Here is a 165,218-nt window from a genome sequence, read left to right as displayed (position 1 = left end):
GCTACACACCTACAATCACCACCGCGGCCACACCGCACTGGGCGGTCACCCACCAGCCAGCCGCGTTCCTAACCTCTCGGGTCAGTACACCTAGGACTGGATCAACCGCCAATCCCCCGGCAGGCCCTCCACTTTCACGTTGTCGCCGGAGGCTTCGATGGCGACCGTGGCCGAGCCGAGGCGCAGGTCGGTGAGCCGAATCGTCCCGGCGCGCTCCGGAATCCGCGGCGCGACGGTGAGCGTGCGGGCGGGCACGTCCGGGGTCAGGCCGAGGAACGAGCGCAGCAGGAGCAGCGGTGCGGCGCTCGCCCAGGCCTGCGGCGAGCACGAGGTGGGATAGGGCACCGGCGAGCCGAAGACGTCACGATCGAAGCCGCAGAACAACTCCGGCGGCCGCCCGCCGAATTCCAGGATCGCCGCGATCAGCCCGCCCGCCAGCCGCTCGGCCACCTCGACGGCGCCGGGCAGATGCCGATAGCGCAGGATGCCCGCGACCGCGATCGCGGTGTCGTGCGGCCAGATCGACCCGTTGTGGTAGCCCATCGGATTGAATCGGCCCGCGGTCGAGGAGAGCGTGCGCAGCCCGAAACCGCTGTCCATATCCGCCGCGCCGAGGCGCTCGATCAGCACGGCGGCGCGCTCGTCCTCGACGATGCCCGTCCACAGGCAGTGGCCCGGATTGCTGGTCACCGCGTCGACGGGACGTTTGCGGCCGTCGAGCGCGACCGCGTAGCACTGCTCGCGCGGCAGCCAGAACGCTTCGTCGAAGCGCGCTTTCAGCGTCGCGGCCTGGGCGCGCAGCCGCGCGGCGGTGTCGTTGTCGCCGAGTGATTGCGCCAGATCCGCGCGGCCGAGCCGGGCGGCGTAGGCATAACCCTGCACCTCGCACAGCGCCAGCGGCGGGTCGGCGAGATGCCCGTCGGCGAAGTTGATCGCGTCCCAGCTGTCCTTCCAGCCCTGGTTGGCCAGCCCGCGATCGGTTTTGCGCTGGTACTCCACGAACCCGTCGCCATCGCAGTCGCCGTAGGCGTCGATCCAGCCCAGCGCCGCGTCGGCGGCCGGGAGCAACTCGCTGACCGCCTGGTCGTCCACGCCCCAGCGCCAGCACTCGACCAGCAGCATGACGAACAGCGGGGTGGCATCGGCGGTGCCGTAGTAGACGTGCCCGCCCAGCACCTGATCGCTGGCGGGGCCGTGCCGCCGCTCGTGCATGATGCGGCCGGGCTCCTCCTCGGTGAGCGGATCCTCGCGGGTGCCTTGGATTTTCGCGAGCTGGCGCAGCGTGCCCAGGGCCAGCTCGGAGTCCAGCAGCAGCGCCATCCACGAGGTGAGCAGGCTGTCGCGGCCGAACAGCGCCATGAACCAGGGCGCGCCGGCGGCGACGTAGGTGGTGCCGTCGGCGGGATCGTCCATGCGCAGCGCGCCCAGATCGCTCTCGGTGCGGGCCAGCACACCGGACAGGCCGGGCCCGCTGGCCGTCAGGCGGGTGGTGGTGGCCCGCCAGTGCCGGATCTTGGCGGTGGGATTGCAGGTGCCGGCATCACTGGTGACGGCGGCGGCGTGGTGCCCGATGATCGGCTGGCAGAGCACCTCGGTCTGCCAGGTGCCCCGGCGCGGCACCACCACCTGCCAGGTCATCGAGCCGGGGTGCACGAGCGGCGCGCGGTCGGCGGTGATGACGAGCCCGCGCCCGGAATCGCGCCGATCGGTGAGGTGCAGGGCGGCCCCGGCCGCGCTGGATTCGCAGCGGCCCCCGCCCACGCGGCCCTCCTTGACCGCGAACAGGTCCGCGAAGTCGGTGTCGGCGTGCAGGGTGACCACGATGGCGGTGTCCTCGGCGCCCAGATTGTGGATGGTGATCGTCTCGCGCAGTTCCGCGCCGATCGAGCGCCGCCGCTGGATCAGCACGGTGGCGTCGGCGACCCCCTGGGCGGGCGGCTTGCGCCCGACGAAATCGGCCTTGAAGGGTTCGGGCTGATCCACCGACAGGTGTTCCAGGTGGTGCCCGTCCACGCGCAACTCCCACCGGGACAGCACGCGGGCGTCGCGGTAGAACAGGCCCTGGGAAGAGCCGGGGTGGATGTCGCCGAGCGCGTCGGACAGGCAGAACGTACTGGCCTCGACCAGCGTGACGACGCCGCCGTGCCCGTCGACCGGGGTCGGCTGCCCGGCGTTGAAGACGGTCATCGCAGGCTGCTCGGGGTCGGCAGGGCCACCGGCAGCTCCAGCGCGGCCAGGGGCGTGTCGGCGGCGGCGATGGCGCGGTAGTAGGCGGTCTCGTAGCCGTGGGCGAAGTGGTCGGCGGCGAACAGTTCCTCGACGCGCCGGCGGCACGCCCGGGGATCGAGATCGCCCGCGCGGGCGATGGCTTCCGGCAATTCGGCGGGATCGTCGCAGATCCAGCCCGTCACGCCGTGTTCGACCACCTCCGCCACCGCACCCCCGCGCAGCGCGACCACCGGGGTGCCGCACACCATCGCCTCGAGCATCACGATGCCGAACGGCTCCTCCCACTGGACGGGGAAGATCAGGCAGCGCGCCTCCGCGAGCAGGCGGCGCTTGGCGACGGCGTCGGCTTCGCCGAACACCGTGTCCTGATCGGTGAGCAGCGGGCGCACGCGCTGCTCGAAATAGGCTCGCTCGGGCGGCTCGTTGCATTTGCCCGCGAGCACCAGCGGCACGCCCGCGGCATGGGCGGCGTCCAAGGCGAGGTGCGGGCCCTTATAAGGCGCGTAGCGGCCCAGAAAAAGGGCGTACTCCGATTTCTCCGCACGAAACGGCCACTCCGCGGGTCGAATCGCATTGTGTACGCGCGCGATCCAGTGCAGATCCGGCGCCAATTCGCGCTGGCGGTCGCTGATCGCGATCAATCGGACGCTCGGATCGAACGCGCGGTAATAGCGGTGCATGTCCGGATCGACCGGGCCGTGCACGGTGACCACCGTCGGAATACCGAGATTGTGATAGCCGGGGGCATTGAGCGGACCGGCGAAGGTGTGGTCGTGCACGATGTCGACGGGATGACGCTCGTGCAGGGCCGAGACGGCGTGCCAGGCCTTCAGGGTGTTGACGATCTCCGGGTACGGGGTACCGAGCTCGGCGCTGCGCGTGGTCTCCCAGAGCTGCACGAACTCGGCCCGGCCACCGCTCTTCCCGGCACCGAGCAGTGTCACCCGGTGGCCGCGTTCGACCAGTTCGTCGGCGAGGGTGGCGACCACGGCCTCCACGCCGCCGTAGCCGGCCGGCGGGATGTCGAAATAGGGCGGCGCGACGAGCGCGATATGCAGCGGGCGCTTCGAGTGAATATCCGGCTTTACCAAGGGTGCTGCGGGAAATGGCGTGCGAAAAGCTTTCAGTTCTTTGGTCGACAGGTGGATCTGCATCGTGGATCTCCTTGTCGTAGCGGATAGTCGGAACAGCGGCGCCACTGTTGTCGAGAACCGCGGTCCACCGTGTCAGATTATTGTTTCGGCAGCCGGGGAACTCACGGTTCGTAACTGGATGGTTACTCGGTCGATAGCCGGAAATCGCGCAGTATAGAACCGGTCAGCGCGCGACCGATCGAATGGCTTCGGCGACGGCCGCCAGCGCCAGCAGGCGCACCACGTCCACCGCGGTGTCGACCTCCCCGGTCGCGGCCGCGAAGAAGCCGTCGCCGTCGAAACGGGTGTGCGGGGGCGTCAGCGCCCGCGAGAGGCCGTCGTGGGCGCCCTGGGCGACGATGTGGCAGCCCGTCTTGTCCAGGCGGGCATTGGTCAGCACCGCGCCGATCGTGGTGTGCGCACGCGCGCCCGCCGCCGCGAACTGCTCGAGCTGGGTGACGGCCTCCAGCGAGATCTCGCCCGTGCCCTCGTCGATGTCGCCGAAGGCGTTGACCGCGACCACGGCCGCGACCACCACCCGGCCCAATCGTTTTTCGGCATAGCCGATTCCGCCGGGCACCCGGCCCTGTGGACCGCGCCAGTGCCCGACGTAGGCGCCCGCACCCGCGCCGACGCGGCCGCTCAGTACCTGCTCGCCCGCTGCCGCCGACGCCGCGAGGTAGCCGTGTTCCGCCGTCGGCCGGGCCGCGGGATCGCCGGCGCTCAGATCGAACAGCGCCAGCGTGGGGACGATGGGAACCCGGCCGCCGGGAGTCGGCACGCCCCGGCCCTGCTCCTCCAGATACCGCAGCACGCCGTCGGCCACGGCCAGACCGAAAGCCGAACCACCGGTCAGCACAAAGGAATCCACCGTGCCGACGGTCTTGTCGGGTGCGAGCACATCCGTCTCGCGACTGGCGGGCGCACCGCCGCGCACCTCGCAGGACGCCACCGTGCCCTCCGGGACGGTGATCACCGTGCAGCCCGTCTCCCCCACCGGATCGGTCCAGTGCCCGACCCGAACTCCAGCAACGCCGACAGTCATGGACCCGCCCTCCGATTCCGCCGATGGCATCGTGCCGACGACATTACTCCCGCCTGCCCGGATGGCCGCCAACCTGCGATCGACGCCACAAACCGGGCTCCGAATCCTGTTCGTAGGAGGGTCGTTTCGGCGGTGACACCGTGACCGCCTCAGGCGCGGGCGCGTACCTCGAGGGTCTGCAGCACCCGGCCGATCGGACCCTGCTCGTCGTGCAGCGCCGTCGCGCACAGGCCGATGCCGTCCGGACCGAGCGCGGTCTGCACATCCAGGCCGATCCATTCGCCTTCGGGCAGGCGGTACAGGTCGACGGTGAGGTCGGTGTTGAGGAAGGTCCACTTGGTCGGATCCAGCTGCGCGCCGATGCCGTTGGCGATGTCGGCGACGGCCAGCGTGCGGACCAGCGGCGTCATCGCCTCGGCGTCGACCACGACGGTGCGCGGGCGCACCCAGGCGCGACGGCCGGGCCCGGGGAGGATACGCAGGTCCACCGTGCGCACGTAACCGACGTCCCAGCCGGGCGGCAGGGTGGAATCCGAGCCCGAAACCTCCGGGATCGGCGGCAGCGGCGGATCGGTGGCCAGCACGACGGCCGAGGTGTCGGAGGTCGCGATGCGCCAGGCGCGCGCGGTGGCCACCACCCGCCGGGCCCCGTCGGGCCGGGTGGCGGCGAGTTCGGCGGCCACGAGTTCCACGCGCTTGCCGGGCCGTTCGATCCAGGCGCGGACCTCGATCTCGGCCACCGGAATCGGGCCCAGGATCTCCATGGTCAGCCGGGCCACGCGGGCGCCCGGGCGCGGCTCGCAGTGTTCGATCGCGCGGGCCAGCAGCGCCGAGGGCGGCGCGCCGTGCTGCATGGTGTCGGCCCAGACGCTCACCGTCGATTCGGTCGCGCGATACCGGTCGACGCCGTCGCCGGTGGAATCGAGGGACCGGAAGTAGGGCGGGACGCCGGGCTCGCCGACCGGCGCAGGGGTCGCGATCGGGTCCGAGGCACGCACTCCGCTCATCGCGCCAACCTACCAATCGGTCTGCCCGGCCCGGGAAAGCCCTGCCCGTCGGCCTCCCGTCACCCCCGCGCTATCCAGCGGTTTCCCGCTCGTCACCCCTCCTGACCTGTCATCTGAAGTTCGCGCGACACGCGCCCCGAGTTCACGCCCGCACACCTTCGGCATTCCTACCGTGACCTATGAGCTTGTCTCGCCGGAAAATGCTCGGACTGAGCACCGCCGCGCTCCTCGCCGGGACCGGGACCGCGAGCAGCGCGGTGTTCGCCGCCCCGCGTCGGCTCGGCGACAACCCGTTCACCCTCGGCGTCGCCTCCGGCGACCCCACGCCCGACGGGTTCGTGCTGTGGACCCGTCTGGCCCTGGACCCGCTCGCCTACGACGGCCACGGCGGCATGCCGCTGCGCCCGATCACCGTCGACTACGAGGTGGCCCGTGACGAGGACTTCCGGCAGGTGGTGCGGCGCGGCAGCGCCGTGGCCGGCCGCGAGCTCGGGCACAGCGTGCACCCGGAGATCAGCGGCCTGGAGCCGGATCGCTGGTACTACTACCGGTTCCGCGCGGGCGGGGCCATCTCCGAGACCGGCCGCACCCGCACCGCGCCGGCGCCCGGCAGTCCCACCGCGCGGCTGCGTTTCGCCTACGCCTCCTGCCAGTGCTGGAGCTACGGCTACTACACCGCCTACGACCACATGAGCGCGGAAGACCTGGACCTGGTGGTGCACCTCGGCGACTACGTCTACGAGAACGCGTGGGTGCCGAACCGGGAAAACGGCGCCCCCGACTTCCGCGACGAGGCGGTGGATCTGCGCGGGTACCGCCTGCGCTACGCGCAGACCAAAGCCGAAGCGCCGCTGCGCCGGGCACACGCGGCCTTCCCGTGGCTGGTCACCATGGACGATCACGAGGTGCACAACAACTGGGCCGCCGACCACAACGGCCCCAGCGCCGACATCTATCACCTGACCTGGCTGTTCCGCCGCCGCCGGGCGGCCGCGTTCCAGGCCTGGTACGAGCACCAGCCGGTGCGGCTGGCCCAGCTGCCCAGCGGGCCGGACATGGTGCTGCACCGGCGGTACCGGTTCGGCGACCTCGCCGAGATCACCATGCTCGACACCCGCCAGTACCGCGACACCCAGGCCTGCGGCGACGGCAGCCCGGTGCCCGACTGCGCCGACCGCTTCGCCCCGGACCGCACCATTCTCGGTGCGCGCCAGCGTGATTGGCTGGTCGACGGGCTGGTCTCCTCCCCCGCGCGCTGGCAGGTGCTCGGCAACCAGGTCGCCATGGCCCGCTCGGACAACGACCCGGGGCCGGGCGAATCCCTGGCCACCGACGCCTGGGACGGCTACCTCGCCGACCGCGCCGCCGTACTCGGCGCGGCGGCCCGGCGCGGCGTGCCCAACCTGCTGGTCATCACCGGCGACCGGCACCACAACTACGTCGCCGACCTGCGCCGCGACTGGAACGATCTCGAATCCCCGGTGGTGGGAGCCGAATTCACCGGCACCTCGATCAGCAGCGGCGGCGACGGCGCCGACATGACCGACACCGGCCGCACCCTGCTGGCCGCGAACCCGGACATGAAGTTCTTCAACAGCCAGCGCGGCTACGTCCGGGTGGAGGCCGACGCGCAGGTCTGCCGCGCCGATTTCCGGGTGCTGCCCTACGTGCACCGGCCGGGTGCGCCGATCAGCACCCGCGCCGCCTACGTGATCGAGAACGGCGTGCCCGGCAGCCGCGAGGCCTGGCGCTCCGAGGCTCCGGTGGCGGGCACCCTGCCCGCCGCGGACGACCACCTGGCCGCCGTCGATCCGGGCGCCTCGGCCCGGTAGCCCGGCCGGTCAGTCGGCGGCGTCTCCGGCGTCGCCGCCGCGGATGGACACCAGCAGGCCGTCCAGCTCGTCGGGCTTGATCAGCACGTCGCGCGCCTTGGACCCTTCGCTGGGGCCCACGACGCCGCGGGTTTCCATCAGGTCCATCAGGCGGCCCGCCTTGGCGAAGCCGACGCGCAGCTTGCGCTGCAGCATCGAGGTGGAACCGAACTGCGAGGTGACGACCAGCTCCACCGCCTGCAGGAAGACGTCGAGATCCTCGCCGATGTCGGGATCGACATCCTTCTTCTCGCCGGACTTGGCGGCGGTGATCCCCTCCTGATAATCCGGCTCGGCCTGGTTCTTGGTGAAATCCACGATCCCGTGGATCTCCTCGTCGCTGATGAACGCGCCCTGCAGACGGGTCGGCTTGCCCGCGCCCATCGGCAGGAACAGGCCGTCGCCCATGCCGATCAGCTTCTCCGCGCCGGGCTGATCCAGGATGACGCGGGAGTCGGTCAGCGAGGAGGTGGCGAACGCCAGCCGGGACGGGACGTTGGTCTTGATCAGGCCGGTGACCACGTCGACCGAGGGGCGCTGGGTGGCCAGCACCAGGTGGATGCCCGCGGCGCGCGCCTTCTGGGTGATGCGGACGATCGCGTCCTCGACGTCGCGCGGCGCGGTCATCATCAGGTCGGCGAGCTCGTCGACGATGGCCAGGATGTACGGGTACGGGCGGTAGACCCGCTCGCTGCCCAGCGGCGCCGTGATCGCGCCCGACTTCACCTTCTTGTTGAAGTCGTCGATGTGGCGGACCTTGTTGGCCTGCATGTCCTGATAGCGCTGCTCCATCTCCTCCACCAGCCAGGCCAGCGCCGCGGCGGCCTTCTTCGGCTGGGTGATGATGGGGGTGATCAGGTGCGGAATGCCCTCGTACGGGGTGAGTTCCACCATCTTCGGGTCGATCAGGATCATCCGGACCTCGTCCGGGGTAGCCCGCTGCAGCAGCGAGACCAGCATCGAGTTCACGAAGCTCGACTTGCCGGAACCGGTGGAGCCGGCGACCAGCAGGTGCGGCATCTTGGCCAGGTTGGCCGAGACGAAATCGCCCTCGATGTTCTTGCCGAGGCCGATCACCAAGGGGTGATGATCGTTACGGGTGGACGGCGCCTTGAGCACGTCGGCCAGGCGGACCAGTTCACGATCGGAATTCGGCACCTCGATGCCGACCGCGGACTTGCCCGGGATCGGCGCGAGCAGCCGGACGTTCTCCGTCGCGACGGCGTAGGCGATATTGCGGGCCAGCGCGGTGATCTTCTCGACCTTCACGCCCGGCCCGAGCTCGACCTCGTAGCGGGTGACCGTCGGGCCGCGCACGAAACCGGTGACCGCCGCGTCGATCTTGAACTGCACCAGCACCTCGGTGATCGCCTCGATCATCGATTCGTTGGCGGCACTGCGCTTCTTGGGCGGATCGCCATCGGTGAGCAGGGTGAGCGGCGGCAGCGTGTAATCGCCCTCGATCACCCGCTCGGGAACGAAATCGGGCTCCTTCGGCGGGGGCGGCGGCGTCTGATCGGTGACCTTGGGAGCCACGCGCTTGCGCGGCTTGGGCGCGGGCGGCTCCTCGGCGCCGAATTCCGCGGCCGTGGCCAGGGTTTTCGCGTCCCGCAGCGGCGGCTCGCCGAGCGCCTCCGTGGCCGCGTCGCCGTCGCCGAACTCGTCGGCGGGGTAGTTCTCGGCGGGCGTGCGCCCGCGCCGCCGGGAGCGGCCGCGGTGCAGCGGGAAGCCGTCGGCGTCGTAGTCGGCGGGATCGAAGTCGCCGTGTTCGCCGCGGTAGTCGCCGTATTCGTCGCCGCCGGTGGCGGTGCCGAAGTACTCGCGCAGGCGCTGTGGCACCTCGCGCACGGTGGTGCCGGTGAGCAGCAGCACACCGAAGATGATGGCCAGCAACAGGATCGGCACCGAGAGCCAGGCGGTGAGACCGTCGGTGAGCGGGCCGCCGACCACGAAGCCGACGAAACCGGCCGCGCGGGAACGACCGTGCGCGTCATCGGGTGCGCCCGCGGCCAGATGCCAGAGGCCGAGCATGGGCAGGCTGACCAGCATGCCGCCCAGCACCAGTCGCGGCCGGATCTCCGGATGCGGCTCGGTGCGCATCAGGATGACGGCCAAGCCGAGACAGGCGAACGGCAGACCGGCCGAGGCCGAGCCGGACACCCAGCGGATGGCCTCTTCGACCCAGCGGCCGATGGGCCCGCCGGCCGAGAGCCACACCGCGGCGGCGACGATGCCGCTGACCGCGATCAGCGCCAGTGCGATGCCGTCGCGCCGGTGGCCGTGCTCGATGTCGCCGGCGCGGCTGAGGGTGCGGGTGGTGGCGCCGAGACCGCGCGCGAGCATGTTCCAGCCGCTGCTGATGGTCCGGCTGAAGACCGCGAGCGGCGCGGTGCTGGCCGCGGCGCGCGCGGGAGGACGGCGCGGCGGGGTGGCCCGGGCGCGCGGGGTGGGGCTGGTGCGGCGCTGCGGGGTGGGGCGTGCAGCGGTGGAACGCGCTGTGGTCGAACGAGACCGAGACGTGTTGGTCCTCCCTCTGGCCGCTCCCGACTGCTGTGGATCCCGCCCTGTTCCCGCCCGTGACCGGGGTGTCGCGGTGTTGCGGGACTTACCTGCCATGGGTTCAGGCTAGCCGCAAAGGCCCCATCCAGACCATCCGCAACACTGGTATCGGGCGTCTCAGCTGGCCCTCTGCAGGCTTAGGCCCAGGTCGGCACGTAATTCAGACCGAACGGTCGAGTTCGAGAACGGCCCGCACCGACTCCGCCGGACCCTCGGTCTCCAGCCGCACCTCGTCGCGGCCGAAGGCGTGCAGCAGCAGTTCGGCGGGCTGACCGATCAGTGCCACCTCCGGGCCGGGCGCGGTCTTGGCGACCACCCGCTCGCCGTCCGGCGTGCGCAGGATCAGGGTGACCGGCGACTTGCGGTAGGCCATCTTCGCCATCCGCCGCACCAGCGACCACAGCTTCGCCTGATCGGCGGGCGGCAGCGCGCGCGGTTCCCAGCCGGGGGCGGCGCGGCGCACGTCCTCGTGATGGACGAACATCTCGCTCAGATTCACTACCGCGTCCACCGGCTTGAGCGGCGACCACCACGGCGGACCGGTGCGCACCAGCTCGAGCAGTTCCGGGAAGGGACGCCGGGCGGTCTTGTCCTGCACCGACTCCAGATGTCCCGCGAGCGGCTTCAGCAGGATGCCGGGAGCGGCATCGGGCCGCCGCTCCCGCACGATCAGGTGCGCGGCCAGATCGCGCACCGTCCAGGCGCCGCAGAGCGTGGCCGCCTCCGGGCCGGCCTGCTCCATCGCGATCACCAGTGCCGCACGTTCCCGCTGCGCCATGCTCATACCGCTGAACATAGCCGACTTCCGGCGCTTTACACATCGCCGACTCAGACACGGCCTTGGCGAATCCTTAAGAGATGCCAGCACTCCCGGATATCGGGCTGGCGTCCGGGTTGCGGCAAATGTACGTTTGTCTCGTTCCGTCACGGGCCGGGCCCGCGACGTCGACGAGGGGATAGCGGGCATTCGGCCCGAAATGTACGTTGTCAACGATCCGCCGGGCTCGGATCGCCGCATCAATGGAGGACGTTCACACGTGAAGAAGCTGGTCACCGCAGCCACCACACTGGTTGCCGTCAGTGCGGCACTTGCCGTTTCGGCTCCCGCCGCGCAGGCACAGGGCGGCGGCTACTACGGCGCCATCGCCACCGGCAACAACGGTCGCTGGGCAATCGTCAACAACTACAACGGCTTCCAGGAGGCCGAGGGTGCCGCGGTGCGCACCTGCGGGCACGGCAGCTGCTCGGTGCTGCTGTCCTGGCGCAACGGCTGCGCCGTGCTGGTCGCGCGCAAGAACCCGCGCTCCACCACGTGGCAGGCCTCCTCCCGGTCCAACTACGGCGCCGCCCGTGACGCCGCCCTGTCGCGGCTGGCCGGCAGCCACGTCGTGACCTGGCGCTGCACCAACGGCTACAGCTAGATCCGGAATCCACGCCGCGGCATATCCGGGTGCGGCACAACACTTTTCATTCAAGGGGAATTCGTGAAACTCCGATCCATCCGTGCCGCTGCCGTCGTCGCCGCGGCCGCCGCCCTGACGCTGACCGCTTGCGGCTCCGACAAGGACGACTCCGCCGGCCCGAGCGCGACGCCCACCACCGCCGGCCAGTACGAAGAGGGCAAGCAGCCCGGTGAGGCGATCGAGGCCGAGGGCGAGCTGACCACCACGCCGCCGCCGGACCTGCCCAAGCCCACGGCCGCCGAGCTGAACGAGAAGATCACCAAGGCCTTCGACGCCTCGGTCGGCGAGCAGGAGAAGATCAGCTGGGTGCAGGACGCCGAAAAGGATCCGCAGCTGGTCGACAAGCTGGTCGACGCCGCCAAGAAGAACAACGTCAAGGTCGAGATCACCGGCGTGCAGGAGCCCAAGGACGGCAAGCTGAAGGCCGACGCCAAGGTCACCATCGACGGCGCGCCGGTCGACAACGCCTTCGTGGAGTTCGTCGCCGAGACCGAGGGCTGGAAGGTCTCCAACCAGTTCACCTGCAACATCGTGCGCGCGGCCAAGCTGGATTCGGCCGCCTGCCAGGCCAAGTAGGCAAACGAAAAGCGCCGGGAAGCAATCGCTTCCCGGCGCTTTTCGCTGTGCTCAGACTTCGATGACGGTGGGCACGATCATCGGCCGGCGGCGGTAGACGTCGGCGACCCAGCGCCCGACCACGCGCCGCACGCTCTGCGCGATCCGATGGGCGTCGGTGACGTTCTCCCCGGCCAGCCGCAGCAGCTCCGCCTCGACCAGGGCCGCGGCGTCGCTGAGCGCGGTCGGATCATCGGAGAAACCGCGCCCGTTGAGCTCGGGCGTGCTGACCGCCTTGCCGGTGGTGGAATCGATCGCGACGGTGATCGAGATGAAACCGCCCTCGCCCAGCACCAGGCGATCCGAGAGCGTCGACTCGCCGACGTCGCCGACCGAGAGACCGTCGACGTACACGTGCCCGACCGGGAACCGGCCCACGATGGTCGCGATGCCGTCGACCAGGTCGACCACCACGCCGTCCTCGGCCAGCACCACGCGATCCTCCGGCACGCCGGTGGCCACCGCCAGCGCGGCGTTGGCGCGCAGGTGCCGCCATTCGCCGTGCACCGGCATGGCATTGGTGGGCCGCACCGCGTTGTACAGGTACAGCAGCTCACCCGCGGACGCGTGCCCGGAGACGTGCACCTTCGCGTTCTGCTGCGTGATGACGGTGGCGCCGAGCCGGGCCAGGCCGTTCACCACCGCGAACACCGAGTTCTCGTTGCCCGGGATCAGCGAGGACGCCAGCACCACGAGATCGTCGGAGCGGATGTGGATCTGGCGGTGCTCGCCGCGCGCCATCCGCGACAGCGCCGAGAGCGGTTCACCCTGCGAGCCGGTGGAGATCAGCACCAGGCGGTTGCCGGGCAGCGTCGCCGCCACCTCGAGGTCGACCTCCAGGCCGTCGGGCACCCGCAGGTAGCCCAGATCCTGGGCGATCTGCATATTGCGGACCATCGAGCGGCCGATGAAACACACTCGGCGGCCGTGCTTCTCGGCCACGTCGACCACCTGCTGGATGCGGTGCACGTGGCTGGCGAAGGAGGCGATGATGACGCGGTTCTTGGCCTTGCCGATCACCGTGTCCAGTACGCCGCCGATCTCGCGCTCCGGCGTGACGAAGCCGGGCACCTCGGCGTTGGTGGAGTCCACCAGGAACAGGTCGACACCTTCGTCGCCCAGGCGGGAGAACCCGGCCAGGTCGGTGAGGCGGCCGTCCAGCGGGAGCTGATCCAGCTTGATGTCACCGGTGTGCAGCGCGACGCCGGCCGGGGTCCGGATCGAGACGGCCAGCGCGTCCGGGATGGAGTGGTTGACCGCGAAGTACTCGCACTCGAACGGACCGTGGATGGTCGTCTCGCCCTCCACGACCTCCATCAGCTTGGGCTGTAACCGGTGCTCGCGGCACTTGGCGGCGATCAGCGCGAGGGTGAACTTGGCGCCGATGATCGGGATGTCGGAGCGCAGGCGCAGCAGGAACGGCACCGCGCCGATGTGATCTTCGTGACCATGGGTGAGAACCACGGCGACGATGTCGTCGACCCGGTCCTCGATCGGGCGGAAATCGGGCAGGATCAGGTCGACGCCGGGCTGCTGATCCTCCGGGAACAGCACACCGCAGTCGACGATCAGCAGCTTGCCGCCGTACTCGAAAACGGTCATGTTGCGGCCGATCTCACCGATACCGCCGAGCGCGAAGACGCGCAGGCCGTTCTTCGGCGCCTTCGGCGGCAGGCCGAGACGATCCTGGGCGGCCTTGACCGGAGCCTGCGCGGGCGCCTGATCGCGGCGGCCACGACCACCCTGCTGCCGCCCGCGGCCCCCGCGACCGTTGGATTGCTGATTGTTGTCCGATGACTTCTTCTTCGGGGCCTCGTCGGCGTTGCGGGCCTTCTTGCGCGCGGGCGGAGTCTCGGGCTCGGCGTGCATGACCGGCTCGGGGCGCGACTCGGGCGCGGCGGCCACCGGCTCCGGCGCGGCCGCCGGTTCGGCGGCTAGGGCAGGCTCCGGAGCAGGCGATTCGATCCGCTTCGGGGCGGACTGCTCGACCGGGGCGGGTGCACCGGCCGGTCGGCTGGCGGCCCGGCGACGGACGCGGGGTGCGGTGGGCTCGCTCATCCGAGCACCTCCGCCAGGCGCAGGTCGGCGGCCAGGTATTCGAGCTGCTCGTTGCTGGGCATGAGCTGCGGCAGGCGTGGCTCGCCGACATCCACCCCCAGCAGGCGCAGACCACCCTTGGACATCGCCACGCCGCCCAGCCGCGCCATCGCGGTGTTCAGCGGAAGCATGCTCACGTTCAGCGCGCGGGCTCGCACCACGTCACCGGCGGTGTACGCCTCGTGCAGCGCGCGCAGGCGCTCGGGCACGAGATGGCCGATGACGCTGATGAACCCGGTAGCGCCGACCGAGAGCCACGGCAGGTTCAGCGAATCGTCGCCGGAGTAGAACTTCAGGCCGGTGCTGGCGATCAGGTCGGCGCCGGCGTTCAGATCGCCCTTGGCGTCCTTGACCGCGACGATGTTCGGGTGTTCGGCCAGCGTGCGCAGGGTGTCGGGCGTGATCGGCACGACCGAGCGGGGTGGAATGTCGTAGAGCGTGATGGGCAGATCGGTGGCGTCGGCGACCGCGGTGAAGTGCGCGATCAAGCCGTCCTGGGTGGGGCGGGAGTAATAGGGGGTGACCACCAGCAGGCCGTGCGCGCCGGCACGCTGGGCGTTGCGCGCGAGTTCGATGGAGTGCGCGGTGTCGTAGGTGCCCGCGCCCGCGATCACGGTGGCGCGATCGCCGACCGCGTCGACGACGGCGTTGAGCAGATCGAACTTCTCGGACTCGGTGGTGGTCGGCGATTCACCGGTGGTGCCGGAGATCGCGAGCAGGTCGACGCCGCGGTCGACCAGACGGGCCGCCAGGGCTACGCCGGCATCGACATCCAGCTTGCCGTCGGCACTGAAAGGGGTCACCATTGCGACACCGACCGTGCCGGACGCGCTCCGCGGTGTTGGCGTCGATTCACCGTTCGTCATGGTCAGAAAGGCTACCCGGTCCAGAGATCAGGAACGACATCCTGACCGCCGATCGACTGGCCCGCACCGGTGATTCACCTCCCACTCCCGAGATCCACGACATCAATCCGTCCTTGAATGACATCACCAATGACGTCACACTGGTGTCATGGATCTGAACAAGTACACCACCCGGCTGCGCGAAGACCTGATCGCGGCCGCCGCCCTGGGCGACGAGAAGACACAGGCCACCGCCGCGGCCCTGGCCGCGGCCACCGAGAGCTCGGCCCGGCTGGCCCTGCTGGCGGCGCTGTCGGACCTGGCGGCGGAGGTCAGCACCGAGCTGGGCGACCGCACCGTGCACGTCTCGGTGGACGGCACCGACGCCACCGTCGACGTCCGCAAGAACCCGGGCACCGACGAATCGCCGACCTTCGAGGAGATGACCGGTGACATCAGCCGGGTCACCCTGCGCATGGTCGAACAGCTCAAGAGCAAGGCCGAGGAGGCCGCCCAGCAGAGCGGGATGTCGCTGAACGGCTGGCTGCAGAACACCGTCAGCGACGCGCTGCGCCACCAGATGTACGGCGGCCGGTACAAGCGCGACAGCGGGTTCGGCAAGCCCGAGGCCTGAGGCTCACAGCAGCGGCGCGAGATCACCCTTCGCGCCGATAACGATCTCGTCGAGCTCCAGCCAATCGGCCATCTCGCGCAGCGCGCCCCGCAGGGCCGCCGCCGTTTCCGGGGTGGCGCGGCCGGGCTCGGCGAACGCGCCCGGCACCAGCAGGCGGCCGCTCGCGCGCTCGGCGCGCAGATCGACGCGGCCGACCAGCGCACCGTCGAGCAGGAACGGGAAGACGTAATAGCCGTGCACCCGTTTGTGTTCGGGGGTGTAGATCTCGATCCGGTAGTGGAAGTCGAAGATCCGTTCGGTGCGCGGCCGGAAGAAGATGAGCGGATCGAACGGGCACAGCAGCGCCGCGCCCTCGATGGTGCGCGGCGTCTTGGCGGCGGTGTGCAGATAGGCGGGCTTGTCCCAGCCGGTGACTTCGACCGGTTCCAGTTCGCCCAGGGCGACCAGCTCCGCGATCGCGGGCTCGGTCTGGACGCGCTGCATGCGGTAGTAATCACGCAGGTCGGGTTCGGTGGCGATGCCCAGGGCCGTGGCCGCGCGGCGGACCAGCTCGCGATAGGCGTCGGCGTCGGCGACTTCGCGGGCCAGCACCTCGGGCGGGATGACGCGCTCGGTCAGGTCGTAGTGGCGGGCGAAGCCGACGCGTTTGTCCACCGACAGCTCGCCGGTGGCGAACAGCTGCTCGCAAATGATCTTGGTGTCGCTGAGATTCCAGCCCCAATGGTCTTTGGAGCGCGGCTTGTCCAGCTCCAGGTGACGTTCCACCGCACCCGCCGGCAACGGGCCGGAGGCACGGATCACCTCCAGGATGTCCTTGCCCAGCGTGGGGCTGTGCTCGAGCACCCGCTTGGCCGCCTGCCAGCGCCCGTCCCGATACTTCGCCATCCGCCAGCGCATCAGCGGCCAATCCTCGACCGGGAGCAGCGCGGCCTCGTGCGCCCAGTACTCCACCAGCCGCCGGGGGCGGCGCGCGCTGTGGCTCCACGCCGTCTCGTCGAGCAGATCGCGATCGTAGGCGCCGATCCGGGCGAAGACGGGAGCGTAGTGCGCGCGCACCACCGCAGACACCGAATCCAGTTGCAGCAGTTGAGTTCTGCCGAGCGCGTCCAGAATCGACCGGCGGTTGGTGACCGCCGGTTTCCGCCGGCCGAAGCCCTGGGCCGCCAATGCCGTCCGGCGCGCGGCCGCCGCACTCATCCTTCGCACCTGTCGAAGGATGCCACGGGGGTACGACAACTACCGATCCGAGCTCTCGGTCATGACGCTGACCGCGCCCGCGGTGTCGATTTCGGTGCGCCGGTCCAGGTCGGGGGCATTGGCCAGGACGGTGGCCAGGATGCGGCGGCCCATGGGCAGCACCCGGACCGTCACCGAACCGGCGTTCACCGCGTCCAATTCCTTTGTCGCCGCGTCGATGACGCGCTCACGGACCCAGCGCGGCACGCCCGCGAACCCGCCGTCGTCCAGCAGCACCACCTCGACCCCGCGGGAGCGGGCGCCGCGCGCGGCACTGCTCAGCTCGTCGGTGACCAGCTGCGGCGCCCGCAGGCCGTCGCGCAGCTCGGCCTCCAGCAACCGGCACTGCTCGCGTTCCTCGGCGGTCAGGTCGGCCCCGTCGGCGATGCGCTCCAGGATCGGGCGCGCCACCTTGTCCAGCCGCGCCAATTGCCGGTCCCGCTCCCCGTTCTCGGCCGCCATGCCGGCCTCGGCCGCGGCGCGCATCGTCGCCTCCTCGCGCAGCAGGCGCAGCGAGCGCTGGGTCGGGCGCATCAGCGCCGCGCACACCGAGACACCGGCCACGGTGGCGACCGGCACCACCGAGCCGACCAGGACTCCGGCGCGCAGATCGCCGAGCACACCCGCGCCGACCACCACCGCGGCGATGCAGCCGACGCCGAACCAGGCCGCGCCCAACCGCCCCCGCAGCACCAGCACCGCCAGGACGTAGGAGGACGCGAACGCCGTCCACACCGGGCGCGACCAGCCGCTCTGCACGTCCATGGTGGTCAGCGCCGTGGCCACCGGGCCCGAGGCCGTCACGAACAGCGTCGCGGGCCACGGCAGCGGATCCACCGGGATGACCAGCACCAGGACACCCGCGACCACCAGCAGCAGCGCCGCCGTGGCCGCCGCCAGCAGCGGCACGTGCGACAGGTTGCGCACCATGTACAGCACGATCGTCACTTCGAGGATGATCAGGAACAGCCAGGCCGAACCGTCGCGCAGGCCGAGCAGATCGCGCAGCCCGAATTCGTTGCCGCCCTCAGCCATCACTGCCCCACACCAGCGTCACCGTCGTGCCCTCCCCCGGTTGCGATTCCACGAAACCCGCGCCGCCGGCCAGCTGCCGCATCCGGCCCAGAATGCTGACCGAGACGCCGAGCCGGTCCGCGGGCACCTTGCCGAGGTCGAAGCCCGCGCCGTCGTCGCGGAACACCACCCGGATGCCGCCCGCGCTGACCGTGACGCTCACGGTGCGCTGCACCGCGCGGCCGGGCACGGTCGCGTGCCGCAGGCTGTTGCGCACCGCCTCGGCCAGGGCCGCGGCGATGGTGCCCGCGGCCTGCACCGGCAGTCGCAGATCGTCGAAACCCGACCAGCGCCGCGCGGTGACGACGATGCCCGGATTCACCTCGTGCACCGCCGCCCGCAGGAAGCCGATCGCCTGCTTGGCGTTGAGCCGGTCCGGCTCGGCCGCGCCGCCGCGGGCCTCGTCGAGCTGGGCCAGGGTGCGCTCGGCCTGGCGGCGCAGCACCGGGGACTCGGTGCCCGCGCGCGAGGCGTCGAGCAATGTCGAGAGCACCGCGTCGTGGATGAGCGCGGCGAAGCGCGCGCGCTCCCGGTCCCGGGCGGCGGCGCCCGCCGCGACCGCGGCCCGGCTGCTCGCGATCGCGGACTCCCGGTCGACCCGGGCCGCGGCGGCGCGGGCATAGATCGCGCACCACAGGAAGAGCACGCACAGTCCGGCCGCCCGGGCGAAATCGCCGGCCAGCGTCCACGCCGAACCGTGCGGCACCACATACATGTTCGCGACCGCCGAGGCAGCGGCGCCGACCACGAGGTAGACCACGGCCACCAGCGGCCGCCAAGCCAGCGCCGCCGCGAGCACGCCCAGCGCGAACACTCGATACAGCCACACCGCCGTGGCGTCGATGTGCGGCTCCCGATAGGTGAACGGCACCACCGCGAACGCCAGCAGGTAGCAGATCGCCGCCGCGCCCGCGACCCACTGGATGACGCGGGTGCTCAGCCCGAGCGAGACGATCGCGAGCAGCGGGAAGCCGCCGAAGGCCAGCACCACCGTGATCACGGTCCAGACCAGCGGCGCGGCCCGGCTCTGGTCGGCGATCTCGGGGATCTCGGCGAGCACGGCCAGCACCCCGGCGATGCCGAAGGTGAGGCCGAGCCGCCGCAGGATGCGGTCCGAGGCCGGCTCGGACGTTGTCGCGTGGGACACCGCGGCGAACCCCCGGCGCCAGCCCGCGACCCGCAGCGGGTCGAACGAGCCGGCACTCGCGGCGGGTGGTGGGGTGGTGTCCAGCGTGCTGGACGCCGTCATGCCCGGTGGTGCCGCTCGGGAACCGGCAGCCATCCGTCCTCCACCGCCCGCTTGTACAGGTCGGTCTTGGTCGGTGCGGGGCGGCCCGCATCGGCGTATTTCTGGCGGATCCGGCCGAGGTAATCGTTGACGGTCTGTTCGGACAGGCCGGTCAGGCGGGCGACGCGGGAGGCCTTCTCCCCCGAGGCGTACAGGGTGAGCACCTCCTCCTGGCGCGGGCTCAGTCCGACATCGGACAGCTGCGGATCGCCGTCGATGGCGGCGGCCCAGTCGGTGGTGACGACCTGGTTGCCGGAGGCGGCGCGGCGCACCGCGGCCACCACGGTCGAGGCGTCCTCGGACTTGCGCACGACGCCGAGCACGCCGGCGCGCGCGGCGGCCCGGACCATGAAGGCATTGTCGGCGCCGGTGAACACCAGCACCTCGATGCCGCGATCGCGCAGCGCGCGGACATTGTCGTCCGGGGCGGAACCGTCGGCGAGGCGCAGGTCCAGGACCACCAGATCCAGGTCGGTCGCGGTGGGAGCGGTCAGCAGTTCCGGCACGGTGCCGGCCGTCAGCACCAGATCCAGATCCGGCTCCGGTGCCAGCATCGCGGCCAGCCCGATGGCGACGGATTCGTGGTCTTCGACCAAACCGATCCGTCGTGCTGCGACGTCGCCCCCTTCGGCGCTCATCAAAACGACACTCCCATCCCGAGCGAACCCGGTCCACAAACTTCCCCACCGCAACAACGTCATGACGAGTATGACGCGCCGACGGCCGGAAAGGTCAGACACCAGAAATCGGGGGCTTGGCAGAATGTTTTCGAAAGGTGTCAATCCTGCCACTGGTGGCGGCTTCTTGACTTAGCGAAACTTACTGCCATGCAAGCAGTTACCGCAATCGTCGGAGCGGTCACCGTTCTGACCATTCTGGCCACGCTGACCGGAACCGCGATGGCGGCCGGCCTGGCACAGCTCGACGACAAGGAGGCACAGTCGTGACCACCAGCACCTTCCCCTTGAATCCGGTCCATGCGGAGCAGGTCCGCGCCCGCGCCTGGATCGCCCGGATCGTCGCCCTCTTCGGTGCCGCGGGCCAGGCCGTTCCGCTGCACCGCGGCTAACGATCGGTGAGTTGCCTCATACCCTTCCACCCGGAACCTGTTTCCGACCCGCCCCCGGAATCGTTGTGACAGAGGCTATCCCGCGGATCGGCCGCGCGCCGAGCCGATCCCGGCGACGCGACTCGGGTTTGCCGACAGATTGCCAGCTCTCCTACCGTCGACTCGAAATCAGTTCGATCGACCCGAGGAATAGCTGTGCCACTGATCAACCTGGGTTCCGCCGCCCTCGACCTGGCGAACGTCGTGACCAACATCGCGGCCAACATCACCTACCTGCTGCACGCCTGGGGCCTCGCCTGAGGCACGCGCACACCGGCACCGAATGGGGTGGTCCTGCACGGGACCGCCCCATTTGCTTTTCAGCCCATGAGATGCGCGGCCAGGGTGGCGCCGAGCTCCCAGCAGCGTCGCAGATCGTCCTTGCCGGGCGGGCCGGAGAGCACGACCGGCGCGGCCGCCTTCGCCCAGCCGAGGCCGGTCGTGATCGACTCGACGGCGCGCTCCGCCCCCTCGGTGCCCTCGTTGCCGTGCAGGTAGAGCCCGTAGGGACGGCCGCGGGTGGAGTCGAGGCAGGGGTAATAGAAGGTGTCGAACGCGTGCTTGAGGGCGCCTGAGATATAGCCGAGGTTGGCGGGGGTGCCGAGGAGGAAGCCGTCGGCTTCCAGGACGTCGGTGGCGGTGACGGCCAGCGCCGCCCGGCGCACCAGCTCCACGCCCTCGATCTCCGGGTCGGTCGCCCCGGAAACCACGGCCTCGAACATCGCCTGCGTGTGCGGCGACGGGGTGTGGTGGATGAGGAGCAGGCGCGGCATGGGTCAGCTTTCGCGTTCGAGCTTCTCCAGGGCGACCGCGCGGCGCATGGTTTCGCGGGCGCGGGTGCGGTCGCCGGCGTAGTCGTAGGCGCGGGCCAGGCGGTAGGAGACGCGCCAGTTGTCGGGGTCGGCCTCCCATTCCTGCTGGATCCGGCCGAACAGGGTGTCGGCGGCGGCGCGCTCGATGCGGCCGGAGGGGCGGCGGGGCAGGTCGGAGGTGTCCAGCTCCAAGCCTTCCTCGCGCATGCGGCGGGCCAGGTGCTGGTGATCGAGGGCGGCGCGCACGCTGGCCCCGATGATCCAGACGCCGAGCAGCGGCAGGATCAGCACGCCGATGCCGATGACGACGGCGGCGATGTCTCCGGAACCGATCAGCTGGAACGCGATCCGGCCCAGCAGCAGGAAATAGAAGCCGCAGATCACGACCATGACGGCGACGAAGGCGACGACCTTGCGGACGTCGCTGCCGGAGGAACCCTGGACGGTCACAGATCCAGGAACGGGTCGAGCCCGACCGTCAGGCCGGGGTGGTCGGCGATCTCGCGCACGCCCAGCAGCACGCCGGGAGCGAACGACGAGCGATCGATGGAGTCGTGGCGGATGGTGAGCGTCTCGCCCTGGGTGCCGAACAGCACCTCCTGATGCGCGACCAGGCCGGCCAGGCGCACCGAGTGCACGCGCACTCCGTCGACGTCGGCACCCCGGGCGCCGTCCAGTTCGGTGGAGGTGGCGTCGGGGCTCCGGCCGACGCCCGCACGCTCACGCGCCTCGGCGATCAGGCCCGCGGTGCGGTAGGCGGTGCCCGAGGGCGCGTCCGCCTTGTTCGGATGGTGCAGCTCGATGACCTCGACCGATTCGAAGAACCGCGCCGCCTGCTCGGCGAAGCGCATGGACAGCACCGCGCCGATCGCGAAGTTCGGGGCGATCAGGACGCCGGTCTCCGGCTTGCCGGACAGCCAGCCGCGCACCTCGTCCAGGCGGGCGGCGTCGAAGCCGGTGGTGCCGACGACGGCGTGGATGCCGTTCTCCACCAGGAACTTCAGGTTGCCCATCACCACGTCGGGGTGGGTGAAATCGACGACCACCTGGGTGCCGGTCTCGGTGAACGTCTCCAGCGCGTCGTCCTTGTCGACGGCCGCGGACAGCTCCAGATCGGCCGCCGCCTCCACCGCCGCGACGATGGCCTGTCCGACTTTCCCGCGTGCTCCGAGCACACCGACCCGAATGGTCACCACACCTCCTGTGTCCTGGAGCGTTGCCACGCCCCGCGTTCGCAGCCCAGCCTAATAGGCCCCGCGGCGGCCCCCGCGCTCGCAACCGGCTCGCGCCGCTCGCGAGTCGGCATCGGCCGCTCCAGGGGCAGATCACCGGCTCGGCCATGAGCTCGGTCCCCTGCGGATCTCCCCCGCATCGACCGCGCCGAGGTGCAGGCGATCTTCGTCACTTCGCCGCGCAGCTCGACCTCCGAACCCCGGAGCAGCGGCAACAGCCGATTCAGGCCGCGCGGCCGCGCATCACCTCGAACAGGGCCGAAATGCTCTGCTCGCCATAGCCTTTCGCCATCGCCTTGTCGAGCAGCTCGTACATGGGGGCGTGCCAGTCCATGTCTACGCCGGATTCGGCGGCGAGGGCGAGGTCTTCCGCGCGGCCGCCGTGGAAGAGGCCAATCGAGGAGCCGAGCTTGCTGTAATCCCCGGTGTCGATCTCCTCGGCCAGCACCGGCAGGAGGGATTCGATCATCAGCAGCCATTTGCGCGAGTACGGGACCATCGAGGCGGCGGGGAGGCCGCGGGCGGCGAGCACCGCCGCGCCCTCGAAGAAGCCGAGCAGGGCGGGGAGCAGGGTCGCGCCGACGGCGGATTCGTAGAGGGCGGCGAGGTCGGGTTCCGGGCCCAGGTGCACCAGCTCGCCGCCGAGCACACGCAGTACCTCGGCGTGCTCGTCGAACAGGGCGCGATCGCCGCCGAAGTACAGCAGCGTGTCGGGAGCACCTACCGCCGCGGGCACATTCTTGATCGCGCCGCCCAGGTACCGGGCGTCGTGCGCCGCGACCCAGGCGGCCACGGCCCGGGCGCTGCCGGGGCTTCCGCTGCTCAACGTCACCACTGTGCGGCCCGGCAGTGCGCCCGCGGCCGGGCCGAGGATGTCGGGGGTGGTGTCGAGCCCGGCGAGCACGGAGATGATCACCGGGCTGGCCGCGACCGCGTCCGCGAGCGAAACCGCGTGCACGGCACCGTGTTCTGCCAGTTCCGCAGCGCGCTCGGGGCTGCGGTTCCACACCGTGACCGGATGTCCGGCGGCCAGTAACGCGGTGGCCACCGCCCGCCCCATCGAGCCGATTCCCAGTACCGTCACCGGGGTGCGGTTCTCGCCGCTCATGCTGCCTCCCAAGTCGATTCGTCGCGGGCTCGAGCCCGAACGCCATCCTTGGGCGCGGCCGCGCGGACCGACAAGTACCTACTTTTCGGTCTACTACCCCCGGTGCCGGTAAGTATCCAGGTCAGCGCGGCGCGGTCAGTCGAAAACGATGACCTGCCGCAGGGCGTGCCCGGCGGCGAGTTCGTCCATGGCGTGGTTGATCTGGTCCAGGCCGATGTGCGCGGAGACGAGCCGTTCGACAGGCAGGTTCCCGGCACGCCACATGCGGACGTACTCGGGAATGTCGCGGGCGGGCACGGCGGAGCCGAGGTAGCTGCCGACGATGCTGCGCCCCTGCGCGACCAGCGTGAGCGGCGAGATGCTCGCGCGGGCGTCCGGCGCGGGCAAGCCCACGGTGACGGTGGTGCCGCCGGGCGCGGTAGCGGCGACGGCCGTCTCGAAGGCCCGGACATTGCCCGCGGCCTCCACCACGACCTCGGCCTGGATGCCCTGCTCCGCGATCTCCCCGGGGGTGTAGGCCGCGGTCGCGCCGAGTTTCACCGCGAGCGTGAGCTTTTCGGCCACCGTATCGACGGCGATGACCTCCCGGCCGAGCGAAACGCCGACCAGAACCGCGGCCATGCCCACGCCGCCGAGACCGACGACCATGATCCGGTCCCCCGGCCCGGGGCGCGCCGAATTCAGCAGTGCCCCACCGCCGGTGAGCACCGCGCAGCCCAGCACCGCGGCCACCTCCGGCGGCACATCGTCGTCGACGGGCACGACCGAGCGGCGATCCACCACGGCGTGCGTGGCGAAGGCGGACACCCCTAGATGGTGGTGCACCTCGGCCCCGTCGCGGCGCAGCCGGCGGCCGCCGTTGAGGAGCTCGCCGGCGTTGTTGGCGAGACTGCCCGGCCCGCAGGGCGTGCGCCCTTCACTGGCGCACCCGGCACATTCGCCGCAGCGCGGCAGGAAGGTCATCACGACCCGCTGCCCGACCGCGATATCGCCGTCACCGGGACCGACCGCCTCGACCCGGCCCGCTGCCTCGTGGCCGAGCAGCATCGGCACCGGGCGCACCCGGTTGCCGTCCACCACCGAGAGATCCGAATGGCACAGGCCCGCGGCTTCGATGCGCACCAGCAGCTCACCGGGACCGGGCTCGGCGAGTTCGAGCTCGCTGATGGTGATCGGCGCCGACTCGGCGAAGGGCGCCCCGGCCGCGATCCGCTCCAGAACCGCACCACGAATCTTCATTCACCCGACGCTACCGTCCGGGATGGCCTCCGTCACTCGGGGGTTGAAAATCCCGCGTGCGCCGCACTATTCTCGATCACCGTGACGGTGCTCCTGTCGGCCGCCTTGTACCGAGCCCAGGGTCGGGACCGTCACATCCTAGAGGAGTAATTCCCTGTCAGTTCAGTTCAATCACACCATTGTCGGCTGTCACGACAAGCGGGTGTCCGCGGAATTCTGGTCGGACATCCTGGGATTGGAAATCGGAGCGGAAGCGGGTCTTTTCATCCCGCTGACCACCGCGAACGGCGTCACCTTCGATATGGCCGATGTGCCTCCGTTCATCACCGAAATCCAGCCGCAGCACTACGCCTTTCTGATCTCGGAGGCCGAATTCGACGCGGCCTATGCCAAGATCCAGCGCTATAAGCTGGACCATTGGGCAGATCCGCGAAAGCAGGGCGTGAACGTGATCAATCACAACGACGGCGGTCGCGGCGTCTACTTCGAAGACCCCAGCGGCCACTACATGGAGTTGATCACCGTCCCGTACGGAGGGTGGCCGGCGTAATCGAACAAGGGTGGCAGCCATTGCGCTGCCACCCTTTTCGGCACCCAGAACATCGCGTACGATGTGATGTACTCTCGGAAGGCTCAGCGCCACTTCGCATTTGCGACCCAGCAGTACATTTCCCCGCGTATTCGACGCGGGCACCTCGGCAAGGATTCCCCATGCCCATCCCGATTCAGAATCTGATTGTGCTCGGCGACAGCCTTTCGGATATCGGCATCAAACGCGAAGCTCCGACCGGCATGTTCGCGCGTGCCGCGAAGAAAATGCGCACCAACGAAGTCGGCCGTTTCAGTGACGGCAAGAATTGGACCGACTATTTGGTCGAATGGATGGGCGGGGACACGCTGGTCCGCGGCGACAAGAAGACGACCGAGGACATGTCGGTCCCGCATCGATCGCTGACCCGGAATTCCATGGTGCTGCGCACCGATCGCGGCGGTCGTGATCCGGTGCTCTACGCCAACTACGCCGAGGGCGGGGCGATCGCGGCCTCGGATTGGAGCCCCAAGCTGGGCGCGCTCGGCTACCTGAAAACCGAAGTCGCCGGCTACCTGAAGGCACGGGCCAAGCTCGGCGACCACTTCACCGGTCACACGATGCACATCATCTGGATCGGGCTCAACGATCTGATCACCGCGCAGCGCTCCGAGGGCAAGAGCATGTACTCCGAGGACGAGACGATCTTCGAGGTGGGCACCTTCTCGCACACCAAGTCCGGTAAGGGCATTCAGCCGATCGTCGCCGAGATCAAGCAGGTGGTCGACAGCATCGGCAACGCCTTCCCCGAAGCTCGCGACACCGACCACTACATGCTGATCGATCTGCCCAGCCCGAAGATCTCCGTCCGGTTCCAGGACAAGATCGCGGACGGGCGCATGAAACTCGTCGACAAGTTCGAGCAGAACACCAAGACCTTCAACGACATGCTCGAATACACCACCACGCACTGGCCCGCGGATCCCAGCGGTTATCCGGGCGCGAAACGGGAGAACATCCAGCTGGTGCGGATGTGCGAGTTCATGAACGCGGTGTCGGCCAACGCCAAGGCCTTCGACCTCACGCCGCTGGCGCAACCGCCGGGCGTGCAAGTGATCTACGGCAGCGCCACCGATGCCTCCGAACCGGCCATCCGGCGCGCGCTCACGACCAGCGATCTGGCGCACCCGACCCAGGCGGTCTACCAGCTGATCGCTCGCAAGATCGCCGACCAGCTGGTCCAGAAGTACACACTGGGCTGGCTGGACGCCGAATCCTGGCCGGAGAAGCGGCCGTTCGCGACCGTCGACTACTAGGGCTCAGGCCTCCGGCACCAGGTCCAGTGCCGGAGGCCACGGGCTGGGCCGTACCGCGGCCGGTCGGCCGGCCGGGTTCTCGTCCCAGTCGAAGCGCACGCCCACCCAGGCGGTGGGGTGGTCGAACAGGACCTGACCGGCGGTGAAGCGCGCGTCGGCGAAGGACACGTCGCCGAAGAAGTCGCAGGCGGTGAAATCGGCGCTGCGGCCGCCGATGACGGCGCGGGCGAAGGTGGCGCCGCCGTGGAACTGGGCCTTGGCGAAGTCGATCTGCCGGGTGAGCCTAGTGCGCCGCCAGGCCTGCGCGCCGAAGCGGGCCTCGTCGAATTCGAGGGTGGCCGCACAGAAGTGCGCGCCGCTGAACGCGACGCGCACACCGCCGAAAACGGTGTGCGCGAACGACACCCGCTCCCCGTCCACGGTCGCGCCCTCGAAGGAGGTCAGCTCGGCCCCGAAGGCGGCCGCCCGGAACGAGGCTTCCGCGCCGACGAAGCGGGCCCCGGTGAAGCCCGTCCGGTCGCCGGCGAAGACCGCGTCATCGAAGGACAGGGACGGGGATTTGAACACCGCCTCGTCGAAACCGGTGTGCTCGCCGCGGAATTCGGCCCGATCGAACACGACCGGCGCCTCGGCGAAGACCGCGCCGTGGAAGCTGACGTGCCGGCCGGTGAACCGCGCGCGTTCGAAATCGGTGCGCAGATCCCCGACGAACCGCGCACCGGCGAAAAGTGTCCAGCGCCCGCCGAATTCGACGCCCTGGAAGTCGGCGTCGTCGAAGACCGCCCCGGTGAAGTCGAAGTCGCACTGGGACCAGGAGACGTCGGCATAGCGCCGGGACGGCCCGTCCGGGGAGGCCCGGCGCAGGTGCTCGGCGATCACCCGGACGATGGTGCGCCGCACCTCTCGCTCGTCGCGACGGATGTGGTAGACGCGTTCCACCCGGCTGCCCGGCTCCTGCAACGATTCCGCGCGCGAGACCAGATGATTCGCGCCGTCGCCGGGTTCGTAGGGTAATCGCAGGTAGCCGCACAGCACATCGATGCACTGCTGACGGCGGCGCAGGGTGGAGCATTCGTCGGCGATCACCGCGACGGCGTAGGCGCCGGCGATCCGCACCGCCGGGTCCTCGTCCCCGAGCTGGCGGACCGCGCCGCCGATGAGTTCGGCGAAGCGGCCGCGTTCCAGGTCGCGCTGGCGGCGATAGGCGACGGTGACGGCGACCGCGCCGCCGATGCCCGCGAGCACCGCGAGCGCGATGGCGGTGAGCTGCACCTGGTTCGGGCGTTCGGCCTGCACACCGAGCCCGAGGCGCAACAGCCACCAGGTCAGGGCGCCGAGCGCGAGTCCGAGCAGCACCACCGTCGACACCGCGAGAAACAGCGCCGCGCGGCGCACCCGGTCGCTCAACCGCCCCCATCGCATGAGGGGGATGTTAAACGGCGATGGTGCGCCGCGCCTACAGGACAAGATCGGCTACGCCTGTGCCCCAGCTCTTTTCAGATGTCACCTATCCGAAAGTGGAACGGGTCTGTTCAGGCCGACTGGTCGGGATCTCGATGGCCGCGCAGCCCGAGCCCGGCGGCGATCAGGCACGCGACGGCGACCACGCCGACGAACCACGGGAAGACGTTGTCCAGCCCCCACGTGGTGGCGGCCCAGCCCGCGAGGATGGTCGGCAGCGCCATCGCCGAGTAGGCCAGCAGGTAGTACGCCGACATCGTCTCGCCCCGCTTGTGCTGCGGCACCACGTTGGACAGGTGCCGCAGCGAACCGCCGAAGCCCAGCCCGAAGGTCAGCCCCAGCGCCACGCCCGCGACGAGCACCGCGACCCAGTTGTGGGTGGCCAGCGCGGGCACGGTCAGAATCAGCGCGAGCGCCATGCCGGTGTCGCCGAGGATGGCGGCGCGCCGGGCCGGGATGCCGGTCGCGAACAGCTGCGCCAGCGCGCCCGAGGACGCGGTCGAGGCCACCACCGCACCGCCGAAGACCAGGTTGTGGATGCCGGTCTGCTGCGCGGCCAGCGACGGATACAGCGACAGCAGCACGCCGAGCACCGACCAGGCCGCCATCACGCCGATTGCCGAGAACCAGAAGTCGGCGCTGATCTCCTGCGGTACAGCGGGTTTCGCGATCCGGATGCGGCCCGCGACGCGGGCGGCGTGCGGTTCGCGCAGGGCGAGCACGCCGACGCCGATGATCAGGCACAGCACGGTGATCACCACGTAGGGCGTGCGCAGCGGATTCGGCGCGTACTGCGCCAGCAGGGCCGACCCCAGAATCGCCACCGCCATCCCGACGTTGAAGGCGACGCCGGTGAGCTGGCCGGAACGCGCGCCCCGGTGCGGGCGCAGATCCAGCAGCGCCGCCGCGCCCGCCACCACCGTCGAGCCGACCGCGAGCCCGTGCAGAGCCCGGGCCAGCAACAGCATTCCCACGGAGTCGGCCAGCATGAAGACCACGAGGCCGGCGATCATGGTGGCGAACGCGCCCAGCAGCACCGGTTTCCGGCCGAGGACATCCGAGATCCGCCCGGAGACCAGCACCGCGGCCAGCGCGGCGAAGGCATAGACGGCGAACACCAGGGTCGTGGTCAGCGGCGAGAGATGCCACTGCTGCTCGTAGATGCCGTACAGCGGGGCCGGTACGCCCGACACACCGAGGGCGACACCGCTGGCCACCAGCACCAGCGGATAGGCCCAGCGTTGCCCGGTCCGGTGGTCGGCGGACACCGCCGCTGTCACTGCCATCATCACTCCGATCAGGTAAGTTTGATGTCGATCGAACTTCAGTCGACCCTACGCCCGGTACGACGATCATCGAACCCACCTGTGAGGCAGATCATGACCGAACCCCACGAACCGCTGCCGCCGGTCGCCTCGCTTCCCGCTGTGCTCGCCGCCCTGCAGGACCCGATTCGCCTGGAGATGATCCGCCGGCTCAGCAATACCGGCGACGCCGTGCGCTGCAGCGCCCTCTACGAGGTGATCAACAAGTCCACCGCGACCCACCACTTCAAGATCCTGCGCGACGCCGGGCTCATCGAACGCCTCGTCATCGACGGCCAGATCCATCAGCGCCTGCGCGCCGACGACGTCGATCAGGCGCTGCCCGGGCTGCTGCCCGCGATCGTCACCGCCGCGAATCAGAGCTGACCGCGCTCAGTCCGTCGTCCAGGTGACCGGAAGCGCGTGCACGCCATAGATATTCATGTCGGTCCGCAGCGGCACCTCGGCCGCCGGCACCGCCAGCGCGAGCGACGGGAAGCGCCGCAGCAGTCCCGCGAACCCGGCGCGCATCTCGATCCGGGCCAGCTGCTGGCCCAGGCACTGGTGGATGCCGTGGCCGAACGCCACCAGACCGCGGGCCCGGCGATGCACGTCCAGCGTGTCGGGGTCGTCGAACCGCTCCGGATCGTGGTTGGCGGCCAGCAGCGACACCACGACCGTCGACCCCTCCCGGATCAGCTCGCCGCCGAGTTCGATGTCCTCGGTGGCATAGCGATAGAAGATGTCGGCGACCGACAGATAACGCAGCAGCTCCTCGACCGCGTCCGGCACCAGCGCCGGATCGGCGTGCAACTCGGCCAGCTGGCCGGGGTGCTCCAGCAGCGCGAAGGTGCCCAGCGCCAGCATGTTCGCGGTGGTCTCGTGCCCGGCCAGCAGCAGCAGGAACGCGATGCCCACCAGTTCCTCGATGCTGAGATCCTCGTCGCGGGCCAGATCCGAGAGGATGTCGTCGCCGGGCTCGGCGCGCTTGCCGACCACCAATCCGGCCAGATAGGTGTTGATCGCGATGAGCGCGCCCATCTTCTCCTCCAGCGTCTGATCCTTGACCAGGAACTGGGCGGAATTGACCTGGAAGGTCGCCCGGTCCTCGTACGGGACGCCGAGCATTTCGCAGATCACCAGCGACGGCACCGGCAGTGCGAACTCGGTGACCAGATCGACCGGCGGCGTCAGTTCGGCCATCGCGTCCAGTTGCTGCTCGGTGAGTTCGACGATGCGCTCCTCGAGCTGCTTCATCCGGCGCACCGTGAAGGCGCCGGTGAGCTTGCGGCGCAGCCGGGTGTGATCCGGCGGATCCATGGCGATGAAAACGCCGGGCATCGGCGGCGAGGGCTCGGTCGGTGCGGGCATGCCCGGCGTCTCGAACGGCACCCGGACGATGCCTATGTCCTGGCGCGAGCTGAACCGGGTGTCGGCCATGAGCTGACGGACCGCGTGGTACCCGGTGACGAGCCAGCCCTCGTGGCCGTCGGGGAAGATCATCGGGCTCACCGGCCGCGCGTCCCGCAGCCGGGAGATCTCGCTGGGCGGATCGAAGGGATTCACGTCGCGCTGCATCGGAAGACCGTGCGGGACCGGAACTGTGTTCATGAGATTCTTCCTTTGGTTGGATCGCCGGCTTCAGCCGGCGATGGTGAGCGCGCCGGACGGGCACACCAGAACGGCCTCGCGGACCTGCGCCTCGTCCTCGGCTCCGGGCGTGCGCTCCAGCAGCACCCGGCCGTCCGCGAGGTCCTGGTCGAAAATTCCGGGGGCGGTCAGCGCGCACATGCCGGCGCTGATGCAGCGGTCCCGGTCCACCCTGAGTTCCATCGGCTCGGTCCTCTCGGAACTCAGGCGGCCAGCGCGTGCCGGATGACGACGTTGCCGTAGGCGTTGCGGGCGTAGACCCGGACCACATCGGCGTCCGAGTGCGGCTGCGCGACCGGCTGCATCAGGTTCTGCACACTGCCGAACAGGGCGTTGACCTGGAGTTCGGCGGCGCTGCCGGGACGGATGCCGACCTCGAGCTCGCCGTAGGAGGTCTCCAGCCGGAACTCGCCGCGCGCGGCCTCGCCGATCCGGATATTGCCCTTGGCGGTCTTCGCGGTCACCGAACCCTGCGGGCGCTCCAAAGTGATGTCGCCCGCGGAGATCTCCAGATCGCAGCGGCCGAGCTCGCCGGCGCCCAGCACCCGGCCGACCCCCGCGGTGCCCGCGAGCTGCGACCCCGTGGGGGCCAGGATGGACACCTCGATCGACGGATTGCCGCCGAAGGGGGTGTAGGTGCGCCACTGCTTGGGCATGCGCACCGTCAGCACGCCGGCGGCGAACTCGACGGTGGTCAGTTCGGCGGCCCGGACATCGGCCTTCTTGGCCGGGTCGGCCGGGCGGATCTCGACGACGGTGTCGGAGCGGTCCGCGGCGATGACGGTGACACCGCCCGAGATCACGTCGAGGGTGATGGCGATCGGGGCGGGGGTCTGGAACGTGGCGGTCATGGTGCTGTCCTTCGGTCGGTGTTGCGACTACTTTCGCCAGCCCGCCTGATACGGACCTGACACCGGCCTGACACCGCGAAAACACCTGTTCAAAGCATGGAATACGGGCCAGGTAGGTGCGATCGGCGCGTCGGCGGCAGAATGGTCCGGTGCAGATCGGGATACTTGGGCCACTCGACATCCGGGTAGCGGACGGATCGATCGAGGTACCCGGTGCCCGGTTGCGAACCCTGCTCATCGCGCTCGCGCTGCAACCGGGCCGGGCGGTGCCGAAAACGACGCTGGTCGACTGGATCTGGGGTGAGCAGCCACCCGCCGATGTCGCGAACGCCTTGCAGGCGCTGGTTTCCCGACTACGCCGGCTACTCCCCGACGGCTCACTGGACGTGCAGCCCGGCGGCTACCGGCTGACCGTCGAACCCGACGCGGTCGACGCCGTGCGGTTCGAGCGCCTGCTCGACCAGGCGCGCGGCGGTGGGGACGCACAGCAGGCCGAGCTCCTGGCCGAAGCCCTGGAGCTGTGGCGCGGAGCTCCGATGCAGGGGGTGGACCTGCCCGACAGCGCGGTCGTCGACGCGGTGATCACCCGGCTGGAGGGGCTGCGGCTGGCCGCGCTCGAGGACCGCTACGAGGCCGAGCTGCGTCTCGGTCGCGGCGCGGACCTGGTCGCCGAACTGACCGAGGCGGTGACGCGAAATCCGGTGCGGGAGCGCCTGGTCGCCGCGCTGATGCAGGCGCTGGCCGCCGCGGGGCGGGCGGCCGAGGCGCTCACCGTGTATCAACAGGCGCGCGAAGCGCTGGCCGACTCGCTCGGCGTGGATCCGTCGCCGGAGTTGTCCGAACTGCACGTCGCCCTGTTGCGCGGCGACGTCCGCGCCGACGAGACCGACCGTCGCACCAATCTGCGCGCCGAGCTGACGCGATTCGTCGGCACCTACGCCGATGTCGCGGCCGTGCGCGATCTCATCGCCGGTCATCGGCTCACCACCCTGACCGGGCCCGGCGGTACCGGGAAGACCCGGCTGGCGGTGGAAACCGCGCGCACCATGCTGGCGGACCTGCCCGACGGCGCGTGGCTGGTCGAGCTCGCCCCGCTCGGCCCCGCCGGCGATGTCGCCCAGGCCGCACTGGCCGCACTGGGCCGCCGCGACGCCCTGCTCGGCGCCTCGAACGCGGAACCGCTCGATCGGTTCGTCGCGGCCATCCGGGACCGCGAGACGCTGCTGATCCTGGACAACTGCGAGCACCTGATCGAGGCCGCCGCGACCTTCGCGCATCGGGTGCTCGGCGAATGCGCGGGCTTGCGAATCCTCGCGACCAGCCGGGAACCGCTCGGCATCACCGGCGAGGCGCTGTGGCAGGTCGAACCGCTGGCCCTGCCCGGCCCCGGCGCGGACCCCGCGCAGATCGAGTCCTCCCCCGCCGTCCAGCTGCTGCGGGACCGAGCGGGCGCGGTGCGCCAGGACCTCGGCGCCGACGCGGCCAGCCTGGCCACGATGGCGCGCGTCTGCCGCGCCCTGGACGGCATCCCGCTGGCCATCGAACTCGCCGCGGCCCGGTTGCGGACCATGACGCTGGACCAGCTGGCGCACCGCCTCGACGATCGCTTCCGGCTGCTCACCGGCGGCAGCCGCACCGCGCAGCCGCAGCACCGGACCCTGCGCGCGGTCGTCGATTGGAGCTGGGAACTGCTCAGCGACGCCGAACGTGCGGTGCTGCGGCGGCTTTCGGTGTTCGCGGGCGGCGCGAGCCTGGCCGCGGCCGAGCACGTGTGCGCGGACGCGGCGGTGGAGCAGTGGGAGGTACTGGATCTGCTGACCGCGCTGACCGAGAAATCGCTGCTGGTCAGCACCGGGGACGCCGAGCCGCGCTACCGGATGCTGGACACCATCAAGCAGTACGCGTCGGAGCGGCTGACCGAGGCGGGCGAAGCGGACACGGCCCGCCGGGCCCACCTGGCGTACTACACCGGCCTCGCGGAAGCCGCGGACCCGCACCTGCGCCGGGCCGAGCAGCTGGAGTGGCTCGCGATCCTGGAAGCCGACCAGGACAACCTGGCCGCGGCGATGCGTGCGGCGCTCGCCGAGCCGGACGCACCCGGCGCCATGGGCCTGGCCGCCAGCGCGGGCTGGTTCTGGTGGCTCAGCGGGCACAAGGCCGAGGGCATGGAGCTGATCACCGCGGCGGCCGCGCTGCCCGGCGAGGTGGACGACGCCACCCGGGCCATGGTGTACGCGCTGGTCGTGCATTTCATGAGTTCCGGGCCCAGCGACGACGCCGGGGTGGCCGAATGGATCCACCGGGCCCACGAATTCAGCCGCCGCAGCGAATCCCGTTACCCGCTGCTGGTTTTCATCGACGCGCTGGAGCGCATGACCCAGGGCACGGACGCCCTGCTGCCCGCCTTCGAGCCGCTGCTCACCGACGAGGACCCGTGGGTGCGCGCGCTGGCCCGGTTGCAGGTCGGCAAGGCCCGGATCGTCCTCGGCCACGCGGGCCACGAACCCGACGACTACCTCGCGCAGGCGCTCGCGGAGTTCACGGCCGTCGGTGAACGCTGGGGCATCTCGTTCGCGTTGACGGAGCTGGCGATTCGCATCGCCACCCGCGGCGATTTCGCCGCCGCCTGCGCGCACCTGGAGCGATCGATCGCGGTGGTCTCCGAGATCGGCGCGGTCGAGGACATCTACCTGATGCGAGCCCGGCAGGCCCAACTGCACTGGCTGATGGGCGACGCCGCGGCGAGCGCGGCCGCCGCGGCCGACGCGCGACGGTACGCCGACCAGTCCGCCTGGCCCGCCGCCCTGGCCGAATTGGCCCTGACCGAGGCGGAATTGGCTCGCTGGCAGGGCGACGTGGCCGAGACCTACCGCCGGATCGACGCCGCCACGGCCGAGCTGGGCAGCGCCACCGAGCACGCGCCGTATCTGGACGCCGTGGTGCACAACCTGCGCGGCTTGCTCGCCGAGGATCTGGACGAGGCCCGCAAGCAGCACGCCGAGGCCTACGAACGCGCGACGGCCACCGGTTACGCACCGTTGATCGCCCAGATCCTGGTCGGCATCGCGGATCTGGCACTGCGGGCGGAACAACCCAGGCAGGCCCTGGCGTTGCTCGCCGCGAGCACCGAGGTGCGCGGACTCGCCGATCACGCCCAGCCGGACACCGCCCGGATCGAGCAGGCGGCACGCGAGCGGCTCGGCGCGAGCACGAGTACGGACGAGGCGCTGGATTGGCCCGCCCTCGTCGCGGCTGTCCTCACCCGCTGAGCTGTCGTCCGGGCGGGGTCGGCCCGCCCGGAACCGCGGGCGCGGTCAGCGGCCCTCCGGCCGCGACCGGTTGTCAGGCGTCGACCAAGCGGCGCACCGCGACCGGCAGCTCCCGCGTACGCCGGTACGGACCCGCCACCGACGCCGCGAACGGCCGCGAGAGCAGGGTGTGCGCCACCGCCGAGACCTCCTCGGTGGTGACCGTGTCGATCCGGGTGAGCGTCTCGGAGACGCTGCGGTGGTTGCCGTAGCTGAGTTCGCTGCGGCCGATGCGGTTCATGCGGGAGGCGGAATCCTCCAGGCCCAGCACCAGGCCGCCGCGCAGCGAGCCCTTGGCGCGGGCGCATTCGGCGTCGGTGATGCCGTGCTCGGCGACCTCCTCCAGCACACCGCGCGCGAGCGCCGCGACCTGGCCCAGATTCTCCGGCTGGCAGCCGATGTAGACCGAGAACGCGCCGGTGTCGGCGAAGGTGTCGACGCTGGAATACACCGAGTACGCCAGGCCGCGCTCCTCCCGGATGCGCTGGAACAGCCGCGAACTCAGCCCGCCGCCGACGACGGTGTTGAGCACCGACAGCGGCCAGCGCCGCGCACCCTCGTGCCGCCCGAAGGCGCGCACACCGAAGGTGAGGTGCGCCTGCTCGCTGTCGCGATGACTCCAGTGCAACTCGGGCACGCCCGCGGGACGGAACCGTCCTTCGCGCCGCCCGGCCGGAGCCGCCGACATGTCGAGCCGGTGCGCGAACGCGCGATGCACCAGCTCCACGGTGTGATCGTGATCGATGTTGCCCGCCACCGCGACCACCATCCGGTCCGGCCGGTACCGGCGCTGATGGAAGGAACGCAGTTGCGCGGCCTGCATCGCCTCGATCGACTCCACCGAACCGATCACCGGCCGCCCGATCGGGTGATCGCCGAACAGCGCGGTGAGGAACGCGTCGCCGACCATGTCCTCGGGATCGTCGTCCCGCATGGCGATCTCCTCGAGCACCACCTGGCGTTCGACGTCCACGTCGGCGGACCGGCACAGCCCGTTCAGCACCACGTCGGTGACCATGTCCACCGCGAGCGGCAGATCCTCGTCGATGACGTGGGCGTAATAGCAGGTCTGCTCCTTGGCGGTGAACGCGTTCAGCTCACCGCCGACCGCGTCCATCGCCTGGGCGATGTCCAGGGCCGAGCGCGTCGGCGTGGCCTTGAACAGCAGGTGCTCCAGGAAATGCGCGGCCCCGGCCACGGTGGGGCCCTCGTCGCGCGATCCGACGCCGACCCACACGCCGATCGAGGCCGAGCGCACACCGGGCACATGCTCGGTGACCACGCGTAGCCCGCCGGGCAGCACGGTTCGGCGCACGCCGGAATCGACGGAGTGCGAGAGGGATTCGTCGGTTCTCAGGAGTGACGAGCCCCCCTGCTCGGTGGCGAGCAGGGGGGCCGTCTTCTTCTTCGTCACAGAGACAAGTACTACTCTGCTGCCGCCGCCGCTTCAACGGCGTCGTCCGCGGCGGGCTCTTCGGTGGCTTCCTCGACGGGAACCAGCGAGATCTTGCCGCGGTTGTCGATATCGGCGATCTCCACGCGCAGCTTGTCGCCGACGTTCACCACGTCCTCGACCTTGGCCACGCGCTTGCCGTTGCCCAGCTTGGAGATGTGCACCAGGCCGTCGCGGCCCGGCAGCAGCGAGACGAACGCGCCGAAGGCGGTGGTCTTGACGACCGTGCCCAGGAAGCGCTCGCCGACCTTCGGCAGCTGCGGGTTCGCGATGGCGTTGATCTGGTCGATCGCCGCCTGCGCCGCGGGGCCGTTGGTCGCACCGACGTAGACGGTGCCGTCATCTTCGATCGAGATGTTGGCGCCGGTTTCCTCGGTGATCTGGTTGATGACCTTGCCCTTGGGCCCGATCACCTCGCCGATCTTGTCGACCGGGATCTTGATCGCGGTGACGCGCGGCGCGTAGGGGCTCATCTCGTCCGGGCTGGTGATGGCCTCGGCCATCACGTCCAGGATGGTGGTGCGGGCGTCGTGCGCCTGGCTCAGCGCGCCGGCCAGCACCTTGGACGGGATGCCGTCCAGCTTGGTGTCCAGCTGCAGCGCGGTGACGAACTCGCGGGTGCCGGCGACCTTGAAGTCCATGTCGCCGAAGGCGTCTTCGGCGCCGAGGATGTCGGTCAGGGCGACGTAGCGGACCTCGTCCTCACCCTGCTCGTTCTTGATCGTGTCCGACACCAGGCCCATGGCGATACCGGCGACGGGGGCCTTGAGCGGCACACCGGCGTTCAGCAGCGACAGGGTCGAGGCGCAGACCGAGCCCATCGAGGTGGAACCGTTGGAGGACAACGCCTCCGACACCTGACGGATGGCGTACGGGAACTCTTCCTGCGATGGCAGCACCGGCATCAGGGCGCGCTCGGCGAGGGCGCCGTGGCCGATCTCGCGACGCTTCGGCGAACCGACGCGGCCGGTCTCACCGGTGGAGTACGGCGGGAAGTTGTAGTGGTGCATGTAGCGCTTGGAGGTTTCCGGGCCGAGCGAGTCGACCTGCTGCGCCATCTTCACCATGTCCAGGGTGGTGACGCCCATGATCTGGGTCTCGCCACGCTCGAACAGGGCCGAACCGTGCGCGCGGGGCACCACGGCGACCTCGGCGGACAGCGCGCGGATATCGGCGAGCCCGCGGCCGTCGATGCGGAAGCTGTCGGTCAGGATGCGCTGGCGCACCAGCTTCTTGGTGACCGAGCGGAAGGCCGCGCCCAGCTCCTTCTCGCGTCCGGCGAAATCGTCGCCGAGACGGCTGAGCACGTCCAGCTTGATCTCGTCGATCTTGGCTTCGCGCTCCTGCTTGTCGGAGATCGCCAGCGCCTCGTTCAGCTCGCGCTTGGCGGTGCCCTCCACGGCCTCGAAGACATCGGCCTCGTACGGCGGGAACAGCGGGAACTCACCGGTCGGCTTGGCGGCCAGCTCGGCGAGGTCGGACTGCGCGCGGCACAGGCGGGCGATGAACGGCTTGGCGGCCTCGAGGCCCTCGGCCACGACGGCCTCGGTCGGCGCCTGCGCGCCGCCGTCGATCAGCTCGATCACCTTGTCGGTGGCCTCGGCCTCGACCATCATGATCGCGACGTCACCGGACTCGACCACGCGGCCCGCGACAACCATGTCGAACACGGCGCCCTCGAGCTGCTCGACGGTCGGGAACGCGACCCACTGGCCCTCGATCAGCGCGACGCGCACGCCGCCGACCGGGCCGGAGAACGGCAGGCCCGCGATCTGGGTGGACGCGGACGCGGCGTTGATCGCCACGACGTCGTAGAGATCCTTCGGATCCAGCGACATCACCGTCACCACGACCTGGATCTCGTTGCGCAGGCCGTCGACGAAGGACGGGCGCAGCGGCCGGTCGATCAGGCGGCAGGTCAGGATCGCGTCGGTGGAGGGGCGGCCCTCGCGGCGGAAGAACGAGCCGGGGATGCGGCCCGCGGCGTACATGCGCTCTTCGACGTCGACCGTCAGCGGGAAGAAGTCGAACTGGTCCTTGGGGTGCTTGCCCGCCGAGGTGGCCGACAGCAGCATGGTCTCGTCGTCCAGGTAGGCGACGACGGCGCCGGCGGCCTGACGGGCCAGACGGCCGGTCTCGAAGCGGACGGTGCGGGTGCCGTAGCTGCCGTTGTCGATCAGCGCGACGGATTCGAACACACCGGGCTCGACCTCTACGGCCGAGGACTTGCGTTCAGTTGTTTCGGTCATTCTCTGCTCTCAACCTCTCGTCTTCGCCGGATCGAGCGCTTCGTAGGCGCGATCCGGCTCTTCGTCAGCCGTACCTGGCACGGACGCGCGGCAACCCTCCTGGCTGCGACGCGCAGACCCGGCCTGTCCCCTGGGCCTGGAACTATCCAGAAGAGGGGCGACGCGGAGGCGATCATCGATCGAAGCCCGCCGGTGCTACCGGGAGGCCACTACCGAAGACCGACGCCACGCGGCGGGTGCTTACGGCTGTGCAGTGTTGTGCGCACGGGGAGGTGTTCACCCCTGATACGCAAATAGCCAACGGGGAGATTGTACGTCTCCCCGTTGGCTCGCCTATCGCTGGTCTGGAAACGCCAGCGTGTCAGACGGACTCAGCGGCGCAGGCCGAGGCGCTCGATCAGCGAGCGGTAACGCTCGATGTCCTTGGCCTGCAGGTACTTCGACAGGCGACGACGACGACCGATCAGGGCCAGCAGGCCGTGGCGGGTGTGGTGGTCGTGCTTGTGCTGCTTCAGGTGCTCGGTCAGGTCCGAGATGCGCTTGGACAGCAGCGCGATCTGCGCCTCCGGGGAACCGGTGTCCTTTTCGTGCAGACCGTATTCCTTGAGGATGGCGGTCTTCTGCTCGGTGGTCAGAGCCATGCGGCGTCCACTCCTATTTTTCAGTTCCGCGCTCGAATATCCGGTTACCCGGGGATGGGCGCCACCGCGGACCGCAGCAAACCCGAGGATCTACTTTAGCGGAGCGAATCCCGGCCACCGAATCGGGGTTATTCGGCGGCCGTGAGCACCTTGCGGGCGTTCTCCACGTCCCGCCCCATGGCCGCGAGCAGTTCGTCCAGCGAGTCGAATTTGCGCATACCGCGCAGGTGCTCCACGAAATCGATCGCGACCCGCTGACCGTAGAGATCGGCCTCACCCTCCAGGACGTAGGCCTCCACGGTGCGGTTCACCCCGTCGAACTGCGGGTTGGTGCCGACCGAGATCGCGGCCATCGCCCGCTGCCCCGGCGCGGCCGCGCCGATCGTGGGCCCGCTGGGATCGAGCACCGTGAACCACCCCGCGTACACCCCGTCGGCCGGGATCGCGGCCAGCGGCGCGGGCGCGACGTTCGCGGTGGGAAAACCGAGCTCCTTGCCGCGGCCGTCGCCGTGCACGACCACGCCCTCGACGCGGTGCGGGCGGCCCAGCGCCTCGGCCGCGGACGCCATGTCGCCGGCGTCGACGCAGGCGCGGATATAGGTGGAGGAGAAAGTGACCGCGTGCTCGCCGACCAGCTTGACGCCGTCGACCTCGAAACCGAAGCGCTCCCCCAGCTCGCGCATGGTCTCGACGGTGCCGGCGGCCTTCTTGCCGAAGGTGAAGTTGTCGCCGACCACGACCTCGGCGACATGCAGCCGCTCGACCAGCAGATCGTGCACGTAGCTCTCGGGCGTCAGCTTCATGAACTCGGGCGTGAACGGCATGACGCAGAAGACGTCGACGCCGAGCTCCTCGGCCAGTTCGGCGCGCCGGGGCAGCGTGGTGAGCTGCGCCGGATGTGAACCGGGCCGCACCACCTCCATCGGGTGCGGGTCGAAGGTCATCAGGACCGCCGGGACACCACGTGCCGCCGCGGATTTCACCGCCCGGCTGATCAACTGGGCATGGCCGCGATGCACGCCGTCGAACACTCCGATCGTGAGTACGCAGCGGCCCCAGTCGGCGGGCACATCGTCGAGGCTTCGCCATCTCTGCACGGTTGCAGCGTACGCAAATGGCGTGGCGAACAGTATTCCGGCGTCCCACAAGTCACATCCCGTTATCCAGTTCGTGAACAGGCGTTCGGTACGCGGCCCGGTGATGTGTACTTCGGCGAAGGAGTGCATAAGCTCGGGGACGTGCCCGGTAAACGAGACATCGCCACCCGACGCGAGCTGGCGGAGCAGGCCCCCGCGGCCGACGCGGCCGCTTCCGGCGACACCGCGACGATCGCCCCGGAGCTGACCTCGGTCGCCCAGGACTACCTGAAGGTGATCTGGACCGCGCAGGAGTGGTCGCAGGAGAAGGTGTCGACCAAACTGCTCGCCGAGCGCATCGGCGTGTCCGCCTCCACCGTCTCCGAGGCCGTGCGCAAACTCGCCGATCAGGGCCTGGTCGAGCACGCCCGCTACGGATCGATCACCCTCACCGAGCACGGGCGGCGCGCCGCCGTCGCCATGGTGCGCCGGCACCGGCTGATCGAGACCTTCCTCGTCAACGAGCTCGGCTACGGGTGGGACGAGGTGCACGACGAGGCCGAGGTGCTCGAGCACGCGGTCTCGGAACTGCTGATGGCGCGCATCGACGCGAAACTCGGCTACCCCGACCGGGATCCGCACGGCGACCCGATCCCCTCGGTGGACGGCGCGGTGCCGACCCCGCCCGCCCGCCAGCTCAGCGATTTCGCGGCCGGCGAATCCGGGCGGGTGGCCCGGATCTCCGATTCCGACCCGGACATGCTGCGCTACTTCGATTCGGTGGGCATCGCGCTCGACACCGCGATCACGGTGCTGGAGCGCCGCGATTTCGCGGGGACGATCTGCCTGCGGATCGAGTCCGCCGAGACGCCCATCGATCTGGGGCGTCCGGCGGCCGAGGCGATCTGGCTCACCGCCTGAGCGTTCCGTTCAGCAGTTGGGGAAGTAAGGCCGCAGACGTTCGGGGACACCGTCTTTCACGGCCTGGGTCCAGCAGGTGTCGTGCGGGAAGATCTCGTAGGTGACCCAGCGCTCGTAGTTGTGGCGCACGATGCGCTGGGAATCGCCGGGCAGGTTCCAGCGGATGACGCCCCAGCTTCCCTCGCAGTCGTGCACCTCGGCGAGGGCAGGGTTCTTCTGTTCCGGATACAGCGCGTCGGCCGCCGCGAGGTCGCCGACGATCGTCGCCGCGTCGCAGACCGGGGGCCAGCCCGGATCCTGGAAGCGGAAGTCGCCGGTGAACGTCTCGCCCGCCCGGGGGACGAACAAGGTGTGCATGCCCTCCGGAACCGGCCGGGTGCCCGTCGGTGGCGTGCCCATATTCATCCGATAGCAGCCCAGCGGCACAGTGAAGCTCACCCTGCCGTCGGCGCCCGTGGTGCCGTCGAAACGCAGGACCTCCTGGCCGCCTTCGTCGGGCATATCGCGTTTCACCGGGTCGCAGGGAGTGACCAGGTGCAGGCTGACCGGCACCTTCGGGACCGCGTGCTGGGCGAGGGTCACGGTTCGCACGACCGCCGTCGCCGTCGGCCGGGACGGGGCGGGCGCCGCGGGCGGCGCAGTGGTCACCGAACCCGCCGGGGTACTTCCGACCTCGAGGGCCGAACTCGGTTGCGCCGCGGTCGAACCGGCGGTCACCGGCGCGCGGCTGGTGGTGGCCGCGGGCTCACCGCCGCTCGCACATCCCACCACCGCGACCGCCAGCGCGGCGAGAACTATTGTCTTCTGGGCGATTCCACGCATCATTGCCCGGGCCTTTCGCTCGAATCCGCGCACACCCCGACGGCCGGTCGGGGACGACCGGCCGGCGCGCGGCCCATGAACTCACGATCGGCCAGGGATCTAAGGGTTTTCCGCAGGATTTCTGCGGAGCCTCAGCGGGACAGGAACTCCAGCAGGGCGCGGAACTCCGGCGGTGAGAGGTAACCGTCGCCGTCGGCGTCGGCGGCCTCGAGCAGGGCGTCGGCGGGACCGTCGATCATCCCCTGGCCGACCTGGCGGATCAGCTGCTCCAGCTCATCCACCGAGATCCTGCCGTCCTTGTTCATGTCGAAAACCTGGAAGGCGGCGTCCGCGTCGGTGACCTCGATGCGGCCCGCGACCAGGGCGGCGTCGAATTCGGCCCGGGAGATCAGGAAATCGCCGTCGGTGTCGGCGGCGGCGACCATGCGCTCGACCGAGGCCTGGTCGACCTCGATGCCGAGGGCGCGGATGCCGATCAGAATGTCCTCGACCGAGACCTGCCCATCCTGGTCCCGGTCCCACAGATCGAACGAATCCGGATGTGCGGTCATCGATGTACCCCTCGTCGCGCGGCCGCCGGCCGATGCGGCGGACGCCCGTCACTCTACGGGCGGGAGGGCCGCGTGGGCCGCTCGAGAAAAGTTCTGAATTGAACTGGAACGGAATGATTTATTCCGCTAGACTTCGAAGCAACACACAGCATGGAGGCGACATCATGACCGGCAAGCTCGAGATCCACGAAGGCACGTTTCCCAACGGGCTCCCCTACCTGCGCTTCGGCAGCGGCACGCCGCTCGTCGCCCTGCCCGGCTCCACCGCCGAGCACGGGAACCTCGCCGGCAGCGCCCGCAAGTTCATGATCAAGCCGTTCCTCGGCCTGGCCGAGCGGCACACGGTCTACGTCGTGAACCGGCGGCCCGGCCTGGCCGCCGGTGCCACCCTGGCCGACATCGCCACCGACCTGGCCGAGGAGTTGCAGAGCGAATTCGGCGCACCCGTCGACGTGCTCGGCTACTCCACCGGCGGCTCGGTGGCCCAGCAACTGGCGCTGGCGCATCCGAAAGCCGTTCGGCGCCTGGTGGTCGTCAGCTCGGCCTACACGCTGAGCCCGGCGGCGCGGGCCGCCATGCGGCGCTTCGCCGAACTCGCCGCCGCGGGCAAGCGGCCCGCCACGGCGTGGGCCGCGATCGCGAGCGCGTCCCCGGTGGGCCGGCGGCTGATGTCCGGGCTGCTGTGGCTGCTCGATCCGATGATGCGGCCCGCCGACGGCGATTACACCGACGCCATTCGGGCCATCGAGGCCGAGGATTCCTGGGACATCCAGGATCGCCTCGCCGAAATCCAGGCTCCCACCCTGGTTCTCGGCGGCGACAAGGATCTCGCCTACCCCGCGCAGATGTTCCGCGACACCGCGGCCGGCATCCCCGACGCGACCGTCGTGCTGTACGCGGATCGCAACCACAACAGCGCGATCGAGGACGCCCGCTTCCCGCAGACGGTCGCCGAATTCCTGCACGCCTGAGCGGTGACGGCCGGGACCCCCTGGTTCCCGGCCGTCAGACCGCGCCGGCGCGTTTCTCGTCGGCGTCGGCCAGCCAGAACAACAGCGGCGGCATGGCCATTTCGATACCGGTGAGCACGATCTGGAACCAGTGCGGCCAGCCGTGCACCGCCAGCGAGACCAGGCGGCCGACGACGCCGAGCAGGAACACACCCGCCAGCCAGCGCACCGCGAGCGCGGGAATCGGATCCTGCCGGGCGGCCCAGATCCAGGCCGCGCCGTAACCCGCGAAGATCGCGCCGAAGAAGCGGCTCAGACTGTCGGCGGTGACGCCCGCTTCCGCCATGTCGGGAACCGCGTCGTTACCCAGGGCGATGTGCAGGAATCCGATCGCCACGCAGGCGACACCCATGGTCAGCGCCAGGGTTTTGAGCAATCTGGACATGCGTTCCTCCCGTCGGCGGCGTACTCCATTGCGGCACAGCCGATCTCGCAGTCGGTCTTTAGTAGACGCGTGTCTACTAGTTGCAGACTACGGCCTTGGTAGACACGCGTCAACTAACATCGTCGGGGTGACCACCCGCCGCCGCCTCGCCCCCGACGAACGCCGCCGTCTACTCGTGGAAACCGGTGCGCGGCTCTTCGCCGACCGCGCCTACGACGCGGTCCTGATGGAGGACGTGGCGGCGGCGGCCGGGGTCTCCCGGGCCCTGCTCTACCGGCATTTCCCGAGCAAACGCGAACTCTTCGTCGCCGTCTACGAACAGGCCACCGAGCAACTGCTGGTCGTCACCGAACTCGACCCCGCACTCCCGCTCGTCGGTCAGCTCGCCGCCGGGCTCGAGGCGCACCTGGACTACTTCGCGGCCAACGCCCAAGCCGTCCTGGCGGCCAACAAGGTGCTCGCCACCGACCCGACCATCCAGTCGATCATCACCGGCGAATTGGACGAGCTCCGGCAGCGCCTGCTCGACGTCCTCGGCGTCAACGGCGCCTTGCGCGCCACCGCCTCCTCGATCCTGATGAGCTGGCTGACGTTCGTGCGGGTGCTCACCGTCGAGTGGCTCGAGCACCGCACCATGACCCGTGATCAGCTGCGCGACATCAGCATGAACGCGCTGCTCGGCGCGCTGGGCACGATCCTGCCCGGGTAGGGCGTCACAGATTGGCGGGCCGGACGACCATGACCGAGGACGCCCGCTTGCCGCTCTCCTGGAGCAGGGCGATGGCCCGGCCCCCGGCGTCGACGGCGGCGTAGACGCCCGGGATGCCGACGGGATCGAGCCAGCGGCCGTTGCGGAGCGACTCGGCCTGGGATTCGTCGATCTCGCGGTGCGGGAACGCGGTGCGCACCGCCTCATCCATCTCGAGGCTGAGCAGCGCGGCCTCCGGGTCGGATTCGGCGAGGGCGGCCAGCTCACCGAGTGTGCGGGCGTGCTCGAGGGTGAACGGGCCGACCCGGGTGCGGCGCAGCGCGGTGAGATGGCCGCCGACGCCGAGTGCGGCTCCGAGGTCGCGGGCCAGCGCGCGGATGTAGGTGCCCGAGGAGCACTCGACCTCGACCTCGAGATCGACGAACTCGCCGTCCGGAATGTCGTGGCGCGCCAGCACATCGAAGCGGGAGACCGTCACCGGCCGGGCGGCGAGCTGCACGTCCTCACCCGCGCGGGCGCGCGCGTACGCGCGTTCACCGTTCACCTTGATCGCGCTGACCGTGGCGGGCACCTGTTCGATGTCGCCGGTCAGGGCCTTGACCTGGACGGCGATGTCGTCGTCGGCAACGTGCAGCGCCGGCGTGGTCGCGAGCACCTCCCCCTCGGCGTCGTCGGTGTTCGTCGACTGCCCGAGCCGGATCGTCGCGGTATACGCCTTGGTGGTCAGGGTGAGCAGGCCGAGCAGCTTCGTGGCCCGCTCCACACCGAGCACCAGCACGCCGGTCGCCATCGGGTCCAGCGTGCCCGCGTGCCCGACCTTCTTGGTGCGCAACAGCCTTCGGCTCTTGGCGACGACATCGTGACTGGTCCAGCCGCCGTCCTTGTCGACGATCAGCAGGCCGCCGAGCGCGGGCGCCGCCATCAGCCGTGCACGATCGCGGTCAGGATGCGCCCGTCGGCGATCAGCCAGCGGCCGTCGAACGAGACCAGCGGGGCGCCGCCGTCGGTCGTCTGCCCCGGCACCAGGATCTCGCTGTGGAACGTGCCCGACCCCGTGTCGGCGGTGACCTCGTCGAGAGTGAAGGTGATGTGCGCGTCCTCGAAACCGAGCCAGCGCATCGTCAGCGGGAACCAGGCCTTGTAGGTGGCCTCCTTCGCGCAGAACAGCAGCCGATCCAGGTGCAGCGCACCGGAAGTCGTGGCCAGCCAGGTGCGCTCCTGCGGCAGGCTCACCGAATCGAGAACACCCTCGGGCAGCGCCGCGTGCGGTTCGGCATCGATGCCCACCGAACGGAACCGCAGCCGATGCGCCAGCGCCGCCGCCCGATACCCCTCGGTGTGGGTCAGGCTGCCGACCACGCCGCGCGGCCACAGCGGCATCCCGCGTTCGCCCTTGCCGATCGCGACCTGCGGCTCACCGAGCTGCTCCAGCGCCAACCGGGCGCAGTGCCGCGCGCCGATGAAGTCGCGGCGGCGCTTCTCCACCGACTTCTCGATCAGGTGCTCCTCGGCCGGATGCGCCTTCAGATCGTCCGGGTACTCCAGCAGTTCGGCGGCGGCGACGCCACTGGGCAGAATGTTCTCGATCATCGCCTTCGAGCCTATCCGAGCCGCTCGATTGCCCGCCCACCACGGGCGCTCGTCAGACGCCGCGGCGGCGTTCGGCGCGCTCGCGCATCTCGGCGGCGGCCTTCTCCATTTCCGGGGTCAGCTCGAAATGGCCGCCGAACTTGTTGAGGCTGCCCGGCGGGTACTCCGGAGTCGGCAGGATCTGGCGCAGCAGCGGATCCGGGAGGCCGCGGCGCTGCCACTCGCGCGGGTAGCCCAGCGAGACCTCCTCGAAGCGGACGCCGTCGTAGTAGCTGGTGCGCGGGATGTGCAGGTGGCCGTAGACCGAGCAGACCACGTTGTAGCGGGTGTGCCAGTCGGCGGTGAGTTCGGTGCCGCACCAGAGCGCGAACTCCGGATAGAACAGCACGTCGGTGGGCTGGCGGACCATCGGGAAATGGTTGATCATGACCAGCGGGGTGCCGGGGGCCAGCGCGTCCAGCTTGCGCTGGGTGGCCTGGACGCGGGCGTGACACCAGGCGTCGCGGGTCAGGTACGGGTCCGGAGAGAGCATGAACTCGTCGGTGGCGACGACATTGCGCTCCCGGGCGATGGCCAGGCCCTCAGCCTTGGTGGTGGCGCCCTTGGGCAGGAACGAGTAGTCGTAGAGCAGGAACAGCGGAGCCAGGGTGACCGGGCCGCCGAACTCCTCCGCACCCGCGCCCGTCCACACCGGGAACGGATCCTCCGGGGTCAGCACGTCCAGGTCGCGGCAGATCGACACCAGGTAGTCGTAGCGGGGAGCGCCGTGCATCTGCACGGGATCCTTTGGCGTGGTCCACAATTCGTGGTTGCCCGGCACCCAGATCACCTTCGCGAACCGGCCGCGCAGCAACTCCAGCGCCCAGCGGATATCGTCGGTCTTCTCCCCCACATCGCCGGCGACGATCAGCCAGTCCTCCGGCGAATCCGCCGTGATCTGCTCGACCACCGGCCGATTCCCCTGGTGCCCGACATGAACATCGCTCACCGCCATCAACTTGGGTATCACCACACCCACCTTGGCACATCCGCTCCCACCCGGCGCGCCCACCTCCCCCGCGCCCGGATCACCCGGGATGCCGCACCCGCGCCGTCGCCGCGAACCCCGAGGCCACGGTCAACGTCCCGTTCGCCGCCCGCCGGCACGAAGCCACGGCCAGATGACTCGGAACCAGGCTCGCCGGGATCGCCACCCCACCCTCGATCTGATACCGCGAGTTCGTCACCTTCCACGAGGTCGCCGCCGGATCCATCGGGGTCACCGGCGGACCGTCCTTTCGAACCACCACCATGACCTCGGTAACTCCGGACGGCCAGTCGAACGTCAGCCGCCCGTCCTCGATCGCGAGGTTTCCGACCGTCGGAATTCCGCTCGGCATCGGTTCGTCGGGAAGCGCCGCCTCGTCCGCGGACGGGTTCTCCTGCGGCCGTGCGGGCGAGATCGGTTGCGGCGCGGACGACCCCGAACCGGGCGTTACCGACTCATCAGATGAACCCGACCCGCGGGTGCCAGGTCCGCTGGATGCCTCCGAAGCGGGCACGACAGGCTTTGTCGGCGAGGCTGTTTCGGCGGACACGACCGGGTCGACCGAACTCGCCTCGTCGCGGGTGCCACCGGCGGGGAACGCGGGTGGCGTGGGCTGGTCGGCGGAATCTGCTTCGTGCGACCCGATCGGGGTCGCCGGTGCGGCGTCGGGCGTCACCGAAGGATCGGCGGCCTGCGCGCTCGAGTGTGCGGAGGGTCGCGGAGGGCGGGCGAAAGAGATCGGTTGCGAAGCATCGGATTCCGAGGTGGACGCTGGGCGCTGCTCTGCGGACGCGGAGGATCGGGTGAAGTCGATCGGCCGTGTGCCGGGGTCCACCGGCGGAACTGGTGGCGGCATCTGGCCGGTGGACTGTGGGGCTGCCGGATCGGCCGGCTGTTCGGTGGCACCGGTCGGCGCATCGGTGGAGATCGGCTGCGGCGCAACAGGCTCAGCAGGTGTCCCCGAACTGGGCGCGACGTGCCCGGCGGATGATTCCGACGCGGGCGTTACAAGCTCCGTCGGCGAGAGCGTTTCGGCGGAGGCGATCGGGTCGGCGGAGGCGACCGGATCAACAGACGCGACCGGATCGGGAGAGTCGACCGAGGCAGCAGAGGCGACCGGGGCGGGCGGGGCAGCTGAGTGCGCGCCCTGGCGTTGATCGGCGTCGACACCTCTGTGGCTATGGTCGCCGTCGGCGTCATTTCTGGCGTCCGCGGACGCTTCGCGAGAATCGCTGGCTGAGAACGCAGGTGGTGGGGGCTGGTCGGCCGGGGTGGCTTCGGTCGGGTCGGTCGGCGTCGCTGGTGCGGCGTCGGGCGTCGTCGATGGCGGGGCTGCGCTGGGTCTTGGAGGACGGGCGTAGGAGATTCGTTTCGGGGCAACCGGTTCGGTGGTCGGCGCGGCGGCAGGTGTGTCCGGCGTAGCGGTGTCGGTCCGGGTGGGTGGGGCGTCGGAGCGGGTTTCGGCGGAGTAGCGGCCGGCGATGGCGGCTACTACGGCGTAGACGGGGGTGCCGGTGGGTGGGGCGCCGCCGTCTTCGAGTTCGGTGGCGCGGGTGCGGCCGATGGCGCGCCAGGTGCCGTCGGGTTGGCGGCGGGTGACCTTGTAGTCGGCGGTGCCGGTGCGGGTGGGGGTCCAGGTGATGACGATCGAGCCGTTGGGGAGGCGGGAGGTGCGGACGGCGGTGGGGGGCTCGATGGGGGTGGCGGCGAGGGCGGCTTCGGCGCCGGGGTGGTCGGCGCAGGCGGACTGGGCGGCCAGGAGGGTGTGGGTGCGGTGTTCGGATGCGGCGGAATCGGCTTCGGCGACAAGGCGGTCCGCGGTGGCGATCGCCTGTTCGGCCTGGGCGAGGAGGTCGTCCAGGGTGGCTGTCTGGCCGGTGGGGGGCGGGACGTCCGAGGCGTGGCGGCGCAGGTGCTCGAGGTGGGTGCGGGCTTCGACGAAGCGTTTGGCGGTGGTGGCGGCGAGGGCGTCGCGCCAGCGGGTGGTCGCTTCGGCGAGGGTTTTCTCGATGTCCTCGGCGACGGGGCGGATGGGTGTCGCGCCGCCGTTGGCGCCCGCGTCGAGCTGTCTGGCTTCGGCGATGTGGCGCGCGGCTTCCTGCGGGCGGCCGCCGCGCAGGGCGGCGCGGGCGGCCTTGAGGGGCTCTTCCCAGTCGCGGTTCTGGGCACCCGATCGTGCACCCGCGGATCGGCCCACGGGTGGACGCGCGGGGCGGCCTCCGGCGCTGTCGACGGAACCGTGGCGATCCGCGGATCCACCCGGCCCATAGCGGTTCGGCGAAGCATCGGAACCGTACCTGTCCGCGGACCCGGCAGCGCGGTCCGGCGATCCACCGGACCCGTACTGCGCTGCCGCCGAACCACTCTCGATCCGAGCGCCCAGCGCCCCGGCCAGCTCGGCCAGCAGCCGCACGGCCTCCGCACGATCGAGCCCGAGCTCGATCGCCTCCTCGAGCAGGAACTGGTAATCCTCGCCGACGAGCTGATCCTCCACCAGCACCGCGGCCCGCACCTTCGGCCGCAGCTCGGCGGCGACGTCCTCGGTGATCGACCGGACGTATTCGTCGGCGATCGCCCCGCCCGCTTCGAGCACATCCTGGACGTGCACGAGCAGTTCGTCCAGCACCACGCGTACCCGCCCGGGCGGCAGTTCCCGCGAGCGGGCGCGCAGGGCTTCGGCCCGCAGCCGGATCTCGTTGGTGTGCGTCGCCTGGGCCGGATCGATCTGCAGGAGCGCGAACAGGGTCGGCGTGGGCGGTCCTTCGAGCAGCCGCGCCCATTCGCTGAGCAGCTGGCGAATCTGCTTGCGGCGCTGCTCGGTCAGCGCGCTCGGCGCGGCGGGAGCCTCCTCGGCGAGAATCCGGTGCCGCCGCAGCCGGGCCGCGACCTCGGCGGCGGTGAGGCCGCCCATCGCGCCGATCTCCTCCAGCCCCGCGACCTTCGCCGCGGGCACGCCGCCGTAGCGCTGCACCAGCCGGGTGATCGCGGTGTCGAGCATCTCGAAGCGCTCCGCGTCGCGCTGCTCGCGCTCGTTGCGCACCCGCATCGCCTCGGCGCGCCGGGAACCGCTGTGCAGCAGCAACTCCGACCGATGCTCATGACCGTCCACCAGCAGGCCGACCAGCACCCGGTACTTCGGATGATCGCGCTGCTTCTGCCAGAAGCCCCAGACCTCCGCGACCCGCGCGGAAACCTCGGCGTCGCTGAGGGTTTCGGCTTCGTCGAGCGGAATGTCGTAGAGCTCGAACGGATCCGAGAACTCGATCCCGCCCCGGCGTTCGACCTCGGCCAGGACGCGTTTGCGGTAGTCGTTGGGGACGAAAGCGTGCATGGCGACTCAGCCGGCGCGCCGGCGGGAACGCTGCACCTGGTCCAGCTCCCGCGCCACATCGGCCTGCGACAGCGTGGCCCCGGTCTGCGCGGACAGCGTCAACGGCATGTCGGCGTCGACATGGTGCGCGGTGACGTGCAGGATGCCGTCGAACCCCATCTCGAAGGTGACCCGCACCTCGCTGCCCGCCGGATACCCGGGCGGAATCCCCCGGATCCGGCCCTCCACCAGCACTTTGGTGTCCTCGGGCCGCACCGAGGCGGCCTGCCCCTGCTGCTCGACGATGGTGAGCTCGATCTGATCCTGATCCTCGCGGATGGTGCCGAAGGATCTGCGCACCCGCACCGGCAGCGTCTGATTCCGGTGCACCAGCCACGCCGCGGACAGCCCGTAGTGCGTGTCCAGCGCGAGCACGCCGAACCCGCGCGACACCACGGTGTCGACCTGGATGTCCAGCATCCGGCGCACCAGGCTCACGGGTTGCCCGAAGGAGGCGGCCACCCGCGCGACGGCCTGCTCGAGATCGGCCGGGGCGGCTTCCTGCAACGGCGAACCGTCGCGCAACCGGCCGCGCGTGATCAGGTCGGCGACGATCAGCCTTTCCAGCTCGAGTTTCTCGCCGTAGAGCGCCGCGCCGCGCGCCACCGACAGGTCCGGATCGCGCAGCTCACCGGTCAGCCCCAGCTCTTTCCCCAGTTCCCGCGCCACCATCGGCATGCGCGAGGACCCGCCGACCAGCAGCAGCCGATCGACCGCCGCCACTCCGCGCTTACCGGCTGCGGCCAGGCAATCCCGGGTGAGATCGAGGGTGCGCCGCATCAGCGAGGACGTCATCTGTTCGACTTCGTCGCGGGTCAGCGAGATCACCGCGCGGGCGCCGTCGTGCGCGACCACCACATCGGTGCGCTCGACCTCGCTCAGCTCGCACTTCGCCCGCTCCGCGGCCAGCACCAGCATCTGCGAGCCCGCCGAATCGTCCAGCGGGTCTTCGGCATCGGGGTTGGCCGCGCAGAACTGCTGCGACAGATACAGCGCGATCCGCTCGTCCCAGTCGGCGCCGCCGAGCTGGTGATCGCCCTCCACGGCCAGCACCGTGATGCGCCGGTCGGCGAGCTCGATGACGGTGGCGTCGAAGGTGCCGCCGCCCAGGTCGTAGACCAGAACCGTTTCCCTGGCTTCGGATTTGCCGACGTCGACGCTGCCGTCCAGCCGGCCGAAGCCGTAGGACAGTGCCGCGGCGATCGGCTCGGACAGCACGCCCGCCACCTCGAAACCCGCGTAGGCTCCCGCCTGGATGGTGGCGCGCCGCTCTTCGTCACCGAAGTACGCGGGTACCGTGATCACCGCCCGCTGCACCCGCTCGCCGCCGCCGAACTCGGCGTCGGCGGCCAGGCTCTTGAGCACCAGCGCCGATACCGCGGGCGCGGACCAGCTTTCCCCGTGCGCGGTGAACCGCCAGTCGGCATCGCCCATGCGGCGTTTCACCAGCGCACAGACATGCTCCGGGTCGAGGCGGGCTTGCCGCCGGGCGCCCTCACCGACCAGATGATCGAACGCGGACGCGAACAGCACTACCGACGGCACCGTCGCCTCGCCGTTCATCCCAACCATGACTTCTGGACGTCCGTCGGCGTCGATCCGCGCGATAGCCGAGTTCGTTGTGCCCAGGTCGATCCCGTAGACCCCCATGGGACGCGATGGTAGCAGCCGGATCCGGTGCGCGTTATGGTCCGGATATGTCTGAATCAGTCGTGCGGCGCGCCGAGGAATTCGACGGCCCCACCAGCCCGATCCGACGTGACCCGGCCGCGGCGGAACCGCCTGCCGCCGAACCCGATTCCGCGCACCGGACGCTGCTGCGCCTGGTCGAGCAGGTCGAGGACCTCTCCCGGGTGATCGCCCGCCAGGCCGCCACCATCGAGCGCCTCACCGACGAGGCCCGGGCGCGTACGAAGCAGGAACGCGCGGGCGCCGACCTACCCCTGGTCGTCGAGCTGTTCGCGCTGCACAACGACGCGGCGGCGTGCGCCGCGACGGCGGAATCCGACCGTGAGCGCGACGCTTTCACCGCGCTCGCCACCAGGATGGACCGCCTGCTGGCCGGTCGCGGCGCGGCGCTGGTGACGCCGCGCCCCGGCGACGCCTTCGACTCGCTGACCATGGAAGCGGCCGATGTCGCCGTGACCGCCGATCCGGCCGCGGACCGCACCGTCGAGGCCCTGGTGCTGCCGGGGCTGACGGTGGGCGAGCGCTCGATTCGCCCGGCGAGCGTCATCGTCCGCAAGCATCGCCCCGCGGCCGCGGACTGACCGTCACCGCACGCGCTCGTACGGATGTTCCGGCCGTTCGATCGGCCGGAACTCCGCCACGGCGAGGGTCGGCACGAGCTCCGGATCACGCCCGGCGCTGCCGGTTTCCACTCGGCCCCGGATCTCGAGCCAGGTGTCCTCGGGGAACTGCTCCGGCAGTCCGGCCAGATGCACACGCACGTAGCGGGCGTCGGCGACACAGCAGGTGATGGCGACCCGTGCCAGGTCGGGCCCCATGGCGAAGCCGCGCACCATGATCTCCCGGTCGTCCAGGGAACGCAGCGAATCGAGCGTCGCACGCGCCACCAGCTCCGAAATCGACAGCACCGGAGCGGGTTCGGCAGGAAGCGGTGGGAACGGCCAGGATTGCGGCTGTTCGGCGGCGACTCGCACCGGCGCGGTGGTCTCGGCCGCCCCCGCGCCCAGTGCGGGCGGGGTGATCAGCACCAGGGCGGCCACCGGAATCAGCAACAGCCACTGGGCGCGCTCGCCACCGTGCCCGTCGTCACCGTGGTGCCCTGCTCGGTCGCGGATGTCGCGGACGATGGCCACCAGCGCCAGAAGCACGATGACGAGCCCGCTGATCAGCAAGTACGGGAACAGGCCCGGCTTGACGTAGTTGAGGTAATCGCCGTTCACGGTGACCAGCAGGACGGCACCGCCGGTGAGCAGGAGCAGCAGGTTCTGCGCCTCGCGCCTCATCGCGCCCCGCCCAGGCAGAGATAGCCGGCGAGCGTCGCGCAGGTCACCGCGACGACGAAGGTCAACGGCGCGAACCGGATCGCGAAGTGGCGGCCGAAACTACCGGCCTGCATGGCGAACAGCTTCACGTCGATGGCGGGCCCCACCACCAGGAACACCAGTCGCGGCAGCAGCGGCAGCCCCGACATGCTCGCGGCGACGAACGCGTCCGCCTCCGAGCACAGCGCCAGCAGCACCGCGAGCACGGCCAGCACCAGGATCGCGAGCAGCATCTGCCCGGCCAGCCGCTCGTACCAGGACGGCGGGACCAGCACGTGCAGCGCGGCCGCGGCCGCCGCTCCGAGCACGAGAAAGGCCGCGGCCTGCAGGAAGTCGTGCCGCGCCGCCTCGGAGAACACTTCCCAGCGGGTGCGGCCGTGGACGCAGTGATCGTGCCCGCCCCGCGGCACCATCCAGCCCGGTCGCCCGACGCGCGACCAGATCAGCCCCATCACGATCGCCGTCGCCAGCGACCCGAGGAACCGCGCGCCCACCATCCCCGGCTCGTCGGGAAACGCCACCGCCGTCGACACCAGCACGACCGGATTGATCGCCGGCGCCGACAGCAGGAAGGCCAGCGCGACCGAACTGGGCGCACCCTGATCGATCAGCCGGCGGGCCACGGGGACCACGCCACACTCGCAACCGGGCAGCGCCATCCCGGCCAGCCCGGCCACACCGATGGCGGCGGGCTCATTGCGCGGCAGCACTTTTCGCAGCACGGCGGGCGAGACGAACGCCGCGATGCAGCCGCTCACCAGCACACCCAGCACCAGAAACGGCACGGCCTGCACGAACACTCCGACGAACACCGTGAGCGCCGTCTGCAACCGGGCCGTCGACCCGATCATCGCCGAGAGCCAGCCCTGCAGGAGCGCCGCCACCACCAGCACGCCGACCAGCACATGGGTCGAGGACACCTGGTTCCGCAGCGGCCGCGTCTCGAGCATGGACCCATCTTGCCAGTTATGAATATCGTTTCCAGGTATGCCTTCCGGTTCCGCCGTGTCCTTCAGGATGTCGGTGCGGCATGCGAAAGTTGGCGCATGACCGGTTTCACCACCGCCACGGACTACGCCTGGGCGGACGAGCAGTACGCGCATCTGATGGAGGCGTACTGCCTGACCCTGGTGCGCGGGCTGGAGCCCGCGGCGTTGCTCGGCGCGCTGGGCGCGGAGCCGCGCCCCAGCGTCGTCGGCGTCGACGCCCTGCACGAGCCCAGCTTCGACGCCTGGGACGATCACGGCGGCGACAAGCTATTCCTCGGGGTCACCCGCGTCGGCGAGTGGGCCCTGATGGTCGAGTCCAACGGCTACCTCGGGACGATCAGCACGGTGATACAGCCGCTGTCGCGCGGGCGCACGGTGGTGTCGCACTTCCGCAATGTCAACGCGGTGGACCACTTCTACTGGTACGAGGACGGCGCGCTGCGCCTGCATTTCGAGCCGCTCTTCGCCCACAGCCGCGAGGGCAGCCACGCCGAGGAATTCGCCGCGGAGATGCGAGAATCCGGCTTCGACCTCAGCGCCGACGAGGACCGCGATTTCGAATGGCACACCGAGGCCGCCTTCGCGCTCGCCCACCGCGTCACCGGCGTCCGGCTCACCCCGGAGCTCTTCGCCACCGCGGAATTCACCTGCGGGCTCGCACCACGCCCCTGATCCGCGCGTCACACCGATCTCGGGCCACCACCCCGCCCGAGGCCGGTTCAGGCGCTGCCCGCCGGCACCTCCGCGCCCACCCGGATCCAGCGCCCGGACAGAGCCCGCCACACCACGGCCGCGAGCCGCAGGATCATGAAGGCGACCAGGCCCGTCCAGATTCCGGCGAGCCCCCAGTCGAAGATCAGCGACAGCCAGATCGCGGGCAAGAAGCCGAGCAGCGCGGCGCCGAGGGTGGCGGTGCGCAGGAAGGCGGCGTCGCCCGCGCCGAGCAGCACTCCGTCCAGCGCGAACACCACACCTGCTACCGGGATGATCGCGACGAAGAACCACCAGGCGACGCCCGCACGGTCCAGGACCTCCGGGTCGGTGGTGAACAGCCGCGGAACCAGGCTGTAGCCGGCCGCGAAGCATCCGGCCAGGATTAGCGCGAAGGCCGTGGACCACTCGGTGATGCGCCGCGCCAGCCACTTCGCGCCGCCGGCGTCACCCGCGCCCAGCGCGGCGCCGACCAGGGTCTGCGCGGCGATGGCCAGCGAATCCAGGGTGAGCGACAGGAAGGTCCACAGTTGCAGCACCAGCTGATGGGCCGCGACCGAGGCCGCCCCGAACCGGGCCGCGACCGCCGCCGCCGAGACGAAGCAGGCTTGGAACGCGAGACTGCGGGCGATCAGATCGCGCCCCATCACCAACTGGGCCTTGATGACCGACCAGTGCGGCGCCAGCGAAATTCGCTCGCGCACCAGCGCGTACAGGAACAGCACCCCGCTCACCCCCTGCCCCGCCAGGTTGGCCACGGCCGATCCGGGCAGGCCGAGTTCCGGTGCGCCGAACCAGCCGTGCACCAGGATCGGGCACAGCACCGCCGAAAGCAGCAGGCCCACCACCACATACACCAGCGGCCGCCGAATATCCTGCACGCCGCGCATCCACCCGTTGCCCGCCATCGAGATCAGGATCAGCGGCACCCCGCACACCGCGATCCGCAGCCACTCCAGCGCCGCCGCGGCGATGTCACCGCCACCGGCGATGGCGCTGGTCAACGGGACCGCGAAGAGCTGCACCACGGCCACGATGACGAGCCCGACCGCGACCGCGATCCAGGTCGCCTGCACCCCTTCGGCCATCGCGCCCGGATCGTCGCCCGCGCCGTGCCGTCGGGCCGCGCGCGCCGTCGTCCCGTACGACAGGAAGGTCAGCTGCGCGCTCACCTGCGCCAGGATCAGCCCGCCGACCGCCAGCCCGGCCAGGGCCAGCGCCCCCAGCCGCCCCACCACGGCCATGTCGAACAGCAGATAGATCGGCTCGGCCACCAGCACGCCGAGCGCGGGCAGCGCCAACCCCAGTATCCGCCCGGGTCCGGCGTCCACCCCGCCCTCGGCCACCACCGGCTTACCGAACCGCCCCACGCCCAACCTCCCGACACCACTCGCCACCGATCTCGAACTCCCCCACCCAACCACTCCGCACCGACAACCACACACCCGCAGCTCTTACCGGACACCGGCTGCCCGCCACGCACCATCGCATCACCAGATACGTGCCGAACAGCTCGGGCGACCACGTGAACGCCATCCCGCGTTCGTGACCGGAGCTACAGTCGAACGGTGCTGGCCGAGTTGAGGACCGAGCGGTTGCTGCTGCGACGGTTGCGCGAGCCGGACCGCGAGACGGTGGTCGGGCTGCAAACCGATCCCGAGGCCGAGCGGCTGAATCCGGAGCCGCATACCGTGGCGAGCGCGAACGCGCTGTTCGACGCGTGGTTGCGGCAGTGGGACGAAGACGGCTTCGGGTACCTGGCGGCCGCCGGACTCGACCGCCCGGCCGAGGTGCTCGGCTTCGGCGGCGTCCGTTATCTGGAGTGGCACGGCGAACGGGTGCTGAATCTGGCCTATCGGTTCTGGCCGCATGCCTGGGGCCGGGGCTACGCGACGGAGCTGGCCGCGGCGGCCGTCGCCTGGGCGGAGCAGAGGTTGCCCGGCGTGCCGATCGCCGCCGACGTCAGCGAGTCGAACACGCCGTCGCTGCGGGTGGTGCGCAAACTCGGATTCCTGCTGCACGCGACCGAGGAATTCGGCGGTCAGCCGTCCCTGCATCTGCGGCGCTGAATTGCCTTGCCGGACAGGCGGTTCAGCCGAGCACGGCGAGCAACGCGGCCACGATGTCCGCGGGCTGCCCGTGCGTGGTGTAGCCCGCCGCGTAGCGATGCCCGCCCCCGCCCAGCGCCGTCGCCACCTCGGCGACATCGACGCCGTCACACGCGCCGGGGCCGGAATCCCGCGAGCGCAGCGACACCATCCAGCGATCATCCACGGTGGGCGACTGTTTGAAGACGGCGGCGATCCCCGCCTCGGTGGTGGTGCGCACGATGTCGATCACGCTCTGCGATTCCTCGGAACCTACGCCGATCTCGTCCTCGCGGCGCACGAACACGTAGGCCAGGCCGACGCCGCCGCGCACGCCGGGCGCCAGCTGTGCGGTGCCGAGCACACTGGACAGCATCCGCAGCCAGGCGAAAGGGTGGGTGTCGAGCAGGGTGCGGGCGATCTCGGGCCCGTCGATCCCGGTCGCGAGCAGCCGTTCAGCCAGCGCGTGCGTACCGGGACGGACCCAGCGGAACGAACCGGTATCGGTGACCAGCCCCGCGTACAGGCAGTGCGCGATGTCGGCATCGATCGGCTCACCCCAGGCGTCGAGCAGATCGGCGAGCATCGCGGTCGTCGACTCGGCCTCCGGATCCACCATGTTGACGGTGCCGAACGCGGTATTCGAGCGATGGTGATCCAGCACCAGACTGGTCGCGGCGCCGGGTAGCCGGTCCGCGAGGACACCGAGCCGGTCGATGCTGCCGCAATCCACCGCGACCAGCAGATCGACCTCGGCGGGCACGGCCGCCGGGGGCACCAGCAGCCGCACACCCGGCAGCGACCGCATGGACAACGGCAACTCGGCGGGTTCGGCGAAGGACACCCGCACGGGAATCCCCCGCCGTTCCAGCACCAGGGCCAGGGCCAGCCCGCTGCCGATGGTGTCGGCGTCGGGCTGCACATGGCACACGATGGTCGCCGACCGGGCCGCGGTCAGCACCGCGATGGCGGCGTCGAACCGTGTCGCCGCGCGTGCCGCACCCGCCCCCGCCGGGCTCTCCCTGAGTGTCATGCCCGGCCGTTACTCGTCGTCGCGATCGACCTTGTAGGGGTCGGCGTCGCCCGCGGGCGTGGCGTTGGCCCGCGCCGCCGCGACTTCCTCGTCGGCGGCCCGGGCGCGCGCGAGCAGTTCCTCCATGTCGCGGGCGACATCGGGGACCTTGTCGAGCACGAAGGCCAGCGTCGGGGTGAACTTCACGCCGGTACCGGCCCCGACCTTGGAGCGCAGCACGCCCTTGGCCTTCTCCAGGCCGGCCGCGGCGGCCGCGTAGTCGGGTTCGGCGTTCACCGTTTCGCCCATGACCGTGTAGTACACCGTGGCATCGCGCAGGTCACCGGTGACCTTCGCGTCGGTGATCGTCACGAAACGCAGCCGCGGGTCCTTCACCTCGTGATCGATGGCGGTCGCCACGATCTCGGAGATCCGCTTGGCGAGTCGGCGTGCCCTGGCTGGATCTGCCATGGCCTTTCCCTCCTCTTGGAATGTCTAATCTTCGGGTCCGAAGATCCGCCGGCGTACTGCCAGCAACTCTAACTCCGGACGGGCCGCCACGGTGCGTTCGCAGCGATCGAGTACCTCGGTCAAATGGTCCATACCGTTGCTGACCATGGCTATACCCAGCAACGTACGGCGATAGCGGTCATGTTCCCCGCCTTCGGTCGTGCTGACTCCGAAACGCTGCAATTCGGCCAGCACCGGCCGGATCACCGACCGCTTCTCTTTCAACGAGTGCACATCCCCGAGCAGGATGTCGAATTCGAGTGCACCAAGAAACATATGAACCCCCGTGCTGTCGATGAAGGATGGACGAAAGCCGCGCTCCCGGAGACGAATTGCGCCGGAAGACGCGGCGATCAGGTTCGCGGACGCGGGCGGTGTCCAGCAGCGGCGGCCCCTGTACCACGGGGGGAGGTCGGAGCCGCCGCCGACGAGAAACTACTAGTCGCGCGGCTTTTCGCGCATCTCGTAGGCCTCGATGATGTCGCCTTCCTTGATGTCGTTGTAGGTCAAGGTCAGACCGCACTCGTAGCCCTCGCGGACCTCGGTGGCGTCGTCCTTTTCCCGCTTCAAGGAGGAGATCGTCACGGTCTCGGCGACCACGACGTTGTCGCGGAGCAAGCGCGCCTTGGCGTTGCGCTTGACCGAACCCGAGAGCACCATGCAACCCGCGATGTTGCCGATCTTGGAGGACCGGAAGATCGCCCGGATCTCGGCGCGGCCCAGCTCGACCTCTTCGTAGATCGGCTTGAGCATGCCCTTGAGGGCCTTCTCGACCTCGTCGATCGCCTCGTAGATGACCGAGTAGTACCGGATGTCGACGCCTTCGGTCTGGGCGAGCTTGGCCGCCTTGCCCTCGGCGCGGACATTGAACCCGATGATGATCGCGTTGGACGCGGTCGCCAGGTTGACGTCGGTTTCGGTGACGCCACCGACACCGCGGCCGATCACCCGCAGGCGCACCTCGTCGTCGACCTCGATACCGAACAGCGCCTCTTCGAGGGCCTCGACGGTACCGGAGTTGTCGCCCTTGAGGATCAGGTTCAGCTCCGAAGTCTCCTTCAGCGCGGCATCCAGATCTTCCAGGGAGATGCGCTTGCGGCCACGCGCGGCCAGGGCGTTGCGCTTGCGCGCGCTGCGCCGGTCGGCGATCTGGCGGGCGATGCGATCCTCGTCCACCACGAGCAGGTTGTCACCCGCGCCGGGCACCGAGGTGAAGCCGATGACCTGCACCGGCCGCGACGGCAGCGCCGCCTCGACATCCTCGCCGTGCTCGTCGACCATGCGGCGCACGCGACCGTAGGCGTCGCCCGCCACGATCGAGTCGCCGACGCGCAGCGTGCCGCGCTGGATGAGCACGGTGGCCACCGGGCCGCGGCCACGGTCCAGGTGCGCCTCGATGGCGACACCCTGGGCGTCCATGTCCGGGTTGGCCCGCAGGTCCAGCGCCGCGTCCGCGGTGAGCAGGACCGCCTCGAGCAGTGCGTCGATGTTGGTGCCCTGCTTGGCCGAGATGTCGACGAACATGGTGTCGCCACCGTATTCCTCGGCCACCAGGCCGTATTCGGTCAGCTGCTGGCGAATCTTCTGCGGATTCGCGCCTTCCTTGTCGATCTTGTTGACCGCGACCACGATCGGCACGTCGGCCGCCTGGGCGTGGTTGATGGCCTCCACCGTCTGCGGCATGACGCCGTCGTCGGCGGCGACCACCAGGATCGCGAGGTCGGTGGCCTTGGCGCCACGGGCACGCATGGCCGTGAAGGCCTCGTGACCCGGGGTGTCGATGAAGGTGACCAGGCGCTCGTTGCCTTCCAGCGAGGTCAGCACCTGGTAGGCGCCGATGTGCTGGGTGATGCCGCCGGCTTCGCCCTCACGGACGTTCGCCTTACGGATCGTGTCGAGCAGTCGGGTCTTACCGTGGTCGACGTGACCCATGACGGTCACCACCGGCGGACGGCTCTCGAGATCTTCCTCGCCGCCCTCGTCCTCGCCGTAGGTGAGGTCGAACGAGCTGAGCAGCTCGCGGTCCTCGTCCTCCGGGCTGACGACCTGCACGACGTAGTTCATCTCGCTGCCGAGCAGCTCGAGGGTCTCGTCGTTGACCGACTGGGTCGCGGTGACCATCTCGCCGAGGTTGAACAGGGCCTGCACCAAGGCGGCCGGGTTCGCGTCGATCTTCTCCGCGAAGTCCGACAGCGAGGCGCCGCGGGCCAGGCGAATGATCTCGCCGTTGCCGCGGGGCAGCCGCACGCCGCCGACGGCGGGCGCCTGCATCGACTCGTACTCGGCGCGCTTCGCCCGCTTCGACTTACGGCCACGACGCGGAGCGCCACCGGGACGACCGAACGCACCGGCCGCGCCACCACGGCCACCGGGACCACCCGGGCGGCCACCGCCGCCACCGGGACGTCCACGGAAACCACCGGCCGCGGGAGCACCGGCACCGGGCGCACCCGTGCCGCCACCCGCGCCACCGCCGCGGTAGCCACCGCCACCGCCGCCGGGACGACCGGCGCCGCCACCGGGACGACCGGCACCGCCACCCGGGCGACCGGCACCCGCGCCGCCCGGACCCGGACGGGCCGAACGTGCGGGCATGGCACCGGGATTCGGGCGCGGCGGCATCGAGCCGGGGCTCGGCCGCGGGCCGCCGGGACGGGGACCGCCACCCTGGGCCGCGGCCGGGCGGGGACCGCCCTGGCCCGGACCACCGGGACGCGGGCCACCCTGACCGGGACGGGGACCGCCCTGGCCCTGCCCCTGACCGGGACGCGGGCCACCCTGGCCCTGACCGGGGCGGGGGCCGCCCTGACCGGGGGTCGGGCGCGGCGCGCGCTCACGCTCGGGCGCCGAGGAGAAGGGGTTGTTGCCGACGCGCGGCGTCTTCGGGCCCGGCTTCGGGCCACCCGGACGCGGACCGGCGGGGGCCGCGGCGGCGGGACGCTGCTGCTGGCCCGGCTGCGGAGCGCCCGGGGTGGGACGCGGACCGGCCGGAGCCGGAGCGGACTTGGGCGCCTCGGCCGCGGGCGCGGCCGGCGTCGGGGCGGGACCCGGCCGCACGGCCGGGCCGGGGCGGGCGCCCTCGGACGGCCGCGGCGCGGCGGGCGCCGCCGGAGCGCTGGCGGCCGGAGCTGCCGGGGTCGCGGCGGCCGGAGCCGGCGCCGCGGGCTTGGGACCGGGGCGCGGACCGCCGCCGGGGGTGGGCTTCGCGGCCGGCTTGGCCGACGACGCGGGACCGGGCTTGGACCCGGACTTGGATTCGCCGCCGGCGCTCTTCGCCGACAGCGACTCGCGCAGCCGGCGGGCGACGGGTGCTTCCACCGTCGAGGACGCCGACTTCACGAACTCGCCCTGCTCCTTGAGCTTGGCGAGTAGTTCTTTGCTCGTGACACCGAGTTCTTTGGCCAACTCGTGCACGCGGGCCTTGCCTGCCACTGCTCTCCTCACTGAGAGGTCGAGCAGCTCCGCCGTTTCAGGGGACGGCGGCCCGCACGACCTCGGGTTATCTCCGATGGACGTTCATCGTTGGTACTTCACGGTGTGCTCATGAGTGCTCGTGCCTGTTCTCGAGGTAATGCTCCAGGGCTGAGATATCCAGATGTCCGGACACTCGTAGTGCTCTGCCGAATGCTCGGCGTCGCTCTGCCGCGGTCAGACAAGACGAAAGGGGGTGCAACCAGGCACCCCTTCCGGGAAGTCTGCGCCGTGAATCGGGAACGATCGCGACGATACGGGATCCGTCGGACGATTCCCGATCTTGTGCCACGATCCGCAACAGATCGACGGCCAACTCGCGCTTCCGGCATCCGATACATGTGCGCACCGGAGCACTCCGTGGGGATTGCTCATTGGTGCGTTCTTGCAAAGGAACCGAAGGCTCGCGCTGAACCTGTGACCACTCTACCGCCGACCCGGTCGGAACGACGAACCCCGCCCCCTGGGAAGTTACCAACATGTCATCCCGGCGCCCGGATTCCCGGCCGCCGGCACCGCCTCCGGTCAACCGCGCTGCGCCTCCGAACGCATGCCTTCGCCCATGTCAGGGGCGGCGTCACTGCGGATATCGATGCGCCACCCGGTCAAACGGGCCGCCAGACGGGCGTTTTGCCCCTCCTTGCCGATCGCCAGCGACAGCTGGAAGTCCGGCACCACCACGCGGGCCGCTCGCGCCTCGGGGTCGACGATGGTGACCGACACCACTTTCGAGGGCGAGAGCGCATTGCCGACGAAGGCGGCCGGATCCTCGGCCCAGTCGATGATGTCGATCTTCTCGCCGGCCAGTTCGCTCATCACGTTGCGCACGCGCTGCCCCATCGGGCCGATGCACGCGCCCTTGGCGTTGACGCCGGCCACGGTGGAGCGCACCGCGATCTTGGAGCGGTGCCCGGCCTCGCGCGCCACGGCGACGATCTCGACCGAACCGTCGGCGATTTCGGGCACCTCGAGGGCAAACAGGCGGCGAACGAGGTTCGGGTGCGTCCGCGAGAGCGTGATCTGCGGGCCGCGCGGACCGCGCGAGACACCGTAGACGTAGGCCTTGATGCGATCGCCGTGCTCGTAGGTCTCCCCCGGCACCTGCTCGGCCGACGGGATCAGCGCCTCGGTGCCGTGCAGTTCGCTGCCGATGCGCACCACCACGGTGCCGCGGGCGTTGGCGCGCGCGTCGCGCTGCACCACGCCGCCGACGATGTCGCCCTCGTGCGTGGAGAACTCGCCGAAGGACTTCTCGTTCTCCGCGTCACGCAGCCGCTGCAGCACCACCTGGCGCGCGGTGGTGGCCGCGATCCGGCCGAAACCCTCTGGGGTGTCGTCCCATTCGGAGATGACGTTGCCGTCGGCGTCGAGCTCGCGCGCCATCACCCGGACCACGCCGGTCTTCTGGTTGATGTCGATGCGGGCGTTGGGCTGGTGGCCCTCGGTGTGCCGGTAGGCGGTGAGCAGCGCGGATTCGATCGCGGAGATCACCGTCTCGATCGAGATCCCCTTGTCGGCGACGATCGCGCGCAGGGCTTCGATTTCGATGTTCATTCCACGATCCCTTCGGATGCTGATTCGGATGAGAGGTCTGCGGGTTCGGCGCCGGGGACCGGCTTGCCGGGGGCGATGCCACCGGCCAGTTCCAGTTCCTTGGCGCCGGGCGGGTTGAACTCGACCTGGACCACGGCTTCGGCGATATCGGCCAGCGGGATCGTGACCAGGTGCGGCTTGGCTTTTCCGCCGAGCACCAGGCCGATCTGCTCGCCGTCGAGCGCGCCGGCGCGGGCCTCGAACTTGGCGGCCCCCGCCGGGTCCGGCGAGGACGCGCCGCTGCGTAGCTTGATCCGGACCTTGCGGCCCTGTGCGCGCCGCCAGTGCCGGTCCGCCGTGAGCGGGCGGTTGATGCCGGGGGTGGTGACTTCGAGCAGGTAGGGCGTTTCACCGAAGTCGCCGGCCGCGTCCAGCGCCTCGGAGATCTCGTTGCTCAGCGCCGCGACCGCGTCCAGATCGACCGCGGCGTCGCTGTCGATGATCACCTTGACCCGATGCTGACCCGCGTCGCCGAGCTCCGTTTGCGGTCCGGCAGTGGAGATCTCGACGCCCTCGAGGTCGAATCCCCGGCGTTCGACGAGCTCAGCTACTAGCTGGCTCACCCTTTCCTCGGTCGGCATCGGCATCTGGGGCGGCTCCTGGTTCAGTTGTGACGCGGGGGAAATTTATTTCTGTACCGAAGGTCTAGCGTAACGCGCTCGGAGAGTGTAAAGGACCACCCGGTGCAGGCAAGTTTGCTGGGTACGTCACACGCCCGCGGCGGGCTCGCTCACGCCCGCGCCGCCACCGGACCGATCCGGGGAATCTGGCACGATGGTGCCGTGCCCATCCGCCTCCTCGCCCCGCATGCCGGGTGCTCGCCCGGCCACACTACTGGCTTGTCCCGTCGTACCGCACTCCGGTTGGCGGGCAGCGGCGCCCTCGGGGCGCTCGCGCTCGGTGCGAGCGCGGCCTGCGGCGAGGAACCACTACAGGCGCCGGATCCGCTTGCCGCGCAGGTCGCCCTGGCCAAGGCCGACGCCGCGGCGGCGACGGCCGCCATCGCGCTGGCGCCGCAGTTGCAGAACGAACTGAGCACCATCGCCGCCGAGCGCACCGCGCACGCCGAGGCGCTGCAAGCCGAAATCGACCGTGTCATCGGCGTTTACGGTGACGGCACCACACCGGTGCCGCGCACGCGCGCCGCCGTGGCGCCGTCCGGTTCGGCGGGCCCGGGCGGGCCGAGCAGCACACCGGCCCCGGCCACGCCGCTCGAGCCGGACCAGTTGCGCGAGCAGCTCGGCCGCTCCCGGCAGTCGGCGGCCGATCTCAGCCGCCAGCTCTCCGGCTACCGCGCGGGCTTGCTCGCGTCCATCAGCGCGTCCTGCGCGACCGAGGTGGGAGTCCTGCTCACATGACGACCGGCCAGCAGCAGGCGCTGCTCGACGCGCTCGAAGCCGAATACGCCGCCGTGTACGCCTACGGTGTCGTCGCGGCCTACGCCAACACCGATCGGGCCCGGCTGGTCGCGGAATACGTTGCCGCGCACCGGGCCCGACGCGATTCCACCATCGACGCGCTGAAACTGGCCGGGGTGGCGGTGCCGGCGCCGGACCCCGCCTACACCACGCCGTTCCCGGTGGACGATCCGATTCCGGCGGCGAGGCTGGCGGTGGCCGTCGAGAACGATTGCGCGATCGCGTGGCGCGCGGTGGTCGAGCGCGCCGATACCGCGGAGGTGCGGCGCACCGGGATCGATGGGCTCACCGAATCCGCTGCGCGACAGGCGAGCTGGCAGAAGATCCTGGGGGCGAGTCCGGCGACGGTGGCGTTTCCGGGCAAGCCCGCTCAGTAGGCTCCGGCCGGTCTCCTGCGAGACCGGCCGGATCTTGCTGCCTACGGACGCATTTCGGCCGCCCTGTGGTGGGCGCCCGATCGCAGCGCTATGGCTGGGAACCGTCCGGTGAATCGGCGGGCGCGGGTGCTGTGACACCCGGGACGTCGAGATGTGCCGCGATCGCGTACAGCACTGTCTCCACCTTGTCGAAGCGCGCGTCCACTTGCTCGAAGCGCGCGTCCACCAGCTCGAAGCGCGCATCCACCTGCTCGAAACGCGCATCCACCCGGCGCTCGAACTTCTCGAAGCGCTTCTCCAGCTTCTTCAAGCGCTTCGCGGTCTTCTTAGCCAGCACGCGCGTGTCGACGATTGTGTCGACCAGCGCCGCTCGGTCGTCTTCCCAGCTCTCCCACTTGGTTTCCAAAGTTCCGACCCGCTTGCCCAAGTTCTCCAATGTCACCGTCATGAAGCCCCCTTCTCGGAATCGAATCGACGCGGGCCAGTGTAGAAGGGGGCACCGACAGTGTGGCCGGCTACGGGCGCATTTCGTATGCGCCGTCGTAAGCGACGACCTGATCCCAGACCCGGTCGAAACGCTCGCGGTCGGCAACCGGGGTGCGCAGCGCGCCGAGCGCCCATTCCCGCTGGGCCTGGGTGGTGGACGGCTTGCCGTACAGCGTGGTGACGTGGCCGTTGAAGTCGCGGACCTGGAAGTCGAAGATCTGGTCCAGCACGTCGCGGTCCAGTCCGGTGATCGCGGCCTGCTCCAGGATCAGCTGCCCGTAGACCACCAGCGAGAACAGGTGGCCGATGGTCAGCATGAAGTCCAGGTCCTGCTGCTGGGTCGCGTCCGGCGCGGCGTGCAGCAGCAGGTGGCGCAGCGCCTGGGCCTGCTCGTAGAAGCGGGCCACGTTCGGCACGTCGGAGTGCTTCTCGTACACCGGGGTCCAGTCGGCGAACTGCACCTTGCCCGCGCCGCGGGCCGGGCCCTGGGCCCAGAAGAAGGTGTCGTCGGCGGCGTCGAGCCGGGTGCCGACCTCCGGGTACTCCTTCGGGTTGAACAGGTAGTTCGGCATGAACTTCAGGATCTGCCCGACGTTGACGTGCACGGTGCCCTCCAGCCGGGGCAGCGTGTTGATCAGGCGGGAGACCTCGGCGAAGTAGGTGTTCTTCTCGAAGCCCTTGGCGGCCAGCACATCCAGCAGCAGGGTCATCACGACCTCGCCCTCGGAGGTGACCTTGGACTTGGTCATCGGGTTGAACAGCAGGTAGCGCCGGTCCTCGAGGCTGGCCGTGCGGAAGTAATCCACGGCGCGGTCGCTGAAGAGCTTCATCGCGACGATGCGGCTGTAGGCGTCGACGAAATTGCCGCGCACGTGCGGGAACTGCGTGACCGGGTTGCCGTAGAGGATCCGGTTGTTGGCGTGCGTGATGGCCTCGTAGAACGAGTGCTCGACCATGCCGACGCCGCCGTGGCAGAGGTTGAACTTGCCGACGTTGACGGTGTTCAGCGCGGCGGAGAAGGCCTCGGGGCCGGTGTGCAGGATGTCCTCGGCGCGCACCGGGTAGTTCTCCAGGCGGAAGGTGGAGACATACATCTGCTGGTGCACGACATTGCCGAGCAGGTGGTAGTTCTCGTGCTGGGAGTCCGCGGCGAACCAGACGTAGCCCTCGGCGCCGTCGAGATCGGCGCGGCGGGAGAACACCGAGACCATGCTCGCGACATTGCCGTTGCCGATGTAGTACTTCTCGCCATTGGCGCGGAACAGGATTCCGGCTTCGTGGTCGGCGCTGCCCGGCTCGGTGGGGGTGAGCACCAGGTCGGTGTTGTAGATGTCGGCGCCGTGCGACTGCTCGGACAGGCCGAAGGCCATCACCTCACCGGCGGCGAGGTCGGCCGCGGCCTTGCGCTTGGCGATCTCGTTGTCGCTCTGCCAGATCGGGCCCAGGCCGAGGATGGTGACCTGCTCGGCGTACCAGTAGGCCAGGCCGTAGAACCCGAAGATCTCCGAGAGCGCGGCGTTGCGGGCGGCGTCCCAGCGCCGGTTCTCGTCGCCGTCGGCATAGGCGGCCGGGGTGAGGAAGGTGGCGAAGAGCTTCTCCCGCTTCACGAACTCGAGGAAGTCGGAGACCCACGCGGCCTGCGCGTCGTCGGCGAGCAGCTGCGCCTTGCCGCGGGCCTCGAACCACTCGATGGTCGCCTTCAGCAGTCGACGGGTTTCGGGGTCGAAGTGCTGCGGGTCGTAGGTCGCCGGATTGAACAGCAGCGGGTCGGTGCTCGTCATGCCGGTTAACTTACCAGCGGGTAACAGCAGCGTGGGCCGGGTGTGACCAACCGCTGACCTGCAAATTCGACCTACGGAACCGTAGGTCGCGGCGGCACCCGGCTCGCCGACGCCACGGCCGGGCACTTCCCGGATCGACGACCCTGATCGACTACGAGTTGGCGGCCGTGCGCACGTCGGTCGCTGACGGCGGCCAAATCAGTCGGTGTCCGACAACCGCCTGGCCCTGGGCGGCTGCTCTTCCGCACCGCTAACGCCGTAGCGATGATCAAGCACAGGATGTTCGCCGACCTCGGTGCCTGAGGAGGTTCAGGCGTCCCACTCCTAGCGACAACCCTCGACATTCGTGCAGGTTTGTCGCTCAGAGTGGGACGGTACCGATACCCGCGCCGGGAGCTCAGGGCACGAGCGGGCCGCGCAGAACTTCCCGGGCGGTCTCCAAATCACCGGTCCAGCGCAGCGACGCGAGCGGCCGCCGGTTCCACAGGGCCAGAAACAGGGTCGATGCCGGACCGCTGAGGGTGGCCACCGGTTCGCCGGGGCCGAGTACCCAGGAACCGCCGGTATCGTCGGCGGACAATCGGACCGCGTGCGCCGGTTCGGTCGCGAGCCCGCGCTGGATCATGCGCGGCACGAACACCTCGAGCACCTCGGCGATGCCGTCGTGCGCGTGTGCGGGCTCGATCGAGCTGGCGAGACCGAGGGCGGCCTCGGCGTCGACGCGGTGCACCAGCGTCTCCAGCCAGCGCCGTCGACGCCAGAACCCCACGGTGTGCGGCGGGAAGAACGTCCAGGCCGGGGTCTCGGGCGCGGCGGCCAGCGCCGACACCAGCTCCTCCGCTGTCGCCCGGTACCAATCCCGCAGTGCGCCGGATTCTTTCGGCCCGCTCGGCGCCTCGTAGTCGCCGCGCCCCTCCCGTACCGCGGCGACCACCCACAGATTGCCGACGCCCATGTGGTCGACCAGGTCGTAGAGCGTCCAGTCACCGCAGTGCTCGACGGGCGCGTCGAGGTCCTCGGCGATCTGGTCGCCGAACTTGTCCAGCTCGGCCCGCAGCAAGGCCAGGTAGTCCGCAGGTGCCATGCCCCGATCCAAGCGCATCGAGTTCCGGCCTGCGCGGGAATCGGACTCCGACACAGCGACTTTCACCATTCCGATCGGCCGTACGCCCGGACCGATGTGGCGAAGGACACACCTCGGTGTGGCCTGGGAGTTCGGCCGCGGCTCGCCCGCGTGTCGTCCGGCGCCAGGTTTTGCGTTCGAGCCGGATCGGTACTCTGAAATCGAACACGGTGCTCCTGACCGTCCGGGGGTAGCCACTACTGCAGTCGGCAGGGCGGCCCATGAGGCAACCATGGTCCGTCGTATCGATGCAGCCCTGTCCAGCCTTTGGCTGATCTTCTTTCTCAACGGCGCGGTGCTGTCCAGTTGGGCGCCGCGGATTCCCGACGTCAAACACGAACTCGGTCTCTCCGACGGCGTGCTCGGCTTGGCGCTGTTCGGTGTCGCCGCCGGTTCGGTGCCCGCGCTGCTGGCCACCGGCGCGCTGCTGCGGCGGGTGCCCGCCCGGCCGGTCTGCCTGATCTCCGCCGTCGCGTTCGCCGCCGCGCTGCCCGCGATCGCCTTGGCGGGCAACGGTTTCGAACTCGCGCTCGTTCTCGGCGCACTCGGCATCGCGAGCGGCTGCCTGGATGTGGTCATGAACGCCCTCGGCCTCCGCTACGAGGAGCGCCGGGGCGCGCGCGTGCTGTCCCGGCTGCACGGCGGGTACAGCCTGGGCGTGCTGGCGGGAGCGGGCGCCGGTGGGCTCGCGGCGCATTTCGGTGTGCCGGTCGGTACGCATTTCAGTGTCGTCGCGGCGGCGCTGGTCGTTGTGGCACTGAGCGTTTCCCGGCGCTTACCGGTCTATGACCCGCCGCGCGCCACTCCGGCACCGGCCGGGCAACGGCGGCGCACCCCGGGATTGCCGCTGCGGATCGCCGCGCTCGCCGTGGCCGCCCTGCTGCTGGAGGGCATGCTCACGGATTGGTCGGCCCTGCTCGTCGGGCGCGACTACGGCGGCGCCACCAGCCTCGGCGCGTTCGCCATCACCGGGTTCAGCTTCGCCATGTTCGTCTCACGCACGCTCGGCGACACCCTGGTCGAGCACTTCGGCGCCCGGCGCCTGTGCACCGGCGCCGCGGCGATTGTCGTACTCGCCCTGACAGCGGGCCTGGCCCAGCCCTCCCCCGTCGGCTTGCTCGTCGCCATCATCGCCGCCAGCTGCGCGCTCGGACCACTGTTCCCGCTCGCGGTGTCGGCCGCCGGACTCGCCGGCGACCCGGCGACGATGGCCGCCAAGGTCAGCGCCGTCGGCTATCTCGCCTACCTGGGCGGACCGCCGCTCGTCGGCGTCAGTGCCGAAATACTCTCCCTGCCAATAACTTTCGCCATCGTCATGCTGGCCTGCGGCCTCACCGTCGCACTGAGCGGCCGGCGTCTTCCCGCCGCGCAACACCGCACGGCACCTTCCGAAAGGGGAACACTCTCATGGCCCACCTGATCGAAGTACCTGTCACCACGCTGGACGCCACCCGGCTGCGTCCGCACCTGCTGTCGGAACGCTGGGAACAGTTGCTCGCGGCTTGTCGCCGCCAAGCCGGCCATCGCCGCACGATGTGGCACGTCAATTCGACCGCGGCCGGCGGCGGTGTGGCCGAGATGCTGCGGCCGCTGATCGGCTACGGGCGTGATCTCGGAATCACGATGGGCTGGTTGGTGCTAGAGGCCGATCTCGATTTCTTCACCATCACCAAGCGCGTCGACAACGGCCTCTCGGGCGTCGCCGGCGACGGTGGGCCGCTCGGGGCCGCGGAGCATCGCCTCTACCGGCGGACCTGCGCGACCGCCGCCACCGGACTCGACCGATTCGTGCGTCCGGGCGACATCGTCGTCCTGCACGACCCACAGACCGCGGGCCTGGTCGAGCACGTCGCGGCGCTCGGCGCCCTGCCGATCTGGCGCCTGCACAACGGCGCCGACGACCCGAACACGCACACCGCCGCCGGATGGGACTTCCTGCGGCCGTACCTCGCGGCCGCCGCGGCCTTCGTCGTGTCCATGCCGCATTTCGGGCCGGACTGGCTGCGCGACAAGCCCACCGCCACGATCACACCGTTCCTCGATCCGCTCGCGGCCAAGAACAGGGAGATGCCGCCGGCAGCGGTCGCGGCCCAGCTGGGCCGGTGGGGTCTGCTCGAAACAGCCACGGCGGCACCGGATCCCGGGCTGGCACCGGCGGTGCTGCGCGCGGGCGGCGCGACGCCCGAGCAGCGCGACACGGTGGTGCAGGTCTCGCGTTGGGACGACGTCAAGGACATGGCCGGGGTGCTACGGGCCTTCGCCGAGGTCGTCGCGCCCGCCACCGACGCGGACCTGCTGCTGGTCGGCCCCGAGGTCACCGGCGTCGCCGACGACCCGGAGGCCGGTGCGTACTACGACCGATGCGTGCGGCAGTGGCGCGCACTGCCGCCCGGCATCCGCGACCGGACGCACCTGGTGTGCCTGCCCATGGCCGACCCCGAGGCGCACGCCACGGTGATCAACGCGCTGCAGCGGCATGCCACGGTGGTGACGCAGAAGAGCCGATCGGAGGGGTTCGGCCTCACTGTGACCGAAGCGATGTGGAAGGGCACACCGGTGCTCGGCACCGCGGTCGGCGGGCTGCGGCTGCAGATCGACAGCCCCGAGGTCGGCGTGCTGGTTCCGCCCGCCGCGTCCCCGTCGTTGTTCGGTGCCGCGCTGGTCGCGTTGCTGAATGACGCGGATCACCGCGCGGCCCTGGGACACGCCGCCCGCGAGCGGGTTCGCCGCGACTTCCTGCCCGACACCGCGCTCCTGGCCGAACTCGATCTGATCGCCGGCCTCGGACTGGAGGCGGCGGTATGCGAGTGATGGCGGTCGGCGCACATCCCGACGACATCGAGATCCTGGCGGCGGGCACGCTGGCACGCTATCGCCTCGGCGGGCACGCGGTCGCGATGTGCGTCCTGACCAACGGTGAACTCGGCGCCGATTCCGGCGACCGCGCCGCCGTCGCCGAATTGCGCAGGCGAGAGGCGGAGCGCTCGGCCGAGGTCATCGGCGCGCGGCTCTACTGGATCGGCGAGCCCGACGGCTTCCTGTTCGACACCAGGGAGACCCGGATGAGCCTGCTGACCGCCGTTCGCGACTTCGCGCCCGAAGTCCTGATCACCCACGACCCGTCGGATTACCACCCGGATCACCGCACCGCGAGCCTGCTCACCCTCAATGTCCGCCAACTCGCCGCGGCCGAACTGATCGACACCCAGGCGCCGGTGCTGCCCGGGGCCCCGCCGGTGCTCTACATGGATCCGCTCGCGCTCACCGGCGCCGCGGCCGAAATCTGGGTGGACATCGGCGGCACCATCGACACCAAACGAGAGATGCTGCGCTGCCACAAATCTCAGAACACCTGGATGCGGCGCATGCACGACCTGGACTACATCGACTACGTCGACCGGCAGGCGGCCCTGCGCGGCCTGCAGTGCGGCGTGGCGTACGCCGAGGGGTTCCGCGACGCCCGCGTCTTTCCCCTCACCGCCAACGCGACTGCCTTACTACCGAATTGAAAGGTTCAGCCCATGTGTGGAATCGCAGGAACCATCAGTCCACGAGCCCAGACCGACCTGGTCGGAATGCTGCACAGCCTCGAATACCGTGGCTACGACTCGGCCGGCATCGGCCTGCTCGACGCCGGCCGGATCGTCCGGCACCGGGCTCGGGGCCGGGTCATCGACCTGGAACGCACGCTGCCCGGATCCACCGCGCGCACGGGCATCGGCCACACCCGGTGGGCCACCCACGGTCCGCCGAGCGAACGCAACGCCCATCCGCATCTGAGTACCGACCATCGAATCGCCGTGGTGCACAACGGCACCCTGAACAACGCGGGCGAGCTGCGGGCCGCGCTGACCGAGCGGGGCGTAGCGCTCGCTTCCGACACCGACAGCGAGGTCATCGCCCACCTGATCCGGGCGGCGCTGGACACCGGGTTGCCGTTCGCCGACGCCGTCCGGCACGCGATCGCCCAGGTGGACGGGAGTTACGCGGTGCTGGCCATGGACCGCAGACGAGCCGGGACCATCGTCGCGACCACAAATGGGGGGTCGCTGCTGGTGGGCACGGGCTCCGACGGTGTGCGGGTCGCCTCCGACCTGGCCGCGCTGTCGGGCCGCTGCGATCGCTATCGCAGCCTGCGCCGGGGCGAGGTCGTCAGCCTCACCGCCGACGGCGTGGCCGACCACGGCACGGCCACGCAAGCCTGGCAACGCCTCGGGGCCGAGCGCGCGGCCGAGTTCACCCTCGGCGGCTACACCGACTTCATGACGAAGGAGATCCACGAACAGCGCACGGCCGCACAGCGTTTCCTGGACGCCCTGGACGAACCCGAGGACTGGCAGCGGTATCTGGACCGGGCCGGGGTGCGGCGGGTCAAATTCCTCGGGTGCGGCTCCTCCTACTACGCGGGGCAGCTCGGCGCGTCCTTCGTGGAATCGCTGGCCCGGATTCCGGCCGACGCCGAGCCCGCGACCGAATTCCGGTATCGGGACCCGCTTCTCGATCGCTCCTGCCTCTACGTCCTGATCAGTCAATCCGGCGAGACGCTGGACACTCTCGTCGCCGGGCGGTTCCTGCGCGAGCACGGCATGCCCGTGCTGGGCGTGGTCAACGTCGCCGACAGCGCGCTGGCCCGGGAGAGCGATGCCCGGTTGCTGTTGCGCGCCGGCCCGGAGATCTCGGTCGCCTCGACCAAGGTGTTCACCAATATGGGCTTGGCCTTTCTCACCCTGGCCGCACGGCTGGCACGCGGGGAGAACGCGCGCTCGGCGGAGCTGCCGCAGCTACAGGCCGCATGGTCCATCCTGCCCGGCGTGATCGGCGACCTGATCGACAACAGTGCCGAGATCCGCCGTGCCGCCGAAGAATTGAGCCGATTCGCGCACATGTACTTCATCGGCCGCGCGGGCATGTGGCCGATCGCCCGGGAGGGCGCGCAGAAACTCAAGGAGATCTCCTACATTCACGCCGAGGCCTACCAGGCCTCCGAACTCAAGCACGGACCGCTGGCACTGGTCGGTCCGGAACTGGCCAGCGTGGTTCTGGTTCCGCGGGACGGAAACGAGCAGCGCAACCGCACCACGGTCGAGCAGATCCAGGCACGCGGCGGCCGGGTTCACGTTGTCACCCAAGGAGATTCGACCGATTTCGCGGGCGCCACGACACTCCGCGTGCCCACTCTGCACCCCTATCTCGACCACCTGCTCGTGAACATCGCGCTGCAATTGTTCGCCTACCACGCGGCGCGCACCCTCGGCCGCGATGTCGACCGCCCGCGCAACCTCGCCAAGAGCGTGACCGTCGAGTAACGACGAAAGGACCACCCGTGCTTCGTTCCGCCCTCGCCTTCGAGCCATCCTTCACCGCTATCATGGAAATCCACTGCGCCGCCGTCTGTTTCGATCTGGACGGGGTGCTCGTCGACTCCACCGCCCAGATCGATCACGTGATCACCCGGTGGGCCGCCGCGCAGGGCATCGATCTGAGCGGCCTGCACGCGGCCGCGCGGTCGATGACCGATCGAGAATTTGTCGCCGAGGTGGCGCCGCACCTGGATTCGACGAAGGAGGCGGCCGCCATCCAGCGCCTCGAGGTCGAGTCCGCGGCCGGCACCCGGCCGTTGCCTGGCGCGCTGCGGGCCTACCACGGCGTACCCGCCGCGGCGCGGGCCATTGTCACCTCCGGCGCGCGGCCAGTGGTGCTCGCCCGGCTCGCCGCCGCGGGCATTCCGGCGCCGACGACCCTGGTCACCGCCGAGGACGTGACGCACGGCAAACCCCATCCGCAACCGTATCTCGACGCCGTGTCCCGGCTCGGGCAACCGGCCGGCAGCTGTATCGCCCTGGAAGACAGCCACAACGGCGCACGCGCGGCGAAGCTGGCCGGGCTCACCGTCGTCGGCGTCGGCACGCACGACCCCGGCCTGGCCGCCGCCAGCGATCACCTGGTCGCGGATCTGTCCGAACTCGCCGTCACCATCGGCGCCGGGCCGGCGGCGGTCCGATGCTGAACGCGCGCGGCACCGCCGCGATCGTGCTGGCGGCGGGCGCGGGCACCCGCATGCGCTCGAAAACTCCGAAGGTGCTGCACCGGATCGGCGGCCGCACCCTGCTCGCGCACGCGATGCGGGCGGCCACTGCGGTCGCGCCGGAGCATTTGCTCGCCGTGGTCGGCCACGACCGGGAGCGGGTATCCGCGGCCGTCGCCGCCGTCGCCGCGGCGCTGCGGCGGCCGATCACGGTGGCGGTCCAGGAACCACAGCTCGGGACCGGGCACGCGGTGCGCTGCGCCATGGCGGTGCTGCCCGCGGACTTCGACGGAGATGTCGTCGTCCTGGCCGCCGATACTCCGCTGCTCGACGGCGGGACGCTGGCGACGCTGCTCGCCACGCACCGCAGCGGTCCGGAGCCACCGGCGGTAACCGTGCTGACGTTCGTCCCCGCCGATCCCACCGGGTACGGCCGGATCGTGCGCGGTCCGGACGGTGCTCTCGTCGACGTGGTCGAGCACGCCGACGCGACGCCGGAGCAGCGCGCGATCGCCGAAGTGAACTCCGGTGTCTATGTTTTCGACGGCCGGGTGCTGCGCACCGCACTCGGCGAACTGTCCGCCGACAACGCTCAGCACGAGTTGTATCTGCCGGGTGTCGTGCCGGTGTCGCGCCAGGCCGGGCATCGGGTGCGAACGGTCGGGCTCGCCGGGGAGACCGAGGCCGCGGGCGTGAACGACCGGATCCAGCTCGGCCGGGCGGCGCGACTACTCAACCGCTCCACGCTGGAGCGGCACATGCGGGCCGGCGTCACCGTCCTGGATCCGGACTCGACCTGGGTGGACGCTGATGTCCGCATCGGCCGGGATGCGGTGCTGCTCCCCCGGGTCCATCTCAACCAGCGCACGATCATCGGCGAGGACGCCGTCATCGGCCCCGACACCACGCTGACAGAGGTGACGGTCGGCGCGGCCGCCACAGTGATGCGTAGCCACGCGGAGCGTTGGACGATCGCGCCGGGCGCGACCGTCGGCCCCTTCGCTCTGCTGCGGCCGGAACCGGCGGCGAGCGGTTAGTCGCGCAGCGTCGCCAGGACCGTGTCGACGGCACCCTCGGCCGAGATCTCCTCGGCCGCACCGGTGAAGCGGTTGCGGAGTTCAACCTTGCCTTCGGCCCAGCCGCGGCCGATGACGAGGACCCAGGGCATGCCGAGGAGTTCGGCGTCCTTGAATTTGACGCCCGGGGAGGCGGTGCGGTCGTCGAAGAGGACGTCGAGGCCGTGGGCGCTCAGGCCGGCGACGACCTGTTCGGCGCCGGCGCGGGCGGCCTCGTCCTTGTTGGCGATGACGACGTGGATGTCGAAGGGGGCGATCTCCACGGGCCAGCGCAGGCCCTTGTCGTCGTGCTGCTGTTCGGCGATGACCGCGACCATGCGGGAGACGCCGACGCCGTAGGAGCCCATGGTGAGGCGGACCGGCTTGCCGTTCTCGCCGAGCACGTCGACCTCGAAGGCGTCGGTGTACTTCCGGCCGAGCTGGAAGATGTGACCGATCTCGATGCCGCGCGCCGCGACCAGGGTGCCGCGGCCGTCGGGCGAGGGATCGCCGTCGCGGACCTCGGCGGCCTCGATGGTGCCGTCGGGGGTGAAGTCACGGCCGGCGACCAGACCGACGACGTGCTGACCGGGGCTGTCCGCGCCGGTGATCCAGCTGGTGCCGGTGACCACGCGCGGGTCGACCAGGTAGCGAACCCCGTTGTCCTGCAGCGCCTTCGGGCCGATGTAGCCCTTGACCAGGAACGGATTCTCCTTGAAGTCGGCGTCGGTGAGCAACTCGACCTCGGCCGGTTCGACCGACGCGCCGAGGCGCTTGTCGTCGACCTCGCGGTCGCCGGGGACGCCGATGCCGACGATCTCGGTCTTGCCGTCCGGGTGGCGCAGCTTCACCATGACGTTCTTCAGGGTGTCGGCGGCGGTGACGGGCCGGTCGTAGACGCTGGCGCCGTTGGCCCAGTCGATCAGGGTCGCGATGGTGGGGGTATCGGGGGTGTCGTGCACGGCCGCGGCGGGCAGGCCCTCGACGGGCCGGGCCTCGGGCGCGGCGGTGATCACGGCCTCGACGTTCGCGGCGTAGCCGGATTCGCGGCACACCACGTAGGTGTCCTCACCGACGGGGCTGTCGGCCAGGAATTCCTCGGACGCGCTGCCGCCCATCGCGCCGGCGGTCGCGGCGACGATGACGTACTTGACGCCGAGCCGTTCGAAGATCCGCTGGTAGGCCTCGCGGTGCGCGTTGTAGGACGCCTTCAGGCCCGCGTCGTCGAGATCGAAGGAGTAGGAGTCCTTCATGATGAACTCGCGGCCGCGCAGGATGCCGGCGCGGGGCCGTTCCTCGTCGCGGTACTTGGTCTGGATCTGGTACAGCGTGACCGGCAGATCCTTGTAGGAGTTGTACTCGCCCTTCACCGTGAGCGCGAACATCTCCTCGTGCGTGGGCCCGAGCAGGTAGTCCGCGCCTTTGCGGTCCTTGAGGCGGAAGAGGGTATCGCCGTATTCGGTCCACCGGTTGGTGGTCTCGTAGGCGTCGCGCGGCAGCAGCGCGGGCAGCGAGATCTCCTGGGCGCCGATCGCGTTCATTTCCTCGCGGACCACGCGCTCCACTTCCCGCAGCACACGCAGGCCCAGCGGCAGCCACGAGTACACACCCGGGGCGACGCGGCGCACGTATCCGGCGCGGACGAGCAGTTTGTGGCTGGGCACCTCGGCGTCGGCGGGATCGTCGCGCAGGGTACGCAGGAACAGGTGGGAGAGGCGGGTGATCACGGGTGCTCAGCGTAGTCCCTGGCCACCTGGTGCTCACAACGCATTACCGGTTTCGGGCCGGGGCGCCGCGCCCCGGTACCGTATCCGCTCGTGCTGGTGCTGCTGCCTCCCTCCGAAACCAAGTCCGACGGCGGCGCGGGCGCGCCCCTGGACCTCGCCGACCTCGCGATGCCGCAGCTCACCGCGGTTCGCGACAAGCTGCTCACCGAGCTGATCGAGCTCGCCGGGGATCCCGCCGCGTCCCGCGCGGCCCTGGGCCTCGGCAAGGGGGCTGACGCCGAAATCGCCCGCAACGCGGCACTGCGCACCTCCCCCACCCGGCCCGCGCTGCAGCGCTACACCGGTGTGCTCTACGACGCGCTGGACGCCAAGTCCTTCACCAAGGCGCAGCGGGAGAAGGCCTACGCCCGGCTCGGGATCGGTTCGGCCCTGTTCGGCGCGGTGCGCGCGGGCGACCCGATTCCGGCCTACCGGCTCTCCGGCGGCTCCAAACTGCCCGGGCTGCCGACGCTGTCGGCGCTGTGGCGCGACGTGCTGCCCGGGGCGCTGGCCGCCGAGGCCGCGGGCGAGCTCGTGATCGATCTGCGTTCGGGGACCTACCAGCAGCTGGGCCGCGTACCGGAGGCGATCACCGCCAATGTGCTCACCGAGCATCCCGACGGCTCGCGCACCGTGGTCAGTCACTTCAACAAGCACCACAAGGGCCTGCTGGCGCGGGCGCTGGTGCTGACCCGGGCCACGCCCACCGACATCAAGGGCGTCGCGCGGGTCGCCGAGAAGTCCGGGCTGCGCACCGAGATCGCCTCGCCCACCGAACTTCTCATCCTCACCTGAGCTAGGTGTTGCGCGGGAAGCCGAGTTCCAGCCCGCCGTGGCTGGGATCGAGCCAGCGCGTGGTGACGGCCTTGCCGCGGGTGAAGAAGTGCACGCTGTCGGTGCCGTGCGCGTGCGAGTCGCCGAACAGCGAGTTCTTCCAGCCGCCGAAACTGTAGTAGGCCATGGGGACCGGGATCGGCACGTTGATCCCGACCATGCCGACCTCCACCTCGTGGTGGAACCGCCGGGCCGCGCCGCCGTCGTTGGTGAAGATCGCGGTGCCGTTGCCGTAGGGGTTGGCATTGATCAGGGCGAGCGCGTCGTCGTAGCCGCCGACCCGCACGACGGTGAGCACGGGGCCGAAGATCTCGTCGGTGTAGACGCTCATCTCGGTGCCGACGTGGTCGAGAACCGTTGGGCCCAGCCAGAATCCGCCGTCCGCGCCGTCGGCCCGGACAGCGCGGCCGTCGAGCGCGACGGTCGCGCCCGCCGCCGCGCCGGCGTCGATGTAGGCGGCCACCCGGTCGCGGTGCTCGCGGGTGACCAGCGGGCCCATGTCGGCGCCGCGGGTACCGTCGCCGGTGCTGATGGTGGCGGCCCGCTCGGTGATCTTGCCGACCAGCTCGTCGCCGATCGGGTCGACGGCCAGCACCACGCTGATCGCCATGCAGCGTTCACCGGCCGAACCGAAGCCGGCGTTCACCGCGGCGTCGGCCGCCAGATCCAGGTCGGCGTCCGGCAGCACCACCATGTGGTTCTTCGCCCCGCCCAGCGCCTGCACGCGCTTGCCGCTCGCGGTGCCGCGCTGGTAGACGTAGCGCGCGATCGGGGTGGATCCGACGAAGGAGACCGCCTTGATCGCCGGGTTGTCCAGCAGTTCGTCGACGGCGTCCTTGTCGCCCTGCAGCACATTGAAAACGCCCGGGGGCAAACCGGCTTCGGCCCAGAGCTCGGCCAGCCACAGCGACGAGGAGGGATCCTTCTCACTCGGCTTGAGCACGACCGTGTTGCCCGCCGCGATCGCGACCGGGAAGAACCACATCGGCACCATGGCCGGGAAGTTGAACGGCGAGATCACCGCGACCGGGCCCAGCGCCTGTCGCAGCGAGAAGATGTCGACCTTGGTCGAGGCGTTCTCGGTGTAGCCGCCTTTGAGCAGATGCGGTACCCCGCAGGCGAATTCGACCACCTCCAGCCCGCGACTCACCTCGCCGAGCGCGTCGGCGTGCACCTTCCCGTGCTCGGCGGTGATCAGCTCGGCCAGCTCTTGCTTGCGATCGTTGAGCAGTTCCCGGAACCGGAACAGCACCTGCGTGCGCCGCGCCAGCGAGGTGTCGCGCCACTGCGGAAACGCAGCGGTGGCGGCGGCGACCACGGTCTGCGCGTCCGCCCGGTTCGCCAGCGCGACCTGCCCGGTGACCTCCCCGGTCGCGGGATTGGTCACCGGCGCGGTGCGCGCACTGGTCCCGCCGAACGCCTTGCCGTCGAGCCAGTGCGCGATCGTCTGCATGTCGTCCTCGATTCGGTCGGTGGCCCTGGGCTTCCCGTCCTAATCGTGCCCGCCCGCCTCGGGTGCCCGCAGTCGAATCGGGGTCAGTGGCGCGTCGAAGCGCCGAGCGAAGCGGTCAGCACGGCGGGCGGCGTCCAGCTCGCCAGCAGGTTGGCGCGCTCCTGCGGGGTCAGGCGCGGGCGGCGCAGAAACCGCGCGGCACGGCGGTAGGCGATGGCTACGGAATGGTTGACGATGGTCATCTGGTTCTCCTCGGGTGATCCTTCGAGTCTCGAATCCCGCAGCGCGCCAGTCGAGATCGCCCGCCGAATCACTACGAATTCCAGACATCCCCCGGCCGCAGGCCGGACGGGATACGCAGCAGCGATACCCGCGCGGGCCGTAATCACTCCGTAAAAATGGGAGACCCCGAGGGTCTTGCCTTCCCTCGGGGTCCTGCATGCCGCCCAATTCGCACAACCGGATCGGTGGGATCGGATCACACTCACCGCGACGCGTCCTACGTTTGGACCATCTCCCATCGAATGAAGAGGCTGGGAGAGCCGGGGTTGAACCGGCACCTCGTCGCTCCGCGTCCTTTCCTCGTGATCGGTGTTCGGCGGCGAATACTCAGTCTGGAGCGAGAACTTGAACTTCATGCACGGTTTGCCGACGCCTCGGGCCGCCCGGGCGAGAACCGGGTCCCGTCTTGTCACCGTGTGATTCAGTCTGAACTTCAGAGTGAGCTTTCGCGCCCCCTCAGGGGGCGCATCCCCGCGCTCCAGCGGGGAGTTCTCGGGGTCAGCGGAAAAGGTAGTCGAACAGGACCTTGCCGGTCTTCTGGTCGGTCACCTCGCTGCCGTTGGCCTCTTCGCGCGCGAATTTCACGGCCTGCTGCAGTTTGTCGATCCGCGTGGTGATTTCGTTGACGCGCCGGGCCGGCAGCGCACCGCTGAACTTCACCGTGGTCCAGTAGCCGACGGCGATGTCCTCGTAGTACACCTCGACCTGGGCCGGATGCTTCTCGGTGGCCTCGGCCTTCACGTGGTTGCGCGGCACCTTCTTGGTGCGGATGGTGCGGACCGCGTCGGTGCGCCAGGTGTCGGTGGAGTCGTCGAAGGACCAGGCCTCGGCGGCGTCCAGCACCGGCAGGCGCGTGACGAAGGTCTGCAGATCGGCCAGCTGCTTCTCCAGGAACAGCAGGTAGGAGACCGGCACGTCGGCCAGCAGGACCTCGCCGTCGACCCGCACGTCGGCCTTGGCCGCGCAGTTGGCCCAGTCCTTGGTGGCGGTCACGTCGAAGAGCCGGGTCAGCGTGCTCGCGGTCTCGCGCAGCACCTCCTCCGACTTCACCTGCACCCGCGTGGATTCCGGCGGCAGCTGCTCGCCCTCTTCGTCCTTGGGCTGGTAAGCGCGGGTGATACCGGCCAGCAAGCCCGGCTTGTTCAGCAGGTTCTGCTTGTCGGCCAGCTCCCGCAGCGACGCGCTCTTGACGCCCTTCTCCACCGCGATGATCTGATTCAGCTTCGTCATGTCTACCTCCCCACAACGCCCACGCGCCGCGTCCAATCCCATACCGCAGCATCAGTTCTCGCCCCCACACTGCTGCGGCAACCATACGGATCCGGCGCGCGCGGCGCATCCGGATTTCCGGCATCGGGCCGCGCGATTCGCCCGTGCTCCCGCGCTAGGCCGGACGCAGAATCATCGGCGTGCCAGGCCGGATGTTCGTGGCTACGCCGTCGAACCGAAGTTTCGACCTCCCGTTCATCTGGACCACTGAAACGCGCCCTTGCCCTTGCCAGGTCGCGACACCATCGCCGGACAAACACGCGAACGACGCATCCTGATTCGGCCCGCCGTCCAGATAGCAATCCCAGCCTATGTAGTCGGTCGTCCGGAACCGGAACCCCTGCCCTTCCGGGGTCAGCGTGCCGATCGCGGCACCACCGATATCCGACTCGATCGCCCACGAACCGCTGAAATCGAGGCCGGACGGGCCGGCCGTTGTCGGTTCGGGCGCGGGAAACGCCTCCGTAGTCGTCGGCACGGCGGAATTTGTGGGCGGAGGCAGGTCACGATCGGCCTCACCGGTTGTGCCACAGGGTCTTTCGAATCTCCGATCGGAGCCGATGGGAAAGAGCGTGAAAAAGGTCAGTTCCACGTCTGCCGGTCGCACGGCGAATACCTTCGCCGGGTCGAAACTCGTCCAGGTGTCGCCGAGGAACTTCGGCGTGTCCTCCGGCCGGAATTCGGGCAGTGTCAGGGGAGTGCCGCTGATGGATCGGATTCGGGGCACACCACGGGCGTCGACCAGCACTGCGGTGCCCGCCTGCAGGACGGCTTGGCGCCGCACCGGTTTGCCTTGCTGCAGCAGGTAGTAGGTCACCCGGAGATCCACCCGCAGGGACACAGGCGTGAGTTCACGTAGATATTCGGCGAGCCGGTCTGCGCTCAACGCCGTCTTCCCCCGCCATTGCAGCTGATTGTCCGAGTTCAGGGCGTCGGCGGCGGCAGCGGCCGCAACCGGGTTCGACTGAAAGTGCGCGATGGTCTGTTCTCGTCCGTCGACCGTCTCGTGCGGTACGCCGGCGTAGAACGAAGGCTCTTTGCCCTGGAAGCTGCGGTTCGCGGCGATCTCTCCCGGGGCGTAGCTCTCGGCCGGCACTGCGGGAAGTCCGGATTTCTGCGGCGGGTCCATATCGAACGGATCATCGCCGGCATCGTCGCCTCCGTAGCGATAGACCTCGCCCGACCCGGTCGCGGTGTCGTCCCGGTCGGACCAGAGCCGAGTCACGGTGAACGCGAACAGGACTCCGATCGCCAGAACGAGCGCCAGACCGGTCAGCAACGGGCGGACCCCGCGGCGGCCCTGGCGGTCGCCGGAGTCATTCGGCGAGGGCACGCTCGAAGGGACCAACTGCTGCCCGGCGGTCCAATGGCGCTCGATGATCTCGATAGCGCGACCGACATTGGGATCATTGGGCTCGAGCCACTCCGTCAGGTGCGTCAGGAGCACCGCGCGGCCACGCTCCCCGTAGCGGGCGCAGACGTCGACAAGGCGCCCCAGGTCCAGTAGGGGGTTGTTGTCGGCGTGCAGTACAACGTGATTGGCGATGAAATCGGGCATGGTGCCGACGAAGGCATGCCGTCCGTTCACGTTCTTCAACGCCGGGATCTGAGCCAGCGCACGCGCGATGACTACCGCCGCGGACGCGGGCTCGGGACCTGTCATGACCATCCTCGATGCTCAACTGGCTGTGACATCACTGAATCAGTGGTGGGTGCGCGGCCAGGACCGCTCGATCACCGCGATGGCTCTTTGGACCGACGGCGCATTCGGCTCCAGCCACCGGGTCATGCACTGCACCAGTTCGAGGCGACCGGCGTCTTCGTAGGACATGCACGCGTCGACGAGTTGGCCCAGATCCAGGAGGGTGTTGTTGCTCGGGCTCAGCGTGATCTTGCTGCTGATGTGGTCCGGCATTCTGCCCAGAAATGCATGGCGGCCCGGAAAAGATTTCAGCTCTTCGATCTTCGCCAGGGCTTCGGCGATCACGAGCCCGGGCGGTCTCGCGTCCATGGCGGCCGGCCGTTCCGAAGCCACCTCCAGCAGCCGTGATCTCATAATTCGATAGATCGCCGTATCCCGCGATTTCGGCCTGATGATGGTCGAATGGTCACCGTCGAGGTCACCGTGTATCGGGAACAAGAAATGCGCCGATTGCGGTTCGACGATTTTGTCTTGCTGCCCCGCGTACGCTTCGAATGGGATGGGCACCGTCGTCTCGGTCGCCGCAGTCGCGTTGATAATCCGCTCGAAAAGAATTCGCTGCGTCTCGATTACCTCCGCATTGATCGCTCGCAGCTCCTTCTCCTGATTATTCTGCACAATCCAGCCGAGCATCTTGCGCAAGTAGATTACGTACTGGGATCCCGAATTGGGTGTCGCGAAGGTCAGAACACGCCGGATGCGTTGCAGCTCACGAGCGTTCCCCCCAGTGAGCTGCTGAACCAGGTACCGCTGCGCGATCAAACCACCCTGGCTGTGCGCGGCGACCACGATGGGCAGGGCGGGTGGCACGGTCTCCTTGATCTCGGTCGCCAGCTTGCCCGCGATCCGGGTGAGGTTCGGAAGTTTCCCCGTGATCCCGGTCGCATAGCCGAAATTGAGGATCGATACCTGTCGGTACACTTTTTCATCACCGCTGAGTAGCTCGAGCATCGGTTTCCACGCAGTGGGATCCGAATTGATCCCATGTATCAGTACCAATACGGCTCTGGGAGACAACACGACAACCTTTGTCAGCGTCGTTCGATCCGGCTAATTCCGGGCTCCCAGAGAGTCTAGCCATCGATTCGACGCCCTACACCGGCGAAATTCTTGTTGCCGCGACCGGGCGCTGCCAGCACACTGGGCGGATGGGAGGACGGGTGGATCAGGAACTGGTGCGGCGCTGGGTCGAGTTGGCGGGGTCCGGCGCGGAGCAGGTCGGGGTGGGGTTGGTGCGGCGGTATCGGGAACCGCATCGGCGGTATCACACCGTCGATCATCTGGCGGTGATGCTCGCGGCGATCGATGAGCTGGGCGGGGACGCGCGGGATGTCGATGCCGTGCGCTATGCGGCGTTCTTTCACGACGCGATCTACGCGGTGGACCGGTCCGACAACGAGGAGCGCAGTGCCGAACTGGCCGAGGAGCAGCTGGGAAGGCTGGGGCTGGCAACGGAACTCGTCGCGGAGGTGGGCCGGCTGGTGCGGCTGACCGCGCGGCACGACCCGGAACCCGGCGATCGCAACGGGGCGGTGCTCTGCGATGCCGATCTCGTCGTCCTGGCTGCCGACGAACCAGGTTACGCCGCCTACACCGCGGCCGTGCGCGCGGAGTACCGGCACGTGCCCGACGAGCTGTTCCGCGCGGGCCGCGCCGCGGTGCTGGCGGGGCTGGCCGAGCAGCCGCGGCTGTTCCGGACCGCCACGGCCCGTGCGCGTTACGAGGCCGCCGCGCGGGCCAACCTGACGGCCGAGCTCACCGCGCTGACCAGCTGACCTCGAATCGGCTGCGCGACAGCGGCTCTGGATTCGCTGCGGCTACCGGCGGGCTGGGTTAGTGTCCGGGTGAACCGTCGCGAGGAGTGCAGATGACAACGCTGGGATTGATCGGCGGCGGCCGCATCGGCGGCACGGTGGCGCGGCTCGCCGTCGACGCGGGACTGGAAGTGGTGCTGAGCAATTCGCGCGGCCCGGAGTCGCTGCGCGAGCTGATCGCCGATCTCGGCTCGCGGGCGCGGGCGACCGGCGCGCAGGAGGCGGCCGAGGCGGGCGACATCGTGGTGGTCTGCACGCCGTTCCGGGTGTACCGCACGCTCCCGGTGGCCGCGCTGGCGGGCAAGGTCGTGCTCGACACCACCAACTACAACGCCCAGCGCGACGGCGCGATCCCGGAGCTGGACGCGAATTCGGTCACCAGCAGTGAACTGCTCCAAGCGGAACTGCCCACCTCGCAGGTGGTCAAGGCGTTCAACACGATCTTCGTCACGCATCTGGCCGCGCTGCCCCGTCCCGCGGGCGCGGCCGACCGGTCCGCCATCCCGATCGCCGGCGACCACGACACCGCCAAGACCGTCGCCGCCGAACTCCTGGACACCCTCGGCTACGACACGGTCGACATCGGCCCGCTGGCCGAATCCTGGCGGCTGCGCCCCGGCTCCCCGGCCTACGGCGTGCCCTACGCCTCGGGCACACCCTTCTGGGAGCACGAGGCCGCCCCGGGCGACCCGGCCACCGTGCGCGCGGCCGTGGAGAAGGCCGAGCGCTGACGCGGGAATAGCCCTCCCGGGCAGCGTGTTTCACCAGGGCATGACAGCTGAGCTCTCACCCGACCTGAAAAAGCATCTCGACGAGACCAAGGTCTACGCTACCGTGGCGACCACCGGCGCGAACGGGCAACCCCATCTCGGCGTGTTCTGGGTCAAGCGCGACGGCGACGACATCCTGCTGTCCACCACCGTGGCCCGCCAGCACGCCAAGAACATCGCCCGGGACCCGCGGGTGACGATCCTGGTCAACCCGCCGGAGAATCCCTTCGTCTATGCCGAAATCCGCGGCTCGGCCACAGTGACCGACGATCCCGAACGCCTGCTGCCGGACGAGCTCTCGCGCAAGTACACCGGCCTCCCCTACGCCGAGTTCAACCCCGCCTCCGTCGACGACGCCGCACGCGTCGTGGTCCGCGTGACGCCGCGCAAGGTCGTCGGCCGCCTCTGACACGCGACGACCGGGCCGCCCACCCCGGGCGGCCCGTCGCCGCACTCCCTACTTCCGCGCCGCGGCCTTCTTGCGCTTGGCGGGCGCGCCCACGTATTCGGCCAGGTGCTGCCCGGTCAGCGTGCTCCGGTCGGCCACCAACTCGGCGGGCGTGCCCTCGAAGACGATCTTGCCGCCGTCGTGGCCGGCGCCCGGACCCAGATCGATGATCCAGTCGGCGTGCGCCATGACCGCCTGATGGTGCTCGATGACGATCACCGACTTGCCGGATTCGACCAGCCGGTCCAGCAGCCGCAGCAGGTTCTCCACGTCGGCCAGGTGCAGGCCGGTGGTCGGCTCGTCGAGCACGTAGACCCCGCCCTTGTCGCCCATGTGCGTAGCCAGCTTCAGCCGCTGCCGCTCACCGCCGGACAGCGTGGTCAGCGGCTGGCCGATGGTGAGGTAGCCGAGCCCGACATCCACCAGGCGCTCCAGGATGGCGTGCGCGGCAGGCAGTTTCGCGTCACCGGTGGCGAAGAACGCCTCCGCCTCGGCGACCGGCATCGCCAGAACCTCGCTGATGTCGCGCCCGCCCAGCTTGTAGTCCAGCACCTCGGCCATGAACCGCTTGCCGTCGCAGACCTCGCACACGGTCTCCATGCCCGCCATGATCCCGAGATCGGTGTAGATCACGCCGGCGCCGTTGCAGTTCGGGCAGGCGCCCTCCGAATTCGCGCTGAAAAGAGCGGGTTTCACGCCGTTGGCCTTGGCGAAGGCCTTGCGGATCGGCTCCAGCAGGCCGGTGTAGGTCGCGGGGTTGCTGCGGCGCGACCCGCGGATCGGCGTCTGATCGACCGCGACCACGCCTTCGGAGGCGGGCATCGAGCCGTGGATCAGCGAGCTCTTGCCGGACCCGGCCACACCGGTGACGACGCACAGCACGCCCAGCGGGATATCGACATCGACATCGCGCAGATTGTGGCTGTTCGCGCCCCGAATGGACAGCTTGCCGGTGGGCTCGCGGACCGAATCCTTCAGGGCCGCACGATCATCCAGGTGCTTGCCCGTCACCGTGCCGCTACCGCGCAGCCCGGCCACGGTGCCCTCGTAACAGACCGCGCCGCCCGCCGTTCCGGCCCCCGGGCCGATGTCCACGACGTGATCGGCGATCGAAATGGTCTCCGGCTTGTGCTCCACCACCAGCACCGTGTTGCCCTTGTCGCGCAGCTGCAGCAGCAGGTTGTTCATCCGCTCGATGTCGTGCGGGTGCAGGCCGACGGTCGGCTCGTCGAACACGTAGGTGACATCGGTCAGCGCCGACCCGAGATGCCGGATCATCTTGACGCGCTGGGCTTCACCGCCGGACAGCGTGCCCGCCGAGCGGTCCAGCGACAGGTAGCCCAGGCCGATCTCGACGAACGAGTCCAGGGTGTCGCCCAGCTTGTCCAGCAGCGGGGCCACCGACGGCTCGTTCAGCCCGCGCACCCACGCCGCCAGATCGCTGATCTGCATGGCGCAGGCGTCGGCGATGCTGAGCTTCTTGATCTTCGAGGAGCGCGCCGCCTCGGTGAGCCGGGTGCCGCCACACTCCGGGCAGGTGCCGAAGGTGACCGCGCGCTCGACGAAGGCGCGGATGTGCGGCTGCAGCGAATCGACGTCCTTGGACAGCATCGACTTGCGCATCTTCGGGATGACGCCCTCGTAGGTGAGGTTGATGCCGTCGACCTTGATCTTGGTCGGCTCCTTGTGCAGCAGGTCGTTGAGCTGCTTCTTGGTGAACTTCTTGATCGGCTTGTCCATGTCGAAGAAGCCGGAGCCGCCGAAGATCCGGCCGTACCAGCCGTCCATGCTGTAGCCCGGGACGGTGAGCGCGCCCTCGTTCAGCGACTTGTTCTCGTCGTAGATCTGGGTCAGGTCGATGTCGTTGATGACGCCGCGCCCCTCGCAACGCAGGCACATACCGCCGGTGATGCTGAAGCTGCGCCGCTCCTTGACCTGCTGACCGCCCTTTTCCACGGTGACCGCGCCCGCGCCGCTGATCGAGGCGACGTTGAACGAGAACGCCTGCGGCGAGCCGATGTGCGGCTTGCCGATCCGGCTGAACAGGATGCGCAGCATGGCGTTGGCGTCGGTGGCGGTGCCCACCGTGGAGCGCGGATCCGAGCCCATGCGCTGCTGGTCGACGCTGATCGCGGTGGTCAGCCCGTCGAGCACGTCGACGTCGGGGCGGGCCAGTGTCGGCATGAAGCCCTGCACGAAGGTGCTGTAGGTCTCGTTGATCAGCCGCTGCGATTCGGCGGCGATGGTGTCGAACACCAGCGAGCTCTTGCCGGATCCGGAGACACCGGTGAAGACGGTGAGCCGCCGCTTCGGCAATTCGATGCTGACGTCTTTGAGGTTGTTGACGCGCGCACCGTGTACGCGGATCAGATCGTGGCTGTCGGCGGCGGTGGTCATCGTGGTCTCCATCTGTGCTGCGGGGTGGCTTATCGATCTTGCCTGATCAGGACCGGCGGACCCGGGCGGGACGCCCGGTTCGCTCAGCGTGCGGTCAGGCGGACGAGGGGATACACGCGGTCGGACTTGCTCTGGTACTTGGCGATCCGGGGCTGGGCGGCGGCGATGCGCTCCCAGACCCGCTCCCGCTCGGCGCCCTCGAGCTGCTGGGGCGTGACGGCGAACGGCGCGCCGCCGGGCAGCTCGATCGTCACCCGGCCGGGATCGGCCATCAGGTTGGCGTGCCAATCCGGGTTCTGGCTACCGCCGCCCGAGCCGACCAGCACCCAGCTGTTCTCCCCGTCGGGGAACCAGGCCAGCGGCGTCTGGCGCGGCTGACCGCTGCGCCGGCCGACGGTGTTGAGGATGAGCACGTCCATGCCCATGAAGGTGCCGTGCCCGCCGCGGATCTTGCGGTTCATCCGGCCGTTCATCTTCTGCTGCATCCACCGCGAGAAGGCGCCGGGGGTGCCGGGCTTGCGCTGCTGGGTGGTCGTCATGGCATTCTCCGATGTTTCGATGAGCACATCGCCGTCGAGGACGGTGTGTCCGGTGGTCAGCGCCGAGTTCGGCGCGAAGTCGAGGGTTTCGGCCGCGATGCCGCGCGCCTCGGCCGATTCCCAGCGCCAGATATCGAGGTAGGACCCGTCTTCCTGGCGGATCAGGGTGGCGGTGGTGAAGGCCGGATGCGCCGACCGCAGGCCGCCGATCAGGCGCGTGCGCTGCTCGAGCACCTGCGCCAGCTTCCCGGTCACCACGGTGTACCGGTGCGTCCGTACCACTGCCATGAACCCCGACCTCTCGCTGCGCTGTTCCTTACGACTCTCAGTTTTCCGTTCTGACCAGGGGCGAACAATGAGCGATCAGGAAACGGCGGTTGCGCCGGGGGTTAACGATCGCCGACGATGACGGGGTGGAACTGCGCGATATCGAAATCTTCCTGACGCTGGCCGAAGAGCTGCACTTCGGCCGGACGGCGGAGCGATTGCACATCTCCACGCCCCGGGTGAGCCAGACGATCGCCAAGCAGGAGCGGCGGATCGGGGCGCCGCTGTTCGAACGCACCAGCCGCAAGGTCACCCTGACCCCGCTCGGCGAGCAGCTGCGCGACGACCTGCAAGCCGGTTACCGGCGCATTCTCGACGGTGTCGAGTCCGCCGCCAGCGCCGCGCGGGGCGGCCCGGAAACCCTCACCCTGGGCGTGCTCGGCCCGATGTGGCAGGACCTGGCCCCGATCACCGCGTTGTTCCGGACCCGCTGGCCCGAGGTCGGGCTGCGCATGCGCGAAGTGCGCATCGATGATCCGTTCGCGCTGATCCGCGGCGGCGAGGTCGACGTGGCGCTGGTCGCGCTCCCGGTGCTGGAACCCGATCTGGTGGCCGGGCCGGCGGCGTTCACCGAGCCGATCGTGCTGGTCGTCCGGCAGGGGCACGCCCTGGCGGGCCGGGCCTCGGTGTCGCTGGCCGAGATCGCCGAGTACGAGGTGCTGCCGTCCGGACTGCCGTTGCCCGAGTACTGGGAGCAGTCGTTCTCCCCGCTCCCGGCGCGGCAAACCGACGCGCCGCCCCCAACGCGCGAGGAGATCCTCTTCGCCGTGTCCACCGGAGACGCGGTCGCCTTCGCCTGCGGGCAGGGCATCAAGTACTACGACCGCGGCGAGGCGGTGTACCTGCCCATCGACGAAACGCCCACGCTCAGCTGGGGTCTCGTGCACCGCGCCGGTGCGCTGACGCGCTGGGCCGGGGAGTTCGCCCGGATCGCGGCCGAACTCGGGCCGATCGAGCTGGAGCTCGATCTCGATCAGCCCACGCTGCGCCGGCTGCGCTCGGTCAGCTAGTCGGCCTGCTTGATCCGGATCATGTTGCCCGAGGGGTCGCGGAACGCGCAGTCGCGCACCCCGTAATCCTGATCGGTCGGCTCCTGCACCACCTCCGCACCCGCCGCGCGCAGCTTCTCGTAGACCGCGTCGAGATCCTTGGTGCCCAGGTTGATGCTGGCGAAGGTGCCCTTGGCCATCATCTCCCCGATCACGCGGTGCTCCTCGGGCGTGATGCCCGGGTCGCCCGTCGGCGGGTAGAGGACCAGCCCGATCTCGGGCTGCCCGGGCGGGCCGACGGTCAGCCAGCGCAGGCCGTTGTAACCGACATCGTTGCGCAGTTCGAAGCCCAGGACATCGCGGTAGAAGGCCACGGCGGCGTCGGGGTCGGTCTGCGGCAGGTAGCTCTGATAAATGGCGATTTCCATGATGATCAGGCTAATTGCGGCTAGGTAGCCTGCGCTTCTTTATTCCTGATCGGTCGGGTCACCTTCTTGGCCACGCACGGGGGCATGCCCTCGGTGGCGTGGGCCTGCTGCTCGCGGTAGGCGCTGGGCGGCATGCCGACGAGTTCGGTGAACCGGGTGCTGAAGGTACCCAGCGAGGAGCAGCCCACCTCGAAGCAGACCTCGGTGACGCTCAGATCGCCGCGGCGCAGCAGCGTCATCGCGCGCTCGATGCGGCGGGTCATCAGATAGGAGTAGGGCGATTCGCCGTAGGCGGCCTTGAATTGGCGGCTCAGATGCCCGGCCGAGATGTGCGCGTCCCGGGCGAGGGCTTCCACATCCAGGGGCCGGGCGTACTCGCGGTCGATCCGGTCGCGGACCCGGCGCAGCCGCGCGAGGTCGTCGAGACGCTCCTGCGGGGTGGGCTTGTTGGTCACTCTCGCGATCTTCCCATGTGGCGGCCGGGTTGTCAGGCCTGCTGGGCTTCTTCCTGGGCGTGCTGGGCCTGCGCGACCTGGGCCGCGGTGTAGCGGATGGCCAGCGCGATCAGCAGGGTGAGCAGCACGCCGACGCCGCAGAGGAACAGCGCCAGGGTGTAGCCACTGCTGAGGGCGTCGAGCTGGGAGGTGTTCATGGCGCTGGGCTTGATGGTGTCGCTGCCGCCCAGGGCCAGCGTGCGCGAGACCACGACCGGGCCGAGGAAACCCAGCGCCAGCGCGGGCCCGAACGCCAGCAGCATCTGGCCGACGGCACTCAGCGGGCCGATCTCGGTGACCTCCACGCCCACGATCAGGCACAGCGGCACGATGACCAGCACGATGCCCACGCCGGTGCCGATCACCAGGAACAGGGTGAGCAGCGTGGGCAGGTTGGCGGTGCGGTCCAGGGTGGAGCCGAACAGCAGCGCCACGGCCGCCAGGCCCGCGCCGGCGCCGATCAGATATCTGGGCGCCACGCGCATGGCCAGCTTGGAGGTCAGCGCGCCGCCGACGCCCATGCCGATGGTGAACGGGATGAAGATCAGGCCGGACTGTAAAGCGCTGTAGCCCAGCACGTTCTGCACGTACTGCGCGCCGAAGACCGAGATGCCGCCCATCACGCCGCTGGCCAGCAGCACCGCCAGGAAGGTCGCGACCCGGTCCTGGCTGCTGAACAGCGACCACGGCAGCAGCGGATTGTCCACATTGCGCTCCGCCAGGACGAACGTGATCAGCAGGACGCCGCCGGCCGCCAGCGAGCCGATGATCACCGGATGCCCCCAGCCCAGCGCGGGCCCCTCCATGCCGCCGAACACCAGGGCCGAGACGCCGAACGTCGCCAGCACCGCGCCGCGCACGTCGAGCGAGAGCCGGTGGTGCTCGGTGTCGCGCAGGCAGCGCAGCGCGCCCACGAAGACGAGCAGGCCGATCGGCACATTGATCAGGAAGATGCCGCGCCACCAGACATCGGCCAGCGCGCCGCCGACCACCAGGCCGCCGACCGAGCCGACGCCGACCATCGCGCCGAAGATGGCGATGGCCTGATTGCGCGCCTTACCGGGCGCGAAGGTGGTGGCGACCAGGGCCAGCGCGGTGGGCGAGGCGAAGGCCGCGCCGACGCCCTGCAGCGCCCGCATGCCGATCAGCATGCCGCCGTTGATCGCCAGGCCGCACAGCAGCGAGGAAAAGGTGAACAGGCCGACGCCGAGCAGGAACATCTTCTTGCGGCCGAACGCGTCGCCGACCCGGCCGCCCAGCAGCATCAGCCCGGCGTAGGTGAGCGCGTAGGAGGTGATCACCCAGTTGGCGCTGGAAGCCGACATCCCGAAATCCGCTTGCAGCCGCGGGACCACCAGGATCATGACCGTGCCGTCGAGCACGCTCATCAGCTGCATCCCACTGAGAACGAGAATGGCGAGCCCGAAAGCCCGCTGCGTCACTGGATACTGCATCGGCGCAGCGGGATTCTGGAGCACAGGAAGCCACTGTAATGGACCGGCGCGCAACCACCAGCCCCCAGCCGAGCCCCACCGGGCCCGGGCGGAACGCCGTCCCGGCCCCATATCGGCCCCGACCAGCGCGGGGCCGGACGGGCCTCAGGCCCGGTCGGCGGAGAATCCCGCGGTGGGCCCGATGACCACGATCGCCGGCGGGCGGATGCCTTCGTCGCGGACGCGGGCGGCGACGGTGGCCAGATCGGCGCGCAGCACGCGCTGGGTGCGCAGGGTGCCCTCCTGGATGACGGTGGCCGGGGTGTCGGCGGGGCGGCCGCCGTCGAGCAGGGCCTGGGCGAACTGTTCGATCCGCTCGACGGCCATCATCAGAACCAGGGTGCCGCGCAGCCGGGCCAGCGCGGGCCAGTCGACCAGGGAATCCGGGTGATCGGGCGCGACATGGCCGCTGACGACCACGAACTCGTGCGTGACGCCGCGGTGCGTGACCGGGATACCGGCGGCGGCGGGCACCGAGATCGGGCTGGTGATGCCGGGAACCACGGTGACCGGGATACCGGCTTCGACGCAGGCTTCCACCTCTTCGAAACCGCGACCGAAGACGTAGGGGTCGCCGCCCTTGAGGCGAACCACGAACTTGCCCGCCTTCGCGCCCTCGACCAGGGCCAGGTTGATCGCCTCCTGGGCCATCGCCCGGCCGTAGGGGATCTTGGCCGCGTCGATCACCTCGACGTCGGGACCGAGCTCGGCCAGCAGTTCCGGGGGCGCGAGCCGATCGGCGACGACGAGTTCGGCGCGGGCGAGCAGGCGGCGGCCGCGCACGGTGATCAGATCCGGGTCGCCGGGACCGCCGCCGACGAGGGCGACGCCGGGCACCACCGGAGCCGAATCATCGGTCACCACACCGGATTGCAGCGCCTCCAGCAGCGCGTTGCGCACCGCGGCCGAACGCCGGTGCTCGCCGCCGGCCAGCACGCCGAGGGAGAGGCCGTCGTAGCGGGCGGTCGCGGGGGTGACGGCGGTGCCGAGGCGGGCGGTGTCGGCGCGCACGCAGAAGACGCGCCGGCGCGTGGCCTCGGCGACGATCGCGGCGTTGGTGTCCGGCTCGTCGGTGCACGCGATGGCGTACCAGGCGCCGTCCAGATCGCCGTCGGCGTAGTCGCGCAGGGTCAGGGTGAGCTGGCCGGAGGTGGCCATGCCCTCGACGGCTGGGGTGGCCGCGCGACTGATGACGTGCACGTCCGCCCCCGAGGCGATCAGCAGCCCGAGCCGGCGCTGCGCCACCGTGCCGCCCCCGACGACCACCACGCGGCGCCCGTTCAGATCCAGGCCCACCAGGTAGTTCGGGTCCCCGGCCGGGGCGCTTTCGACGTGCTCATCGGTGTTTGCTGACGTGTTCGACACAAGGTTCGAGCCTACGGGACCGCTGCTCGGCCCCCGCACGGGCCGCGCGGTCTGTTCCGCGGTCACGGGTCACGGGGCAGGGTTTCCTGAACCCAGTGGAAACCCGGGCGGCGGACCCGGAAGTCGGCCAGGTCGCGGCGAACCAGGGTGATCGAGAGCTGGTGACGGTGCCGGTCGCCGTGCAGGATCAGATGATCGGGGTCGGGGCGCCGGTAGGTGAGGGCGGTGTCCGCGAGGGTGAGCACGCCACGGGTCTCGTCCAGCGCGCCCGGGACGAAGTCGCCGTTCATGCGCTGGTACGCCGGGCCGGGGAGGTCGACCACGAGGCGCTGCCAGCGGATCTCGTCGGTGGTCAGCGGCGGCAGCGCACGGCCGTCGAGGCTGAATTCGGTGACGTCCCAGATGCCGTACAGCGCGGGTTTCGGTGCGCCGTAACCCCATTCGTGCCAGCTCTGCCAGGCGTCGCGGACACAGGTGACCCCGGCCAGCAGACCGAACAGCACCGGCAGGACCGTGGCGAGCCGCCGGGCGGGCACCGGCGGCGGCAGCAGCGGCGCGGCAGGGCGGTGCAGCACCAGCACCGCGATCAGCCCGCGCGCCTGCGGGGCGAGCACCACCCAGCTCAGCAGCAGCAGATGGAACGAGAACAGTTTCACCGGCACGTCGTAGGCCAGGTTCAGCACGAACACCTGGGTCAGGCAGACCAGCGCCAGCAGCGCGCCCAGCGTCGCGGTGCGCGTCGTCAGCAGCAGCACCGCGGCCAGCACCTCGGCCGCGCCGAGCAGCATCTGATAGCCGGGCGCGATGCCGATCTGGTTCCACAGCACCTCCATCCGGGTGAAGTCGCCGAACGGCTCCAGCAGGGTGGTCAGCGGTGGCGAGGGCATCTGGTTCGGCACCAGTTTCGCGATCCCGTACCAGAGCAGCTGGGTGCCCAGGGCGATCCGCGCCGCGAGCACGAACCATGCGCCCAGCCGGGCGTATTCGGTGCGCCGGGCCAGCGCGGTCCAGACCAGGGTCGCCGCCCCGGCCACCACCAGCAGGCAGCCGACCAGCACCCAGATGTAGGCCTGATCCCCGCTTTCGCTCAGCCGCAGGCGCACCGGCACCCCGAAGACGTGCCGGCCCACCCAGGCCGGTCCCGCCGTCAGCCAGGGCCGCTGCCACAGCACCGACTCCTCGGAGAGGAACCCGGTGACGAATCCGGTGTACAGGAACAGGATCTGGGTGAATACCACACCGAACAGCAGGAAGTAGCAGAAGCAGAACCGGAAGCCGACCCGGGCCGCCCACGGCCAGGCGGTCGCTCCGGGCTCTCCCACAGCACCCACGCGACCACCTCACCACTTCCGCCGAACTCCGCGCGGCAAACCTATCCGGGCGGGCCGCTCAGTTCAGCGCGGGGACGTCCTGCACCCAGTGGAACCCGGGTCCGCGCAGCCGGAACTCGCCGGGATCCTGCTTGCGCAGCGTCACCGTCACCGGATGTCCCTGGATCTCACCGCGCAGGATCAGCTGGCCGGCGGCGGGCTCCTCGAAGGCGAGCCGGGCGACGGGTGCGGCGGACTCCGGCGGCCCGGTCAGGGTGACGGTGCGCGCGGCGGCGTCCACCTCGCCCAGGCCCGGCACCAGCGTGCCGTCCATCCGCTGATAGGTGAGGAAGCCCTTGTCGACGACCAGGCGCTGCCAGCGGTGCTCGTCGGTGGTCAGCGGCGGCAGCGGTTGACCGTCGCGGCTGAACTCGGTCACCGCCCAGATCCCGTAGAGCGCGGGTTCCGGTGCGCCGTAACCCCATTCGTTCCAGGACCGGTAGGCGTCGTGCACGCAGGCGCTGGTCACCCACAGTCCGAGCAGCACCTGCACCACGACGGCCACCCGTTCGGCGCGCCGCCCGCGGAACAGCGGGCGCTGCGTCGCCGGATCGGTGGTGCGTTGCAGCACAAGGAAATCCATGATCCGCCGGAGCTGCGGCGCGAGCACGATCAGCGACATCAGCACCAGGTGGAACGACAGGATCTTCACCGGCACGTCGTAGGTCATGTTCAGCAGGAACACCTGCAGCATGCTGATCAGGCCGATCATCCCGCCCAGCGTCGCGGTGCGGGGCAGGAACAGCAGCAGCCCGGCCACCACCTCCGCCGCGCCCAGCAGGATCTGGTACGCCGGGGACACCCCGACCTGATTCCACAGCACATCGATCTTGGTGAGATTGCCGTAGGGCTGCAACAGCATGGTCAGCGACGGATACGGCATCTGATTGGGCACCAGCTTCGCCCAGCCGTACCAGAGCAGCTGCCCGCCCACGCACAGCCGGATCCCGGTCACGAACCAGACGCTGAGCACGCGATAGTCGCCGCGCCGCCGATCCAGCAGGGTCCAGATCGCCGTGATCGCCGCCGCCAGCGCCAGCATCATGGCGATCAGCACCCAGATCACCAGCTGGTCGCCGCTGCCGCTGTCGTGCAGCACCGCGTCCACGCCGAAGACGTGCTCGCCGACCCAGCTCGCCAGGGGCGCGAGCTGCTGCATCTGCCACTGAACGGCGTCGTCGGGCAGCAGCGCGGCCCCGGCCAGCCCCGTGAAGACGTACAGGATCTGCGCGAAGATCAGGCAGAACAACGTGAAATAGGCGAAACAGAAGCGAAAGCCGAGGCGGGCCAGCGGATGCCACGGGGGCCGTGGTTCCGGCGGCTGCCGGATCACACTGTCATCCCGCTCCACGACCTGCGCGCCGAGGACACTCACCCGAAGACCTCACTCTCACCGACAACAATCGACGCTCGAAAGCTATCGGCGGGCCCGTGCTCCGCGCCTCCAGGAAACCCCTGGTCTTCCCCTACTTCTTCCGGCTTACGTGCCACCCCTAGCACTCCGGGGTGAGAACACCACCCCGGCGACGGGTGCCAGCACCACCATCGCCGCGGCGCGCACCGGACAGGGCTGCAAGCGAACGTGGCCCGGCCGGAAATGTCAACCGCCGATTCCGTCCAGTGAGCGGGTGCGCCCGCGCAGTGGGCGGGTTCGGCGGCGCACCCCAATTGCCCTGCGCCGCTGCACTAAGCCGGTTACATTCGCGACCGGACGAACTGCTGCAGGAGGACGAATATGGCCGACGAGCCCGACCCCACCGAACGGATGCAACTCACCGTCAGTGGCCGTGATCTCGACACGCTCGCGGAGGATCTCTCGCGCTGGCTGGCCGGCCGGGTCTCGGCCGACGAGCCGCCGAAGATCTCGGGACTGTCGCGACCGGAAGGCGCGGGCATGTCGAGTACCTCGGTGTTCTTCGACGCGGAGTGGTCGAGCGGCGGTACACCCGCGGGCGGCTCGTTCGTGGCGCGATTGGCGCCGCAGGACAGCGATTTCCCGATCTTCGAGACCTACGACCTGGAACGGCAGTACCAGGTGATCGCCGGGGTCGCGGCGGCCTCCGACGTGCCGGTGCCGGTGCTGCGCTGGCTGGAGACCGACGAAAGCGTGCTGGGCGCGGCGTTTTTCGTGATGGAGAAGGCCGAGGGCCGGGTGGTTTCGGACAACCCGCCGTATGTCTTCCTCGGCTGGGTCTTCGAGGCCACCCCCGAGGAGCACGCGCGGTTGCTGGCGGGCACCGTCGAAGCGATCGCCAAGATCCACGACATCCCGGACCCGGCCGCGAAATTCCCGATGCTGGACGGCCCGGGCCCGGCATTGCGCCGCACTGTGGACTGGTATCGCGGCTGGTATCAGTGGGGCCTGGCCGACGACGGCTACGCCATCCCGATCATCGAGCGCGGCTTCGACTGGCTGGAGGCGCACTGGCCGGCCGATCCGGGCCCGGATGTGTTGTCCTGGGGCGATTCCCGGCCCGGCAACATCCTCTATCGCGGGTTCGATCCGGCCGCCGTGCTGGACTGGGAGATGGCCACGATCGGCCCGCGCGAACTGGACGTGGCGTGGCTGATCTTCCTGCACCGCTTCTTCCAGGATCTCGCGGTGCGCTTCGATCAGCCGGGCCTGCCGGGCTTCCTGCCGCGCGCCGAAGTCGTCGCGAAATACGAAGAGCTGACCGGCTATACGCTACGCGACCTGGATTTCTACATCGTCTTCTCCGCGCTCAAGCACGCCATCGTGATGGCCCGGGTCAAGCGCCGGATGATCCACTTCGGCGAGGACACCGATACTCCCGACCGCGACGACTACGTGATGCACCGGCCGAGCCTCGAGGCTCTGCTCGACGGAACCTACCAGTGGGATTGAGAACAACCATGGCCGAACGCATTCCGGGCGCCGCGCCCGCACCTCTGGACGAATTCCCGGTCCACCAGACCACCCTGAGCATGGCGCGGGTGGCCACCTCGGACCGGAACTTCTACGACCGCAGCTACTTCAACGCCCACGACCGCGACGGCGGCACGTTCCTGATCACCGGATTCGGCGTCTATCCGAACCTCGGCGTGACCGACGGCTATGTCTGCGTGGGGCGCGGGGACCGCCAGCGCTCGGTGCGCTTCTCCGACGCGCTCGGCGACCGCAGCCTGGACATGGCCGTCGGCGGCTACCGGATCGAGGTGGTCGAGCCGCTGAACAAGCTCCGGGTGATCTGCGAGCACGACGACATCGCCATGGACATGACCTGGGAGGGCGCGTTCCCCGTCGTGCAGGAGCAGCCGCACCTGATCATGCGCGGCGGCAAACCCATCATCGACGCCACCCGCTTCGCCCAGGTCGGCTCCTGGTCCGGCACGCTGGCGGTGGACGGCGAGGACATCGCCATCGATCCGGCCGTCTGGACGGGCACCCGGGACCGCTCCTGGGGCATTCGCCCCGTCGGCGATCCCGAACCGGCGGGCCGCGCGGGCGCCGAACCCGCCGAGGGGTTCTGGTGGCTCTACGTGCCGCTGCGCTTCGACGACTTCGCCGTCATCGTGATCGTGCAGGAGGAGCCGGACGGCACCCGCACCCTCAACGACGCCACCCGGGTGTGGCCGGACGGCCGGGTGGAACAGCTCGGCTGGCCGCGGATCTCGTTCGAATACCGCTCCGGCACCCGGATTCCGCTCTCGGTGCGCCTGGAGTGCACCACCCCCGACGGCAAACCCCTCGACATCGAGGTCACCGCGGGCACCGGGGTGCCGTTGCACATCGGCTGCGGCTACGGCGGCGACCCGGACTGGCTGCACGGCCAGTGGAAGGGCCGCGGCTGGGTCGACTCCCGGAGCTACGACCTCACCGATCCGGCCGTCGCCGGGCGCATCCCGTTCGGCGTCATCGACCACGTCGGCCACGCGCGCTGCGGTGGCGCCGAGGGCTGGGGCCTGTTCGAGCACGCGAGCATGGGCCGGCACGACCCCACCGGTTTCGCCGACTGGGGTTCGGTCGCACCGTGATCCGCTGATCGGCGGGTGCCCGCAGTCGACCGGGCACCCGCCGGTCGCCCGGTCAGATCGAGCCCGGGCGGTAGCGGGCCGCCGCGACGACGACGCCGCCGACCACGCGTTTGCGGAGCACGAGCGGTCCGCCGCCCGCGAGGACGGCGGCGGCCTCCGCGACGCTGGCCGTCCCGAGGGCTTCCCGGGTCCGCGCCGCCGGGCTGGGGACGCGCACCCGATCGAGTTCGGCGGCGGAATACGCATGCACCGCCACCCCCAATTCGGCGGCGACGATCAGCAATCCGGGCTCGCCCGCGCGCCGATCGATGGTCGCCAGCCCACGAATAATGTTGTTACCCAGCGCTTCTCGAATCGCACGCCGGATAGCGGCCGCGCTGACGCCCGGCCGCGCCCCGAGGCCGACGATCAGCTCGGCCATGCGGCCCGCCGCTCAGTGCGGGACACGGGCGCCTGCGAAGGCAGCGGCGGCGGCTACGAATCGGGCGGTGGCCGCGGGGTTTCCGGCCGGGTGGGTGTGCAGGTACGAGGCGTGCACGCGGTGGATCAGCGCCCCCTCGCGCACCCGCTCCCCCTGGGATCCGTGCCAACCCCACGCCGGGTCGGCGGTGGCACCCGAGATCAGGCGGGTGCGATGGAATTCGTGGCCGCGCACCCGTTCGCCCGCCCGCCACAGCGGTGAGTCGGCCAGGGCGACGGCGTCGCGGTAGCCGAGGGTCAGGCGCGGCCCGAATTCGGCCTCGGCGTCGACGACGCCCGCCATCGAGTGCCCGTCCAGTGCGCGGGTGAGATACAGCAGCCCGGCGCATTCGGCGTGGATCGGCAGCCCCGCCTCCGCCTGCTGAGCGACCGCGCGCAGCAGTGGGATGTTGGCGGCGAGGGCAGCGGCGTGCTCCTCCGGAAAGCCGCCCGGCAGCACCAGACCCGCCGCGCCCGTGGGCAATTCGTCGTGCAGCGGATCGAAGACCGCGACCTCCGCGCCGGCCGCGAGCAGGAGTTCGCGATGCTCGGCGTAGCCGAAGGTGAACGCGGGCCCGCCCGCCATCGCGAGCACCGGCGCGCCCCCGGCTGCCACGTCTTCCGCTCCGGCCCGGACGGGTGCGGTCGCGGAACCCGTTCCAGCGGCGCGCAACTCGTCGATCGGATCCCAGGCCGGGCCGCTGACCGTGGTGCGGGACAGTGCCGCGATGGCCGCCAGGTCGACGTGCGCCGCGATGAGATCGGTCATCGCGGCGACGGCGTTGGTGGCGGCGACGCCGTGCTCGACCGCCGGGATCAGGCCCAGATGCCGGGACGGGACTTCCAACTCGGCCATCCGCGGCAGCGAGCCGAGCACCGGAAGGCCGACGCGGGCGCAAGCCGCGCGCAGCACCTGGTCGTGGCGTTCGCTGCCGACGCGGTTGAGAATCACGCCGCCGAGCCGGATGCCGCTGTCGAAGGTCGCGAAACCGTGCAGCAGGGCGGCCAGGCTCTGGCTGTGGCCGCGGGCGTCCACCACCAGGATCACCGGTGCGCCGAGCAGGCTCGCGACCTGCGCGGTCGAGCCCTCCGCGACCGGGCCGGAATGATTTTCGTCGATGCGACCGTCGAACAGGCCCATCACGCCCTCGACGACCGCCAGATCGCAGTCCCGGCTGCCGTGCTGATACAGCGGCACCACCCGGTCCGCGCCGACCAGCACGGGATCCAGATTGCGTCCCGGACGTCCGGCGGCCAGACCGTGATAGCCGGGATCGATGTAGTCCGGGCCGACCTTGAACGGAGCCACCCGGTGCCCCGCGCGCCGCAGCGCACCGATCAAACCGGTGGCGAGGGTGGTCTTTCCGCTGCCCGAGGCGGGCGCGGCGATCACCACCGCGGGCACATTCACCATTCGATGCCGCGCTGGCCCTTGCGGCCCGCGTCCATCGGGTGCTTGAGCTTGGTCATCTCGGTGACGAGATCGGCGGCCTCGAGCAGCGCGGGCGGGGCGTCGCGGCCGGTGATGACGACATGCTGATTGCCCGGCCGGCGCACCAGGGTCTCGACGACCTCGTCGACATCCACCCAGCCCCACTTCAACGGGTAGGTGAACTCGTCGAGCACGTAGAACCGATGCTGCTCCGCCGCCAGCCGCCGCGCGATCTCCTGCCAGCCTGCCAGCGCCGCGGCTTGATGATCTTCCTCGGTGCCCTGCTTCCGGGTCCAGGACCAGCCCTCGCCCATCTTGTGCCACTCCACGGGCCCGCCCGCGCCGGTCTCGGCGTGCAGCGTCCCGAGCGTCCGGAACGCGGCCTCCTCCCCCACCTTCCACTTCGCGCTCTTCACGAACTGGAACACCGCGACGTCGAAGCCCTGATTCCAGGCCCGCAGCGCCATCCCGAACGCGGCCGTCGACTTCCCCTTGCCGGGCCCGGTATGCACCGCCAGCACCGGCTGATTACGCCGCTGCCGCGTCGTCAACCCATCGTCCGGAACCGTCTCCGGCACACCCTTAGGCATCGAAACTCCTTGCTGTCACACCACTCCGGCCACGCCGGCCAGGCGCGCTCACGCGGCCCTGGCGGACGATCGGCCGGAACCGGCGCGGACGACATCGGCCACGGCGTCGCCGGTGAGTTCGGCGAGGCGCAGGTATCCGCCGCGCAAAGTGTGGGCCAGGTCGGCCGCGAGACCGAGGCGGATCATGCCGCGTTCGCAGTCCACGACCATGGCCGTGACGGCGTCGCGGGCCAGCAGACCGGCGGCGGCGCGGGCGCGCGGCACCGGGTCTACGCCGCCGGTGGCGCGGCCGTCGGTGAGCAGGACCAGCATGGGGCGGCGGCGGGGGTCGCGCAGGCGTTCCCGGGCGATCACCTCGCGCGCCTTCAGCAGGCCCGAGGCGAGCGGAGTCTTGCCGCCGGTGCGCATACCGGCGAGGCGGCGCACGGCGATGTCGACCGAGGAGGTGGGCGGGAGCACGAGTTCGGCGTCCTGCCCGCGCACCGTGATGACGGCGACCTTGTCGCGGCGCTGGTAGGCGTCACGCAGCAGGGCGACGACCGCGCCGGTGACGGCGGAGAGCCGGTCCCGGGCGGCCATGGAGCCGGAGGCGTCGACCACGAAGACGATCAGGTTGCCTTCGCGCCCTTCGCGATACGCGCCGCGCAGATCCTCGGCCAGCAGTTCCAGCGACCCCGCGCTACGGCCGCGGCGGTGCTGGTGCGGCGCGGCGGCGAAGATCGTGCCGAGCAGGTGCAGTCCGCCGGTGGTCTCGGTGCTGGAGCGGACCACCCGTCCGCTGCGGGTCTGCGCGCGCGAGCGGCGGCCCGGAGCGCCCTCGCCGATGCCGGGTACCTCCCAGCGCGGAGTCGCGATTTTATTGGAAGCCGGTGTGCCGGTGCGGTTCTCGCGGGCGCCGAAATTCTCCGAACCGCCCGGGTCGCTACCGGCGGGCTGGGTGGTACCGCGCGGCGGCGGCGTGCCCTCGGGGCCCCCATCGGGTCCGTCATCCGGGCCATCAGGTCCGTGATCGGGGCCATCAGGTCCCTGATCGGGACCGTCGGGTCCACCGTCCGGGCCGCTCGGGCTACCGGCGGGGCCGACGTCGGTCGGGCCGGTATCCGGGCCACCGGAACCGCCGGGCCCGCCATCCGGTCCCTCCGGGCCGTCGTCCGGCCCTCCGTCCCCCTCCGGCCCGTTTCCCGCCTCGTCGTCGAGTTCGGTTCCCCCCGAACCGCTCTCGCGCTCCGCCTCCGCCCCGGCCTCGCGCATCGCCTCGTCCAGCTGCTCCTCGCTGATCCCCGGCTCGTCGAACGGATCCCGCCGACGACGATGCGGCAGCGCCAGTTCCGCCGCCACCCGCACATCCTGCTCGCTCACCCGGTCCGCCCCGCGCCAGGCGGCGTGCGCGGTCGCCGTCCGCGCGACCACGAGATCCGCGCGCATGCCGTCGACGTCGAAGGAGGCGCACAGCGCGGCGATCCGGCGCAATTCCACATTGTCGAGCAGCACGCGACCGACCAGGTCGCGGGCCGAGAGAATCTGTTCGGCCGTGGCCCGATCGGCGGCGGCGTAGCCGGCCGCGAACCCGTTCGGATCGGCTTCGTAATCGAGGCGCCTGCGCACCACCGCCATCCGCACGTCCACATCCCGCGAGGCGGCGACGTCGACGGTGAGTCCGAACCGGTCCAGCAGCTGCGGACGCAGCTCGCCCTCCTCCGGGTTCATCGTGCCGACCAGAACGAACCGCGCCGGATGCGAATGCGAGACGCCGTCGCGCTCGATGTGCACCCGCCCCATGGCGGCGGCGTCGAGCAGCACGTCGACCAGGTGGTCGTGCAGCAGGTTCACCTCATCGACGTAGAGCACGCCGTGGTGGGCGGCCGCCAGCAGACCCGGCCGGAACGCCTGCTCGCCGTCGCGCAACACCCGCTCCAGGTCCAGCGAACCGACGACCCGGTCCTCGGTCGCGCCGACCGGCAGCTCGACCAGCCGCGCGGGCCGCGCCCCGGTCTCGTCGACGACCGGCGGCAGCAACTGGGCCAGCGCCCGCACCACGGTCGATTTCGCGGTGCCCTTTTCCCCGCGCACCAGCACGCCGCCGATCCCGGGATGCACCGCGCAGAGAATCAGCGCCAGCTGCAACCGTTCCTGCCCGACCACGGCCGAGAACGGGAAACCCGCCTCACCGGTCTGCGGGTGGGACGACAGTGCGACTTCTGCATGGGACACCGACACGCCCCAACTGTATGCGCGCGCCACCGCCGCACCCGCACCACCCCGGGGGCCCAGGTGAATCAGGTCACGCGTCGTCACATAGGTGGCCGCTCGCTCGTCCTGGATAGGTAATCCATCCCGGCTTCGAACGGAGAGTGTCATGAAATCCAGGACCTGGTTCCGGCGCATCGGCCTCGCGCTGCTCGCCACCCTCGGTCTGCTGCTCGCGCTGGCGGTGCCGGTCGCCTACGCCTGGGAGGCGCCGGCCTCGGAGTATCGCTCGCAGTATCTGACGCGGGTCGAATCCCGGTTCGCCGAGACCGATCTGGCCCGCTTCCACTACACCGTGCAGGGCAGCGGTTCACCGGTGGTGTTGATGGCGGGCGGCGCGCTGTGGGGTTACTCCTGGCGCGACGTCGTGCCCGAGCTGGCCCGCGAGCACACGGTGTACGCGGTGGACCTGCCGAGCCAGGGCTACACCGAACTGCACCGCGAGGACTTCGCCTACGACCTGCCCGCCATGGCGGACGCCCTGGCCGCCTTCCTCGACGCGGTCGGCCTGGAGCGCACGGCGCTGGCCGGGCATTCCTGGGGCGGCGCGTGGAGCCTGTACTTCGCCGAACAGCACCCGGAGCGGGTGACGCGCCTGGCGCTGCTGGACGCGCCCGGCCTGGACGCCGAAAAAGCGCCCATCACACCGGTTTTCCGCACGCCGCTGCTCGGCGAACTGGCCACCAAGCTGACCGACCGGGCCTTCTTCGCCGACAGCGTCCGCGGCACCTTCGCGCACCGGGAGCTGGTCACCGAGGAGATGATCGACGAGGGCTACGCGCCGTTCTCCCGCCCCGCCAACCGCGACGGCTTCCTCGCCCTGTGGCGCAACCTGGACTATCGCCGGACCGATGCCGGGCTCGCCCGGGTGACCGCGCCGACCCTGGTGCTGTGGGGCGGCGCGGACTCCTGGCTGCCGCCCACCCAGGCCGGCCGCCTGGCCGCCCGCATCCCCGGCGCGACGGCGACCGTCCTGCCGGGCTGCGGCCACACCGTGCACGAGGACTGCCCGGCGGCGACGATCCCGCTGCTGCGCGATTTCCTGCGCTGAGCCGGGCGCGCTCAGCCCTTGCGCATCGGGACGTGCGGAATGCCGTCGTCGAGGAACTCCTCGCCGTCGACCTGGAAGCCGAGCCTGGTGTACATCTCCACCAGGTAGCTCTGGGCGTTGAGGCGGATCGGATCCGAACCCGCCTCGGCGACGGCGGCTTTGACCAGCCGGGCCGCGTAACCGTGCCCGCGCGCCGCCTTCTCGGTGCAGACCCGCCCGATGCGGAACGACTTCACCCCGTCGTTGTGCTCCTCGGACAGCCGCGCGGTGGCGACGACATCACCTTCGTCGTCGAGCCAGAAGTGCCGCGTCTCGGGCAGCAGGTCGAGACCGTCCAGCTCCGGGTAGGCGCACTTCTGCTCCACGACAAAGACTTCGACGCGAAGTTTCAACAGCTGGTAGAGGGTGGCGGTGTCGAGATCCTGGGCCCATGACCGCTTGAGAACAACCGTTGACATCATCGCATCTTGCTACCACGCGCGGACCGCCGGCGCGAGCGACTACACCGAATTCGCTCGCCCGGCGGGCCGGAAACTCACACCGCGGCGTGCTTGGCGGAGCTCAGGTTCAGCGTCTTGGAGGTCCAGTCCCAGACCTCGTCGAACAGCGAGGTGTTCTCCGAGAGCTTCACGCCCAGCGAGGGCACCATGTTCTGCAGCTTCGGCGTCCACTCCGCGTACTCGCGCGGGAAGCAGCGCTGCAGCACGTCGAGCATCGCGGTGACACAGGTCGAGGCGCCCGGCGAAGCGCCGAGCAGGCCCGCGATGGAACCGTCCTCGGCCGCGATGACGGCGGTGCCGAGTTCCAGCACGCCGCCCGCGCCCTTGCGGCGGATGATCTGCACCCGCTGGCCCGCGGTGATCAGCTCCCAATCCCGGCCCTCGGCGCGCGGGATGAACTCCTCCATCGTGTAGACCTTGCCGGACTGCGACTTCAGCAGCTCACTGACCAGGTACTTGACCAGCGACAGCTCGGTCAGGCCGACGCCGAGCATCGGCGCGAGGTTGCCCGGGCGGATCGACTTGAACAGGTCGGCGTTGGAGCCGTCCTTGAGGAACTTCGGCGTCCAGCCCGCGTAGGGACCGAACAGCAGGCCCGCCTCGCCGTTGATGACCCGAGTGTCCAAGTGCGGCACCGACATCGGCGGCGCGCCGACCGCGGCCTTGCCGTACACCTTGGCCTCGTGCTTGGCGATCAGCCCCGGGTTGGTGCAGCGCAGGAACTGGCCGCTGACCGGGAAACCGGCGAAGCCGCCGATCTCCTTGATGCCGGACTTCTGCAGCAGCGGCAGCGCGCCGCCGCCCGCGCCGACGAACACGAACTTGGCGTTGACGGTGCGCGCCTTGCCGGTCCGCAAGTTCTCGACCTTCACCAGCCAGCTGCCGTCGGCCTGCTTGGACAGGTTGCGCACCTCGTGGCCGAACGCGATGTCCGCGCCGGTGCTGCCCAGGTAGGCCAGCAATTCCTTGGTGAGCGAACCGAAGTCGATGTCGGTGCCCGCCTCGGTCCAGTTCAGCGCGACCGGATCGGAGAAGTCGCGGCCGCGCGCCATCAGCGGTAGTCGCCGCGTGAACTCCTCCGGGCTGTCGATGTACTCCATGCCCGCGAACAGCGGGTGACCGGCCAGCGCCTCGTAGCGCTTGCGCAGGTACTGCACGTCGTCCTGGCCGTGCACGAAGCTGACGTGCGGGATCGGGTTGATGAAACGCGACGGGTCGCCGAGGATGCCGTTCTCGACGCCGTAGGCCCAGAACTGCCGCGACACCTGGAAGCGCTCGTTGATGTCGATGGCCTTGGTGACGTCGACCGAGCCGTCCGCGGTCTGCGGGCTGTAGTTCAGCTCGCACAGCGCGGAGTGCCCGGTGCCGGCGTTGTTCCACGGGTCGCTGCTCTCGGCCGCGGCGGCGTCCAGGCGCTCGAACATCGAGATCGACCAGTCCGGCTGCAGCTGGCGCAGCAGCGCGCCGAGGGTGGCACTCATGATGCCGGCACCGATGAGGACAACATCGGTCTTTTCAGTCATGGCAGCGTTCGGCACGGTTGATCGACTTCCTTGTCACGTCTCGCAACCCACCGGTGAGGGCGGGCGCGTGGGCACGGGCGCTAGGTGAACAGAAGGTTACCCCTGAGTCACCTCCCCCGATTGTGCACCTCACCGCCCCGAATACCTGCAACGAACCTGACGAATGTGACATAGATAAAGTCGTACCCACCGACCTTCGATCCACGCCCCACCTGGCATAGATTGGGTCTCGTGACGGATAAATCCTCGGTCAGCGTGTCCGACATCACTTCCCAGGCCTGGCAGCCCGACGTGCTCGGCGCGGGCTACGAGCAGCGCACCCTGCCGCTCGGTCCGGACCCGGACGGCGAGGGCGAGGCGGTGGCGACGCTCATCCGCTACACCCCCGGCACCGGCGCACCCGCCACCGAAGCCACCGTGCTCTACGTGCACGGCTTCACCGACTATTTCTTCCAGCAGCACCTGGCCGAGCACTTCGCCCAGCGCGGGCACCGCTTCTACGCGCTGGATCTGCGCAAGTGCGGCCGCTCGCTGCGCGACGGGCAGACACCGCATTTCGTCACCGATCTGGCCCTCTACGACGCGGAGCTGAACGAGGCGCTGCGCATCGTGAAGGAGGAGACGGGCGCGCCGGTGCTGGTGGTCGCGCACTCCACCGGCGGGCTGATCACGCCGCTGTGGCTGCACCGGCTCAACAAGTCCACCGGCGTCACGGCGGCCGGCATCACCGGGCTGGTGCTCAACAGCCCGTGGTTCGACTTACAGGGCCCGTCCTACTACCGCACCGTCGGCACGCCGATCATCAAGGCGATCGGGCGCTTCCGCTCGATGGTCGAGCTGCCCGCCGCCAAGATCAGCAGCTACGGCGACAGCCTGCACAATTCCGTCGCGGGCGAGTGGGATTACAACCTGGACTGGAAGCCGCTGGCCGGTTTCCCGGTCCGCCTCGGCTGGCTGCGCGCGATCCGCACCGGGCACGCGCAGTTGCAGCGCGGGCTCGACGTCGGCGTGCCCTCGCTGATCCTGCGGTCCCGGCTGACGAAGTTCGCGCGCAAGTACGGGCCGGACGTCGACGTCGCCGACGCGGTGCTCGACGTGCGCCAGATCCAGCGCTGGGCGGGCTGCCTCGGCGACCGCACCAATATCGTGCCGATCGACGGCGCCCGCCACGACGTCTTCCTGTCCTCGGCCGAACCGCTGGCGCAGGCGTTCACCGAGCTCGACAACTGGCTGGACTGGCTGACGGAGTACCAGCGCAAGTCCGGCGGCGCTCAGGGGTAGAGCGCCGCGGCGGCGGCCGCCCACTGCTCGACGATGGCCCGGTTGCCGTACACGCTGAGGGTGCCGCGCACCGTGCCCGCGCCGCGCAGCGGCTCGCCCAGCGGGGTATCGGGCACATTGCCGTCGTAGTGCCCGTCCAGGGTGATATCGATGGAGCAGCGCTCGGGTGCGTCCGGTATCGCGATCCCCGAGCAGAACCTGGTCGCCGCGCGCCCGTTCAGCTCGACCGGCGGGTGGGTGGCGACCCTGTCGGTCCGCTCCACCTCGAAGCGGACGGACACGTACTCCTCGGCGTTGTCCGCGCCGCGCGCGTAGAACGTGCACTCGTAGGGTCCGGTCACCGATCCCAGGCGCAGGACCCTCCAGCCCGCGGGCGGGTGCGTGATCACGCCGCACGGGTCGTAGTCGCCGCCCGGCAGCGCCACGGCGGCGTAGCGGCGCAGCGGTAGCTTGTGCTCGCGCACCGCGGCGAGCACCCGCGCGGCGACGGTGGCGGCCGGGGCACAGCCGTCACCCTCGAAACCGGCGGTGACCACGCGGACGTAGTCGGTGAAGGTCTCGGCGGTGGGGTCGCCCGCCCCGGCGGCGGGCAGCGCGACCGGCACGACCAGCGCGCAGCCCGATTCCAGTGCGGTCGGCTGGCGCAACACGGTGCCGCCTGCCACCGGGAAATCCGCGGCGTCGACCGGTTTGCTCGCGCCCAGTTCGAGCGTCACGCCCGGCGCGCGGCGACTGTCGGTGTAGAGCAGCACCTTGCACCGCTCCGGGCCCCGCTCGGGCGCGACCTGCACCACGCGGCCGTAGGCGGCCAGCTCGGCGCGGCTGACGAAGCCGCAGGGTTCGAGGGTGCGCAGTACCGCGGCGGCGCGCACGTCGGCGGCCTCGCGGACGGTCAGTTTCAGACCGTAATCGGTGACGACGATCGGTGCCAGCGCCGCCGGTTCCGCGGCCGGGCTGCCCGCCACGACATCGGTGCAACCCGTCCCCAGCGCCATGGCCGCCACGAGCGCCGACGCGCCCCACCACCCCCGCATCGGTACCTCATCTCACGTCCGCGCGGTGCTCGCGCCATCGAACAATAAAGCGGCGCGGTGTTTTACGCGAACGAGCACGACGAGCGTGCGATGTAGGTCACCAGAGGCTGGTGCGCAGCACGATCTCGGTGGCCAGCTCGTGGTCGGCCTCGGTGGCCACGTTGTCGACGTCGACCTGGACCACCCGGAATTCGCCGTAGATGTAGCGGCCGGAGGTGTCGGCGACACCGCGCGGCAGCCGCTTGGTGGCGACCACCGTCACGGGCAGTTCCATCGGGCGGCAGTCCGGATCGGCGATCTCGCCGTCCGGGCCGGGCACGGCCGGATGCCCGTGGTCGGCGACCACCAGGCTGATGAACCGCCCGAACGTCCCCGCGCACAGCCGCCAGGCCAGCAGCGCGCCCGCGCCGCGCCCGGCGACGTGGGTGTAGGGCACGCCGAGCTCGTCGAGGATCGCGTGGATCGCCGCCGAGTCCAGGCCGTCGACGGATTCCACCGCGATGGTCCGCAGATCGGAATTGTGCAGCCGGGCACACACCTGATCGAAAACGTCCGCCGGGTCACCGGCGTCCGGCAGCAGCAGCACGCTGTGCCGAGACTCCGGGCCGTCGACCCGCACGGTCCATTCCCGGTCCCCCACCGCGATTTGCCGAGATTTCATGCCGTGGAACGCTACACCGCCGATATGAACGTGTCCGCGCGTCGTATCTCACCCGTGCCGGTCACCACACTCCGCCGGCCCCGCTCACCGGGCCGACAGCAGCGACGACACTAGGTCAGCGCACTGCGCACGGTGGGCAGGCCGGTCGGCGCACCCTCGGCGAGCAGTTTCTCCACGGCGGCCAAGTCGAGGTGGTCTTCGATCAGGTCGGCGAGGAGGTCGAGCTGGGCCGTGCGGATCCGGTCGACCGAGGTGTCCGCGGCGGCGCGGAAGCCCGTGCGCCCGGCCGCGGCGGCGATCTCGGTGAGCCAGGCGCGGCGGAAGTCGTCGGATTCGAGCAGGCCGTGCAGGTGCGTGCCCCAGACCGCGCCGCGGACGCTGCCCTCGGGTTCGCCGGCGAGCCGGAGCCAGGCGGGGTCGTCGTTGCGGGTGACGCGACCGTGGTGAATCTCGTAGCCGCGCACCGGAATCGAGGCGGCCCCACCCTCCGAGCTCGCGATGGCGTGCCCGTCGACCTGGCGCAACACCTTGGCCTCGGCGAATTCGACGTCCAGGTCGAGCAGGCCCAGCCCCTCGACCGGACCCGCGCCCGATTCGACCGTGTCCACGATCCGCCTGCCGAGCATCTGATACCCGCCGCAGATGCCGAGCACCGGGCGTCCCGCGGCGGCGCGGGCCCGCAGCGCGTCGCCGATACCGTTGCGGCGCAGCCACTCCAGATCCGACACGGTCGCCTTGCTGCCGGGGACGACGACCAGGTCGGCGTCGGCGAGCCGGGAAGCCTCGCTCACCCAGCGCACCGCGACGCCGGGTTCGCAGGCCAGCGCCTCGATATCGGTGGAATTGGAGATGCGCGGCAGCCGGACCGCGGCCACGGTGAGCCACTCCGAGCCCAGCGGGGGGCGCGGCCGCCCGACCGGCGCGTCGGCCAGGGTGCTCAGCGAATCCTCTGCGTCGATCCACAGCTCCTCGGCATACGGCAGCACGCCGAGGGTGGGCCGCCCGGTGAGCTCGGTGAGCCGGTCCAGCCCCGGCTTCAGCAGCTCGACGTCGCCGCGGAACTTGTTGACGACGAAGCCCGAGATCAGTTGCTGGTCTTCGGGTTCCAGCACCGCCAGGGTGCCGAACAGGTGCGCCAGCACGCCGCCGCGGTCGATGTCGCCGACCACCACGACGGGCAGCCGTGCCGCCCGGGCCAGGCCCATGTTCGCCAGATCGGTGGCCCGCAGGTTGATCTCGGCGGGCGACCCGGCCCCCTCACAGATCACCACGTCGAACTCCGCGCGCAGCGACGCCAGTTCCGCCGCGACGACCTCGCGCAGATCCCGCCGATGCTGGAAGTAATCGCGCGCGCCGACGGTCCCGATCGCCTGGCCGCGCACCACGAGCTGCGAGCGCCGATCGCTGCCGGGTTTCAGCAGCACCGGATTGAAGCGCACGCTCGGCTCCAGCCCGCAGGCCCGGGCCTGCAACGCCTGGGCCCGGCCGATCTCCCCGCCGTCCAGCGTGACCACCGAGTTGTTGGACATGTTCTGCGCCTTGAACGGCGCGACGCGCACCCCGCGCCGTGCCAGCATCCGGCAGAACCCGGCCACCACAACGCTTTTGCCCGCGTCCGAGGTGGTTCCGGCGACCAGCAGCGCGCCCCTCAGCACGCGGCGCTCACGGCAGGGTGAGGATTTCCGCGCCGGTCGCGGTGACCACCAGGGTGTGCTCGAACTGGGCGGTCCACTTGCGGTCCTTGGTGACCACGGTCCAGCCGTCGTCCCAGATGTCGTACTCGATGCCGCCGAGGTTGATCATCGGCTCGATGGTGAAGGTCATGCCCTCTTCGATGATCGAATCGACGGCGGGCTGGTCGTAGTGCAGGATGACCAGGCCGCTGTGGAAGGTGGGGCCGACGCCGTGGCCGGTGAAATCGCGCACCACGCCGTAGCCGAAGCGGTTGGCGTAGGACTCGATGACGCGGCCGATCACGTTCAGCGCACGCCCGGGTCGCACCGCCTTGATGGCCCGCGTGGTGGCCTCCTCGGTGCGCTCGACCAGCAGCCGCACCTCTTCGTCGACATCGCCGGCGAGGTAGGTGCGGTTGGTGTCGCCGTGCACGCCGTCGATGTAGGCGGTGACGTCGATATTGACGATGTCACCGTCCTCGATCACCGTGGAGTCCGGAATGCCGTGGCAGATAACCTCGTTCAGCGAGGTGCAGCAGGATTTCGGGAAGCCCTTGTAGCCCAGCGTGGAGGGGTAGGCCCCGTGGTCGCACATGTACTCGTGCGCGATCCGGTCCAGTTCGTCGGTGGTGACGCCCGGTGCCACGGCCTTACCGGCCTCGGCCAGCGCCTGCGCCGCGATCTTGCCCGCGACCCGCATCTTCTCGATCGTCTCCGGGGTCTGCACCCAGGGTTCGTGGCCCTCGTTCACCGTCTTCTTCCACGCGTATTCGGGCCGCTCGATGGCGCGGGGCACCTCACGAATGGGCGACTGCGTTCCGGGGACGAGGGGTTTGCGGGTGCGAACTGCCATGCCACCAGCCTATCCGGCGCGGGGCCCGCCGCTCCCCTCGGGGAATACATCCGGACCGAGGTCCGTTTCAGCCGTCAGAGAAGCTCCCTCCGCAACAGACAAGGACCCCGCCGTGGAATTGGGAATGACGACATTCGCCGAGGTCATGCCGGTCGGCGACCGGCCCGCACCGAGCGCCGGGCAGCGCCTGCGCGAGGTGGTCGAGGAGGCCGTGGCCACCGAACGGGTCGGCCTGGACGTCTACGGCGTCGGCGAGCATCACCGCCAGGACTTCGCGGCCTCCGCGCCCGCCGTGGTGCTGGCCGCCATCGCCGCGCGCACCGAGCGCATCCAGCTGACCAGCGCCGTCACCGTGCTGAGCTCGGCCGACCCGGTCCGGGCCTACCAGGACTTCGCGACGCTGGACGGCCTGTCCAACGGCCGCGCCGAATTGATGGCCGGACGCGGCTCCTTCACCGAGTCGTTCCCGCTGTTCGGGTACGACCTGTCCGATTACGACGAGCTCTTCGAGGAGAAGCTGGCGCTGCTGCTGCACCTGCGCGAGGAGGGCCCGGTCACCTGGTCCGGCAAGTTCCGGCCGGCGCTGCGCGAGGCGATCGTCTACCCGCGTACCGAGGATCGCCCGCTGCCGGTCTGGATCGCCGTGGGCGGCAGCCCGGAATCCGTGGTCCGGGCCGGCCTGCTCGGCCTGCCGCTGGCCATCGCGATCATCGGCGGCGAGCCCGCCCGGTTCAAGCCGCTGGTGGACCTGTACCACCGGGCGCTGGCCGAGGGTGGTCACGAGCGCCAGCCCGTCGCGGTGCACGCGCACGGCTACATCGCCGAGAGCGACGAGCAGGCGGTGGCCGATTTCTACGAGCCGTACGCGGCGGCCATGAGCCAGATCGGCCGCGAGCGCGGCTGGGGCCCGATGACCCGGCACCAGTTCGACGCGCTGCGCTCGCAGAGCGGTTCGCTGTTCGTCGGCACGCCGGACTACGTCGCGGCGAAGGTCGCCGATATCCGTGACACCCTCGGTCTGGATCGTTTCATGCTGCACACCAGCGTGGGAACGCTCCCGCACGAGAAGGTGATTCGTAATATCGAACTGCTCGGCGAGAAGGTCGCACCCCAGGTGCGCTGACTATCCGGGTCGGACCGCGGTGCGCGATCGCCACCACTGCCGGAATCGCAGCCAGGAGCGCCGGATTCGCTTTCCGAGGAACACCACCAGCAGCACGCCGAGCACCAGCAGGATCGCGGCGATGATCGCGGCGGGCAGCGGATGGAAGACCGCGAGCGTGATCACCCCCGCCACCCCGAGATCCTCGGCGGTGCTGACGATGATGTTGCTGGCCGGCTCCGGCGAGGTGTTGACACCCATCCGGAGCCCGGCCTTGACCAGGTGACTGACCAGCGCGGTGGTGCCGCCGACGGCGGCCGCGGCCAATTGCGGCAGCGAGCCGTCGGATCCGGCGATCAGCGCCGCGACCACCGCGCCCGCCGCCGGGCGGATGACGGTGTGGATGCTGTCCCAGAACGAATCGAAGTACGGGATCTTGTCGGCCACCGCCTCGATCAGGAAGAGCACGGCGGCGGCGATCAGAACATCGGTGCGCTGCAACCCTTCCGGGACGTCGTCGGCCAGGCCGGTGACGCCGAACAGGCCGAACAGCAGCACGACGGCGTAGGCATTGATGCCGCTCGCCCAGCCGGCGGTGAAGATCAACGGGAGCACGGACACCTGTCGATCCTAGTAGCCGTGCTCAGACACTGATCAGAACGATGCCCGCGGCCACGACGATCGAGCAGAGCACCCGGCTGCGGCCGAAGGACTCCTTGAACACCAGCGCCCCGATGCCGGCGGCGAGCACCACGCTGGTCTCGCGCAGCGCCTCGACCTTGGCGGCGGGCGCCAGCGAAAGCGCCACCAGGATCAGCGAATACGACAGCAGCGCGTTCACGCCGCCGAACAGCCCGAGCCGCCAGTTGCGCCGCGCGTAGGTGAGCGCCTCCCGCTTGCGCACCACCAGGGCCAGCGCCGGGATCGGGATGCTCTCGATCAGGAACAGGTACACCAGGTACCCGGCCAAGCTGGTCGCCGCGTGCACCCCGCCCGCGTCGGAGGCGGTGTATCCGGCGATCGCGAGCCCGGCCAGGACGGCGTAACTCACCGGCAGCGCCCGGATCGCGCCCACCTTGTTCGACAGCACCAGGCTGATCACCCCCACCGAGATCAGGCCGACCCCGGTCCACGCGAGCAGCGTCAGCGACTGTCCCAGCGCCACGACGGAGAGCACCGCGACCACCAGCGGCGGCACCCCGCGCATGATCGGGTACATCTGCCCGAAGTCGCCGAGCTGGTAGGCCTTGATCAGGAAAAGCCGGAACGCGGTGTTCAGCACCGTCGAAATCCCCAGGAAGATCCAGGCTTCGGAGTTGGGCGGCGCCACGAACGGCGCCGCCGCCGCGCAGACCACCAGCGCCGTGGCGTCCACCATGCCCATCGAGACGAGCCGGTCCGTCCCGGATTTGACGGCCGCGTTCCAGCAGGCGTGCATGAGCGCGGAGACCAGCGCCAGCACGGTGGCGAGAGCGGCGGCGCTCACCGCAGCGCGGCCCGGCCCCGCAGCCGCCCGAGCAGCACCAGCGATACCAGGGTGACCAGCACCAGCAGACTGGTGCTCGCCGCGGCGGTGAAGATCTCGCCGCGGTCGGTCTGGCCGAAGATGGTGACCGGCAGGGTGCGCCAGGTCGCCGGATAGACCATGATGGTCGCGCCCAGCTCACCCATGGACAGCGCGATCGACAGGCCGGCCGCCGCACCGAGGGCGGGCAGCAGTAGCGGCAGCGTCACCTGGCAGAGCACCCGGATCGGCCCCGCGCCCAGGGATTCCGCGGCCTGCCGGTAGCCGGGGTCGAGGCGGTCCAGCGCGGCGCCGACAGCGCTGAACGCGTACGCCAGGACCAGCACCGTATGCGCCAGGACCACAATCCATTTGGTGCCGCCGAGCAGCAGCGGCCGCTCGTTGAACGCGATCAGCACGCCGAGGCCGATGGCGACCGAGGGCACCGCGACCGGCAGGTGGAACACCGCGTCGGTGAGCCGCCGGCACCAGCCGGGCGCCTCGCGCGCGGCCAGCGCCGCCCAGGTGCCCAGGACCAGCGCCAGCGCACCGGACAGCAGCGCGGTCTGCAGGCTGACCGACAGGCTGGCCGCGTCGTCGCCGGACAGCGCCTGGCCGAAGTTGGCGAAGCCGAGATCGGAGGGCAGCGGGCCGGTCCAGCTGCCGGCCAGCGCCGCCGCGACGACGGTGGCGATCGGCGCCAGGAACACGATCGTCAGCACCAGCCCGAAGACGGTGAGCACCACGGCTTTCCCGGTGCGGGTCCACACCAGCATGGTCAGTGTCCTTTCCGGGCGGTGAAGCGCGCGAAGACGATCCGATAGGCCGCGTACAGCGTGAGCGAGAGCGCGACCTGCACGGTGGCCAGCACCGCCGCGCCCGGCAGGTCGAAGGTGACGATGCCGCGGGTGTAGATCATCGCGGGCAGCGTCAGCACGCCCTTGGCGCCGGTGAACAGCACGATGCCGAACTCGTTGAGCGTCAGCAGCAGCACCAGGCTCCCGCCGGCCGCCAGGGCGGGCCAGGCCTCGGGCAGCACCACCTGCCGCAGCACCCGCCACGGCGACGCGCCGAGACTGGCCGCGACATCGAGCTGTTCGCGCGGCAACTGGGCGAACGCGGCCAGCAGCGGCCGCACCACGAACGGGGTGAAGAAGGTGACCTCCGCCGCGATGACGCCCCACGGGGTGGTGAGGAAATCCAGCAGCGGGGTCTGGCGTCCGGTCAGCTCGGTGATCAGCGCGTTCACCGCGCCGGCCGTGCCGTAGAGAAAGGTGAAGGCCAGCGTCACCAGGAACGAGGGCAGGGTCAGGACGGTATCGATCAGCCGCCCCACCACCGCGGAGCCGCGGAACGGCACGAACGCCAGCACCACGGCCAGGAAGGTGCCGAGCACCAGGCAGCCGGCCGTCGAGGCGACCGCGATGGAGATGGTGCGCCACAACGCGTTCCGGAACGCGTCGGAGGACAGCACGCCGGTCCAGACCGAGGTGCCGCGCCCGGTCGGCGTCACGGTCGACTCGGCGAGGACCCGCGTGATCGGGTAGACCGCGATGGCGAGGACGATCAGCACCGGCGGCAGCGTCCACAGCACCGGCCGCCAGCGGCGGCGCACCGGCGGGGGCGCGCCGTCGGCCGCGGGCACGGGGGCCGGCAGGACAGCGGTGCTCATGCGCGCGACTCCGCCGCCGGGCCGATCTCGGTGGGTATCAGCACGCCCGCCGGATCCGGGAAGCGCACGCCCACCACCGAATCCAGTTCGGCGGCGAGGTGGCCCGGCACGTCGGCGGTCAGCTCGTCCGGCAGGCCGTCGACCGCGAGCGTCAGGCGCGTCGACGCCCCGCGCCACACGCTGGCGCGCACCGTGGCACGCAGCGCGTCCCGGTCCGTGGTCGCCCCGACGGACAGCGTGTGCGGCCGGACGCAGAGCAGAGCGGGCGCGTCCGGAGCCCAATCGGCCTTGCCCACACCCGGTTTCGGCGCCCTGGCGCGCAGGGTGTGCCGCCCGGCGGTGACCAGCGCGGCCTCGCCGGAGAGGTGATTGACGGTGCAGGACACCAGGTTCGCGCCGCCGAGGAAGGCGGCGGTGAAATCGCTGGGCGGGCGCTGCCACAGATTCTCGGCGGTGTCCACGTCGACCAGCCGCGCGTCCCGCATCACCGCGATGCGGTCGGCCAGCGCCAGCGCCTCGGACTGATCGTGGGTCACATACAGCATCGCCGTGTCCGGCAACGCCTTTCGCAGCTGCTGCAACTCGCCCAGCATGCTCTGGCGCAGCTGGGCGTCCAGCGCCGCGAGCGGCTCGTCCAGCAGCAGCACCCGGGGGCGGATGGCCAGGGCCCGGGCGATCGCGACGCGCTGCTGCTGACCGCCGGAGAGCTCGCGGGGCAGCCGGCCGGCGTAGGAGTCCATGCCGACCATAGCCAGCGCCTCCCGCACCCGCGCGTCGATCTCCCGGCGCGGCACCCGGTGCGACTTCAGCCCGAAGGCGACATTGCCGCGCACGGTCATGTGCGGGAACAGCGCGTAGGACTGCACGACGACGCCGATCCCGCGCTTGGCGGGCGAGAGATCGGTGACGTCGCGGCCGGCCAGCCGGACCGCGCCCGAGCTCGGCCGGACGAACCCGGCCAGGGCTTTGAGCGCGGTCGACTTGCCGGAACCGCTCGGACCGAGCAGGGCGACCGTCTCACCGGCGGCGACGCGCAGGGTGAAATCGGCCAGGGCGAGGGTGGACTTGCGGCCCGAGCCGTAGCGCACCCCGACCCGGTCGAACACGATCGCGGGCTCGACCACCGCGGACGCGCGCGTCCCGGTCGCTGTGGAGTGCGTCAACGCGTCACCGGCGTTCATGAGATCGGTCTCCTTCTGCTCGGAAAACTCAGCTGCCCGTGGCCTTCTGGTAGGCCGCGAGGTCCGCGTCGAGCTCGGTGAGCACCTTGGACCAGTCCGGATGCACCACCTCGACGCCCTTGATCAGCGACGCCGGCGTCGGGCCGGTGCCGGTGGGAACGACCTCCGCGAGGTCCTTGCGCGCCGAGACCGCGAAGGCGTCGGGGCCGAGCGTGGCCTGCACGTCCTTGCTGAGCAGGTACTCCATCAGCTTCTTGGCGGACTCGGCGTGCGGGGCGCCCTTGGCCAGACCCATGAAGTAGGGCAGCGACACGGTGTGCTTCTTGCCGTCGGCGGAGGCCGGGAAGAAGATGCCGAACTTGGAGCCCTTGGACTTGATCGACTCCATGTTCATCTGCACGTCGCCGTTGGCGATGAGCAGCTCGCCCTTGTCGACCTTGGGCTGCAGCTTGCCGGTCGAGGAGGACGGACCGACATTGTTGGCCTGCAACGCCTTCAGGTACTCCAGCGCGCCGTCCTTGCCGCGCAGCGCCTGCAGCAGGATCAGCACGGCGGTGCCGTCACCGGCCTGGCCGGGGGTCGAATACTGCAGCTTGCCCTTGTATTCCGGCTTCAGCAGGTCGTCCCAGGTCAGCGCGGAGCTGTCGACCGCGGAGTTGGCGATGAAGTTGAGATAGTTGCCCGCCAGGCTGACGTACTTGCCCTTCGGGTCCTTCTCCGAGTCGGCGATGGCGGAGGTGTCGACCCCGATCGGCTGCAGCAGTCCGGCGGCGTCGGCCTTCTGGATGAACGGCGGCAGCGTCACCACGACATCGGCCTGCGGGTTGGACTGTTCCTTCTCCACCCGGTTGACCACCTCGCCGGAGCCCGCCGCCACGACGTTCACCGCGATTCCGGTCTGGGCCTCGAACTTCTCGAATTGGGTCTTGTACCAGCCGTCGAGTCCGTCGGCGGAGTAGACGGTCACGGTCTGCTCGCCGCCGGAGCTGGAGCCGGTGCCGCCGCAGGCGGCGGTCAGCGAGACGGCGGAGACGGCGGCCAGGGCCAGGGCGGCCTTGCCGAGCAGGCGCGTTGTGGAAGTACGCACGGTTGAACAACTTTCGCTTCGGGGAGGTGGAGATATTCCGTCGTCCCGGCGACCGCCGGGATCCAGGTTCAGGTGGTTTCGCCCAGCACCAGGCCGGCGAATTCGGCGACCGAGGCCACCACGTGGGTGGCGCCGGCCGCGCGCAGCTGCTCGGCGTCGTGCGCGCCGGTCAGCGTGCCCGCGACGATCCGCGCGCCGGCCGCCAGGCCGGTCGCGATGTCGCTGGTGGTGTCGCCCAGCACTGCGACGCGGTCGACGGCGTCGGCCTCGAGTCGCAGCAGCGCGGTGAGCACCAGGTCGGGGTAGGGCCGGCCGCGCCCGGCCTCGGCGGGCGCCAGGGTGAGATCGGCGATGTCGTTCCAGCCCAGCGCGTTCAGCAGCCGATCCTGGGTGCCCCGGCTGAACCCGGTGGTCAGCGCGATCTTGACCCCGGCCGCGCGCAGCTTCTCGAAGGTTTCGACGGCGCCGGGGATCGCGGTGACCCCGACCTCGTCGATCAGCGCGTCGTAGGCGTGCTCGAAGGCCGCGTTGGCGCGCTGGGCGGTGTCCTCGTCTCCGAAGAGCGCACGGAACACCACGATCTTCGACTGCCCCATGGTGTCGAGCACGTACTGGCGGGCGTGCTCGCGCCGCGGGCCCGCGGCGTCCAGGCCGGCCGCGGTCGCGGCGGCGTCGAAGGCCCGCACCACCAGGCCGCCGTCGGCGACGGTGGTTCCGGCCATATCGAAGACGGCGAGCTGAATATCGTTGTCCGGCACGGCTTTCCTCACAGGTTCAGTAGGTCGGCGGTCTGTTCGCCGAGGACGGGTCCGAGGGTCATGCCGCGCCCGCCGGGGCCGGTGATCACCCAGACCCGCTCGCTCGCCCGCGCCCGGGTGACGATCGCGGCGGGATCCACCGACTGGCTGTACACCCCGGCCCAGCGCCGGACGACCGGCGGGAGTTTGCGTCCCAGCAGTTCCTCGGCGACCTGGGTGAGGTGTTCGTAGGGCGCCTCGTCGACGTCGAAGGCGAACGGTTCGGTGTATTCGTGGGTGTCGCCGATGGTGAGCCCGCCGTGCAGCCGCTGCACGCACAGCAGCTGCATCTTGTGCTCGGCGGCGGTGGCGGACTGGGACTGCTCGGCGTTGAGCGCGTCCACCTCCGGGCCGGCGAAGCCCGGGTAGTAGCGGAAGCTGTCGCCGTCGGCGACGGCGGTGGTCAGCGGTTCGCCCAGCGGCGCGGTCTGCATCATCTGCAGGCGCACCCGGCGCACCGGGATCGTGCCGACGAGTTCGCGGGTCAGGCCGGCGTGCGCGGCGCCGGGGCAGTCCAGCACCAGGTCGGCCTCGAAGCGGCGGCCCTGGTCGTCGAGAACCGTTGCGCCGGAGCCGTTGTCGGTGACCGCGCGGGCTTCGGTGCCGGCGTGGAAGGTGTAGCGGCCGGTGGCGGTCATATACGCGCGCAGCGCGGGTAGCGCCTGCCGCGACTCCACTGCCGCGTCGGTCGAACAGTGCAGTCCGGCCAGGAATTTGCCGCGCAGCGCCGGGTTCAGCGCGCGCACGCGCTCGGGATCGAGCAGTTCGAAACCGCGATCCGCCGCACTCGGTCCCGCCGCGGCCGCTTCGGCGACAGCCAGCTCCTCCGGGGTGCGCACCAGCGTCAGGGATCCGGCCGCCCGGAAGCCGACGCCGGGCACCTTGCCGCCGATCTCCTCCCACAGCTCCCGCGAGCGCAGGGTCAGCTCGAGTTCGGTGGCCGAGCGCCCGGACACCCAGACCAGGCCGAAGTTGCGCACGGTGGCGCCGCGCGCCTCGGGTTCGCGCTCCAGCTGGACGACCTCGTGGCCGCGGCCGATCGCGGCCAGGGCGTGGGCGGTGCCGAGGATTCCACCTCCGATGATGACCAATCGCATGAACACCATGGTGATCAATGGTCTAGACCAACGGGTGTTTCCCACGAGAACGCCAGGTTAACAATTGGTATAGACCAATACCGGGTAGGCTGGCGGCATGGAAGCAACGGAGGTCACCGGTCCCGCGTCGGCCGAAATGCCCGGCGGGAGTACGGGTTCGGCGCCGCGCGGGCGGCAGTTGAAGTCCTACGTGGTGCGCACCGAGCTGGAGCGGATGCTCACCGAACTCGAAGCGGGCGACCCGGTCCCCTCTGAGCGGGATCTGGCCGTGCGCTTCGAGGTGGCGCGGGAAACCGTCCGCCAAGCCCTGCGCGACCTGCTGGTCGAGGGCCGGATCCAGCGCCAGGGCCGCGGCACGGTGGTGTCCCAGCCGAAGATGGTGCAGCCGCTGTCGCTGCGCTCCTACACCGAGGGCGCGATCAGCCTGGGCCGGGTCCCGGGCCGCATCGTGGTCGGCTTCGACGACATTCCCGCCGACGGCGACACCGCCGCGGCCCTCGGCCTCGAACCCGGCACCCCGGTCATGCATCTGGAGCGCGTCCTGCTCGCCGACGGCGAACGCATCGGCTTGGAAAGCACCTACCTCCCGCGCGAGCGCTTCGCCGGACTGCGCGCCGACTACGACCCCACCACCTCGCTCTACGCGGCCGTGCGCGCCACCGGCGTGGTCTACACCAACGCCACCGAGCGCATCGAGACCGTGCTGGCCTCGCCGCGCGAAGCGGCGCTGCTCGAATGCAGCACCGCCCTGCCCCTGCTGCTGCTGCACCGGCGCAGCCTCGATCAGGACGGCGCGCCCATCGAGCGCGTGCGCGCCCTCTACCGGGGCGATCGGATCGCCTTCGAGGCCCAGCTCAGCAGCTAGGCGGCGCGCGAAAAGCCGGTGCGCCCGCCGAGCGGATCGCCTAGCATCCCAAGGGCGTTCGAGGCCGCCGGATCCGGTGGGGGTGCGGGATCCCGCGGCCGAGCCCTCGGATGCGCGCCCGGCGACGACGAAGGGGGTTGCGGCGCGATGGCGTCCACTGCGACCAAGCTGCTCAGGGAGATCGAAGGGCTGTCCGCGCCCGGCCGCCGCGCGGCGGTCGCGGCCTGCGCGCTGCGGCTGCGCGGCACCGGCGAGCTCACGGGACTGCTCACCGAGCTGCGCGAGCGCGGCCATTACGAACAGGCGCTCGCGATCCACCTGGCCGTGGTCGCGGGCGAACGAGACTTCCTGCTGCACCAGTTGGACGCGCCGGCGCCGGAACTGTCCGCCCGCGCGATCAACGCGCTGGTGCGCTCCCGGATCGACCTCGACAGCCTGCGCGAGCGGCTGCCGCGCATGTCGCATCGCACCCGCCGCGCGATGTATCGCGCGCTGGCCCGCACCGGCCGCGATTACGCCGCCGACCCGCTGCTGCACGACATCCGGCGGCTCTTCGGCGACGCCGAGGCGGCGCGCGTCCTGCCCTACTGCTCCGCGGCGGTGGTCGCCGAGTATTTGCCCGAGCTGGACTACGCCGTCCCGGACTGGCCCGCGCTGGGCCGCAGGCACCTCGAGGTCGTTCTGGACTACACCGAGGCTCGTGCGGCCACCGCCCGCGCGCCCGAGTGGGGCGAACTGTGGGCGCGGGCCGGCGCATGCGCGCGGACCGCGGCGCAGCACCACCCCGGCCGCCTGCTCGCGCTCGCGGCGCGCGCCATCCGGTACACCCAGGTCGGGCAGCTGCAGCCGGTGGCGGGGTGGCTGGCGCGCGGCGATCTGGACGCCGTCGTCGCCCTGATCCTGCACCCGTCCGGCAACGGCACGCACCTCACGGGAAAGGCGCTGTGGACGGCGCTGCGCGAGCTGCCGGACGACCGGCTGATCGCGCTCTGCGCTGTCTACCCCCATTACCACCAGGCGGCCTTCCTGCGCGCCCTCGCACCGTCCCGGCGCGCGGTGGTCGTGCGTGCCGTGTTCGCCGGTCCCGGCGTGCAACCCGGCGCGTTCGACGCGACCCTGCTGGACCTGCTGCCCCGGCACGACCGCGCCGACCTGGCCCGCGACCTGCTCGCCCGGCCCGGCGGCTCCGAGGTGCGCGCGGTGCGCGAACGCCTCACCGCCCGCTTGCCCTGGGACACCGCCCATCCCGTGCTGACCGAGGCGATCCGCCGGCCCACCGCCGACGAGCGCGCCACCGCCTACCCGCTGCTGATCACGGCCGCTTTCGGCAGCCGCGAGCACGAGGTGCTCGGCACCCTGCTGGAATTGCTGCGCCGGTTGCGCAACGAACAGGACCCGGTGCGCGCCCGGGCTTTCGAGGCGCTCACCGCGCTGCCGCCCACCCTGCTGCGGCCGGCGCACCTGCCGCTGCTGGAACAGCTGTGCGCGGAGGCGCTGCAAGCCCGGGACTGTTCGCACGCCACCACCTACGCCGTGGCCAGGATGGCGCGGCTGCTGATCGTGCGCGCGGCCGCGCACGACACCGAAGCCTGCACCGGCACCGCGCTGCGCCTGCTGGAAATGCTTGCCGCGCACAGCACCCGGGTGCCGCTCGATCGGCTGCACGTGAACCTGCCGCGCGCGGCCGAGCAGCGCCTGTTCGAGGCGCTGCGCCGCCGCCTGTCCGACGACGCCGCACGCGACGACTGGACGCTCACCCTCGATCTGGCCTCGGGCCTGGGCAAGCGGGCCTGGAACGTGCCGGAGTTGCAGCGACTGGTGCTGCGCGCGTGCGGCGCCAGCAGCGACGCCGTGGTGCGCCAGGCCGTCGGGCTCGCGCTGGACAATCCCCGCACCCGCGACGAGCACCTGCTCGCGGTGCTGAAGCGGGATCGCTCGGTGGTCACGCTGTATCCGGTGCAGCGCCTCATCGGCGCACGCCGGACGGATCTGCTCGAGTCGGTGCTCGGCGCCTCCACGCCGGGCCGATTCCTGCCCGGGAAGGTGCGTTTCGTCCCGAGCTTCTCGGCGGATTTCAGCGGGTGGACAGCCCGTCAGCTCGACCAGTACGCGCGCTTGCTGGCGGCGCAGGTCGACCAGCGCAAGTCCGCGACCTGGGAAAAGAACTGGGCGGTAAGGCAATTGGGCCGGCTGCCCAATTCCTTCGACCGCCTGGTGGGCTATCTCGGACATGCCGAACTGTCGGTGGCCGAGGCCGCCCTGACCGCACTCGGGCGCAGCGCCGAACCCGAGCGCGCCTTGACCGTGCTCGCCGGGTATGTCGACTCCGATCGCGCCCGGGTGGCGGTGAGCAGCATCGCCACCTGCGCGAAAGGCATTGCGCCCGAGCGGCTCACGGCGGCGGCGACGCCGCTGCTGAACTCACCCAAGATCACCGCGAACAAGGAGGGCACGCGGCTGCTCGCCGAACTGCACGCCCCCGAGGCGATGGCCGTGATCCAGGAGGTCTGGCAGCGGCCGGGCGGGCACCGGGATGTACGCCGCGCGGCGGTGTTCGCGTGCCAGTTCCTGCTGGACCGGCCCGCGGCCTGGTCGATTCTGGCCGAAGCCGCCGCCGATCCGGCGGTGGCGGGTCAGGCCTTGCAGTTCGAACCCCGGCAGCTGCCGGTCGAGCACCGGCGCCGGCTCGCGGGACTGATCATGGAAATGGCTTCGAGCAGCGAGGCGCAGCTCGCGGCCGAGGCACTCGCGGCGCTGCCTCGCTGGAGCCGGTGGAGTCCGCCGGATCTGGCGGACACGCTGGTGCACCGGGTCTGCGATCTCGGAGAAGTGGGCGTCTGGCGCGCGGCCGCGCAGGCGCTGATCGGCTTCGCCGCCGCTGCCGAGGATCCCGCGCCGCTGCGGACCGTGGCCCGGCGACTGCTGGCCGCGGCACAGGTCGAGCTGCCCGAACGCGATCTGCCCGCGCGGCAACGCTTGTCCGCGTTGGCCACGCAACTGGGTACGGCGGCGCGCTGGTCGGAGGCGAGTCGCGCCGCGGCGATCGCACTGGCCGCCGAGCTGGGCGGGGCCGCGCTGTGGCGGGAGCAGGCCATCGATCTGTATTTGTCCGGGATTTGCTGGGACACAGCGGAATCCGTCCTCGATCCACTGCTGGCGGCCGCCGAGCTCGCCGAGGGCGTGCTGGTCGGCCATCCGGCCACCCGGCTGGCGGAGGCCCTGCACCCGGGGACCCTCCGGAGCACGGACCCGGCCACGCTGCTCACCATTGCCCGGACCCTGACCGCCGGTACCGACCTGGCGACCGCGTCGGCGGCGGTGACGATGGTGGCCCGATGCGGTGATCATTTCGGTTGGACATCGGCCTGGGCGGAATTGCTACAACAATTGCGCACCCATAACAAGATCGATATTCAGGCCGCCGCTTCGGCGAAATTCATGATTGCCGAATAAATACCGGGAACAGCGGCGGGCGTGCCGCGCCAGTCGACCACGCGGCACGCCGGGCGGGGCGCCCCGTTGCGCCCGCCGTCATTGCCGGTGGCGTTCGCATCTTGACGGAAACACTGGCCGGATGAATCCGCCGGAGCCGCCACCTTTTTCGGCAGTGACGCTGTTGGAGCAGTGTCACCGCCGGGGCGAAATCTCTGCCGTCGCCTTGTCACTGTTCCGGCAACCGACGCCGCCCACCGGCCACATCGGTTACCAGATCAGTGTAGCCGTCGACGAGTTCGGCCAGGTGATACCAGTGTTTATGGGTATTGTCGCTGCGCGGGCCGGAGGCGTCGATGGCCTGGTTGGCATCCACCCAGCTGCGCGCCATGCGATCGACCACCGCGCCCAGGCTCTCGGTGTGCAGCGACGCGCCGTTGCGATGCTGCGGGATCTCCGCCGTCACCCAGTCGTTGATGTCGTCGATGAGTTCGCCTCGGCGGCAGTCTATTTCGGCGACCAGAAACGCGTCCTGCACTTGGCCGCGACGCGCGTGCAGTTCCGCGAGCGCGTGCGCGGAACGCAGCAGCTCGCGATCCAGGAAACGTTTGCCCTGGAATGCACACAGCAATTGTGGCGCCGTGGGAAGTGCCCCCACCGTGGGGGCGCTCATGACGTCACCTGAAAAACACCCGACACCAAGACTCTGTCTACCAACATGATTGGCTCTCGATTCGGTTTATTCCCGCACATCGGATAGGTAGCTGACTACTACGCTAGCCGAATCATGCTCTTACCGTTGCAAGAACGCAAGAGTGCGTCTTCAATCCTGCATGTCAAGTGTTCTTACATCTGTACACACAGTATCGCGCACAGTGCGACGACACCCCCGAGATGCTCAGAGATAGCTCTTGGCATTATGTCGTGTCATGAATTATGCGGTACCCCAACCGCTCCGGCTACGCGGGCCGCGGCAATTGCGCGAGGGGAATCGGCGGCCACCCGACCCGGACGACAGCCTGCGGAAACGTCAGATCGTGCAGGACCGCGGCGCGAATATCGGCCCGCCGCACCGCGTCCTCGAGCGCGTCACCGAGCAGGCAGGAAGCCAGGCCGACAGTGGTGGAGGTCAGCACCATCGCGCTGAGCGCCTCCCCCGCGTCCAGCCAGGCCGCGCGATCGTCCGCCGCGGTGCTCACGACCAGGAACTCGGCCCCGTCCGGCGAGCCGGTCTCGCTCCCGGCCACGACATCGGTCGCCGCGAGCAACTGGTCACGCGGGCCGCCGGTGGCCTCGTGCACCGCGCCGCCGAGACGCACCACACGCTCGGAGACCAGAGTCCGGAACCCGTGCGGCACCGGGCATTGGCCGTAGTGCCGATGGTCGCTCTGCCGGCTGGTGATCGCGGCGGAGAGGTCGGAGTCGAGCGCGGTGGGCCGGTGCCGCAACAGCTCGACCGTCGCCAGGTGGTTCGGATCGGCGACCCGTGGCGCGCGGCGCACCCGCGCCACCCAGCCGAGCGCGGCCGCGGCGATCCGCAGATGATGCAGGGCGGCACCGCAACTCAGGATCAGCCCGCGCTGCTCGACTTCGGTGGCGGCCTCGGCCTGGTCCGCGTCCAAGCTCAGATCCAGGGAACGCGCGTGCACGCGCCACCGCCACGGCCGGCCCGCGCGCATGGTGGGGGCTCGCACGACCAGCCCCAGCGCGGTCGCGAGCGTGGCGCCTTCCGGAAGCGCGCAGTCCATGGCTCTACGGTGCCAGGCCGGGACGGCGGCGGTAAGGGTCCTCGGGCCCCCGCGGCCGGGACTTCGGTCAGCGGACCAGGTGCCCGGGGGACCGATTATCGCGCCGCCCAGCGGGAAAACCCGACCTCGATCGGCCCGCGAATTCCACTCCTACCAGCCGATTCTCGTCGTAGCCTAAAGGCATCTCCCAGAGGAGTTTCCGGTGATCACTGTCTTTCTGGTCGACGACCACCACATCGTGCGCCGCGGTGTGGCGGAGTTGCTCGGCGCCGAGCCCGATCTCGAGGTGATCGGCGAAGCCGGCACCGTGGCCCAGGCGCTGGCCCGGATCCCGGCGAGCCGGCCCGACGTGGTCGTGCTCGACGTGCGACTACCCGACGGCAACGGCATCGAGCTGTGCCGCGAGCTGCTCGACCACGTCCCCGGGCTGCGCTGCCTGATCCTGACCTCGTTCACCGACGAGCAGGCCATGCTCGACGCCATCCTGGCCGGAGCCCGCGGCTACGTGGTCAAGGACATCGGCACGCTGGAACTGGTGGACGCGATCCGCGCCGTCGGCGCGGGCGAGTCCCTGCTGGACAATCGGGCCGCCGCCGCGCTGATGTCGAAGCTGCGCCAGCAGTCCGAGGGCGAGAGCGGTCCGCTGGCCACGCTGTCCGAGCAGGAGCGCGTGCTGCTCGACCTGCTCGGCGAGGGGCTGACCAACCGGCAGATCTCGGCCCGCATGTTCCTGGCGGAGAAGACTGTCAAGAACTACGTCTCGCGCCTGCTCACCAAGCTCGGCGTCGAACGCCGCACGCAGGCGGCGGTTCTGGCGTCCAAGCTGAACAATCCGATCCACGACTGACCGGCACAGGGGGCCGACATCTCCAGCGCACGTGGGAAAATGCCGGGCACGGATGGCGTGCCCGAATCCGTCCAGGGCGGGCAGGCTCCGGTCTTCGAAGCACTGACCCAGTTGCGATTGCGCGAGCTACTGGCCGAGGTACAGGACCGGATCGCCCAGATCGTCAACGTGCGGGACCAGATGGATCGCCTGATCGAGGCGATGCTGGTGGTCACCGCGGGCCTGGACCTGGACAACACCCTGCGCTCGATCGTGCACACCGCCATCGAGCTGGTCGGCGTCTCCTACGGTGCGGTCGGCGTGCGGGAAACCGATCCGGACAGCCACCAGCTCGTGGAGTTCATCTACGAGGGCATCGATGATCGCACCCGGGTGCGGATCGGCGACCTGCCGCGCGGGCACGGCGTGCTCGGCGTGCTCATGAAAGACCCGAAACCCATACGGCTACTGGATCTTTCGACACATCCGGCCTCGGTCGGCTTTCCCGAGCACCACCCGCCCATGCACACCTTCCTCGGCGTCCCGGTCAAGGTCGGCGACGAGGTGTACGGCAACCTGTATCTCACCGAGAAAGCCGGCGGCCAGGAATTCACCGAGGACGACGAGGTGCTGGTGCAGGCCCTGGCCGCCGCGGCCGGGATCGCCATCGCCAACGCCCGCCTCTACGAGGAGTCGCGTACCCGCCAGCAGTGGCTGGCGGCCACCGGCGCGATCGCCACCGAACTGCTCGGCGGCGGCGAGTCCCAGCACGTGCTCGAGCTGATCGCCGAGCGGACCCTGACCCTGACCGGCTCGGCGTCGACTTTCGTACTGCTGCCGGAGAATCCGGAGATCCCCGACCTGTCCGAGATCGCGGAACTGGTGGTCGCCGCGGCGGCGGGCACGGGCGCCGCGGCGCTGCTCGGACGCCGGGTGGCGGTCGGAGCACCGCTGTCGGGCCGGGCCTTCCTCGCCGGTGAGCTGCTCGACATCGAACTGCCCGCGGTGCTGCCGCTGTTCGAGGATCCAGTGAAGTCCGGCCCCACCCTCACGCTGCCGCTGCGGGCGGGCCAGGCGGTGATCGGCGCGCTCACCACCGTGCTGCCCGCCGGCGCGCAGCCGCTGGACGATTCGACCCACGCCATGCTGACCGCGTTCGCCGACCAGGCCGCGCTGGCCCTGCAGCTGGCGACCACCCAGCGCCGGATGCGCGAACTCGACGTGCTCTCCGATCGGGATCGGATCGCCCGGGACCTGCACGATCACGTCATCCAGCGGCTGTTCGCGGTGGGCCTCTCGCTCCAGGGCAGCCTGCAGCGTTCGCGCGCGCCCGAGGTGCGCGCCCGCCTGGTCGAGACCATCCAGGACATCCAGGCGATCGTGCAGGACATCCGGCACTCGATCTTCGATCTGCAGGACGGCGGCGCCTTCGCCGACGCGGCCACGCTGCGCAAACGCCTGCACGGCGTGATCGCCGAGATGACCGCCGAAACCACGCTGCGCACCATCGTCCGGCTCACCGGCCCGGTCTCGGTGCTCGCACCGCCCCTGTCCGAGGACGTGGAGGCCGTGCTGCGCGAGGCGGTGAGCAACGCCGTCCGGCACGCCGCCGCGACCACGCTGACGGTGAATCTCGGTGTGCGCGACGAGGTCACGATCGAGGTGAGCGACGACGGCGTCGGCCTGCCCGAGCGACTCCCGCACCGCAGCGGGCTGGGCAACCTGGCCGCCCGGGCCGAACGCGCGGGCGGCACGTTCCGTGTCGAACGCGCGGGGGCGCACGGCACCGTGCTGCACTGGTCGGCCCCGCTGCCCACCGTCCCGCAGCGCCCCGAGCCCAGGCCGTGACGCCGCCGATCCGCGACACTCACCGCGCTCCCGAATTTTCAGCTAACTTCCAGCTATTCTCCGGTACGGGGATCACCCCGCACCCGTCCCGGAGGAGGCTCGATGCGCACCCGGCTGCACCGCCTGACCCTCGCGGGACTCACCGCCGCCAGCATGCTGCTGCCCGTCGCCACGGCCTCGGCCACGCCCGCCACCGGCGCCGAGGGCCCGCTGGGCGCCGGCTTCCTCTGGGGCGTGGCGGCCTCCGGATTCCAATCCGAGGGCCACGCACCCGACTCCAACTGGCTGCGCTACATCGACAAGAACCCCGAATGGGATCGCTACGGCGACTCCGTCGACTTCTACAGCCGCTACCGCGACGACATCGCCCTCGCCGCCGGCCTCGGCGCGAAGGTGTTCCGCGTCGGCATCGAATGGGCCCGCGTCCAGCCCACGCCCGAGAGCTGGGACGAGAACGGCTTCGCCTTCTACGAGTCGGTCGTCGACGAGATCCTCGCCGCCGGCATGCACCCCATGCTGACCCTGGACCACTGGGTGTACCCCGGCTGGGTCGCCGACCAGGGCGGCTGGAACAGCCCGGGCATGGCCGAGCAGTGGCTGGCCAGCGCGCGCATGGTGGTGGACCGCTTCGCGTCGCGGAAACCGGTGTGGGTCACCGTCAACGAGCCCGTCGCCTACGTCATGCACGAGCACCGGCAGAACCAGACCGACCCGAACCAGATGCTCGACGCGGTCGCGCGGGTGCACAACGACATCTACGACTACATCCACCGCGTGCAGCCCGAGGCGATGGTGACCGCCAACGTCGGCTACGTCGCCGGGGCCGAGGAGGAGGTCAACGGGCCGCTCATCGAGCGCATCCGCGACCGGCTCGACTTCGTCGGCGTCGACTACTACTTCGGCCACGAACCCGACGACGGCGCGGCCGTGCCGGTCGCCGAGCCGAAAGGCATGTGGGACCTGCCGGTCCGCCCCGAGGGCATCTACTACGCGCTGCGCCACTACGCGCAGATGTTCCCCGACAAGCCACTGTGGATCGTGGAGAACGGAGTCCCCAGCAACGACGGTGTCCACGCCGGCTACACCCGCGCCGACCACCTGCGCGACACCGTCTACTGGCTGCAACGCGCCAAGGCCGACGGCATCCGGCTGATGGGCTACAACTACTGGTCCATCACCGACAACTACGAATGGGGTTCCTATGCGCCCCGTTTCGGGCTCTACACCGTCGACGTGCGCACCGACCCGCAGCTGACCCGCCGGCCCACCGAGGCCGTCGACGCCTACCGCCGGATCATCCGGGCCGGCGGCGTCCGCGCCGGCTACACGCCGGTGCGCGCCCCCTCCGAGTGCGGGCTCGTCGATCCGCCCGCCAGCTGCGACCACCCGGTCACGGTGCCCTGACCCCGGGTACGCTCAGCCGATAAGCCCCCCATTCTCGCGCGAATCTGCTGCACTGGAGGGGCTCTTACGGTTGCATGGGCGTATCGGTGGTGCGTTCCGCGGGGGCGCACGGGGAAAGGATCTGAAGATGGCTGGCAAGCGCACCGTTCTCACCGCGGGCCTGCGCCGCCTGGCCGCGTTGCTGTTCGAGATGCGCGAGCAGGTCGGGCTCAGCAAGGAAGAGGTCAGCGGCAAGACGGGCATCAACGTCACCACGCTGTACCGCATCGAGGCGGCGCAGGCGCGCCCGCAGCGCCGCACCCTGATGACCCTGCTGGATCTGTACGGCGTGGAACAGGACCGGCGCAAATACGCGCTCGATCTGCTGACCGACGCGCAGAAGCCCGGCATGTCGCGCCCCTGGGAGAGCAACCTCACCGAGGTCTACGCCGCCTACATCAACTTCGAGGCCGAGGCGCTTTCCGCGCGGCACTATCAGACCTCGTTCATCCCCGGCCTGTTGCAGACCGAGCAGTACGCGGTGGCCGTCATCGACACCGCCATGCCCAAGGCCGAGGCCGCCATCATGGAGAGCCGCGCCCAGGCGCGGATGGAACGCGCCCGCGTGCTCAGCAAGGAAGATCCGCTGGAGCTGTGGGTGGTGCTCGACGAGGCCGCCATCCGGCGCAAGGTCGGCGGCCCGGAGACCATGCGCGGCCAACTGCAGAAGCTGCTCACCGAAGCCAAGCGCAAGAACGTGATCCTGCAGATCCTGCCGTTCCGGGCGGGTGCGCATCCGGGCATGGCCGGCTCGTTCACGCTGGTCGACTTCCCCAAGCCGGAGGATCCGGAGCTGGTGTACGTCGAGGGCATCGCCGGTGACGAACTCATCGAGGGCCACGCCGAGATCCGCCGCTTCGGCGTCATCTTCGATCAACTGCGCGCCATGGCGCTGAGCCCGCGCGACTCCGCGGAACTGATCGAGCAGGCGATCGAGGAAATGTAGCGGCTCCGACACGAAAGTCGGTGACCTGCGCATAGTTTCGGAGCGAACCGGGTAGCCTCCTGAATCCGGATGTCGTACGGAGGAGCGCCCCTCATGGCCGATGTGACCGCTGAGTCCAGCCCCGAGCAACCGTCTCTCAAACGGGTGATCGGCCCGGGCCTGCTGCTGTTGTTCGTCGTCGGCGACATCCTCGGCAGCGGCGTCTACTCGCTGACCGGCAAGGTGGCCCAGGAGGTCGGCGGCGCGGTCTGGGTGCCGTTCGTGGTGGCGTTCCTGGTCGCGCTGCTCACCGGCTTCAGCTATCTGGAGCTGGTCACCAAGTACCCGCAGGCCGCGGGCGCGGCGCTGTACACGCACAAGGCCTTCGGCATCCACTTCTTCACCTTCATGGTCGCCTTCGCGGTCATGAGTTCCGGTATCACCTCCGCGTCCACGGCGGCCCGCGCCTTCGCCGCCAACTTCGGCGAAGCCTTCGATTTCGACCTGGGCACCGGGATCGGGCTCACCCTGGTAGCGCTGGCGTTCATGCTGCTCGTCGCCGCGATCAATCTGCGCGGCGTCTCCGAGGGCGTGAAACTCAACGTGCTGCTCACCTGCGTCGAGCTGACCGGCCTGCTGATCGTCATCGGAATCGGCCTGTGGGCCTTGGGCTTCGGCAACGGCGATTTCGGCCGCATCACCGAGTTCGACACCGGCGATCGCAGCGCCGTGGGCGGCGTCATCGTGGCGACCACGCTCGCCTTCTACGCCATGGTCGGCTTCGAGGACTCGGTGAACATGGCCGAGGAGTGCAAGCAGCCGTCCCGGATCTTCCCGAAGGTGCTGCTGGCCGGGCTGCTGATCACCGTGCTCGTCTACGTGCTCGTCGCGATCACCGCGGTCGCGCTGGTCCCGGTCGACCAGCTCGCCGAGGGTGACACTCCCCTGCTGCGCGTCGTGGAGATCGGCGCGCCCGCCTTCCCGACGCACATCTTCGCCATCATCTCCATGTTCGCCGTCGCCAACACCGCGCTGATCAACATGATGATGGCCAGCCGCCTGCTCTACGGGCTGGCCCGGCAGCGGGTGATCCCGGCCCCGATCGGCGCCGTCAACCACGCGCGCCGCACCCCGCACATGGCGATCCTGTTCACCACCGCCCTCGCGCTCGGGCTGATCTTCTTCGTCGGCCAGGTCGCCGAATTGGGCGGCACCACCGCGCTGTTGCTGCTCGCGGTCTTCACCGTGGTGAACGTCGCGGTGCTGGTGCTGCGCCGAGATCCGGTGGAGCACGACCATTTCCGCACGCCCACCGTGCTGCCGGTGATCGGCGCGCTCACCTGCGGCTTCCTCGTCACGCCCTACACCGATCGCAATCCGGAGCAGTACGCGATCGCCGGCGTGCTGCTCGCGATCGGCGTCGGGCTGTGGCTGATCAATTATCTGGTGCTGCGCTTTTCCGGTGCGCGCAGCGAACAGTCGCGGACGTGACGACTCGCCTACGGGTGGGTAATGTGTGCCCCGATGACCAGCATGGAAGCCCGCTTCGGTGACGCGACCCGGACAGTGCCACTACCGAATCCGTGGAATCTCAACGCGTACCTCGCCGATGTCGCCGCGTACCGCGGGCGCTCCATCTCGCTGCGTCCCGTCCCGGCGGAGATGCTGGCCGAAAAAGGCTGTCGCGGAAAAGGTTTGTGGGTAGCCCGCAAGCACGACGACATCATCGTCTACGACGCGGCCGCCACCGACCGCAACGCCGAGCACATCATCCTGCACGAGATCGGGCACATGCTGCTCGGGCACGGCAAGGGCGAAGCCGAGCCGGCCACGCCGCTGCCGCCCACCCTGGCCGCGCTCCTACCCTCGCTGTCGGTGCAGCATGTGCTGGGCCGCACCGAATTCGGGGCCGACCGGGAACAGGAAGCGGAGGTGTTCGCCGACATGACCATGGTGTACGCCACACTGCCGCGCCGCCGCGGGCGCGGCCTGCGGCTGTTCGGCCGCCGCTAGCGATTGCTCGCCGGGCGCTCGAGCGAGTCGGCCGGTAGCCAGTAGCCGCGGTTCGGCGGGCGCCGCGTGCCGGCGCACAGCCCGTCCACCAAATCCTGGTAGGCGTCGGCCGTTTCACCGACCCGCAGCCAGGTGTCGTAGAACACCGGATCCGGGGCGTGGGCCAGCGGGATGGCCTGGGATGTCAACTCGGCCAGCCGATCCACCACCTGCCCGACGGACTCGAAATGCACGTACTCGCTGTCCAGCGGCACCGGGGTGGCGAGCGTCACCCAGCGGTCGATCGAGCGCACCAATTGTGTTCGCCGCCGGTCGATTTTCGCCATCTCGCACACCGGCGTGCGTTCCCGGATGAGGTGCAGCTGCGTGAGTTCTCCAGCCGCGTCCAACATCGGATGATCATCGTGGGGCAAACCCCGGCAAGCCGCCAGCAGCAGCTCCTTGCCGGGCACCATCCAACTGTCACCACAAGCCGTCATCCCATCGGCCTCCCACCGACCACCGAACTACTGACTAGACCCTCCCTGACCAGCGCCGCTCACGGAAGCGGACAACCTCATGGTCCCCCGAATGTCCGCCCCGCACCCCAAGATCGGCGAAATACCCGCGCACAGGCCGGTTTACACCCCGGCATCACCCGGCAGCAACCGCGCAGCATCGAGATAGTCCGCGCCACCGACGTAGACCGTCCGCCCGGACTCCCCCGCCTCCGTCGCGGCATCGGCCACCGCCCTTGCGAACTCGGCAACGCTCGGCAGTTCTCCGAAACCCTTACGCGCCGCCACCGCTCCCGGATCCCGCCGCCCCAGCAACCGCACGATGATCGTCCCCTCGATCATGTCGCCCGACACCACCCGCAGCCCCACCCCACGCGCCCCCAGCTCCGGAATCATCGCCCGCAGCGCATCCTCCCCGGCCCGCTTACTGGCGGCAATCGGCACATACTCCTCCGGAACCGGCTTGCGCCCGAAGAAATGCGCCTGATGACTCGTCACGAAGACGATGCGCCCGTTGACAGGCAGCAGCGGCAGCACCACCCGCACGAGCCGCACCTGCGCATCGCGATTCAGCGCCATCGCGTACCCCGGCGCGGCCCCGCGCTCCAACCCACCCGACGCGTTGAGCACCACCACGTCGAGCCGCCCGAACTCCGCCGCGATCCCGTCGGCCAACCCCCGCACCGACTCCGGATCGGCGAGATCCGCACCCACGACCGACGCACTACCGCCCCGCGCCACGATATCCGCGGCGATCGCCTCGGCCCGCTTGCGCTTCTCCCGGTAATTGACGATCACATGGTCGCCGGGCTGATCGAGAAGAACCCTGACAAGACCTATGAACTGACGGTGGCCGGGCGGGAGCTGGGGTCGGCGCTGGAGGCGGTTTGGGGCTGGTCACAGCGGTGGGCGAGCCGCTCGGGCGGGCTCGGAACCGACCAAGACTGAGACGCGAATCGGGGAGTATCCGACCGGCCTCGCGCGGGCGGGCCTAAGCTGTCGGCCGTGGTCGAACCTCAGCCTGCCGTCGCACTGCACCCCGATATCGCCCCGCTGGCGCCGCTGCTGGGTACCTGGCGCGGCGCGGGGCACGGCGAATACCCGACGATCTCCCCGTTCGATTACGTCGAGGAGATCAGTTTCGGGCACCTCGGCCGCCCGTTCCTGACCTACCGGCAACGCACCCGCGCCGCCGACGGCAGCCGGCCGATGCACGCCGAAACGGGCTACCTGCGCTGCCCGCGCCCGAACCAGCTGGAACTGATCCTGGCCCACCCCACCGGCATCACCGAGATCTGCGAGGGCGGCCTCACCGTCGAAGACGGCGAACTGCGGATGGAGTTCGACTCCACCAGCATCGGCCTGTCCAGCACCGCGAAATCGGTGACGGCGCTGGGCCGTTCGCTGCGCGTCGCCGGCGACACCATCGATTACACGCTGCGGATGGCGGCGGTCGGCGAACCGCTGCGGCACCACCTGGCGGCCACGCTGCACCGCGCGGCCTGAAACGCGCTTCGCCGCCCCGGATACGATCCGGAGCGGCGAAGCGGACGAACGAAAGCGGTGCTACCGCGGCTTGTTCCGGGTGAACGCGTCACGGATCAGGATGACGGCCAGCAGCCCGGCGAAGCCGATCAGGAAGATGTAGCCGACATTGCCCGAACCGGACGAGCTGCCCTGCGGCCCCTCGAACAGCATGCCCAGCAGCGCCAGCGCCACGACCACGCCCGCGATGCGGAAGGTGCGGGGCGACTCGCCACTCCAGCCCCACGCGGCCGACGGCACCTCGGCGGTGTCGACGTGGGTGACGACCGGACGCTCGGCGTGAGTGGTTTCCAGTTCCGTGGCGGCCACGATCGCTCCTCAGCTGCTTCAGGTACCGCGCGGGTACGGGGGCTAATGCTGGATATCGTGACATACGACGGACTGTCGTTGGAAGTCGGCCGGGCCAGTGGCCGTGGTCTCGAGTAGGCCACAATGAGGTTCGTGTCCGACATCGTGAGAGTCCTGCTGCTCGGCAGCACCGGATCCATTGGTACCCAAGCCCTCGAGGTGATCGCCGCCAACCCCGACAAGTTCGAGATCGTCGGATTGGCCGCGCGCGGCGGCAACACCGCGCTGCTGGCGGAGCAGATGGCGGCGACGGGTACCCGCAATGTGGCGGTCGCCGATCCGGCCGCCGCGCAGGCGCTGGACCTGGAACTAGGCGGCGCGGACGCGGTCACCGAACTGGTGCGCCGCACCGAGGCCGACGTGGTGCTCAACGCGCTGGTCGGCTCGCTCGGGCTGGAACCGACGCTGGCCACCTTGGAATCGGGCACCCGCCTGGCGCTGGCGAACAAGGAGTCCCTCGTCGCGGGCGGTTCCCTGGTGACTCGCGCCGCCGCCCCCGGCCAGATCGTGCCGGTCGACTCCGAGCATTCCGCGCTCGCGCAGTGCCTGCGCGGCGGCCGCGCCGAAGAGGTGGACCGCCTGGTCCTCACCGCCTCCGGCGGCCCGTTCCGCGGCTGGAGCACCGAGATGCTGGAATCGGTGAATCCGGCCGAGGCGAAAGCACATCCGACCTGGTCCATGGGCCTGATGAACACGCTGAACTCGGCGTCGCTGGTGAACAAGGGCCTGGAACTGATCGAGACGCACCTCCTCTTCGGCGTCCCCTACGACCGCATCGACGTCACCGTGCACCCGCAGTCCATCGTGCACTCGATGGTCACCTTCACCGACGGTTCCACACTGGCCCAGGCCAGCCCGCCGGATATGAAGCTGCCCATCGCGCTGGCCCTGGGCTGGCCGGACCGGGTGCCCGGCGCGGCCGCGGCCTGCGATTTCGGCACCGCCTCGACCTGGACCTTCGAACCGGTCGACCACACCGTGTTCCCCGCCGTCGACCTGGCCCGGCAGGCCGGCGAGGCGGGCGGCAGCGTCACCGCCGTCTACAACGCCGCCAACGAGATCGCGGTGCAGGCGTTCCTGGACGGCCACATCCGGTTCCCCGACATCGTCCGGACCGTGGCCCGCGCGGTCGAGGCCGCGGACCGCTGGCGCGCCGAACCCGGCACCCTCGCCGAGGTGCTCGCGGCGGACAGCTGGGCCCGCGAGTACGCCAGGGGGCTTGTCAGCGCGCGGTGAGCCCGAGCACGCCGAAACCGCACTCCGGCGCGCGGCCGGAGCGGAGCCTGGCAGACTGACGCGTGAGGGAATATCCGGCTGCGGTTACTGTGGTCGGGGTGCGCGCGGCCCGCCGGGGACGTCTGCGCGACGCGTGGACGAGATCCGTACCGCAGGAGGGCTGTCAAACACATGGTGTTCGCGTTGGGATTCGCGCTGTTCGCCCTCGGCATCACGATTTCGGTGGCGCTGCACGAGTGCGGGCACATGTGGGCCGCCCAGGCCACCGGCATGAAGGTCCGGCGCTACTTCGTCGGCTTCGGCCCCAAGGTGTTCTCCTTCCGGCGCGGTGAGACCGAATACGGCCTGAAAGCCCTGCCGCTCGGCGGTTTCTGCGATATCGCGGGCATGACCGCCCTGGACGACCTGGCCCCCGAGGATCTCGATCGCGCCATGTACCGGCAGGCCACCTGGAAGCGCCTGCTGGTGATGTCCGGCGGTATCGCGATGAACTTCCTGCTCGGCTTCCTGCTGATCGTCGTGCTGGCGATCGGCTGGGGCCTCCCGCGCTTCGATCAGCCGCCGGAGACGGCGCTGGGCAGCATGGGCTGCGTCGCCACCATGAATCCGGACCTGTCCTTGCAGGAGTGCACCGGCGCGGGCCCGGCCCAGCAGGCCGGCCTGCAGCGCGGCGACGTGGTCGAGGCCGTCAACGGCGTGCCGGTCACCACCTGGAAGCAGTTCCAGGAGGAGACCCAGAAGCAGACCGGCCCGTTCACCTACACCGTCGAGCGCGACGGGCAGACGCTCACCATCCCGGTCACTCCACAGCGCACCGTCCGGTACGCGAAGGAGGGCGAGCCCGGCAAGGAGGTCTCCGCCGTCGGTGTCGGCCGCGACTTCTACGAGCCGGTGCAGTACGGCGTGCTGGCCGCGATCCCGGCCTCGGCGAGCTTCACCGGCGACATGTTCGTGCGCACCTTCCAGTCCCTGATGCAGATGCCGCAGAAGGTCACCGCCCTCTGGGAGGCGGTCACCGGCGGCGAGCGCGATCCGGAGGCCCCGGTCAGCGTGTACGGCGCCAGCCGCATCGGCGGCGAGACCGCCGAGCGCGGGCTGTGGAGCGTGTTCATCCTGATGCTCGCCAGCCTGAATTTCTTCCTGGGCGCGTTCAACATCCTGCCGCTGCTGCCGCTGGACGGCGGCCACATCGCGGTGGTGCTCTACGAGAAGATCCGCAACACCCTGCGCGGCTGGAAGGGCCTGGCTCCCGGCGCCCCGGTGGACTACCTGAAACTGCTACCCCTGACCTACGTCGCGGTGGTCATCGGCGGCGCGTACATGCTGCTCACCCTGGCCGCCGACATCGTGAATCCGGTGAAGCTGTTCCCCTGATCCCGGTACCCTCGCCAGGGGTTGCTTCACCACCATGTCACCGTCCTCACACAGCTCCTCCACGCCTGCCCGACTAAGCTCGGGAGGCGAACGGCCAGCACGTCAACGCAGGAAAGTAGGCAGCCGAAAGTGACCACCACAATCGGATTGGGCATGCCGGCCGCACCGGCCGCCGTTCTCGCGCCCCGACGTAAGACCCGTCAGCTCATGGTCGGCAATGTCGGCGTCGGTAGCGATTCCCCGATCTCGGTCCAGTCGATGACAACCACCAAAACCCACGACGTCAACGCCACCCTGCAGCAGATCGCCGAACTCACCGCCTCCGGCTGTGACATCGTGCGCGTGGCGTGCCCCCGGCAGGAAGACGCCGACGCCCTGGCGACCATCGCGCGCAAGTCGCAGCTGCCGGTGATCGCCGACATCCACTTCCAGCCCAAGTACATTTTCGCCGCCATCGACGCCGGCTGCGCCGCCGTGCGCGTCAATCCCGGCAACATCAAGGAATTCGACGGTCGCGTCAAGGAGGTCGCGAAAGCGGCCGGGGCGGCAGGCATTCCGATCCGCATCGGCGTCAACGCCGGTTCGCTGGACAAGCGAATGATGGACAAGTACGGCAAGGCCACCCCCGAGGCGCTGGTCGAATCCGCGCTGTGGGAAGCCTCGCTGTTCGAGGAGCACGGCTTCGGCGACATCAAGATCTCGGTCAAGCACAACGACCCGGTCGTCATGGTCGAGGCGTACCGCCAGCTGGCCGCCCAGTGCGATTACCCGCTGCACCTGGGCGTGACGGAGGCCGGTCCGGCCTTCCAGGGCACCATCAAGTCGGCGGTCGCCTTCGGCGCGCTGCTCGGCGAGGGCATCGGCGACACCATCCGGGTCTCGCTGTCCGCCCCGCCCGCCGAGGAGGTCAAGGTCGGCGGGCAGATCCTGCAGTCGCTGAACCTGCGCCCGCGCAAGCTGGAGATCGTGTCCTGCCCGTCCTGCGGGCGCGCCCAGGTCGACGTCTACACCCTGGCCAACGAGGTCACGGCCGGGCTGGAGGGCATGGAGGTGCCGCTGCGCGTGGCCGTCATGGGCTGCGTGGTCAACGGTCCCGGTGAGGCCCGCGAGGCGGATCTGGGCGTGGCCTCCGGCAACGGCCGGGGTCAGATCTTCGTCAAGGGCGAGGTCATCAAGACCGTGCCCGAGCATCTGATCGTCGAAACCCTCATCGAAGAGGCCATGCGCCTGGCCGAGGAGATGGACGACGTGCCCTCCGGTGAGCCGACGGTAACCGTCAGCTGAGTCACGTTTTCACATAGCCGTACCAGACGGGCCCGCTACGTGGCAGGCTGTCGATGTGCGGAGTCTGCTGGAGCCGGCGCGCCGGGCGAAATACGTTCCGGCCCGTCAGCTCGCGAACCGTGACCTGGCTCAGGTCCTGCGCGTGCTCGATGCCGATCCGGTGGCCTCGTGCATGGTCGCCGCGCGGTTGCAGGAATTCGGCCTCGACAGCCGGTCCGGGCACGGCGAACTGTGGAGCCGCGGCGCGCCCTCGGAATCGCTGTGCTTCTCCGGCGCCAACCTGGTGCCGCTGCGCGGCGGCTCGGACGCGCTGCGCGCTTTCGCCGACCGCGCCGCCCGCTGGCCGCGCGTCGCCTCCTCGGTGGTCGGCCGCCAGGAGCTCGCGCTGCCGCTGTGGGAGCTGCTCACCGTCCGCTGGGGCCCGGAACGCGAGCTCCGCGGCGACCAGCCGCTGCTCGCGCTGGGCCAGCCCCCGCTGGTCACGCCGGATCCGCTGGTGCGCCGGGCTCGCCCGGACGAGCTGGAACGCTACCTCGACGCGGCGATCGCCATGTTCATCGAGGAGGTGGGCGTCGACCCGCGATCCGGCGACGGCGGGCGCGGCTACCGGCGACGGATCCAGAGCCTGATCGAATCCGGCAGAGCCTGGGCGCGTTTCGAGGACGGTGAGGTGGTGTTCAAGGCGGAGGTGGGTTCGCTGTCCAAGCGCACCGGCCAGATCCAGGGCGTGTGGGTGCGCCCGGATCGGCGCGGCCACGGAGTCGGCACCGCGGGCACCGCGACCATCGCCAACGCCGTGGTGGCCTCGGGCCGCACCGCCAGCCTCTACGTCAACGACTACAACACCGTCGCCCGGCGGGCCTACGGCCGCATCGGATTCCGGCAGATCGCCACCTTCGCCACAGTGTTGCTCGATTGACCAACTAACGTCTTACGGTGCGCCACTTAAGTTTGCTGATCGTGAGCGCTAACATTCGTGCCGATGTCATCGACACGTCTGCTCATTCTGCCCGCGATCATCGCGATCGCCGTCGCGGCGGCTGGATGCTCGACGGGCCCGAAGGGACCGGTCCAGGCGGCCGAGGCGTTCGTCACGGCCTTCGCCGAACGCGATCTGACCCGCGCGGCCAAACTCACCAGCGAGCCCGAGCAGGCCGCCGCCGCAATGGATTCGGCCTGGTCCCAGCTCGAGGCCGAGGAGCTCACCGCGCACACCGGCGCGGTCCGGATCAACGGCGACGCCGGCACCGTGGACTACACCTACCGCTGGCGGCTGCCCAAGGACCGGGTCTGGACCTACACCGGCCAGCTGCAACTGGGCCGCAGCGAGGGCCGCTGGCGGGTGCGCTGGACCGCCGCCGACATCCACCCGAAGCTGGGCGATACCCAGACCATGCAGTTCCACGTCACGCCCGCCCCGCGCGCCCGGGTGAACGAGCAGTCCGGCAGCGATGTGCTGGTCCCCGGCAAGGTCTCCCGGGTGACCTTCACCGCCGCCGAGGCGCCCGACCCGGGCTGGGTGTCGATCGTGCTGTCCTCGGCGCTGCGGCGCTTCGACTGGAAGCTGACCGCCGAGGCGATCCGCGACAGGGCGCAGGACACCGAGGGCGCCTACCGCGTGGCCGACCTGAGCGAGACCGAGTTCGACGCCGTGCGGGAGGATCTCACCGGCCTGCCCGGCGTGCGCGTCACCGAGCAGTGGGATCTGCTCCCGACCGACCGCTGGTTCGCCCCCGACCTGATGTCGCAGATCCGCACCACCGTGATCGCGGAGGTGGACGGCAAGTCGGGCTGGAGCGTCGTCACGCGCAACGCCAACGGCATGGAGACCGACGTGCTCACCGAGGTGCCGGCCCAGCCCGCGCCCTCGTTCGCGCTGAGCATCGATCGCAATGTGCAGACCGCCGCGCAGCGCGCGGTGGACGCGCGCCAGGAACAGACCATGATGGTGGTGCTGCGCCCGTCCACCGGCGCGATCCTCGCGGTGGCGCAGAACCCGGCGGCGGACAAGGACGGCCCGGTCGCCACCATCGGGGCCTACCCGCCCGGCTCGGTGTTCAAGACCGTCACCGCGGCGGCGGCCATGGCCAACGGCTCGGCCGACCCCGACACCGTGCTGCCGTGCCCGAGCCGGATCACCATCGGCGAGCGCATGATCCCGAACTACAACCTGTTCACCATCGGTGACGCCCCGATGAGCGCCGCCTACGAACGGTCCTGCAACACCGCGTTCGCGAAGCTGGCCAGCACGTTGCCGCCCGACGCGCTGCACGACGCCGCCGCCGGGCTCGGCGTGGGACCGGATTACACGGTGGTGGGCATTCCCACCATCACGGGAACCGTCCCGCCCGCAGAGGGTTTGGTGCAGCGCACCGAGGACGGCATCGGCCAGGGCCGGGTGCTGGTCAGCCCGTTCGGGATGGCGCTGATGGCGGCGACCGTGGCGCGCGGCTCGGTGCCGGTGCCCTATCTGATCGCCGGTCGCGAGACCACGATCGAGCACGCGCCGCCCCCGATCGACCCGGCGGTGGTGCGGGGGCTGCGAACCATGATGCGCAAGGTGGTCACCGGCGGCACCGCGGAACGGATCGCCGATCAGGGCGAGGTCTACGGCAAGACCGGGGAGGCCGAGGCGAATGGTGGATCGCACTCGTGGTTCGTCGGATACCGCGGGGATATCGCGTTCGCGACGCTGCTGGTGCAGGGCGGGAGTTCCGACAACGCGGTGGCGGTGACCCGGGAGATGATGACGGCATTGCCGGCCGGCTACTGACGCACGGCGGGCGGGGTCAGCGGTAGAGCAGGCCCCAGGCGTCGGGAAGCGGATTCTGCACGCCGGGCATCGGCTGCTCGGCCTGCGGCCGCGGCGCCGGGTCGTCGGACTGCTCGGTGTGCGACACGATGCGACTGTTCGAGGTTTCCATGATCAAGGGCAGCGGACCGCCGTCGGCGCCGGCGCCGAGCGCCTGGACCGCCAGGGTGCCGCCGGATAAGAGGCCCACGGTCGCTAGCAGGGTGGTGAATCGCTTCATGATCGGTCTCCCTTGATTCGGAAGTCGGAAAGGCGATGGTGCGGGCCCCGAAGTGTGCGCGCGTAAGCAGCTTGCACGAAGATTGCCAGACGGTTGCTGACGTTGCCAAGGAATGTGCTCGATCCGTAACCAGCCGACTCGCGACGCACTGACCGACAACCTCTTCCGCTTCGATGACCGATGGTGGGCTGATACCCGTCGTCGAGCCCCCGAAACGCGATGAGGCGCGGCTCTCGATTACGGAGCGACCGGTCGCTCCGCGTGCAACTCGAACCGCAAGGTCGTGGAACCGACGCGGATGACATCACCGTCCGACAGCGCGGTGTCCGCACCGATCGGCGCGCCGTTGACGTAGACGCCGTTGGCGGAATCCCGATCGCGGATGAACACGCCGCCTTCCCGATGCAGGATGCGGGCGTGTTTGCGACTCACCCGGTTGTCGTCGAGGATCACGTCGTTGTCCGGCGCGCGGCCGATGCGCAGGCCCGCCGGCGGAATCGGCACCGGGTCGTGCTCGCCGACGCGCAGCCAGGCCCGGCGGCGGATCTGCGGAGCCTCCCGGGTGGTCGCGCCGGGGCGCGCGCCCTCGGTGTGCAGCGGTCGCTGCCCGCGCACGGCCTCCTCCAGCGCGACGGTGCGCGGATCGGGATCGATGCCCTGCTCGTCGGCCAGATTGCGGCGGATGCGCAGGCAGGCGGCGAGCGCGTCGGCCTGGCGGCCCGCCCGGTAGAGCGCGGTGATGAGCAAGCGCCACAGCCGCTCGTTGACCGGATGCTCGGCGGTGAGCGCGGTGAGTTCACCGATCACCGCGCCCGCCCGGCCGCAGCCGATATCGGCCTCGAGCCGATCGGCGAGCGCGTTGAGCCGGCGTTCGGCCATGTCGGTGGCGAAGTTGCCCGCGAACCGCAATTCGTGCAGGCCCGCCACGGGTTCGCCGCTCCACTGCGCCAGCGCCGCCGCGAAATGCCGGGCGGCGGCGGCCGAATCGCCCGCGGCCGCGGCCATCGCGCCCTGGGTGCGGGCCTGCTCGAAACGGCCGACATCGCACTGCTCGTCGCGGAGCTCGAGCAGATACCCGGCGGGCACCGTGCGCAGCACCGCCCGATCGTCCACGCCCGCGCCGCGCAGCACCGTGCGCAGATTCGAGACGTAGGCATAGAGCCCGTCGACCGAGCGCGCCGGCTGATCGTTCTCCCAGATGGCCTGCACCAGAGCGGTTTTCGGCACCGCGCGCCGCCGGTTGACCACCAGGATCGCCAGCAGGGCGCGCAGCTTCACCCCGGGTACCGGAACCTCGCTGCCGCCGATCAGCAGCCGCACCGGCCCGAGCACCCGGATATCCAGCGCCGCCGCCTCGAAGATGGTCGACTCCATCGGAGCTCCCTCCCACCCGCACCGTGACCGGACCCGCCCACGATGTGTGCGAATGTCACCCGCGGCCTGCCCTTTCCGCGAGTGCGTCCAGCATACGCAGCCCGGCCGACAACCGCCTCGCCGCGCGGGTCAGCGACCGCGGCGTTTGAGCGGCTTCTTCTTGGTCGCCGCCGGTTTGCCGGCCGTGCCGGACTTGCGCGCCGCAGTCGGCTTCTTGCTCGCACCGGATTTCTTTCCCGCGCCGGATTTCGCTGCCGCGCCGGAGTTCCGGGCGGGCTCCGCGTGCCCCGACGGCGACCGCGAGCTGCGCTCGGAGCGCCCGCGCACGACGCCGACGAACTCCTCGCTCAGATCGGAGGTGTGCGCGGTCGGCCAGGCCAGCGCGATCTCGGTGTCCGGAGCGTCGGTGACGGTGCGGTACACCAGATCCCGGCGAGCGTGCAGGCGCGCGATCGAATGCGGGACGACGACCTGCCCGACCCCCGCCGCCACCATTTCGAAGAGCACCGCCGCCCCGTCGATATCGCCGCCGTCCTGCATCTTCTCGTCGGCGAGATCGGCCAGGCCCACCTCGGTGAACAGCGAGATCGGATGCTCCTTGGGCACCACGACCACCGGCAGCTCGCGATAGAGCGGGATCGCGCTCAGCCCGTCACGGTCGATCGGCAGCCGCACGAAGCACATGTCGACCCGGCCCTCGCGCAGTGCGCTCAACTGTTCGGCGGCCGGTAGCGCGATCACCTCCAGCGGCGTCTCCGGGAAGCGCTCGGCCCAGATCCGGGTCCACTTCGACACCGTCACGCCGGGCACGAAACCGACCCGCAGGGCGGCGGGCCGGTCCGAGGTCTGCTCCTGGCCCGCGGCGTCGGCCTGCACGATCAGCTCCCGCGCCGCGGCCAGCAGTTCCCGGCCGTCGTCGGTCAGCTGGGTCGGCGAGGCGCCGGGCACGAACAGTTTCGTGTCCAGCTCGGCTTCCAGATCGATGACCGTCTGACTCAGGCGCTGCCGCGAAATGCGCAGCGCCTTGGCGGCCCGGGCGAAATGCAGTTCCTCGGCCACCGCGACGAACCAGCGCAGGTGCACGACGTCGATCGAGGAGAACCGGCTCATTCGATCAAGCGTATTGCACGGTCACGGGGTCGCCCGTGCAGCACCCCGGATAGCGGTGACTATGCTGGCCCGGTGAGCCAGGAGAAGAATTCGCAGACGATGAAGCCGCTGACGGCGGCGAACAAGCTCGGCATCTACCTTCCGGCGACGCCCGAATCGTTCCGCGATTCCACGTTCACGCCCGCCCAGCTCGAGGCGCTGCGCAACGATCCGCCGGAGTGGCTGACCGAGTTGCGCCGCACCGGCCCGTTCCCGCGCGACGTCACCGCCCGCAAGCTCGGCATCTCCAACAGCGGCCTGCAGCGCGCGGAGGTCGACGCGCTCACCGCCGCCGAGATCGAGTCCCTGCTCGCCGACCCGCCGGAGTGGCTGACCCGCGAGCGCGCCAACCTGGTCGCGGTGCGCGAGGAGGCCGAGCGAGTCAAGGCCAAGGAGGCCGAGCGCCGCGCGGCGAGCAACCGTCCGGCCAAGAACCGCTAGGCGGCCAGCGCCCACAGCAGGGCGATGACGGTGAGCACCACCACCACGCCGAGGATGCCCAGCAGGATCTTCATGTTCGAGGCCATGCCCTGGTTCGGCTGCGGCCGGTAGCCCTGCTGGTAACCCGGCTGATAGCCGCCCTGCTGGCCGTAACCCGTTGCGGGCAGCTGGTTTCCGGTGTGCGGCCGCTGGTAGGGCACCTGCGGCTGGGAGTGCTGCCCGCTGTTCGGCTGCGCGATCGGCATCGGATGCGGGGTGTGCGCGGCGACCTGCATCGGCATCGGCGTCGGACCGGTCGAGGGCCGGTGCCCCGCACCGCCGGAGAGCACCCGCTGCACCGCGGCCGCGAATTCCACGCACGAGCCGTAACGATCCGTGGGCCGCTTGGCCAGCGCCCGGCCGAGCACCTGGTCCAGGCCCTGCGGCAGATCGGGCCGCTTGGAGCTCACCGGAGGCGGCGGCTGCTGCAGATGCCCCTGGATGACCGCAGCCGCGTGCGGCGACTCGAACGGCACCGACCCGCTGAGCAGCCAGTACAGGCTGCACGCCAGCGAGTACTGATCGGTGCGGTCGTCCAGCTTCGCGCCGGTCAGCTGCTCGGGCGCCGCGTAGGCCAGGGTGGCGGTGAAGGTTCCGGTCTGGGTGAGCTGCCTGGTGTCCTCGCGCGGGCGGGCGATGCCGAAATCGGTGAGCAGCACGCGTTCCCGGCCGCTGCCCCGCGCCAGCAGGATGTTGGCCGGCTTCACGTCCCGGTGCAGCACGTTCATCCGGTGCGCGTAATCCAGGGCGGCCGCGGTCTCGGCGACGATCTGCGCGGCGCGCTGCGGCGGCAGCTTCTTCGGATCCACCGAGGAGGCGTCGATCCCATCGATGTACTGCATCGAGATCCACAGCTGCTCGTCTTCGAGACCGCGATCGAACACCGTGACGATGTTCGGATGATCCAGCTGGGCAACGAGATCCGCCTCGCGCTCGAAGCGGGCGCGGATCTCCTCGTCCTCGTAGAGTTCCCGGCTGAGGAGTTTCAGCGCCGTCTGGCGCGGCAGGCGCGGGTGCCGCGCGAGGTAGACCGAGCCCATTCCGCCCCGGCCGAGCAGCCGTTCGATGGTGTAACCGGCGAATACATCACCAGGTTCCAGCACGTATCTCTCCTTCCCCTCGAGCGCAGGCGGAGATCCGTGCAACTCTTCGAACTTCCGGGCGGTTTGCTCGGATGCTACCCGGTCGGCCCGGGGCACGACCCATCGTTGACGGCGCCCGGTGCGGAAAAACCCGCGCCGTCCCGCCTCGGATTTCGCGAAAGCTGTTGCTGTGCTTCCTATTTCGCGGTAGCGCCGGTGAGCGTCCGGTAAGCCCAGGCCGAGGCGATGACCGCCAGCGGAATGGTGACGAGCAGGCCGAGCCCGCACAGCAGCGCGCCCAGCACATTGATCGCGGCCAGCGTGACCGTCAGCAGCAGCATCGGGCCGATATTGGCCCTGATCCCGTCGACGCTGGCGCGCATCGCGTCGGGCGCGCTCATGTCGCGATCGATGATGAACAGGTAGGTCCACTGCAACAGGAACGCCACCACCAGCGCCGCGATCGCGCAGATCACCCCGATCAGCGACAGCAGCAGATTCCCGGCCCCCACCAGCGGCTGCGCGATCACCCCGAGCACACCGAGCACCACCGCGGCGATCAGGAACGGCCCGAAATTCTTCAACGTCGTGAACCGGTTCAGGTTCGGCCGCTCCCCCGCCACCTCCGCCAGCCCCGCCTGCGTGAACACATTCCAGAACAGGGTGGTCAGCAGCCAGGTCAGAAAGGCACTCAAACTCAGCATCCCGGTCGTGTCGGCCTCGGTGTCGAAGCCCCCGGTGGCCCCGGTGATCACCCCGAGCAGGATCCCGAACAGCGCCGTCACCCCGACCCACGGCACCGGATTCGCCTTGAACCGCCGCCAAGCGAACGTCACCGCGTTACTAGCGGTAAACCCCATCGGCTCCTCATACCCCGGCCCCTGCCCGGAATACGGCTCCCCCTGCGAGTAATACGGCTCCCCTTGCGAGGGATACCGCTCATACCCCTCCCCATGCTGCTCACCGGGTCGATCGGGATCATAGGGCGACGTCATGTGAGGCTCCTCTGCGCGGGTGGCATAGCCAATCCAGACCGAGATCTACCTATTTGGACCCTACCGCCACTCCCGGCGATTCGTATGCTCGCGACACAGCACGTACCGCACGAAGCTCTACCGTTGCTTATCGTTGCAATGGCCGTGTTAAGCCGGTGAAAGTCTCCAAATGATGCATGGGGACGCCTTAACGTTGCGATAGCAATCCCAGCGACTCACCCATGCCCCGTTTACAGATGTTCTGAGCGGCCAGGAGCGCTGATCAACAGCCGTCGAGCGCGGTAGGCTTGCTACGAGGCCAACAGACCAGACGAGGAGCAGGCGATGCCGGACAGGAAGTACAGCAAGCCTGTCGTGACCCCGGAGAATCTGCGGCTCCTCGAAGGCCCTACCAGTGGGATCGTGCGCCTTCCCAGCCACCTCGACTGGTCGGGTAAGGCCGACTACGACCTGGACCGGCCAGGTCGAATCGTCGATCTCTACCGCGCGGTCATCAACGAGGCCATGAGCCCGAGCGATCTGCACACTTATCTCAATCAAGCGGTGCTCAAACAACTTTGGTCTTACATTTGGCTACCCGCAGCAACCAGGCGCGCCTGGGAATCCAACTTTCCTGAACTTGCTGAACTCAGCCGCTTGGCGTCAGCATAGTCGCGTGGAGCCACGCCACCGTCAACTCACGAAGATCGCCCTGTCTGTCGCGGGCGATCACGGATTTGCGTTAGCCGGCGGCTATGCGATCCGAGCCCACGGCATGGGCGCAACCGACCGAGCGGCGACGTCGACCTCTTCACAGATTGGCATCGCAGAGCCGACTTCCCCGCCGCTGTGAAAGCCGTCGTCGATGCTCTCGAACAGCATGGATTTGCCGTGACCACCGCCATGACCAGCGAAACCTTCGCACGCCAGCTGATTCACCACTCGGCAGAACCCAACCACGAACCCGACAAACTCGAGATGTCGGCCGACTGGCGAGCCCACCCGCCCGTCATGCTCGACATCGGGCCAGTCCTTCACCCTGATGCCGCCGTCGCCAACAAAATGTGCGCACTGTTCGGGCGGGCACTACCCCGTGACTTCCTGGACATCGACGCCGTGATCACCAGCGGCCGATATGACTACGACCAACTGCTCGACTTGGCCAAGAACGCCGACAGCGGTTTCAACGTTGAACTGTTTGCCGATGCACTGGGCGCACTCACCCAGATCACCGACGACGCGTTCGCGGAGTACGGCATACCATCAAAGGTCGCCGATGCCATGCGCCGCCGATTCGCCGCTTGGCGGCAGGAACTTCGAAGCACGTGAGTGTATCCAGCGGCGGAGTACCGCGATCAACTATCGAGTCTCGTGATAGGAAACGCGTCCAGGACGGTTACCCAACTCACGAGGAAGTCCGTGCACTACTCCACCGTGCGACTCTGGCGCTCGACCGTGATGAGCGCGAACTGATCGATTACAACGTTCACGAACAAGCTCTCGGATTCCGGATCGGCCTGTTCCTTGCGAATGCAATCGAACGCCCAGACAGCAAGCTGCGCGTAGATTCGGAGTACGACCGCGAAGGTACAGAACCGAAAGTGATCCTCAGGGAAGGCCGGATCGGGAAGAGACCCGACCTGGTGATCCATGTCCGGGGTAACAATGAGTCGAACCTGCTAGCAGTGGAGATCAAGAAGTCCATCAAAGCATTGAAAGACGACCGCGAGAGATTGCGTGCGCTGCAGTCGCACCCATTTCACCACCACGCCGCCGTCCTGCTGATACTCGGCGCCACACCTCAGTGGCAATGGATCGGAACAGATCCGGAACTGACCGAGATCCCTTGCGAGCAGGAGTTGTAACAGGCCGACGCAAGCTCGGGATCTGGAACCTACGGCACAGCACCTCAGCGAGCGCCGAACAGTTATCGACCCGTACTACCCTTCGGCAGCGAGCTGTCCGCAGGCCGCGGCGATCTCCTGCCCCCGGGTATCACGCACGGTGCAGGGCACACCCTGTTCGTTGACCCGGCGGACGAACTCACGTTCCACGGGCTTGGGGGCAGCGTCCCACTTCGACCCCGGGGTGGGGTTGAGCGGGATGACATTGACGTGCACACGCGAGCCCAGCGCCTTGTGCAGCTTCTTGCCGAGCATGTCCGCACGCCAGGGCTGGTCGTTGACGTCGCGGATCAACGCGTACTCAACAGAGACGCGACGGCCGGACTTGTCGGCGTAGTAGCGAGCGGCGTCGAGGACCTCGGCGACCGGCCAGCGGTTATTCACCGGGACCAGGGTGTCGCGGAGTTCGTCGTCGGGGGTGTGCAATGACACGGCGAGAGTGACCGAGAGGTCTTCGTCGGCGAGCTTGCGGATGGCTGGAGCCAGGCCGACAGTGGACACCACCACGTTGCGCTGGGAGATGCCGAAGCCATCCGGAGCGGGGGAGGTGATGCGGCGCACGGCGGCGACCACGCGCTTGTAGTTGGCCAGCGGCTCACCCATGCCCATGAAGACGATATTGGACAGACGGCCGGGACCGCCGGCGACCTCGCCGTCACGCAGGGCGGCGGCGGCCGCGCGCACCTGGTCGACGATTTCGGCGGTGGAGAGGTTGCGGGTGAGTCCGGCCTGGCCGGTGGCGCAGAACGGGCAGGCCATGCCGCAGCCGGCCTGGCTGGAGATGCAGAGGGTGTTGCGGTCGGCGTAGCGCATGAGGACGCTCTCCAGCAGGGTGCCGTCACCGGCTTTCCAGAGCGTCTTGCGGGTCTCGCCGGCATCGCAGCTGATGTGTTTCACCACGTTGAGCAGGGGCGGGAACAACGCGGAACCGATTTTCTCGCGGACCGGGGCGGGTAGATCGGTCATCTGCTCCGGATCGGCCTGCAGCCGCCCGTAGTACTGCCGCGCGATCTGATCGGCCCGGAATTTGGGCAGACCCAGCTCCTCGACCGCCTTCTTCCGCCCGTCCGCGTCGAGATCGGCGAGGTGCGTCGGGGGCATGCCACGGCGCGGAGCTTCGAAAACAAGGGGTACGGGGACGGCGGTCATAGTGCCTCCAGTGTCCCATACCGCGATCATGGCTGGTCCGATGCGTCCGGACTCGGCCCGAGTCAGGTGCCCAGCCTGGCAATCGGCACCACCTGGGCTCGAATCACGTTGGCGAGGGGGCGATTTCGAGCTAGCGTGGACAGCGTTGCCGCAGCCGGTCCCACCGCAGCTCCCGGGGCGCAGACGTTAGCTACGCCACAGTCACCGCCGGAGGTCGCGATGAGCACCGGGCAAGACCAACCCGATCGACGAAAGCGGGGCTCTACCGAGGCGGACGCGTGGCCCAGCGCCCGAGGACATCGCGGAACCCGCCCCGCCGTTCGCGGCGTGCGGGAACTGACGACAGCCGTCCCACCGGAAAATCGACTGCGCAGCGACCAGAACACACCCGGCCGACGCCCGCCGAGGTATGTCGTGCCTGGCCAGGCCGGAGCATCCGAATCCGGCCCCATAGCCCAGCCCGGTGCGGGCCGGACAGGACCCGGCGCAGTCCGTGCCGACGCGACACCCCGCCACGCGGTCGCCGCCCGCGCCATCCGGAACGCCGCCAACCACAGGCGAGCCGCGACCCTCACGACCGCGCTGATCTTGCTGACGACGCTTCTCCCCTTCAGCACCGCTGCCGCGCAACCATTCTCGCCTTCCACAGCACTGGCCCACCTCTCGAACGGCACGCTCCTCGAGACCCGGGAGATCCAGCTCTTCGGCCTCCCCCTCCCGGTCCGGACCTGGCAACTCACCTACAAGTCCCTCGACGCCGAGAACCAGCCGACCACCGGCCGCACCACCCTGGTGGTGCCGGACACACCGTGGCCCGGGCCGCGCCCACTGGTCAGCCACCAACTGGCCGAGGACAGCCTCGGAACTGGCTGCGCCCCTTCGGCTTTCCTGGAACACGGCTTGGCGGCCAGGCTCAACAACGGCAACGCCGAGGCCCCGCTGGCCGTCCTCGCGCTGCGCCGCGGCTGGGCCGTCGCCTTCCCCGACTACCAGGGCCCCCGGGAACGCTTCCTCGACAAGGCGCAGACCGCGCACAGCGTGCTGGACGCCCTGCGCGCCGCCCGCGCGTTCGCCCCCGCCGACCTGCGCGCCGCCCCTGTGGCACTCGCCGGTTTCTCCGGCGGCGCGATCGCGAGCGCCTGGGCCGCCCAGGCTCAGCCCGCCTACGCCCCCGACCTCCCGCTGACCGGCCTCGCCCTCGGCGGCCTACCGACGGCCTTCGACGAGGTCATCGGCACGGTCAGCGGGACGACGAACGCGGGCCTCGGCCTGCTGATCCTGGCCGCGTTCCATCGCCTCTCCCCCGCCTCGGACCTGCCCGCCCTGCTGAACGACCAGGGCAACCGCATGCTCACCAAAACACAGGACTACTGCGGCGCGGATTTCCTCACCCGGTACCCGTTCGCCGACATCGACACCTTCACCCGCGCGCCGGGCATCGGCTCGCACCCCCGCATCCAGGCGATCGCCCGCGGCCTCGACCTCGACGCGACCGCCCCACCACCGGCTCCCACCTACCTCTGGCACTCCACCGAGGACGACGTCCTGCCGATCGCGACCACCGACCGCCTGGTCGCGGCATGGCGCGGCGCGGGCGCTCCGCTGACCTATGTCCGCACTCACGACCCCTCGCACGCCAGCTCCGGAATCGCCGGCTTCCCAGCCGCTTTCGACTATTTGGCCGAGCGCTTCGCGGGCTGACCGAGCACCGCGGCGATCTTGCGCGCATCGATCGCCAGCTCCCGGAACATCCCGCTGATCGGGTTGGTGAACCCGGTGAAATACAGCCCTGGAGCGTTCGGATGGGTGCGCGCCCCGTGCACCGTCGGCCGCCCCTGCTCGTCGAGCAGCTCGAAATGCCCGACCAGTTCCCGCAATCCGTGCTCGAACCCGGTCGCGGCGATCACCGCGTCCGGCGCGATCGCCGCGGATCCGGTGAGCAGCACCTTATCGGCCTCGAAACCCGTTACCGCGCCGACGATCTCGACCTTGCGCGCCTTGATCAGATCGATCAGTCCCACGTCGATGATCGGCACCGCCCCGTCGGCGAGCAGCCGCGTGTAGACGTCCGCGGCCGGCCGGGGCAACCCGAACGCGCTCAGATTCGGCGTGGTCAACCGGCTGGCCAGCGCGATGAACCGGTCGACGAACGGCACCGGCAGCTTGCGCAACAGGATGCCCACCGAGCTCTGCCCGATCCCCGGCGCCACTCCGCGCCGGACGAAGGTGGGGACGGTACGCACCGCGAGCCACACCCGCGCCGCACCGCCTTCGACCAGATCCACCGCGATCTCGGCGCCGGTGTTGCCGGTGCCCACCACCAGCACCGAGCGTCCCGCGTATGGCGCAGCGTTGCGGTAGTGGGCGGAATGCAGCAGCTCCCCGCGGAATTCGGCGCGGCCCGGCCAGTCCGGCAGCAGCGGCGTGTGGTTGTAGCCGGTCGCGACGATCACCTCGCGCGCGGTGATGTCGCCCTGCGCGCTGCGGGCGAGCCAGCCTTCGCCGAACCGATCGAGCCGCTCGACGGTCACCCCCGGACGCAGCGAAAGCCGGTGGTGCGCCGCGTAATCCGTGAGATACCGGACCACGTCGGCCCGTGCCACCCAATCCCCGTAGGACCGGGGGAATTCGAAGCCGGGCAGGTGCGAGTGCCGCCGGATGGTGTGCAGTCGCAGCCGCTCGTAGTGTCCCTGCCAGGCCGAGCCCACGCTGTCGGCCTTGTCGACGAGAATCACCTCGCGCCCGGCCCGGGTCACACAGGCCGCGGCCGCCAGTCCGCCCGGACCCGCGCCGATCACCAGAACTGGTCCCCGCGCATCCCTCATTCAGTGAAACTAACTCATTTCGGATGCTGGCGTGCCCGCATCGGCGCGGCCGCCCGCAGTCCGAGTACCTGCGCGCCGATCGCGGCCGACACCGCCTCGATGTCCGGCAGCGCCCGCAGATGCGGCGTCAGCGCGGTGTCGTTGATCATCGACTGGACCGCCTGCACCCGCACCCGCGCGCCCACCGGATCCCATTCCGGGTGCACCCGCCCCAGCAGATGCACCCACTCCGCGATATAGGCGCGCTGCGCCGCGCGCGCCCGGCCGCGCCCGGCCTCGGGCAGATGCGATGTCTCCGACAGCAGGGTCTGCATGAGCTGCGGCGTCTCGAAGACGAAGCCGCTGTAGCTGGTCAGGATCCGGTCCAGCGCGTCCCGCTCGTCGGCGGCGCGGGCCAGCGCCTGGTGCATCCCCATGCGCAGCCATTCGTCCCCGCGCAGGATGGCCGCGGCGAGAATGTCGGCCTTCCCGTCGAAATGGTTGTACACGCTCGGCCCGGCGATGCCGACGGCCGCGCCGATGTCCTCCACGCTGACGCCCGTGAAACCGTGCTGGGCAAAGAGTTTCGTGGCCTCGGTGAGAATCGCCTCGCGCCGCGACAGCGCCGCCAGCGGCACCTGCCGTCCGGGCTCGCGCCGCGTGCCAAGGCTGGGCAGCGACGCCTCCAGCGTCCGCAGCACGAGATCGGTGAGCAGGTCCGGGAATTCGGGGTCGGGCAGCGAAAGACTGTGGAACGACACACTGTTGGCCACCGACAGCGCCGACCACGCCAGCACGTCCCGCTGCGCCGGCTCCAGCTCGGGCCGGGCGCGCCCGATGAACTCGGCCATCCGCCCGTTGATCCGGCGCGCCTGCGCCCGGAACGCCGCACGCTCGTCGTCGACCAGATGCCGCGATTCCCGCCGCCACAGCACCCCGACGCCCCGGTGCGCCAGCACCGAGTTCGCCAGGGCCGCGGCCACCTGATCCAGCCGCGGCGGCGCGGTGGCCAGCGCGTCGTCGAGGGTCTGCAACGCACCGGCCACCACTTCGGCCAAGAGGCCGTGCTTGCCACGGAAGTGCCGGTACAGCGCGGACGGGCCGATGGCGACGGCCTCGGCGACCTCGCCCATCCCGACATTGGCGTAGCCCTTGCGGGAGAACAGCTCACTCGCCGCCGCGACGATGAGATCCCGCCGGTTCGCCGGCCGGGTGCCCCGGGCCGGACGGACCACGCCCGGCCCGTTCACCATTGCCATTCCTCTTCCACGCGATAGGACGGTACAGGCGAGCCCGCCGCTCGCGCTGTCCTCAGACGTTGAAGCCGCCGCCGCACACGACTGTCTGACCCGAGATGTAGTTCGACTCCTGCGTGCAGAACAGATACACCGCACCCGCCGCCTCGGCCGGCGTACCCGCCCGCCCGAGCGGGATCATCTGCTCCATCGCCGCCGCCAGCTGCGGATTGACGCCGACCTTGATCTCCTTGCCCTGCACCTCGATGGTGCCGCCGCTGCCCGCGGGCGCCTCGGTGAGGCGGGTCTTGATCATGCCGAACGCGACCGCGTTGACGGTGACGTTGTAGCGTCCCCACTCCTTGGACAGCGTCTTGGTCAGCCCGAGCAGCCCCGCCTTGGCCGCGGAGTAGTTCGCCTGACCGGCATTGCCGCCCGTGCCCGCGATCGAGGAAATGTTGACGACCTTGCGGCACGGCACCGGTTCGCCGGCCGCCTTCGCCTGCTTCACCGATGCCGCGATCACCGGCTGCGCGGCGCGCAGGATCCGGAACGGGGCCTTCAGGTGCACGTCGAGAATGGCGTCCCACTGCTCGTCGGTCATCTTCTGGATCACCGAATCCCAGGTGTAACCGGCGTTGTTGACGATGATGTCGAGACCACCGAACTCCTCGACGGCGGTCTGCACGAAGCGGTCCGCGAACCCCTCCTCGGTGACGCTGCCGAGGCAGGACAGCGCCTGTCCCCCAGCGGCTTCGATCGCGGCGACGGTCCCCTTGGCCGGTTCGGCGTCGAGGTCGTTGACCACCACCCGCGCGCCTTCGGCGGCCAGTTTCAGTGCGATCTCCCGGCCGATACCGCGGCCGGAGCCGGAGACCAGGGCGACCTTGCCATCCAGAGTTCCCATGTGTTGCAGATCCTTTCGGGTTTCAGGGCAGAGCGACGACGGCGTCGCCGGTCAGAGTGACGGTGCCGTCGGCGAGGGTGACCGTCAGCGCGAGGGTGGCGCGGCGCTCGCCGTCGACCTCGTCGATCGCGACCACCGTGCCGGTGGCGGTGGGCGCGCCGTGCACCGGCGTGATCGCGGCGAAGCGCACGCCGTAGGACCGGATCCGCCGCTGCGGAACCCAGTCGGTGAGCAGGCGGCCCAGGTAGGCCATGGAGAGCATGCCGTGCGCGAAGACGTCGTCGAGCCCGGCCGATTTCGCGACATCGAGGTCGATGTGCATGGGGTTGTGGTCACCGGAGGCGCCCGCGAACAGGGCGAGCGTCGTCCGCGAGATCGGGCGGATCCGCAGGGGCGGCAACTCGGTGCCGACGGCGGCGGTGTCGAGGGCGGTCATTTCCCGGCTCCTGGATTGCGAATGACGATGGTCGACCGGAGATCCGCGACGGGCGCGCCGTCGGGCCGGGTGACCGCGGTTTCCTTGACCAGGAACTCCAGCGCGCCGCCCTTCTTGCTGTAGACGTCGGTGAGCCGCGGCGTCGCGATCAGCACGTCCCCGGCCACCGCGGGCGCGTGATAGGTGAATCGCTGTTCGCCGTGCAGGATGTAGCGCAGGTCGACGCCGGCCCGCGCGAGAAAAGCGAAGGCGTCGGGCCGGTCGAGTTCGAGCGCGAACAGGAACGTGGGCGGCACCGGCAGGTCGGCGTAACCCGCGGCCCGTGCGGCGGTCAGGTCGGTGTACACCGGATCGGTCTCCCCGATCGCTGCCGCGAAGAACCGCAGGCGGCCCGCCTCGATGGTCGAGGTGATCGCGGGCAGCACCGTGCCGATGAGGCCGGGATCGAGAGTCATCTCAGCTCACCTTCTCGTACAGGGTCACCACGGCCGCGCCGCCGAGCCCGATGTTGTGCTGTAGCGCGACCTTCGGCGCACCCGGCACCTGCCGCGCGTCGGCTCGCCCGCGCAACTGCCACACCAGCTCGGCGCACTGCGCGAGCCCCGTGGCGCCGAGCGGATGGCCTTTGGACAGCAGACCGCCGGAGGGATTGGTGACCACGCGTCCGCCGTAGGTGTTGTCACCGTCCTGGATGAACTTCTCCGCGGTGCCCTCCGGCGTGAGGCCGATGGCCTCGTAGGTGAGCAGTTCGTTGGCGGTGAAACAGTCGTGCAACTCGACCACCGGTATCTCGGTCGGGGCGACGCCGGACGCCTCGTAGACCTGCGCGGCCGCGGCCTTGGACATGTCGTAGCCGACGATCTTGGTCATATCGGACTCGGTGAAGGTCGAGGGCAGATCGGTGGCCATGGCCTGCGCTCGGATCACCACGGCGGCGTCGATGCCGTTGGCGCGCGCGAACTTCTCGCTCACCAGCACCGCGGCCGCCGCGCCACAGGTCGGTGGGCAGCACTGCAGGCGGGTCAGCGGGCCGTAGATGTGCGGGGACGCGAGCACCTGCTCGACCGTCACCGGATCCTTGAACACCGCGTACGGATTCCCGGCCGCGTGCCGGCGCGACTTCACCGAAATCGCGGCGAAGGTCTCCGGCGCGGTGCCGTACTTCTCGGCGTACTGCCGTCCCGCCCCGCCGAACATCTGCGCCGCGAAGGGGGCCTCGGTGCGTTCCTGGATCTGGTCCATCACCGCGTCGAACCGGGTGAACGGCGAGGGCCGGTCGGTGTAGGCCATGGCCAGCGCGCCGCGCTGCATCTGCTCGAAGCCGACCGCCAGCGCGACGTCGACCGCGCCCGACTGCACCGCCTGGCGCGCCAGATACAGCGCCGAGGATCCGGTCGAGCAGTTGTTGTTGACGTTGACGACCGGGATGCCGGTCTGCCCGAGGCCGTAGATGACCGCTTGCCCACAGGTCGAGTCACCGTAGACGTAGCCGGCGTAGGCCTGCTGGATCGCGGAGTACTCGATCCCGGCGTCGGCCAGCGCTCTCCGGGCGGCTTCGGTGCCCATGACGTCGTAGGTCTCGGTGCGGCTCGGCGTCGTGAACGGGATCATCCCGACGCCCGCCACCACCACTCGATTACTCATAGCGCTCCTAACGATTGAAGCTATTCACGATTCACTTAGTAGACCCGCACCGACCTTCGATGGCAAGTTTTCGGAGAAAAGTAAGCGCTAGAAGGAAGCCTGCCCCGAGCGGCAAAGCCCATTGCCCATGGTGTGATCGGTGTTACGCTACGGCCGATTCACATCGCACGCTCGGAGGATTACCGATGTACCTCACCCAAGGTCTGCACCGCGCCGTCCAGCAGGATCCCGGCGGGATCATGACGATCTACGGCGACCGGACCCGCACCTTCGCCGAGGCCGCCGACCGCGTCGCCCGGCTGGCCGCGGCGCTGCGCGAACTCGGGGTCGCCGACGGGGACCGGGTGGCGATGCTCGGCCTGAACTCCGACCGCTACAGCGAATACCTGCTGGCCGTGCCGTGGGCGAACGCGGTGCTGAATCCGGTCAACATTCGCTGGAGCCCGGCCGAAATCGTCTACAGCTTCCGCGATTCCGGCACCACGGTGCTGTTCGTCGACGACGCGTTCGCGCCCATGCTCCCCGCGATCCGGCAGGACTACGACGGCCTGGCCGCCGTCATCCACTGCGGCGACGGGCCGACCCCCGAGGGCGCGCTGTCCTACGAGGAGTTGGTCGCCGCCGCCGAGCCGATCCCGGATGCCCGGCGCGGCGGCGACGAACTGGCGGGCGTCTTCTACACCGGCGGTACCACGGGATTCCCCAAGGGCGTCATGCTCAGCCACGACAACCTCTTCGCCTCGGCGCTCGGCTCGGTCGCGACCGGATACCTGTTCGCGCCGAACAGCCGCTATCTGCACGCCGCACCCATGTTCCATCTCGCCGACCTCAGCGGCTGGGCGGTCGTGGTGTTCCTGGGCGGTACCCACGTCATCATCCCGATGTTCGACGCCGCCGCCACGATGCGCGCGATCGCCGAGCACCGCGTCACCGACGCGCTGCTGGTGCCGGTCATGCTGCAACTACTGGTCGACCATCCAGACATCCACGACCACGATCTATCCAGCGCCGAACGCATCCTCTACGGCGCGTCGCCGATCTCGCAGGCCGTACTGGAGCGCGTGATGAAAGCCTTCCCCAACGCCCGGCTGACCCAGGCCTACGGCATGACCGAGTTGTCCCCGGTCGCCACCCTGCTCGGTCCCGACGATCACACCGGCGCGCTGATGCGCTCGGCCGGGCGGCCCGCGCCGCACGCCGAGGTCCGCATCGCCGACCCCGACGACAACGAGGTCCCGCGCGGCACCGTCGGCGAGATCCTGGTGCGCGGCGACCACGTGATGCTGGGCTACTGGAACAAACCGGAGGAAACGGCCGCGGCGCTGCGCGGCGGCTGGATGCACACCGGCGACGGCGGCTACATGGACGACCAGGGCTACGTCTTCGTCGTCGACCGGATCAAGGACATGATCGTCACCGGCGGCGAGAACGTGTACTCGGTAGAGGTGGAGAACGCGGTCGCCGCACACCCCGGCGTCGCGGCCTGCGCGGTCATCGGCGTGCCGGACGAGGAATGGGGCGAGCGCGTCCACGCCGTCATCGTCTGTGTCCCGGGCGTCACCGTCACCGCGGCCGAGATCCGCGAACACGCCAAAACCCGCATCGCCGGCTACAAGGCTCCACGCAGCATCGAACTCACCGACGCCCTGCCCGTCTCCGGCGCCGGCAAGGTCCTCAAGCGCGAGCTACGCGGCAAGTACTGGGAAGACGCCGGCCGCCAGGTCCACTGAGAACCGTCCGAACGCGGGCGAGTAAGCCGGACGCGAGCGGGAATGCCCAGGACATGTCGCTGAATCCCGAATACTCGCCCGAGCCGCGGCGGGCGGAACCGCAACCGCAGCCCATCGAGCCCGAGCCGCACCGCCCGGAGCCGTCCCACCTGGAGACCGAGAAACGCGGCCCGCAACCCGATCCACCGGTCACCGAGCCCGGGCCGGCCACACCGCCCGCCAAACAGTCGCTGGGCACGCGCACCGGGTGGGCGTGGACCGGGTTGACCGCCGGGGCGATCATCCTGATCGTGCTGCTCGTGTTCATCCTGCAGAACCTGGGCAGCGTGACCGTCAGCCTGTTCTTCTGGGAATTCAACCTGCCCGTGGGCATCGCGGTGCTGCTGTCCGCCATCGGCGGCGCGCTGTTGATGGCCTGCGTCGGCGGGTTGCGCATCCTGCAACTCAGGCGCGCCGCCAAACACTAGATCAGGGTGCTCAGCACCAGCCACGAGACGAAGGCCGACGGCAGCATGGAATCCAGCCGGTCCATGATGCCGCCGTGGCCCGGCAGCAGCGTGCCCATGTCCTTGATGCCGAGTTCGCGCTTGACCTGGGACTCGATCAGATCGCCGATCGTGGCGACCACGACCAGGCCGACACCCAGCACGACACCGATCATCGAGTTGGCCTGCAACAGCAGGGTGACCGTGAGCAGGCCACCGATGACGGCGAAGACCAGCGACCCGCAGAAGCCCTCCCAGGACTTCTTCGGGCTGATCGAGGGCACCATCGGATGCTTGCCGAACAACACCCCGGCCACATAGCCGCCGACATCGGAGCAGACCACCAGGATCATGAAGGTCAGCACCCGCAGATTGCCGTCGGGCTCGAGCAGCAGCAACGTCGCGAACGAGGCCAGCAACGGGATCCAGGCCAGGGTGAACACGGCGATCGCGGTGTCGCGCAGGAAGTTTCGCGGTGGCTGTTGCAGGCCGTGATCGAACAGCCGCCACACCATGCAGATCAGCGTGGTAGCCGCGAACGCGCCCGCGACGCCGCTGGCGCCGAACGGCCAGCCGAACCAGAACACCGCCTGGCCGCCGACGATCAGCGGCACGCGCGGAACCAGCACGTCGGCCTCGCGCAGCCGCTTGGCCACCTCCCAGGTGGCGACGCCGACACCGGCGCCCGCCACCGCGATGAAGAGTTTCGGGACGAACAGCAGGATCGCGATCAGCGACAAACCTAGGCCGAACCCCACGGCCAGCGCCGCGGGCAGGTTGCGACCCGCCCGCGACTTCGGAGCCGCGGCGACGGCGGGTGTGGCGTATTCAGTTTCAGGCGTGCCGTTGGCCGGTCTCGGCTCCTCGGCCGCACCGGTCGCGGCGGCGTTCTCGGCCACGATTGTCCCGTCGCTCAACTCGTTCAGTTCCGTTCGTCCCCCGCCAAAGAGCCGCCGTCCGAGGCGAACTCAGACCTCGAGCAGTTCGGCTTCCTTGTGCTTGACCAATTCGTCGATCTGACCGACATAGCGCGCGGTCGTCTTGTCCAGGTCTTTCTCGGCCCGGCCGACCTCGTCCTCGCCCGCTTCGCCGTCCTTCTGGATGCGGCCCAGTTCGTCCATGGCCTTGCGCCGGACGTTGCGAATCGAGACCTTCGCGTCCTCGCCCTTGCTCTTGGCCTGCTTCGCCAGTTCGCGGCGCCGCTCCTCGGTCAGCTGCGGCACCGAGATCCGGATGATGTCACCGTTGTTGGTGGGGTTCACGCCGAGATCGGAATTGCGGATCGCGGTCTCGATCGCGCCTAACGAGGACTGCTCGTAGGGCTTGATCACCACCATCCGCGGCTCGGGCACCGTGATGCTGGAGACCTGGGTGATGGGCGTCGGAGAGCCGTAGTAATCGATGACGATTCGGGAGAACATGCCGGGATTGGCCCGGCCGGTCCGGATGGTCCCGAGATCGTCCTTCGCCACCGAGACGGCTTTCTCCATTTTCTCCTCGGCGTCGAAGAGCGCTTCTTCAATCACGACCATGTCCTTCCTTGACACCGACTCCGCAGCGTCGTCATCGTCCTGACCCCTGGGCTCGAGCTACTGGGCTTCGGGGTCGGTCCGAACCAATGTGCCGATCTTCTCACCGGCGACCGCGCGGGCGATATTGCCCTTCGTCAACAGATTGAACACCAACATGGGCATCTGGTTGTCCATACACAGGCTGAAGGCGGTTGCGTCGGCGACCTTCAAGCCCTGTTCGATCACTTCCCGATGGCTGATCTCGGTGAACATCTTGGCGTTCTCGACCATCCGCGGGTCGGCGTCGAACACACCGTCCACCGCCTTGGCCATCAGCACCACGTCGGCGTCGATCTCGAGCGCGCGCTGCGCGGCGGTGGTGTCGGTGGAGAAGTACGGCATGCCCATGCCGGCGCCGAAGATGACGACGCGGCCCTTCTCCAGGTGGCGCTTGGCGCGCAGCGGCAGGTACGGCTCGGCGACCTGGCCCATGGTGATGGCCGTCTGCACGCGGGTGTCGATGCCCTGCTTCTGCAGGAAGTCTTGCAGCGCAAGGGAGTTCATCACGGTGCCGAGCATGCCCATGTAATCCGAGCGGGCCCGGTCCATGCCGCGCTCCTCGAGCTCGGCGCCGCGGAAGAAATTGCCGCCGCCGATGACCACCGCGACCTGGATGCCGTCGGAGACGACCTCGGCGATCTGCTCGGCCACCGTCTGCACGACGTCCGGGTCGAGCCCGACCTTGCCGCCGCCGAACATCTCGCCGCCCAGTTTGAGCAGCACCCGGCGATATCCTGGGCGGTCGGTCCCCGGGTCCGTCATCGGTGCTCGTCTCCTTTTAGGCGATTGGTCATCAACATGGCGCGAGTGCGCAACAAAGCGTTCTCATCCTGCCCTATCCGGAATCGGTCACGGCACAAGGCCCCGCCCGACACACATCCGGATGCACAGAAAAAGACCCCTCACACATTGAATCACAATGCGTGAGGGGCCATTTCACAGGCGTATCAGGCCTGGCCGACCTCGAAGCGCGCGAAGCGGGTCAGGGTGACGCCGGCCTCCTCGAGCTGCGCCTTCACGGTCTTCTTGGAGTCGGTGACCGAAGCCTGCTCCAGCAGCACGACATCCTTGTAGAAGCCGTTGACGCGGCCTTCCACGATCTTCGGCAGGGCGGCCTCGGGCTTGCCCTCTTCCTTGGCGGTGGCCTCGGCGATCTCGCGCTCCTTGGCGACGAGGTCGGCCGGGACGTCCTCGCGGGTCAGGTACTTGGCCTTGAGGGCCGCGACCTGCATACCGGCGGCGCGAGCGGCGGCCTCGGCGGCCTCGCCCTCACCCTTGTACTCGACCAGCACGCCGACGGCGGGCGGCAGGTCGGTGGCACGCTTGTGCAGGTAGACGGCGACGGGGCCGTCGAAGGACGCGACGCGGCGCAGTTCCAGCTTCTCGCCGATACGGGCGGCCAGCTCCTGCACGGCCTGATCGGCGGTCTTGCCGCCCAGGTCGACAGCCTTGAGCGCGTCCAGATCGGCGGGGCGGGCCTTGGCGGCCGCCGCGACGATGCTGTTCGCCAGGTCCTGGAACTCCGCGTTCTTCGCGACGAAGTCGGTCTCGGAGTTGATCTCGATCAGGACGCCGTCCTGCGCGGCGACCAGGCCCTCGGCGGTGGAGCGCTCGGCGCGCTTGCCCACGTCCTTGGCGCCCTTGATGCGCAGGAACTCGACAGCCTTGTCGAAGTCGCCGCCGTTCTCCTCCAGCGCCTTCTTGCAGTCCATCATTCCGGAGCCGGTCAGGTCCCGGAGCCGCTTCACATCGGCAGCGGTGTAGTTCGCCATCTCGGGCGAGCCTCCTTGAAAAGTTTCGGTTACTGGGCAGCGGTGGTCACGTTGGCATGCCAACCAGTAACCCCCAGGAAAAACAGGTAAAGACAAGAAACACAAAGCGCCGCGCGACACCGCCGCCCGGGCAGCCCAAGCGCCCCGCCGCACACCCAA

Annotated in this window: 154 protein-coding genes and 1 pseudogene; 55 read left to right on the top strand and 100 right to left on the bottom strand. The window is 69.9% G+C overall.

Annotated features, from left to right (window positions below):
• Nucleotides 1–90: 90 nt before the first annotated feature.
• The 4 genes from AB0I43_RS37515 to AB0I43_RS37500 all read right to left on the bottom strand — a co-directional run bounded on the left by AB0I43_RS37515 (nt 91) and on the right by AB0I43_RS37500 (nt 5,414).
• On the bottom strand, nt 91–2,187 hold the full coding sequence (locus AB0I43_RS37515; protein WP_357433561.1) for a glycogen debranching N-terminal domain-containing protein: 2,097 nt from the start codon (nt 2,185–2,187) through the stop codon (nt 91–93).
• Nucleotides 2,184–3,383, bottom strand: a complete 1,200-nt coding sequence (locus tag AB0I43_RS37510) for a glycosyltransferase family 4 protein (protein ID WP_356979092.1) — start codon at nt 3,381–3,383, stop codon at nt 2,184–2,186. Before AB0I43_RS37510 ends, AB0I43_RS37515 begins: the two co-directional genes overlap by 4 nt.
• Before the next feature lie 163 nt (nt 3,384–3,546).
• Nucleotides 3,547–4,407, bottom strand: coding sequence for a P1 family peptidase (locus AB0I43_RS37505; RefSeq protein ID WP_356979090.1), 861 nt, complete (start codon nt 4,405–4,407; stop codon nt 3,547–3,549).
• Between the two features lie 149 nt (nt 4,408–4,556).
• A complete protein-coding gene (locus AB0I43_RS37500) occupies nt 4,557–5,414 on the bottom strand; it encodes a thioesterase family protein (RefSeq protein ID WP_356979088.1) in 858 nt (285 codons plus the stop codon).
• 179 nt (nt 5,415–5,593) lie between these two features.
• Here AB0I43_RS37500 and AB0I43_RS37495 point away from each other — a divergent pair, with 179 nt between their 5' ends.
• A complete protein-coding gene (locus AB0I43_RS37495; RefSeq protein ID WP_356979087.1) occupies nt 5,594–7,246 on the top strand; it encodes an alkaline phosphatase D family protein in 1,653 nt (550 codons plus the stop codon).
• 9 nt (nt 7,247–7,255) lie between these two features.
• Here the strand turns inward: AB0I43_RS37495 and AB0I43_RS37490 are convergent, their stop codons facing one another.
• Nucleotides 7,256–9,628, bottom strand: a complete 2,373-nt coding sequence (locus AB0I43_RS37490; RefSeq protein WP_356979085.1) for a DNA translocase FtsK — start codon at nt 9,626–9,628, stop codon at nt 7,256–7,258.
• 376 nt (nt 9,629–10,004) lie between these two features.
• Nucleotides 10,005–10,628 (bottom strand): TIGR03085 family metal-binding protein, encoded by a 624-nt coding sequence (locus AB0I43_RS37485; RefSeq protein ID WP_356979083.1) that lies wholly within the window; start codon nt 10,626–10,628, stop codon nt 10,005–10,007.
• A 253-nt stretch (nt 10,629–10,881) separates the two neighbouring features.
• Between AB0I43_RS37485 and AB0I43_RS37480 the strand changes: the two genes are divergently transcribed.
• Together AB0I43_RS37480 and AB0I43_RS37475 are read left to right on the top strand one after the other, a co-directional pair.
• A complete protein-coding gene (locus AB0I43_RS37480) occupies nt 10,882–11,265 on the top strand; it encodes a DUF4189 domain-containing protein (RefSeq protein WP_356979082.1) in 384 nt (127 codons plus the stop codon).
• Between the two features lie 63 nt (nt 11,266–11,328).
• Nucleotides 11,329–11,883: a hypothetical protein gene (locus AB0I43_RS37475; protein ID WP_357433560.1), complete on the top strand. Its 555-nt coding sequence runs from the start codon at nt 11,329–11,331 to the stop codon at nt 11,881–11,883.
• Between the two features lie 51 nt (nt 11,884–11,934).
• Here AB0I43_RS37475 and AB0I43_RS37470 read toward each other — a convergent pair whose 3' ends face one another.
• Both AB0I43_RS37470 and dapA read right to left on the bottom strand, forming a co-directional pair.
• Nucleotides 11,935–13,980, bottom strand: a complete 2,046-nt coding sequence (locus AB0I43_RS37470; protein ID WP_356979078.1) for a ribonuclease J — start codon at nt 13,978–13,980, stop codon at nt 11,935–11,937.
• Nucleotides 13,977–14,885 carry a 4-hydroxy-tetrahydrodipicolinate synthase gene (gene dapA, locus AB0I43_RS37465; protein WP_356979077.1) on the bottom strand — a complete coding sequence of 303 codons (909 nt, stop codon included), beginning with the start codon at nt 14,883–14,885 and terminating at the stop codon, nt 13,977–13,979. Before dapA ends, AB0I43_RS37470 begins: the two co-directional genes overlap by 4 nt.
• Before the next feature lie 148 nt (nt 14,886–15,033).
• Between dapA and AB0I43_RS37460 the strand changes: the two genes are divergently transcribed.
• Entirely contained in the window at nt 15,034–15,498 is a 465-nt protein-coding gene (locus AB0I43_RS37460; protein WP_356979076.1) for a hypothetical protein, read from the top strand.
• 3 nt (nt 15,499–15,501) lie between these two features.
• Here the strand turns inward: AB0I43_RS37460 and AB0I43_RS37455 are convergent, their stop codons facing one another.
• The 4 genes from AB0I43_RS37455 to AB0I43_RS37440 are packed head-to-tail and all read right to left on the bottom strand — an operon-like array spanning nt 15,502 to nt 19,734.
• Complete coding sequence (locus AB0I43_RS37455) at nt 15,502–16,704, bottom strand: crosslink repair DNA glycosylase YcaQ family protein (protein ID WP_357433558.1); 1,203 nt, start codon at nt 16,702–16,704, stop codon at nt 15,502–15,504.
• Nucleotides 16,705–16,734: 30 nt separating this feature from the next.
• Nucleotides 16,735–17,769, bottom strand: coding sequence for a hypothetical protein (locus AB0I43_RS37450; protein WP_356979073.1), 1,035 nt, complete (start codon nt 17,767–17,769; stop codon nt 16,735–16,737).
• Entirely contained in the window at nt 17,762–19,090 is a 1,329-nt protein-coding gene (locus AB0I43_RS37445; RefSeq protein ID WP_356979071.1) for an ATP-binding protein, read from the bottom strand. The genes AB0I43_RS37450 and AB0I43_RS37445 overlap by 8 nt, the downstream gene beginning before the upstream one ends.
• Nucleotides 19,054–19,734: a response regulator transcription factor gene (locus AB0I43_RS37440; RefSeq protein ID WP_356979069.1), complete on the bottom strand. Its 681-nt coding sequence runs from the start codon at nt 19,732–19,734 to the stop codon at nt 19,054–19,056. The genes AB0I43_RS37445 and AB0I43_RS37440 overlap by 37 nt, the downstream gene beginning before the upstream one ends.
• A gap of 305 nt (nt 19,735–20,039) precedes the next feature.
• Between AB0I43_RS37440 and AB0I43_RS37435 the strand changes: the two genes are divergently transcribed.
• Nucleotides 20,040–20,165: a hypothetical protein gene (locus tag AB0I43_RS37435; protein ID WP_356979068.1), complete on the top strand. Its 126-nt coding sequence runs from the start codon at nt 20,040–20,042 to the stop codon at nt 20,163–20,165.
• Nucleotides 20,166–20,524: 359 nt separating this feature from the next.
• On the opposite strand, the gene AB0I43_RS37430 is transcribed toward AB0I43_RS37435, so the two are convergent.
• The 5 genes from AB0I43_RS37430 to AB0I43_RS37410 all read right to left on the bottom strand — a co-directional run bounded on the left by AB0I43_RS37430 (nt 20,525) and on the right by AB0I43_RS37410 (nt 24,595).
• A complete protein-coding gene (locus AB0I43_RS37430) occupies nt 20,525–20,977 on the bottom strand; it encodes a flavodoxin family protein (protein ID WP_356979066.1) in 453 nt (150 codons plus the stop codon).
• Nucleotides 20,978–20,980: 3 nt separating this feature from the next.
• Nucleotides 20,981–21,406, bottom strand: a complete 426-nt coding sequence (locus tag AB0I43_RS37425; RefSeq protein ID WP_357433568.1) for a hypothetical protein — start codon at nt 21,404–21,406, stop codon at nt 20,981–20,983.
• 56 nt (nt 21,407–21,462) lie between these two features.
• Entirely contained in the window at nt 21,463–22,209 is a 747-nt protein-coding gene (gene dapB, locus AB0I43_RS37420; protein WP_356979064.1) for a 4-hydroxy-tetrahydrodipicolinate reductase, read from the bottom strand.
• Nucleotides 22,210–22,471: 262 nt separating this feature from the next.
• A complete protein-coding gene (locus AB0I43_RS37415; protein WP_356979062.1) occupies nt 22,472–23,356 on the bottom strand; it encodes an NAD(P)-binding domain-containing protein in 885 nt (294 codons plus the stop codon).
• 135 nt (nt 23,357–23,491) lie between these two features.
• Complete coding sequence (locus AB0I43_RS37410) at nt 23,492–24,595, bottom strand: alcohol dehydrogenase catalytic domain-containing protein (protein ID WP_356979061.1); 1,104 nt, start codon at nt 24,593–24,595, stop codon at nt 23,492–23,494.
• A gap of 154 nt (nt 24,596–24,749) precedes the next feature.
• Between AB0I43_RS37410 and AB0I43_RS37405 the strand changes: the two genes are divergently transcribed.
• Together AB0I43_RS37405 and AB0I43_RS37400 are read left to right on the top strand one after the other, a co-directional pair.
• The gene (locus AB0I43_RS37405; RefSeq protein ID WP_356979121.1) at nt 24,750–25,145 is read left to right on the top strand and encodes a VOC family protein; all 396 of its coding nucleotides are present in this window, start codon (nt 24,750–24,752) and stop codon (nt 25,143–25,145) included.
• Between the two features lie 161 nt (nt 25,146–25,306).
• On the top strand, nt 25,307–26,440 hold the full coding sequence (locus AB0I43_RS37400; RefSeq protein ID WP_356979060.1) for an SGNH/GDSL hydrolase family protein: 1,134 nt from the start codon (nt 25,307–25,309) through the stop codon (nt 26,438–26,440).
• 3 nt (nt 26,441–26,443) lie between these two features.
• Here AB0I43_RS37400 and AB0I43_RS37395 read toward each other — a convergent pair whose 3' ends face one another.
• Entirely contained in the window at nt 26,444–27,862 is a 1,419-nt protein-coding gene (locus AB0I43_RS37395) for a pentapeptide repeat-containing protein (RefSeq protein WP_356979059.1), read from the bottom strand.
• A 110-nt stretch (nt 27,863–27,972) separates the two neighbouring features.
• A complete protein-coding gene (locus AB0I43_RS37390; RefSeq protein WP_357433556.1) occupies nt 27,973–29,190 on the bottom strand; it encodes an MFS transporter in 1,218 nt (405 codons plus the stop codon).
• 90 nt (nt 29,191–29,280) lie between these two features.
• Here AB0I43_RS37390 and AB0I43_RS37385 point away from each other — a divergent pair, with 90 nt between their 5' ends.
• The gene (locus AB0I43_RS37385) at nt 29,281–29,592 is read left to right on the top strand and encodes a helix-turn-helix transcriptional regulator (RefSeq protein WP_356979055.1); all 312 of its coding nucleotides are present in this window, start codon (nt 29,281–29,283) and stop codon (nt 29,590–29,592) included.
• Between the two features lie 6 nt (nt 29,593–29,598).
• Here AB0I43_RS37385 and AB0I43_RS37380 read toward each other — a convergent pair whose 3' ends face one another.
• Genes AB0I43_RS37380 through AB0I43_RS37370 form a run of 3 tightly spaced genes read right to left on the bottom strand, consistent with a single transcriptional unit; the run spans nt 29,599 to nt 31,706 of the window.
• On the bottom strand, nt 29,599–30,816 hold the full coding sequence (locus AB0I43_RS37380; protein ID WP_356979053.1) for a cytochrome P450: 1,218 nt from the start codon (nt 30,814–30,816) through the stop codon (nt 29,599–29,601).
• A 30-nt stretch (nt 30,817–30,846) separates the two neighbouring features.
• A complete protein-coding gene (locus AB0I43_RS37375) occupies nt 30,847–31,038 on the bottom strand; it encodes a ferredoxin (protein ID WP_356979052.1) in 192 nt (63 codons plus the stop codon).
• A 20-nt stretch (nt 31,039–31,058) separates the two neighbouring features.
• A complete protein-coding gene (locus AB0I43_RS37370) occupies nt 31,059–31,706 on the bottom strand; it encodes a hypothetical protein (RefSeq protein WP_356979050.1) in 648 nt (215 codons plus the stop codon).
• Between the two features lie 221 nt (nt 31,707–31,927).
• Here AB0I43_RS37370 and AB0I43_RS37365 point away from each other — a divergent pair, with 221 nt between their 5' ends.
• On the top strand, nt 31,928–34,975 hold the full coding sequence (locus AB0I43_RS37365) for a BTAD domain-containing putative transcriptional regulator (protein ID WP_356979048.1): 3,048 nt from the start codon (nt 31,928–31,930) through the stop codon (nt 34,973–34,975).
• Nucleotides 34,976–35,048: 73 nt separating this feature from the next.
• Here AB0I43_RS37365 and AB0I43_RS37360 read toward each other — a convergent pair whose 3' ends face one another.
• The 4 genes from AB0I43_RS37360 to AB0I43_RS37345 all read right to left on the bottom strand — a co-directional run bounded on the left by AB0I43_RS37360 (nt 35,049) and on the right by AB0I43_RS37345 (nt 40,454).
• A complete protein-coding gene (locus tag AB0I43_RS37360) occupies nt 35,049–36,371 on the bottom strand; it encodes a pitrilysin family protein (RefSeq protein ID WP_356979119.1) in 1,323 nt (440 codons plus the stop codon).
• 68 nt (nt 36,372–36,439) lie between these two features.
• Nucleotides 36,440–38,716 carry a polyribonucleotide nucleotidyltransferase gene (locus AB0I43_RS37355; RefSeq protein WP_356979046.1) on the bottom strand — a complete coding sequence of 759 codons (2,277 nt, stop codon included), beginning with the start codon at nt 38,714–38,716 and terminating at the stop codon, nt 36,440–36,442.
• A gap of 371 nt (nt 38,717–39,087) precedes the next feature.
• Nucleotides 39,088–39,357, bottom strand: a complete 270-nt coding sequence (rpsO, locus tag AB0I43_RS37350; RefSeq protein WP_209890193.1) for a 30S ribosomal protein S15 — start codon at nt 39,355–39,357, stop codon at nt 39,088–39,090.
• Between the two features lie 128 nt (nt 39,358–39,485).
• Nucleotides 39,486–40,454 (bottom strand): bifunctional riboflavin kinase/FAD synthetase, encoded by a 969-nt coding sequence (locus tag AB0I43_RS37345; RefSeq protein ID WP_356979044.1) that lies wholly within the window; start codon nt 40,452–40,454, stop codon nt 39,486–39,488.
• Between the two features lie 231 nt (nt 40,455–40,685).
• On the opposite strand from AB0I43_RS37345, the gene AB0I43_RS37340 reads away from it, so the two are divergent.
• Entirely contained in the window at nt 40,686–41,354 is a 669-nt protein-coding gene (locus AB0I43_RS37340) for a metal-dependent transcriptional regulator (protein WP_356979118.1), read from the top strand.
• A gap of 9 nt (nt 41,355–41,363) precedes the next feature.
• Here the strand turns inward: AB0I43_RS37340 and AB0I43_RS37335 are convergent, their stop codons facing one another.
• Entirely contained in the window at nt 41,364–42,179 is an 816-nt protein-coding gene (locus AB0I43_RS37335; protein ID WP_356979043.1) for a hypothetical protein, read from the bottom strand.
• Between the two features lie 128 nt (nt 42,180–42,307).
• Complete coding sequence (locus AB0I43_RS37330; protein ID WP_356979041.1) at nt 42,308–42,727, bottom strand: EF-hand domain-containing protein; 420 nt, start codon at nt 42,725–42,727, stop codon at nt 42,308–42,310.
• A gap of 164 nt (nt 42,728–42,891) precedes the next feature.
• Between AB0I43_RS37330 and AB0I43_RS37325 the strand changes: the two genes are divergently transcribed.
• A complete protein-coding gene (locus AB0I43_RS37325; protein ID WP_356979039.1) occupies nt 42,892–43,698 on the top strand; it encodes an alpha/beta hydrolase in 807 nt (268 codons plus the stop codon).
• Nucleotides 43,699–43,732: 34 nt separating this feature from the next.
• Here the strand turns inward: AB0I43_RS37325 and AB0I43_RS37320 are convergent, their stop codons facing one another.
• Nucleotides 43,733–44,122, bottom strand: coding sequence for a DUF4345 domain-containing protein (locus AB0I43_RS37320; protein ID WP_356979037.1), 390 nt, complete (start codon nt 44,120–44,122; stop codon nt 43,733–43,735).
• 127 nt (nt 44,123–44,249) lie between these two features.
• On the opposite strand from AB0I43_RS37320, the gene AB0I43_RS37315 reads away from it, so the two are divergent.
• Entirely contained in the window at nt 44,250–44,831 is a 582-nt protein-coding gene (locus AB0I43_RS37315) for a helix-turn-helix domain-containing protein (protein WP_356979036.1), read from the top strand.
• 4 nt (nt 44,832–44,835) lie between these two features.
• Here AB0I43_RS37315 and truB read toward each other — a convergent pair whose 3' ends face one another.
• From truB to AB0I43_RS37290, 5 genes are read right to left on the bottom strand one after another with little or no spacing between them, the layout of a single operon-like run.
• Nucleotides 44,836–45,753, bottom strand: a complete 918-nt coding sequence (truB, locus tag AB0I43_RS37310; RefSeq protein WP_356979035.1) for a tRNA pseudouridine(55) synthase TruB — start codon at nt 45,751–45,753, stop codon at nt 44,836–44,838.
• On the bottom strand, nt 45,753–46,421 hold the full coding sequence (gene npt, locus AB0I43_RS37305) for a 4'-phosphopantetheinyl transferase Npt (RefSeq protein ID WP_356979034.1): 669 nt from the start codon (nt 46,419–46,421) through the stop codon (nt 45,753–45,755). Before npt ends, truB begins: the two co-directional genes overlap by 1 nt.
• 52 nt (nt 46,422–46,473) lie before the next feature.
• A complete protein-coding gene (locus AB0I43_RS37300) occupies nt 46,474–47,430 on the bottom strand; it encodes a metallophosphoesterase (RefSeq protein WP_356979033.1) in 957 nt (318 codons plus the stop codon).
• A gap of 58 nt (nt 47,431–47,488) precedes the next feature.
• Nucleotides 47,489–50,779 (bottom strand): hypothetical protein, encoded by a 3,291-nt coding sequence (locus tag AB0I43_RS37295; protein WP_357433554.1) that lies wholly within the window; start codon nt 50,777–50,779, stop codon nt 47,489–47,491.
• Between the two features lie 6 nt (nt 50,780–50,785).
• Nucleotides 50,786–52,468 (bottom strand): Hsp70 family protein, encoded by a 1,683-nt coding sequence (locus AB0I43_RS37290; protein ID WP_356979031.1) that lies wholly within the window; start codon nt 52,466–52,468, stop codon nt 50,786–50,788.
• Nucleotides 52,469–52,515: 47 nt separating this feature from the next.
• Between AB0I43_RS37290 and grpE the strand changes: the two genes are divergently transcribed.
• Entirely contained in the window at nt 52,516–53,088 is a 573-nt protein-coding gene (grpE, locus tag AB0I43_RS37285) for a nucleotide exchange factor GrpE (RefSeq protein WP_356979029.1), read from the top strand.
• A gap of 3 nt (nt 53,089–53,091) precedes the next feature.
• Here the strand turns inward: grpE and AB0I43_RS37280 are convergent, their stop codons facing one another.
• A complete protein-coding gene (locus AB0I43_RS37280; RefSeq protein WP_356979027.1) occupies nt 53,092–53,790 on the bottom strand; it encodes a TIGR03943 family protein in 699 nt (232 codons plus the stop codon).
• The gene (locus AB0I43_RS37275) at nt 53,787–54,779 is read right to left on the bottom strand and encodes a permease (RefSeq protein WP_356979026.1); all 993 of its coding nucleotides are present in this window, start codon (nt 54,777–54,779) and stop codon (nt 53,787–53,789) included. Before AB0I43_RS37275 ends, AB0I43_RS37280 begins: the two co-directional genes overlap by 4 nt.
• Before the next feature lie 96 nt (nt 54,780–54,875).
• Between AB0I43_RS37275 and AB0I43_RS37270 the strand changes: the two genes are divergently transcribed.
• Entirely contained in the window at nt 54,876–55,490 is a 615-nt protein-coding gene (locus AB0I43_RS37270) for a DUF6461 domain-containing protein (RefSeq protein ID WP_356979025.1), read from the top strand.
• A gap of 47 nt (nt 55,491–55,537) precedes the next feature.
• Here AB0I43_RS37270 and AB0I43_RS37265 read toward each other — a convergent pair whose 3' ends face one another.
• Entirely contained in the window at nt 55,538–56,878 is a 1,341-nt protein-coding gene (locus AB0I43_RS37265; RefSeq protein WP_356979116.1) for an MATE family efflux transporter, read from the bottom strand.
• A gap of 219 nt (nt 56,879–57,097) precedes the next feature.
• Here AB0I43_RS37265 and AB0I43_RS37260 point away from each other — a divergent pair, with 219 nt between their 5' ends.
• The gene (locus AB0I43_RS37260; RefSeq protein WP_356979024.1) at nt 57,098–57,598 is read left to right on the top strand and encodes a GNAT family N-acetyltransferase; all 501 of its coding nucleotides are present in this window, start codon (nt 57,098–57,100) and stop codon (nt 57,596–57,598) included.
• Nucleotides 57,599–57,620: 22 nt separating this feature from the next.
• Here the strand turns inward: AB0I43_RS37260 and AB0I43_RS37255 are convergent, their stop codons facing one another.
• From AB0I43_RS37255 to rimP, 7 genes are all read right to left on the bottom strand, one after another.
• Entirely contained in the window at nt 57,621–58,649 is a 1,029-nt protein-coding gene (locus AB0I43_RS37255; RefSeq protein WP_356979022.1) for a bifunctional oligoribonuclease/PAP phosphatase NrnA, read from the bottom strand.
• A gap of 9 nt (nt 58,650–58,658) precedes the next feature.
• Entirely contained in the window at nt 58,659–59,099 is a 441-nt protein-coding gene (rbfA, locus tag AB0I43_RS37250; protein ID WP_356979020.1) for a 30S ribosome-binding factor RbfA, read from the bottom strand.
• Nucleotides 59,100–59,123: 24 nt separating this feature from the next.
• Entirely contained in the window at nt 59,124–59,414 is a 291-nt protein-coding gene (locus AB0I43_RS37245) for a DUF503 domain-containing protein (RefSeq protein WP_356979018.1), read from the bottom strand.
• 162 nt (nt 59,415–59,576) lie between these two features.
• On the bottom strand, nt 59,577–62,570 hold the full coding sequence (gene infB / locus AB0I43_RS37240) for a translation initiation factor IF-2 (RefSeq protein ID WP_356979016.1): 2,994 nt from the start codon (nt 62,568–62,570) through the stop codon (nt 59,577–59,579).
• A 109-nt stretch (nt 62,571–62,679) separates the two neighbouring features.
• Nucleotides 62,680–63,087 carry a YlxR family protein gene (locus AB0I43_RS37235; protein ID WP_356979114.1) on the bottom strand — a complete coding sequence of 136 codons (408 nt, stop codon included), beginning with the start codon at nt 63,085–63,087 and terminating at the stop codon, nt 62,680–62,682.
• A gap of 47 nt (nt 63,088–63,134) precedes the next feature.
• Complete coding sequence (nusA, locus tag AB0I43_RS37230) at nt 63,135–64,163, bottom strand: transcription termination factor NusA (RefSeq protein ID WP_356979014.1); 1,029 nt, start codon at nt 64,161–64,163, stop codon at nt 63,135–63,137.
• Nucleotides 64,160–64,789, bottom strand: coding sequence for a ribosome maturation factor RimP (gene rimP, locus AB0I43_RS37225; RefSeq protein ID WP_356979012.1), 630 nt, complete (start codon nt 64,787–64,789; stop codon nt 64,160–64,162). Before rimP ends, nusA begins: the two co-directional genes overlap by 4 nt.
• Before the next feature lie 252 nt (nt 64,790–65,041).
• Between rimP and AB0I43_RS37220 the strand changes: the two genes are divergently transcribed.
• Together AB0I43_RS37220 and AB0I43_RS37215 are read left to right on the top strand one after the other, a co-directional pair.
• Nucleotides 65,042–65,560, top strand: coding sequence for a hypothetical protein (locus AB0I43_RS37220; protein WP_356979011.1), 519 nt, complete (start codon nt 65,042–65,044; stop codon nt 65,558–65,560).
• Entirely contained in the window at nt 65,557–65,997 is a 441-nt protein-coding gene (locus AB0I43_RS37215; protein ID WP_356979009.1) for a ferritin-like domain-containing protein, read from the top strand. The genes AB0I43_RS37220 and AB0I43_RS37215 overlap by 4 nt, the downstream gene beginning before the upstream one ends.
• A gap of 88 nt (nt 65,998–66,085) precedes the next feature.
• Here the strand turns inward: AB0I43_RS37215 and AB0I43_RS37210 are convergent, their stop codons facing one another.
• The 3 genes from AB0I43_RS37210 to AB0I43_RS37200 form a co-directional block, all read right to left on the bottom strand.
• Nucleotides 66,086–66,445: a hypothetical protein gene (locus tag AB0I43_RS37210; RefSeq protein WP_356979007.1), complete on the bottom strand. Its 360-nt coding sequence runs from the start codon at nt 66,443–66,445 to the stop codon at nt 66,086–66,088.
• 67 nt (nt 66,446–66,512) lie between these two features.
• Nucleotides 66,513–68,264, bottom strand: coding sequence for an acyl-CoA dehydrogenase family protein (locus tag AB0I43_RS37205; protein ID WP_356979005.1), 1,752 nt, complete (start codon nt 68,262–68,264; stop codon nt 66,513–66,515).
• Between the two features lie 397 nt (nt 68,265–68,661).
• Nucleotides 68,662–69,348: a maleylpyruvate isomerase family mycothiol-dependent enzyme gene (locus AB0I43_RS37200; RefSeq protein WP_356979003.1), complete on the bottom strand. Its 687-nt coding sequence runs from the start codon at nt 69,346–69,348 to the stop codon at nt 68,662–68,664.
• Nucleotides 69,349–69,619: 271 nt separating this feature from the next.
• Between AB0I43_RS37200 and AB0I43_RS37195 the strand changes: the two genes are divergently transcribed.
• The 6 genes and pseudogenes from AB0I43_RS37195 to AB0I43_RS37170 all read left to right on the top strand — a co-directional run.
• The gene (locus tag AB0I43_RS37195) at nt 69,620–70,807 is read left to right on the top strand and encodes an MFS transporter (protein ID WP_356979001.1); all 1,188 of its coding nucleotides are present in this window, start codon (nt 69,620–69,622) and stop codon (nt 70,805–70,807) included.
• A complete protein-coding gene (locus tag AB0I43_RS37190) occupies nt 70,795–72,198 on the top strand; it encodes a glycosyltransferase (protein WP_356979000.1) in 1,404 nt (467 codons plus the stop codon). Before AB0I43_RS37195 ends, AB0I43_RS37190 begins: the two co-directional genes overlap by 13 nt.
• Nucleotides 72,189–72,896, top strand: coding sequence for a PIG-L deacetylase family protein (locus AB0I43_RS37185; RefSeq protein WP_356978999.1), 708 nt, complete (start codon nt 72,189–72,191; stop codon nt 72,894–72,896). Before AB0I43_RS37190 ends, AB0I43_RS37185 begins: the two co-directional genes overlap by 10 nt.
• 12 nt (nt 72,897–72,908) lie before the next feature.
• Nucleotides 72,909–74,693, top strand: coding sequence for a glutamine--fructose-6-phosphate transaminase (isomerizing) (gene glmS / locus AB0I43_RS37180; protein ID WP_356978997.1), 1,785 nt, complete (start codon nt 72,909–72,911; stop codon nt 74,691–74,693).
• Between the two features lie 17 nt (nt 74,694–74,710).
• Entirely contained in the window at nt 74,711–75,394 is a 684-nt protein-coding gene (locus tag AB0I43_RS37175; RefSeq protein WP_356978995.1) for an HAD-IA family hydrolase, read from the top strand.
• A pseudogene (locus tag AB0I43_RS37170) lies at nt 75,388–76,428 on the top strand (NTP transferase domain-containing protein); the annotation flags it as partial. The gene AB0I43_RS37175 and the pseudogene AB0I43_RS37170, both read left to right, overlap by 7 nt.
• 17 nt (nt 76,429–76,445) lie before the next feature.
• Here AB0I43_RS37170 and AB0I43_RS37165 read toward each other — a convergent pair.
• A complete protein-coding gene (locus tag AB0I43_RS37165; RefSeq protein ID WP_356978993.1) occupies nt 76,446–78,194 on the bottom strand; it encodes a proline--tRNA ligase in 1,749 nt (582 codons plus the stop codon).
• Between the two features lie 90 nt (nt 78,195–78,284).
• Between AB0I43_RS37165 and yaaA the strand changes: the two genes are divergently transcribed.
• A complete protein-coding gene (gene yaaA / locus AB0I43_RS37160) occupies nt 78,285–79,028 on the top strand; it encodes a peroxide stress protein YaaA (RefSeq protein WP_356978992.1) in 744 nt (247 codons plus the stop codon).
• A 1-nt stretch (nt 79,029) separates the two neighbouring features.
• On the opposite strand, the gene AB0I43_RS37155 is transcribed toward yaaA, so the two are convergent.
• The 5 genes from AB0I43_RS37155 to AB0I43_RS37135 all read right to left on the bottom strand — a co-directional run bounded on the left by AB0I43_RS37155 (nt 79,030) and on the right by AB0I43_RS37135 (nt 84,793).
• Nucleotides 79,030–80,520 (bottom strand): CoA-acylating methylmalonate-semialdehyde dehydrogenase, encoded by a 1,491-nt coding sequence (locus tag AB0I43_RS37155; protein WP_356978990.1) that lies wholly within the window; start codon nt 80,518–80,520, stop codon nt 79,030–79,032.
• 83 nt (nt 80,521–80,603) lie between these two features.
• Nucleotides 80,604–80,762 (bottom strand): hypothetical protein, encoded by a 159-nt coding sequence (locus tag AB0I43_RS37150; protein WP_356978988.1) that lies wholly within the window; start codon nt 80,760–80,762, stop codon nt 80,604–80,606.
• Nucleotides 80,763–81,300: 538 nt separating this feature from the next.
• A complete protein-coding gene (locus AB0I43_RS37145; protein ID WP_356978986.1) occupies nt 81,301–82,032 on the bottom strand; it encodes a hypothetical protein in 732 nt (243 codons plus the stop codon).
• Between the two features lie 154 nt (nt 82,033–82,186).
• Entirely contained in the window at nt 82,187–83,734 is a 1,548-nt protein-coding gene (locus tag AB0I43_RS37140) for a DUF6777 domain-containing protein (RefSeq protein ID WP_356978984.1), read from the bottom strand.
• A gap of 39 nt (nt 83,735–83,773) precedes the next feature.
• Entirely contained in the window at nt 83,774–84,793 is a 1,020-nt protein-coding gene (locus AB0I43_RS37135) for an alpha/beta fold hydrolase (RefSeq protein ID WP_356978982.1), read from the bottom strand.
• A 128-nt stretch (nt 84,794–84,921) separates the two neighbouring features.
• Between AB0I43_RS37135 and AB0I43_RS37130 the strand changes: the two genes are divergently transcribed.
• The 3 genes from AB0I43_RS37130 (at nt 84,922) to AB0I43_RS37120 (ending at nt 86,766) form a co-directional block, all read left to right on the top strand.
• Nucleotides 84,922–85,548 carry a metal-dependent phosphohydrolase gene (locus AB0I43_RS37130; protein ID WP_356978980.1) on the top strand — a complete coding sequence of 209 codons (627 nt, stop codon included), beginning with the start codon at nt 84,922–84,924 and terminating at the stop codon, nt 85,546–85,548.
• Between the two features lie 92 nt (nt 85,549–85,640).
• Entirely contained in the window at nt 85,641–86,318 is a 678-nt protein-coding gene (locus AB0I43_RS37125; RefSeq protein WP_356978979.1) for an NAD(P)-binding domain-containing protein, read from the top strand.
• A 40-nt stretch (nt 86,319–86,358) separates the two neighbouring features.
• On the top strand, nt 86,359–86,766 hold the full coding sequence (locus tag AB0I43_RS37120) for a PPOX class F420-dependent oxidoreductase (RefSeq protein ID WP_356978977.1): 408 nt from the start codon (nt 86,359–86,361) through the stop codon (nt 86,764–86,766).
• Nucleotides 86,767–86,814: 48 nt separating this feature from the next.
• On the opposite strand, the gene AB0I43_RS37115 is transcribed toward AB0I43_RS37120, so the two are convergent.
• Nucleotides 86,815–89,202, bottom strand: a complete 2,388-nt coding sequence (locus tag AB0I43_RS37115) for an excinuclease ABC subunit UvrA (RefSeq protein WP_356978975.1) — start codon at nt 89,200–89,202, stop codon at nt 86,815–86,817.
• 83 nt (nt 89,203–89,285) lie between these two features.
• The gene (locus AB0I43_RS37110) at nt 89,286–89,741 is read right to left on the bottom strand and encodes a nitroreductase family deazaflavin-dependent oxidoreductase (RefSeq protein WP_356979112.1); all 456 of its coding nucleotides are present in this window, start codon (nt 89,739–89,741) and stop codon (nt 89,286–89,288) included.
• A 413-nt stretch (nt 89,742–90,154) separates the two neighbouring features.
• Here AB0I43_RS37110 and AB0I43_RS37105 point away from each other — a divergent pair, with 413 nt between their 5' ends.
• Nucleotides 90,155–91,078: a LysR family transcriptional regulator gene (locus AB0I43_RS37105; RefSeq protein WP_356978973.1), complete on the top strand. Its 924-nt coding sequence runs from the start codon at nt 90,155–90,157 to the stop codon at nt 91,076–91,078.
• Here AB0I43_RS37105 and AB0I43_RS37100 read toward each other — a convergent pair.
• The 6 genes from AB0I43_RS37100 to AB0I43_RS37075 form a co-directional block, all read right to left on the bottom strand.
• Nucleotides 91,075–91,485, bottom strand: coding sequence for a VOC family protein (locus AB0I43_RS37100; RefSeq protein WP_356978971.1), 411 nt, complete (start codon nt 91,483–91,485; stop codon nt 91,075–91,077). The genes AB0I43_RS37105 and AB0I43_RS37100 overlap by 4 nt on opposite strands.
• Before the next feature lie 20 nt (nt 91,486–91,505).
• The gene (locus AB0I43_RS37095) at nt 91,506–91,940 is read right to left on the bottom strand and encodes a helix-turn-helix transcriptional regulator (RefSeq protein WP_356978970.1); all 435 of its coding nucleotides are present in this window, start codon (nt 91,938–91,940) and stop codon (nt 91,506–91,508) included.
• A 32-nt stretch (nt 91,941–91,972) separates the two neighbouring features.
• Complete coding sequence (locus tag AB0I43_RS37090) at nt 91,973–93,433, bottom strand: MFS transporter (RefSeq protein WP_356978968.1); 1,461 nt, start codon at nt 93,431–93,433, stop codon at nt 91,973–91,975.
• A 144-nt stretch (nt 93,434–93,577) separates the two neighbouring features.
• Entirely contained in the window at nt 93,578–94,837 is a 1,260-nt protein-coding gene (gene cobA / locus AB0I43_RS37085) for a uroporphyrinogen-III C-methyltransferase (RefSeq protein ID WP_356978967.1), read from the bottom strand.
• 62 nt (nt 94,838–94,899) lie between these two features.
• A complete protein-coding gene (locus AB0I43_RS37080; RefSeq protein ID WP_356978965.1) occupies nt 94,900–96,168 on the bottom strand; it encodes a DoxX family protein in 1,269 nt (422 codons plus the stop codon).
• 58 nt (nt 96,169–96,226) lie between these two features.
• Complete coding sequence (locus tag AB0I43_RS37075; protein ID WP_356978963.1) at nt 96,227–97,582, bottom strand: DoxX family protein; 1,356 nt, start codon at nt 97,580–97,582, stop codon at nt 96,227–96,229.
• Nucleotides 97,583–97,942: 360 nt separating this feature from the next.
• Between AB0I43_RS37075 and AB0I43_RS37070 the strand changes: the two genes are divergently transcribed.
• A complete protein-coding gene (locus AB0I43_RS37070) occupies nt 97,943–99,073 on the top strand; it encodes a phosphotransferase family protein (protein ID WP_356978961.1) in 1,131 nt (376 codons plus the stop codon).
• 8 nt (nt 99,074–99,081) lie between these two features.
• On the top strand, nt 99,082–100,203 hold the full coding sequence (locus tag AB0I43_RS37065) for a hypothetical protein (protein WP_356978960.1): 1,122 nt from the start codon (nt 99,082–99,084) through the stop codon (nt 100,201–100,203).
• Nucleotides 100,204–100,255: 52 nt separating this feature from the next.
• Here AB0I43_RS37065 and AB0I43_RS37060 read toward each other — a convergent pair whose 3' ends face one another.
• From AB0I43_RS37060 to AB0I43_RS37045, 4 genes are read right to left on the bottom strand one after another with little or no spacing between them, the layout of a single operon-like run.
• Complete coding sequence (locus AB0I43_RS37060) at nt 100,256–100,624, bottom strand: cobalamin biosynthesis protein (protein WP_356978958.1); 369 nt, start codon at nt 100,622–100,624, stop codon at nt 100,256–100,258.
• A 12-nt stretch (nt 100,625–100,636) separates the two neighbouring features.
• Nucleotides 100,637–102,076 carry a cobyrinate a,c-diamide synthase gene (locus tag AB0I43_RS37055; RefSeq protein WP_357433552.1) on the bottom strand — a complete coding sequence of 480 codons (1,440 nt, stop codon included), beginning with the start codon at nt 102,074–102,076 and terminating at the stop codon, nt 100,637–100,639.
• Nucleotides 102,070–102,684: a cob(I)yrinic acid a,c-diamide adenosyltransferase gene (gene cobO / locus AB0I43_RS37050; RefSeq protein WP_356978954.1), complete on the bottom strand. Its 615-nt coding sequence runs from the start codon at nt 102,682–102,684 to the stop codon at nt 102,070–102,072. The genes AB0I43_RS37055 and cobO overlap by 7 nt, the downstream gene beginning before the upstream one ends.
• A 48-nt stretch (nt 102,685–102,732) precedes the next feature.
• Complete coding sequence (locus AB0I43_RS37045) at nt 102,733–104,895, bottom strand: VWA domain-containing protein (protein WP_357433566.1); 2,163 nt, start codon at nt 104,893–104,895, stop codon at nt 102,733–102,735.
• A gap of 145 nt (nt 104,896–105,040) precedes the next feature.
• Here AB0I43_RS37045 and AB0I43_RS37040 point away from each other — a divergent pair, with 145 nt between their 5' ends.
• Nucleotides 105,041–105,982, top strand: coding sequence for an alpha/beta hydrolase (locus AB0I43_RS37040; RefSeq protein ID WP_357433550.1), 942 nt, complete (start codon nt 105,041–105,043; stop codon nt 105,980–105,982).
• A gap of 11 nt (nt 105,983–105,993) precedes the next feature.
• On the opposite strand, the gene AB0I43_RS37035 is transcribed toward AB0I43_RS37040, so the two are convergent.
• Together AB0I43_RS37035 and mqo are read right to left on the bottom strand one after the other, a co-directional pair.
• A complete protein-coding gene (locus AB0I43_RS37035; RefSeq protein ID WP_356978950.1) occupies nt 105,994–106,443 on the bottom strand; it encodes a GNAT family N-acetyltransferase in 450 nt (149 codons plus the stop codon).
• Nucleotides 106,444–106,517: 74 nt separating this feature from the next.
• Nucleotides 106,518–108,020 carry a malate dehydrogenase (quinone) gene (mqo, locus tag AB0I43_RS37030; protein WP_357433548.1) on the bottom strand — a complete coding sequence of 501 codons (1,503 nt, stop codon included), beginning with the start codon at nt 108,018–108,020 and terminating at the stop codon, nt 106,518–106,520.
• Between the two features lie 216 nt (nt 108,021–108,236).
• Here mqo and AB0I43_RS37025 point away from each other — a divergent pair, with 216 nt between their 5' ends.
• Nucleotides 108,237–109,286 carry an alpha/beta hydrolase gene (locus AB0I43_RS37025; protein WP_357433547.1) on the top strand — a complete coding sequence of 350 codons (1,050 nt, stop codon included), beginning with the start codon at nt 108,237–108,239 and terminating at the stop codon, nt 109,284–109,286.
• Here AB0I43_RS37025 and AB0I43_RS37020 read toward each other — a convergent pair.
• The 4 genes from AB0I43_RS37020 to map all read right to left on the bottom strand — a co-directional run bounded on the left by AB0I43_RS37020 (nt 109,277) and on the right by map (nt 113,507).
• On the bottom strand, nt 109,277–110,320 hold the full coding sequence (locus AB0I43_RS37020; RefSeq protein WP_357433545.1) for a hypothetical protein: 1,044 nt from the start codon (nt 110,318–110,320) through the stop codon (nt 109,277–109,279). The genes AB0I43_RS37025 and AB0I43_RS37020 overlap by 10 nt on opposite strands.
• Nucleotides 110,321–110,417: 97 nt before the next feature.
• Nucleotides 110,418–110,981 (bottom strand): alpha/beta hydrolase, encoded by a 564-nt coding sequence (locus AB0I43_RS37015; RefSeq protein WP_356978944.1) that lies wholly within the window; start codon nt 110,979–110,981, stop codon nt 110,418–110,420.
• A gap of 110 nt (nt 110,982–111,091) precedes the next feature.
• On the bottom strand, nt 111,092–112,633 hold the full coding sequence (locus AB0I43_RS37010) for a cobyric acid synthase (RefSeq protein ID WP_357433564.1): 1,542 nt from the start codon (nt 112,631–112,633) through the stop codon (nt 111,092–111,094).
• 10 nt (nt 112,634–112,643) lie between these two features.
• Nucleotides 112,644–113,507, bottom strand: a complete 864-nt coding sequence (gene map, locus AB0I43_RS37005; protein WP_357433543.1) for a type I methionyl aminopeptidase — start codon at nt 113,505–113,507, stop codon at nt 112,644–112,646.
• Nucleotides 113,508–113,619: 112 nt separating this feature from the next.
• On the opposite strand from map, the gene AB0I43_RS37000 reads away from it, so the two are divergent.
• Nucleotides 113,620–114,630 (top strand): LLM class flavin-dependent oxidoreductase, encoded by a 1,011-nt coding sequence (locus tag AB0I43_RS37000; protein WP_357433541.1) that lies wholly within the window; start codon nt 113,620–113,622, stop codon nt 114,628–114,630.
• On the opposite strand, the gene AB0I43_RS36995 is transcribed toward AB0I43_RS37000, so the two are convergent.
• The 8 genes from AB0I43_RS36995 to AB0I43_RS36960 form a co-directional block, all read right to left on the bottom strand.
• Nucleotides 114,631–115,230: a DUF4126 domain-containing protein gene (locus tag AB0I43_RS36995; RefSeq protein WP_356978939.1), complete on the bottom strand. Its 600-nt coding sequence runs from the start codon at nt 115,228–115,230 to the stop codon at nt 114,631–114,633.
• A gap of 22 nt (nt 115,231–115,252) precedes the next feature.
• The gene (locus tag AB0I43_RS36990) at nt 115,253–116,095 is read right to left on the bottom strand and encodes an EamA family transporter (RefSeq protein WP_356978938.1); all 843 of its coding nucleotides are present in this window, start codon (nt 116,093–116,095) and stop codon (nt 115,253–115,255) included.
• Nucleotides 116,092–116,889 carry an ABC transporter permease subunit gene (locus AB0I43_RS36985; protein ID WP_356978936.1) on the bottom strand — a complete coding sequence of 266 codons (798 nt, stop codon included), beginning with the start codon at nt 116,887–116,889 and terminating at the stop codon, nt 116,092–116,094. The genes AB0I43_RS36990 and AB0I43_RS36985 overlap by 4 nt, the downstream gene beginning before the upstream one ends.
• Before the next feature lie 2 nt (nt 116,890–116,891).
• Nucleotides 116,892–117,785 (bottom strand): 2-aminoethylphosphonate ABC transporter permease subunit, encoded by an 894-nt coding sequence (locus AB0I43_RS36980; RefSeq protein ID WP_357433539.1) that lies wholly within the window; start codon nt 117,783–117,785, stop codon nt 116,892–116,894.
• Nucleotides 117,782–118,966, bottom strand: coding sequence for an ABC transporter ATP-binding protein (locus AB0I43_RS36975; RefSeq protein WP_356978932.1), 1,185 nt, complete (start codon nt 118,964–118,966; stop codon nt 117,782–117,784). Before AB0I43_RS36975 ends, AB0I43_RS36980 begins: the two co-directional genes overlap by 4 nt.
• A 28-nt stretch (nt 118,967–118,994) precedes the next feature.
• Nucleotides 118,995–120,053, bottom strand: coding sequence for a 2-aminoethylphosphonate ABC transporter substrate-binding protein (locus tag AB0I43_RS36970; protein WP_357433537.1), 1,059 nt, complete (start codon nt 120,051–120,053; stop codon nt 118,995–118,997).
• Nucleotides 120,054–120,121: 68 nt separating this feature from the next.
• Entirely contained in the window at nt 120,122–120,811 is a 690-nt protein-coding gene (locus AB0I43_RS36965) for a phosphonatase-like hydrolase (protein WP_357433535.1), read from the bottom strand.
• Nucleotides 120,812–120,819: 8 nt separating this feature from the next.
• On the bottom strand, nt 120,820–121,947 hold the full coding sequence (locus AB0I43_RS36960; RefSeq protein ID WP_357433533.1) for a TIGR03364 family FAD-dependent oxidoreductase: 1,128 nt from the start codon (nt 121,945–121,947) through the stop codon (nt 120,820–120,822).
• Between the two features lie 136 nt (nt 121,948–122,083).
• Here AB0I43_RS36960 and AB0I43_RS36955 point away from each other — a divergent pair, with 136 nt between their 5' ends.
• Together AB0I43_RS36955 and AB0I43_RS36950 are read left to right on the top strand one after the other, a co-directional pair.
• Nucleotides 122,084–122,812, top strand: a complete 729-nt coding sequence (locus AB0I43_RS36955) for a GntR family transcriptional regulator (protein WP_356979104.1) — start codon at nt 122,084–122,086, stop codon at nt 122,810–122,812.
• 147 nt (nt 122,813–122,959) lie between these two features.
• On the top strand, nt 122,960–126,265 hold the full coding sequence (locus AB0I43_RS36950; RefSeq protein WP_357433531.1) for a hypothetical protein: 3,306 nt from the start codon (nt 122,960–122,962) through the stop codon (nt 126,263–126,265).
• Between the two features lie 208 nt (nt 126,266–126,473).
• On the opposite strand, the gene AB0I43_RS36945 is transcribed toward AB0I43_RS36950, so the two are convergent.
• Both AB0I43_RS36945 and AB0I43_RS36940 read right to left on the bottom strand, forming a co-directional pair.
• On the bottom strand, nt 126,474–126,833 hold the full coding sequence (locus tag AB0I43_RS36945) for a DUF4254 domain-containing protein (RefSeq protein ID WP_356979102.1): 360 nt from the start codon (nt 126,831–126,833) through the stop codon (nt 126,474–126,476).
• 370 nt (nt 126,834–127,203) lie between these two features.
• Nucleotides 127,204–127,992, bottom strand: a complete 789-nt coding sequence (locus AB0I43_RS36940) for an NAD(P)H nitroreductase (protein ID WP_356978923.1) — start codon at nt 127,990–127,992, stop codon at nt 127,204–127,206.
• A 202-nt stretch (nt 127,993–128,194) separates the two neighbouring features.
• Here AB0I43_RS36940 and AB0I43_RS36935 point away from each other — a divergent pair, with 202 nt between their 5' ends.
• From AB0I43_RS36935 to AB0I43_RS36910, 6 genes are all read left to right on the top strand, one after another.
• On the top strand, nt 128,195–128,839 hold the full coding sequence (locus tag AB0I43_RS36935; protein WP_357433529.1) for a response regulator transcription factor: 645 nt from the start codon (nt 128,195–128,197) through the stop codon (nt 128,837–128,839).
• A gap of 39 nt (nt 128,840–128,878) precedes the next feature.
• Nucleotides 128,879–130,666 (top strand): GAF domain-containing sensor histidine kinase, encoded by a 1,788-nt coding sequence (locus AB0I43_RS36930; RefSeq protein ID WP_357433528.1) that lies wholly within the window; start codon nt 128,879–128,881, stop codon nt 130,664–130,666.
• 102 nt (nt 130,667–130,768) lie between these two features.
• Entirely contained in the window at nt 130,769–132,070 is a 1,302-nt protein-coding gene (locus tag AB0I43_RS36925; RefSeq protein ID WP_357433526.1) for a family 1 glycosylhydrolase, read from the top strand.
• 127 nt (nt 132,071–132,197) lie between these two features.
• Nucleotides 132,198–133,055: a helix-turn-helix transcriptional regulator gene (locus AB0I43_RS36920; RefSeq protein WP_356978916.1), complete on the top strand. Its 858-nt coding sequence runs from the start codon at nt 132,198–132,200 to the stop codon at nt 133,053–133,055.
• Between the two features lie 93 nt (nt 133,056–133,148).
• Nucleotides 133,149–134,525 carry an APC family permease gene (locus tag AB0I43_RS36915; protein ID WP_357433524.1) on the top strand — a complete coding sequence of 459 codons (1,377 nt, stop codon included), beginning with the start codon at nt 133,149–133,151 and terminating at the stop codon, nt 134,523–134,525.
• A 33-nt stretch (nt 134,526–134,558) separates the two neighbouring features.
• Nucleotides 134,559–135,047, top strand: a complete 489-nt coding sequence (locus tag AB0I43_RS36910) for a hypothetical protein (protein WP_356978912.1) — start codon at nt 134,559–134,561, stop codon at nt 135,045–135,047.
• On the opposite strand, the gene AB0I43_RS36905 is transcribed toward AB0I43_RS36910, so the two are convergent.
• The gene (locus tag AB0I43_RS36905; protein ID WP_356978910.1) at nt 135,044–135,439 is read right to left on the bottom strand and encodes a hypothetical protein; all 396 of its coding nucleotides are present in this window, start codon (nt 135,437–135,439) and stop codon (nt 135,044–135,046) included. The two genes, AB0I43_RS36910 and AB0I43_RS36905, sit on opposite strands and share 4 nt — an antisense overlap.
• 228 nt (nt 135,440–135,667) lie before the next feature.
• Nucleotides 135,668–136,342 carry an SDR family oxidoreductase gene (locus tag AB0I43_RS36900; RefSeq protein ID WP_357433522.1) on the bottom strand — a complete coding sequence of 225 codons (675 nt, stop codon included), beginning with the start codon at nt 136,340–136,342 and terminating at the stop codon, nt 135,668–135,670.
• On the opposite strand from AB0I43_RS36900, the gene AB0I43_RS36895 reads away from it, so the two are divergent.
• Both AB0I43_RS36895 and AB0I43_RS36890 read left to right on the top strand, forming a co-directional pair.
• The gene (locus tag AB0I43_RS36895) at nt 136,343–136,492 is read left to right on the top strand and encodes a hypothetical protein (RefSeq protein WP_357433520.1); all 150 of its coding nucleotides are present in this window, start codon (nt 136,343–136,345) and stop codon (nt 136,490–136,492) included.
• A gap of 48 nt (nt 136,493–136,540) precedes the next feature.
• Nucleotides 136,541–137,050, top strand: coding sequence for a peroxynitrite isomerase (locus tag AB0I43_RS36890; RefSeq protein ID WP_357433562.1), 510 nt, complete (start codon nt 136,541–136,543; stop codon nt 137,048–137,050).
• Nucleotides 137,051–137,110: 60 nt separating this feature from the next.
• On the opposite strand, the gene AB0I43_RS36885 is transcribed toward AB0I43_RS36890, so the two are convergent.
• Entirely contained in the window at nt 137,111–137,398 is a 288-nt protein-coding gene (locus AB0I43_RS36885) for a DUF2631 domain-containing protein (RefSeq protein WP_356978905.1), read from the bottom strand.
• Between the two features lie 132 nt (nt 137,399–137,530).
• Between AB0I43_RS36885 and dxr the strand changes: the two genes are divergently transcribed.
• The 5 genes from dxr (at nt 137,531) to AB0I43_RS36860 (ending at nt 144,104) form a co-directional block, all read left to right on the top strand.
• The gene (dxr, locus tag AB0I43_RS36880) at nt 137,531–138,673 is read left to right on the top strand and encodes a 1-deoxy-D-xylulose-5-phosphate reductoisomerase (protein ID WP_357433518.1); all 1,143 of its coding nucleotides are present in this window, start codon (nt 137,531–137,533) and stop codon (nt 138,671–138,673) included.
• Nucleotides 138,674–138,844: 171 nt separating this feature from the next.
• Entirely contained in the window at nt 138,845–140,047 is a 1,203-nt protein-coding gene (locus AB0I43_RS36875) for a M50 family metallopeptidase (RefSeq protein WP_357433516.1), read from the top strand.
• 129 nt (nt 140,048–140,176) lie between these two features.
• Complete coding sequence (ispG, locus tag AB0I43_RS36870) at nt 140,177–141,331, top strand: flavodoxin-dependent (E)-4-hydroxy-3-methylbut-2-enyl-diphosphate synthase (RefSeq protein WP_357433514.1); 1,155 nt, start codon at nt 140,177–140,179, stop codon at nt 141,329–141,331.
• 55 nt (nt 141,332–141,386) lie between these two features.
• Nucleotides 141,387–142,250 carry a GNAT family N-acetyltransferase gene (locus tag AB0I43_RS36865; RefSeq protein ID WP_357433512.1) on the top strand — a complete coding sequence of 288 codons (864 nt, stop codon included), beginning with the start codon at nt 141,387–141,389 and terminating at the stop codon, nt 142,248–142,250.
• Nucleotides 142,251–142,313: 63 nt separating this feature from the next.
• Nucleotides 142,314–144,104, top strand: coding sequence for a penicillin-binding transpeptidase domain-containing protein (locus AB0I43_RS36860; RefSeq protein WP_357433510.1), 1,791 nt, complete (start codon nt 142,314–142,316; stop codon nt 144,102–144,104).
• 16 nt (nt 144,105–144,120) lie between these two features.
• Here the strand turns inward: AB0I43_RS36860 and AB0I43_RS36855 are convergent, their stop codons facing one another.
• From AB0I43_RS36855 to AB0I43_RS36845, 3 genes are all read right to left on the bottom strand, one after another.
• Nucleotides 144,121–144,363: a hypothetical protein gene (locus tag AB0I43_RS36855; protein ID WP_356978893.1), complete on the bottom strand. Its 243-nt coding sequence runs from the start codon at nt 144,361–144,363 to the stop codon at nt 144,121–144,123.
• A 237-nt stretch (nt 144,364–144,600) separates the two neighbouring features.
• A complete protein-coding gene (locus AB0I43_RS36850) occupies nt 144,601–145,737 on the bottom strand; it encodes a BTAD domain-containing putative transcriptional regulator (protein ID WP_356978891.1) in 1,137 nt (378 codons plus the stop codon).
• 129 nt (nt 145,738–145,866) lie between these two features.
• Nucleotides 145,867–146,847, bottom strand: a complete 981-nt coding sequence (locus AB0I43_RS36845; protein WP_357433508.1) for a LysR substrate-binding domain-containing protein — start codon at nt 146,845–146,847, stop codon at nt 145,867–145,869.
• Nucleotides 146,848–146,919: 72 nt separating this feature from the next.
• Here AB0I43_RS36845 and AB0I43_RS36840 point away from each other — a divergent pair, with 72 nt between their 5' ends.
• A complete protein-coding gene (locus AB0I43_RS36840) occupies nt 146,920–147,327 on the top strand; it encodes a DUF5997 family protein (RefSeq protein WP_357433507.1) in 408 nt (135 codons plus the stop codon).
• Here AB0I43_RS36840 and AB0I43_RS36835 read toward each other — a convergent pair.
• Both AB0I43_RS36835 and AB0I43_RS36830 read right to left on the bottom strand, forming a co-directional pair.
• Nucleotides 147,324–148,469, bottom strand: a complete 1,146-nt coding sequence (locus AB0I43_RS36835; protein ID WP_357433505.1) for a serine/threonine-protein kinase — start codon at nt 148,467–148,469, stop codon at nt 147,324–147,326. The two genes, AB0I43_RS36840 and AB0I43_RS36835, sit on opposite strands and share 4 nt — an antisense overlap.
• A gap of 176 nt (nt 148,470–148,645) precedes the next feature.
• Nucleotides 148,646–149,308, bottom strand: coding sequence for a hypothetical protein (locus tag AB0I43_RS36830; RefSeq protein ID WP_357433502.1), 663 nt, complete (start codon nt 149,306–149,308; stop codon nt 148,646–148,648).
• A gap of 459 nt (nt 149,309–149,767) precedes the next feature.
• Here AB0I43_RS36830 and AB0I43_RS36825 point away from each other — a divergent pair, with 459 nt between their 5' ends.
• From AB0I43_RS36825 to AB0I43_RS36815, 3 genes are all read left to right on the top strand, one after another.
• Complete coding sequence (locus AB0I43_RS36825) at nt 149,768–150,094, top strand: hypothetical protein (RefSeq protein WP_356978881.1); 327 nt, start codon at nt 149,768–149,770, stop codon at nt 150,092–150,094.
• A 63-nt stretch (nt 150,095–150,157) separates the two neighbouring features.
• Nucleotides 150,158–150,751 (top strand): nucleotidyl transferase AbiEii/AbiGii toxin family protein, encoded by a 594-nt coding sequence (locus AB0I43_RS36820; RefSeq protein WP_356979098.1) that lies wholly within the window; start codon nt 150,158–150,160, stop codon nt 150,749–150,751.
• The gene (locus AB0I43_RS36815; protein ID WP_356978879.1) at nt 150,748–151,287 is read left to right on the top strand and encodes a hypothetical protein; all 540 of its coding nucleotides are present in this window, start codon (nt 150,748–150,750) and stop codon (nt 151,285–151,287) included. The genes AB0I43_RS36820 and AB0I43_RS36815 overlap by 4 nt, the downstream gene beginning before the upstream one ends.
• A gap of 75 nt (nt 151,288–151,362) precedes the next feature.
• Here AB0I43_RS36815 and rlmN read toward each other — a convergent pair whose 3' ends face one another.
• Entirely contained in the window at nt 151,363–152,475 is a 1,113-nt protein-coding gene (rlmN, locus tag AB0I43_RS36810) for a 23S rRNA (adenine(2503)-C(2))-methyltransferase RlmN (RefSeq protein ID WP_356978877.1), read from the bottom strand.
• Nucleotides 152,476–153,063: 588 nt separating this feature from the next.
• Between rlmN and AB0I43_RS36805 the strand changes: the two genes are divergently transcribed.
• Nucleotides 153,064–154,176 (top strand): lipase family protein, encoded by a 1,113-nt coding sequence (locus tag AB0I43_RS36805; protein ID WP_356978875.1) that lies wholly within the window; start codon nt 153,064–153,066, stop codon nt 154,174–154,176.
• Here the strand turns inward: AB0I43_RS36805 and AB0I43_RS36800 are convergent.
• From AB0I43_RS36800 to AB0I43_RS36775, 6 genes are read right to left on the bottom strand one after another with little or no spacing between them, the layout of a single operon-like run.
• The gene (locus tag AB0I43_RS36800) at nt 154,149–155,300 is read right to left on the bottom strand and encodes an NAD(P)/FAD-dependent oxidoreductase (RefSeq protein ID WP_356978873.1); all 1,152 of its coding nucleotides are present in this window, start codon (nt 155,298–155,300) and stop codon (nt 154,149–154,151) included. The genes AB0I43_RS36805 and AB0I43_RS36800 overlap by 28 nt on opposite strands.
• A gap of 14 nt (nt 155,301–155,314) precedes the next feature.
• Nucleotides 155,315–156,538 carry a TetR/AcrR family transcriptional regulator gene (locus AB0I43_RS36795; protein ID WP_356978871.1) on the bottom strand — a complete coding sequence of 408 codons (1,224 nt, stop codon included), beginning with the start codon at nt 156,536–156,538 and terminating at the stop codon, nt 155,315–155,317.
• Nucleotides 156,539–156,590: 52 nt separating this feature from the next.
• On the bottom strand, nt 156,591–157,421 hold the full coding sequence (locus AB0I43_RS36790) for an SDR family oxidoreductase (RefSeq protein WP_356978869.1): 831 nt from the start codon (nt 157,419–157,421) through the stop codon (nt 156,591–156,593).
• Nucleotides 157,422–157,443: 22 nt separating this feature from the next.
• On the bottom strand, nt 157,444–157,857 hold the full coding sequence (locus AB0I43_RS36785; RefSeq protein ID WP_356978867.1) for a MaoC/PaaZ C-terminal domain-containing protein: 414 nt from the start codon (nt 157,855–157,857) through the stop codon (nt 157,444–157,446).
• Nucleotides 157,854–158,312 (bottom strand): MaoC family dehydratase N-terminal domain-containing protein, encoded by a 459-nt coding sequence (locus AB0I43_RS36780; RefSeq protein ID WP_356978865.1) that lies wholly within the window; start codon nt 158,310–158,312, stop codon nt 157,854–157,856. Before AB0I43_RS36780 ends, AB0I43_RS36785 begins: the two co-directional genes overlap by 4 nt.
• 1 nt (nt 158,313) lies before the next feature.
• Nucleotides 158,314–159,501 carry a lipid-transfer protein gene (locus AB0I43_RS36775; protein WP_356978863.1) on the bottom strand — a complete coding sequence of 396 codons (1,188 nt, stop codon included), beginning with the start codon at nt 159,499–159,501 and terminating at the stop codon, nt 158,314–158,316.
• A 185-nt stretch (nt 159,502–159,686) separates the two neighbouring features.
• Here AB0I43_RS36775 and AB0I43_RS36770 point away from each other — a divergent pair, with 185 nt between their 5' ends.
• Nucleotides 159,687–161,231 carry a long-chain-fatty-acid--CoA ligase gene (locus AB0I43_RS36770; RefSeq protein WP_356978861.1) on the top strand — a complete coding sequence of 515 codons (1,545 nt, stop codon included), beginning with the start codon at nt 159,687–159,689 and terminating at the stop codon, nt 161,229–161,231.
• Nucleotides 161,232–161,284: 53 nt separating this feature from the next.
• The gene (locus AB0I43_RS36765; RefSeq protein WP_356978859.1) at nt 161,285–161,698 is read left to right on the top strand and encodes a lipopolysaccharide assembly protein LapA domain-containing protein; all 414 of its coding nucleotides are present in this window, start codon (nt 161,285–161,287) and stop codon (nt 161,696–161,698) included.
• Here AB0I43_RS36765 and AB0I43_RS36760 read toward each other — a convergent pair.
• The 4 genes from AB0I43_RS36760 to tsf all read right to left on the bottom strand — a co-directional run bounded on the left by AB0I43_RS36760 (nt 161,695) and on the right by tsf (nt 165,059).
• On the bottom strand, nt 161,695–162,633 hold the full coding sequence (locus AB0I43_RS36760; RefSeq protein ID WP_356978857.1) for a phosphatidate cytidylyltransferase: 939 nt from the start codon (nt 162,631–162,633) through the stop codon (nt 161,695–161,697). The genes AB0I43_RS36765 and AB0I43_RS36760 overlap by 4 nt on opposite strands.
• 51 nt (nt 162,634–162,684) lie before the next feature.
• On the bottom strand, nt 162,685–163,242 hold the full coding sequence (frr, locus tag AB0I43_RS36755) for a ribosome recycling factor (protein WP_356979095.1): 558 nt from the start codon (nt 163,240–163,242) through the stop codon (nt 162,685–162,687).
• Between the two features lie 63 nt (nt 163,243–163,305).
• Nucleotides 163,306–164,049, bottom strand: a complete 744-nt coding sequence (pyrH, locus tag AB0I43_RS36750; RefSeq protein WP_356978855.1) for a UMP kinase — start codon at nt 164,047–164,049, stop codon at nt 163,306–163,308.
• A gap of 185 nt (nt 164,050–164,234) precedes the next feature.
• Nucleotides 164,235–165,059, bottom strand: a complete 825-nt coding sequence (gene tsf, locus AB0I43_RS36745) for a translation elongation factor Ts (protein WP_356978853.1) — start codon at nt 165,057–165,059, stop codon at nt 164,235–164,237.
• Nucleotides 165,060–165,218 lie beyond the last annotated feature (159 nt).

The organism is Nocardia sp. NPDC050435, from assembly GCF_040655395.1.
GTDB lineage: Bacteria > Actinomycetota > Actinomycetes > Mycobacteriales > Mycobacteriaceae > Nocardia.
The sequence above is the reverse complement of the archived record's forward strand: the minus strand, read 5'-3'. Positions and strand labels throughout refer to the sequence as shown.

What these genes read in the sequence shown, in the direction of transcription:
- AB0I43_RS37515 (WP_357433561.1), bottom strand. Translation starts at nt 2,187, where the DNA reads ATGACCGTCTTCAACGCCGGGCAGCCGACCCCGGTCGACGGGCACGGC.
- AB0I43_RS37510 (WP_356979092.1), bottom strand. Translation starts at nt 3,383, where the DNA reads ATGCAGATCCACCTGTCGACCAAAGAACTGAAAGCTTTTCGCACGCCA.
- AB0I43_RS37505 (WP_356979090.1), bottom strand. Translation starts at nt 4,407, where the DNA reads ATGACTGTCGGCGTTGCTGGAGTTCGGGTCGGGCACTGGACCGATCCG.
- AB0I43_RS37500 (WP_356979088.1), bottom strand. Translation starts at nt 5,414, where the DNA reads ATGAGCGGAGTGCGTGCCTCGGACCCGATCGCGACCCCTGCGCCGGTC.
- AB0I43_RS37495 (WP_356979087.1), top strand. Translation starts at nt 5,594, where the DNA reads ATGAGCTTGTCTCGCCGGAAAATGCTCGGACTGAGCACCGCCGCGCTC.
- AB0I43_RS37490 (WP_356979085.1), bottom strand. Translation starts at nt 9,628, where the DNA reads ATGCTCGCGCGCGGTCTCGGCGCCACCACCCGCACCCTCAGCCGCGCC.
- AB0I43_RS37485 (WP_356979083.1), bottom strand. Translation starts at nt 10,628, where the DNA reads ATGAGCATGGCGCAGCGGGAACGTGCGGCACTGGTGATCGCGATGGAG.
- AB0I43_RS37470 (WP_356979078.1), bottom strand. Translation starts at nt 13,980, where the DNA reads ATGAGCGAGCCCACCGCACCCCGCGTCCGTCGCCGGGCCGCCAGCCGA.
- dapA (WP_356979077.1), bottom strand. Translation starts at nt 14,885, where the DNA reads ATGACGAACGGTGAATCGACGCCAACACCGCGGAGCGCGTCCGGCACG.
- AB0I43_RS37460 (WP_356979076.1), top strand. Translation starts at nt 15,034, where the DNA reads ATGGATCTGAACAAGTACACCACCCGGCTGCGCGAAGACCTGATCGCG.
- AB0I43_RS37450 (WP_356979073.1), bottom strand. Translation starts at nt 17,769, where the DNA reads ATGGCTGAGGGCGGCAACGAATTCGGGCTGCGCGATCTGCTCGGCCTG.
- AB0I43_RS37445 (WP_356979071.1), bottom strand. Translation starts at nt 19,090, where the DNA reads ATGGCTGCCGGTTCCCGAGCGGCACCACCGGGCATGACGGCGTCCAGC.
- AB0I43_RS37440 (WP_356979069.1), bottom strand. Translation starts at nt 19,734, where the DNA reads ATGAGCGCCGAAGGGGGCGACGTCGCAGCACGACGGATCGGTTTGGTC.
- AB0I43_RS37430 (WP_356979066.1), bottom strand. Translation starts at nt 20,977, where the DNA reads ATGCCGCGCCTGCTCCTCATCCACCACACCCCGTCGCCGCACACGCAG.
- AB0I43_RS37425 (WP_357433568.1), bottom strand. Translation starts at nt 21,406, where the DNA reads ATGGTCGTGATCTGCGGCTTCTATTTCCTGCTGCTGGGCCGGATCGCG.
- AB0I43_RS37415 (WP_356979062.1), bottom strand. Translation starts at nt 23,356, where the DNA reads ATGAGCGGCGAGAACCGCACCCCGGTGACGGTACTGGGAATCGGCTCG.
- AB0I43_RS37410 (WP_356979061.1), bottom strand. Translation starts at nt 24,595, where the DNA reads ATGAAGATTCGTGGTGCGGTTCTGGAGCGGATCGCGGCCGGGGCGCCC.
- AB0I43_RS37400 (WP_356979060.1), top strand. Translation starts at nt 25,307, where the DNA reads ATGCCCATCCCGATTCAGAATCTGATTGTGCTCGGCGACAGCCTTTCG.
- AB0I43_RS37395 (WP_356979059.1), bottom strand. Translation starts at nt 27,862, where the DNA reads ATGCGATGGGGGCGGTTGAGCGACCGGGTGCGCCGCGCGGCGCTGTTT.
- AB0I43_RS37390 (WP_357433556.1), bottom strand. Translation starts at nt 29,190, where the DNA reads ATGATGGCAGTGACAGCGGCGGTGTCCGCCGACCACCGGACCGGGCAA.
- AB0I43_RS37385 (WP_356979055.1), top strand. Translation starts at nt 29,281, where the DNA reads ATGACCGAACCCCACGAACCGCTGCCGCCGGTCGCCTCGCTTCCCGCT.
- AB0I43_RS37380 (WP_356979053.1), bottom strand. Translation starts at nt 30,816, where the DNA reads ATGAACACAGTTCCGGTCCCGCACGGTCTTCCGATGCAGCGCGACGTG.
- AB0I43_RS37375 (WP_356979052.1), bottom strand. Translation starts at nt 31,038, where the DNA reads ATGGAACTCAGGGTGGACCGGGACCGCTGCATCAGCGCCGGCATGTGC.
- AB0I43_RS37370 (WP_356979050.1), bottom strand. Translation starts at nt 31,706, where the DNA reads ATGACCGCCACGTTCCAGACCCCCGCCCCGATCGCCATCACCCTCGAC.
- AB0I43_RS37355 (WP_356979046.1), bottom strand. Translation starts at nt 38,716, where the DNA reads ATGACCGAAACAACTGAACGCAAGTCCTCGGCCGTAGAGGTCGAGCCC.
- rpsO (WP_209890193.1), bottom strand. Translation starts at nt 39,357, where the DNA reads ATGGCTCTGACCACCGAGCAGAAGACCGCCATCCTCAAGGAATACGGT.
- AB0I43_RS37335 (WP_356979043.1), bottom strand. Translation starts at nt 42,179, where the DNA reads ATGATGCGTGGAATCGCCCAGAAGACAATAGTTCTCGCCGCGCTGGCG.
- AB0I43_RS37330 (WP_356979041.1), bottom strand. Translation starts at nt 42,727, where the DNA reads ATGACCGCACATCCGGATTCGTTCGATCTGTGGGACCGGGACCAGGAT.
- AB0I43_RS37325 (WP_356979039.1), top strand. Translation starts at nt 42,892, where the DNA reads ATGACCGGCAAGCTCGAGATCCACGAAGGCACGTTTCCCAACGGGCTC.
- AB0I43_RS37320 (WP_356979037.1), bottom strand. Translation starts at nt 44,122, where the DNA reads ATGTCCAGATTGCTCAAAACCCTGGCGCTGACCATGGGTGTCGCCTGC.
- truB (WP_356979035.1), bottom strand. Translation starts at nt 45,753, where the DNA reads ATGGCGGCGCCCGCGCTCGGCGGCCTGCTGATCGTCGACAAGGACGGC.
- npt (WP_356979034.1), bottom strand. Translation starts at nt 46,421, where the DNA reads ATGATCGAGAACATTCTGCCCAGTGGCGTCGCCGCCGCCGAACTGCTG.
- AB0I43_RS37295 (WP_357433554.1), bottom strand. Translation starts at nt 50,779, where the DNA reads ATGCACGCTTTCGTCCCCAACGACTACCGCAAACGCGTCCTGGCCGAG.
- AB0I43_RS37290 (WP_356979031.1), bottom strand. Translation starts at nt 52,468, where the DNA reads ATGGGGGTCTACGGGATCGACCTGGGCACAACGAACTCGGCTATCGCG.
- grpE (WP_356979029.1), top strand. Translation starts at nt 52,516, where the DNA reads ATGTCTGAATCAGTCGTGCGGCGCGCCGAGGAATTCGACGGCCCCACC.
- AB0I43_RS37280 (WP_356979027.1), bottom strand. Translation starts at nt 53,790, where the DNA reads ATGAGGCGCGAGGCGCAGAACCTGCTGCTCCTGCTCACCGGCGGTGCC.
- AB0I43_RS37275 (WP_356979026.1), bottom strand. Translation starts at nt 54,779, where the DNA reads ATGCTCGAGACGCGGCCGCTGCGGAACCAGGTGTCCTCGACCCATGTG.
- AB0I43_RS37270 (WP_356979025.1), top strand. Translation starts at nt 54,876, where the DNA reads ATGACCGGTTTCACCACCGCCACGGACTACGCCTGGGCGGACGAGCAG.
- AB0I43_RS37255 (WP_356979022.1), bottom strand. Translation starts at nt 58,649, where the DNA reads ATGACACTCAGGGAGAGCCCGGCGGGGGCGGGTGCGGCACGCGCGGCG.
- rbfA (WP_356979020.1), bottom strand. Translation starts at nt 59,099, where the DNA reads ATGGCAGATCCAGCCAGGGCACGCCGACTCGCCAAGCGGATCTCCGAG.
- AB0I43_RS37245 (WP_356979018.1), bottom strand. Translation starts at nt 59,414, where the DNA reads ATGTTTCTTGGTGCACTCGAATTCGACATCCTGCTCGGGGATGTGCAC.
- nusA (WP_356979014.1), bottom strand. Translation starts at nt 64,163, where the DNA reads ATGAACATCGAAATCGAAGCCCTGCGCGCGATCGTCGCCGACAAGGGG.
- rimP (WP_356979012.1), bottom strand. Translation starts at nt 64,789, where the DNA reads ATGCCGATGCCGACCGAGGAAAGGGTGAGCCAGCTAGTAGCTGAGCTC.
- AB0I43_RS37215 (WP_356979009.1), top strand. Translation starts at nt 65,557, where the DNA reads ATGACGACCGGCCAGCAGCAGGCGCTGCTCGACGCGCTCGAAGCCGAA.
- AB0I43_RS37210 (WP_356979007.1), bottom strand. Translation starts at nt 66,445, where the DNA reads ATGACGGTGACATTGGAGAACTTGGGCAAGCGGGTCGGAACTTTGGAA.
- AB0I43_RS37205 (WP_356979005.1), bottom strand. Translation starts at nt 68,264, where the DNA reads ATGACGAGCACCGACCCGCTGCTGTTCAATCCGGCGACCTACGACCCG.
- AB0I43_RS37200 (WP_356979003.1), bottom strand. Translation starts at nt 69,348, where the DNA reads ATGGCACCTGCGGACTACCTGGCCTTGCTGCGGGCCGAGCTGGACAAG.
- AB0I43_RS37195 (WP_356979001.1), top strand. Translation starts at nt 69,620, where the DNA reads ATGGTCCGTCGTATCGATGCAGCCCTGTCCAGCCTTTGGCTGATCTTC.
- AB0I43_RS37190 (WP_356979000.1), top strand. Translation starts at nt 70,795, where the DNA reads ATGGCCCACCTGATCGAAGTACCTGTCACCACGCTGGACGCCACCCGG.
- AB0I43_RS37185 (WP_356978999.1), top strand. Translation starts at nt 72,189, where the DNA reads ATGCGAGTGATGGCGGTCGGCGCACATCCCGACGACATCGAGATCCTG.
- glmS (WP_356978997.1), top strand. Translation starts at nt 72,909, where the DNA reads ATGTGTGGAATCGCAGGAACCATCAGTCCACGAGCCCAGACCGACCTG.
- AB0I43_RS37155 (WP_356978990.1), bottom strand. Translation starts at nt 80,520, where the DNA reads ATGCAGACGATCGCGCACTGGCTCGACGGCAAGGCGTTCGGCGGGACC.
- AB0I43_RS37150 (WP_356978988.1), bottom strand. Translation starts at nt 80,762, where the DNA reads ATGACCATCGTCAACCATTCCGTAGCCATCGCCTACCGCCGTGCCGCG.
- AB0I43_RS37145 (WP_356978986.1), bottom strand. Translation starts at nt 82,032, where the DNA reads ATGACGAAGCTGAATCAGATCATCGCGGTGGAGAAGGGCGTCAAGAGC.
- AB0I43_RS37140 (WP_356978984.1), bottom strand. Translation starts at nt 83,734, where the DNA reads ATGACAGGTCCCGAGCCCGCGTCCGCGGCGGTAGTCATCGCGCGTGCG.
- AB0I43_RS37130 (WP_356978980.1), top strand. Translation starts at nt 84,922, where the DNA reads ATGGGAGGACGGGTGGATCAGGAACTGGTGCGGCGCTGGGTCGAGTTG.
- AB0I43_RS37125 (WP_356978979.1), top strand. Translation starts at nt 85,641, where the DNA reads ATGACAACGCTGGGATTGATCGGCGGCGGCCGCATCGGCGGCACGGTG.
- AB0I43_RS37120 (WP_356978977.1), top strand. Translation starts at nt 86,359, where the DNA reads ATGACAGCTGAGCTCTCACCCGACCTGAAAAAGCATCTCGACGAGACC.
- AB0I43_RS37115 (WP_356978975.1), bottom strand. Translation starts at nt 89,202, where the DNA reads ATGACCACCGCCGCCGACAGCCACGATCTGATCCGCGTACACGGTGCG.
- AB0I43_RS37110 (WP_356979112.1), bottom strand. Translation starts at nt 89,741, where the DNA reads ATGACGACCACCCAGCAGCGCAAGCCCGGCACCCCCGGCGCCTTCTCG.
- AB0I43_RS37100 (WP_356978971.1), bottom strand. Translation starts at nt 91,485, where the DNA reads ATGGAAATCGCCATTTATCAGAGCTACCTGCCGCAGACCGACCCCGAC.
- AB0I43_RS37090 (WP_356978968.1), bottom strand. Translation starts at nt 93,433, where the DNA reads ATGCAGTATCCAGTGACGCAGCGGGCTTTCGGGCTCGCCATTCTCGTT.
- AB0I43_RS37070 (WP_356978961.1), top strand. Translation starts at nt 97,943, where the DNA reads ATGGCCGACGAGCCCGACCCCACCGAACGGATGCAACTCACCGTCAGT.
- AB0I43_RS37065 (WP_356978960.1), top strand. Translation starts at nt 99,082, where the DNA reads ATGGCCGAACGCATTCCGGGCGCCGCGCCCGCACCTCTGGACGAATTC.
- AB0I43_RS37060 (WP_356978958.1), bottom strand. Translation starts at nt 100,624, where the DNA reads ATGGCCGAGCTGATCGTCGGCCTCGGGGCGCGGCCGGGCGTCAGCGCG.
- AB0I43_RS37055 (WP_357433552.1), bottom strand. Translation starts at nt 102,076, where the DNA reads ATGGTGAATGTGCCCGCGGTGGTGATCGCCGCGCCCGCCTCGGGCAGC.
- cobO (WP_356978954.1), bottom strand. Translation starts at nt 102,684, where the DNA reads ATGCCTAAGGGTGTGCCGGAGACGGTTCCGGACGATGGGTTGACGACG.
- AB0I43_RS37040 (WP_357433550.1), top strand. Translation starts at nt 105,041, where the DNA reads ATGAAATCCAGGACCTGGTTCCGGCGCATCGGCCTCGCGCTGCTCGCC.
- AB0I43_RS37035 (WP_356978950.1), bottom strand. Translation starts at nt 106,443, where the DNA reads ATGATGTCAACGGTTGTTCTCAAGCGGTCATGGGCCCAGGATCTCGAC.
- AB0I43_RS37020 (WP_357433545.1), bottom strand. Translation starts at nt 110,320, where the DNA reads ATGCGGGGGTGGTGGGGCGCGTCGGCGCTCGTGGCGGCCATGGCGCTG.
- AB0I43_RS37015 (WP_356978944.1), bottom strand. Translation starts at nt 110,981, where the DNA reads ATGAAATCTCGGCAAATCGCGGTGGGGGACCGGGAATGGACCGTGCGG.
- map (WP_357433543.1), bottom strand. Translation starts at nt 113,507, where the DNA reads ATGGCAGTTCGCACCCGCAAACCCCTCGTCCCCGGAACGCAGTCGCCC.
- AB0I43_RS36985 (WP_356978936.1), bottom strand. Translation starts at nt 116,889, where the DNA reads ATGCTGGTGTGGACCCGCACCGGGAAAGCCGTGGTGCTCACCGTCTTC.
- AB0I43_RS36980 (WP_357433539.1), bottom strand. Translation starts at nt 117,785, where the DNA reads ATGAGCACCGCTGTCCTGCCGGCCCCCGTGCCCGCGGCCGACGGCGCG.
- AB0I43_RS36975 (WP_356978932.1), bottom strand. Translation starts at nt 118,966, where the DNA reads ATGAACGCCGGTGACGCGTTGACGCACTCCACAGCGACCGGGACGCGC.
- AB0I43_RS36960 (WP_357433533.1), bottom strand. Translation starts at nt 121,947, where the DNA reads ATGCGATTGGTCATCATCGGAGGTGGAATCCTCGGCACCGCCCACGCC.
- AB0I43_RS36955 (WP_356979104.1), top strand. Translation starts at nt 122,084, where the DNA reads ATGCCCGGCGGGAGTACGGGTTCGGCGCCGCGCGGGCGGCAGTTGAAG.
- AB0I43_RS36950 (WP_357433531.1), top strand. Translation starts at nt 122,960, where the DNA reads ATGGCGTCCACTGCGACCAAGCTGCTCAGGGAGATCGAAGGGCTGTCC.
- AB0I43_RS36940 (WP_356978923.1), bottom strand. Translation starts at nt 127,992, where the DNA reads ATGGACTGCGCGCTTCCGGAAGGCGCCACGCTCGCGACCGCGCTGGGG.
- AB0I43_RS36930 (WP_357433528.1), top strand. Translation starts at nt 128,879, where the DNA reads ATGCCGGGCACGGATGGCGTGCCCGAATCCGTCCAGGGCGGGCAGGCT.
- AB0I43_RS36925 (WP_357433526.1), top strand. Translation starts at nt 130,769, where the DNA reads ATGCGCACCCGGCTGCACCGCCTGACCCTCGCGGGACTCACCGCCGCC.
- AB0I43_RS36920 (WP_356978916.1), top strand. Translation starts at nt 132,198, where the DNA reads ATGGCTGGCAAGCGCACCGTTCTCACCGCGGGCCTGCGCCGCCTGGCC.
- AB0I43_RS36915 (WP_357433524.1), top strand. Translation starts at nt 133,149, where the DNA reads ATGGCCGATGTGACCGCTGAGTCCAGCCCCGAGCAACCGTCTCTCAAA.
- AB0I43_RS36910 (WP_356978912.1), top strand. Translation starts at nt 134,559, where the DNA reads ATGACCAGCATGGAAGCCCGCTTCGGTGACGCGACCCGGACAGTGCCA.
- AB0I43_RS36905 (WP_356978910.1), bottom strand. Translation starts at nt 135,439, where the DNA reads ATGTTGGACGCGGCTGGAGAACTCACGCAGCTGCACCTCATCCGGGAA.
- AB0I43_RS36895 (WP_357433520.1), top strand. Translation starts at nt 136,343, where the DNA reads ATGGTCGCCGGGCTGATCGAGAAGAACCCTGACAAGACCTATGAACTG.
- AB0I43_RS36875 (WP_357433516.1), top strand. Translation starts at nt 138,845, where the DNA reads ATGGTGTTCGCGTTGGGATTCGCGCTGTTCGCCCTCGGCATCACGATT.
- AB0I43_RS36860 (WP_357433510.1), top strand. Translation starts at nt 142,314, where the DNA reads ATGTCATCGACACGTCTGCTCATTCTGCCCGCGATCATCGCGATCGCC.
- AB0I43_RS36855 (WP_356978893.1), bottom strand. Translation starts at nt 144,363, where the DNA reads ATGAAGCGATTCACCACCCTGCTAGCGACCGTGGGCCTCTTATCCGGC.
- AB0I43_RS36850 (WP_356978891.1), bottom strand. Translation starts at nt 145,737, where the DNA reads ATGGAGTCGACCATCTTCGAGGCGGCGGCGCTGGATATCCGGGTGCTC.
- AB0I43_RS36845 (WP_357433508.1), bottom strand. Translation starts at nt 146,847, where the DNA reads ATGAGCCGGTTCTCCTCGATCGACGTCGTGCACCTGCGCTGGTTCGTC.
- AB0I43_RS36830 (WP_357433502.1), bottom strand. Translation starts at nt 149,308, where the DNA reads ATGGGGTTTACCGCTAGTAACGCGGTGACGTTCGCTTGGCGGCGGTTC.
- AB0I43_RS36825 (WP_356978881.1), top strand. Translation starts at nt 149,768, where the DNA reads ATGCCGGACAGGAAGTACAGCAAGCCTGTCGTGACCCCGGAGAATCTG.
- rlmN (WP_356978877.1), bottom strand. Translation starts at nt 152,475, where the DNA reads ATGACCGCCGTCCCCGTACCCCTTGTTTTCGAAGCTCCGCGCCGTGGC.
- AB0I43_RS36800 (WP_356978873.1), bottom strand. Translation starts at nt 155,300, where the DNA reads ATGAGGGATGCGCGGGGACCAGTTCTGGTGATCGGCGCGGGTCCGGGC.
- AB0I43_RS36795 (WP_356978871.1), bottom strand. Translation starts at nt 156,538, where the DNA reads ATGGCAATGGTGAACGGGCCGGGCGTGGTCCGTCCGGCCCGGGGCACC.
- AB0I43_RS36790 (WP_356978869.1), bottom strand. Translation starts at nt 157,421, where the DNA reads ATGGGAACTCTGGATGGCAAGGTCGCCCTGGTCTCCGGCTCCGGCCGC.
- AB0I43_RS36785 (WP_356978867.1), bottom strand. Translation starts at nt 157,857, where the DNA reads ATGACCGCCCTCGACACCGCCGCCGTCGGCACCGAGTTGCCGCCCCTG.
- AB0I43_RS36780 (WP_356978865.1), bottom strand. Translation starts at nt 158,312, where the DNA reads ATGACTCTCGATCCCGGCCTCATCGGCACGGTGCTGCCCGCGATCACC.
- AB0I43_RS36775 (WP_356978863.1), bottom strand. Translation starts at nt 159,501, where the DNA reads ATGAGTAATCGAGTGGTGGTGGCGGGCGTCGGGATGATCCCGTTCACG.
- AB0I43_RS36770 (WP_356978861.1), top strand. Translation starts at nt 159,687, where the DNA reads ATGTACCTCACCCAAGGTCTGCACCGCGCCGTCCAGCAGGATCCCGGC.
- AB0I43_RS36765 (WP_356978859.1), top strand. Translation starts at nt 161,285, where the DNA reads ATGTCGCTGAATCCCGAATACTCGCCCGAGCCGCGGCGGGCGGAACCG.
- pyrH (WP_356978855.1), bottom strand. Translation starts at nt 164,049, where the DNA reads ATGACGGACCCGGGGACCGACCGCCCAGGATATCGCCGGGTGCTGCTC.
- tsf (WP_356978853.1), bottom strand. Translation starts at nt 165,059, where the DNA reads ATGGCGAACTACACCGCTGCCGATGTGAAGCGGCTCCGGGACCTGACC.